This window comes from Micromonospora sp. WMMD975, assembly GCF_029581215.1.
Classification (GTDB): Bacteria; Actinomycetota; Actinomycetes; order Mycobacteriales; family Micromonosporaceae; genus Micromonospora.
Window position 1 is genome coordinate 5,444,731 of sequence record NZ_CP120739.1, and the last position, 230,686, is coordinate 5,675,416.

At 72.4% G+C, this 230,686-nt stretch carries 191 protein-coding genes, 3 tRNA genes, 2 pseudogenes and 1 riboswitch (2 of these 197 running past the window's edge); of the genes and pseudogenes, 98 read left to right on the top strand and 98 right to left on the bottom strand.

What is annotated here, in order from left to right; genetic code table 11:
- Nucleotides 1-228, bottom strand: partial view of a non-reducing end alpha-L-arabinofuranosidase family hydrolase gene (locus O7613_RS24215; protein WP_281586110.1) — the beginning only. Its footprint begins 1,305 nt before the window's first position; 228 of the gene's 1,533 nt are visible here — the first part of the coding sequence; its start codon is at nt 226-228; the stop codon falls past the left edge of the window.
- A gap of 415 nt (nt 229-643) precedes the next feature.
- On the opposite strand from O7613_RS24215, the gene O7613_RS24220 reads away from it, so the two are divergent.
- Entirely contained in the window at nt 644-1,189 is a 546-nt protein-coding gene (locus O7613_RS24220; protein ID WP_282290153.1) for a hypothetical protein, read from the top strand.
- A gap of 63 nt (nt 1,190-1,252) precedes the next feature.
- Here O7613_RS24220 and O7613_RS24225 read toward each other — a convergent pair whose 3' ends face one another.
- From O7613_RS24225 to O7613_RS24235, 3 genes are read right to left on the bottom strand one after another with little or no spacing between them, the layout of a single operon-like run.
- The gene (locus tag O7613_RS24225) at nt 1,253-2,452 is read right to left on the bottom strand and encodes an ABC transporter permease (protein WP_281586106.1); all 1,200 of its coding nucleotides are present in this window, start codon (nt 2,450-2,452) and stop codon (nt 1,253-1,255) included.
- Complete coding sequence (locus tag O7613_RS24230; protein ID WP_282294606.1) at nt 2,449-3,096, bottom strand: ABC transporter ATP-binding protein; 648 nt, start codon at nt 3,094-3,096, stop codon at nt 2,449-2,451. Before O7613_RS24230 ends, O7613_RS24225 begins: the two co-directional genes overlap by 4 nt.
- A gap of 29 nt (nt 3,097-3,125) precedes the next feature.
- Complete coding sequence (locus tag O7613_RS24235) at nt 3,126-4,325, bottom strand: efflux RND transporter periplasmic adaptor subunit (protein ID WP_282290155.1); 1,200 nt, start codon at nt 4,323-4,325, stop codon at nt 3,126-3,128.
- A gap of 99 nt (nt 4,326-4,424) precedes the next feature.
- Here O7613_RS24235 and O7613_RS24240 point away from each other — a divergent pair, with 99 nt between their 5' ends.
- Nucleotides 4,425-5,114, top strand: coding sequence for a response regulator transcription factor (locus tag O7613_RS24240; RefSeq protein WP_281586103.1), 690 nt, complete (start codon nt 4,425-4,427; stop codon nt 5,112-5,114).
- Nucleotides 5,111-6,898, top strand: coding sequence for a HAMP domain-containing sensor histidine kinase (locus O7613_RS24245; protein ID WP_282290156.1), 1,788 nt, complete (start codon nt 5,111-5,113; stop codon nt 6,896-6,898). The genes O7613_RS24240 and O7613_RS24245 overlap by 4 nt, the downstream gene beginning before the upstream one ends.
- Nucleotides 6,899-7,101: 203 nt before the next feature.
- Here the strand turns inward: O7613_RS24245 and O7613_RS24250 are convergent, their stop codons facing one another.
- On the bottom strand, nt 7,102-8,313 hold the full coding sequence (locus O7613_RS24250; RefSeq protein WP_282290157.1) for a hypothetical protein: 1,212 nt from the start codon (nt 8,311-8,313) through the stop codon (nt 7,102-7,104).
- Between the two features lie 126 nt (nt 8,314-8,439).
- On the opposite strand from O7613_RS24250, the gene O7613_RS24255 reads away from it, so the two are divergent.
- The gene (locus tag O7613_RS24255) at nt 8,440-9,885 is read left to right on the top strand and encodes an FAD-dependent monooxygenase (protein ID WP_282290158.1); all 1,446 of its coding nucleotides are present in this window, start codon (nt 8,440-8,442) and stop codon (nt 9,883-9,885) included.
- A gap of 52 nt (nt 9,886-9,937) precedes the next feature.
- On the opposite strand, the pseudogene O7613_RS24260 reads toward O7613_RS24255, so the two are convergent.
- Both O7613_RS24260 and O7613_RS24265 read right to left on the bottom strand, forming a co-directional pair.
- Nucleotides 9,938-11,452: pseudogene (locus tag O7613_RS24260) on the bottom strand (cellulose-binding protein); the annotation flags it as partial.
- A gap of 385 nt (nt 11,453-11,837) precedes the next feature.
- Complete coding sequence (locus O7613_RS24265; protein ID WP_282290159.1) at nt 11,838-11,990, bottom strand: hypothetical protein; 153 nt, start codon at nt 11,988-11,990, stop codon at nt 11,838-11,840.
- 748 nt (nt 11,991-12,738) lie between these two features.
- Here O7613_RS24265 and O7613_RS24270 point away from each other — a divergent pair.
- Genes O7613_RS24270 through O7613_RS24285 form a run of 4 tightly spaced genes read left to right on the top strand, consistent with a single transcriptional unit; the run spans nt 12,739 to nt 17,390 of the window.
- Nucleotides 12,739-14,079: an MATE family efflux transporter gene (locus O7613_RS24270; protein WP_282290160.1), complete on the top strand. Its 1,341-nt coding sequence runs from the start codon at nt 12,739-12,741 to the stop codon at nt 14,077-14,079.
- Nucleotides 14,076-15,302 carry a hypothetical protein gene (locus O7613_RS24275; RefSeq protein WP_281586085.1) on the top strand — a complete coding sequence of 409 codons (1,227 nt, stop codon included), beginning with the start codon at nt 14,076-14,078 and terminating at the stop codon, nt 15,300-15,302. Before O7613_RS24270 ends, O7613_RS24275 begins: the two co-directional genes overlap by 4 nt.
- Nucleotides 15,277-15,966: a hypothetical protein gene (locus O7613_RS24280; RefSeq protein WP_282290161.1), complete on the top strand. Its 690-nt coding sequence runs from the start codon at nt 15,277-15,279 to the stop codon at nt 15,964-15,966. Before O7613_RS24275 ends, O7613_RS24280 begins: the two co-directional genes overlap by 26 nt.
- Nucleotides 15,954-17,390 carry a condensation domain-containing protein gene (locus O7613_RS24285; RefSeq protein WP_282290163.1) on the top strand — a complete coding sequence of 479 codons (1,437 nt, stop codon included), beginning with the start codon at nt 15,954-15,956 and terminating at the stop codon, nt 17,388-17,390. The genes O7613_RS24280 and O7613_RS24285 overlap by 13 nt, the downstream gene beginning before the upstream one ends.
- A 51-nt stretch (nt 17,391-17,441) precedes the next feature.
- Here the strand turns inward: O7613_RS24285 and O7613_RS24290 are convergent, their stop codons facing one another.
- From O7613_RS24290 to O7613_RS24300, 3 genes are all read right to left on the bottom strand, one after another.
- Nucleotides 17,442-19,547, bottom strand: coding sequence for an MMPL family transporter (locus tag O7613_RS24290; protein WP_282290165.1), 2,106 nt, complete (start codon nt 19,545-19,547; stop codon nt 17,442-17,444).
- A gap of 113 nt (nt 19,548-19,660) precedes the next feature.
- Complete coding sequence (locus tag O7613_RS24295) at nt 19,661-20,326, bottom strand: response regulator transcription factor (protein ID WP_282290166.1); 666 nt, start codon at nt 20,324-20,326, stop codon at nt 19,661-19,663.
- A gap of 28 nt (nt 20,327-20,354) precedes the next feature.
- Nucleotides 20,355-21,506, bottom strand: coding sequence for a histidine kinase (locus O7613_RS24300; protein ID WP_281586076.1), 1,152 nt, complete (start codon nt 21,504-21,506; stop codon nt 20,355-20,357).
- Between the two features lie 169 nt (nt 21,507-21,675).
- Between O7613_RS24300 and O7613_RS24305 the strand changes: the two genes are divergently transcribed.
- Nucleotides 21,676-22,755 carry an inositol-3-phosphate synthase gene (locus O7613_RS24305; protein WP_281586074.1) on the top strand — a complete coding sequence of 360 codons (1,080 nt, stop codon included), beginning with the start codon at nt 21,676-21,678 and terminating at the stop codon, nt 22,753-22,755.
- Nucleotides 22,756-22,807: 52 nt separating this feature from the next.
- Here the strand turns inward: O7613_RS24305 and O7613_RS24310 are convergent, their stop codons facing one another.
- The 15 genes from O7613_RS24310 to O7613_RS24380 form a co-directional block, all read right to left on the bottom strand.
- On the bottom strand, nt 22,808-23,491 hold the full coding sequence (locus O7613_RS24310; protein ID WP_281586072.1) for a 4'-phosphopantetheinyl transferase superfamily protein: 684 nt from the start codon (nt 23,489-23,491) through the stop codon (nt 22,808-22,810).
- Nucleotides 23,484-24,641: an acyl-CoA dehydrogenase family protein gene (locus O7613_RS24315; protein ID WP_281586070.1), complete on the bottom strand. Its 1,158-nt coding sequence runs from the start codon at nt 24,639-24,641 to the stop codon at nt 23,484-23,486. The genes O7613_RS24310 and O7613_RS24315 overlap by 8 nt, the downstream gene beginning before the upstream one ends.
- Complete coding sequence (locus tag O7613_RS24320) at nt 24,638-25,291, bottom strand: hypothetical protein (protein ID WP_282290168.1); 654 nt, start codon at nt 25,289-25,291, stop codon at nt 24,638-24,640. The genes O7613_RS24315 and O7613_RS24320 overlap by 4 nt, the downstream gene beginning before the upstream one ends.
- Nucleotides 25,288-26,127: a hypothetical protein gene (locus O7613_RS24325; RefSeq protein ID WP_282290169.1), complete on the bottom strand. Its 840-nt coding sequence runs from the start codon at nt 26,125-26,127 to the stop codon at nt 25,288-25,290. Before O7613_RS24325 ends, O7613_RS24320 begins: the two co-directional genes overlap by 4 nt.
- 5 nt (nt 26,128-26,132) lie before the next feature.
- On the bottom strand, nt 26,133-26,408 hold the full coding sequence (locus O7613_RS24330; protein WP_281586066.1) for an acyl carrier protein: 276 nt from the start codon (nt 26,406-26,408) through the stop codon (nt 26,133-26,135).
- Nucleotides 26,409-26,444: 36 nt separating this feature from the next.
- Nucleotides 26,445-27,701: a diaminopimelate decarboxylase gene (lysA, locus tag O7613_RS24335; RefSeq protein WP_281586065.1), complete on the bottom strand. Its 1,257-nt coding sequence runs from the start codon at nt 27,699-27,701 to the stop codon at nt 26,445-26,447.
- The gene (locus O7613_RS24340; protein ID WP_282290171.1) at nt 27,698-29,077 is read right to left on the bottom strand and encodes an ATP-grasp domain-containing protein; all 1,380 of its coding nucleotides are present in this window, start codon (nt 29,075-29,077) and stop codon (nt 27,698-27,700) included. Before O7613_RS24340 ends, lysA begins: the two co-directional genes overlap by 4 nt.
- A 9-nt stretch (nt 29,078-29,086) precedes the next feature.
- Nucleotides 29,087-30,016 carry a ketoacyl-ACP synthase III family protein gene (locus O7613_RS24345; RefSeq protein ID WP_282290173.1) on the bottom strand — a complete coding sequence of 310 codons (930 nt, stop codon included), beginning with the start codon at nt 30,014-30,016 and terminating at the stop codon, nt 29,087-29,089.
- On the bottom strand, nt 30,013-30,285 hold the full coding sequence (locus O7613_RS24350; protein ID WP_281586060.1) for an acyl carrier protein: 273 nt from the start codon (nt 30,283-30,285) through the stop codon (nt 30,013-30,015). The genes O7613_RS24345 and O7613_RS24350 overlap by 4 nt, the downstream gene beginning before the upstream one ends.
- A complete protein-coding gene (locus tag O7613_RS24355) occupies nt 30,282-31,988 on the bottom strand; it encodes an acyl-CoA dehydrogenase family protein (RefSeq protein ID WP_282290175.1) in 1,707 nt (568 codons plus the stop codon). Before O7613_RS24355 ends, O7613_RS24350 begins: the two co-directional genes overlap by 4 nt.
- A complete protein-coding gene (locus O7613_RS24360; RefSeq protein ID WP_281586057.1) occupies nt 31,988-33,709 on the bottom strand; it encodes an acyl-CoA dehydrogenase family protein in 1,722 nt (573 codons plus the stop codon). Before O7613_RS24360 ends, O7613_RS24355 begins: the two co-directional genes overlap by 1 nt.
- Before the next feature lies 1 nt (nt 33,710).
- Nucleotides 33,711-35,483: a fatty acyl-AMP ligase gene (locus tag O7613_RS24365; RefSeq protein WP_282290177.1), complete on the bottom strand. Its 1,773-nt coding sequence runs from the start codon at nt 35,481-35,483 to the stop codon at nt 33,711-33,713.
- Between the two features lie 115 nt (nt 35,484-35,598).
- Nucleotides 35,599-36,753, bottom strand: coding sequence for a hypothetical protein (locus O7613_RS24370; protein ID WP_281586054.1), 1,155 nt, complete (start codon nt 36,751-36,753; stop codon nt 35,599-35,601).
- A complete protein-coding gene (locus O7613_RS24375; RefSeq protein WP_282290179.1) occupies nt 36,750-37,784 on the bottom strand; it encodes a Gfo/Idh/MocA family oxidoreductase in 1,035 nt (344 codons plus the stop codon). The genes O7613_RS24370 and O7613_RS24375 overlap by 4 nt, the downstream gene beginning before the upstream one ends.
- Nucleotides 37,781-39,058 (bottom strand): aspartate aminotransferase family protein, encoded by a 1,278-nt coding sequence (locus O7613_RS24380; RefSeq protein WP_282290180.1) that lies wholly within the window; start codon nt 39,056-39,058, stop codon nt 37,781-37,783. Before O7613_RS24380 ends, O7613_RS24375 begins: the two co-directional genes overlap by 4 nt.
- Nucleotides 39,059-39,325: 267 nt before the next feature.
- Between O7613_RS24380 and O7613_RS24385 the strand changes: the two genes are divergently transcribed.
- The 4 genes from O7613_RS24385 to O7613_RS24400 all read left to right on the top strand — a co-directional run bounded on the left by O7613_RS24385 (nt 39,326) and on the right by O7613_RS24400 (nt 42,445).
- Nucleotides 39,326-40,150 carry an inositol monophosphatase family protein gene (locus tag O7613_RS24385; RefSeq protein ID WP_281586050.1) on the top strand — a complete coding sequence of 275 codons (825 nt, stop codon included), beginning with the start codon at nt 39,326-39,328 and terminating at the stop codon, nt 40,148-40,150.
- Nucleotides 40,147-40,881 (top strand): sulfotransferase, encoded by a 735-nt coding sequence (locus O7613_RS24390; RefSeq protein WP_282290183.1) that lies wholly within the window; start codon nt 40,147-40,149, stop codon nt 40,879-40,881. The genes O7613_RS24385 and O7613_RS24390 overlap by 4 nt, the downstream gene beginning before the upstream one ends.
- Nucleotides 40,882-40,909: 28 nt before the next feature.
- Entirely contained in the window at nt 40,910-41,662 is a 753-nt protein-coding gene (locus tag O7613_RS24395; protein WP_282290185.1) for a hypothetical protein, read from the top strand.
- 102 nt (nt 41,663-41,764) lie between these two features.
- Nucleotides 41,765-42,445 carry a response regulator transcription factor gene (locus O7613_RS24400; RefSeq protein WP_281586046.1) on the top strand — a complete coding sequence of 227 codons (681 nt, stop codon included), beginning with the start codon at nt 41,765-41,767 and terminating at the stop codon, nt 42,443-42,445.
- An 82-nt stretch (nt 42,446-42,527) separates the two neighbouring features.
- On the opposite strand, the gene O7613_RS24405 is transcribed toward O7613_RS24400, so the two are convergent.
- The 3 genes from O7613_RS24405 to O7613_RS24415 form a co-directional block, all read right to left on the bottom strand.
- Nucleotides 42,528-43,187 carry a LuxR C-terminal-related transcriptional regulator gene (locus O7613_RS24405; protein ID WP_281586045.1) on the bottom strand — a complete coding sequence of 220 codons (660 nt, stop codon included), beginning with the start codon at nt 43,185-43,187 and terminating at the stop codon, nt 42,528-42,530.
- 135 nt (nt 43,188-43,322) lie between these two features.
- Complete coding sequence (locus O7613_RS24410) at nt 43,323-43,991, bottom strand: response regulator transcription factor (RefSeq protein ID WP_281586043.1); 669 nt, start codon at nt 43,989-43,991, stop codon at nt 43,323-43,325.
- Nucleotides 43,958-45,331, bottom strand: a complete 1,374-nt coding sequence (locus O7613_RS24415) for a histidine kinase (RefSeq protein WP_281586042.1) — start codon at nt 45,329-45,331, stop codon at nt 43,958-43,960. Before O7613_RS24415 ends, O7613_RS24410 begins: the two co-directional genes overlap by 34 nt.
- Nucleotides 45,332-46,238: 907 nt before the next feature.
- On the opposite strand from O7613_RS24415, the gene O7613_RS24420 reads away from it, so the two are divergent.
- The 4 genes from O7613_RS24420 to O7613_RS24435 all read left to right on the top strand — a co-directional run bounded on the left by O7613_RS24420 (nt 46,239) and on the right by O7613_RS24435 (nt 49,666).
- Complete coding sequence (locus O7613_RS24420; RefSeq protein ID WP_281586041.1) at nt 46,239-46,916, top strand: response regulator transcription factor; 678 nt, start codon at nt 46,239-46,241, stop codon at nt 46,914-46,916.
- 2 nt (nt 46,917-46,918) lie between these two features.
- Nucleotides 46,919-48,304, top strand: a complete 1,386-nt coding sequence (locus tag O7613_RS24425; protein WP_281586039.1) for a HAMP domain-containing sensor histidine kinase — start codon at nt 46,919-46,921, stop codon at nt 48,302-48,304.
- 258 nt (nt 48,305-48,562) lie between these two features.
- A complete protein-coding gene (locus O7613_RS24430) occupies nt 48,563-48,943 on the top strand; it encodes a phosphatase PAP2 family protein (RefSeq protein WP_282290186.1) in 381 nt (126 codons plus the stop codon).
- A 36-nt stretch (nt 48,944-48,979) separates the two neighbouring features.
- A complete protein-coding gene (locus tag O7613_RS24435; RefSeq protein WP_282290187.1) occupies nt 48,980-49,666 on the top strand; it encodes a VTT domain-containing protein in 687 nt (228 codons plus the stop codon).
- A 54-nt stretch (nt 49,667-49,720) separates the two neighbouring features.
- On the opposite strand, the gene O7613_RS24440 is transcribed toward O7613_RS24435, so the two are convergent.
- Nucleotides 49,721-50,452 carry a DUF2470 domain-containing protein gene (locus O7613_RS24440; protein WP_282290189.1) on the bottom strand — a complete coding sequence of 244 codons (732 nt, stop codon included), beginning with the start codon at nt 50,450-50,452 and terminating at the stop codon, nt 49,721-49,723.
- Between the two features lie 126 nt (nt 50,453-50,578).
- Nucleotides 50,579-50,717: riboswitch (cobalamin riboswitch) on the top strand.
- A 98-nt stretch (nt 50,718-50,815) separates the two neighbouring features.
- On the opposite strand from O7613_RS24440, the gene O7613_RS24445 reads away from it, so the two are divergent.
- From O7613_RS24445 to O7613_RS24470, 6 genes are all read left to right on the top strand, one after another.
- Entirely contained in the window at nt 50,816-51,361 is a 546-nt protein-coding gene (locus O7613_RS24445) for a hypothetical protein (RefSeq protein ID WP_281586033.1), read from the top strand.
- 134 nt (nt 51,362-51,495) lie between these two features.
- The gene (locus tag O7613_RS24450; protein WP_282294607.1) at nt 51,496-52,962 is read left to right on the top strand and encodes a cell wall anchor protein; all 1,467 of its coding nucleotides are present in this window, start codon (nt 51,496-51,498) and stop codon (nt 52,960-52,962) included.
- Nucleotides 52,959-53,876 carry a hypothetical protein gene (locus O7613_RS24455; RefSeq protein ID WP_282290192.1) on the top strand — a complete coding sequence of 306 codons (918 nt, stop codon included), beginning with the start codon at nt 52,959-52,961 and terminating at the stop codon, nt 53,874-53,876. The genes O7613_RS24450 and O7613_RS24455 overlap by 4 nt, the downstream gene beginning before the upstream one ends.
- Nucleotides 53,869-55,113 carry an energy-coupling factor transporter transmembrane component T gene (locus O7613_RS24460; RefSeq protein ID WP_282290196.1) on the top strand — a complete coding sequence of 415 codons (1,245 nt, stop codon included), beginning with the start codon at nt 53,869-53,871 and terminating at the stop codon, nt 55,111-55,113. Before O7613_RS24455 ends, O7613_RS24460 begins: the two co-directional genes overlap by 8 nt.
- Nucleotides 55,110-56,741, top strand: a complete 1,632-nt coding sequence (locus O7613_RS24465) for an ABC transporter ATP-binding protein (RefSeq protein WP_282290198.1) — start codon at nt 55,110-55,112, stop codon at nt 56,739-56,741. Before O7613_RS24460 ends, O7613_RS24465 begins: the two co-directional genes overlap by 4 nt.
- Nucleotides 56,738-57,592 (top strand): ECF transporter S component, encoded by an 855-nt coding sequence (locus tag O7613_RS24470; protein ID WP_281586027.1) that lies wholly within the window; start codon nt 56,738-56,740, stop codon nt 57,590-57,592. Before O7613_RS24465 ends, O7613_RS24470 begins: the two co-directional genes overlap by 4 nt.
- Nucleotides 57,593-57,684: 92 nt before the next feature.
- Here the strand turns inward: O7613_RS24470 and O7613_RS24475 are convergent.
- Nucleotides 57,685-58,895 (bottom strand): annotated as a pseudogene (locus tag O7613_RS24475) (cation:proton antiporter).
- Nucleotides 58,896-59,109: 214 nt separating this feature from the next.
- On the opposite strand from O7613_RS24475, the gene O7613_RS24480 reads away from it, so the two are divergent.
- Nucleotides 59,110-59,997 (top strand): ABC transporter ATP-binding protein, encoded by an 888-nt coding sequence (locus O7613_RS24480; protein WP_282290200.1) that lies wholly within the window; start codon nt 59,110-59,112, stop codon nt 59,995-59,997.
- Nucleotides 59,994-61,613 (top strand): hypothetical protein, encoded by a 1,620-nt coding sequence (locus tag O7613_RS24485; protein WP_282290202.1) that lies wholly within the window; start codon nt 59,994-59,996, stop codon nt 61,611-61,613. Before O7613_RS24480 ends, O7613_RS24485 begins: the two co-directional genes overlap by 4 nt.
- Nucleotides 61,614-61,796: 183 nt before the next feature.
- Here O7613_RS24485 and O7613_RS24490 read toward each other — a convergent pair whose 3' ends face one another.
- The 7 genes from O7613_RS24490 to O7613_RS24520 all read right to left on the bottom strand — a co-directional run bounded on the left by O7613_RS24490 (nt 61,797) and on the right by O7613_RS24520 (nt 69,354).
- Nucleotides 61,797-62,357: a DUF5666 domain-containing protein gene (locus tag O7613_RS24490; RefSeq protein ID WP_282290204.1), complete on the bottom strand. Its 561-nt coding sequence runs from the start codon at nt 62,355-62,357 to the stop codon at nt 61,797-61,799.
- 21 nt (nt 62,358-62,378) lie between these two features.
- Complete coding sequence (locus tag O7613_RS24495; protein ID WP_282290206.1) at nt 62,379-63,572, bottom strand: ABC transporter permease; 1,194 nt, start codon at nt 63,570-63,572, stop codon at nt 62,379-62,381.
- The gene (locus O7613_RS24500; protein ID WP_282290207.1) at nt 63,569-64,309 is read right to left on the bottom strand and encodes an ABC transporter ATP-binding protein; all 741 of its coding nucleotides are present in this window, start codon (nt 64,307-64,309) and stop codon (nt 63,569-63,571) included. The genes O7613_RS24495 and O7613_RS24500 overlap by 4 nt, the downstream gene beginning before the upstream one ends.
- Complete coding sequence (locus tag O7613_RS24505; protein WP_282290208.1) at nt 64,309-65,511, bottom strand: efflux RND transporter periplasmic adaptor subunit; 1,203 nt, start codon at nt 65,509-65,511, stop codon at nt 64,309-64,311. The genes O7613_RS24500 and O7613_RS24505 overlap by 1 nt, the downstream gene beginning before the upstream one ends.
- Before the next feature lie 45 nt (nt 65,512-65,556).
- Nucleotides 65,557-67,242 carry a HAMP domain-containing sensor histidine kinase gene (locus O7613_RS24510; protein ID WP_282290209.1) on the bottom strand — a complete coding sequence of 562 codons (1,686 nt, stop codon included), beginning with the start codon at nt 67,240-67,242 and terminating at the stop codon, nt 65,557-65,559.
- Entirely contained in the window at nt 67,239-67,991 is a 753-nt protein-coding gene (locus tag O7613_RS24515) for a response regulator transcription factor (protein WP_281590631.1), read from the bottom strand. The genes O7613_RS24510 and O7613_RS24515 overlap by 4 nt, the downstream gene beginning before the upstream one ends.
- 70 nt (nt 67,992-68,061) lie before the next feature.
- Nucleotides 68,062-69,354, bottom strand: coding sequence for an efflux RND transporter periplasmic adaptor subunit (locus O7613_RS24520; RefSeq protein ID WP_281586009.1), 1,293 nt, complete (start codon nt 69,352-69,354; stop codon nt 68,062-68,064).
- Between the two features lie 193 nt (nt 69,355-69,547).
- Between O7613_RS24520 and O7613_RS24525 the strand changes: the two genes are divergently transcribed.
- On the top strand, nt 69,548-70,150 hold the full coding sequence (locus O7613_RS24525; RefSeq protein WP_282290211.1) for a PT domain-containing protein: 603 nt from the start codon (nt 69,548-69,550) through the stop codon (nt 70,148-70,150).
- A 46-nt stretch (nt 70,151-70,196) separates the two neighbouring features.
- Here O7613_RS24525 and O7613_RS24530 read toward each other — a convergent pair whose 3' ends face one another.
- From O7613_RS24530 to O7613_RS24580, 11 genes are all read right to left on the bottom strand, one after another.
- Nucleotides 70,197-71,069: a Gfo/Idh/MocA family oxidoreductase gene (locus tag O7613_RS24530; RefSeq protein WP_281586007.1), complete on the bottom strand. Its 873-nt coding sequence runs from the start codon at nt 71,067-71,069 to the stop codon at nt 70,197-70,199.
- Between the two features lie 13 nt (nt 71,070-71,082).
- Complete coding sequence (locus tag O7613_RS24535; protein WP_282290213.1) at nt 71,083-72,135, bottom strand: NAD-dependent epimerase/dehydratase family protein; 1,053 nt, start codon at nt 72,133-72,135, stop codon at nt 71,083-71,085.
- Nucleotides 72,132-73,382 carry a class I SAM-dependent methyltransferase gene (locus O7613_RS24540; protein ID WP_282290214.1) on the bottom strand — a complete coding sequence of 417 codons (1,251 nt, stop codon included), beginning with the start codon at nt 73,380-73,382 and terminating at the stop codon, nt 72,132-72,134. The genes O7613_RS24535 and O7613_RS24540 overlap by 4 nt, the downstream gene beginning before the upstream one ends.
- Entirely contained in the window at nt 73,379-73,888 is a 510-nt protein-coding gene (locus O7613_RS24545) for a cupin domain-containing protein (protein WP_282290215.1), read from the bottom strand. The genes O7613_RS24540 and O7613_RS24545 overlap by 4 nt, the downstream gene beginning before the upstream one ends.
- 25 nt (nt 73,889-73,913) lie before the next feature.
- Nucleotides 73,914-75,482, bottom strand: a complete 1,569-nt coding sequence (locus O7613_RS24550) for a GMC family oxidoreductase (RefSeq protein WP_282290216.1) — start codon at nt 75,480-75,482, stop codon at nt 73,914-73,916.
- Nucleotides 75,479-76,129, bottom strand: coding sequence for a hypothetical protein (locus O7613_RS24555; RefSeq protein ID WP_281586002.1), 651 nt, complete (start codon nt 76,127-76,129; stop codon nt 75,479-75,481). The genes O7613_RS24550 and O7613_RS24555 overlap by 4 nt, the downstream gene beginning before the upstream one ends.
- Entirely contained in the window at nt 76,123-77,583 is a 1,461-nt protein-coding gene (locus O7613_RS24560) for a glycosyltransferase (RefSeq protein WP_282290217.1), read from the bottom strand. The genes O7613_RS24555 and O7613_RS24560 overlap by 7 nt, the downstream gene beginning before the upstream one ends.
- A complete protein-coding gene (locus tag O7613_RS24565; protein WP_282290218.1) occupies nt 77,573-78,844 on the bottom strand; it encodes a serine hydroxymethyltransferase in 1,272 nt (423 codons plus the stop codon). The genes O7613_RS24560 and O7613_RS24565 overlap by 11 nt, the downstream gene beginning before the upstream one ends.
- Nucleotides 78,845-78,914: 70 nt before the next feature.
- Nucleotides 78,915-80,249, bottom strand: coding sequence for a glycosyltransferase (locus tag O7613_RS24570; RefSeq protein WP_282290220.1), 1,335 nt, complete (start codon nt 80,247-80,249; stop codon nt 78,915-78,917).
- Nucleotides 80,250-80,343: 94 nt separating this feature from the next.
- Nucleotides 80,344-82,203 (bottom strand): FAD/NAD(P)-binding domain-containing protein, encoded by a 1,860-nt coding sequence (locus O7613_RS24575; RefSeq protein ID WP_282290221.1) that lies wholly within the window; start codon nt 82,201-82,203, stop codon nt 80,344-80,346.
- A gap of 45 nt (nt 82,204-82,248) precedes the next feature.
- Entirely contained in the window at nt 82,249-83,454 is a 1,206-nt protein-coding gene (locus O7613_RS24580; protein ID WP_281585997.1) for an ROK family transcriptional regulator, read from the bottom strand.
- 102 nt (nt 83,455-83,556) lie between these two features.
- Here O7613_RS24580 and O7613_RS24585 point away from each other — a divergent pair, with 102 nt between their 5' ends.
- Together O7613_RS24585 and O7613_RS24590 are read left to right on the top strand one after the other, a co-directional pair.
- Nucleotides 83,557-85,053: an MFS transporter gene (locus O7613_RS24585; protein ID WP_282290222.1), complete on the top strand. Its 1,497-nt coding sequence runs from the start codon at nt 83,557-83,559 to the stop codon at nt 85,051-85,053.
- Entirely contained in the window at nt 85,053-85,805 is a 753-nt protein-coding gene (locus O7613_RS24590) for a sugar phosphate isomerase/epimerase (protein ID WP_282290223.1), read from the top strand. The genes O7613_RS24585 and O7613_RS24590 overlap by 1 nt, the downstream gene beginning before the upstream one ends.
- Nucleotides 85,806-85,811: 6 nt before the next feature.
- Here the strand turns inward: O7613_RS24590 and O7613_RS24595 are convergent, their stop codons facing one another.
- Complete coding sequence (locus tag O7613_RS24595) at nt 85,812-86,942, bottom strand: ROK family protein (RefSeq protein WP_281585994.1); 1,131 nt, start codon at nt 86,940-86,942, stop codon at nt 85,812-85,814.
- A 73-nt stretch (nt 86,943-87,015) separates the two neighbouring features.
- On the opposite strand from O7613_RS24595, the gene xylA reads away from it, so the two are divergent.
- The 4 genes from xylA (at nt 87,016) to O7613_RS24615 (ending at nt 90,425) form a co-directional block, all read left to right on the top strand.
- The gene (xylA, locus tag O7613_RS24600) at nt 87,016-88,200 is read left to right on the top strand and encodes a xylose isomerase (protein WP_282290225.1); all 1,185 of its coding nucleotides are present in this window, start codon (nt 87,016-87,018) and stop codon (nt 88,198-88,200) included.
- Nucleotides 88,201-88,202: 2 nt separating this feature from the next.
- Nucleotides 88,203-89,609, top strand: coding sequence for a xylulokinase (gene xylB, locus O7613_RS24605; protein ID WP_282290230.1), 1,407 nt, complete (start codon nt 88,203-88,205; stop codon nt 89,607-89,609).
- Between the two features lie 184 nt (nt 89,610-89,793).
- Complete coding sequence (locus O7613_RS24610) at nt 89,794-90,018, top strand: hypothetical protein (protein WP_281585991.1); 225 nt, start codon at nt 89,794-89,796, stop codon at nt 90,016-90,018.
- Nucleotides 90,009-90,425 (top strand): PIN domain nuclease, encoded by a 417-nt coding sequence (locus O7613_RS24615; protein ID WP_282290231.1) that lies wholly within the window; start codon nt 90,009-90,011, stop codon nt 90,423-90,425. Before O7613_RS24610 ends, O7613_RS24615 begins: the two co-directional genes overlap by 10 nt.
- Nucleotides 90,426-90,479: 54 nt before the next feature.
- Here the strand turns inward: O7613_RS24615 and O7613_RS24620 are convergent, their stop codons facing one another.
- The gene (locus tag O7613_RS24620) at nt 90,480-91,412 is read right to left on the bottom strand and encodes a sulfite exporter TauE/SafE family protein (RefSeq protein ID WP_282290232.1); all 933 of its coding nucleotides are present in this window, start codon (nt 91,410-91,412) and stop codon (nt 90,480-90,482) included.
- Nucleotides 91,413-92,238: 826 nt separating this feature from the next.
- Here O7613_RS24620 and O7613_RS24625 point away from each other — a divergent pair.
- The 12 genes from O7613_RS24625 to O7613_RS24680 all read left to right on the top strand — a co-directional run bounded on the left by O7613_RS24625 (nt 92,239) and on the right by O7613_RS24680 (nt 115,136).
- The gene (locus tag O7613_RS24625; RefSeq protein ID WP_282290234.1) at nt 92,239-99,420 is read left to right on the top strand and encodes a type I polyketide synthase; all 7,182 of its coding nucleotides are present in this window, start codon (nt 92,239-92,241) and stop codon (nt 99,418-99,420) included.
- 55 nt (nt 99,421-99,475) lie between these two features.
- Nucleotides 99,476-104,323: a type I polyketide synthase gene (locus O7613_RS24630; RefSeq protein WP_282290236.1), complete on the top strand. Its 4,848-nt coding sequence runs from the start codon at nt 99,476-99,478 to the stop codon at nt 104,321-104,323.
- 57 nt (nt 104,324-104,380) lie between these two features.
- Entirely contained in the window at nt 104,381-104,689 is a 309-nt protein-coding gene (locus tag O7613_RS24635; RefSeq protein ID WP_281585986.1) for an acyl carrier protein, read from the top strand.
- 2 nt (nt 104,690-104,691) lie between these two features.
- Nucleotides 104,692-105,513 carry an alpha/beta hydrolase gene (locus O7613_RS24640; RefSeq protein ID WP_282294608.1) on the top strand — a complete coding sequence of 274 codons (822 nt, stop codon included), beginning with the start codon at nt 104,692-104,694 and terminating at the stop codon, nt 105,511-105,513.
- A 26-nt stretch (nt 105,514-105,539) separates the two neighbouring features.
- Nucleotides 105,540-106,502, top strand: a complete 963-nt coding sequence (locus tag O7613_RS24645) for a sulfotransferase domain-containing protein (protein WP_281585985.1) — start codon at nt 105,540-105,542, stop codon at nt 106,500-106,502.
- Between the two features lie 130 nt (nt 106,503-106,632).
- Nucleotides 106,633-108,378, top strand: a complete 1,746-nt coding sequence (locus O7613_RS24650) for a hypothetical protein (protein WP_282290237.1) — start codon at nt 106,633-106,635, stop codon at nt 108,376-108,378.
- Between the two features lie 133 nt (nt 108,379-108,511).
- Nucleotides 108,512-109,600, top strand: a complete 1,089-nt coding sequence (locus tag O7613_RS24655) for a PHB depolymerase family esterase (RefSeq protein WP_282290238.1) — start codon at nt 108,512-108,514, stop codon at nt 109,598-109,600.
- A 58-nt stretch (nt 109,601-109,658) separates the two neighbouring features.
- Nucleotides 109,659-110,885, top strand: a complete 1,227-nt coding sequence (locus O7613_RS24660; RefSeq protein WP_282290239.1) for an ABC transporter ATP-binding protein — start codon at nt 109,659-109,661, stop codon at nt 110,883-110,885.
- Nucleotides 110,882-111,715, top strand: a complete 834-nt coding sequence (locus O7613_RS24665) for an ABC transporter permease (protein ID WP_282290240.1) — start codon at nt 110,882-110,884, stop codon at nt 111,713-111,715. The genes O7613_RS24660 and O7613_RS24665 overlap by 4 nt, the downstream gene beginning before the upstream one ends.
- 29 nt (nt 111,716-111,744) lie before the next feature.
- Nucleotides 111,745-112,719 carry a sulfate adenylyltransferase subunit CysD gene (cysD, locus tag O7613_RS24670; protein ID WP_282290241.1) on the top strand — a complete coding sequence of 325 codons (975 nt, stop codon included), beginning with the start codon at nt 111,745-111,747 and terminating at the stop codon, nt 112,717-112,719.
- A complete protein-coding gene (locus tag O7613_RS24675; RefSeq protein ID WP_282290242.1) occupies nt 112,719-114,023 on the top strand; it encodes a GTP-binding protein in 1,305 nt (434 codons plus the stop codon). Before cysD ends, O7613_RS24675 begins: the two co-directional genes overlap by 1 nt.
- A 438-nt stretch (nt 114,024-114,461) precedes the next feature.
- The gene (locus O7613_RS24680; protein ID WP_282290243.1) at nt 114,462-115,136 is read left to right on the top strand and encodes a response regulator transcription factor; all 675 of its coding nucleotides are present in this window, start codon (nt 114,462-114,464) and stop codon (nt 115,134-115,136) included.
- A gap of 2 nt (nt 115,137-115,138) precedes the next feature.
- Here the strand turns inward: O7613_RS24680 and O7613_RS24685 are convergent, their stop codons facing one another.
- Both O7613_RS24685 and O7613_RS24690 read right to left on the bottom strand, forming a co-directional pair.
- Nucleotides 115,139-117,331, bottom strand: a complete 2,193-nt coding sequence (locus O7613_RS24685) for a chorismate-binding protein (RefSeq protein ID WP_282290244.1) — start codon at nt 117,329-117,331, stop codon at nt 115,139-115,141.
- Complete coding sequence (locus O7613_RS24690) at nt 117,328-118,878, bottom strand: AMP-binding protein (protein WP_282290246.1); 1,551 nt, start codon at nt 118,876-118,878, stop codon at nt 117,328-117,330. Before O7613_RS24690 ends, O7613_RS24685 begins: the two co-directional genes overlap by 4 nt.
- A gap of 438 nt (nt 118,879-119,316) precedes the next feature.
- Here O7613_RS24690 and O7613_RS24695 point away from each other — a divergent pair, with 438 nt between their 5' ends.
- From O7613_RS24695 to O7613_RS24735, 9 genes are all read left to right on the top strand, one after another.
- Entirely contained in the window at nt 119,317-126,315 is a 6,999-nt protein-coding gene (locus tag O7613_RS24695; protein ID WP_282290249.1) for a non-ribosomal peptide synthetase, read from the top strand.
- Nucleotides 126,312-131,825, top strand: a complete 5,514-nt coding sequence (locus O7613_RS24700; RefSeq protein ID WP_282290251.1) for a non-ribosomal peptide synthetase — start codon at nt 126,312-126,314, stop codon at nt 131,823-131,825. Before O7613_RS24695 ends, O7613_RS24700 begins: the two co-directional genes overlap by 4 nt.
- A complete protein-coding gene (locus tag O7613_RS24705; RefSeq protein ID WP_282290253.1) occupies nt 131,822-132,907 on the top strand; it encodes a saccharopine dehydrogenase NADP-binding domain-containing protein in 1,086 nt (361 codons plus the stop codon). Before O7613_RS24700 ends, O7613_RS24705 begins: the two co-directional genes overlap by 4 nt.
- Nucleotides 132,904-133,965: a Gfo/Idh/MocA family oxidoreductase gene (locus tag O7613_RS24710; RefSeq protein ID WP_281585973.1), complete on the top strand. Its 1,062-nt coding sequence runs from the start codon at nt 132,904-132,906 to the stop codon at nt 133,963-133,965. The genes O7613_RS24705 and O7613_RS24710 overlap by 4 nt, the downstream gene beginning before the upstream one ends.
- On the top strand, nt 133,965-134,756 hold the full coding sequence (locus O7613_RS24715) for an alpha/beta fold hydrolase (RefSeq protein WP_282290255.1): 792 nt from the start codon (nt 133,965-133,967) through the stop codon (nt 134,754-134,756). Before O7613_RS24710 ends, O7613_RS24715 begins: the two co-directional genes overlap by 1 nt.
- Before the next feature lie 83 nt (nt 134,757-134,839).
- On the top strand, nt 134,840-135,226 hold the full coding sequence (locus O7613_RS24720) for a nuclear transport factor 2 family protein (protein WP_281585971.1): 387 nt from the start codon (nt 134,840-134,842) through the stop codon (nt 135,224-135,226).
- A 59-nt stretch (nt 135,227-135,285) separates the two neighbouring features.
- Nucleotides 135,286-136,242 carry an ATP-binding cassette domain-containing protein gene (locus O7613_RS24725; protein ID WP_281585970.1) on the top strand — a complete coding sequence of 319 codons (957 nt, stop codon included), beginning with the start codon at nt 135,286-135,288 and terminating at the stop codon, nt 136,240-136,242.
- Nucleotides 136,239-137,024, top strand: a complete 786-nt coding sequence (locus O7613_RS24730; protein WP_281585969.1) for an ABC transporter permease — start codon at nt 136,239-136,241, stop codon at nt 137,022-137,024. Before O7613_RS24725 ends, O7613_RS24730 begins: the two co-directional genes overlap by 4 nt.
- The gene (locus O7613_RS24735; RefSeq protein ID WP_281585968.1) at nt 137,021-137,773 is read left to right on the top strand and encodes an ABC transporter permease; all 753 of its coding nucleotides are present in this window, start codon (nt 137,021-137,023) and stop codon (nt 137,771-137,773) included. Before O7613_RS24730 ends, O7613_RS24735 begins: the two co-directional genes overlap by 4 nt.
- A gap of 53 nt (nt 137,774-137,826) precedes the next feature.
- Here O7613_RS24735 and O7613_RS24740 read toward each other — a convergent pair whose 3' ends face one another.
- Nucleotides 137,827-138,510, bottom strand: coding sequence for a methyltransferase domain-containing protein (locus tag O7613_RS24740; RefSeq protein ID WP_281585967.1), 684 nt, complete (start codon nt 138,508-138,510; stop codon nt 137,827-137,829).
- Between the two features lie 51 nt (nt 138,511-138,561).
- On the opposite strand from O7613_RS24740, the gene O7613_RS24745 reads away from it, so the two are divergent.
- The 7 genes from O7613_RS24745 (at nt 138,562) to O7613_RS30835 (ending at nt 147,150) form a co-directional block, all read left to right on the top strand.
- The gene (locus O7613_RS24745) at nt 138,562-139,182 is read left to right on the top strand and encodes a pyridoxal 5'-phosphate synthase (protein WP_281585966.1); all 621 of its coding nucleotides are present in this window, start codon (nt 138,562-138,564) and stop codon (nt 139,180-139,182) included.
- A complete protein-coding gene (locus O7613_RS24750; RefSeq protein WP_282290256.1) occupies nt 139,179-140,381 on the top strand; it encodes a 3-deoxy-7-phosphoheptulonate synthase in 1,203 nt (400 codons plus the stop codon). Before O7613_RS24745 ends, O7613_RS24750 begins: the two co-directional genes overlap by 4 nt.
- Nucleotides 140,382-140,388: 7 nt before the next feature.
- Nucleotides 140,389-141,066, top strand: a complete 678-nt coding sequence (locus O7613_RS24755; protein ID WP_281585964.1) for a DUF2461 domain-containing protein — start codon at nt 140,389-140,391, stop codon at nt 141,064-141,066.
- A 2-nt stretch (nt 141,067-141,068) separates the two neighbouring features.
- Nucleotides 141,069-142,703 carry an AMP-binding protein gene (locus O7613_RS24760; RefSeq protein WP_282290257.1) on the top strand — a complete coding sequence of 545 codons (1,635 nt, stop codon included), beginning with the start codon at nt 141,069-141,071 and terminating at the stop codon, nt 142,701-142,703.
- Nucleotides 142,700-143,869, top strand: coding sequence for an FAD-dependent monooxygenase (locus O7613_RS24765; RefSeq protein WP_282290258.1), 1,170 nt, complete (start codon nt 142,700-142,702; stop codon nt 143,867-143,869). Before O7613_RS24760 ends, O7613_RS24765 begins: the two co-directional genes overlap by 4 nt.
- 22 nt (nt 143,870-143,891) lie before the next feature.
- Complete coding sequence (locus O7613_RS24770) at nt 143,892-144,695, top strand: aminotransferase class IV (RefSeq protein WP_282290260.1); 804 nt, start codon at nt 143,892-143,894, stop codon at nt 144,693-144,695.
- Nucleotides 144,696-145,137: 442 nt separating this feature from the next.
- Nucleotides 145,138-147,150 carry a cellulose binding domain-containing protein gene (locus O7613_RS30835; RefSeq protein ID WP_348775385.1) on the top strand — a complete coding sequence of 671 codons (2,013 nt, stop codon included), beginning with the start codon at nt 145,138-145,140 and terminating at the stop codon, nt 147,148-147,150.
- Between the two features lie 124 nt (nt 147,151-147,274).
- Here the strand turns inward: O7613_RS30835 and O7613_RS24785 are convergent, their stop codons facing one another.
- Entirely contained in the window at nt 147,275-148,339 is a 1,065-nt protein-coding gene (locus tag O7613_RS24785) for a polysaccharide deacetylase family protein (protein ID WP_282290262.1), read from the bottom strand.
- Between the two features lie 22 nt (nt 148,340-148,361).
- Here O7613_RS24785 and O7613_RS24790 point away from each other — a divergent pair, with 22 nt between their 5' ends.
- A complete protein-coding gene (locus O7613_RS24790) occupies nt 148,362-148,613 on the top strand; it encodes a hypothetical protein (RefSeq protein ID WP_282290264.1) in 252 nt (83 codons plus the stop codon).
- A gap of 64 nt (nt 148,614-148,677) precedes the next feature.
- Nucleotides 148,678-149,679: a hypothetical protein gene (locus tag O7613_RS24795; protein WP_282290267.1), complete on the top strand. Its 1,002-nt coding sequence runs from the start codon at nt 148,678-148,680 to the stop codon at nt 149,677-149,679.
- A gap of 683 nt (nt 149,680-150,362) precedes the next feature.
- Here O7613_RS24795 and O7613_RS24800 read toward each other — a convergent pair.
- The 15 genes from O7613_RS24800 to O7613_RS24870 all read right to left on the bottom strand — a co-directional run bounded on the left by O7613_RS24800 (nt 150,363) and on the right by O7613_RS24870 (nt 164,555).
- The gene (locus O7613_RS24800; RefSeq protein ID WP_281585958.1) at nt 150,363-150,710 is read right to left on the bottom strand and encodes a DUF202 domain-containing protein; all 348 of its coding nucleotides are present in this window, start codon (nt 150,708-150,710) and stop codon (nt 150,363-150,365) included.
- Complete coding sequence (locus O7613_RS24805) at nt 150,707-151,573, bottom strand: formylglycine-generating enzyme family protein (protein WP_282294609.1); 867 nt, start codon at nt 151,571-151,573, stop codon at nt 150,707-150,709. Before O7613_RS24805 ends, O7613_RS24800 begins: the two co-directional genes overlap by 4 nt.
- A gap of 140 nt (nt 151,574-151,713) precedes the next feature.
- Nucleotides 151,714-153,222 (bottom strand): arylsulfatase, encoded by a 1,509-nt coding sequence (locus O7613_RS24810; RefSeq protein WP_282290269.1) that lies wholly within the window; start codon nt 153,220-153,222, stop codon nt 151,714-151,716.
- Nucleotides 153,219-154,856 carry a hypothetical protein gene (locus O7613_RS24815; protein WP_282290271.1) on the bottom strand — a complete coding sequence of 546 codons (1,638 nt, stop codon included), beginning with the start codon at nt 154,854-154,856 and terminating at the stop codon, nt 153,219-153,221. The genes O7613_RS24810 and O7613_RS24815 overlap by 4 nt, the downstream gene beginning before the upstream one ends.
- Before the next feature lie 45 nt (nt 154,857-154,901).
- Nucleotides 154,902-156,314, bottom strand: coding sequence for a sulfatase (locus tag O7613_RS24820; RefSeq protein WP_281585955.1), 1,413 nt, complete (start codon nt 156,312-156,314; stop codon nt 154,902-154,904).
- On the bottom strand, nt 156,311-157,201 hold the full coding sequence (locus tag O7613_RS24825; protein WP_281585954.1) for a carbohydrate ABC transporter permease: 891 nt from the start codon (nt 157,199-157,201) through the stop codon (nt 156,311-156,313). The genes O7613_RS24820 and O7613_RS24825 overlap by 4 nt, the downstream gene beginning before the upstream one ends.
- Nucleotides 157,198-158,082 carry a sugar ABC transporter permease gene (locus O7613_RS24830; RefSeq protein ID WP_281585953.1) on the bottom strand — a complete coding sequence of 295 codons (885 nt, stop codon included), beginning with the start codon at nt 158,080-158,082 and terminating at the stop codon, nt 157,198-157,200. The genes O7613_RS24825 and O7613_RS24830 overlap by 4 nt, the downstream gene beginning before the upstream one ends.
- Before the next feature lie 11 nt (nt 158,083-158,093).
- The gene (locus tag O7613_RS24835; protein ID WP_282290273.1) at nt 158,094-159,488 is read right to left on the bottom strand and encodes an extracellular solute-binding protein; all 1,395 of its coding nucleotides are present in this window, start codon (nt 159,486-159,488) and stop codon (nt 158,094-158,096) included.
- 11 nt (nt 159,489-159,499) lie between these two features.
- Entirely contained in the window at nt 159,500-161,500 is a 2,001-nt protein-coding gene (locus tag O7613_RS24840) for an ADP-ribosylglycohydrolase family protein (RefSeq protein WP_281585951.1), read from the bottom strand.
- Nucleotides 161,500-161,889 (bottom strand): D-ribose pyranase, encoded by a 390-nt coding sequence (gene rbsD, locus O7613_RS24845; protein WP_281590624.1) that lies wholly within the window; start codon nt 161,887-161,889, stop codon nt 161,500-161,502. Before rbsD ends, O7613_RS24840 begins: the two co-directional genes overlap by 1 nt.
- A gap of 2 nt (nt 161,890-161,891) precedes the next feature.
- Nucleotides 161,892-162,842, bottom strand: coding sequence for a ribokinase (locus O7613_RS24850; RefSeq protein WP_282290274.1), 951 nt, complete (start codon nt 162,840-162,842; stop codon nt 161,892-161,894).
- The gene (locus tag O7613_RS24855) at nt 162,839-163,906 is read right to left on the bottom strand and encodes a LacI family DNA-binding transcriptional regulator (RefSeq protein ID WP_281585949.1); all 1,068 of its coding nucleotides are present in this window, start codon (nt 163,904-163,906) and stop codon (nt 162,839-162,841) included. The genes O7613_RS24850 and O7613_RS24855 overlap by 4 nt, the downstream gene beginning before the upstream one ends.
- Nucleotides 163,907-164,094: 188 nt before the next feature.
- A complete protein-coding gene (locus tag O7613_RS24860) occupies nt 164,095-164,307 on the bottom strand; it encodes a hypothetical protein (protein WP_281585948.1) in 213 nt (70 codons plus the stop codon).
- Between the two features lie 48 nt (nt 164,308-164,355).
- Nucleotides 164,356-164,428: transfer RNA gene (locus O7613_RS24865), tRNA-Arg, on the bottom strand.
- 36 nt (nt 164,429-164,464) lie between these two features.
- Nucleotides 164,465-164,555 (bottom strand) — tRNA-Ser (locus O7613_RS24870).
- A 134-nt stretch (nt 164,556-164,689) separates the two neighbouring features.
- Here O7613_RS24870 and O7613_RS24875 point away from each other — a divergent pair.
- Nucleotides 164,690-166,279, top strand: a complete 1,590-nt coding sequence (locus tag O7613_RS24875) for a hypothetical protein (protein ID WP_282290276.1) — start codon at nt 164,690-164,692, stop codon at nt 166,277-166,279.
- Here the strand turns inward: O7613_RS24875 and O7613_RS24880 are convergent.
- Entirely contained in the window at nt 166,276-167,049 is a 774-nt protein-coding gene (locus tag O7613_RS24880) for a CPBP family intramembrane glutamic endopeptidase (protein ID WP_281585946.1), read from the bottom strand. The two genes, O7613_RS24875 and O7613_RS24880, sit on opposite strands and share 4 nt — an antisense overlap.
- A gap of 121 nt (nt 167,050-167,170) precedes the next feature.
- On the opposite strand from O7613_RS24880, the gene O7613_RS24885 reads away from it, so the two are divergent.
- Complete coding sequence (locus O7613_RS24885) at nt 167,171-168,292, top strand: globin domain-containing protein (RefSeq protein ID WP_282290278.1); 1,122 nt, start codon at nt 167,171-167,173, stop codon at nt 168,290-168,292.
- 116 nt (nt 168,293-168,408) lie between these two features.
- Here O7613_RS24885 and O7613_RS24890 read toward each other — a convergent pair whose 3' ends face one another.
- The gene (locus O7613_RS24890) at nt 168,409-169,941 is read right to left on the bottom strand and encodes a peptide deformylase (RefSeq protein ID WP_281590622.1); all 1,533 of its coding nucleotides are present in this window, start codon (nt 169,939-169,941) and stop codon (nt 168,409-168,411) included.
- A 319-nt stretch (nt 169,942-170,260) separates the two neighbouring features.
- Between O7613_RS24890 and O7613_RS24895 the strand changes: the two genes are divergently transcribed.
- Nucleotides 170,261-171,037 carry an IucA/IucC family C-terminal-domain containing protein gene (locus tag O7613_RS24895; RefSeq protein ID WP_281590620.1) on the top strand — a complete coding sequence of 259 codons (777 nt, stop codon included), beginning with the start codon at nt 170,261-170,263 and terminating at the stop codon, nt 171,035-171,037.
- 7 nt (nt 171,038-171,044) lie between these two features.
- Here O7613_RS24895 and O7613_RS24900 read toward each other — a convergent pair whose 3' ends face one another.
- The gene (locus O7613_RS24900; RefSeq protein ID WP_281585944.1) at nt 171,045-172,814 is read right to left on the bottom strand and encodes a hypothetical protein; all 1,770 of its coding nucleotides are present in this window, start codon (nt 172,812-172,814) and stop codon (nt 171,045-171,047) included.
- A gap of 207 nt (nt 172,815-173,021) precedes the next feature.
- Here O7613_RS24900 and O7613_RS24905 point away from each other — a divergent pair, with 207 nt between their 5' ends.
- Entirely contained in the window at nt 173,022-173,726 is a 705-nt protein-coding gene (locus O7613_RS24905) for a class I SAM-dependent methyltransferase (protein ID WP_282290279.1), read from the top strand.
- A gap of 84 nt (nt 173,727-173,810) precedes the next feature.
- On the opposite strand, the gene O7613_RS24910 is transcribed toward O7613_RS24905, so the two are convergent.
- The 3 genes from O7613_RS24910 to O7613_RS24920 all read right to left on the bottom strand — a co-directional run bounded on the left by O7613_RS24910 (nt 173,811) and on the right by O7613_RS24920 (nt 175,178).
- The gene (locus O7613_RS24910) at nt 173,811-174,344 is read right to left on the bottom strand and encodes a YbhB/YbcL family Raf kinase inhibitor-like protein (RefSeq protein WP_281585942.1); all 534 of its coding nucleotides are present in this window, start codon (nt 174,342-174,344) and stop codon (nt 173,811-173,813) included.
- 46 nt (nt 174,345-174,390) lie between these two features.
- Nucleotides 174,391-175,068, bottom strand: coding sequence for a DNA alkylation repair protein (locus O7613_RS24915; protein ID WP_282290280.1), 678 nt, complete (start codon nt 175,066-175,068; stop codon nt 174,391-174,393).
- 23 nt (nt 175,069-175,091) lie between these two features.
- Nucleotides 175,092-175,178, bottom strand: a tRNA-Ser gene (locus O7613_RS24920).
- Nucleotides 175,179-175,250: 72 nt separating this feature from the next.
- Between O7613_RS24920 and O7613_RS24925 the strand changes: the two genes are divergently transcribed.
- Nucleotides 175,251-176,225 carry an NAD(P)H-quinone oxidoreductase gene (locus O7613_RS24925; protein WP_282290282.1) on the top strand — a complete coding sequence of 325 codons (975 nt, stop codon included), beginning with the start codon at nt 175,251-175,253 and terminating at the stop codon, nt 176,223-176,225.
- 4 nt (nt 176,226-176,229) lie between these two features.
- Here the strand turns inward: O7613_RS24925 and soxR are convergent, their stop codons facing one another.
- Nucleotides 176,230-176,673, bottom strand: coding sequence for a redox-sensitive transcriptional activator SoxR (soxR, locus tag O7613_RS24930; protein WP_281585939.1), 444 nt, complete (start codon nt 176,671-176,673; stop codon nt 176,230-176,232).
- A 46-nt stretch (nt 176,674-176,719) separates the two neighbouring features.
- Here soxR and O7613_RS24935 point away from each other — a divergent pair, with 46 nt between their 5' ends.
- Entirely contained in the window at nt 176,720-177,403 is a 684-nt protein-coding gene (locus tag O7613_RS24935) for a transketolase (protein ID WP_282290284.1), read from the top strand.
- Nucleotides 177,404-177,413: 10 nt separating this feature from the next.
- Nucleotides 177,414-178,298, top strand: coding sequence for a transketolase (locus tag O7613_RS24940; RefSeq protein ID WP_282294610.1), 885 nt, complete (start codon nt 177,414-177,416; stop codon nt 178,296-178,298).
- A gap of 100 nt (nt 178,299-178,398) precedes the next feature.
- Here the strand turns inward: O7613_RS24940 and O7613_RS24945 are convergent, their stop codons facing one another.
- The 6 genes from O7613_RS24945 to O7613_RS24970 form a co-directional block, all read right to left on the bottom strand.
- Nucleotides 178,399-179,109 (bottom strand): glycosyltransferase family 2 protein, encoded by a 711-nt coding sequence (locus O7613_RS24945; RefSeq protein WP_282290286.1) that lies wholly within the window; start codon nt 179,107-179,109, stop codon nt 178,399-178,401.
- A gap of 79 nt (nt 179,110-179,188) precedes the next feature.
- A complete protein-coding gene (locus O7613_RS24950) occupies nt 179,189-179,809 on the bottom strand; it encodes a hypothetical protein (RefSeq protein WP_281585936.1) in 621 nt (206 codons plus the stop codon).
- 56 nt (nt 179,810-179,865) lie between these two features.
- Nucleotides 179,866-181,314, bottom strand: a complete 1,449-nt coding sequence (locus tag O7613_RS24955; RefSeq protein WP_282290288.1) for a HAMP domain-containing sensor histidine kinase — start codon at nt 181,312-181,314, stop codon at nt 179,866-179,868.
- Nucleotides 181,307-181,993, bottom strand: a complete 687-nt coding sequence (locus O7613_RS24960; RefSeq protein WP_281585934.1) for a response regulator transcription factor — start codon at nt 181,991-181,993, stop codon at nt 181,307-181,309. The genes O7613_RS24955 and O7613_RS24960 overlap by 8 nt, the downstream gene beginning before the upstream one ends.
- Before the next feature lie 69 nt (nt 181,994-182,062).
- Nucleotides 182,063-182,575 (bottom strand): hypothetical protein, encoded by a 513-nt coding sequence (locus tag O7613_RS24965; protein WP_281585933.1) that lies wholly within the window; start codon nt 182,573-182,575, stop codon nt 182,063-182,065.
- Between the two features lie 90 nt (nt 182,576-182,665).
- Nucleotides 182,666-183,838, bottom strand: coding sequence for an acetyl-CoA C-acyltransferase (locus O7613_RS24970; RefSeq protein ID WP_282290290.1), 1,173 nt, complete (start codon nt 183,836-183,838; stop codon nt 182,666-182,668).
- Between the two features lie 251 nt (nt 183,839-184,089).
- Here O7613_RS24970 and O7613_RS24975 point away from each other — a divergent pair, with 251 nt between their 5' ends.
- Nucleotides 184,090-184,524 carry a PH domain-containing protein gene (locus O7613_RS24975; protein WP_281585931.1) on the top strand — a complete coding sequence of 145 codons (435 nt, stop codon included), beginning with the start codon at nt 184,090-184,092 and terminating at the stop codon, nt 184,522-184,524.
- Nucleotides 184,525-184,794: 270 nt separating this feature from the next.
- Here the strand turns inward: O7613_RS24975 and O7613_RS24980 are convergent, their stop codons facing one another.
- Nucleotides 184,795-185,736 carry a rhomboid family intramembrane serine protease gene (locus O7613_RS24980; protein ID WP_281585930.1) on the bottom strand — a complete coding sequence of 314 codons (942 nt, stop codon included), beginning with the start codon at nt 185,734-185,736 and terminating at the stop codon, nt 184,795-184,797.
- Between the two features lie 25 nt (nt 185,737-185,761).
- Nucleotides 185,762-186,292, bottom strand: a complete 531-nt coding sequence (locus O7613_RS24985) for a peptidylprolyl isomerase (RefSeq protein ID WP_281585929.1) — start codon at nt 186,290-186,292, stop codon at nt 185,762-185,764.
- A gap of 59 nt (nt 186,293-186,351) precedes the next feature.
- Between O7613_RS24985 and O7613_RS24990 the strand changes: the two genes are divergently transcribed.
- Nucleotides 186,352-187,197: a hypothetical protein gene (locus O7613_RS24990; RefSeq protein WP_282290291.1), complete on the top strand. Its 846-nt coding sequence runs from the start codon at nt 186,352-186,354 to the stop codon at nt 187,195-187,197.
- Nucleotides 187,198-187,296: 99 nt separating this feature from the next.
- On the opposite strand, the gene corA is transcribed toward O7613_RS24990, so the two are convergent.
- Both corA and O7613_RS25000 read right to left on the bottom strand, forming a co-directional pair.
- Nucleotides 187,297-188,445 carry a magnesium/cobalt transporter CorA gene (corA, locus tag O7613_RS24995; protein ID WP_281585927.1) on the bottom strand — a complete coding sequence of 383 codons (1,149 nt, stop codon included), beginning with the start codon at nt 188,443-188,445 and terminating at the stop codon, nt 187,297-187,299.
- A gap of 292 nt (nt 188,446-188,737) precedes the next feature.
- Nucleotides 188,738-189,832 carry a PLP-dependent aminotransferase family protein gene (locus tag O7613_RS25000; RefSeq protein WP_281585926.1) on the bottom strand — a complete coding sequence of 365 codons (1,095 nt, stop codon included), beginning with the start codon at nt 189,830-189,832 and terminating at the stop codon, nt 188,738-188,740.
- Between the two features lie 195 nt (nt 189,833-190,027).
- Here O7613_RS25000 and O7613_RS25005 point away from each other — a divergent pair, with 195 nt between their 5' ends.
- Both O7613_RS25005 and O7613_RS25010 read left to right on the top strand, forming a co-directional pair.
- Nucleotides 190,028-190,906, top strand: coding sequence for a 3'(2'),5'-bisphosphate nucleotidase CysQ (locus tag O7613_RS25005; protein WP_281585925.1), 879 nt, complete (start codon nt 190,028-190,030; stop codon nt 190,904-190,906).
- A 103-nt stretch (nt 190,907-191,009) separates the two neighbouring features.
- Nucleotides 191,010-192,677, top strand: a complete 1,668-nt coding sequence (locus O7613_RS25010) for a hypothetical protein (protein WP_282290292.1) — start codon at nt 191,010-191,012, stop codon at nt 192,675-192,677.
- A 79-nt stretch (nt 192,678-192,756) separates the two neighbouring features.
- Here the strand turns inward: O7613_RS25010 and O7613_RS25015 are convergent, their stop codons facing one another.
- Genes O7613_RS25015 through O7613_RS25030 form a run of 4 tightly spaced genes read right to left on the bottom strand, consistent with a single transcriptional unit; the run spans nt 192,757 to nt 195,738 of the window.
- Nucleotides 192,757-193,671, bottom strand: a complete 915-nt coding sequence (locus O7613_RS25015; RefSeq protein ID WP_281585923.1) for a glycosyltransferase family 2 protein — start codon at nt 193,669-193,671, stop codon at nt 192,757-192,759.
- A complete protein-coding gene (locus O7613_RS25020; RefSeq protein ID WP_281585922.1) occupies nt 193,668-194,666 on the bottom strand; it encodes a sulfotransferase in 999 nt (332 codons plus the stop codon). Before O7613_RS25020 ends, O7613_RS25015 begins: the two co-directional genes overlap by 4 nt.
- Entirely contained in the window at nt 194,663-195,241 is a 579-nt protein-coding gene (locus tag O7613_RS25025; RefSeq protein ID WP_281585921.1) for a glycosyltransferase, read from the bottom strand. The genes O7613_RS25020 and O7613_RS25025 overlap by 4 nt, the downstream gene beginning before the upstream one ends.
- Complete coding sequence (locus O7613_RS25030; RefSeq protein WP_281585920.1) at nt 195,241-195,738, bottom strand: UDP-N-acetylglucosamine--LPS N-acetylglucosamine transferase; 498 nt, start codon at nt 195,736-195,738, stop codon at nt 195,241-195,243. The genes O7613_RS25025 and O7613_RS25030 overlap by 1 nt, the downstream gene beginning before the upstream one ends.
- A gap of 478 nt (nt 195,739-196,216) precedes the next feature.
- Between O7613_RS25030 and O7613_RS25035 the strand changes: the two genes are divergently transcribed.
- From O7613_RS25035 to O7613_RS25075, 9 genes are all read left to right on the top strand, one after another.
- Entirely contained in the window at nt 196,217-198,028 is a 1,812-nt protein-coding gene (locus O7613_RS25035; RefSeq protein WP_281585919.1) for a Wzz/FepE/Etk N-terminal domain-containing protein, read from the top strand.
- Nucleotides 198,025-199,032 (top strand): DUF3048 domain-containing protein, encoded by a 1,008-nt coding sequence (locus O7613_RS25040; RefSeq protein WP_281585918.1) that lies wholly within the window; start codon nt 198,025-198,027, stop codon nt 199,030-199,032. The genes O7613_RS25035 and O7613_RS25040 overlap by 4 nt, the downstream gene beginning before the upstream one ends.
- The gene (locus O7613_RS25045) at nt 199,029-200,516 is read left to right on the top strand and encodes an O-antigen ligase family protein (protein WP_281585917.1); all 1,488 of its coding nucleotides are present in this window, start codon (nt 199,029-199,031) and stop codon (nt 200,514-200,516) included. Before O7613_RS25040 ends, O7613_RS25045 begins: the two co-directional genes overlap by 4 nt.
- Complete coding sequence (locus tag O7613_RS25050; protein WP_282290293.1) at nt 200,516-201,721, top strand: hypothetical protein; 1,206 nt, start codon at nt 200,516-200,518, stop codon at nt 201,719-201,721. Before O7613_RS25045 ends, O7613_RS25050 begins: the two co-directional genes overlap by 1 nt.
- Before the next feature lie 17 nt (nt 201,722-201,738).
- Nucleotides 201,739-202,602, top strand: a complete 864-nt coding sequence (locus O7613_RS25055) for a sulfotransferase domain-containing protein (protein ID WP_282290294.1) — start codon at nt 201,739-201,741, stop codon at nt 202,600-202,602.
- On the top strand, nt 202,599-204,182 hold the full coding sequence (locus tag O7613_RS25060; RefSeq protein WP_282290295.1) for a flippase: 1,584 nt from the start codon (nt 202,599-202,601) through the stop codon (nt 204,180-204,182). Before O7613_RS25055 ends, O7613_RS25060 begins: the two co-directional genes overlap by 4 nt.
- Before the next feature lie 29 nt (nt 204,183-204,211).
- On the top strand, nt 204,212-205,144 hold the full coding sequence (locus O7613_RS25065) for a sulfotransferase (protein ID WP_282290296.1): 933 nt from the start codon (nt 204,212-204,214) through the stop codon (nt 205,142-205,144).
- A gap of 144 nt (nt 205,145-205,288) precedes the next feature.
- Entirely contained in the window at nt 205,289-206,335 is a 1,047-nt protein-coding gene (locus O7613_RS25070; RefSeq protein WP_282290297.1) for a glycosyl hydrolase, read from the top strand.
- Between the two features lie 215 nt (nt 206,336-206,550).
- The gene (locus tag O7613_RS25075) at nt 206,551-209,607 is read left to right on the top strand and encodes a malectin domain-containing carbohydrate-binding protein (RefSeq protein ID WP_282290298.1); all 3,057 of its coding nucleotides are present in this window, start codon (nt 206,551-206,553) and stop codon (nt 209,605-209,607) included.
- Between the two features lie 68 nt (nt 209,608-209,675).
- Here O7613_RS25075 and O7613_RS25080 read toward each other — a convergent pair whose 3' ends face one another.
- Nucleotides 209,676-210,068, bottom strand: a complete 393-nt coding sequence (locus tag O7613_RS25080) for a CBS domain-containing protein (RefSeq protein WP_281585910.1) — start codon at nt 210,066-210,068, stop codon at nt 209,676-209,678.
- A 112-nt stretch (nt 210,069-210,180) separates the two neighbouring features.
- Here O7613_RS25080 and O7613_RS25085 point away from each other — a divergent pair, with 112 nt between their 5' ends.
- From O7613_RS25085 to O7613_RS25100, 4 genes are all read left to right on the top strand, one after another.
- Entirely contained in the window at nt 210,181-210,630 is a 450-nt protein-coding gene (locus tag O7613_RS25085) for an NUDIX domain-containing protein (RefSeq protein WP_282290299.1), read from the top strand.
- Between the two features lie 85 nt (nt 210,631-210,715).
- Nucleotides 210,716-211,447 (top strand): phosphocholine cytidylyltransferase family protein, encoded by a 732-nt coding sequence (locus O7613_RS25090; RefSeq protein WP_281585908.1) that lies wholly within the window; start codon nt 210,716-210,718, stop codon nt 211,445-211,447.
- On the top strand, nt 211,435-212,502 hold the full coding sequence (locus O7613_RS25095) for an iron-containing alcohol dehydrogenase family protein (protein WP_282290300.1): 1,068 nt from the start codon (nt 211,435-211,437) through the stop codon (nt 212,500-212,502). Before O7613_RS25090 ends, O7613_RS25095 begins: the two co-directional genes overlap by 13 nt.
- Complete coding sequence (locus O7613_RS25100) at nt 212,477-213,199, top strand: CDP-alcohol phosphatidyltransferase family protein (RefSeq protein WP_282290302.1); 723 nt, start codon at nt 212,477-212,479, stop codon at nt 213,197-213,199. The genes O7613_RS25095 and O7613_RS25100 overlap by 26 nt, the downstream gene beginning before the upstream one ends.
- A gap of 610 nt (nt 213,200-213,809) precedes the next feature.
- Here O7613_RS25100 and O7613_RS25105 read toward each other — a convergent pair.
- Together O7613_RS25105 and O7613_RS25110 are read right to left on the bottom strand one after the other, a co-directional pair.
- A complete protein-coding gene (locus O7613_RS25105; RefSeq protein ID WP_282290303.1) occupies nt 213,810-214,004 on the bottom strand; it encodes a DUF397 domain-containing protein in 195 nt (64 codons plus the stop codon).
- Between the two features lie 8 nt (nt 214,005-214,012).
- The gene (locus tag O7613_RS25110) at nt 214,013-214,840 is read right to left on the bottom strand and encodes a helix-turn-helix transcriptional regulator (RefSeq protein ID WP_282290305.1); all 828 of its coding nucleotides are present in this window, start codon (nt 214,838-214,840) and stop codon (nt 214,013-214,015) included.
- A 217-nt stretch (nt 214,841-215,057) separates the two neighbouring features.
- Between O7613_RS25110 and O7613_RS25115 the strand changes: the two genes are divergently transcribed.
- The gene (locus O7613_RS25115; protein ID WP_282290306.1) at nt 215,058-215,228 is read left to right on the top strand and encodes a hypothetical protein; all 171 of its coding nucleotides are present in this window, start codon (nt 215,058-215,060) and stop codon (nt 215,226-215,228) included.
- A complete protein-coding gene (locus O7613_RS25120) occupies nt 215,215-216,387 on the top strand; it encodes a helix-turn-helix domain-containing protein (RefSeq protein WP_282290308.1) in 1,173 nt (390 codons plus the stop codon). Before O7613_RS25115 ends, O7613_RS25120 begins: the two co-directional genes overlap by 14 nt.
- Before the next feature lie 259 nt (nt 216,388-216,646).
- Here the strand turns inward: O7613_RS25120 and O7613_RS25125 are convergent, their stop codons facing one another.
- Both O7613_RS25125 and O7613_RS25130 read right to left on the bottom strand, forming a co-directional pair.
- The gene (locus tag O7613_RS25125) at nt 216,647-217,039 is read right to left on the bottom strand and encodes a type II toxin-antitoxin system VapC family toxin (RefSeq protein ID WP_282290310.1); all 393 of its coding nucleotides are present in this window, start codon (nt 217,037-217,039) and stop codon (nt 216,647-216,649) included.
- Nucleotides 217,036-217,320, bottom strand: coding sequence for a type II toxin-antitoxin system Phd/YefM family antitoxin (locus O7613_RS25130; protein ID WP_282290312.1), 285 nt, complete (start codon nt 217,318-217,320; stop codon nt 217,036-217,038). Before O7613_RS25130 ends, O7613_RS25125 begins: the two co-directional genes overlap by 4 nt.
- Before the next feature lie 115 nt (nt 217,321-217,435).
- Here O7613_RS25130 and O7613_RS25135 point away from each other — a divergent pair, with 115 nt between their 5' ends.
- Nucleotides 217,436-218,098 carry a maleylpyruvate isomerase N-terminal domain-containing protein gene (locus O7613_RS25135; RefSeq protein ID WP_282290314.1) on the top strand — a complete coding sequence of 221 codons (663 nt, stop codon included), beginning with the start codon at nt 217,436-217,438 and terminating at the stop codon, nt 218,096-218,098.
- Between the two features lie 11 nt (nt 218,099-218,109).
- Here the strand turns inward: O7613_RS25135 and O7613_RS25140 are convergent, their stop codons facing one another.
- On the bottom strand, nt 218,110-219,360 hold the full coding sequence (locus O7613_RS25140) for a glycosyltransferase (protein ID WP_282290316.1): 1,251 nt from the start codon (nt 219,358-219,360) through the stop codon (nt 218,110-218,112).
- A gap of 24 nt (nt 219,361-219,384) precedes the next feature.
- Here O7613_RS25140 and O7613_RS25145 point away from each other — a divergent pair, with 24 nt between their 5' ends.
- The 5 genes from O7613_RS25145 to O7613_RS25165 all read left to right on the top strand — a co-directional run bounded on the left by O7613_RS25145 (nt 219,385) and on the right by O7613_RS25165 (nt 224,736).
- Complete coding sequence (locus O7613_RS25145; RefSeq protein ID WP_282290318.1) at nt 219,385-220,245, top strand: DNA-formamidopyrimidine glycosylase family protein; 861 nt, start codon at nt 219,385-219,387, stop codon at nt 220,243-220,245.
- Between the two features lie 281 nt (nt 220,246-220,526).
- Nucleotides 220,527-222,032 (top strand): sugar transferase, encoded by a 1,506-nt coding sequence (locus O7613_RS25150; RefSeq protein ID WP_281585895.1) that lies wholly within the window; start codon nt 220,527-220,529, stop codon nt 222,030-222,032.
- A gap of 9 nt (nt 222,033-222,041) precedes the next feature.
- Nucleotides 222,042-223,265, top strand: coding sequence for a histidine kinase (locus tag O7613_RS25155; protein WP_282290320.1), 1,224 nt, complete (start codon nt 222,042-222,044; stop codon nt 223,263-223,265).
- A gap of 2 nt (nt 223,266-223,267) precedes the next feature.
- Entirely contained in the window at nt 223,268-224,023 is a 756-nt protein-coding gene (locus O7613_RS25160; protein WP_281590616.1) for a LytTR family DNA-binding domain-containing protein, read from the top strand.
- A gap of 50 nt (nt 224,024-224,073) precedes the next feature.
- Nucleotides 224,074-224,736: a DUF5701 family protein gene (locus tag O7613_RS25165; RefSeq protein ID WP_282290322.1), complete on the top strand. Its 663-nt coding sequence runs from the start codon at nt 224,074-224,076 to the stop codon at nt 224,734-224,736.
- A gap of 44 nt (nt 224,737-224,780) precedes the next feature.
- Here the strand turns inward: O7613_RS25165 and O7613_RS25170 are convergent, their stop codons facing one another.
- Entirely contained in the window at nt 224,781-225,977 is a 1,197-nt protein-coding gene (locus O7613_RS25170) for a hypothetical protein (protein ID WP_282290324.1), read from the bottom strand.
- On the bottom strand, nt 225,964-226,503 hold the full coding sequence (locus tag O7613_RS25175) for a sigma-70 family RNA polymerase sigma factor (protein ID WP_282290326.1): 540 nt from the start codon (nt 226,501-226,503) through the stop codon (nt 225,964-225,966). Before O7613_RS25175 ends, O7613_RS25170 begins: the two co-directional genes overlap by 14 nt.
- Nucleotides 226,504-226,699: 196 nt before the next feature.
- Between O7613_RS25175 and O7613_RS25180 the strand changes: the two genes are divergently transcribed.
- The 4 genes from O7613_RS25180 to O7613_RS25195 all read left to right on the top strand — a co-directional run.
- Nucleotides 226,700-227,179, top strand: coding sequence for a hypothetical protein (locus O7613_RS25180; RefSeq protein WP_282290328.1), 480 nt, complete (start codon nt 226,700-226,702; stop codon nt 227,177-227,179).
- Complete coding sequence (locus tag O7613_RS25185; protein ID WP_282290330.1) at nt 227,179-228,819, top strand: cation acetate symporter; 1,641 nt, start codon at nt 227,179-227,181, stop codon at nt 228,817-228,819. The genes O7613_RS25180 and O7613_RS25185 overlap by 1 nt, the downstream gene beginning before the upstream one ends.
- 133 nt (nt 228,820-228,952) lie before the next feature.
- On the top strand, nt 228,953-229,717 hold the full coding sequence (locus O7613_RS25190) for an ABC transporter ATP-binding protein (protein ID WP_281585888.1): 765 nt from the start codon (nt 228,953-228,955) through the stop codon (nt 229,715-229,717).
- A protein-coding gene (locus O7613_RS25195) for an ABC transporter permease (RefSeq protein ID WP_282290332.1) crosses the window boundary here: on the top strand, nt 229,702-230,686 show its 5' portion. The gene runs 710 nt beyond the window's last position; the window shows 985 of its 1,695 coding nt (coding positions 1-985); it begins with the start codon at nt 229,702-229,704; its stop codon lies beyond the right edge, outside the window. Before O7613_RS25190 ends, O7613_RS25195 begins: the two co-directional genes overlap by 16 nt.

Below are 230,686 nucleotides of genomic sequence, written 5' to 3' on the forward strand. Positions count from 1 at the left end.
GCCGTCGTTCGTGGCCAGGTTGTAGACGTCCAGGGCCTTGCCGCTGTTGCGGTTGACGAGCACATACCAGGCGCTGGTGTCGACCGAGGCCGCGGCGGCGGGGGTCGACATCACCGCCGTGGCGCCGACGCCTGCCAACACGGCCGTCACGCCGGCCGCGACGACCCGCGGCATCCATCTGCGCCGCCGCGGCGGCGCATCCGACGGGGTTCTAGCAAAGGCGAACATGATCCTCCTCGATGGCCTGACCCGGACGGACCCGTCCGAGTGTTAGCGCTAACAAGATCTCGTGCACGTTGGGTACGCGTGCGATCTCGACAAGGCAGACCTGCCCGGAAAGCCCCAGCCTCGTCCTTGACCATCGAATGTGGGCGATAACATGGCGTTCGTCAAGTCGTAACTTCCCCGAATCATCGATCGACACCTGCCGAAGGCCCCGATTCCACGGGCATCACCCCTGCCCGCCGGTGCCGGACCGCCGGCGCATCGACGCCATGATGGCGTTAACATCGACTCCCGCGCATGCTCCGGCCGACGGGCGTTACGTGTGCGATGCGCGACAAACAGCTTCCTGACAACTTGCGGCGACCCTGGGCATCGGTAGCCCCGCACCACTCCGCGGGCCCGACAGGAAGGCGTCAGGATGAGGAAGTACGCGATGGCCGCGCTCGTGGTGGCGGTCACGATCGGCGGCGCCGGGTGCTCGACCCCCGACGACGACCGGGCGGACACCGGCGAGGCCGAGGTGGCCACGCTCCGCACCGAGACACCCGCCGCCGCGACCTCGGCACCGAAGGTGGAACGGCCCCGCGCCCGCCTCGACGACACCCCCGAGGACACCAAGGCCCTCTACGAGCCGTACGAGAAGTGCATGTCCGAGCACGGCTTCGACACCAAGAGGAGCCGGGTCGAAGGTCTCACCACGGGCCGGGCCGGCGCGGCGAACAAGGCCTGCGAGAACTTCATGCCGCTGCCGCCGTGGGAGTTCGACCCGGCCAATCCGGAGGCGAAGGACTTCGCCCGCGACGTCGTCGCGTGCCTCAAGAAGAAGGGCGTCCGGTACGTCGAGGTGAACGCCGACGGTCCGGGCTGGGCGTTCGGCGGCAAGCAGAACGACGCGCGGTCGATCTCGAAGGGGATGGAGCTCTCGCCGGAGTGCGAGCGGGAGGTCACCGCCAAGCGGAAGTAACCCCCTCGGCACCGGAGGCGCCACCCGCACCGGGTGGCGCCTCCGGTCGTACCCCGGCATGCCTCAGGTCGAGGCGAGCGCCTCGGTCGGCGTGAGACGGGACGCCCGGATCGACGGGTAGACACCGGCGAGCACACCGACCACGACCGCGCCACCGAGCCCCGCGAGCGTCGCCGGCACCGAGACCACGACCGGCCAGCCCTGCCAGGTCGCGTAACCGGCGGTCACGGCCACACCGATCAGGGTCCCGGCGGCACCACCGAGCGCGGCGAGCGCGGCCGACTCGGTGAGGAACTGGGCGCGGATCTGGCCGCGGTGCGCGCCCAGCGCGCGACGCAGGCCGATCTCGGTGCGCCGCTCCAGCACCGAGACCACCATCGTGTTCGCCACGCCGATGCCGCCGACCAGCAGCGCGATCGCGGCCAGGCCGAGGAACAGGGTGGAGAAGTTGCTCTCGGTGGCCCGCTTCGCCGCGAGGGCGTCCGACGGGCGGGTGACCACCACCTGCCCGGGTTCGACGGGTGAGATGGTGGCCGGCAGGACCTCCCGGACGGCCTCGACCGCCGACTCCCGGCACCGCAGGTAGATGACCGTGGGACGCCCGTCGAAGCGGAGGTGGCTACGGGCCGCCTCCCAGCCGACCAGCACCGAGCGGTCCAGGTCCGGCGAGAGCGGCATCCGGGCGAGGATGCCGACGACGGTGAACCACCTGTCGCCGATGAACACGGACGGGCCGGGACCGCCGGTGGTGGGCAGATCCGCGAAACCCAGGCGGGTGGCGGCCACGGAGCCGAGCACCACGGTCGGGAACCGCTCCGTGACCGCGTCCAGCCACCGCCCGGCGCGCACCTTCCCGTCGACCGCCCGCAGCAGGTCCGGGCGGGCGGCGAGCACGGTCAGGCCGGAGCCGTCCGTGGCGTCGACGCGGTCGTTGCGGCGTACCAGCGCATGGGTGTTCGCGACCGCGCTCGCGGCCGTGACCGGCCCGATGCGCTTGACCATCGTCACGGACTCCGCGGGAAACTCCGGCGGTGAGTCCCGGTTGGGCTGCGCCATGGCCTGGAGGTGGTCGGTGCCCAGGGCGGAGAGTTCGCGCAGCAGCGCCGCCTGGCCGGAGGCCGGTACGCCGGTGACGAGGACCGTGGTGGCGATGCCGATCGCGATGCCCAACGCCGAGAACGCGGCCCTCGCCTTGCGGGTACGGATGCCGAGCAGTCCCACGTCGAGCAGGTCGACCGGGGAGAGCCGGACCCGGCGCGTCACCGGACCACCGACAGGTCGCGCACCAGCCGGCCGTCGCGCAACTCGACCCGGCGCAGGAGCCCGGCGGCGATCTCGTTGTCGTGGGTGATGATGGCGATGGTGGTGCCCTCCTCGTTGAGTCGGCGCAGCAGGCGGAGCACGGCGAGCCCGTTGCCGGTGTCCAGGGCGCCCGTGGGTTCGTCGGCAAGCACCAGCGCGGGGCCGTTGACGAGGGCCCGCGCGATGGCGACGCGCTGACGCTCCCCACCGGAGAGTTGGGCCGGACGGTGGGCGACGCGGTGGGCGAGGCCGACCCGGTCGAGCGCCTCCAGCGCCAACGCGCGGCGGCGGCGGCGCGGCACACCCGCGTAGAGCAGGCCGGTGGCCACGTTCTCGGCGGCGGTGAGGCCGTCGGCGAGGTGGAACTGTTGGAAAACGAAACCGAGCCAGCGCCCCCGCAGGGCGGAGAGCCGGCGGTCGGAGAGCGCGGCCACGTCCTGCCCGGCGATCGAGATCGTGCCGGAGGTGGGCCGGTCCAGGGTGCCCATGAGGTTGAGCAGGGTCGACTTGCCCGAGCCGGACGGCCCGACGATGGCGACCAGCTCGCCCTCGGCGATGTCGAGGGACACGTCCCGCAACGCCTCGACCCCACCCGGGTAACGCATGCTGACGCCGCGCGCCGAGAGCACCGGACTCACGAGGTGGTCACCACCATCGTGCCCGCGTCGAGGCCGTCCCCGTCGACCTCGACGAGTCCCTGTGCGAAGAGACCGGTCTCGACCGCGACCAGGCCGCCGCCGGAGATCTGTACCCCGTAGCCGCCCTCGCTGAGCGCGAGCAACGCGCCGACCGGGACGACGAGGACGTCCTTGTGGGTCTCGGCGGCGAAGTCGACCCGCACGTCGGCGAGGCTGATCCGGGCGGTGGCGGCGGAGTTCTTCACGGCAATCGTCACGGTGACAGTGGGCGGGGCGCCGCCGGCGCCGGCCTCGCCCTCCGCCGCCTGCACCGCCTGACCGACGGCGGTCACCCGGCCGTTGATCGTGCTCTCGTCGGGCAGGTGCACGGTGACCGCGTCGCCCTGCTCGATGGAGCCCGCGTCGCTGATGCCGGCCTGCACGGTGACCACCTTCGAGGTCTGGGTGACCGACATCAACGTGGCGTCCGCGCCGTCCCCGGGCTGGGCGGCGACGGAGTCGACCCGGACCGCGCCGACGAGCACCACCACGTCCCCCGGCTCGATCGCGCCGGTCGCCGGCACCCCGAGGTCGTTCTGCCAGCGTTTGACGGCGTCCCGCAGCGCGGTGGTCAGCACGCCGTCGCCCCTGGCCACCGTGCGCGCCGGGGTGGGCGTGGACGGCGTACGGGTCAGTCGGGTGCCGGGCTTCGGCTGGTCGCCGACGTCGTAGCCGAGGGCGCGCAGGTTGTCGACGACGATCCGCACGTCCCGGCCGACCGTGTCGAGGTCGTGCAGCGGGCGGAACAGCGGCATCCCGCCGTAGAACAGCGGCACGGGCCGGTCGTCGACCCGGTAGAGCTGCTGGCCCCGCCGCACCGACGCGCCCTGCGCGGGCAGCCAGGTCACCGTGCCGCTCCCGCTGCCCTTGAGCAACCGGGCGGCGCCGAAGCCGAGCGTGCCCGGCAGCGACTGCGACGTCGAGATGTCCTGCTTCACCACCGCGACGCTCCGTACGCCTGTCGGTTCGTCGGCGGTCGGCGCCGGGCCGGCGTTTCGGCCGGACCAGGCGACGACGGCCGCGGTGGTCACCGCGGCGAGGACGACCGCGGGAATCATCACCCTGAGATATCGGCGGCGCGGCGCCGGTGGCGCCTCGACGCGGGGGATGACCTGGGTTTCGGTGTCCGACTGCGGCACCGTTCGGGTCAGTGGCATGGCGCCGATGGTGGCGCGGGAATATCAGGAACCTGTCAGACCGGAGCATGGTCTTTTTCACCGGATTGACAGCGTTGTGCCTGACCTATAGTCCCCACCATGTGCGCACGGGTGATGCTCGCCGAGGACGACGAGCGGCAGGCCGAGGCGCTGCGCCGCTACCTCGCCGCGGAGGGACACGAGGCGACGATCGTGCACGACGGCGAGGCGGCGCTGCGGCAGGCTCGGCAGCAGGCGTTCGACCTGCTGCTGCTCGACGTGATGCTGCCGAAGCTGGACGGCATGGAGGTCTGCCGGATCCTCCGGCAGGAGTCGGACGTGCTGATGCTGATGCTGACCGCGCGGTCCGGTGAGGACGATCTCCTGCGCGGGCTGGACCTCGGCGCCGACGACTACATGACCAAGCCGTTCAGCCCCCGGGAACTGGTGGCCCGGGTCCGGACGCTGCTGCGCCGGGTGCCCACGACCACTCAGCAGGCGCCGGTGCACCGGGTCGGGCGCCTCGCCGTGGACGAGGCCCGGCACACCGTGACCGCCGGCGGTGTCCCGGTCGACTGCACCGCCGGCGAGTTCGCGATCCTCGCGGCGATGACGCGTCAGCCCGGCCGGGTGTTCACCCGCGGCCAACTGCTGGCACACACCCGGGGCATCGACCGGGAGTCGACCGGACGCACCATCGACGTGCACGTGATGAACCTGCGCCGGAAGATCGAGGCGAACCCCCGCCGCCCCCGGCAGCTGCTGACCGTGTACGGCGTCGGCTACAAGCTGACCGCCGGTACGCCGTGAGACGCCAGCGGGTGCCACCGCACCGCAGCCTGGTGGTGCGGCTGCTGGCCACCTCCCTGCTGGTGGCGGTCTGCGCGATCCTCGCGACGACGTGGCTGGCCGTGCAGTCGACGACGCAGGCCATCCAGCAGGCGCAGGGCCGTTCCCTCGCCGACGACAAGGACATCTACGACACCCTGGTGGGCTACGCCGCTTCCCACCGGGACTGGTCGGGGGTGACCGCCGTGCTCGCCGAGCGGGCCGACACGCTCGAACGCCGGATCACGCTGATGACCCCGGAGCGGCAGGTGATCGCCGACTCCGCGCCGGACGGCCCGTCGCTGCGGGCGGCGCGCCCCTCGGCGACCGTCGACCCGTTGCAGGTGGACCTGGGCCTGACCGGTGGGAGCGCGCGGATCGACCCGCGCGTGCTCGGGCCGTACGTGCTGACCAAGCGGGAGAGCGCCTTCACCCGGACACTCGCCGGACAGTGGCACGACTGCATCCGCCGCGACTCCAAGCTGGGCGTGAAGGTCGTGGTGGGCCCGACCGGTCGGGCGTCGGTCCAGGTGACCGGAACGGATCCGCGCGACATCGTCAGCTCCTGCGAGCCGGCCGAGCTGACCCGACCGTTGCGGAGCGAGGCCGAGCCGATCGAGCAGCTCGAGGCCGCGACAAGGTCCTGCATGCGCAAGGCGGGAGCGCCGGAACGGGTCGCGATCCAACTCGACCGTACGGCGATCCCGAGCGGCGACGCCGAGTTCGACAAGCAGGTCGACGCCTGCCTCCAGAAGGCACAGCTCGCCCAGTTGCGGCCGTACGTGGCGCCGCCGGCCCTGCTCTTCGTGACCGACGAGGCCCAGGGCACCACCGAGCCCGTGTTCAACCTGTCCCGGGCGAACGTGATCCGCATCGTCGAGGTGACAGGCGCGGTGCTGGCCGCCACCGTGCTCGTCACCGTGCTGGTCGGGCGGCGGCTGGTGCGACCGCTGCGGGCGCTCACCGACGCCACCCGGCTGCCGGCGGACGAGCAGGCCCGGGTGCCGGTGACCACCCGCGACGAGATCGGCCTGCTGGCCACCGCCCTCAACGACCTCGCCGCCCGGCGGGAACAGACCGAGGCGTTGCGCAAGAGCATGGTCAGCGACGTGGCGCACGAGTTGCGGACGCCGCTGAGCAACATCCGCAGTTGGCTGGAGGCCGCCCAGGACGGGCTCGCCCAGCCCGACGCGCAACTGCTCAACCTGCTGCTCGACGAGGCGTTGCTGCTCCAGCACATCATCGACGACCTGCGGGACCTGGCCGCCGCCGACGCCGGTGACCTGCGCATCCACCGTGAACCGCACTTCGTGGCCGACCTGCTGGAGCAGGTCGTCGAGGCGCATCGGGGCGCCGCCGAGGCCGGCGGCGTGCGGCTGGCCACCGAGGTGGTCGCCGACCCGGAGACGGCGGTCGACGGCGCCCGGCTGCGGCAGCTCGTCGGAAACGTGGTCGCCAACGCGATCCGGCACACCCCCGCCGGCGGATCGGTCACGGTCCGCTGCGTGGTGGTGGACGACCAGCTCACCATCGCCGTCTCCGACACCGGCACCGGCATCGCGCCCGCCGACACGGCGAAGGTCTTCGACCGTTTCTGGCGGGCCGACGACTCGCGGACGCGTAGCACCGGCGGGAGCGGTCTCGGCCTGTCGATCGCCCGCAAGCTGGCCGAGGCACATGACGGCACGATCTCGGTGGCGAGCGTCCTCGGTCAGGGCAGCACCTTCACCATCCGGCTACCGATCATCGCACCCGTACCGCAGTGAACCGCCGCGCTCCAGAAACAGAGGACGCCGCCCCGGCCCGAGGTGATCCGCCGGCCGCGTCAACACGTCGGCGGCCGGCGAATCACGCTCATCGGCGCAGCGTCCGGTCGGGTGTCTCCCCGTACGCACGGTGATACCGCCGGGTGAAGCGCGACAGGTCGGCGAAGCCCCAGCGGTTGGCGATGGCCCTGATCTCCCGATCGTCACCGGCCGTGGCCCTGCGCAGGTCGTCCCGGGCCCGGTCGAGACGGACCCGTCCCAGATAGGCCATGGGGGTGGTGTCGAGGTACCGACGGAAGGCGAGCCGCAGCGCGCTTACGGTCACCCCCTGCGGCGTGGGCGATGCCGGCGACGCTCAGGTCGGCATCGGGGTTGGCCTCGATGAGGGTGATCGCCCGACGGAGGGTCTTCCGGTGCGCGTCATGTCGGTCCTCGATGCTCGGTTCCGGTCGCCCGTCGCTCGGGAAGGCGGCGAGCGCAGTCGCGGCCAGCAGCCGGGCGGCGGCGCCGAGCACGAGCGGCTCGGTCGCGGCGGGTGGCTGGTCGAGCAGGTCCCGCACGTAGCGGGTGGTGGCGCGCCACTGCTCGGCGCATCCGGGCAACGGCTCCCACGATCGAGGTAGCCACCGGCCGTTCGAGCGCTCACCAGCGGTGCCCGCGACCTCCCGGAGCAGAGTTTCCGGCAGGCCGATTACGTCGACGTCCGGGCTGAACAGCCGCCCCCGCCAGGCCATCTGCGGATGACTGCCGATGAAGATGTCACCGGCGTGGTAACTCGCGTCACGTCGGCCGCACGTGTAGTCGACCCGGCCGGAAATGACGGTATTGAGGAAAAGCTCATCACGGCCTTCGACGAGGAAATCGAGATCCGCCGAAATCCGCGCCGTGGTCGAGCTGACCGCACCAAACTCTGCGCGATTGAGGCTCACCCATATGCCACCGCTCCCTGCCTCATCGAACTGCAGGTGCGCGCCGTACATCCGCCCGATGAAATCCCGCGCCTCGTCCGGCTTTGACGAGACGAAACGAATTCGTCGGTGAGGTCCGGCTGGCTCAGACACGGCTGCCTCCGTATGCCCGCTCTCGTCGATACCGCGCCCATCTGTAGCGTTCACGTGTGGCTGGTCGGCCCCGCCGATCAACTGTTCTCGCCGAGAAGCAAGAACCACGTCCACGAGCCAGCCTAGGCCCCCGCGTCGAAAATGAACGTTCTGAAACGCCGGTCGGGTAGCATTTCCAATTTCGTCGGTAAATCCGTACGAGACCACGACGGCTCGGCTGCTGCGCCGCGAACCGGCCGGCGCGGCACCGTCCACGCGGAATCTCGACCGGAAGAGGCCGTGCGCATCGAACCGGGCCGGAAATTGCTGGACGGGATGTTCGCCGGCTTGTAGCTTGTGGCTGACCGTGACCACCTGAGGAGGTGAGACCCATGAACGTCGTATCGAAGTGGGTGCTCCCCCATGTCGTCACGGTCGGGCGACTGAAGTAGGTGTCGCCGGGAGCGCCTCGCCCAGCGGGCTCTCCCGAAAGGCAACACCATGCACCCTCTGAAGTCCCCCGCGTTCGACGTGGTCATCGCCGGATGCGGACCGACCGGCGCGATGCTGGCCGCCGAACTCCGGCTGCACGATGTGCGGGTCCTCGTCCTGGAGACGGAAACCGAGCCGGTGTCGTTCGCCCGCATCGTCGGCCTGCACGTGCGCAGCATCGAACTGATGGCGATGCGTGGGCTGCTGGCCCGTATCCGCCCGCACGCGAGACAGCGTCCGGCCGGTGGCTTCTTCGCCGCCATCGACAAACCAGCGCCCCGCGGCCTGGACTCCGCGCACGCCTACCTGCTGGGCATCCCGCAGCCGGTCATCGTCCGCCTGCTCGAAGAACACGCGATCGACCTGGGCGCGCGGGTCCGACGCGGTGGTGCGGTGACCGGTTTCGAGCAGGACGACGACGGCGTGACCGTCGAGTTGGCCGGCGGGGAGCGACTGCGTACGCGCTATCTCGTCGGCTGCGACGGCAGCCGCAGCACGGTGCGCAAACGGCTCGGCGTCGGCTTCCCCGGCGAGCCCGCGCGGACCGAGACGCTGATGGGCGAGATGCGGGTGGGCGTACCGCCCGAGGAGATCGCCGCCAGGATGGCGGACCTGGGCCGGACCCATCGGTCGTTCTGGCTCAGGCCGGTGGGCGACGGGGTCTACAGCGTCGTGGTCCCGGCCGCGGGCGTCAGTGATCGCGCTCAGCCGCCCGTGCTGGAGGACTTCAGCACGCAACTGCGCGCCATCGTCGGGACCGATTTCGGCGTGCACTCCCCGCGCTGGCTGTCCCGCTTCGGCGATGCCAGCCGGCTGGCCGAACGGTATCGGGTCGGGCGGGTGCTGCTGGCCGGCGACGCGGCACACATCCACCCACCCATCGGTGGCCAGGGCCTCAACCTGGGCGTGCAGGACGCGGTGAACCTCGGCTGGAAGCTTGCCGCACAGGTCCGCGGCTGGGCGCCGGCGACGCTGCTGGACACCTACCATGCCGAGCGCCATCCGGTCGCCGCCGCCGTGCTGGACACCATCCGCGCCCAGACGGAGCTGTCGTCCATCGAACCCGGCCCGCAGGCCCTACGCCGACTGCTCACCGAACTGATGGACATCGACGAGGTGAACCGCCTGCTGATCGAGAAGATCGTCGGTATCACCGTCCGATACGACGTCGGCGAAGGCCCCGACCTGCTGGGTCGCCGGCTGCGGGACATCGACGTGCAACCGGGCCGCCTCTACGACCTGATGCACCGTGGTCGTGGCCTGCTGCTGGACCGCACCGAACGCCTCACCGTCGGCGGCTGGTCGGACCGGGTCGACCTCCTCCCGGATCCCACCGCGGCGCTTGACGTTCCGGCCGTCCTGCTCCGCCCCGACGGCCACGTCGCGTGGATCGGCGACGATCAGCAGGAGTTGGACGCGCACCTCACCCGCTGGTTCGGCGAAGCCGCGGCCTGACGCCACGGGACGCCGGCGTCACCACTGCGGTGACGCCGGCGTCGCCCGGCGGTTACGGCGTGACCACCCGGCCGCCGAAGGTGACGACGAGGCGTCCGTCGGAGGCGAAGGACCAACCCAGGGCACCGGAGTACGCGGAGCAACGGGATCCGTTGGTGCCGGACCAGAACTGGTTCGAGCTGTCGGAGTTGCCGACGATCCGGTCGTTCGAGCCGCTGTTGCAGGACGTGTTGTTCCGGAACACCGAGGAGCCGCCGTCGAAGTTGAAGTTCCGCTCGGCGTTGCTGACGCTGGCGTTGTTCGACACCGTCATCGAGCCGACGTTGCGGTTGTACGTGAACCCGTGCTGTCCGTTGTGGTAGGCGATGTTGCCCCGGACGACGTGGTTCACCCCGATGTCCTCGCCGCCGAGCTTGAACCCGTTGCGGTCGCCGTTGCCGGCCTGACCGCCGTTGCTCAGGGTGCCGTTGTCGTAGGCGAGGGAGGACTCGATGGTCACCGCACCGATGGCGCCGGTGTCGCTCTTGGTGTAGAGGTCGTAGCCGTCGTCGATGTTGTTGTGGGACACGGTGTAGCGGAAGACGTTGCCGGAGCCGACGGTGAGCTTCGGGGCGAAGCCGTCGGCGTCCTCACCGTCGGAGTCGACGTTGTCGTGCGACTCGGTGCTGACGATGAGGTTGTTGGCGGGCCACTGGTCGCGTGGGGCGTTGGCGACCAGTCGGGAGAGTTGGAGCCCCGAGTCCCGGTTGTGGCGCGTGACCACACGCTCGATGATGTTGTTGTTACCGGCGAGCAGGATGCCGTTGTCCCCGGCCCGCTCGACGACGATGCCGCGGATGTGCCAGTACGATCCGCCCACCTGGAGGCCGCGGTTCGCCGGGTCCTCGCTCTGGGCCGAGAAGTTCAGGATCGGGGTCTCGCCCGGGTAGGCGAAGATGTTCTTACGCGCGCTCGACGTGCCGTTGTTGCCCTGGCCGATGGTGATGGTCTGCGAGTAGCGGTAGGTGCCGCCGCGCAGGTAGATGGTGCCGCCGGCGGCGATCCGGGTGATCGCGGAGGCGAGCGTCGTCGGGTTCGCCTGCGTGCCGGCCGCGCCGTCGGTGCCGGTCGGCGCCACGTACAGCGAGTTGCCCGACGGCGGGGGCGTGGTCGGCGGGGTGGTCGGTCCGGTGGTCGGCGGCGGGGTGGTCGGCGGCGGGGTCGCGCCCGAGGCGTACGTCTCGAACTCGGCGACCCGCGGCGTGCCGGTCGAGCTGGTGATCTCAAAGTTGATCTTGCGGAGTGCGGTCGCGGTGAAGGTGATGACGCCCGCGCCGGTGCCGCTGGTCAGGGTGGCGCCGGTGTCGTTGTTCACGACCCGCCAGGACCCGATGGCCCCGACGGCGCCGGCCGCCTCCCGGATGTTGATCGAGGAAACCGTGGTGGCGGAACCCCACTTCACCGAGATGCGGCCGGTCGCGCCGGACGGCGACCACCAACTGTTCATGTCGCCGTCGATCGCGTTGCCGTAACTGGTGCCGCCGGCCTTGCTGGAACCGTCGGCGCCGGCACCGAGGCTGAGGTTTGTTGCATTTGCAGAGATCAATGCATTACTCGATTTGCCGAACGCTCCGGATGCCTGGGACATCGGCAGCGCCGCGGCAATGACGGCCAGGGCGGCCACGGTGGTGCCGCCGGCTAGAAGCTTGCGTCGCACTACAGATCGCACGGTTTCTCCTCACAGGAGTAGGCACGGTGCGGGACTGTCTCCACAGCCCGCCACCGCGTGTGGTTTCGCGTGCGCGCACTCGGCCGACCAAGGACCGAAACATCGATGAAACACAGGCTAAGAAAGCGCTTACCGGCGAAGCAAGACCTGGGACGTGCAGGTTTGTTGCAACGAGGTGCGCCCCGCTTCTCGGGGCATCGACGCCAACCGGTCCCGGCACCGAGCGCCGACGGCTGGCCCGAGGTCACCGCCGCAGGGTCTCGTCGGGTGGCTTCCCGTACTCGTCGTGGTACTGCCAGCTCAACTCCTCCCGGGGCACGTCGACGCGGATCCGGCGCAGGTAGGCGCTCGGGGTGGTGTCGAGGTGACGGCGGAACGCGAGCTGGAGAGCCCGCACGCTGACCTCGGCGGCCCGGGCGACGTCGACGACGCCGAGATCGACGTGCGGGGAACGCGAGGTCCGCCGCGCAGCGCACCACGCTCAGGCTGATCCCGTCGCTCTCCACCCGGTCGATGCTGATCAGCGGGGTCCCCTGTGCCGGCGGGTCCATCACCAGGTGCGCGCCGTACGTCCGGCTGACGAAATCCCGCACCTCGGCCGGCTCGGAGGAGGTGAAGCTGACTCGGCGCGGGGGAGAATTCGGGTCGGCCACTGGTGCCGTCATGAACTGCTCCTTCGCCGAGAGCGCTGGTCTGTCATTTCCTGCAAAGCAGTGATTCAGACGCGAAGGCGAAGAATTCTCGACGAGGCGAAGGAGACCACCCCGCGTCCAGCCGACGCGGGCAACACCGTGGGCGAATGCCTACGGCTCGGGCAACCGGTGCTGGCGGCCGGCCGAGTCAGCGTAACCGACAGACGGCGGAATATCCGCGATCGCCGCTGTGGAAGCGGCGACTTTCTCGTCCCGGACTTTCCGCACGGGCACGACCTGACGGATCCCGTCCCGCATCGCCGAGACGGTCAGCTCGTCACACGCCTCGGGGCCGCCGTCGCGCATCTCCCATGGGCATAGCCCTTTGGGCAGCTTGTGGGCCTGATTCGTCCGAACCTATGTTCGGTGCGTCACCGCGAGCCGCGAGCCCAAAATGGGGGTGGGTCTCATGCCCGTACGTCCGACTGCCGGTGCATCGGCGGTGACGCCGTCGTGAGCACCACGGAAGCACCGACCCCGGTCGTCTGGGACGGCCCGGCTCGGATCCGCCGCCTCGCCGGCACGATCGCGCTCGGCGAGACGGCCGGCGTGCTGGTGCCGGTGCTGGTGATCGCGCTGATGGCCCGGATCAGCGTCGAGGCGATGTACGTGCGCTCCCTCTACGTACCGCTGGCGCTGCTCTTCGCCGCCCTCCAGGTGGGTTTCGACGTGAGCAACCAGGTCTCCGCCTCGGTGAGCCGCGGCGCGGGCCGGCCGGGGGACGTCCTTCCGGTCGCCGCCAGCATGGCCCGCGTCGGCGCGGCCGTCTGGGGCACCGTCAGCCTCGCGCTGATCGTGGCGGCGCCGTGGCTGGCGACGCTGCTGAACGTCCCGGACGCGTCCGTGGGGGATTTCGTCGCCTTCACCCGCTGGGCCTGCCTGGCCAACCTGATCTTCTTCCCGACGGTGCTGCTCTCGTCGAGCCTGCGCGGCTACGGCCGGCCGGGCTCCGCGGCGGCCGTGGTGCTGACCGGCGCGACCCTGGAGGTCGGCGGCGTCGCGGTCCTGGGCTTCGGCACCGACCTCGGGGTGTACGCGCTTCCGGTCGCGATCGCGGTCGGCGGCGTGGCCGCGCTCGCCGTCGGCCTGGTGCAGGTGTACCGCTGCGGGCTCTGGACGGCGAGCGGGCCGCTGACCTGGCGTCCGGAGGCGATCGGGCGGCTGACCGGCACCGGGCTGCCGGTCACGGTGTCGTTCGTGGTGATGGCCGTCGCGAACGCGGGCCTGCTCTGGGCGCTCAGCCCGTTCGGGCCGGACGTGGTGTCCGGATACTCGGCGGCCGGCGCCCTGCAGAATCTGCTCATCGTGCCCGCCTCGGCGCTCGGTTCGGCGACCGCGATCGTGCTCAATCAGTCGCGGGGGGCGGGTCGGCCCGGGGACGGGCCGGCCACGCTCGCTGCCGGGCTGCGCCTGACCGCCGCGGTGTACGCGGTGCTCGCCGCCGCGATCTGGTTGTGCCGGGAGCCGTTGGCCGCGGTGCTGGCCGGTGACCCGACGGTGTCGGCGGAGACCGGGCGGTTCCTGGCGATCGTCGGCCTGACCTACTTCGGCCTGGGCTTGAACGTGATGACGCTGCTCCTGCTCGAACAGGTCGGCGGGGGCCTGATCGCGCTGCTGCTGAACGTGCCCTATTTCGGGGGCATGGTGGTGGTCGGCAGCGCGCTGGCCCGGACCCAGCAGGATCCGTCGGCCCTGTACTGGACGATCGCGGTGCTCAACGCCTGCGGCATGTTCGTCGTCCCGCTGTTGACGTGGCGACACGTCCGCCGGATCAGCCGGGTGGACGCCCGGTGAGCCGTCCCGAGTGGCGGCCGGAGGACGTACGCCTCAGCGTGACGATCATGCATCATCCGGCGCGGGACGTCGTCCTGGACACCCTCGTCGAGGCGTGCCGCCCGCTGTCCGCGCGCATCGTGCCGGACCCGGCACCCGACGCCGCACGCAGCCCGTTGCGGACCGCGAAGGTCGCCTGGGCCTCGATCGCCGAGGGCGCCACGCACCACCTGGTGCTCCAGGACGACGCCCGGGTCTGCGACGACTTCGCCGCGCGCGTGGTCGCCGCGATCGCGCACCGCCCGGCACACGGCATCGCCCTCTACACCGACTGGAGCAGCCCGCAGAACAGCTTCCTGTCCCGCCTGGCCGCGGTCGTCGGATCGCCGTGGGCGCCGCTGTCCCCGATGGAGTGGACCCCGGCGCTGGCGTTCCTGCTGCCGGCCGGCGTGGCCGCGGACCTGGCCGACTATCTGCGGCCGATCCCGGACGAGGTCACCGACGACGACCAGATGATCGCCAGATACTGCCGGGAACGCGGCGTGCCGCTGCTGACGACCGTGCCTCACCTGGTCGACAACCGTGGGCTGCCGACCCTGATCGCCGGGCACGGCGGGCGGCACCACGCCACCGTGTGGGCGCCGCCGGTGCCGTCCGCCACGCACTGGGCGCTCGACCCCCGGATCGAGACGGCACTGGCCCTGGGTTCCCGCTACCGGTCCCACGACGAGTACGTCGTGCAGGTCAAGGACTCCCGCTGCCTGATCCGACTGCTCCGCCCGCACACGGGTGAGCCCGCCGGCAACGAGTTCTGCTGGTACTGGGAGGACTGGTGCGACCTGATCGGGGTCAGCGCCGAGCAGGTGACGAACGCGCTGGCCGCGTACCTGGACCACCGGCCGGGACCGCAGCCGTCGGCGCGGGCCGCCCTGGAGATCTGGGCTGCCGGATACCTGCTCGGTCTGGAGGCCGCGGCGGTACGCCGTGACCTGCCCGTCCCACTCGATCCCGCCCACCCGGCCCGGATCCGTGCGGCCGTGTCGTCCTGGGTGGACTCCGGCCTGACCGGCGCGGACGGTACGGCCCTCGGCGCCGCCGGCCGCACGGCGCTCATCGACCTCGGCGCGGCGGCGGTCGCCCTCGGCCTGCACGGCCGGAGCCCCGGCACCTTCGTCACGGCCGGCGTTCCGGCCGGCGCCCGTGGAGAGGACTTCCGACATGACCACGCTTGCCACGACTCCTGACCCGGCCCTGGGCACCCTTGTCGAACGGATGGCGCGCCGCGAGGTCGCGGCGCACTTCCTCATCCCGGCCGATCAGCCGCCGGGGGTGATCCGCCCGCCCGCACCGCCGATGGCGGTCCGGGTGATGGCCTGCCCGGACTGCGGCGCCGACGCGGTCACCTTCCGGTCCGCGGGCATCGCGCTGCCCTTCGCGGAGTGGCGGATCGTCACGGCGGACGACCCCGACACCGGCGGCCTGCCCACGCTGGCCGTGCTCGGATGCGAGTGGTTCGCGCCGCGGGCGATGCTGCCGGTGGCGATCGCGATCGAGCGGTTCGGCCCGGTGTCGGCGACCGGCTTCCGCAGCCGCGCGGTGGCGGCCACCGAGCTGCGGGGCCTGCCGTTCGACGCCGTGCTGGCCGCCCTCGACGCGCAGGAGAGCTGGGCCGACGCCGTGTCCGCCGGCAGCGACCTGCCGGTCGGGCCGGCGCGGACCGTGCCGGCTGCCAGCCGGCTGGTCAGCCCGGCGACCACCTGGGCCGCCTACCGCGCCTCGGTCACCGCCCGGTTCCTCGGCCCGCACGCGTCCGACGTGGCGCTGGGCCGGTGGAACGAGCTCTACCTGGAGAACCGCCGGGACGCGGCGGTCCGGACACTTGACGGCTACGCATCGTGTCCGGCCTGACCGCCGACGTGCGCTGGCAGCCGGCGCACTTCACCGGCTCCCGGGCGCTCACCGAGCACCTGACCTGGGGGCAGGTGCTCGTGGAACGCGACATCCGCCGGATGCCGCCGGGCACCGCCTACAACGTCACGGTGCCGGTGTTGATCCCCGAGGGCGTGGACCTGGCCATGGTGTGCGCCGCGGTGGGCGCGCTGGCGGGTCGCTTCGAGGCACTGCGCACGCGGTTCCCGCGACGGGACGGCCGGCTGGTCCAGGAGGTGCTCGACCGCGGCAGCATCCCGGTCGGGGTCTTCTCCGGCACCGGTCCGGCCGAGCAGTTCGCGGCGACCGCCCGGGACCTGGACGAGCAGCTCGAGGCGACACCGTTCGATCACGATCGGGAACTGCCGATGCGCGTTCTGGTCTACGTGCACGCGGGTGTGCCCCGGGCTCTGGTGCTCTGCATCTCCCACCTGGCGGCCGACCTGCAGAGCAGCCGTCTGGCGGCACGGGTGCTGGCGGAGATGCTCGCCTGCCGGGCGGCGGGGCGCCCCGATCCGGCGGCTCCGGAACTGGTTCATCCCGCCGACCTCGCCGCCTTCGAGCGTTCCCCCCGGGGCCGGAAGGTCAGCGCCGCCGCCGTGGCCCACCTGCGCCGGCAGTTGGACGCGGTGCCGCTCGACAACTTCGCCGGGATCCGGCCGGTGGACCCGGCCGAACCCCGGTTCTGGCGCGGTGTCCTGGACTCGCCGGTCTCGGCGCCGATGCTGGGGGCGCTCGCCGAGCGGTACCGCACCAGCACCGCCACGGTCGCGCTCGCGGTGACCGCGGCCCTGCTGGGTGTGGTCGCCGAGACCGACAGGTGCGGGCTGCTGCTGGTCACCGGCAACCGCACCACCGCGCCGCTGCGGGCCTCGGTCGGCACGCTGACCCAGCACATGCCGGCCGTCGTCGACCTGACCGGGCCGGCCTTCTCCGACCTGGTCCGGCACTGCTGGATCACGGCCGTGCGGTCGTTCCGGCACGGCCGCTTCGACCCGGTCGACGGGTGGGCGGCGCTGGCCGAGGTGAGCCGGGAACGCGGCGCCGAGCCGGAGATCCGATGCTTCTTCAACGACATGCGCGGCGCGCCGGAGACACCGCCCGCCGCCGTGTCGCTCGACCCCGACGAGGTGCGGCGGGCCCTGGCCGAGCCGAGCTTCCGGTGGACCGAGCGTCGGCCGGCCGGGTCCTCGTTCTTCATGGAGGTCGGTGACGTGCTCGACGCGCCGGGGCACCTGCGCTGGACGTTGCTCGGGGACACCACTCTGCTGCCCCCGGACCTCATCCGTGCCGTCCTGGTCGGAGTGGATCGGACGCTGCTGCGGCTGCTCGACACGGATCTCCTCCTCTCCGAGGTCGGCGAGGCCGCCGGTCTGCACCGCGGCGTGGTGGCCCCGCACTGAACGAACCGATCAACCGGGGCGGGGCAGCAGGGGCTGCCCCGCCCCGGTCTTTCAGCCCTGGGCGGTGGCCGTCAGCTCCGGCTGCGCGTCACCGGCGGCCGGGGCGGAGGGGACCGGCGGCCGGCCACCCAGGAAGCGGGGCGCCCACCACGCGGCGCGTCCGAGAATCGCCATCGTCGCCGGAACCAGCAGCATCCGGACGATCACCGCGTCGATCAGGACGGCCAGCACCAGGCCCAGGCCGACCTCCTTGATCGGGGCGAAGCCCCCGGTCATGAATCCGGCGAAGGTGACCGCGAGGAGCAGGGCAGCCGCGGTCACGATGCCGCCGCTGCGCTGCAGGCCCTCCCGGACGGCCTGGTCCGGGGCCGCGCCGGCGAACCGGCGCTCGCGGATCCGGGACAGGACGAAGACCTCGTAGTCGGTGGAGAGACCGAACGCGATCGCCGCGACCACCACCGGCACGGTCAGGTCGATGCCGTCGAGCCGCTCACCGCCGAGCAGGCCGACCAGGTGGCCCTCCTGGAACACCCAGACCACCACACCGAGCGCGGCGACCAGGCTCAGCAGGTTGGTGAGCACGGCCTTCAGCGGGATCAGCACCGATCGGGTGAAGGCCAGCAGCAGGATGAAGGTGGCAAGCAGCACGATGCCGCCGGCGATCGGGAGGCGGTCGCGCAGCTCCTGCTGATAGTCGCTGAGGCGGGCCGCGTCCCCGGTGACCTGCACCGTGAAGGGGGCGTTCAGGGCGCGGATGTCGCGTACCGCCCGGATGGTGTCCGGGTCGCTCGTCGGGTTCTTCGGGGTCGCCTGCAGGACGGCCAACCCGCCGCCGCTGCGCCCCGGATACACCCCGGACACGCCGGGTACCGCGGCGACCCGCTGCCGGAACTCGGCCAGGTCGGGGTCGTCGGCCGAGGTCCGGGCGACGATCGTGATCGCGCTCGGACCGGCGAGCGCCGGGAAGTGCTCCCGCAGTTCCTCGGTGAGCTGGCGGGTGGCGCTGTCGGCCGGCAGCGACTTGGGGTTGCTGGTGTCCAGCCTCAGGTTGGTCACCGACAGTCCGGCCACGATCAGGCCGGCGAGCACCACCAGCAGGGTCAGCACCGGCATCTTCTGCACCCCACGGGCGACCGCGGCGAAGGACCGGCCGCGCTCCTTCCGCGCCCGGACCGGCTTGATCCTGTTACGCAGCAACTGGAGCAGCGCGGGAAGCAGGGTGATCGCGGCGAGCATGTCGATAAGCACCACGGCGGCGCCGGCCACGCCGATCGACCGCAGGAACGGATCGGCGAAGACCACCAGGCTGGCCAGGCTGACCGCGATGGTCAGACCGGAGAAGACGATGGTACGGCCGGCGCGTTCGGAGGCCCGCACGAGCGCCTCCGCCGCGTCCTCGGTGAGCGCCCGTTCCTCCCGGAACCGGCTGACCATCAGCAGCGCGTAGTCGACGCCGAGACCGATGGCGAGCATCGTGGTGACCTGGATCGAGTAGATCGACACGTCGGTGAAGAAGCTCATCACCAGCAGCGTGGTGAAGGTGCCGCCGACGCCTACCAGCGCGATCAGCAGCGGCAGCCCGGCGGCGATCAGCGACATGAAGACCAACAGCAGCAGGAGCAGCAGCAACGGCGCGGAGATGATCTCGGCTCGCCGGGTGTCCGAGGTGGCCTGGTCGTTGAACTCGCGGTCGGTGAGCGGCCCACCGGCGACCACCGCGGTCGTCCCGTCGATCCCGGTCAACTGGTTGCGCACCTTGTCGGCCAGCAGGTCGCCCTGGTGTGCCAGTTCCACGTTCACCACGACCGCCGCGCCGTCGGTGGCGACCGGGGCCCCGGGGGCGAACGGGTCGTTCACCGCGAGCACGCCGTCGGTGGCGCGCAGCTCGGTGAGCGCCGTGGAGACCTTGGTGCGGAAGGCGGGGTCGGTGGCCGAGCCGCCGGAGATGACCGCGTTGATCACGGGTGGCGCGAGCTTGGCGTCACCGAGCGCCTTGGCGCCCTGCTGCGACTCACTGCCGGCGATGGCACCCACCGTGGTCGTCATCCGGGCGAAGACGCCGTTGCCGACCGTGAACCCGGCCGCGGCGATCACCAGCCAGATGACGAGCACGACGGCGGGGCGCCGGCGAGCGAAACGCGTAACGACACGGATCATCACACAGCTCCTCAGGACATAAAAATCGATGTGATCTCATCCTGAAGAAGCGAGCGCCCCAGCAGATCGCCGCCGAGAGCGAAATCTGGACTCACCCGTGCGAGGGAGAGCGTTCAGTCCAGATCCTCACCGGGACTGATCAGGCCGGCCTCGTAGGAGAAGACCACCGCCTGCACCCGGTCCCGCAGGCCCAGCTTGGCCAGCACGTTGCTGACATGGGTCTTGACGGTGTGGTCGCTCACCGTCAGCCGGGCGGCGATCTCGGCGTTGGAGAGCCCACGGGCGACCAGGGACAAAGTCTCCCGCTCCCGGCCGGTCAACTCGTCCAACCGGGCCGGCGGGCGGATCGCGCCCCGGGGCCGACGCAGCAGGTCGGCGATCACCCGCCGGGTCACCGTCGGGGCGAGCAGCGCCTCCCCCTTGGCGATCACCCGGACCGCCTCGATCAGCTCCGCCCGGCGCATGGTCTTGAGGAGGAAGCCGTTCGCGCCGGCCCGCAGCGCGTCGTGCACGTGTTCGTCGACGTCGAACGTGGTGAGGATGAGCACCCGGGCGTCCGTGGTGGCGCAGATCCGGCGGGTGGCCTCGATGCCGTCGATCGGGCCCTCCATCCGGATGTCCATGACCACCACGTCCGGCTTCTTCTCGGCCACCACCCGCAGGGCCTCCAGGCCGTCCGCCGCCTCGCCCACCACGGTCAGATCCGGCTCCGCGTCCAGGATCATGGCGAAGCCGCCCCGAACCAGGTCCTGGTCGTCGACGACCACGATGCGCACCATGGGGCGCCACTCCTCGATACGTAGCAACTCACTCGGCGGGCAGGACGGCGCTCACCGTGAAGCCGCCGCCGTCGGGACCCGCTCCGACGGACAGCTCACCGCCACAGGCGGTGACCCGCTCCCGCATGCCCATCATTCCGTATCCGCCACCGACGTCCACCGCGCCGACACCGTCGTCGGTGACCGTGACCCGGATGTCGCGCGGACCGAACTCGATCAGCACGTCCACCATCGACGCCCGCGCGTGCCGGATGGTGTTGGTCAGCGCCTCCTGCACCACCCGGAAGATCGTGGCGTCCACGTCGGCGGGCAGTGGCCGCTGCTGCCCGCGCCAGCGCAGCGCCGCCTCCAGGCCGCCCTGACGCACCTCGCCGAGCAGCTGCGGCACGTCGCCCACCCCGCGCACCGGGGCCGGCGGCTCCTCGCCCTCCGCCGAACGCAGCGCGGCCAACGACCGCCGGAGCTGGGCGATCGCGGACCGGCCGCTCTCGGCGATCACCTCGAAGGTCTTCTCCACCCGGGCCGGGTCGGTGCGGGCCACCACCGGCCCGGCCTCCGCCTGGACCACCATGATCGCGACCGTGTGCGCGACGATGTCGTGCACCTCGCGGGCGATCCGGTTGCGGTCGCGGGCGGCGGCGGTGGCTCGTTCCTCCTCCTGGCGGGCCGCCCGTTCCTCGAGCACCGCGATCCGGTCGCCGCGACCCCGGGAGGCGATCCCCATGCTGTACGCCGCCACGTACGCCATCCCCACGTATCCGAAGGTGGCGGCGCTCTCGCCGGGCACCACGAGCGAGACCACCACGCCGACGGCCTGCACCCCGATCGCGATCTGCCGCCAGGGCGACGGGCTCAGCAAGGCGAACGTGTACGTCGCGACGAGCGGCCCGAAGGGCAGCGGCGGCAGTTGGTGCGACAGCCCGAGGACGCTGATCGCCAGGCCCACGGTCACCGTGGTGAGCAGCGGAGCCCGCCGACGCCAGATCAGCGGCAGCGAGGCTCCGGCGGCCACCAGGATGTGCCAGACCTTCCCGTCCTGCGAGAACGTCACCGGCAGGGCGGTGCCGACGAACACCGCCAATGCGATCAACCCGTCCAGCCAGAGCGTGGCGTTGCGGGGCAGCCGCGTGGGCCAGGCCCGCGATCGGACGGTGGCCGGAAGGGACATGGACAACGGCACGATCGGCTCCTCAACGCACGGCGGTCCCCAGTATGCGGCCCCGGAACCGTCCGGCCGGGACCCACGCGAGGTGGGCCCTCGTCGATGTCCTGTTCAGGACATCGAGGTGGAGACCGGAACGAGCGGATCGGTTGAATGGAGTTCAGTCGAAGAGAGAAGGAGGCACCACGTGGGCGCAGTCCGCGTCGCCATCGCCGGGGTCGGCAACTGTGCCGCGTCGCTGGTGCAAGGCGTTGAGTACTACCGGGACGCGAGGGTCACCGACACCGTTCCCGGCCTCATGCACGTCGCCTTCGGCGGCTATCACGTCGGCGACATCGAGTTCGTCGCGGCCTTCGACGTGGACGCCAAGAAGGTGGGCCGGGACCTCTCCGAGGCCATCGTCGCGAGCGGCAACAACACCATCAAGATCTGCGACGTCCCGCCGTCCGGGGTCGTCGTGCGGCGCGGCCCGACGTTCGACGGTCTCGGTGACTACTACCGGGAGATGATCGAGGAGTCCGACGAGCAGGCCGTCGACGTGGTGCGCACCCTGCGCGAGTCCGGGGCCGACGTCCTCGTGTCATACCTGCCGGTGGGATCGGAGGACGCCGACCGGTTCTACGCGCAGTGTGCGCTGGAGGCGGGGGTGGGGTTCGTCAACGCGCTGCCGGTGTTCATCGCCTCGGACCCGGCGTGGGCGGCCCGGTTCACCGACGCCGGCGTGCCGATCATCGGCGACGACATCAAGTCGCAGGTGGGCGCCACCATCACCCACCGGGTGCTGGCGAAGCTCTTCGAGGATCGCGGGGTCCGGCTGGAGCGCACGTACCAGCTCAACTTCGGCGGCAACATGGACTTCATGAACATGCTGGAGCGTAAGCGCCTGGCGTCGAAGAAGCTGTCCAAGACCCGGGCCGTCACCTCGCAGGTGCCCCGCGAGATGGCCGCCGGCGACGTGCACATCGGCCCCAGCGACTACGTGCCGTTCCTGGAGGACCGCAAGTACGCGCTGGTGCGCCTGGAGGGGCGGGCGTTCGGCGACGTGCCCCTGCAACTGGAGTACAAGCTCGAGGTCTGGGACTCCCCCAACTCCGCCGGCGTGATCATCGACGCGGTCCGGGCGGCCAAGATCGCCCTGGACCGGGGGGTCGGCGGGCCGATCCTCTCCGCCTCCTCGTACTTCATGAAGTCGCCGCCCGAGCAGTACGACGACGCCGCCGCCCGGGACGCCGTGGAGCGCTTCATCCGCGGCGAGGTCGAACGCTGACCGTCGGACGATGACGGGGGAGCCGGACGTCCGGCTCCCCCGTCGTCGTCCGTCACGGCTTCCGTCGGAGATCGCGGCGGAACTCGCGGCGGTGGCAGCGTGCCGGATCCGTGCCGGCCAGCGCCACGGCAGCGCGGAAGAGTCCGTGGTCGGGCAGGTCCCGGAGGAAGTAGGCGCCGGGCAGCCGGTTGGACGGGTCGCGGACCACCGCCCCGCCCGCCGCGCCGGGGACCGGCAGCCGCAGCCCGAGCGCCAGGCGCGCGCCGGCGGCCTTGACGCACGCCTCCTTGCGGGTCCACAGCCGCAGGTACGCCGCGTAGGCCGCGGTGCCCGCCGCCGCCACCCGGGCGGCCTCCGCGGGGGTGAAGAAACGTGCGGCCATCCGCCGCGGATCCAGCCCCGGCCGGGGATGGTCGAGGTCCACACCGACCTCCCGGCCGGCGACCGCGATCAACGCCCGATCCCCGGCGTGCGCCAGGCTGAAGTGCAGCGACCGGCCCGGCAGGTACGGCCGCCCGCGCGGGTTGCGGCGCAGCGGCAGCGCGGTGGGGCGCAGGTCCAGCCGGTCGGCGAGGATCGCGTTCAACGCGGCGTGCGCCACCACGAAGCGGCGGCGTCCGTCCGGGTCACCGACGGCGGCTGCCCGCCGCAGCTCGGCCGCGCTGAGCCAGTGGGCGGCGTCGACGTCCCGGTCCAGGTGTACGGTCCAGACGTCGACGCCGCCCGGGTCAGTCACGGCCGAGTTTGCCCTGTATGAGGCCCTGGAAGGTGTTGAGTCGCTGGATGTTGCCGGTGCCTTCCATGAATTCCACCCCCCGGGCGTCGCGGATCAGCTTGTCCAGCATCGGCTGGGTCAGCCGCGCGCCCGGGCCGAAGTAGTCGAGCGCCTCAAGCGTCACCTCCTCGGCGAGTCGGGCCGCCCGGGCCTTCGCCGCCGACGCCAGGTGGCCGTTCGCCGGCTGGGCGTCCACGATCGAGGCCGCCTGCCAGATGAGCTGTCGTACGCCGTCGATCCGCCGGCCGGTGCGTTCCCAACGCAGCCGATCGGCCTTGGACAGCGAACCACGCTGCTCGATGACGTAGTCGTGCGCGGACCGGGCGATGCCCAGGGCGATCGCCGCCACGCCCGGTCGGAGCCGGTTGAACATCTGCACGCCGCTCCACACCCCGCGCCGGGTGGGACTGAGGTGGTGCCCGAGCACCCGACCGGCCGGGACCGGCACGCCGTCGAGTGTGATCGCGCTGAGCTGGGCGCCGCGCAGGCCGATCGTCGGGATCGGCTCGGCCTTGAAGCCGGGCGCGTCGGTCTCGACGAGCACCGCGGTGGCGCCGAGCGGGCCGGGCCGGTCCCGGGCGAAGACGACGCCGACCTGGGCCCGGGCGCCGTTGCCGATGTAGCGCTTGGCACCCCGCAGGAGCAGGCCCCCGTCGCCGTCCGGGTCGAGCGTCGTGCCCATCGCCGCCGCGTCCGAGCCGTGGTCGGGTTCGGTGAGCGCGAAGAAGGTCCAGGTCGGCGCGGCCAGTAGCCGGCCGTAGAACCACTCCTTCTGGTCCTGGTCGGCGAGCAGGTCGATGAGCACCCCGGACAGCGAGGCGCCGGGGGACGCGAGCATCATGCCGGCGTCACCGGCGGCGATCTCCTCGGCGAACACCACTCGCTCCATCGCGGTCATGCCGTCGAACCGGTGTCCGCCGATGAGCGTCCGGTCCGGCAGCCACGGCGCCGGGATGAGCATGGTGGACAGGTGCCGTACCGCCGGGTTGTCCAGGCACCGGTACACGGTGTCCGGGTCACGGTCCAGCTCCAACGCCGTCGAGCGCAGGTCGCGCGCCCAGTCCCGGGCGTGCGCCCGGGCGGTGCCGAGCCGGTCGTCGAGTTCGATCACGCCGTCCACCCCTCTCCACCGATCCAGGCGTCGGCCAGCAACTCCGACGCGTTCACCGCCAGGCCCGGGCCGTCCGCGACGAACCCGCTGGCCCCGAGCAGGCGCAGCAGCATCCGGTCGGCGGTGGTGATCTGCCGGTGCAGGGCGGCCAGGGATCCGGCCGGTGGCGGCGTACCGGTCAGCCGGACCTTGATCTCGATCTGCTCGGTGACGACGTCCGCCAGCGCGCCCTTGATCATCTGTTGCAGCAACAGCGGGGTGTCCCCGGCGCGGCGGTCGCCGAGGTGGGCGACGGTGAGGTCGAGCAGTGCCTCGGACAGCCCGAGCCGGAGCCCGGCCAGCGCGGCCATCCACTCCGGCCAGGGCGCCGGGGCGCCGGCCGGGTCGGCGGCGCCCCGGTAGCGGACGGCCGCCAGCCGGCCGTCCGCTGTCTCGACCGTGCCGAGCCGCTCGACGGCGGCCGGGTCCAGGGCGGCGACCGTGTCCCCGGTCCAGACCCGGCCGGCGTCGCGCAGCGTCGGCTCGGGCAGCACGCAGCACCCGGTCGGGCCGCACGGCAGGACCCCGTCCGCAAGCGTGTCGTGCATCGTGGTGAGCGTGGCGGTGAGCCCGCCGGTCCGGGCGCTGCGCCGGGCCTGGTCGGCGATCACGACCGGGTCTCCGGGTCCGAGCCGGCGAAGACCGCCGTGCAGAGAGTGCCCGACACCGGGTCGTGGTCCGCCACCGCGATCGGCCCGGCGGTGCCCGCCCGGTGCCTGGCGAACTCGGCCCAGACACCTGCCGCGCCCAGGTCCGGCGCCCGGACCACCGGACGGCCGGGGCCGGCGGTCAGGCCGGGACCGGCGATCACGACGGCGTCCGCCGGCACCAGCTCGTCGAGCAGCGTCCCGACCGCCGTGGGCGCGACGTCCGGACGCTGGTGCACGGTCGCCCCGTCCGAGCCGGCCGGTTCGAGCAGCACGGCCACCCCGGCGTCGTGTCCGGGCACCGGATAGCGGGCCCGGACCACCTCGTACGACATCGTCGTCTGCTCCAGGACCAGCAGCAATGCCCGGCAGCCCGGGAAGTCGCCGGAGTAGGTCCCGAGCAGCCGCAGGGCGGTGAACGCCGCCACCGGTCCCTGGTCGGACACCGCGAAGGCGAGGGGATCGCCGTGCACCAGCTCGCTCAGATAGCAGGCGGTGACCCGGCGCGGGTCGGCGTCCGGGGTGGAGTGCGCGATGGCGATCAGGTCCACCGGCACCGCCAGGTCGAGATCACGCACCAGGCGGTCCGCCATGTCGGTGAACGAGTTCCGGCCGGCCGCCGCGTGCCGGTCCCGGTCGAACCGGCGGCCGTACAGCTCGGTCATGTCCGAGAGGTATTCCTCGAGCAGCGGATCGCCCCGGTACGGCTCCGGGTCGGGGCCGAACCGGCGGGCGATCACCTGAGTCGGCCGGAGCCGACCCGTACGGGTCGACGGGGCCGGAGCGATGGACAGGAACATCGGCGTCAGGCCAGGCCCTGCTCGAGGATGTAGTCGGCGAGGCTGCCGACCGATTCGAAGTGGTGCTGCTCCAGCGTGTCCGAGTCGATCACGACGTCCAGCCGGTCCTCGATGTGCATCAGCAGCTCGAGAACGTTCGTGGAGTCCAGGCCCAGCTCGTCCATCAGCCGGGTCTGCTCGGTCACCTGGACCGAGTCGCGGTTCAGCACCGCGACAACGGCGTCGATCACGTGGTCGACGACCGCGGCGCGGTCGACGGTGGCCTCCGAAGCCATGGTCATGGCGGTCCTCCTGTGTGTGCCGGTCGGGATGGGTCGTCAGTCGAGGATCTGCGGTCCGAGCAGGTCCTCGACGGTGTCGCGGCGGCGGACCAGGCGGGCCCGGCCGCCGTCCACGAGCACCTCGGCCGGGTGGCCGTGGCTGAGGAAGAGCACAGGTGAGGCGCTCGGGCCGTACGCGCCGGAGCGCAGCACGCCGACCAGGTCGCCCGGCCGCAGCTCGGGCAGTTCCACGTTGCGGCCGACGGTGTCGTTCGGCGTGCACAGCGGGCCGGTGACGTTCCACGGGGCGGCGTCCGTGCCGGCCCGGTTGAGCAGCCGCATCGGGAAGTTGCGCTTGACGTAGGAGCCGATGCCGACGGCCGCCATGTGGTGGTTGGTGCCGCCGTCGGTGACCGCGAAACGCTCCCCCATGGAACTCTTCACGTACCGCACCCGGGTGACGTACGTGCCGCACGGCGCGGTCAGGTAGCGGCCCAACTCCAGCAGCAGCCGGGCCCCGGGGTGCGCGGCCTGGAACGCCTCGACTACCGGGTTGAGCAGGCCGGCGACCGCGGCCGGGTCGAGGTCCGGTTCGCCGGGGAAGTAGGCCACGCCGAGGCCACCGCCCACGTCGACCGCCTCCAGGACGAAGTCCAGCCGCTCGGCGAGCCGCTCGGCCAGGTCGATGATCCGGCGGGCGTTCTCGGCGACCACCTCGGGATCGAGGATGCGGGTCCCCAGGTAGGCGTGCACGCCCAGGACGCGTACCCCGGGATGGTTCTTGACCAGGTCGACCTCGTCGAAGAGCTGCTGCTCGTCGATCCCGAACTGGCGCGGCTTGCCGCCCATGGTGAGGCCGGAGCCCTTGACCGCGAAGCTCGGGTTGACCCGCAGCATCACCGGGGCGATGACGCCCCGCTCCCGGGCCAGCTCGTCGATCAGCGCCAGCTCCCCGAACGACTCGCAGACAAGCGCGAAGACGCCCTCGGACAGGCACGCCTCAAGTTCGGCGCGGCTCTTGCCGGGGCCCAGGAAGATGATGTCGCCCGGGGCCACCCCGGCGGCGAGCGCGGTGCGCAGCTCCACCATGGACGACACCTCCGCCCGGGCGCCCTGCGCGCCGAGCAGGGCGCAGACGGCCACGTTCGGGTTGGCCTTGAGCGAATAGAAGATCTCCATCGCCGGGTGCAGCCGCTCGCGCAACCCCAGGTACTGCCCACGCAGGCTGTCCCCGTCGTACACGTAGAGGGGCGTGCCGAACCGCTCGGCCAGTTCGGACATCGCAACGCCCTGGATCGCCACTTCTCCGGTCACCGTCGTGTTCCTTCCGCCACGGCCGCCAGGCGGCCCGCGATCTCCCCGTCCATCGCCATCAACTCGTCGGTCGTCGGCGCGGTCAGGAAGCCGTACAGGCGGCCGTCGGCGGCCCCCGTGCCTTCCCGCACCAGGGCGTTCACCGTCGAGAAGTTCTGCACCACCATTCCGGCCCGGCCGGCGTCGCCCAGCAGCCACGGCCCGAGCCCGTCACGGACCTCGCCGAAGCGGAGCGGCCGGGCCAGGCGCAGCGGATACTGCCGGGCCAGCGCGCACCAGCCCGCCGGCACCAGGTGTTCCTGGAGCCCGACCTGATAGGTGGACATGTTGTGCCGCGCGTTGATCTCCACGACCGGGTAGACGCCGCCCTCCGGGTCGAGCATCGCGTCCACCCCGACCACGCCGTGGTAGCCGTCGCGGGTGAGCCGGGCGCCGAGCGCCGCGGCGCTGTGCGTCACGGCCGCGAGCTGCCGCGCGGTCAGCCCCGCCGGCATCCGGTGCCCCTTGTGTACGCCGTTGGCGGTGACCGCCTCCTTGACGAAGTCGAAGTGCACCCCGCCGTCGCGGAACACGGTGAACTGGTAGTTGAGGTCGGTGGTCTTGGCGACCCACTCCTCGACCAGCAGCGCCAGCCGGTGGTCGCCGGAACGGTCGGCCCGGCGACGCAGCGTCCGGTGGATCTGGTCCAGGCGCGCCTCGTCCCGGATCAGCAGCAGGCCCTTGCCGGACACCCCGTACGAGTCCTTGAGCACCACCGGCCGCCCGGCCGCGAGCAGAGCCCGCGCGTGTTCCACCGCCTCGTCCAGTTCCTCGATGGTCTCGCAGGTCCAGCCCGCGGACTGGCGCAGCCCCAGCTCGGTGGCGATCCGCCGGCTGTAGATCTTGCCGTTGACGGCCTTGCAGACGGCCGCCGGCGACCCGGCCAGCGCCACCCCGGTACGCGCGGCGAGCGCCTCCTCGTCCGCGGAGACGCCGTGCGGGACGATCGCCGCCGCCCCGGCCAGGGCGGACAGCCGGGTCAGCAGGGCCGGGCTGTCCAGCGCGTCCTGGGTCACCGTGTGGTGCGGGTCCTGCCGGTCGGTGACCAGCAGATGCGGCAGGGCGGCCCCGAGTTTCTCCAGGTGGGCCAGGTGCTCCGGGTCCGGCTGGTCCTTGAGCACCACGTGGTCGTCCGGACCGGCCAGCAGCAGGGCGAACTCGTCCATCCGGTTCACCATCGCGTCACCCGCGGTCAGCGCGACCCGGGGCAGGCCCGGCTCGTCACCGCCCCACCGCTGCTCGACCTCGAAGTTGCCGAGGAACACCAGGGGGGTCCGGTCGGTGCCCAGCAGCGCCGTCCGCAGCCGTCTGACGAAAGGTTCCTGTGTCGTCGTCATAGCGTCCTATCAGTGCTCGAAGACCGCGGCGGCGAAGGTCGAGCCCAGCCCGACCGCGGCCATCAGGTAGCGGTCGCCGGGCCGTAACCGGCCCAGGTCGCGGGCCGCCACGTAGTTGAGGAAGGAGTCGGCGCAGAAGCAGTGGCCGGTGACCGGCATGTTGTCCAGGAACAGGCGTTCCACCGGGATGCCGACCTTGCGCGCCACCCGCACCCAGGACACCCGGTTCACGTTGTGCGGCAGCACCAGGTCCAGGTCCGTGACGGTGATCCCGGCGCGCGCCACCGCCGCCAGGATCACCTCGGCGAGCGCGTCCGGATAGCGCTGCTGGAACTCCAGGGACATCTCCGCGCTCAGGGACAACCCGGCGTTGAACTCGCCGTGCATGGCCGCGGCGTACGACAGCAGCCGGTCGCGCCGGCCGGTGCCGACCAGGACGGCGGCGCAACCCTCCCCCATCAGGGCGGTGCCCGGGATCATCCGGGCCGACGGGGTGAACGCCTTCTCCCCGACGAAGACCAGGGCCAGCGCGTCCGGCTCGCCGTCCTCGGCGAGCAGCCGACCGGCCATCTCGACGGCGAGCAGACCCGAGGCGCAGGCGTGCTGGGTGACCGCGAACGCCTGGGCGTGCCGCAGGCCGAGGGCCCGTACCACGTCGTGCAGCGGATCCTCCGGGTACGGCGCGATCGCCTGGAGGGTCCGGGCCTGCACCACGTACCGCACCTGGGATTCGCGGCCCCGCAGCTCGGACAGTTTCGCCGCGGCGTTCAGCATCAGGTCGGCGATCGTGCCGGTCGGTTCCCGCAGCACCTCGGCCAGTCCGTAGTAGCGGTGGAACATCCGGATCTGCGTGTCGGTCAGTCCCAGTTCGCCGGCGAACGAGTCGATCGGCACCCGTTCCGGCGGCAGGTAGGCGGAGACCGCTTCGAGGGCGGTCACGTCCCGGCGTCCAGCGGCAGGCCGGTCAGGTACTCGGTGAGCGCGTCGATGCTCGGGTGGTCCCACACGATCGTCGGTTCCAGCGGCACCCCGAGGTGGTCCTCGATCTCGCCGCAGAGCGCGAGCGCGTACACCGAGTCGAGGCCCAGGTCGGACAGGGGTGCGGCGGTGTCGATGGTGGCCGGGTCCCGGTCGGTGAAAGCGGCGACGCGGTCCTGTAGCCACGGACGGAGCTGTCCGGCGGCCCGGTGGTTCGGCAAGATGGTCAATTCCGGCTCCTTGGAAGGTCGGGCAGCACGCTGTCGGACAGGTCGAAGGCCCGGCCGGCGGCGTACCGGCGGGTCAGCTCCGCGTGGATCGGGCCGGCCAGCGCGGCCGGCAGCGACCGGGACGTGCCGTCCAGCTCGTCGGCCAGCCGCAGCAGGGCCGCCGTCACCCAGGCCGGATCGGCCAGGAAGGTGCCCGGGCGGCGCTGCTCGGCCAGCCAGAGGTTCAGGCAGGTCGCGGCGGTCAGCACCGTGGTGTAGCGGGCGGTCAGGTCGAGCGCCGCCGGGTCCCCGCCGATCGCCAGGTCCGCCGGGCGCAGGCCGAGCGCCGCCGTACGCAGCCGGGCCAGTTCGCCGGTGAACCGCCGGACCAGGCCGCGCAGCCGGTCGTCGCCGGCCGGCATCGCCTCTGCGGCGGTGAGCAGCTGCGCCGTGAGCGGGTCGGCGGTCGAGGCGATCCGGAGCCGGTCGAACGGCAGTGCCGGGAGGTCGGCGCCCAGGTCGTACAGGGCCGGTGGCGGCTCCTGGCCGGTCGCCCAGGAGCGCCGGGCCAGCCGGGGGAGCTGCGGGAGGACGGTGGCCAGGCAGGCGATCCGGGCGGCGTGCCCGAATCCGGCCGGGGCCAGGTCGCGCTGCAACTTCTGGAAGATGCCGTACTCGCCGGTGCGCAGGTAACTCTGCGCGCCGAGCAGCTCGCCGAGCCGGGCCATGGCCCGGATGGACCGGCCGGACACGACGTACTTGACGGCCGAGGCGTACGCGTTGGTGTCCTCGGGCAGCAGGTGCACGGCGCGGGCGACGGTGGTGGACAGGCAGTCGGCGATCAGCAGGTCCACGAACGCTTCGGCCAGAGCGGTGCGGACCACGGGCATGGCGCCCACCGGCCGCCCGCGCAGCCGCCGGTCCTCGCCGAACCGCAGCACCGCGCGCAGGCCGGTGTCCAGCACGCCGAGCGTCATCGCCGGCAGCCCGGTCCGGGTCAGCTGGAACGAGCGCAGCGCGACCTCCATGGCCGAGCCGAGCGGCCCGAGCGCCACACCGGCGTCGACCGGGCACCGGTCCAGCTCGATCCCGCCGAGCTGCACCCCGCGCATCCCGCTGCTGGGGAACCGCGGCAGATACCGCAGCCCGCCCGGGGGCAGCGCGTCCTTCTCCACGAACAGCTGGGTGTGGCTGCGGCCACCGGCCGCGGCCGAGGTGCGACTGAAGATCACCATCGCGCTGCACCGCTGCGCGTTGGTGACCACCTCCTTGCGACCGGTGAGCAGCAGCTCGCCCGGCCGGCCCGGGTCGGCCCGGAAGTCCACCCGGGCGAAGTCGTTGCCGTGCGCCAGCTCGTGGTAGACCGACGCCACCCGCCGGCCGGAGAGCAGCAGCTCCGCCAGCCGTCGCTGTTGGGCCTCGTCGCCGCCGGCCCACACGTTGACCGAGGCGATGAACGAGCTGGCGCCGTAACCGAGGCCCAGGCAGGGGTCCCGCCGGAACACCGCGCGCATCATCCGGATCAGCCGGTCCAGGCCGGCCATCCGGCCGCCCCGGGCGACCGGCACGAACTCGGCGTTGAGCCCGAAGTCGTCGAGCATCCGCTCACCGTCGGCGAACATCTCCTGCCGCTCGTCGGCCGCCAGCACGGCCCGGTTCCCGAGGGGGTTCGCCGGGTCCCACGGATCACCGAAGCGGCTCTCCAACTCCCGCACGGTGGTCATCACGCCTCCTCGGCGCCGTCGAGATCGAGCACGGAGGGGCGACGGCCCGGGGGAAGCGCCGCGTACACCCGGTCGTAGCTCTCGGGGTGGTCGGGCGCGGCGCCGAGGCGGTGCAGCACCCAGGTCAACGCCGCGTCGAGCCACAGCCCGTCCGCCCACAGCGGGTCGGCGCCGGCGTGCTCGTGGTTGTGCAGCCACAGGTGCACCGCGCTCGCGCCGGCCACACACAGCTCGTACCGGTGGGCCAGGTCGTAGGCGGCGGCTTCCACGTCGTGCGGCCGAGGGCGGTATCGGGCCAGCTCGGTGTGCAGCAGCTCGGTCGCGGCCAGGAGCGACTCGGCCCGGGCCGCCGGGCCACCGGCCGCGCGGACGGCCGCCACCGCCGGAGCCAGCCCACGCAACGGTAGGCACCCACGGCCGGCGGCCAGCGAGATCCGGTCCGGATCCAGCTCGGGCACCGGTATCCGCAGGTCGGCCAGCGACCGTAGGCGGGACACGTCCACCGGGTCGCCGGGCCAGCCCCGAGCCAGGTGCGGGAACTGGTTGATCAGCGCGTTGCGGTTGACCGGGGTGCTGCCGTCGAAGATCCCGACGATCCGGTGGTCCCGCTCGACCTTCTGGAAGCGTCCGTAGTCCGGGATGCCGGTGAGGAACGCGCGGGCACCGAGCTGCTCGCCGCACCCGGCGATCAGTTCGTCGGTGAGCGTCGGCACGAGGGCCTTGAGCACCGGGGCGAGCACCCCCAGCTCCTCGGTCTCCGCCGTCACCGCCCGGCTGACCAGGGCGGTCACCGCTTCGGCCAGGAACAGCACGGTGTGCAGCCGGCCCACCCCGCGCCGCAGGTACGGCACGTCGGCCAGCCGCCGTCCGTAGAGCCGGCGCTCGTCCAGGTATCGCCGGACCAGCGCCAGCGCGTGGTCGGCCGCGCCGAGCGACAACGCGGCACACGTCGTACGGGTCAACTGAAGGGCGCGCAGCACCGTCTCCAGCCCGGCGCCGGGCGCACCGACCAGGGCCGTCACCGGCACCGGCGCGTCGTCGAGGACGATCCCGCTGATGTCGGCGCCCCGGATGCCGTGGGTCGGCTCCCCGGGCAGGCACCGGTACGACTGCGCGGGAAGTTCCCGCTTGTCGGCGAGCAGCACCGTGAACCCCCGTGGCCCGCCGGCCGGGTCGGTCCGCGCCAGCAGGCACACCACACCGGCCCGGGTGGCGTTGTTGATCAGCCATTTCGTACCGGTCACCCGGTACCCGTCGTCGTGCCGGACCGCCGAGACCTCACCGGCGAGCAGGTCGCTGCCGTGGCCCGGCTCGGTGAGTGCCCAGCAGACCGGCACCCCGGCCAGGACCGTGCCGGCGAGCGCACGGGCCTGCGCCAGGTCCGCCTCGTCCCGCGGCGACCGGGCCCAGACCGAGGCCGCGCCGAGGAACGTCTTGCCGTGCCCGATGGCTGTGGTCAGGTCCCGGCGTGCGATCACCCGCAGGACCTGGACCAGAGTGTCGAAGCCGCGCAGCTCGCCGCCGTACGCGGCCGGCACGTAGTGCGCCGGCAGGCCGAGCCGGTCCAGGTGCGCGCAGATCTCCGCCGGGAACGCCTCGATCTCGTCCGCGGCGGCGACCCGGGCGTGGTTGAAGACGACGTCGGCGTCGTCCGGGTCGCCGAGCCGCTCGTCGAGCTGCCGGGCCACGGTCGCGGCCAGGGGCAGGGTGGGCGCGGCCATCTCAGGCCCGCACCGGGTCGCCGGCCCGACGCGCGGCCCGCGCGCCGTCGGTGAGCTGCTCGTGCTCGGCGCCGAGGGCGTCGGTCAGGAAGAGCATCCGGGCCAGGCCGCGCTGGATCTTGCCGCTTGTGGTGCGGGGCACCGTGCCGGGTCGGACCAGCACCACGCTCACCGCGCCGGTCCCGAACTCCCGCGACAGCAGGTGGCGGATCGCGGCGACCACGGCGGCGCGGGCCGCCGGGTCGAGGGAGCGGGCCCGGCACTCCTGCACCACGACGAGTTCCTCGTGCGGCACCTCGACGGTGAAGGCGGCGCCGACGCCTCGGGACAGACTCTCGTCCACCGCGCGCACCGCCACCTCGATGTCGTGCGGGTACAGGTTGCGGCCGTTGACGATCAGCAGCTCCTTGATCCGGCCGGTCACGAAGAGCTGGCCGTCGCGCAGCAGGCCCAGGTCCCCGGTACGCAGGAAGCCGCCCTCGCCGTCGGCCAGTTCGTTGTCGAACACCTCCCGGGTGGCCTCCGGGTTGGCCCAGTAGCCCCGGGCCACGCTGGCGCCACGCAGCCAGATCTCGCCGATCCGGTCCGGCGGCTGCGGCGACCGGGTGGCGGGATCGACGATCCGGATGTCGAACTCCGGGGTGGACTCGCCGCTGCTGACCAGGTCACGCACCGGTTCCGGGTGGCCGTCGTCGACCGGGGTCACGACGTGTCGTTCCAGCTGTTCGGCGTCGACCGTGAGCACCACCGGCGGGCGACCGATGGTGGCGCCGCTGACGCTGAGCGTGATCTCGGCCAGGCCGTACCCGGGACAGATGGCCTCCGGTCGCAGCCCGGCGGCGGCGAATCGCCTGCCGAACGCGGCCAGGGTGGTCGCCTGCACCGGTTCCGAGCCGTTGACCGCGCGCTTCCACCGGGACAGGTCGAGGCCGGCGATCTGCTCGTCGGTGATCCGTCGGGTGCACAGGTCGTACGCGAAGTTCGGCGCCGGGGAGATCTCGACGTCGTGCCGCTCGATCAGCCGGAGCCAGGTGACGGGGCGTTTGAGGAACGTGGTGGCCGACATCCCGACGCTGCACCCGCCCCGCGAGAGCGGCGCCAACAACTGTCCGATGAGGCCGAAGTCGTGATACATGGGCAGCCAGCCGCCGACCCGTACGCCCTCGCCGCCACCCAGGATCTCGTTGAACGCCCGCAGGTTGGGCACCAGGTTGGCGTGGTCCACGACGACGCCCTTGGGGTCGCTCGTGGAGCCGGAGGTGTACTGCAGGAAGGCGATGGTGGACCCGTCGATTTCCGGCCGCCGCCACGCCGTCGTCCGGTCCGCGGGAACGTCGTCGAAGGCCAGGCACGGCACGTCGGACAGCCCGCACTCGGCCGCCCAGTCGCGGACCGCGTCGAGGGCCGCGGCGTCGGTGACCACGGCGGCCACCCGGGCGTTGTGGGCGATGCCGGCCAGCCGGTCCCGTTGCCGACGGTATCCGTCCGGCAGCGGGGCCGGCACCGGGATCGCCCCGGCGTGCTGGACGCCGAGGAAGTTCTCCGCGAAGGCGGTGCCGGGCTCGTTCAGCACGAGCACCCGGTCACCGGGGCGGACGGTGCCGGCGAGCAGCGCGGCGATCTGCCGGGCCCGGGCGGCCAGGTCGGCCCACGACACCGTACGCACCGCGGCGTCGCCCGGTCCGGGGTCGGCGTCGAAGATCAACGCCGGTCGCTCCGGGTGGCTGGCGGCACGCTCCTGCAGCAGGTCGACGAAGGTTTCGTGATCGGGCATCAGGCGCTCCCCCGCGTGTCGGTGACGTGCCGGACCAGCGTCCCGCCGGATCCGGCAGATGCAGAAGGCTCGATCGAGCGGGCGGTTGGGGTAGCCGAACAGGTATGCCAGGCCGTCACGGCGTCTCCTGCCAGCCGCCGAGCCACCCCTGCGACACCCCGGCCAGGCCGACCGCGACCAGCGCCGCCCGCTGTTCGTCGGTCAGAGCGGTGGCGTCCGGCTCCGCCAGGCCGGAGGTGATCCAACTGGTCATCGCGGCCTGGGCGAGCCCGGCCCCGACCGCCGCCGGGGGCCAGACCCCGTCCGCCTCCTTACGGCGGACCGTCACCGCGTCCGCGCCGAGCAGGTAGCCGGCCGCCCACACCTCAAGGGCGAGTCGCCAGTGCAGACCCGGCGGCAGGCCGGTCACCTCGAGCAGCCGGTCGAACCCGTCCACCACCTGGCTCACGGTCACCCCGACCAGGCCGCAGTGATCAGCCCAGTACCAGCCGAAACCGTGTTCGACAGGTTCCCCGGTGCCCGGCCGCAGCGGTCGCAGCAGGCAGCGGTTGCGATGCAGCTGCACGGTGTAGGGCAGCTTCTCGTCGAAGCGGCACCGCCGGCCCAGGGCCTCCTCGGCGCTCGCGCTGAACTGCCAGTACGCCGACGACAGCGCCGGGGCCGGCAGGAACACGGTGGCGTGGAACCGGCCCGGATGCCCGACGATCGTCGGATCGAACCGGTGGTCGACCAGGTGCGGCACGGTCCCGACGACCGGGATGCCGGCCTCCCGGCAGAACATCACCACCATCTCGTCGTCGTCCTTGACGTCGTCCGGAATGCCAGCCAGGTAGTCGGCCAACTGCCGGGCCAACGTCACCGGCAGGACGAACCCCTGGGTGGGGGTCCACTCGACCCGCGACAGCGGCGCGAACGGCCAACCGGCAATCACCGCGCGGCGGACCAGGTACGAGTTCTGCGGGCTGTCCCAGTGCGAGTAGAGCGAGATCCCGTGTTCCGGACGGGCCGCGATCGCCCGGTGCACCTGGGTGGCGAAGCCCCGGATCAGCCGGATGTCGTCCTGCAACACCAGGTGGTGGGTGGCGCCGGCGGCGACCGAGCGCCAGGCCACCTTCGCGGTACGCAACGGGCTGGGCAACCCGTCCGGTTCCGGGTCGGTCACCACCCGGGCGGCCAGCGGGGCGCAGTCACGCACCAGCGGTGGGATGCGCTCCCGTCGGCGCGGGTGGTGCATGATCGCCACGCTGAGCCGGATCTCGGTGGCCGTCACCGCGCTTCCGCGGCCGAGAGGCCGGCCGGGACGACCGGCTCTCCACCGCGGCCGGCCGACCGGTAGGCCGCCTCGATCAGCGCCGTCGTGGTGACGACCTCCCGCATCGGCCGGTCCCAGCCGGTGCCCGTGGCGATCAGGCCGGCGAAGTCGGCGAACATGCCGCCGAACCACTCCTGGTGGGTCTGGTCGCGGGTCGGCGGGGCCAGGTCGGTGCGCTCCACCCCGCCCGCCGTACGCACCTCGGCCACCCCGTCGTGCACGTCGGCCGTGCCGTCCGGGCCGCTGACCAGATAGCGGTTCGACCGGGTGTCACTGACCCAGCTCAGGTCGATCTCGCAGGTCCCGCCGTCGCCGAAATCCAGGTCCAGCCGGGCGGCCACGTCCATCCCGTCGGCGGCGCCGCCGTCCGCCCACTGCGCGACGCAGGAGACCGTCCGCGGCGCCTCGCCGAAGATCTGGGTCGCCATGTACGCGCAGTGCGTCCCGTGGTCGAGCATGATCCCGCCCCGGGCCACCGAGATGTCCCGACGCCAGTCCGGTTGCCATCCCGGCACCCCGCGGGCGTGCGAGTCACGGGCGATCCGGAACCGGGCCCGCAGCGGACCGCCGAGCCGACCGCCGGTGACCGCGCCGGTGAGCACCCGCATCATCGGCGAGAACCCGTAGTTGTGCGCGGGGTAGAGCAGCAGGCCCCGGTCCCGGGCCAGGTTGATCAGGTCGAGTGCCTCGTCGGTGCGCACCGCGACCGGCTTCTCGCAGATCACGTGCAGACCGGCGGCGAGCGCTTCGCGTTCCAGCTCGACGTGGTGGTTCGGTGGGGTGCAGATGTCGACCGCGTCCACCGGCTGGGCGGCGAGCAGCTCGGCCAACGTCGTGTAGGTGGCCAGGCCGGGGTCGAGCCGCCGGGCGCGGGCCCGCCGCTCCGGTGACGGGTCGAGCACCGCGACGACCCGGCCGGCGGTGACCGTACGGTATGCGTGCAGTCGCCCTTCCCCCGCGGTGCCGAAGCCGATGACGGCGATCCTCATGCCGGTCCCTCCTCAAGGTGCTGTGGCGCCGCGCCGTCGATCAACACGCGGCGAATGATCTCGACGGCCTGCTCGGCCAGCTCCGCGTCCACGTTCAGCGGTGGGTAGAGGCGCAGGGTGGTGCCCCCGGTCATCACCAGCACCCCGGCGTCGAGCAACGCCAGGAATGTCTCCCGGAAGGTGCCCTTGTCCAGCGGCCGGCGGGACTGCTTGTCGGCGACCAGCTCGATGCCGATCGCGAACCCGGCGCCCCGGACGTCGCCGACGAGTGGGGACTCGTCGACGAGCGGTTCGAGCGCCGCGAGCATCTCGGCGCCGAGCTTGCCCACCCGGGTGGGCAGGTCCTCGTCGACCAGGACGTCCGTGGTGGTGGCGACCGCCCGGCAGGCCAGCGGGAACGCGCCGAAGCTGGACGAGCTGGCGCTCGGGTCGGAGAACGGGCTGGCGGCCATCAGCTCCGCGGTGGAGATCACCCCGGTGACCGGGTATCCGGCGCCCATCCCCTTGCCGACCGTGACGATGTCCGGCGCCACCTCGTCACGCAGGAAGGCGAACGACTCACCGGTACGGCCGAAACCGGTCATCATCTCGTCGACGATCAGCAGCGCGTCGAACTCGTCGGCGACCGAGGCCAGCGCGTTCAGGTAGCCCGGTGGCGGCACCACGTTTCCCGACCGGCCCTGCACCGGCTCGACGACGAGGGCCGCCAGCGCGCCGGTGGAGTTCTCCTTGATGGTGTCCCGCACCGTCTCCACGCAAGCGAAGCCGCAGCTCGGGAACGTCATCTTGAGCGGGCAGTGGTAGCAGTTGGCGTACGGCGCGCTGAAATAGCCGGGGGGCAGCGGCCCGAGGCCGGCCCGCGCCCCGGCGGTGAGCGCCAGGCTGCCGAGCGTCTTGCCGTGGAAGCCACCCCAGAACGACAGGAACTCGTGCTTGCCGGTGACCGACTTGGCCAGCCGCAGCGCCGCTTCCACCGCCTCGGTGCCACCGCTGTAGAGCTGGATCCGGTCCAGTGGCGGCGGCAGGAACTCACGCAGCGACTCGGCCATCGCCCGGCGGCCGGCCGACCCGAACGCCCCGGCCGGCGCGGTGGCCAGCTCGGCGGTGAGGGCGGCGATCAGGCGTGGGTTGGCGTGGCCGATCGAGTTGACCCCGCCGGCCCCCTGGAAGTCGATGATCTCGTTGCCGTCCGAGTCGACCAGGACCGCGCCGGCGGCGGACTCGACGCACAACTGTGCCCAGAGCATGACGGCCTGCAGGCCGGGTCCGATCACTTCCTGCTCAGCGGCCCAGTGCTGAGCACCACGCGGCCGGTCGGGAGAACGCCCGAAACGTCGGCCGCCGCCTGAACTTTCTGCCATCGCTCCGCCTCTCGGGTGCGGCCGGTGCACCGGTCACGCCGACCGCGGGCCGCTTCCGCCCATGCTCGGGATCCGGCGGCGAGCCCGGGAGCCTCGATCGGCCACGACGAATGGGCATGCCCGGACGGCTGACACGTCCGGGCAGCGCGGCACCGCGGGGGACGCGGCTAGCGTGGCGCCGTGACCAGCACCGTGCAGGACCTCATCGACGTGGCGGCGCAGTCCGCGGTCGACGCCGGCCGGCTGCTCCGGCAGCGGTTCGGCGCTCCGATGGAGGCATCCACGAAGGAGGCGGCCCACGACGTCGTGACCGAGGCCGACCTGGCCGCCGAGGAGCTGATCCGCGCCGCGTTGCGTGGCGCTGCCGCGAACTCGACGGTGGTGGGTGAGGAAGGCGGCCGGCAGCACGGCCCCGCCGTCGGGGCGGACGATCCGGTGTGGCTCGTCGACCCGATCGACGGCACCTACAACTTCGTCCGGGGCATCCCGTTCTTCTGCGTCTCGATCGGCCTGCGGATCGCCGGTCGTACCGTGGGCGGCTGCGTCTACGACCCGGTGCACGAGGAGCTGTTCACCGCGGCCGACGGCTACGCGTGGCTGAACGGCGCCCGGCTGTCCGGGCGTACGTCCGCGCCGTCGGCGCCGCCGCTCGTGCTGTGCGACATCCCGAACGCCGGCGGGCCGCCGGCCCGCGCCGAGACCGATCTGCTGGCCGCGCTGCTCACCGCCGCCGCGGACGTACGACGGCTCGGTTCGTCCGCGCTGGCACTGGCGTACGTCGCGGCCGGCCGCGCCGACCTGGCCGCCAACGCGGACGTTTACGACTGGGACACCGCCGCCGGGCGGGCGCTCGTCACCGCGACCGGCGGCGGTTACCTGAGCCACCCCGATCCGCTGCCGACCCGGCGGCGGGGCAGCTTCGTCGCGTGGGCCCCGGCGTACGAGACCCTCGGCCGCGCGGTCGGCGAGGCCCTGCACACCGACAGCCTCACGGAGACCAGGTGACACCCGGGCGCTTTCTGTTCATGGGCGGCATGCACCGCAGCGGCACCACCCTGCTGGCCGCGCTTGTCGGCACGAATCCGCAGGTGGCCGGGTTCCGGCAGACCGGCGCGCCGATGGACGAGGGTCAGTACCTGCAGACCGTCTGCCCCTACGACGAGCAGCATGGCGGTCCGGGGCGGTTCGCGTACGCGCCCGGGGCGCACATGACCGAGCACCACGAGCTGGCCACCCCGGCCACCGCCCGCCTGCTGCGTGAGCAGTGGGGCCGCTATCTCGATCCCGACCGTCCGGTCCTGCTGGAGAAGTCGCCGCCGAACTTGTTGCGGTTCCGGTTCTTCCAGCGGCTCTTCCCGGGCTCCCGGTTCGTGCTCGTCACCAGGCATCCGGTGGGGGTGGCGATGAGCACCCGGAAGTGGACGCCGGCACTGACCGTGCGGCAGCTCGTCGAGCACTGGCTGCACGCCCACGAACTGGCCCGGGCCGACGCCACGCACCTCGACGCGCTGCTCACCGTCCGCTACGAGGACCTGATGGACGACCCGGGGCGGACGCTTGATGCCATCGCGGCCTTCGCCGGCATCCCACCCACCTTCGACGTCGGCGACCTGGACCGGGACACCAATACCCGATACCTGCACGCCTGGCGGCAGGGCCCGGGGGCCGACGACGACCTCGCCGACCTCGCCGACCGGGTCGAACGGTACGGCTACCGGCTGCCCGCAGTCGCCTGAACCGGCTTCGTCTGAGAGGAGAGAACGGATGTCCCGGTTGCTCATCGTGCACGGCACCGGCGGACCACGACGCTCCGACGACTCGGTCCGCCGGGAGTGGATCAGCTCGATCGAGGACGGCCTCGCGCTGGCCGGCTATCCGGCGGTGGCGCCGGATGCCGCCCTGGTCAACCTCGACGCCCCGGACCGCGTGCCGGCCCTCGGGGACGGTGATCCGGCCGCCGAGGCGGCACTGCTGCGGCGCTGCTGGCGGGCCGCCACCTTCGACGCCGAAGCCGGTGCGGAGCCCGTCGGCGAGGACGCGTTGGCCGCCCGCCTGGCCTGGTCCCGATACTTCTGCGGGCTCACCGTCGAGGAGCTGACCGGGACCCTGCGTCAGGTGCGGGCGTTCGCCGGCGGCCCGGCGGCCGGGCACCCGGCGGTCGACGACGTACGCGCGGCGCTCGGCCCGGACACCGAGATCGTGATCGGCCACTGTCTGGGTGGGGTGGCCGCCGCGCTGGCCCTGGCCGACGCCGGCGCCGCCGCTCCGGCGTTGATCACCCTGGGCGCACCACATCCCCCGGTCGTCGGACCGCCGGCGTCCGGGCCGGCCACCTGGGTGGATCTCACCGACGTGCAGGACACGCTGCTCCTGGCCACCGGGACCGCTCCGGCCGGCGTCACCGGGCGGGTGTCGCTCGACTGCGATCCCCGGGTGCGCGGCGCGCGCAACTATCTGGCCTCGCCGGAGTTCGGCAAGGTGCTCGGCACCCTGCTGGAGACCTCTCCCGGCGGATGACCCCCCGGCTGGAGCATGTCCGGAACGAGACATGGTCCTGGATGGAGCGTGCCGTCGTCGGTTTCGATGATTCGTGTGACTCCGAGTGAGAGGAGCGCGGTCATGACCGCGACGATCGTCGAACACCATCCGCACCGCGAGTCGGCAAGCCTGCGCATCGGCCTGGTAATGATCAACGACATCCTGCGGGACGGCCTCAGCGTGGCTCTCCGCGGGCTGGCCATGACCACTTCCGTCCGCGCCTACCGCTCGATGCCCGAGCTGCTGACCGAGGCCGTCGACAAGCGACCGGAAGTGCTCGTCGTCAACGCGGCAGACGGCGTCGCCGGCATCGCGGCCGCCGCGCTGATCGCCCCGGACAGCAAGATCGTCATGCTGATCCACGACGCCCGTGCCGCCGAGGCGGTGCTGGCCGACGGCGTCGTGGTGGACGGCTTCCTGCTCCAGCAGGACCTGTCCGGTCGCACCCTGGAGAACGCGCTGCGAGCGATCATGACCGGTGAGGTGCCGATGCCCGCGGTACTGGCGCAGCAACTGCTGGCCCGGGCGGGCATCCGCCGCACGCCCTCGTCGATGGCGCCCATCAAGCTGACGCCGCGCGAGCACGAGACGTTGTTGCTGCTTGTCGAGGGGCTGAGCAACAAGCAGATCGCGCGACGCCTCAAGATCTCCGACCACGGGGCGAAGCGGCTGGTGGCCGGGGTGTTGCTCAAGCTGGGCTGCACCAATCGAACGTCGGCGGTGGTCACCGCCATCCGCTCCGGCCTGGTGGAGTGCGCGTAGGGCGGGCGCCGGGCAATCGTGCCGGCGCTCGGAGACCACGAAGGTGGCGACGCCCCCCGGCGCCGCCACCTTTGACTCTTCCTCAGGCCGCCTGCGGCAGCGGGGGCCGCTCGTAGAGCCCGTGCGCGGCCAGCTTGATGCCGAGCTCGAGCCGACTCCGGGCACCGAGCATCAGCATGATCTGCGTGACCTGCCGCTGGACGGTGCGGGTGGACACCGCCAGCGCCCGCGCGACCACGTCGTCGGTGGCCCCGCCGGCCAACCGCCGCAGCACGTCACGCTGCAACGGGTTGAGCCTGCCGTGCAGGTTGTTCTCATCCGCCCGAGCCTCGGACCAGTGATGCTGGAAGATCGTCACCAGCGCCTGCACCGCGGTGGGCGAGCGAACCGCCAGCGGTGACGCGGCCCCGCCCCGCGACACGATCGCCAGGTTGCGGTCCAGCACGACCATCAGGGTCGGTGAGTGCTTTCCGCTCCGCACATCGGCCCGGACGCCCAGTAGGGCCTTCAGCCGGGCGCTCCGGTCCAGTAGGGTCTCCCCGGCCACGACCGCGCGTACCTGGGCGGCCCCCGACCAGCCGACCCGGGTCGGGTCCGGTTCCGACATCAGCGCACAGTTGGCCGGGATCAGCGCGAGCACCTCGTCGCGCGCCGCTCTGATCACTCGCGTTGCCAGGCGCCACCCCGCGCCCTCGGCCTCGATGGCCTTCGGCTCCGCTTCCATGGCTCCGTTCTGCGTCATCTCTCCCCCGAGTTGCCGTCGTACGCGCCCCTGCGCGTGCGACGCGGACAGTGATTGAAACGTAGCCATCGGCGAACGGGGCGGGTACCGGGGAATCCCTGGCCCGGGAGTCGGATTTCCACCGGCTCGACCGCCCTACGCCCCCCAGCCGGCGGAACTGTTGGACCGGAGGTACATCAGCACCGCCCGCACCCGCCGGTGCACACCCTCCGCCGCGTCGATCTGCAGCCGCTCCAGGATGCTTGTCACGTACGACTCGATGGTCTTGCTGCTCAGACGCAGGCGGTCGGCGATCGCCCGGTTGGTGAGGCCCTGCGCCATCAGTGCCAGCACCTCCTGCTCCCGGACGGTCAGGCGGTCGATCCGGCCGCCCGTGCGGTGCCGGGCCATCAACTCCTCGACCAGGGCCGGATCGATGACCGCTCCGCCGTTCGTCAGCTCACGCAACGCGGTGACCACCTGCTCGACGTCGAGGATGCGCTCCTTGAGCAGGTATCCGACGCCGCCCTCGCCGGAGTTGACGATCGCCAGCGCGTACTCCGTCTCGATGTGCATGGAGAGGACCAGCACCGCGATGCCGGGGTAGTCCCGCCGGATCCGCTCGGCGACGGCCAGGCCCTCGGTGGTGTAGGTCGGGGGCATCCGGATGTCGACGATCGCCGCGTCCGGACGGTGCGCGGCCACCGCGTCCAGCAGTTCGTGCGCGTCCTTCACCGCCGCGAGCACGGTCATCCCGGCCTGCCGCAGGAGGGCTGACAAGCCCTCCCGGATCAGCACCGCGTCGTCTGCGATGACGATACGCACGGGATCACCGTCCGCAGCGTCGTGCCGACCCCGGGTCGGCTCTCCAGTTCCAGCCGACCACCAAGCGCTTCCACGCGGCGGCTGAGGTGGCTCAGGCTGTCCTCGTCGTCAAGGGCCCGGGTCGAGCCGGAGCCGTCGTCGCACACCTCCAGGTGCAGGCAGTTCTCCTCCATGCGCATCCGGATCACCACCGTCGAGGCGCCACCGTGCCGGACCGCGTTGCTCAACGCCTCCGCCACGACGAAGTAGGCGGCTTCCGCCACCTCACGGGGAACCAGACGAGGCCGCCCCTCGATCCGCACCGTCACCGGCGTGTTGACGGTCAACGCGGCAAGCGCCTCGTGCAGCTCACGCCGATCCAGGGCGGGCGGACGCAGCCCTCGGCTCAGCAGCCGCAACTCGGTCAGTGCCATGGTCAGCTCGGTGACCGCCGTGTCCAGGTGGGCGTCGGCCTCGGCGGTGTCCCGGATGGTCCTGCGCGCCATCTGCAACAGCAGCGTCGCGTTGATCAGCCGGAACTGCGCGCCGTCGTGCAGATCCCGTTCGATCTCGCTGCGTGCCCGGTGCCGGCCGTTCCGCGCCTCCTGCTCGTACCGGCGTTCCCAGAGCGCGGCGTCGGCCTGCCATCCACGCGCAAGGGCGAGCAGAATCAGCGGCGGTATCAGGATCTGCAGCACCACACCCGCGGCATTGCCCACCAGCCAGGCCACGTGCGCCGGGGTGGTCAGGACGGGCACCACCGCCGCCGCGCACACCTGCAGACAGATGAGGACGCCCGGAACCGCGACGATCCGTTGGGCGCCCTGCCAGCGCCGGATCAGGTGGACGGCGAGCCAGATCGCCACCACCGCGACCACCAGCCGCGCGGCCACCGGCTGGTACGGCTCGGTGGCCCAGCCCGGCGCGGGAAGGCAGGCCAGGCACGGGTCGATCGGGCTGGACGGCGCGGCACGACTGTCGACGATCAGCAGCGGCAACCCGCCGAGCGCGGCCACCAGCAGGACGCGGTCCGCCCGGGTGAGCGTACGGCTGTGCGGCTGGGTGACCAGGATGGCCACCAGGAGAGTCCAGATCAGCACGTGCGCGACGGCGGCCGTGCCGGTGCCCGAGACGCCTTGCAGCGGCCCGATGCCACGGGCCAACCAGACCATCGCGACGGCGAAGAACAGCATGCCGGTCAACGGGTTGGCGGTCGACCCGATCAGGATCATCCCGGCGGTGCCGTAGGAACAGACAAGCGCCAGCGCGGTCGCGACGAAGAGCGTGGTCTCCGGGTCACCGGACCGGATCACCCGAACGGTGGCGACCAGGCTGCCGCCCAGCATCACACAGACCAGCATCGCGACAGCCGCGCTTCGCAACGCTGGTCCCGCGTCGACTCGGCTGACCCTGACGGGCATCGGAAGCCGGACCAATCGTCCCTCCGCGGTCGGTAGCCGATGGGAGCCGACCACTGGAGGGTGGCGAGACCGACGAACGTTCGCTCGGCGGTCGCGACGCGATCCCTGAAGATGATCAATCCGCTTGGATCGGGTCTCCGCGATCGACATCAATGCTATCGCATCGTCGATTAATCCGGGGGCCCGTAAATTGCATAGGAGTTTCCGCAAAAGCGGTCCTTACTCACCCACAGCCGCCGTAGCGGCCCCAAGCGCTCGAACCGGACAGCTGCGCAGACCGTCAACCGATATCACCTACGAGTCTGGTGGAATTTGCCCTCCCATTCGGACCAGCGGGTCGGCATACCCTCTTATCCACTCCACTCCATCCATACGGCATCGAATTCCATCGTGCACGCCAGCGTCGGCGGGCCGACAGCCGCGCTCCGAACGCCCCGACGCGGGTTGGAAAGCGGGCTCGAACAGGTCGGCGACCCGGCCGCCTGCGATCAGTTGGGCACCAGGCCCGATAAAGCCGCCCAGGGGAGGGCGAGCCCGCGCATTCCGGCAATCAGGATAATCGTTGTCCATGCCCAGGAAACAGGTTCGCGTATACCGTCGGCAGCTACTCGCCGGCGACCCGAACAATAGAGGCACGACTGAGGCGATCCCACCAAGGAGTCATCGGCGCCGACCCAAAGGCGGCACGACCGTAATTCGGCTGCTGCGCGGCACCAACCCCCGCCCCGACCCCTGATCAGTGAGTGGCACGGCACTCCTGTGCCCCTGGCTCACCCGTTCACGCGATGATCGGGGTGTGCCGCGGTGACGCCCGGTGCGGTGTCGACGTTCCGGAGGGGGTGGGCGGGTGCGGGTGCTGGTCGTCGAGGACGAGACCGGCCTGGCGCAGGTGCTGCGCGCCGGCCTGACGGACGAGGGCTTCGCCGTGGATGTGCAGCACACGGGGGTCGACGGGCTGTGGGCGGCCACCGAGAACCCCTACGACGTGATCGTGCTGGACATCATGCTGCCCGGCCTGAACGGCTACGAGGTGTGCCGGCGGCTGCGGTCGCGGGACGTGTGGACGCCCGTGTTGATGTTGACCGCGAAGGAGGGGGAGTACGACCAGGCGGATGCCTTCGACCTCGGCGCCGACGACTACCTGGTCAAGCCGTTCTCGTTCGTGGTGCTGGTGGCCCGGCTACGGGCTCTCGTACGCCGGGGCGCGCCCGCCCGGCCGGTCGTGCTGACCGCCGGGGATCTGACCGTGGATCCGGCCCGACGGCAGGTCACCCGGGCCGGCCACTCGGTTCGGGTCACCGCGCGGGAGTTCGCGCTGCTGGAGTTCCTGATGCGTCACCGCGGCGACGTGATGTCCAAACGGCAGATCCTCGACAACGTCTGGGACGCGCACTTCGACGGCGATCCCAACATCGTCGAGGTGTACGTCGGCTACCTCCGCCGCAAGATCGATCAACCGTTCGGGCGGCAGGCCATCCAGACCGAGCGGGGCATGGGCTATCGCCTGGCAGCCGACGGCGGCTGAGCATGGCCATCGGGTGGAGGCGATGGCAGCCGGGGGTACGGCTGCGTTCGGCCCTTGCTGCCGCCGCCGTCGTAGCGGCGGCCTTCGCCGTCGGCGCCATGGTGTTCGTCCACCTCGCTCGCGCGGATCTCGCCGGCAACGTGGACGCCGCCGCGCGGCAACGTGCGACCGAGGTGGTCGCGGCGGTGGCCGCCGGTGATCAGGACGCACTCGCCCGGACGCTGCGGCCGAGCCCGGAAGAACAGACGTTGGTGCAGGTCCTCGACCCGTCCGGACGAGTCGAGGCGGCCTCGGCCGCGCTCGGCGACGCCGCGCCGCTGTCCCCGCTGCGGCCCCGACCCGGTCAACTGCTGCGCGAGCAGCGGCTGCTGCCGTTCGCCGGGGAAGACCCGTACCGGATCGCCGCCGCAGGGGTGGCCGACGGCTCCGGTGTCCGCACGGTGCTGGTCGCGCAGTCACTGCGGCCGGTCGACGAGAGCACCGAGGCGGTCGCGGCGATCATGGCCGCCGGGCTGGCGCCCATGCTGCTGGTGGTGGGTGCGGCGGTGTTCTGGTTCGTCGGACGTTCCCTGCGCCCGGTCGAGGCGATCCGCCGGCGGGTCGCCGGGATCACCGCCCGTGACCTGCACGCCCGCGTGCCCGTGCCGGGCGCCCGGGACGAGATCGCGGCGCTCGCCGAGACGATGAACCGGATGCTCGAACGCCTGGAGACCGCCGCGGCGAGCCAGCGCCGGTTCGTCGCCGACGCCAGCCACGAACTGCGCAGCCCTCTGGCCACCCTGCGTGCCGGCCTCGACCGGCTGGCCGTGGCGACCTCGCCCGACGGCCAGCGCGACCTGGTCGAGCTGCTGCGCCGGGAGACCAGCCGGCTGGGTGACCTCGTCGCCGACCTGCTCCTGCTCGCGCGCATCGACGAGCGCGGCGGTACCGGGCGCCGCGACGACGTCGACCTCGACGACTTGGCCTACACCGAGCGGGACCGGCTCGCGGCGCACCGCCCGGACCTGACCGTCCGGGCCCACCTCACCCCCGTGCGGGTGGCCGGGGACGCCCACGACCTCGGCCGCGCTCTGCGGAACCTGGCCGACAACGCCGCGCGTCACGCCCGTACCCGGGTGACCCTGAACGTGTCGGTGCGGGACGCGTGGGCGTGCGTCGAGGTCACCGACGACGGACCCGGTGTCCCCGATGCCGACCGGGAGCGGATCTTCGACCGGTTCGTCCGTCTCGACGACAGCCGCACCCGCCCGGACGGCGGCAGCGGGCTGGGCCTCGCCATCACCCGTGAGGTCGTCTCGGCGCACGGCGGACACGTACAGGTGCTGCCCGGACCGGGCATGACCGTCCGGATCAGTCTGCCCCACGCCGTCGACTCCGAAGATCACTGAACCGACCTCGGCGGTTTCAGGCTCCTCTCAGGTGACGGGCGGCACCCTGGACAGGAGGCGCCTGCACGGGCCGGAGCCGTCACCGTCACGGGGGAACGATGAACTATCACCTGTTCCAGATCGTCAACGACACAGCCGGCCGCAGTGACCTCGTCGACGACTTCTTCGAATGGACGGCGGTGTGGCTGATCTACGTCCTCGCCGCCACCGCGGCCATACCTGTCCTGGCCCACCCTGCGGTACGGCCGCGCCGCCCTGGTGCGCGTCGTCGCGTCCCTCGGGCTGGCCTTCGCCGTCGGGCAGGCCGTTGCCGCGTTCAGCACCGAGGTACGGCCCTTCCAGGCCCATGCCGTGCACCAGCTGATCCCACACGCCGCCGGGCCGTCGCTGCCGAGCGACCACGCGACGGCGGCGTTCGCGGTGGCGTTCGCCGTCGGGGCGTTCCTGTCCCGCCGATGGGGACTGGCGCTGAGCGTGCTCGCCGCCGTCATCGGCTTCGCCCGGGTCTGGACCGGCGTGCACTACCCCGGGGACATCCTCGCCGGCGCACTCATCGCCGCCGGAGCGGTCGCCACCATCGGCGTCGTCGGCCGCGCCTACGACCGCCGTACCGGCCGCCGCCTCGGCACCACCGCCTGAGCACCACCCCCCGCCCCTCGTTCCGGAGGTCATGCCATGTCCACGCCTCAGGCGACACTCGCCGTGGGCCCCAGCCTGATCGACCCGGAATGGCTGATCTCCACCTTCGGGCTGATCGGGATCCTCGCGATCGTCTTCGCCGAGTCCGGGCTGCTCATCGGATTGTTCCTCCCCGGCGACTCGCTGCTGTTCACCGCCGGACTCCTCGTCGCCGACGGCCGCTACCTGCACCAACCGCTCTGGCTCGTCTGCCTGCTCGCCGCCGTCGCGGCCGTCATCGGCGACCAGGCCGGCTACCTGTTCGGCAAGCGCGTCGGCCCGAGCCTGTTCCGTCGCCCCAACTCCCGCCTGTTCAAGCAGGAGAACGTGCGCCGGGCCGACGCCTTCTTCGCCCGCTACGGCGCCCGCTCGATCGTGCTGGCCCGCTTCGTGCCGATCGTGCGGACCTTCACCCCCGTCATCGCCGGGGTGAGCCGGATGCACTACCGCGCCTTCGTCACCTACAACGTCCTCGGCGGGGTCCTGTGGGGAACCGGCGTGACCGTGCTCGGCTACTTCCTCGGGCAGATCAGCTTCGTCGCATCGCACATCGAGCTCATCCTCATCGCCATCGTGCTCATCTCCGTCCTGCCCATCGGCATCCAACTCCTGCGGTCCCGCCATCGGTCGGCAACCGCCTCCGTCGACGCGACGGCCGCTCCGGACGCATCCGGCGCCGACTGAACGACGCACCGCGGTCGCCGCCGGCACCTCCGGCCGGCGAACAACCGGTGGGGGTCAGGCGACGGCCCGGGCGCAGACCATCGGGTGCAGCAGCCGGGACAGTTCGGTGACGCCGGCGACGGGCCGCTCGAAGCCGAGCCGGATCCGCCGGGTCGCGCCGGGCCGGCCGTACGCGACGAGCAGCCCGTACCTGTCGATGCGGACCACCCGGGGCGATTCGTCGCCGGACAGCTTCAGCCGCTGGCGCAGGTGGCCGGCGACCTGCTCGGCGTGGTGGTCGGCGAGGTCGGCCAGGAACTCCGCCTCGACCGCGTGCAGCGGGTCGGGCTCGGCTTCCGCGTACGCCGCCGGGTCGATCCGGCGGACACCGCCGGCGTGTTCCCATCGGACCTCGGCCACCTCGAACCGGTACAGGCGGAACCGGCGGCCCACGTCGAGCAGGTCCCCGGTCGGCTGGGTGGCGGCGAAGTCCACGGCGGCCCGGCGCGCCTCGTCCCCGTCCAGCCGCTTCGCCCAGCCGGAGATCCAGGCCCGGCCGAGGGAGGGAGCGCCGGCGGCGGGCGGCAGGTCGAGCACGTCGAGGACGGTGGCGACGTCGGCACCCCCGTCCGGCGGCGACAGCGCCGCGGCGAGATCACTGACGATCGGCACCAGCAGCAGCACCCGGCCGTCCGGGTCGGTGGCGTGCCGGACCTGGTGCGGCCCGGCGTGTCGGGCCAGGTGGACAAGGGCGGGCAGCCAGCCCGCGACGAGGGTACGCACGATTTCCGCCGGGCTGGGGCGCATGGTCCCGACCTCCTCAAGAAAGGTTAGCCTTACCTAACTGACAGGCTAGACCATCGGACCGGAGTCGTCGACGTCAACCACCCCGAGCAGGGACGATTGACATGGGTAATCCGGTGCGGACAGACTGTGGCCACAACTGAACACACCGCGCGTCCGTGCGGGGGAAGTCCGGTCGAAGTCCGGCGCTGGCCCGCAACGGTAGGCCGTCGAGGTGACAGACACCCGGCGGTGAGCCCGAATACCCGGCGTACGCGCGCATCCGCTCCCCACCCGTCGTGGCCCACGGGTCGGAGTCCCGGTCGACCCCGCGCACCGCCGGGCGACCGGGTTTCTGACGACCGCCGGGCCGGAAAGGCGCTACCGATGGTCGTTCGCCTGAGCCGGCAATCCCCCCTCGCCCTGTTCCGCGGCACACTTGCCGCCCTCGCCCTCCGCCCGTCCACCGTCCGGGCCCGGCTCGCCGGTCTGCTGACCGCCGCGCTGGCCGCCGTCGCCCTGATCGCCGTCGAGCCCGCGCCGCAGGCCGCGCACGCGGCGGCCTGCACCGGCACCTCCGGCGTCACAGTCGTCGTCGACTACGCCGCCCTCGGCGGCGGCGTCCAGGTGGGCTGTGCGCTCGGCGACCCGGCCACCGGGCTGGCCGCGTTGCAGGGCGCCGGGTTCACCGTCACCGGCACCCAACGCTGGGGGCTGGCGTTCGTCTGCCGCATCAACGGCAAGCCGACCGCCGCGACGGACCCGTGCGTCAACACCCCGCCGGCCACCGCGTACTGGTCGTACTGGCATGCGTCGCCCGGCGGCGCCTGGTCCTACAGCTCCTCCGGGGCAGCCGGCTACAACCCCGCCCCGGGCAGCGTCGAGGGCTGGGCGTTCGGTTCCGGCGCGGCGCCCGGCATCACCGCTCCCTGATCCACACCGGCGCGGTGACCGGCAGCGCACCGGGTGCCGGTCACCGCCCCGGCGTCGGAAGGCGGCCGGGCGCTCGTCCCGGGTGCTCTCCGGAGTTCTCCCCGACCGCTCTGCGAAAGGCGTCCCTCATGCCCATGTCCCGGCCCCGGCGACTCGGCACCGGCCTCGCCGCCACCGTCGCGGCGGCACTCGCCGCGCTCACCACGCCCATGACCGTGCTGGCCGCTCCCGCCGCAGCCGACGCCGCCGCCGCGCGGGACGCCGCGACCTGGCTCGGTGGCGAGTTCACCGACGGGATTCTGCCCGGACCGTTCGGCGGCCCGGACTGGGGCCTGACCATCGACGGGGTCGTCGCGTTGTCCGCCACCGGCGTCGACACGTCGACCCGCCAGGCCGCCACGGCGCAGGTCGCGGCGCACGTGCGCGCCTACAACAGCTACGACGAGTGGGGCATCGAGGGCTTCACCGACGGCGGAGCCACCGCGAAGCTGCTCTACGCCGCCTCCGCCGCCGGCGCCGACCCCACCGACTTCGGCGGGTACGACCTGCGGGCCGAGACCCTGTCGCTGGTCTCCCCGACGGGCACCGGTGACCAGCGGGGCCGGATCACCAGCCGGGTCACCGCCGACAGCGGCCCGGACGCCAGCAACACCTTCGACCAGTCCTTCGCCGTGCTGGGCCTGGCCCGCAGCGGTGACGTCCCGCAGGACACCGTCGACTTCCTCGTCCGGCAGCAGTGCGCGGCGGGGGGCTTCCGGCTCTACCCGGACACCGCGGACGGGCCGTCACCGTCCTGCGACGAACAACCCGGCGCCACCCTCGACGTCGACTCCACCGCGATGGCCGTGCAGGCGCTGCTGACCGCCGCCGACGACGGCGCCACCGGGGCGGCCGGCGCGGCGCGCAGGGGCGCCGACTGGCTGGTGGCCCAGCAGCACGCCGACGGCTCCTTCGGCGGGTCGGGGCCGACGACCGGCGCGAACTCCAACAGCACCGGACTGGCCGGGCAGGCTCTGGCCGCCGCCGGACGCGACACCGAGGCCGCCCGCGCCGCCGACGCGCTGACCGCGTTGCAGCTCACCGACGCGAACGGCGGAAAGGCAGCCGCCGACGCGGGTGCCGTCGCCTACCACACCGAGGGTTTCACGACAGCCGTCGCGGCCGGGATCGCGGACATCGACCGGGACCAGTGGCGCCGGGCCACCGCCCAGGCCCTGCTCGGGCTCGCGCAGGTGCCGCTGGGTCGGATCGGCCTCGACCTGCCGCCGTCGCCCGACCCCACCCCGTCCGGTACGGCCTCGCCCACCGCCTCCCCCACCGGATCACCGACGCCGACCACGAGCGCCACCGCCAACCCGACCCCGACCTCGACCGGCACCGTCGACCCGCCCCCCGGCGACACCGCGAGCCCGCCGGCGGCGACCCCGTCGGCCACCACGCCACCCGCGGCGACCGCCGCTCCGAGCACGGCACCGCCCGCCCCGGGGCTGGTTGGGCTGCCGACCACCGGCACGGCGATCGCCGGCTACGTGCTGGTCGCGGTGCTGATGGTCGGTGGTGGGGTGCTGCTCATGGTGCTCGGCCGGCGGCGGACGAGATGACGGCCCGGTACGCGCGAGCCGGGATCGTCCTCGCCCTGACCGCCGCGAGCACCCTTGCCGCACCGGCCGCGGGGGCGGAGGCCGCCGGCACGGCCGGCTACTGCCCGGACGCCTCCGGGGTCACCGTCGTGGTGGCCTTCAACGAACTCGGCGGCGGCACGGTGGTCCGCTGTGCCCACGGCGACCAGGCCACCGGACTCACCGCCCTGAAGAACGCCGGTTTCCCGATCACCGGCACGCTGCGCTGGGGCGAGGGGTTCATCTGCCGGATCGAGGGCAAGCCGTCGGCAGCCGCGGAGAAGTGCGTCGACACGCCGCCGGCCAGCGCCTACTGGTCGTACTGGCACGCCTCGAACGGCGGTGGCTGGACCTACAGCGACAAGGGCGTGGCCAACCGCAGACCGCCGGCCGGCAGCTTCGAGGGCTGGTCGTTCTCGCTCAACCGCGGCAGCAACGACGCGCCCCGGCCCGACGTCGTACCGAAGCGACCCGCGCCACCGGCGCCGCCCGCGCCACCGCCGGCCACGGGCGGTGGTGGACCGGTCGCGACGCCGCCGGCCGCCGGTGGTGGGCCTGTCGCACCGCCCGCGCAGGGTGGTCGCGGGGCCGCCCCACCTGGCGGTCGGCCGGGTGCGGCCGGACCGACCGTCGACGCCACCGGGCTCCCCGCCCCCACGGGTACGGCCACCGGCGCCCCGTCGCCGACGCCGAGCCAGGTCGGTGCCCCGACCGGTGGGGCCACCGGCGTGTCGTCGCCGGGCGCCTCCGGGCCGGAGTTGACAGACGTCGCTGCCCCCCGCGACGGCGCAGGTCCACCGTTCGGCACGATCGCCGGGGTGCTGCTGCTCGTCCTGCTGGCCGGCGGCGGGTTGATCGCCGCGCGGCGACGGCGTACCACCGAACCGGATGCCTGACCGGTCCGCCACCGCCACGGTCGGGACCAGCCCGGATCCGGCCCTCGGCACCGGCCGGCGGCCGGTCCGGTGGTCGGCGGCGCGGCTGCCCCGCGGGCTGCACCCGGGGGCGTGGTGGCTGTGGGCGCTCGGCCTGGCCACGGCGGCCAGCCACACCACGAACCCGCTGCCGCTGGGTCTGCTCGTCGCCACCGCCGCGCTGGTGGTGGTCCGGCGGCGCGGCGACGCCCCGTGGGCCCTGGCGTTCCGGATGTACCTGTGGCTGGCCGCGGTCGTGGTGGGCATGCGGGTGGTGTTCCGGATCGTGTTCGGCGGCGGTCAGGGCGACCATGTGCTGCTCCGCCTGCCGGAGATCCCCCTGCCGGCCTGGGCGGCGGGCATCCGGCTGCTCGGGCCGGTCGCCGCCGAACAGGTCCTCGGCGGTTTCTACGACGGGCTGCGGCTGGCCACCATGCTTGTCTGCCTGGGCGCCGCGAACGCGCTGGCCAACCCGAAGCGGCTGCTCAAGGCCGTACCCGGCGCGTTGTACGCGGTCGGCACGGCCGTGGTGGTGGCGCTGTCGGTCGCTCCGCAACTGGTGGAAAGCGTGCTCCGGGTGCGCCGGGCCCGGCGACTGCGTGGCGCACCCGGACGCGGGATGCGGGCGCTGCGCGGGATCGCCGTGCCGGTGCTTGCCGACGCCCTCGACCGGTCCCTGGCCCTCGCGGCGGCGATGGACTCCCGCGGCTACGGGCGCACCGCCGCGGTGCCGGCCGGGCAGCGCACCGCGACCGGCGTGCTGGTGCTCGGCGGGCTGATCGGCGTCTGCGCCGGCACCTACGGTCTGCTCGACACCGGCAGAGCCGGTTTCCTCGGTCTGCCGATGCTGCTCGCCGGGCTGGTCGCCGCCGTGACCGGGATGCTGTTGGCCGGCCGGCGGGTCCGGCGCAGCCGCTACCGGCCGGACCGCTGGCGAGCCGCGGAACTGGTGGTGGCCGGTTGCGGCGTGGCCACCGCCGCCCTGACGACGCTCGCCGGCTCGGTCGACCCGGAGCTGCTCTATCCGCCGGTCAGCCCGCTCACCTGGCCCGCGCTGACCCCGCTGACGCTGCTCGCCGTCGCGGTCGCGGCGGCGCCGGCCTGGCTGGCGCCGCCACCTCCGCCGGCCGCGCCCACCCGGCCGCCGACCGGCCCGGCGGACACCGCCGCTCCGCCGACCCGACCCACCATGCCGGCGACGGCGGGAGGCCGCACGTGATCGAGTTCGACCGGGTCACCGTCCGCTACGCCGACGACGGTCCACCGCCGCTGCGGGACGTGACGATCCGCATCGAAGAGGGCGAGTTGTGCCTGGTCGCCGGCCGCACCGGCGCCGGCAAGTCCACCCTGCTGCGGGCGATCAACGGACTGGTGCCGCACTTCACCGGCGGCACCCTGCACGGCACCGTCACCGTGGACGGCCGGGACACCCGTCACCACCCGCCGCGTGACCTCGCCGACGTGGTCGGTGTGGTCGGCCAGGACCCGCTGTCCGGCTTCGTCACCGACACCGTCGAGGAGGAACTGGCGTACGGCATGGAACAGCTGGCCCTGCCGCCGGCCGTCATGCGCAAGCGGGTCGAGGAGACGCTCGACCTGCTCGGCATCGCCGAGCTGCGGGACCGGCCGCTGCGCACGCTGTCCGGCGGGCAGCAGCAGCGGGTGGCCATCGGCGCCGTACTCACCGCTCATCCGCGGGTGCTTGTCCTCGACGAACCCACCTCCGCGCTGGATCCCACCGCCGCCGAGGACGTCCTCGCCACCGTCACCCGCCTGGTGCACGACCTCGGCGTCACCGTGGTCCTGGCAGAGCACCGGCTGGAACGGGTCGTGCAGTACGCCGACCGGCTGCTCTACCTGCCCGGCGACGGGCACGTGCGGGACGGGGCACCGGCGACCGTGCTCGCCGGGATCGACCTCGCGCCACCCCTGATCGAGCTGGGCCGGCTCGCCGGCTGGACCCCGCTGCCGTTGTCCGTACGCGACGCCCGCCGACGCGCCGCCGCCCTGCGCCACCGACTCGCCGACGCGGCCCCCGCCACGCCGGCACCGGAGCCGGCACCCGCTCCGGTGCTGACCGCCCGCGGGATCGTCGTCCGGTATCCGGGCACGGTCGCCGTGGCCGGGGTCGACCTCGACCTGCATCCCGGCCGGGTCGTCGCGCTGATGGGCCGTAACGGTTCCGGCAAGTCCAGCCTGCTGTGGGCGGTGCAGGGCAGCGGCCCCCGCCACGGTGGCGCCGTCACCGTCACCGGTGCCCGCGGCGGCGTCGACCCGAAGGCCCTGCCGGCCGGTCAGGCCCGCCGGCACGTCGGCCTGGTCCCGCAGAATCCCACGGACCTGCTCTACCTGGAGACCGTGGACGCCGAATGCGACCAGGCCGACCGGGAGAGCGACGCGCCGACCGGCACCTGCCGCGCCGTCCTCGACCAACTGGTCCCCGACCTGCCCGGCGACCGGCACCCCCGCGACCTGTCCGAGGGACAACGACTGGCCCTCGCACTCGCCGTCCAGCTCACCGCCGCCCCGCCGGTGATCCTGCTCGACGAACCGACCCGTGGCCTGGACTACCACGCCAAGAAGCAGTTCGGCACGCTCGTCCGGCAGCTGACCGCCGCCGGCCGCAGCGTGGTCCTGGCCACCCACGACGTCGAACTCGTCGCGACCCTGGCCGACCAGGTGATCGTGATGGCCGAGGGAGAGATCGTCGCCGAAGGCAGCACCGCGGAGGTCATGCTTGCCTCACCGGCCTTCGCACCGCAGGTCGCCAAGGTCCTCGCACCGCAACCGTGGCTGACCGTGGACCAGGTGGCCGCCGCGCTCCGGATAGCCGGAGCACCGACGTGAGCGGGCCGCGGATCGCGCCCCGGACCGCCGTGGTCCTGGCACTCGCCTCGGCCGCCGCGCTGGCCACCTTCACCTGGCCGTTCTTCGTACCCGCGCACCCCGAGAGCACCGCCCGCACCGGCGAAGCGCCGCTTGTCTTCTTCCTCATGCTGCCGGTGCTCGTGGCGCTCCTGCTGGCCGAACTCAGCTCCGGCGGCATCGACAGCAAGACCCTGGCGATGCTCGGCGTGCTCTCCGCCGTCAACGCCGCGCTACGCCCCCTCGGCGCCGGCACCGCCGGCATCGAAACGGTCTTCTTCCTGCTCGTACTCGCCGGACGGATCTTCGGGCCCGGCTTCGGGTTCCTGCTCGGCTCCACGTCTCTGTTCGCCTCCGCGCTGCTCACCGCCGGAATCGGACCGTGGCTACCGTTCCAGATGCTGTGCGCCTCGTGGATCGGCCTCGGCGCCGGCCTGCTCCCGTCCCGGCTACGCGGCCGGACCGAAACCGCGGTGCTCGCCGGATACGGCGCGGTCGCCGCCTACGGGTACGGCCTGCTGATGAACCTGTGGTTCTGGCCGTTCAGCATCGGCGCCGACACCCAACTGTCCTACCTGCCCGGCGCACCGGTGCTGGAGAACCTGCACCGGCTGGCCCTGTTCACCGCCGTCACCTCCACCTTCGGCTGGGACACCGGCCGGGCGATCACCACCGCCGTGGCGATCGTCCTCGTCGGCCCGGCCGTGCTCGCCGCGCTGCGCCGCGCCGCCCGACGGGCCGCCTTCGGCGCGCCGGTCACCTTCGCCGCACCCGACCCGCCCGATTCCCAGGGAGTTACCGCACACCCGGCCCCGCGACCACCCGGGACGTGACCGGCGGCGGGAGAGGGCGTCGTGGGCGCCGGGTCCGGTGCGGCTGACGGAACCCCGCTGCGGTGGGTCGGCGCGCTGGTGCTCGACGTGCGTCACCGCCGGCGGGCCTGCCCGATCCGGCGCAGCACCCCGTGCCAGGCGGGCGTCTCGCGGGAGTCGTCGAAGGCCCGCGCGACCACGACGTCGGTGGAGGAGTGCGCCAGGATCGAGATGACGATGGTCAGCGCCACCAAGTGGAAGACCTCGTCGCCGGCGGCGATGCCGGATTCGAGGACCAGCAGCCCGTAGACGACCGAGGCGAAGCCCTTCGGGCCGAACCACATCGCGGCGGCCTGTTCCCGCAGGCCCAGTCCGGAGCGCAGGAAGGAGATCCACAGCGCCACCGGTCGGGCCACCACGATGGCCAGGACGGCGAAGACCCAGCCGGCCCAGGAGATCTCCCCGAGGAAGTCCACCGAGATCAGCGCTCCGAACACTAGCAGCGCGGCGAGTTTCAGCAGCTCGGCGACGTTCTCCCGAAGTGCTCGAATGCGGCCCGTTCCCGCGGCCCGAAGGTGGCCACGGTGATGCCGGCGGCGAACGCGGCGAGGAACAGGTTGCCGTGGGTGACCTTGCCCAGCGCCAACACCAGCAGCCCGATCGCCACCCCGTTGAGCGGGGCGTACGCCGCGGACGCGGCGAACCATCTGGTGCGCTCCAGCGCGATGGCGGCCAACGGCACCAGCACGCCGATCAGCAGTCCCACCGCCAGCTCGGTGCCCAACTCCCCCAGGTGCAGGTCCTCGGAGCCGGCCGCGACGGCCAGCAGCACGACCACGAAGGGCAGGGCGAGCCCGTCGTTGACGCCGGACTCGACGTTGAGCAGGTGCCGCAGCCGGGCGGGCACCTTGTCGTTGCCGACCAGCGCGGCGGCGAAGACCGGGTCGGTGGGGGCGAGGATCGCCCCGATCAGCAGCGCCTCCGGCCAGTCGAGCCCGGCGACGTAGTGGGCCAGCACGGCGGTGACGAGCAACGTCAGCGGCAGGCCCCAGCCCAGGGCGCGCCCGGGCAACCGCCACGCCGAGCGCAGGTCGGCCCAACCGGCCCGCATCCCGTCGGTGAACAGCACCGCGAACAGCGCCAGTTCGGCCAGTTGCGCCACGATCGGGGAGTCGGCGCGCAGGTGCAGCACGCCGGTGGTGTCCTCGCCGAGCAGGAAACCGGCGACCAGGAACAGCGCCGCGGTCGACAGGATGGTGCGGTGGGCCAGCGCGGAGACGAGCACGGCGGCCAGCAGGACGGCGGCGAAGCACAGCAGCAGCACGGGGATCCCTCCGGGACGCGGACCATCACGGTGCCGACCAGTCTTCCCGGCGCTCCACGGATCCCGGTGATCATAACGACCGGCGACGACCGGCGCGACGGGCGTCGACCGGCCGTGCTGCTCTGTTCGGGCGTGACACACGGGAGTACGGTGAGGGCCGGTGCGCCGGGAAGCCTGGTCGGCAGTCGTGACACGTCGTCGACCGGAGGCACACGTGGCCGCACCCGCGATCCGCACTCAACACCTGACCAAACGCTACCGGAGCCTGCTGGCCCTCGACCGGCTGGACCTCGACGTGCCGGCGGGTGAGGTGTTCGGGTTCCTCGGCCCCAACGGCGCCGGCAAGTCCACCACGATCCGGCTGCTGCTCGGCCTGGCCCGGCCCACCGCCGGGCGGGCCTGGATCTTCGACGCCGACGCGGCGGACGTCGCCGCGGCGCACCGGCTGCTGGCGTACGTGCCGGCCGACGTGGCGCTCTGGCCGCAGCTCACCGGCGCGGAGACCCTGGAGCTGCTCGCCGCCACCGGGCCGGGTGTCGACCGGGCCTACCGCGACGAGTTGGTGGACCGGTTCGCCCTCGACCTGTCCACGCCGGCCCGTGCCTACTCCACCGGCAACCGGCAGAAGGTCGCCCTGGTCGCGGCGTTCGCCACCCGCGCGCCGCTGCTGGTCCTCGACGAGCCGACAAGTGGCCTGGATCCCCTGATGGAACTCCAGTTCCGGCGCGCCGTCGCGGTCGCGCGCGACAACGGGCAGACGGTCTTCCTCTGCTCCCACCAACTCGCCGAGGTCGAGGCCGTCTGCGACCGGGTGGCGATCCTGCGTGCCGGCCGGCTCGTCGACGTAGCCACCGTCGGTGGGTTGCGCCGCCTGCACCGTACGGAGGTGACCGCCGGCTTCACCGGCCCCGCGCCCGACCTGCGCGACGTGGCCGGCGTCGAGATCGTCGCCCAGGACAGCAGGATGCTCCGCTTCACCATGACCGGGCCGCCGGCACCGGCGCTGAGCGCCCTCGCCGCCGCCGACCTCACCGCGCTCACGGTGCGGGAACCGAGCCTTGAGGAGATCTTCCTCGACTACTACGGCGAGTCGGCCCGATGACCGCCCACGGCCTCCCCCTCCCGGTCCGTCCGGCCGCCGGCCGGGCCGTGACCCGGCTCGCCGTCCGGCAGGTACGCCGAGGGGCCCTCATCGTGCTCACCCTGGCGGTCGGCATGTCGGTGCTGGTCGTCGCCACGTACGCCAGCACGATCGCCGACGGGGGCGGCGCGGAGGCCCTCGCCGCCCTGGCCGGTAACCCCGCGATCCGCACCCTGTTCGGCGAGCCGGTCGCCCTCGACACGGCCGGCGGTTTCACGGTCTGGCGCACCGGCGTCGTCCTCGCCGTGCTGCTGTCGGTCTGGGGGACGCTCGTCACCACCCGCGTGACCCGGGGCGAGGAGGAAGCGGGCCGGTGGGATCTCCTGCTCGCCGGCCGACTCAGCCGCCCGGTGCTGCTCGGCCGGCACCTCGCGGTGCTCACGGCCGCGATGGTCCTGACCGGGGTCACGCTCGCCGCGGCACTCACCGCGGCCGGCACCCCGGGCCGCGGGGCGGTCGTGCACGCCGCCGGTCTGACGTCGGCCGGCGTGGTGGCGGTCGCGGTGGCGGCCCTCGCCGCACAGGTCTTCCCGACGCGGTCGGGGGCGACCGGGGCCGCGCTGGCGTTCCTCGGCGTGGGGCTGATGGCCCGCATGGTCGGCGACGGGGTCACCGCCCTCGGCTGGCTGCGCTGGCTGCCGCCGTACGGCCCGCTGGCGTTGCTCCACCCCTACCGGGACGACCGCTGGGCACCCCTGATCGTGCCCGCGCTCACCGCCGTCGCGCTGGCCGTCGCCGCACTCGCCCTGGCCGGTCGACGCGACGCCCGGGCCGGGCTGCTCGCCCCCGCCACCGGCCGGCCGGCCCGGCTGTGGTTGCTCGGCTCGGTGGAAGCCTTCGCCATCCGGCGACTGCTGCGACCGCTGGCCGGTTGGTCGGCCGGGCTCGGCGCCTACTTCCTGCTGATCGGTCTGCTCGCCGATTCGCTGACCGGATTCCTCGCCGACAACCCCCGGTTCGCCGACCTGGCAGCGCAGGCGGGCTTCGGCGGCCTCGGCACGGTCCGCGGCTACACCGCGACGCTGTTCGCCCTGCTCGCCGTCCCGGTCGGCGCCTTCACCGCCGTCCGGCTCGCCGCGCTCGCCACCGCCGAGACCAGCGGACGCCTGACCCTCCTGCACGCCGGACCGGCCACCCGCACCCGACTACTCGGCGCCGAGCTACTCACCACGGCCACCGGCGCGGCGCTCCTCGTCACCGTCGCCGCGACCGCGACGTGGCTCGGCACCAACCTGGTCGGCGCGAACCTGCCGCTGCCGGCGGCACTCGCCGGCGCCTGGAACGCGCTACCGGTCGCGTTGCTCAGCCTCGCCGCCGCGGCTGTGGCCCACGGCCGCGCACCGCACGGCGTGGTGGCGTGGGGCATGGTGCCGACCGCCGGCGGATTCCTGCTCATGGTCCTCGCCGACAGCGTCGACGCGCCGGGCTGGGTGAGCGCGCTGTCGCCGTACCGCCATCTCGCGGCCGTGCCTGAGACGGCGCCGGACTGGCTCGCGCTGGCCGTCATGGGCGCGGCGACGGTCGCGGCGGTGACGGCCGGTCTGTACGCCTACCAGCGACGCGACCTGCGGCGGTAGACGACGGGTGGCCTGGACGCGGTGGCGGTCATGGTGACGTCCTCGGTGCGGGCGCCCGCCCCTCCGGCTCTGTCGCGAACCCGCGGTGCTGCTGACCATCGCCGTGACGTCATTCAACCGCCGCGACCTGACCACATGCGCCTGCGCCAGGATCGGTGCCGGACAAGGCGCGGTTCGCCCGGCTCAGCCGGTGGCGGTGACCGTGGTGGCGGTGACCGTGCCGTCCGCCGACCGGTCGCCCTGCACGCTGACCGTCTGCCCAGCCTTGATCTTCGCCAGCTCGCTCTTCCGGCCGGTCAGCACCGTGGTGCGGTCGTCGGTCCGCACCGTGACCACGGTGCCGTCGGCGGTCTCCACGTACAGGACACCCGCGTCGATCAGCTTCGCCTTCCCGGTGGTGGCCACCGCGGCGGAGTTCGGGGTCGACCCACCGCCCAGCTCTCCGCGCCCCGAACCCCCGCCGGGAAACCCGCTGGGCGCCGCCCCCGGGAAGCCCCCTGTCCGGCCGGGGCGCGCCGCGGCCGGGGCGTCCCCCCAGCGCTGCTGCACCTGCGTCCCGGCCAGGAAGCCGACCAGCACCAGCACCAGCCCGGCCAGCACGACGGTGCCCCGGTTCCACAAGCGGCGTGGCGCGGCGGCGGCGAGTGCGGCGGAGAGGTCACCGTCGGGCTCCGCCGCGCGGTCCGGTTGCCCCGTCGCTTCGGCTGCCGCCCGTTCGAAGATGACGGTGTCGGTGTCGTCCATGTCCTCGCCTCTCCGGATGGGCTACTCGTAACGCAGGGCGTCGATCGGGCGCAGGCGGGCCGCCCGGGCCGCCGGCAGGCCGCCGAAGAACAGCCCGATCGCGACCGACACGCCGAGGGCCAGCACGACGGAACTCGGCACGATCACCGGCCGCACGCCCACGATGGAGAACCGGGACCCGACCAGCGCGGCGGCCACCCCCAGCGCCCCGCCGATCAGGCTGAGCAGGGTCGCCTCCGTCAGGAACTGGATCAGGACGGTCCGGCGCCGGGCGCCCAGGGCCTTACGGATACCGATCTCCCGGGTCCGTTCGGTGACGGTGACGAGCATGATGTTGGTGATACCGATACCGCCGACGAGCAGGCTGATCGCGGCAACCGCGCCGAGCAGGACCGTGAACGTGTCGGCCGTCTCGGTCTGCGTCTGGAGCAGTTGCGCGGCGTTCTGGATCCGGTACGGGGTGCTGCCGGCGCCGGTGCCCGGCAGCCGTTGGGCGAGCACCGTGCCGATCTGCGCCTGCACCTCCTCCACCCGCTCCGGGCTCCTCGCCTCGACGAGGATCGAGCTGAGCGCCCCGTAGCCGGTCAGCACCTCGCGTACGGCCCGCAGCGGGGCGACCACCAGGTCGTTGGCGTCCTGGAAGCCGGTCGCGGACTTCGGGGCCAACGTGCCGACCACCGTGAACAGCGCGCCTCCGACGGTGACCTGTTTCCCGATCGGGTCGGCCCCGGCGAACAACTCGTCGACGACGGTGCTTCCGACGACCACCACCCGGCGGCCCTGCGCCTCGTCGTCCCGGCTGAACGCCGTGCCGCTGGCGACCGGCGAGTTCGAGGCGTCGAACCAGCTCGGCCGGGTGCCGACGAACTGGCCGACCTCGTGCTCCGCGCCCTGGTAGGTCACCGTGGCTGCGGCGCTGACCAGCGGAGACACCGATCGTACGTCGGGAGCGAGCACCGGGTCGGCCAGCGCGTCGGCCACTTCCACGGTGAGCCCGCCGCCGCCCCCGCCCCGGTTGGTGCCGGTCACCGTGAGGGTGTTGGTGCCCAGCGCCTCGATCCGGCTCGTGATCGCCTGAGCTGACCCGTTGCCCACCGCGACCAGCAGGATGACCGCCGCGACGCCGATCAGGATGCCGAGCATCGTCAGCGCCGAGCGCAGCTTGTTTGCGGCCACCCCGCGCAGCGCGAAGCGGAGGATCTCGACCAGGGTCACCTCGGTGCTCCCGCCGTGTGCCGCCCCGGCACGTCCTGCCGGTTGTCGACGCGGACCTGACCGTCGAAGAGCCGGACGAGACGCCGGGCCCGGGCGCCGACCTCCGTTTCGTGGGTGATCAGCACGATCGTCCGGCCGGCGGCGTTGAGCTGGTCGAGAATGACCAGGATGTCCTCGGTGGAGTGGCTGTCGAGGTTGCCGGTGGGTTCGTCGGCGAGCAGCAGCGCGGGCTCGGTGACCAGCGCCCGGGCCACGGCCACCCGTTGCTGCTGCCCGCCGGAGAGCTGGTTGGGATGGTGGTCGGCCCGGTCGGCGAGTCCGACGGCGTCCAACGCGGCCATCGCCCGACGCCGGCGCCGGGTCGCGCGGACGCCTGCGTACGCCAGCGGCAGCTCCACGTTGGCCAGCGCGCTGGTGCGGGGGATGAGGTTGAACGCCTGGAACACGAAGCCGATCAGCCGGTTGCGGACCAGCGCGAGCTGCCGGTCGGCGAGGCTGCTCACGTCCACCCCGTCGAGCAGGTACCGCCCGCCCGACGGCACGTCGAGACAGCCGAGGATGTTCATCAGGGTGGACTTGCCGGAACCCGACGAACCCATGATCGCCACGTAGTCGCCCGCCTCGACCGAGAGGTCGACGCCGCGCAGCGCGTGCACCGCCGCGTCCCCCTCGCCGTACACCTTGGTCAGCCCGCGGACGTCCAGGACCGGACGGTGCGGCGTGTCCCGGAGGTCCATCAGCGGCCCGCGTTCCCGGCCTGTCGCGGGCCCTGGCCGCCACCCGGGAACCCGCCGCCGGGAAAGTTCCCGCCGCCCCGGAGGCCGCCGCCGGTGTTGCCGGTCCCGGCGCTGCTCTCCGGCAGGACCACCCGCTCACCCTCGGCAAGCCCGGAGGTGATCTCGTACGCCTGGTTCCCGGCGAGTCCGACCTGAATCCGCCGTGTCTCCTCGCCGGTCTCCGTGACCACGGTGACGGTGTGCCGGTCACCGCTGCCGCTGACCGCGGTCGAGTTGACCAGGAGGACGTCCTGGGCGGTGCCGGTGACCACGCTCACCGTGACCGTCTGCCCCGGCTTCGCGCCGGTCGGCAGCTCGCCCAAGCCGATCGTCACGCCGTAGGTGACCACGTTGTTGCTGGTGGTGGCCTGGGGGTCGATGGCCGTCACCGTCCCGGCGGCCCGGGCGCCGGACAGCGCGTTCCAGGTGACGGTGGCGGTCTGCCCGCTCTTGAGCCGGGTGGCGTCCGCCTCCGCGACCGCCGCGCTGACCTGTAGGTGGGTCAGGTCGGCGAGGTCCACGAACCCGGTGGCCGTGCTCGACGTGCCGGCGTCCTGCTGGCCACCGGAACCGCCGGGGGAGCCACCACCCGGATTGCCGGTCGATCCACCGCCGGACGAGCTGCCCACCGTGCCGTTGACGGCGACCACCGTGCCGGCCATCGGCGCGGCGAGTCTCGTCCCGGCAACCCCGGCCTCGGCCTCGTCGACCGCGAGTTCCGCCTGGGTCACCGAGTTCTCGGCGGAAGAGGTGTCGCCGTCGGCGGCCCGGGCCCGGTCCAGCGCGTTCTCGGCGGCGTCCAGGTTCGCCCGGGCCAGCTTGAGCGCCCGCTCGGCCGCGGCGGGATCGACAGTGGCCAGCAGCTGTCCCTTCTTGACGGTCTGCCCGACCCGTACCCGGATGTCGGTGACCGTGCCGGCGGTGACGAAGCCCGCGCTCGCCGTGGTGGCGCTCTCGATCGAGCCGTCCGCCGTGACCGTGGCGGTCACCGTGCCCCGCGACACCACGACCGACCGGGCGGACCGGCCGGGCTCCACCTGTGCCGCGGAGTCACCGGTCACCGACGACCAGGCCCAGTAGCCGCCGCCGAGCAACAGCAGGGCCAGTGCGGCGTTCACCGCCACGGGAGGCCGGCGCAGGAGAGCCGGCAGGCGCACACGCATGGCCGAAGCCTTCACCGGCCGGCTGGGAGAACGTTCCAGGGAAGCTCAGAGCTGGCTCGGAATCGCCGTCCGCAACGCGGGCTGGTCGGCCGGGCCATCGCCGGCGGCGTGTACCCCGGCGGTGGGATGCCCGGCAGCATCGTCGGGCGCGGTGGGCAGCAGCACCCGGAACGTCGTTCCCGCACCCGGCGCGGTATCCAACTCGATGCAGCCGCCGTGGGCGTGCACGATTGAAGCGGCGATGGAAAGCCCCAGGCCGGAGCCGCCGCCGTTGCCCCGCCCGCGGCTGGGATCCACCCGGTAGAGCCGCTCGAACACCCGACCGGCGTGCGCCACGGGTATCCCCGGCCCGCCGTCGTGCACCTCCAGCACCGCGAGCCCGCCGGCCGGCGCGGGCGGCGGGGCGGACCGGACAACCGGGTCGGCCGGTGGTGCGGGCAACCGCCCGACCCGGACGGTGACCCGCACCTCCGGCCCCGTGTGCTGGAGCGCGTTGCCGACCAGATTCGCCGCAACCTGGCGGAGCCGGTGCTCGTCGCCGAGCACGCTCGGCGGCTCGAACGAGTCGTCGCGGTCGGCCAGGGTGGTCAGCCGGACACGCCGCCTCGGTGTGCGGGCGTGCGCGTCACGGATGGTGTCCGCGGCCACCTCCAGCAGGTCGACCGGAGACCACACCGGGATCCGCTGCCGGTCCAGCCGGGCGAGCAGGAGCAGATCCTCGACCAGCACACCCATCCGGGCCGCCTCGCCCTCGATGCGGCCCATCACCTCGTCGAGGGGCGGCCCCGGCGGAGCGCCGCCGCGCCGGTACAGCTCCGCGAAACCCCGGATCGAGGTGAGCGGGGTACGCAGCTCGTGCGAGGCGTCCGCGACGAACTGACGCAGCCGCCGTTCCGAGGCGGCACGGGCGGCCATCTCGGCGCCGATCCGGTCCAGCATCAGGTTCACCGCCGCGCCGAGCCGCCCCGGCTCGGTGTGCGGGTCGGCCCCGTCGACCCGGCGGGTCGGCTCACCCCCGGTGATACCCGCGACGATGCCCTCCATGGTGGTCAGTGGGCGCAGCCCCAACCGGACCACCGAGGCCGCGAGCAGACCCAGCCCGAGCAGCACGGTGGCGGTGACCGCCCCGTCGATGAGCAGCAACCGTTCGGCGGTCCGGTCCACCTCGCTCAGGGACACGCCGAGGACCACCACCCCGCCCTCCTGCCCGACCGGCACAGCGAGCAACCGCCAGTCGTCCCCGCCCGCACCGGCCGCAGCGGTGTACGGACGCCCGGTCGCGGCTCGCGCCCGCACCTCGGCGAGCGTGCCCGGATCCGGGCTCCCCGTCGCCGGTGTGCTGCTGCGTTCGGCGTCCCGGGTGCCGTCCGGGCGATAGACCAGGACCAGCTGGTCCTGTCCCAGGCGGGCGAACCGGCCGGGCAGGCCACGCACGGCACCGGACGTCGGTTCGGGCTCCGCCCGGGGTGCCGGGCTCGCGGACGGCCCGACACCCGGGGCTGTGGAGTCACCGGTTCTGGGCGCCGTCCCCGGCCCGCGGACGGCGTGCAACGGACGGGCCTGGGCCGCCAACTGGTCGTCGATCCGCTCCAGCAGATAGCCATGGAGCAGGAAGAATCCGGCCGTGTTCGCACCGAGAAGGGCGACCGTGGTGAGCGCGCCGATGACGAGGACGAGCCGGGACCGCAGCGTCCAGTGCGCCCACCGGCGCACCCCCAGTCGGCCGTTCACTCGTCCCCGGTCGACAACCGAAGGGTGTACCCCACGCCGCGAACCGTGTGGATGAGCGGCGGGCCGAGCCGGTCGACCTTGCGCCGCAGGTAGTACACGTACGACTCGACGATCCGCCCGTCACCGCCGAAGTCGTAGTTCCACACCCGGTCGAGGATCTGCGCCTTGCTCACCACCCGGCCGGCGTTGACCAGGAGGTAGCGCAGCAGTTTGAACTCGGTCGGTGACAACTCCACCAGTTGGCCCGCCCGGCGCACCTGGTGCGCGCCGTCGTCGAGCTCCAGGTCGGCGTAGCGCAGCGTCGAGGTCTCCGGCACCGCCGAGGGCTCAGGTTGACTGCGTCGCAGGATGGCCCGGATCCGCAGCACCACCTCTTCGAGGCTGAACGGCTTGGCGACGTAGTCGTCCGCGCCGACGACCAGCCCGGCCACCCGGTCCTCCACCGTGTCCCGGGCGCTCAGGAAGAGCACCGGCACCGGCCGCCCGGCCGCACGCAGCCGCCGGGCCACTTCGAACCCGTCGAGGTCCGGCAGCATCACGTCGAGGACGACCAGGTGGGGGTCGAACTCCTCGACGCTGGCCAGGGCCGCCCGGCCGCTTGCGGCCACCCGCGTGTCGTACGCGACCAGACGCAGCGCGGAGGCGAGCAGCGTGGAGATGTTCGGCTCGTCGTCCACCACCAGGACCCGGGCGGCGCCGGCCGTGCCGGCGAGAGCGGGGACCGGGCCGCCCCCGGTCGGTCGGGGGATGTCGATCTGCACCGACCCTGCCTACCGGGTCCGCCTCGGAGCGGCCTGTGTTGAACCTGTGTCCCAGCTGTCACCACGACCGCAGAACGACGTCACCGGCAGTCAAACCATCGATGACCTGGGTGTACTGATCGCCACGCAGACCGACGGCGACCGTCCGCGTCTCACCGGAGGCGCCGAACCGCACCCGGCCGTGGCCGTCCGTCACATCGTGCACCGCGGTGGAGGGCACCCGCAGCGCGTCTGCCACCGAGCCCGTACGCACGGTCGCCGCCGCGGTCTGCCCGATCAGCAGGTTCTTCGGGGCCTCGGTGAACGAGAGCACGACGCCGTAACGGACCAACTGGCCGTCGGCGGTGCCGGCCGGGTCCACCTGCACGACGGTGGCCGGAAACGTCTCGCCGGCCCGGTCGGCGAGGCCCACCGTGGCGGTCTGCCCGACCGCGATCGCCGCCGCGTCCGCCTCTGGGAACTTCGCCTCGACCTGCATGTTGAAGGTGTCCGCCAGGGTAATGAAGGTGGCGCCTCGCCCGACCGCGCTGCCCACCTTCCCGGCGACCGCCAGGACGGTGCCCCGGATCGGCGCGACGACGGTGACACCGGACCGCGTGCTCTCCGCCTCCGCCACGGCTGCCTCGGCCTGGTTCACCCGGCGTTGGGCGTCAAGGATCCGGTCGCTTCCGCCCGACGATCCGCCGGCGCAGGCGGGCACTCGCGTCGCCTCGGGCCGCACGGTGCCCGAGCTGGTGGGCGCGGTGCGGGTGGGAGCGGGGTGGGCGGGGGAGGTGGGCGGCGCGCCCGGGGAGGACGGCGTCGGCGTCGCGGACTCTGATGCCGCCGGGGCAGTGGGGGTCACCGTCCCGGTGGGCTGCGGCGACATCCATGCGACGGTGCGGAGGGCGCCGCTGGCGGAGCCGACCGCGCGGACGGCGGCGGTCGGGCAGTTCGACGCCGCACTTGTCGACTCGCGCGCCTCGGCCAGCGCGTTGCGGGCATCCGCGAGATCCTGCTCGGCACGGTCGACCGCACCGGCCGCCGTGGCGACGTCCTCATCCGAGAGCGTGGCAAGCTGCTGCCCGGCCTGCACCACCGTACCGGGCCGGACGGCAACGCTCGCCACCGTGCCGGAGACCGTGAAACTCAGCGCCCGGGTGGTCGTCGTCTGGACCGTGCCCGTGGTGGCGACCTCGATCTCGACAGGTCCGCGGTCGACCACGACGGTGACCGGCCGGGCTGGCACCTCGTCGGCGCCCGCCGTGAACACCAACGCCCCGGCGGCGGCGAGCACGAGCGCGGCACCGGCGGCAGCGGCTCCCCAGCGGCCCCGTCGAGTGCGCCACAGTCGGGCCTGGCCGTCTCCCATGACGGGTCAGTCTGCCGGGCGCTCCTCTCCGGCGGCTCGGTCCCAGCTCGGAGTTGCCTCAAAGGAGCGGCCCTGACGGCGGGTCCGCCCGGTGTCGCCGGGAAGCTCCGAGGCAACTCCCAGCCGGGTCCGAGGCGCCCCGGAGCTGAGGCCGCTTGCCTGAGCGGGTCCCGGAAAAGGCTGAGGAGTTTCCGTGTCGAAGACTGGAAGAAGCCGCCTGCTGGCGGCCGTCCTGACCGTCGCCGCGTCGGCGCTGCTGACCGGCTGCGGCGGGGACGACGCCCCCACCGCCACCGCGACCGACGGCGGGGGGAACAACGGCTTCGTCGCATACCGGAACTGCCTGGGCGACCACGGCGTCGTCCTGCCCTCCGCCGACCCGGACCGCTCTCCCCGAGCCCGCCCGACAGCCCGCCCGTCCGGCTTTCCGACGGCCCGCCCGTCCGGCTTCCCGACAGCCCGCCCGTCCGGCTTTCCGACGGCCCGCCCGTCCGGCGGTGCGGGACGCGGGTTTCCGGGGATGGGCCGACCAGCGGATGTCGACGAGGCCACCTGGCAGAAGGCGCAGGAGGCGTGCTCCTCGCTGATGCCGACCGAGCGACCTGGCGGGCGGGGCGGGCCCGATGGGCGGGGCGGGCCCGGTGGGTCGGACGCGCCGGACGCCGGGCGTGACACGGCCTACCGCACCTGTCTCACCGGGCGTGGCGTCGACCCGGACGGTCTCGACCCGTCCGACGCGAAGGTGAAGGAGGCGCTGACCGCCTGCGCGCCGGTCAGCCCACCGGCGCCGAACTGACCTCCACCACCACGGGGCTCGGCCGGAGGACCGAGAGCGCCACAGATCAGGCGTCGGTGCCGGCCGGGGTCGCGCTGAGCCTGGTGAGCGCCTCGGCCACCCGCACCGCGAGCGCCAGATCGGAGGTCCTCGACGGGACGTTATCGCCGCGGACGGCCGCGACGAACGCCCGTATCTGGTTGTCCAGCGGCAGGGTGTCCGCGACGTCGATCGGGACGTCGTCGAGGGTCAACCGGTGCGGGGCGAAGTCGTCGTACCGGTACTCGCCGCCGTCGCTCAGCCGCACCCGGAAACGATGGTGCCGGGCCGTCGCGGCGTTGGTGAAACGGAACCTGACCGGCGTTCCGCCGACGCGGACGCCGACGTCCCAGTCCTGCCGGCCCGGCGCCGGGACCTCGCACCGGGCGTACTCCCGCGTCACCGGTCCCTGGTCGCCGAGCAGGTCGAGCGCCATGGCGAAGTCGTGCGGACCGTAGTCCCAGAGCACGTCGCAGTCCGCGCGCACCGGCCCGTCGCCGCCGAACGTGCCGGATATCGTGCTCACCGCCCGGCCCGCGACCCGCTCGCGCAGCTCCCGGAAGGCCGGGGCGTGCAGGTGCTGGTGGCCGACCATGACCGTGCTGCCGCGCGCCTCCGCACGGTCCCGGATCGCCAGCGTCTCGCTCAGGGTGGGCGCCAGTGGCTTCTCGACCAGCACGGGAACGCCGGCGTCGAGCGCCTCCATCGTGATCGCGTAGTGCGTCGCCGCCGGTGCGGCGACGATGATCCCGTCCACCGCGGCGCTCCGGATGAGCGCCCCGGGCGAATCCCGGCGCCCGGCCACCTCCGAGATCAGCACCTCGCCTTCCGGCCACATGCGGCCGACGGTCTCGACGTACCGTGACCCCCACCGCCCGGTGCCGACGATCCCCAGCCTCATCGGCGGCACGGGATCACCTGTAGTACTCCTGGGACCAGGTGATGAACTTCCGCAGGCCGTCGGTGAAGGGCACGGTCGGCTCGTAGCCCAGGTGGTCGAACGCCTTGACCAGGTCCGGGCAGCGCCGCATCGGCTCGTCACCGGGGTAGCTGTCCGGATAGTCCCGCACGGTGTATTTGAGGTCCGGCGCCGGCACGGAGTCGCGCACCAGTTCCAGCAGGTCGATGATGGAGACCTCCGGACCGGACGCGCCCACGTTGTACGCCTCGCCGGGGCGCCCCCGCAGCAGCGCCAGCAGGAACCCGACGATCGCGTCGGTGGCGTAGCAGAACGTGCGGGTCTGGGTCCCGTCGCCGTAGACGTCGATCGCCTCTCCGGTCGAGAGCCGGACCGCGATGTTCGGCATGATGCGGTAGTCCTCGCGGCTCAGGCCGGGCCCGTAGACGTTGAACGGCCGGACGATCACCGCCTCCACGCCGAACTGCTGGACGTAGACCTGAAGCAGCGTCTCGCCGAATCGCTTCGACTCGTCGTAGCAGCTACGCGGACCGAGGCAGGAGACGTTCCCGTTGTAGTCCTCCGCCGTCGGCACGTGGGTGGCGTCGGGATTTCCGTAGATCTCCGACGACGAGAGGAACAGCAGCCTCGCCCCGTCGGCACGCGCGACGTCGAGCATGTTCCGCAGGCCGTGGGTGGCGACGTCCATGGTCTCCAGCGGGAACTTGCGGTAGTAGTACGGGCTGGCGATGCCGGCCGCGTGCACGACGAAGTCGACCTTCCCGCCCGGGCTGAACGGCAGGACGACGTCGTGCTCGACGAAGGTGATGTGCGGGTCCTCCAGCGGCGTGGCGCTGCCGTCGGCGGGCGTCCGCAGGTTGTCCATCGCCAGGACCTGGCAGGGCTCGCGCAGGTATTTCGCGTTGAGCCTCCGGAAGACGGCCGTCAGGTACTGACCCACGAACCCGCGAGCGCCGGTGATCAGGACCCGCTTGCCGTCGAACCGCTGTGCGTACTCGCCGAGGCCGACGCAGATGTCGTCGATGTCCGAATCGATGAGGGTGCTCATTCGACTGCTCTCCCGTCCAGCCGTGCCAAGGTCAGCGGATTCATCCAGAGACCGGACCAGTCCGCGTGGCCGGCGACGATGTTGTCGTAGTAGTTCCAGGCGAAGACGAGTGCGCAGTACCGCTGACCGGACACCTCCGCGAGCCGCTCCGGGCCGACCACGGGGATGTGGGTGCCGGGGGTGAAGAGTCCGCGCTTGAGCGGGCTGTCCTCGACGATGAACTCGACGTCGTCCGCGTCGAGTGCGAAGGAGTACATCAGGGTCGTCAGTTTCGCCGGTGCCCCGTAACCGCAGAACCGCCATCCGTCGTGCTTCAGGGTCGCGATCTGCTCCCGCAGCTTCTGCCCCCGGGTCCGGATGCGCTCCCCGAAGTCCTCGTACGTCCGGGCGGAGAAGAGCGCCGCCTCCTCCTCGGATCTCACGAGTTCCGCCACCCGCGGGCTGACGGCACGGTCGTCGTTCGCCACGTGGACCCGGATCGAGCCGCCGTGGGTGGGGACCCGCTCCACGTCGAACAACGTCATTCCCATCCGGTCGAAGAAGCGGACCAGCGGGCGGACGGCATGGTAGGCGACGTGCTCGTGGTAGATCGTGTCGAACAGCAGGCCCTCGACGACGTCGGCGAGGTAGGAGACCTCGAAGATGAACACCCCGCGCGGGCCGAGCAGGGAGCGCACGTCGGAGGCGGCCTGCGCCAGGTCACCGATGTGGGCGAAGACGTTGTTCGCGGTGACCAGGTCCGCGGGCCCGAACCGGTCGCGCAGGTCGAGCGCGAGGGCGGCGTCCAGGAAGGCCACCGTCGTGGGTACGCCGCGCGACTCGGCGATCTCGGCGATCCCCCGCGCCGGCTCGACGCCGTGCACACCCGGCACGCCCCGCTCGACGAACTGCCGCAACAGCGTTCCGTCGTTCGACCCGACGTCGACGACGAACGACTTCTCGTCCAGGCCGAGCAGGTCGATCGCCCGCTCGGCGTAGTCGCCGAAGTGTTTGACGAACGACGGCGACGTGCCCGAGGCGTAGACGTAGTTGTCGAACAGGAGGGACGGGCTGACCACCGCGGCGAGTTGGAGGTGCCCGCATTCCGGCGCGGGGCAGAGTTGCAGGTCGAGGGGGAAGCGCTCCTGCTCCTGCGGCTTGCCCACGAAACCGTTCGCGCAGGGCGTGGACGGGAGTGACAGGACCACGTGACCGGCGGTTCCGGTGCCGCACAACGCGCACGTGCGGCGTACCCGCGCCGAGGTCACGACGGCGATCCGCCGGCTACGGCGTACTCGTACCTCCCGGCGAAGGACGACCAGGTGAGGTCGAACATCGGGGGTACGCGGACCACGTCGCTCTCGTGCGACTCGTGGTCGCGTTTGTTCCGGGCGAACGTCATGAACGTGGTCCGCTCCGGGAAGTACATCACGTGCGCCACCAGGGGTGGGGTGAAGAAGAGCTGACCCGCCTCGAACGTCCGTACCTGGACGCCGTCCGTGCCGTCCGCGGGCCGCCAGCCGTAGACGACGCTGCCGGACAGCACGTAGGCGTAGTGCCAGTCGGTCTTGTGATAGTGGTTGGCGCGGACGGCGCCGGGGTGACTCTCGATGAGTGCCACCGACGTGAACCTCTCGAGAAGCACGTTCAGGATGCTCCCCGCGGCGTTGACGAAGGGTTCGTCCAGGGGAACGTGCGGGTCGTCGGGGTAACGCTCCTCGTCCACCATCTTCGTGTACTCGGCATGCGACAGCGGGTGTGGCGGTGGGTTCATCGTTTCCTCCCAAGCGGAACCATGGTCAGTACGCCTTGTCGCGTAGCAACCCCACCGCGAACCGTGCCGCTCGCACCGCGATCGCCATGATGGTGAGGGTCGGGTTCTGCCAGCCGCCGGACGGGAAGCAGGACCCGTCGGCGACGAAGACGTTCGGTGCGTCCCAGCAGCGGTTGTCCGGATCCACCACGGAGTCGGCCGGCGACCGGCCCATCCGCGCGGTACCCAGATCGTGGACGTTGCGGCCGGGCGACGTCAGCGTGTCCGCGACGGCGGTGAGCCGCAGGCCGGCGACCGACGCGGCCCGCTCCACCTCGCGCCGCATGGCGTCGTAGAGCCGGTCCTCGTGCGGCCCGTAGCCACATTCGATGACCGGCACGGGGACGCCCCACCGGTCCCGGGTGTCGCCGAGCCGTACCCGGTTGTGCCGGTACGGCAGCATCTCCCCCTGCGCGTCGATCCCGCCCGACGCCGGACCGGCGTCGCCGCGTTGCAGTGACACCCAGAGCGCGAACGGGCGGATGTCGCCGGTCTGCGGCTGCGGCGGCGGGACGAGCAGACCGCTCTGCCGGCCGGCGGACCGGTGGGCCGGCATCGGCGGGTGACCGTCGAGGACGCCGGACGAGGTGACGAGCGGATGGTCCATCAGGCCACGGCCCAGCCAGCCGCTGCTGTTGCCGAGCCCGTCGGGATGGCGGGGGCTGTGCGAGTTGAGCATGAGCCGGGCGGTCTCGATGGTGCCACCGCAGAGGAACACGACCCGGGCGCGGGCGTGGTGCCGGGCGCCCGGGACGGCGGCGTCCACGTAACTGACGCCTGTCGCCCGGCCGTCGTCCGGGTCGACGGTCACCGAGGTGACCCGGGCGTCCGAACGCAGCGTCACCCGGCCGGTCCGTTCCGCCCGGGCGAGGGCGGTGGCCTGCGTGGTGAACTCCGGCCAGCCGTCCTCGCCCCGCTCGGCCGAGACGAAGCGCACCGGGATCGGGCGGGTGTTCCCCCGGCGGTAGGCGTGCTGGAACGCCGCCTCGGCGGGGGTGAGCGCCGGCGGCTTGCCACGGAAGTGCCCGTCGGGAAGTTGTGCCAACTCCTCGGCGGTCCCGCGTAGATCGACCAGATCTTCCACGACGTCGTACGCGGCGGCCAGGTCGGCGTACCCGATCGGCCAGCTCAGCGAGCAACCGTCGACGTCGCCGGCCGCCGTCTCGAACGTGGACAGGCGCAGCGCCGACCCGCCCCAGAGCAACGACCGCCCGCCGACCTGCATGCCGCGGATCCAGGTGTACGGCTTGTCCGGCGGCGTCTCGTACGCGTGCTCCACATCGTCGACGAACAGGTGGGGCCCGCGCGGACCGAAGTTGAAGTGGGTGCGTTGCACCGGCTGCCGCGCCCGGGTGCGCTCGTCGTGGTCGCCGGCGGTGACCCCGGGGGCGGCGCGGTCCGGGATGTCCCCGGCGCGGCGGACCGGCCCGGCCTCGAGGACGAGGGTACGGAACCCGGCCTCGGCCAGTTCCTTGGCCGCCCAGGAGCCGGCGAACCCGGACCCGACCACGATCGCGTCGTACGCCGGACCGGGATCGGCGCCGATCCCGGTCATGTCCGCGCTCCCCCGGTCGGTGAGGAATGCCATTCGATCGGGCCGTCGATGCCGGTGTGGTGCGGCGTGGCGAGCCCGTCGTGGTAGACGGACGCGGGGATCACCCGGAAGTCGAAGCTGACCCGGGTGCGGTCGGAGGCGTTGCGGACGTTGCCGTGCATGAGGTTCGCGCTGTCGAACGCGAGCATCTGGCCGTAGCGCATGGGATGCGGCCGGAAGTCCTCGGTGCCCTCACTCGATTCGACCCACAGGCAGTTCTCCGACGTCACATCGGTGAGCGGGAGCCAGAACGTGATCTCGCAGGGGTTGTGACCACCGCTGCGGTCTCGGTGGTAGGCGCCGACGCCGTGTCGCCCGGGCAACTGGATCCGCCAGTTCGGCACGTGCTGGTAGCGGACGTCCTCGCCGACCATCTCGGTGATCACCGTCTGGACGAACTCGTGGTACAGCGCGGCGATCTCCTCGATGCGGTACAGCTTCTGGTGCATCGCGGAGCCCTGGTCGCCGAAGCCCGGCGGCTCCTCCGCCTCGGCGGGCGCGTGGTGGTGATGCCACCGGGCGAGGTCCGGCACACCGCTGGCGGCGCTGATCGCGCCGGCGAAGTCGAACCGCCTGTTGTCGTACGGAACGATCAGCTTGTTCAGCAAGGGCTTCCGCCTTCCTCGTCGTGGGCGGTGATGGTGAAGCGTGGCTCGAAGCCGATGAGGTGGCTCAACTGCAGGTCGACACCGCCGATGTTGGTGAAGTCCTCGCCGTGGAACAGGCTCTTGCGGACGAAGGAGGCGGTCTTGCGGCGGTAGCCGGAGCGCGCCAGCAGCATGGCGAGGGTGCCCAGGTGCTGCGGGGTGCGACTGCGGTGCAGGGCGGTGAACGACCGGCGCAGCCGGCGGATCATCCGGTCCGCCGCCGCGGGATCGGCCGGCACCGTCAGTCCGCGCATCCGCAGCCGGTCGAGGAACGCCCGCTGGGCCGCGGTGGGCGCCGGATCGGCGGCGGACGGGTCCGGGGCGTCCCCGCGTACCAGGTCGAGCAGGAGCCGGTCGTGGTCCGCGTAGCCGGCGTGTCCCCGTCCGGCGGGTGGGACGGCTCCGGCGACGAGCAGGTCGGCCGCGTGCGCGACGTCGACGTCACCGAGTCGCGCGGCCAGGTGGGTGGTGAAGTCGACGTCCGCGCGCAGCGTGGTGGGCAGCAACGACTCGCTCGGCAGCAGCTCGGACGCCGCCGCGTGCGTGGCGGCCAGCACCGGTGTGCCGACGTACGACGCCTCGACCAGCACCCGTCCGAACGTCTCCAGCGACGACGTGCTGGGGAAGAACAACACGTCCATCTCGCGGTAGTCCTGCCACAGGCGGGCCCGGTCCACGGGTGGCCGGCACGAGTAGCCCGGGACCGCGGACCCGCCGGCCGTCGCGCTCTGCCCGCCCTCGCCGATCGCCACCGTCCGGAACGCGCCGGGAGCGCGCCGGTTCAGCTCCCGTTGCAGGCTGATCACCTGCGAGTAGTTCTTGTCGTCGGTGAGCCGGCCGACGAAACCGATCTGGGTGCCGTCACCGCCCGAGCCGGTCCACGACCCGGCGAGTTCCGCGGGGAACCAGCGCAACAACGGATAGCAGACGGCCTGCTGGGAGCGCGCGAGCCCGGGGAACAGCATCGTGTAGAGCGCGAGCGAGTATCGCGACGAGTGGTAGAGCACGTCGTCGGGGCGGAGGTAGGGCGCCGAGAGCGCCTCCTGTTGCAGGTAGCCGTTCCACAGCGCGGTGCGCGCGTCGCGGACGACGCGGAAGTCGAGCCCGAGCCGTTCGCGCAGGTGGAAGTAAAGGTAGGCGTGTGGGCCCACGGTCGCCACCACGACGTCGCAGCCGGCCAGCGCCGCGCGCGCCGCCTCGTCGCTGCGGAACAGTTCCACCACGTCGTGCGGTTTGGGCCGGACCTCGGCGCTGCCGGAGAGAAGCCGCGCGACCTCGGTGTAGGCGAAGTTCGCACCGTCCTTGCCCGGGTGACCGGCGTAGCTGCGGAACGTGTGGAAGCCCACGACCGGACCGGGCCGCCGGAGCGTCCCACCGCTCGCCGCGGCCGGCGCGGGCTTCGCCTCAGCGCTCATCGTCGGCGGCCGAGGCGACCAGGTCGCGCAGCGCGTCGTCCGGGCGCGCCCGGGCGCGCAGGACTTCCACCCGCTTCCGCAGCAGGGTCACCTTCGAGGCGTCCCAGTCCTCCGCGCGCAGCGCCGCCAGCACGATGTCGGAGAGTTCGGTGACGTCCTCGTCGTCGTACCCGCGTGACGTGATCGTCGGCGTGCCGAGCCGCAGGCCGCTGGCGACGAACGGCGGCCTCGGGTCGCCGGGCAGCATGTTGCGGTTCGACAGGATGCCCAGGTCCTGGAGCCGGCCTTCGGCGTCCCGCCCGGTCAGCGCGGTGCGGGTGAGGTCGACGACCAGCAGATGGGTGTCGGTGCCGCCGGTCAACAGGTCGAGCCCGCCGTCGAGCAGCAGCCCGGCCATCCGCCGCGCGTTGCTCACCACCCGCTCCTGATAGGCCCGGAAGGCGGGGTCGGCCGCGTCCCGCAGGGTGGCCGCGAGGGAGACCAGCCCGGCCATCCCGACCGAGGACTGGAGACCGGGGAAGATCGCCGAGTCGATCCGCGCCCGCAGCGACGCGGGACACAGCACGATCCCGCCGCGGGTACCGCGCAGCGTCTTCTCCACCGAGGTCGTCACCACGGTGTCCGGGTAGGCGGTCGGGTTGTCGTGCAGCCCGGCCGCGACCAGGCCGGCGATGTGCGAGATGTCCGCGATCAGGGTCGCGCCCACCCCCCGCGCGATCGCGCTGAGCCGCGCGAAGTCCACCACCCGTGGGTACGCGGAGTAGCCGGCGACGATGACCCGGGGGCGCTCCCGATCCGCGATCCGCCGGATCTCGTCGTACGGCAGCAGGCCGGTCGCGGGATCGACGGTGTACGGCACGACGCGGTACAGCTCGGAGACGATGTGCTTGGGATGGCCGTGCGAGAGGTGCCCGCCGGCGGTCACCGCCATCGCCATCATGGTGTCGCCCGGCTTCATCAGCGCCCGGTAGGCGGCCAGGTTCGCCAGCGAGCCGGAGACGGGCTGCACGTTGGCGTGCTCGCCGCCGAACACGGCGCGGGCCCGTTCCACCGCCAGTCGCTCCACCTCGTCGAAGATCGAGGTGCCGGCGTAGGGCTTGTTTCCGACGTGCCCCTCGGCGGACCGGAACTGGGCCACGCCCCACCCGTGGTTGTCCCGGGCCGCGGCGATCGGCGCGTTCGAGGCGGCGATCAGGTCGATGCTGTCCAGATAGTGCCGGTTCTCGCGGCTCAGCAGCCGGTCGAGTTCCACATCATGCATATGAAGGTCACCTCAGGGTGTCCAGCGGATGGAAGGCAGCGCGGAGTGCCCGCCCGGCTCGGGACGAGGATCAATTGGCGGGTACGACCCGCAGCATGGTTCCGGCGCCGGCGACCTGGTGGCTCGTGACCCGGTAGACCGGCTCCACGAGCTCGGCGAAATACCGCAGGTCCACGAGCGGGTCGAGGCCCAGCGCCGGCCCGCGGGCGATCAGGTCCTCGGACGCGCCCAGGTAAAGCTCGTCGGCGACGATCAGTGCGGTGGTGACGAAGGCCAGGAGATCCGGCATCCGCAGCAGGCGCCAGAAGTCGAAGGAGAACGCCGAGCGGAACGTGCCCTCGGCGAACGGCACATCGACCCCGAGCAGGTGCAGGTTGTCCGCGTCCGCGTCACGCCCGTAGTCGAACGTGACGAGCCGCCGCCGGTCGAGCTGGTCGGTGTCGTAACCGATGACCAGGTCGGGGCGTTGCGGGTCCCGCCCGCGCAGCGGGTCGACGGCGGCACGCCAGGGCCCGACCGAGCACAGACCCGCGTCGGCGCACACCGCCATCACCCGGCGGTAGTCGGTGACCCGTTCGGCGATGTCAGCGAGCGAGCCGGCCAGGACCTCGGGCAGCCCGGCGATGAGTTCGACCTCGTAGTGCCGGAACTTGTCGCGCAGCAGCGCCAGGCTGGCGAAGTGGTCGCCGATGGACTTGCGGAGGTTCCGGTAGTGCGGCACGTGCCAGACACGAAGCGTGGGCTCGTAGTGGAACCGTGAGCGGTCCCGGTCGAAGTGCCGGTACAGCTTGTAGGAGATGTCCAGGTCCTCGCCGCCCCACCGGGCGTCGTAGTCCACGTCGAACATGCCGACCGCGAGCGCGTCCGACCGGCTCAGGCCGTAGTTGTTGGTGAAGCCGTACATCCACGGCTCGGAGGGCGCCGATCGGGCGCGCACGTCGTGCTCCACCGGGAACGTGTCGAGGACGCCCTTGCCGCTCATCACGGCGTGCAGCGCGGCCCAGCCCTGGACGCCGAGCTCGCCGCGACCGCCCATCACCACGCTGCGCGGGTCCTTCTCCGCCAGGTGCCAGTGCCGTTCGAGCAGGTCGGGCGGGCAGAGCGAGTCGTTGTCGAGCAGCAGCAGCCGCTCGGCGGTGGCGGCCAGAATGCCTGTGTTACGCGCCCGCGACCAGCCCTTCGGCGAGGTCAGCTCCCGTAGCAGGTAGGGCGTGCTCGCGCGCAGCTCGGCCAGCCTGGCCGGCGGCTCGCAGCCGTTGTAGACGACGATGACCTCGAACTTGTCCGCCGGCATCGTCTGGTGGGCCAGCGACTGCAGCACCAGCTCCAGACACTGCGTGTTGAAGTAGCTCGGGATGACCACGCTGAGCGCGATCTCCTCCTGACGATTTCCGGTGTCGTCCAAGGCGTTCCCCCGATATTAAGTCCAGATCTTGCACTAATCGCAGCATGCAGTGATCCATCTGTCAACGTCGAAGTCAGGAAGTCCTACCGGCTGGTCAGGACAGTCCGGTGAGGACGGCGCGCGCCACCAGATCCCCGTGCCGGAACGTGGCCGCGTCGGTGCCCGGGATGGCGAACGCGCGCGTCCCACGCAGCGAGGTGTTCCAGCCCAGCGCGTACCGCGCCGGATGCGCCGTGCCGTCGGCGGTCACCATGCGCCCCCGGTCGTCGACGGCGATCCGCCCGGTCGGCGTGCGGTGGCCGGTCGCCGGCTCGGTCAGGAACTCCTCCGACGCCGCTCCGGCGGCGTGCAGCGCCCGCAACAGCTCGTCGGCCGTACCGTCGAGCGTCGGCTCGGGCAGCCGGGCGTCGATCAGCACCGCGGCCGGGCACTCCCCGTCGAGGTTCGCGCTGCCGGCCCGGTAGCGGCCGGTCGACTCGTCGAGACGTACCCGCATCCCCGAGCCGAGCGGCTGCACCACCCCCGCACGGCACAGCGCGAGCAGCTCCTCCGTCCGGAACGCCGGTGGACCGCTCGCCACGAGGTTGAACAGGGTGAACCAGGCCCCGTCGAGTTCCCCGACCTGGTCCCGCGGGGACAGGCGGTGCCGCAGGCGCGCGAGGCGCTCGAAGAACAGCAGTTGGGCGCCGTAGACGGCCGAGTCGGCGGACCGGGCCGGGTCGTGGGCGCGCCGCAGCTCCTGCTCCAGCAGCGTGACGTACCGCGCGCGGAAGTCGTCGGCGTTCCCCGGCTCGACGTGGCGCAACGGCGCACGCAGATCGTCCATGTTCCACCTGTGGGCCGGGTCCGGGACCGCCTTCTCGGCGAGCGCGTCCAGCTCGTCCATCCCGGCGGCGTCGTGCAGCCGCTCGAAGTCCGGCCACGGCATGGCGGTGTGCCGCGGGGCGGCGGCGAACAGCTCACGGTGGTACGCGAAGCTCAGATCCTTCCGGATGAGCGGCCAGAGGTCACGACGGAAGTCGAGCATCCCGTCCCCGGCGAGCGACCGCTCCAGAGCCGGCGGGAAGTAGCGCAACTCCCGCACCGGTCCATGGACCAGCCGGTGGCTCGGTTTGCACCGGTACGGCAGGCCGCGGCGGGAACCGGCCAGCAGCCGTGGCTCGCGCCCGGACGACAGGTAGCGCAGCCGGCCGCCGCGCTCGCGGACGTACCGGCCGCCGCGTCCCTCGGTGACCAGTGCCATCAGGTCGAAGAACGCCAGTCCCATGCCCCGGACCAGGACGTCGGCGCCGGCCGGCAGCACCGACAGGTCGGCCTCGGCGACGAAGCCGGGCGGCAGGTACACCAGACCGTGCCGCTCCGCGAAACCGGCCGCCTCCGACTGCTCGCCCTGCGGCCGGGCCTCGAGGTGACCGAGCGCGAGGACCACCGCGTCGGCGTCGATCCGGGAACCGTCCGCCAGGTGCACCCGCTCCGTACCGTCCGGTGCCCCGGTGAGTGCCACGGCACGCCCCCGACGCACGGTCACCCGCACGCCGGGCGGCGCCTGACGGATCACCTCACCGAGAAACCAGGACAGGTAGGCCCCCTGGACCCGCCGGGTCGGGAACGACACCGGGGAGATCTCGCGTACGTCGTCCGCCAGCTCGGGATCGACGGGCGGGAGACGCCCGGCGGCCGTGGCCGTCGCCCACTCGGCAAGCGACGGCCCCGGACGCGGCGGGCCGGCACAGCGGACGGCCTCGCCGGGGAAGAGGGTGACGTCCTTGGCGAGCGAGTTCATCCGCATCAGCGGCGACTGCCCGCCCCGCCAGATCCGTCCCGGACCGGCCGGGTGGGGATCGATCAGCATGATCTCGATCGGGCGGTCCGGTGCGAGGTCGGCGTTGGCCAGCAGCCGCTCCACCAGGCCGACACCGACCGGACCGGCACCGAGCACTGCGATGCGAGCCATGGAGACACACGGTAAACCACAATGGAACACGCCGGGTGACGGTCGTCAGCGGAGCAGCACCGCCGGATCGGCGTAGATGTCCTCGATGATCTGCCCGGCCGCGCCGAGCATCACCGCGTCCCCGCCCAGGGGTGAGATGACGACCGTGGGTGTCTGCTCGTACAGCGCGCCGGCCCGCAGTGCCGCCTCGGTGGGCGCCAGGATCCACGGCGCGAGCCGGGAGAAGATGCCGCCCAGCACGATCGCGCCCGGGTCCAGCCCCTTGACGACGCAGGTGAGCGCGCGCCCGAGAGCGTCACCGGCCCGCCGCACCGCCGCGATGGCGTCGCGGTCCCCGGCGTCGAGCAGTTCGATCAGGGCGGACATCCGGTCGTCCGGGCCGGACCAGGCGGCCAACGGCCTGAGCCCCACCGCGCAGAGCATGGCCTCCCGGCCGGCGACGAGTTCCAGGCACCCGCGCGCGCCGCAGGCGCACCGCGGCCCGTCCGGATCGACCTGGATGTGGCCCAGCTCGCCGGCGAACCCGTGGAAGCCCCGGAAGATCCGGCCGTTCAGGATGATGCCGGCGCCGATGCCGATCTCCCCGGACACGTGCAGGAAGTCGCTGAGCGGGCGTCCCGCGCCGAGCCACATCTCGCCGAGCGCGGCGAGGTTCGCCTCGTTCTCCACCTTGGTCGGCAGACGCAGCTCGCGGAGGCCGCGGTCGACGAGTGCCGCGGCCGGCACGTCCCGCCAGCGGAAGCTCGGCGCACGCAGCATCCCGGAACGGTCGACCAGACCGGGCACCGCCACGACCGCCCCGGCCACGGTGAGGCCCTGCTCCTGGGCGGAGACGACCGCCTTTTCGGCGAGCACGGCCAGGGCCGCGGCGATCTCCTCGGGCCGGCGATTCCGGTTGTCGGTCGTCACCAGGTCCCGGTGGCGCACCCGGCGGCTCAGGTCGAGGACACACGACGCCAGGTAGTCGACGGTCACCTCGAGGCCGAGCCCGGCAGCGCTCGCGCCGTCGACCAGGACGCCCGTTCCCGGGCGCCCGCGGTCGCCGCCGTGGAGCACGCCCCCGTTGTGCACCAGGCCGGCGTCGGCGAGCACCGCGATCAGGTTGGACACGGTGGTCTTGGTGAAGCCGGTGAGCGACGCGAGCTGCGCCCGGGTGGCCGGCTGATGTTCCGCGATCACGCCGAGCAGCACGGCCAGATTCCGTTCGCGCATGCTGGCGTGGCGCATGGGTGCACCGACGTCGATCGGCATGGGTGCACGCTACAGGCCGGCCCGGATGGACCGGCTCTTGGCAGGCCGCCGTGCGGCCACTAGTTTGATCCAGATCGTTGCCTGAATGCCTGAAGGGTGGCCGTGCCCGCCGTGTCCGCGATGGCGCAACCCGGCCTCGACGCCGACTCCTCCGCACCACCCCGGGGCGCCTGGGCGGTCCTGTTCACGGTGCTGGGCGCGGCGATGATGGACCTGCTGGACGCCACCGCGATGAACGTCGCCGCCCCGGCGATCCGCAACGACCTCGGCGCGTCGAACGCGCAGTTCCAGTGGATCAGTGTCGGCTACGTGCTGACGTTCGCGGTGCTCCTGCTCGCCGGCGGTCGCCTCGGCGACATCGTCGGCCGCCGCCGCATGTTCCTCATCGGACTCGCCGGGTTCGCGCTCACGTCGGCGGCATGCGCGACGGCGCAGGCTCCGGCCCCGCTGATCGTCGCGCGGCTGGTGCAGGGCGGTGCCGCGGCGATGATGGTCCCGCAGTGCGTCAGCATGATCCGCGAGAGCTTCGGTCCGGAGCACAGCGCGAAGGCGTTCGCCATCTTCGGGCCCTTCATGAGTCTCTCGTCCGCCGCCGGCCCGATCCTGGGTGGTGCGCTGATCACGTACGCGTCGTGGCACTGGGTCTTCATCGTCAACATCCCGGCCTGCCTCGTCGTGTACTTCTTCGCCCTCCGTACGCTTCCCGCCGACCGCCCCTCCGCCGCCCGGCCGAAGCTCGACGGCATCGGCATGGTCCTGTGCTCGGTCTCGGTCGGGCTGTTCGTCTATCCGGTCATTCAGGGCCGTGAACATCAGTGGGCCTGGTGGACCCGGGCGATGATGGTCTCGTCGGTGCTGGTTCTCGTGCTCTTCGCGCTGCACGCCCGCACCCGGCACCGACGCGGGCTGGACGCGTTCATCGAGACGAGCCTGTTCCGCAAACGGTCCTTCACCGGCGGCTCGGTGGTCGTCTTCCTGTTCTTCGGCGCCTGTTCGGGAGCCTTCATCGTCTACCCGGTCCTGGTCCAGCTGTACGTCGGCTGGTCGCCGCTCCGCAGCGGCCTGACCGGCACCTGGTGGCCGGTGGGCACCATCGCCGCGATGGGCATCGGGCAGTTGCTCGCGAAGCGGAGACCGCGCCTGGTGCTCCAGGCCGGAATCCTGTGCCAGGCGGTGGGGATGGGCCTGGCCGCGGTGACCGTGGCGGCCACCGCCGGCACCACCACCTACCCGGGGCCGGACGGCCTGCGGTACGACTCCGGCCTCACCAGCTTCAACCTGGCGCCCGCGTTTCTCGTCGCCGGCGTCGGGACCGGCCTGTTCTTCGGGCAGTTCCTGAACCTGGTCCTGTCACGGGTCGACGACCGCGAGCTCGGGTCGGCCACCGGCGCCGTCAACGCCCTCCAGCAACTGGGTGGCGCGGTGGCGGCGGCGATCTTCTCCACGGTGATCTTCGATCAGATCGGTCGGGGCGCGTCGCCGTTCGCCGCGAGCGAGCTGGCCTACTGGTTGTGCGCCGCCCTGCTCGTGGTGACCTGGGTATCGTCCTTCGCGCTTCCGAACATCCCCGCGACAGCCACCGGAAAGGGCACGGACTGATGTCGAACTCGCCAGCGGTCAACCTGTGGACCATCCGGGACGAGCTGGCGGCCGACCGCCACGGCGCGCTACGGCGCGTGGCCGGTCTCGGCTACCGCGGCGTCGAGCCCTTCGAGGCTCTCGACGACCCGGCCGGCCTGCGTGCGGCGGCCGAGGATGCCGGCCTCGCCGTCTGCAGCGCCCACTCGCACCGGTTCTTCACCGCCGACCGCGACGCGGCCCTGGAAGCCGTGGCGACGCTCGGCACCGACCTGGCCATCGTCGGAACCGGCCTCCCCGACGACGCCTTCACCGGCCCGGCGGCACTGGAGCGCACCGCCGACGCGCTCAACGCGCTCGCCGAGCGGGCCGCCGGGTACGGCCTGCGGATCGGCTACCACAACTACTGGTCCGAGTTCGCCGCCCGGGTCGACGGCCGGCACGCCCTGGAGGCCCTGGCCGACCTGGTGGCCCCGGATGTCTTCTTCGAGCTCGACACCTACTGGGCGGCCGTCGGCGGCGCCGACGTACCGGCCGTCCTCGACCGGCTCGGCGCGCGGGTGCCGGCCGTGCACCTGAAGGACGGTCCGATCACCGCGGATGCCCCGCACGTCGCCCTCGGGCGAGGCGCGATGCCGACGGCGGAGATCCTGGCCGCCACCCCGGCCGGCGCGCTGCGCATCGTCGAGATGAAGGCCAGCGACGGCGACGTCTTCGCGGCGCTCGCGGCGAGCCACGCCTACCTGAACTCGCCTTCAGCCCGGCCCGGGTAGGCGCCGTCAGCCGACCCGCCGCAGCCAGGCCGCCGGATCGTCGCGCACGCCCCGTACCACCGCGTCCGCCGCCCCGCGCACCGCGGCGTTCGTGCCCAGCCGGGCGGCCCGTAGCGTGACCGGCGCGAGCCTCGCGGTCAGCACCCGGCGCCGCAACTCGGCCTCGATGCCGTCGCGCAGCCGGTCGAAGTAGGTCGCATAGGCCCCGCCCAGCACGATCACCGGCACGTCCAGCAGGTTGACCACCGCGGCCAGCGCGATGCCCAGCGCCGCGGCGGCCTGCGGCTCACCCGCGCCGAGCGCCTCCTGACCGGCGTACTGCTCCAGGCAGCCGTTCGAGCCGCAGCGGCAGGCCCGCCCGTCGGGGTGGACCGTCACGTGACCGATCTCGCCGCTCCAGCCGCGCGCGCCGCGGTACAGCTGGCCGTCGATCACCAGCCCGGCGCCGATGCCGATCTCGCCGGAGACGTACAGGAACGTCTGCTCGCCCCCCGCGACCCGCAACTCACCGAGGGCGGCGAGGTTGGCCTCGTTCTCGACGACGATCGACAGGTCGGCGAGCTCCGGCACGCCGCGCAGCAGCGCCAGTGCGTCCACGTTCTGCCAGCCCAGGTTCGGCGCGTCCAGGACCGACCCGGCGGAGACCAGGCCGGGGACCGCGAGGGCGGCGCCGGCCACCACCAGCCCGTCGGCCTCGGCGGCGTGCCGGGCGCGGGCGGCCAGCCGGCCGAGTGCGGCGAGCGCGTCGGCCGCCGCGGCCGGGCGCTGGTCGGCGTGCTCGACGAGGCGCTGCCGGACCGCGCCGGTCAGGTCGACCACACAGACGGCCAGGTAGTCGACGTTGATCTCCAGGCCGAGCCCGGCCGGACCGGTCGAGGCGAGCGCGAGCCCGGCCGCCGGGCGGCCGGCTCCGGTGCGCGGCGGCGGGTCCAGCTCGGTCAGCAGGCCGCCCGCGATCAGGTCGTCGACAAGCGCCGAGACGGTGGCCCGGGTGAGCCCGGTGAGGGTCGCGACCGCGGCCCGGGACGGCGGGTCCGCGCTGTCCGCCACGGTGCTCAGCACCAGCGCGAGGTTGTGAGCGCGCACACTCGACTGCCGGACGGGGGCGCTCGATGCGGAGGTCAACCGAGCCGTCACGCCTTGACAATGCCATACCCCGGGCAAATAATTCAACCAGCAAACAAATCCAACGCGTTTCCCGGAGGTAACCGTGTCTGTGCAGCCCACACGTGAGGACAAGTTCTCCTTCGGTCTCTGGACCGTCGGCTGGGAAGCACGCGACCCGTTCGGCGAGGCCACCCGTCCCGCGCTCGACCCGATCGAGACCGTGCACAAGCTCGCCGAACTCGGGGCGTACGGTGTCGGCTTCCACGACGACGACCTGGTGCCGTTCGGCGCGGACGCCGCGACCCGCGACCGCATCGTCGCCGCCTTCAAGAAGGCGCTCGACGAGACCGGGCTCATCGTCCCGTCGGTGACCACCAACCTGTTCCAGCAGCCCATCTTCAAGGACGGCGGCTTCACCAGCAACGATCGCAACGTTCGGCGCTACGCGCTGCGCAAGGTGCTGCGCCAGATGGACCTCGGCGCCGAGCTGGGCTCCAGGATCCTGGTGCTGTGGGGCGGCCGCGAGGGCTCGGAGTACGACTCCGCGAAGGACGTCCGGGCCGCGCTCGACCGCTACGCCGAGGCGTTGAACCTCCTCGCGCAGTACTCCGAGGACCGCGGCTACGGCTACCGCTTCGCCATCGAGCCGAAGCCGAACGAGCCCCGCGGCGACATCCTGCTCCCGACCGCCGGCCACGCCATCGCGTTCACCCAGGAGCTGGAGCGGCCCGAGCTGTTCGGCATCAACCCCGAGGTCGGCCACGAGCAGATGTCGAACCTCAACTTCACCCACGGCATCGCCCAGGCGCTGTGGCACAAGAAGTTGTTCCACATCGACCTGAACGGTCAGCACGGCCCGAAGTACGACCAGGACCTGGTCTTCGGTCACGGCGACCTGCTCAACGCGTTCTCCACGGTCGACCTGCTGGAGAACGGCCTCGACGGCGCCAGCCCCTACGACGGCCCGCGACACTTCGACTACAAGCCGTCCCGCACCGAGGACTTCGACGGCGTCTGGGAGTCGGTCAAGGCCAACATCCGGATGTACCTGCTGCTCAAGGAGCGGGCCAAGGCGTTCCGCGCGGACCCCGAGGTGCAGGAGGCGCTGGCCGCCGCGAAGGTCGGCGAGCTGTCCACCCCGACCCTGAACCCGGGCGAGAGCTACGCCGACCTGCTCGCCGACCGCAGCGCGTTCGAGGACTTCGACGTGACCGCCCCCGGCGCCCAGGGCTACGGGTTCATCCGGCTCAACCAGCTGGCCGTCGAGCACCTGATCGGGGCTCGCTGACCATGGCGCTGGTGGCCGGGATCGACAGCTCGACGCAGTCGTGCAAGGTCGTCATCCGTGACGCCGAGACGGGAAAGCTGGTCCGGCAGGGCCGGGCCGCCCACCCGGACGGCACCGAGGTGCATCCGGACGCCTGGTGGACCGCGCTGCGGCAGGCGATCGAGGAGGCCGGCGGCCTGGACGACGTGGCCGCCGCCTCGGTGGCCGGCCAGCAGCACGGCATGGTCGTGCTGGACGAGAACGGTGCGGTGGTCCGCCCGGCGCTGCTGTGGAACGACACGCGCAGCGCCGGCGCGGCCGCCGACCTGATCGCCGAACTGGGCGGCGGGGACAGGTGGGCGGAGGCGGTCGGGATCGTGCCGGTCGCCAGTTTCACGCTCACGAAGCTGCGCTGGCTGGCGCGCAACGAGCCGGAGAACGCGGCCCGGGTCGCCGCGGTCTGCCTGCCGCACGACTGGCTCACCTGGAAACTGTCCGGGTCCACCGACATCGCGGACATCAGGACCGACCGCAGCGACGCCAGCGGCACGCTCTACTGGTCGGCCAGGACCAACGAATACCGGCCCGACCTGCTGGAGCTCGGATTCGGCCGGGCCCTGCGAACGCCGGATGTCCTCGGTCCGACCGGGGTAGCCGGGCGCCTGCCGAACGGCGCCCCGCTGGGCCCGGGAGCCGGGGACAACGCCGCCGCCGCCCTCGGGACCGGCGCGCTGCCCGGCGACGTGATCGTCTCGATCGGCACGTCCGGCACGGTGTTCGTCTCCTCGGAAACGGCACCCGTCGACCCGAGCGGCACGGTGGCCGGGTTCGCCGACACCACCGGCCGCTTCCTGCCGATCGTGGTCACGCTCAACGCGGCCCGGGTGCTGGACGCGGCGGCGCGACTGCTCGGGGTCTCGCACGACGAGTTGTCCCGGCTCGCGCTGTCCGCGCCCGCCGGTGCGGACGGCCTGGTCCTGGTGCCGTACCTGGAGGGTGAGCGGACCCCGAACCGGCCGGATGCCACGGGCGCGATCCACGGGCTGACCCTGAAGACGTCCGACCCGGCGCACCTGGCCCGGGCCGCCGTCGAGGGCATGCTCTGCGCCCTGGCGGACGGCCTGGACGCGCTCGTCGACCAGGGCGCCCAGGCGAACCGGATCGTCCTGGTCGGCGGCGGGGCGAAAAGCGAGGCGGTACGCCGGATCGCGCCCGCCCTGTTCGGCAAGCCGGTGCTCGTACCCCCGCCCGGCGAGTACGTCGCCGACGGAGCGGCCCGGCAGGCGGCATGGGTCGTCGCCGGTGGGGACACCCCGCCTCGGTGGTCGGCGGAGACGCCGGAGACGTACGAGGACGATCCCGTCCCACTGATCCGCGAGCAGTACGCGACCGCCCAGCACGCCGTGTTGGACCGGCCCCGCGCCGGCTAGCAGTGCGTCGGCCGGCTCCGGGGGGAGCCGGCCGACGCACTGGCGACGAACCCCGATCTGCGCGCTACCGGCGGACTCTTCGCCAGCCCACTGTGCAATCGCCGTGCGCGGCGAAAAATCCGGTTTGGGATTGGCGCCGCTGCCAGCGTGATATCGTGATAGCACCCGGCCAGGGAGGTGCCACATGCCCAACATCCTCGTCCGTGATCTCAGCCAAGAAGCCGTGGACCGCATCGACGCCACAGCCGCCAGCCTCGGGCTGTCCCGCAACGAGTACCTACGCCGGAAGTTCGAGGAGAACATCCGTCCAGCCAGCGACCGGACGGTCACCGCCGAGGACTGGCAACGATCCGCGGAGACCTTCGCCGACCTCGCCGACCCTACGGTGATGGGGGCCGCGTGGCGGTGACGAGTTGGCTGATCGACAAGTCCGCCTACGTTCGTCTCCAACTCGGCCAGACGGCGAACCGCGACGAGTGGAACGCGCGCATCAGCCGAGGACTCGTCCGGCTCTCCACCATCACGCGCCTCGAACTCGGCTACTCGGCGCGCACCGGAGAAGCGGGACGCCGGCAGTTCGCCATCCCACCACTGTCCCTGATGCCCGTCGAACACCTCACACCCGCAATCGAAGACCGGGCGCTGGAAGTGCAGTTGCTGCTCGCCGACCGCGGCCAACACCGCGCTCCGTCGATCCCTGACCTGCTGATCGCCGCAACCGCTGAAAAGACCGGACTGACCGTCCTGGCCGTCGACAAGCACTTCGACCTCATCGCCACGCTCACCGGCCAGCCGATCGAAACCCTGCCCGGTTGAGCCGCACCACGCCCCGCCCGCTCCACCGACGAGGGCCGCCGGGCCGCCGTCCGGTCAGCTCGACGTGATGACCGGTTCCCCGGCGACTCCCTCCTGTCCCGCGGCGACCGGCGCGGCCACCTGCCGGTCGGCCAGGTGCCGGCGCAGCGACCAGGCCACCGCCGCCGCCCAGAGCACCGCGACGAGCAGGTAGCAGGCGTACCGGACGGGGTCCGGGGCGGAGATCCAGTCGCTGCGCAGCAGGGTCCGGGTGTTGGTCAGGACGATGACCCCGCCGACGGCGGAGCCGAGGACCCGGGGCGGGACCAGCCGTACCAGCCAGGCGGCGATCGGCGCGGCGATCATGCCGCCGAGCAGCAGCGCGGCCACCCAGCCGAAGTTGATGTTCGCCGAGCCGATGCCGACCAGGAATCCCACGCTGGCGGCGACCGCCACCAGGAACTCGCTGGTGTCGATCGAACCGATCACCCGGCGCGGTTCCAGCCGGCCGCTGGCCAGGATGGCGGGAGTGCCGACCGGCCCCCAGCCGCCCCCGCCGGTGGCGTCCACGAAGCCCGCGACGAGTCCCAGCGGCGCGAGGAAGCGCTTGCGCAGGGGCAGCCCGACGCGTTCCCGGGGCAGCCCGGCGACGGTGAACCGGATCAGGACGTACAGGCCGAGGGTGAACAGGATCAGCGACATGATCGGGGCCGCGGTCTCGGTGGAGAGGCGGGAGAGGAACGTCGCGCCGGCGAACGCGCCGAGGGCACCCGGGACGCCGACCCGGCGGACCACCGTCCAGTCGACGTTGCCGAACCGCCAGTGCGCGGCGCCGGAGACCAGGGTGGTGCCGATCTCGGCCAGGTGAACGGTCGCCGAGGCGCTCGCGGCCCCGGTGTTGAGGGCCAGCAACAACGTCGTGGATGTCACACCGTATGCCATGCCGAGACTGCCGTCGACGAGTTGGGCACCGAGGCCGACGAGGGCGAGGAGAAGCAGGCTACGCACAATTACCGCCGATCCGAAAGGAAAATGGGGGAGGACGGCCCGGCCGGGACGGACGTGTTGACCGTCTCACCTGGCCGGGAGCACGGGCAGGGCTGGGGTACTGCCGGAAATCAGCAGGCGGCATATCCGGCGCCGGATCGGCTGACCGCCCGGCGGACAGCGCATGAAACGCTCGTTAAGTGAGTACGTTGACCGTCGCCAAAGGCCGGAGTGTGACCAGCTCAACACCGGGTCCGGCGGCATGCTCGGGGAGCCCTCGCCTCCGTTGGTAACCACCCGCAAGGTCAGCGACGACGGGTGGAGCGGAGACGCGGAGCACGAGGAGACCCCTCACTACCAGGGGATCTGATGATCGAAACCAATTCCACCTCGCCTCACGAATTCCACAGCTAATCGATGGGTAATGATGGCGTGGATGCCGATACGGATCTTTAATGGTCGATGCAATCCATGGCAAGACTCGTTCCACATGGTGGGACGTGCGACGAGTTGATCTCCCGCTATCCGGATCTTCCCAATCAACGGAAAACAGCTTGGAAATAAGTTCGAAAATGAACAGGCAACCAACTGCGGCATGGTTTGGTGACAACGTCGGCGCATCGACGATCATTTCTCCTGCTTAACCCGGAGACATACCCCCCGGCGTAGGTAGGAAATCTTCACACCAACGACCCTGGCGGGTGGATTTAACCGAGACGTAACTGGGCGAAGCTAGGCTGTGACTCACCGCGACATTGACTGGCGCAAATCCAATCCGTCCTCGCCGGTGTTCGGCCGGCAATCCCCCCGTCACCACGCGATCCTTCGCGACCGAAGTGGGAGCCCGATGAGTAGCGCACCGTACACGCGTGACCTGATCCTGGTCGTCAGCCCCGTCGGCGTCCTGGAACCCGGCCCACGGATCACGGCCGCCACCGCCGCCGGTGGTGGGCAGGGCATCATCGACCTGGCCACCGGCGACGACTGGTCGCTGCGGGCGCTCGCCCGCGCCGCGAGCTGGTCCGCCGCGCCGATCGGCGTCCGGGTGCCCGCGGGCTGCCGGGCCACCCCCACCGAGCTGGCGCGGGCCGCGAACGACCGGGTGGACCTGATCGTGGTCGAGCCGGCGAGCCCCTGGCCGCTGGCCGAGATCACCCCGCACCACCGGGTGCTCGTGGAGGTGACCAGCCGGGCCGAGGCGCGGGCCGCGGCGGCGGCCGGAGCACACGGACTGATCGCCCGGGGGATGGAAGCCGGCGGCCGGATCGGCGAACTCAGCTCGTTCGTCCTGCTCCAGCAACTCGTCGCCGACGACACCGTCGACCTGCCGATCTGGGTGGCCGGCGGGATCGGCCCGCGCACCGCCGGCGCCTGCCTGATCGGCGGCGCGGCCGGCGTGGTCCTGGACACCCAGCTCGCCCTGATGCCCGAGTCGGACCTGCCGACCGACGTCCAGGCCGCGATCCGGCGGATGGACGGTTCGGAGACCGTCCTGCGCGACGGGATACGGGGCATCCGCCGCGGCGGCCCGCACGGCGCCGACACCGAACTGCTGCCCGTCGGACAGGACGGGTGGCTGGCGACCACCTTCGCCGACCGTTGGCCGGACACCTCCGCCGCCGTCCGGGGGATGCGCGCGGAGATGCTCGCCGCCGTCGACCGCCCCGACGCCGCCGACCTGCTCCAGCCCGGCGCTCCCCTCGCCGCGGCCCTCGGGGTACGGGTCCCCGTCGCCCAGGGCCCGATGACCCGGGTCAGCGACGAAGCGTCCTTCGCCGCAGCGGTCGCCGACGGCGGCGCGCTGCCGTTCATCGCGCTCGCCCTCAACTCGACCGACAAGTGCCGCCGAATGCTCGCCGAGACCGCCGCGCAGCTCGGCGACCGCCCCTGGGGCGTCGGGGTGCTCGGCTTCGCGCCCGAGGAACTACGCGCCGCGCAACTGGACGTCATCCGGGAGATCCGGCCCGCCTGCGCCATCATCGCCGGTGGCCGGCCGCCGCAGGCCCGCGCCTTGGAGGAGCAGGGGATCAGCACCTTCCTGCACGTGCCCTCCCCCGGCCTGCTGCGCCAGTTCCTGCGCTCCGGCGCCCGCAAGTTCATCTTCGAGGGCGCCGAGTGCGGCGGGCACGTGGGCCCCCGGGCGAGCTTCCCGTTGTGGGAGGCCCAACTGGCGGTGCTCGACGACTACCTGGACACCGACCCGGCCGCCGGTGCGCAGCTACAGGTCTTCTTCGCCGGTGGGGTGCACGACGCCCGCTCGGCGGCGATGGTGGCCACGATGGCCGCGCCGATGGCCCGCCGGGGCGCCCGGATCGGCGTGCTGATGGGCACCGCGTACCTGTTCACCGCCGAGGCCGTCAGCCACGGCGCGGTCCAGCCGCTGTTCCAACGTGCGGCGCTCACCGCCGAGCACACCGCGCTGCTGGAGACCGCCCCCGGGCACGCCACCCGCTGCCTGCACACCCCGTTCGTCGACGACTTCCACCAACTGCGCACCCAACTGGAAGGCGCCGGGGTGGAGAACCGCGAGGTGTGGGAGCAGTTGGAGCTGCTCAACGTGGGCCGGCTGCGCATCGCCAGCAAGGGCCTGCGCCGTTCCGGCGACACCGTCGAGGCCGTCGACGAGAGCGTCCAGGCCAGCGACGGGCTGTTCATGGCCGGCCAGGTCGCCGTGCTGCGCGACCGCGCCACCACCGTCGCCGCGCTGCACGACGCCGTCACCACCGAGGTACGGGGCCTGCACGCCGACCGGCTCGACGCGCTGCGGGCCCGGCTCGCGCCGCCGGCCGCCGAAACCGACCAGCCGCCCGCCCCGCTCGACATCGCCATCGTCGGGATGGCCTGCATGCTGCCCGGCTCCCCCGATCTGGACAGCTTCTGGCGCACCGTGCTCAGCGGCGCCGACACCGTCACCGAGGTCCCGGCCGACCGCTGGGACACCGACCACTACTACGCCCCCGCGGTCGGCCCGGGGCAGACCGGCCGGATCAGCGTCTCCAAGTGGGGCGGGTTCATCGAGCCGGTGCCCTTCGACGCCATCGGCTACGGCATCCCGCCGGCCGCGCTCAGCAGCATCGACCCGACCCAGTTGCTCGCCCTGGAGGTCTCCCACCGGGCCCTGGTCGACGCCGGTTACCCGTACGACGCCCCGGGGGCGGACCACGCTCGCACCGGCGTGGTGTTCGGCGCGGAGGCCGGCAGTGACATGGGGCACGCGCAGACCCTGCGCACCATGCTGCCGGCATACCTGGGTGAGGTGCCCGAGCAGATGCAGGAGCTGCTGCCCACGGTCACCGAGGACAGTTTCCCCGGCGTGCTGGCCAACGTGATCGCCGGTCGGGTCGCCAACCGGCTCGACCTGGGTGGCCCCAACTACACCATCGACGCGGCCTGCGCCTCGTCGCTCGCCGCGATGGACGCCGCCTGCAAGGAACTGGTCAGTGGCGACAGTGACCTGATGATCTGCGGCGGCGCCGACCTGCACAACGGCGTCAACGACTACCTCATGTTCACCTCGGCGCACGCGCTGTCCCCCACCGGCCGGTCCCGCCCCTTCGACAGCACCGGTGACGGGATCGCCCTCGGCGAGGGCGTCGCGTGCGTCGTACTCAAGCGGCTGGCCGACGCCGAACGCGACGGCGACCGGATCTACGGCGTGATCAAGGGGCTCGGCGGGGCCAGCGACGGCCGAGCCCTCGGCCTGACCGCGCCGCGCCCCGACGGGCAGCGGCGGGCCCTGGACCGGGCGTACCACCGCACCGGCATCTCCCCCCGCGAGGTCGGGCTGGTGGAGGCGCACGGCACCGGCACGGTGGTCGGCGACCGCACCGAGCTGGAGACGTTGACCCGGATGTTCGTCGAGGCCGGGGCCGCACCCGGCGGCTGCGCGCTCGGCTCGGTGAAGTCCCAGATCGGGCACACCAAGTGCGCCGCCGGACTGGCCGGTCTGATCAAGGCGACGCTCGCCCTCCACCACGGCATCCGGCCCCCCACCATCCACCTGGAACGCCCCAACCCGGCCTGGCACCCGCAGCAGAGCCCGTTCGTGTTCTTCACCGAGGCCCGCCCGTGGCCGGTGCCGGCCGCCGAACGGATCGCCGGGGTCAGCGCGTTCGGCTTCGGCGGCACCAACTTCCACGTGGTGCTCAGCGCGTACCCGAACGCGCCGGAACCCCGGCACGCGCAACGGATCTGGCCGGCGGAATTGTTCTGCTTCCGGGGCCCGGACCGCGCCGCCGCCCACCAGGCGATCCGGCAACTGCTGGAGAGCCTCGCCGACGACGGGGGACGGGACCGGCCGGGGCGGCTCGCCGAGCTGGCCGCGTCGGTCGCCACCAAGGCGGCCAACCGGTCCGGTACGACCCATGTCGCGGTGGTCGCCCGGGACGTGGCCGAACTGGAGACCCTGCTGCACCGGGCCCTGGCCGGCGAGCACGACCCGGCCCGGGGCCTGGTCCAGCCGACCGGGACCGACCCGGTCGGGCCCGGTCAGGTGGCGTTCCTCTTCCCCGGCCAGGGCAGCCAGCGCCCCGGCGCCCTCGGTGAACTCTTCGTCGCCTTCCCCGAGCTGCGGCACTACCTCGAACTCGACCGGCCGGCAGCGGAGCTGCTCTTCCCACCGACCGCGTTCGACCAGGAGTCCCGACGCGCCCAGGAGGACCGGGTACGCGACACCCGGGTCGCCCAACCGGTGCTGGGCATCGGCGGCCTCGCCATGGACCACCTGCTGCGCCGGCTCGAGGTCCGACCGGACATGACCGCCGGCCACAGCTACGGCGAACTCGTCGGGCTCTGCGTCGCCGGGGCGTTCGACGCGGCCACCCTGCTCGACCTGAGCCGGGAACGGGCGGCGGCCATCCTCGGGGCCTGCGGTGAGGACCCGGGCACCATGGCGGCGGTCAACGCCACCGCCGACCAGGTCGCCCAGGCGCTCGCCGGAGCCGGCCTGGCCAGCGAGGTGGTGCTGGCCAACCGGAACGCCCCGCAGCAGGTGGTGGTCTCCGGCCCGACGGCGAAGGTACGGGCGGCGGTGGTCGCGTTCAAGAACGCCGGCCTGTCCGCCCGGACCATCCCGGTGGCGTGCGCCTTCCACAGCCCGGTGGTGGCCGGCGCGGTGGAGACCTTCGCCGAGGTGCTCGCCGCCCGGTCGATCGCCGAGCCGCGCATCCCGGTCTGGTCGAACCTGACCGCCGCGCCGTACTCCGGCGACGCCGGCCAGGTCCGCCACCACCTCGCCGAACAGATCGGCGCACCGGTCCGCTTCGTCGAGCAGATCGAGGCGATGTACGCCGCCGGCGCCCGCCTCTTCGTCGAGGTCGGCCCCGGCCAGGTGCTCACCCGGCTGGTGCAGGCGGTGCTCGGCGACCGGCCGCACCGGACGGTCGCCTGCGAGCGCGGCCCCTCCGACGGGCTGCGCGGATTCCTCATCTCGGTCGCCGAACTCGCCTGCGCCGGCGCCCCGGTCCGCCCCGACTGGCTCTTCCACGGGCGGGTCGCCGACGGCAGCACCACCGCACCGCCCCGTCGTCCGCTCTGGACGGTCGACGGCCAACTCGTCCGGGACCAGCACGGCAACTGTCTTCCCGGTGGCATGACCCCTCCCCGACGGATCAAGGAGTTGTCGATGACCTCTGCCAATGGCACCGCCACCACCCCCGGCGCCGCCACCGGCACCCGCAACGGCCCCGAACCCGTGGCCGTCCGGAACGTCCGGACCGTCAGCGACCCCGAGCCGGCGGCCGTCCGGGACATCCGGGGCGAGTTGCTCCGTGAGTACCTGCGCACCAACCGGGAGATGATCGCCACCCAGCGGGACGTGATGCTCGCCTTCCTCGGCGAACCCCCGGACGCGGGCACCCGGCCGACCGGGCAGCCCACCGGGGCCTTCCCGCAGGACTACCCGGCCCTGCCCGCCGGACCCGCGTCCGCCCCGGATCCCCGACCGGCCGTGGTCCCGGCCACGACACCCGCGCCGGTCGCCCGACCCGCGGCCACCCCCGCCGCGCTGCCCACCGTGTCGGGGTCGAACGGAGGCACCGCGCTGGCCACGGCACCGGCACCGGCGATCGGCCGACCCGTCCCGGTCACCCCGGACGTCGTGCCCGTCTCCCCCGCGGTCGGCGGCGTCGTCGCGGCCCCCGCCGCGGTGGCCACCGCAACCCCGACCGGACCGGTGGCGGCCCCCGCGCCGGCCGGTCCCAGCATCGCCGAGTTCCGGCAGGCGATCCTCGCCGTGATCAGCGAGCGCACCGGCTACCCGGTCGACCTCATCGAACCCGACCTCGACCTCGAAGCCGACCTGTCCATCGACTCCATCAAACGCGCCGAAGTCGCAGGCGAAGTCGCCCAACGCCTCTCCCTCAGCGTCGAAGGCGACGAAAGCGAACTCGAAGACCTCGTCAAGGCCCGCACCGTCCACGCCATGGTCACCTGGCTCGACCAGAAGATGAGCGGCACCATCCACGTCACGGCCACCACCGGGCCGGCGACCGCCGCCACGCCGGCCGCCGACACCGCCGCACCCGCTCCCGCCGCACCCGCTCCGGATCCCGCCGGGGCCGGCACGGGAGTGGGGATCGCGCCGAAGCGGCTGGTCGCCCGGGAGAGCGTCCAGACCGGGCAGAGCGCCGACCCGGCGACCGCCCTCACCGGAATGCGCTTCCTGATCACCGGCGGTGGACCGGTCGGCGCGTACCTGGCCGAGCTGCTCGGCGCGTACGGCGCCGGCGGCCAGCTGGGCGTGCTCGACAGCGCGCAGGCCGGTCAGGGTTTCGACGGGGTGCTGGTGCTCGACGGGCTGACCAACCTCGACGAGCCGCTGCTGCCCGACGTGTTCCCGCTGTTGCAGCGGGTCCTGGCCGCCGGACCGCGCTGGCTGCTCGCCGCCGGGGCGCAGGACGTCACCGGCGCGGCCGACGGCATGCCCGGACTGTTCCGCACGATCGCCCGCGAGTACCCCGGACTGGACGCCCGCTTCGTGGCGGTGGACCCGGCGGCGACGCCGGAGACCCTCGCCCGGCAGCTCGTCGACGAACTGCTCACCGTCGCCGCCGCCCCGGTGGTCGCCCGGCGCGGCGCCGACCGGTACGTCGCCGACCTGGTCCCGGTCGAGCTGGGCGCGCTGGCCGCCGGGGGTGCCGGACCGGCCGGCGACGGGGTGTCCGAGGCCGCCGCGATCGGCCTGGAACGCGACTCGGTGGTGGTGCTGATCGGTGGGGCGCGGGGCATCACCCCGTGGTTCGCCCGGGCGCTCGCCTCGGCCACCGGCTGCCGCATCGAGCTGGTCGGTCGGACCCCGCTGCCGTCCGGACCGGAGGACCCGGAGCTGGCGGGCGCCGTGGACCGGGCCGCGCTGGTCGGGGTGCTGGCCCGGCGCGGGGCGTCCACACCGGCCGAGATCGCCCGGACCGCGCAGGGCATCCTGGCGGCCCGGGAGGTGACCGCGACCATCGCCGAGCTGACCGAGCTGGGCGGGGAGGTCCGCTACCACACCCTGGACGTACGGGACGCCGCCGCCACCCGGCGGTTGCTGGCCGAGATCCACGCCGAGCACGGCCGCCTCGACGGGGTGGTCTACGCCGCCGGGATCATCGAGGACAAGCTGATCGCCGAGAAGGACCCGGCGTCGTTCACCCGGGTCTTCGACACCAAGGTCGACGGGGCGCGGGGGTTGCTGGCCGGCCTCGACGCGCTGCCCACCGCGCCGCGCTTCGTGGTCTTCTTCGGCAGCATCGCCGCCGCCTACGGCAACCGGGGCCAGGCCGACTACGCGGCGGCCAACGACGCGCTGGACTCCATCGGCACCCGGTACGCGGCCCGGACCGGGGTGCGCTGCCTGACCGTGCACTGGGGACCGTGGGCCCCGGGCGCCGGTCACGGCGGCATGGTCACCGCCGAGCTGAGCCGGGAGTACGCCCGGCGCGGCATCGGCCTGATCGACCCGGAGGAGGGCGCGCTGGCCCTGCTGCGCGAGCTGGCCTGGGCCGATGCGTCGGTCACCTCGGTCGTCTACACCGCGTCGGGTTGGTGAGGACGCCGATGTGCAGTCCCGTCCCCGCCCGCCCCACCAGTCGTCGGAGGAACCGATGAACAACGGCGCCCCCGCGCCCGGCCAGATCGCGATCGTCGGGATGGCCGCCCTGATGCCCTCGGCCGGTGACCTGGAGAGCTACTGGCGCAACCTGGTCACCGGGGTGGACGCGATCACCGACGTCCCCGTCCACCGCTGGGACGAGGAGTTCTACGACCCGGAGCAGGCCCACCGGGCCGACCGGATGTACTGCCGGCGGGGCGGCTTCGTCGACGAGTACGCCACCTTCGAGCCGCTGCGCTTCGGGGTGATGCCCGCCTCCGTCGGAGACATCGAGCCGGACCAGCTCATCACGTTGGAGGTGGCCGCCGCGGCCATCGACGACGCGGGGGGCGACGACCGGTTGCCGGCCCGCGACCGGATCGGGGTGATCCTCGGCCGGGGCGGCATCCTCAGCCCCGCCCAGGCCCGCTACGCCCAGCGGGTGCGGATGTCCAGCCAGGTGGTGAGCATCCTGCGGGAGCTGATTCCGGACGTCGACCCGGCCCGGTTGGAGCTGCTGCGCAAGAAGTTCGACGAGCGGCTCGGGCCGTACCAGCCGGAGGGGACCATCGGCCTGGTGCCGAACCTGGCCGCCTCCCGGGTGGCCAACCGGCTCGACCTGCGCGGCCCGGCGTACACCATCGACGCGGCCTGCGCGTCGTCGCTGATCGCCGTGGACCAGGGCATCACGGAGCTGGTCAACGGCCGGTTGGACGCGGTACTCGCCGGTGGCGTGCACCACGTGCACGACATCAGCTTCTGGTCGGTGTTCAACCAGCTCCGGGCGCTGTCCCGGCAGGGCGAGATCCGGCCGTTCGACGCCGCCGCCGACGGGCTGCTGATCGGCGAGGGCACCGGCGTGGTGGTGCTCAAGCGGTACGCCGACGCGGTGCGCGACGGCGACCGGGTCTACGCGGTGATCCGGGGCAGCGGGGTGTCGAGCGACGGCAAGTCGGCGAGCATGTTCAACCCGGCGGTTCCCGGTCAGGTGCTGGCGATCAGACGGGCCTGGGAGTCGGCCGGGCTCGACCCGACCGCCCCGGACGCGCTCGGGCTGCTGGAGGCACACGGCACCGGCACCCCGACCGGGGACGCCGCCGAGCTGACCACCGTGGCGCAGGTGTTCGGCCCGTACACCGGGGGTTCCCGGCCGGTGATCGGCTCGGTGAAGTCGATGATCGGGCACACCATGCCGGCCGCCGGGGTGGCCGGTCTGATCAAGGCCGCGCTCGCGGTGCACCGGGGGGTGCTGCCACCGACCCTGCACTGCGAGACGCCGCGCGCGGAGATGGCGGCGACCCGGTTCGCGCCGATCGACACCGCCCGGCCGTGGGAGAGCGACGGGCCGCGCCGGGCCGGGGTCAACGCGTTCGGCTTCGGCGGGATCAACGCCCACCTGATCATCGAGCAGCCGCCCGTGTCGGTGGGCGAGCCGGTGGTCGCGCCGACCGCCCCGGCCGCCGGCCGGGCCGTGGTCGACGAGCCGGACCAGGTGCTCTGGCTGGCCGCGCCGGACCCGGCCGGGCTCGCCGAGCTGTTGGCCCGCGACGACCACGAGGTACGCCGGCTCGGCGTCGAGCTGGCCGCCCGCTCCGGTGGGGACGCCCCGGCGCGGACCCGGCTGGGCGTCGTCAACCCGACGGACAAGCTGCTCGCGGTGGCCCGCAAGACGGTCGCCCGGGGCCAGGCGTGGCGGGGCGGACGGGACATCTGGTTCAGCCCCCGGCCGCTGCTCGGCGCGGGGGCGGGCAAGCTCGCCTTCGTCTTCCCCGGCCTGGAGGCGGAGTTCGCCCCACGGACCGCCGATCTGGCCGCCCATTTCGGCCTGCCGGACCGGGACTGGTCCGCCGCCGACCTGGGCCGGCACGGCGCCGGGCTGATCGAGGTGGGCAAGCTGCTCGACGAGGCGCTGGCCCGGATCCGGGTACGCCCCGACGCCGTCGCCGGCCACAGCATCGGCGAGTGGACCGCCGCCGCGGTCAGCGGTCAGATCAGCACCGCCGCGATGGACGAGTTCCTCGACCTGTTCAACGCCGACTCGGTGGAGGTCTCCGGCTACGTCTTCGCCGCCGTCGGTGCCGGCGCGGACCAGGTCACCCCGCTGCTCGGCGACTATCCCGGGGTGGTCCTGTCGCATGACAACGCCCCGGCGCAGTCGGTGGTCAACGGCCCCGAGCCGCAGGTCGACCGGCTCGTCGAGGCGCTGCGTACCCGTAACGTCCTGTGCCAGAAGCTGCCGTTCCGGTCGGCGTTCCACACCCCCGCCTTCGCCGACGGGCTCACCTCGATCGGCGCCGCCCTGGGCCGCTGGGAGGTGCACCCGACCCGGATGCCGGTGTGGTCGGCGACCCTGCACGCACCGTTCCCCGCGGACGAGGACGAGGTCAACCGGATCTTCGTCCGGCACATGATGGAGCCGGTCTGGTTCCGGCAGACCGTCGAGGCGATGTACGACGCCGGGTTCCGGGTGTTCCTCCAGGTCGGCGCGGGGCAACTCGCCTCACTTGTCGGTGACAACCTGCGCGGGCGCGACCACCTCGCGATGCCGGTGAACACCGCGCACCGCAGCGGGCTGAACCAGCTACGCCGGGTCGCTACCGCGCTGTGGGTGGAGGGTGCCGCACCGGACCTGCGGGCGCTGGACACCGTGGACCGTACCCCGGCGGCGGGCAACGGCCGGATGCCGGCGGCGGGCGCCGACGGCGGCCCGGCGAAGCCGCGGGGCGGTGCCGCCCGGCGTGGCCCGCGGATGAAGCTCGACCTCGGCGGTCCGCTGGTCCGCCTCGGCGCGGACGCCGCCGGCCTGCTCGGGGTGACCGCGTCGCCCGAACCGGCGCCGCCGACGCCGGGCAACGGCAACGGCGTGCCCCGGCCCGTCGTCGCCATGACCGGCCGCACCGCCACCGGCCAGGGTGGCGCGCCGACGCCGGCCGCCGCACCACCCCCGGCGGCCCGACCACCCGCCGCACAGGCACCCACCGCACAGGCGACCGCCGTGCCGACGCCCGCCGCCGCCCGGTCGACGGCCGCGCTGGACGCGCTGCAACGGCTCGCGGGCGGGTCCAGCGCGGCGGCCGAACTCGCCGCCCTGCTGCGGGAGAACACCTCGGGCCCGGCGGCGCCGCGGACGGCCACCGGCGGCAGTGGCACGGCAGCACCGACCCGTCCCGCCCGGCCGGTGACCCCGACCGCGGCGGCACCGGCCGGCACCACGCCCGCGCGGCCACCGGTGACCACCACCGGCCCGCTGCGTCCGGGGACCGCCGCCGGGGCCGGTGCGGAGATCGGTCGGATCACCCGGCGGGTCTCCCTGAAGACCATGCCGTACCTGCTTGACCACTGTTTCTTCGTGCAGCCCGACGACTGGCCGGACCCGGAGGACCGGTGGCCGGTGGTGCCGGCGACCGCCCTGGTCGCGCACATGATGGAGGCGGTGGAGCAGCTCGTGCCCGGCGTCCCGGTGGTGGCGGTGCACGACGCCAAGTTCCACAAGTGGCTGATCGCCGAACCCGCCACCGACGTCGAGATCGTGGTTCGGGCCGCCGGCCCGAACCGGTACGCGGTCGCCTTCGCCGGATATGCCCGCGCGACCATCGAGGTCGGCCCCGCGTACCCGCCGCCACCGCCGGTCTGGACCCACGACCCGGCCACCGAACGACCGCCGACCCTCGGCGCCGCCGAGATGTACGCGGAGCGGCTGATGTTCCACGGCCCGCAGTTCCAGGGCGTGACCGAGGTGCACGCGCTCGGCGACATGCACGTGCGCGGCGTCGTCACCGCCCCGGAGCCACCCGGGGCGCTGCTGGACAACGCGCTCCAGCTCATCGGCAACTGGCTGATCACCACCCAGCCGTTCCGGACGGTCGCGTTGCCGGTGGGGCTCGGGCAGGTGCGGTTCTACGGGCCACCCCCACCGGCCGGCCGGGCGTTCGAGTGCGTCGCCCGGGTCCGCGTCATCGACGACGGCAAGCTCGTCGCCGACACCCAGCTCAGCTACCAGGGGCGGGTCTGGTCGGAGATCGAGGGGGCGGTGGACCGCCGGTTCGACAGCCACCCGCAGGCCCGGGTCGCGGAGCGGTTCCCCGAGCGGCACCCGATGTCGCTGTTGCAGCCCGAGGGTTGGACGATGGCGTTCGACTGCTGGACCGACCTGGTCACCCGGGGCATGGCCGCCCGGGGCATCCTCGGCGGCGCGGCCTACACCGAGTACGAGCGGCAGCCGGCCAAGACCCGCAAGCAGTGGATGCTGGGCCGGATCGCGGCGAAGGACGCGGTGCGGGCCCGGCTGTGGGAGGACGGCCACACCGACATCTACCCGATCGAGCTGACCGTCGGCAACGACCCGGACGGCCGGCCGTGGGTACGCGGACGGCCCGGTCGGGGCCTCGGCGACTGCGACGTCTCCCTGGCGCACTGCGCGGAGATCGGGGTGGCGATCGCCCGGCGGCGGGCACCCGACGCGCCGGTCGGCGGCCCAGGGGTGGGCATCGACGTCGCGGAGGTCACCGACCACCCGGAGAGCACCCTCACCTTCGCCCTCACCCCCGCCGAGTTGAGCCTGCTGACCTCCCTGGCCGGCGGGAACGCCGAGGCCCGGCGGCTGTGGTTCACCCGGTTCTGGGCCGCGAAGGAAGCGGTCGCCAAGGCCGAGGGCACCGGGCTCGACGGCTCGCCACGCCGGTTCCGGGTCTACTCGGCCACCGACTCCGGGCTGACCGTCGAGATCGGCGGGCGGGCGTACCGGGTCGGTCACCGGGACGTGGCCAACCCGGAGGACCTGCCGCCCCGCCGGTACGTCGTCGCCTGGACCTGGGGGCCGGAGCCGGCGCCGGCGACCCCGCCCGGGGTGGCCGGGCCGTGAGCCGCAATCCGGTGCGCAGCACCGCCCATCCGACCGACAAGCAGAAGGAGCACCGCCATGCCCGCGGCCCAGGACACCATCCTCGCCGAACTCACCGAGATGATCGACGCCGTACTCGGTGACTTCGCGGACGACCAGGTGGTCACCATGGACACCACGTTCTCCGACGACCTGGGAATGGAGAGCATCGACGTCGTCGCGCTCGCCGGCCGGCTCCAGGCGCGCTACGGCGACACGGTGAACTTCGCCCACTTCGTCGCCAAGCTGGATCTGGAGACCGTCCGTGCGCTGACGGTCGGGCAGCTCGTCACGCACATCGCCGACTCGCTGGCGAAGGCCGACGAGGTCGGGGCGGGCAGCCGGTGACCATGGTCCGGGCGAACGGGATCACGCTGCACACGCAGCGTCTCGATCCCCCCGGTCCGGCCGCCGCCGGCCGGACCGGCGCGCCGACCGCCGTGCTGATCCACGGGATGGCCTCGGACACCATGGCGAGCTGGTACTTCACCCTGGCCGAGCCGTTGTCCCGGGCCGGAGTCCCGACCGTCCTGTACGACCTGCGCGGCCACGGACGCAGCGAGCGCCCCGCCACCGGGTACGCCCTGGACGACTTCGTCGACGACCTGGCGGCGTTGCTGACCGGCCTGGACGTCACCGGTCCGCTGCTGCTGCTGGGTAACTCGTTCGGCGGGACCATCGCCTTCGGCTACGCCGCCCGGCATCCGGGGCGGGTGGTCGGCATCGTGGCCGTGGAGTCGGCCCCGCCGGTCCCGGAGTGGATGCGTCGGGTCCGCGAGCGACTCGCCCGGGTCGCCGCCCGGCTGCCCCGCGACGGGGCGGTCACCGAGATCGGGGCCCGGCGGGGGCGGGTGGCCGCCCAGCGGGCCGCGGAGACGCAACGGATGCTCGCCGACACCAGCCTGGCGCGGGACCTGCCGGCGAGTCCGCTGCCGACGGCCGAGGCGCTGGCCGCCATCGGCTGCCCGGTGCTCTGCCTCTACGGCGGCGACTCGGCGGTGGTGGAGCTGGCCCCGACGGTACGCGGACTGCTGCCGCAGACCCGGGTCGCGGTGCTGCCCGACCAGAAACACACGGTGCTCATCGACCGGCCGGAGGAGGTCCGCCGGCTCGTCTTCGCCTGGCTGGCCGAGGACTGCTCACTCGACCTGGCCCAGCCCACCACCGCATGACGGCGCGACACGCAGGAGGTCTTCCGATGGACACCCCGATCACCGGGCGGTCGATCATCATCAGCAACGGTCGGTGCGGCTCCACGCTGCTGTCCGACCTGATCCACGAGGAGCCGGACACCCTGTCGGCCCAGGAGTTCTTCATGTCGGTGGCGCCGTGGGCGCGCAGCGCCGAGGTGCTCACCGGCGCCGCGTACTGGGCGGTGCTGGCCAGCCCCAAGGCGGAGCTGTCCACCCTGTTCCGGATCGGGCTGCCGCCGAAGGAGGTCCGCTACCCGGAAACGGGCCGGTGGGCCGACCGGCTGACCGAACTGCCCCGCATCCTGGCCATCACCCTGTCGAAGCTCACCGCCGACCCGGACGCGCTGTTCGACCGGCTCGCCGCGCGGGTGCCGCAGTTCCGCACCCAGACGGTGGCCCAGCACCACCACGACTTCCTGGACCTGCTCGCCGCGCTGACCGGCAAGACCCGGTGGGTGGAACGCTCCGGCGGCTCCAGTCACGTGGCGCCGTACCTGCTGCGAGGTTTCCCGGACTGCAAGGTCGTCTACCTGACCCGCAACTGGGAGGACACCGCCCGATCGATGAGCCGGCACTCGTCGTTCCAGCTCATCCAACTGCGGGTGGAGTTCCTCGGCCGGTGCGGCCTGGACCCGTTCCGGGTCGGTGCGGACGAGTCGGTGCCGGCGGATCTCCAGCCGTACCTGCCGGACCGGCTGACCGCCGACGCGCTGCGGGAACGCGGCGAGAACCTGCGCCGCTACCTGGGCCTGTGCGCCTTCATGAGCAGCCAGGCCGACCAGGCGCTGCGGGACGTGCCGCCGGAGCACCTGCTGCGGATGTCCTACGAGGACCTGGTCGCCGACCCGGTCGGGGAGCTGACCGGCCTCGGCCGGTTCCTGGACTTCCCCGACCCGTCGGGCTGGGCCGAGCGGGTGGCGTCACGGGTCGTCGCCCCGGCGCCCCGCAGGCAGCCCGCCGCCGTCTGACCTGTCCCCTCCGTCCTCCCGCCCGAACCCGGGTCGGGTGTCCCCTCCCTGGAAAGAGAGACAGTTGAATCCACTCCGGATCTCCGCGCGACGGTTGATGGCCGTCGTCGCCGTACTCGGACTCGGACCCGTGCTGGTGGCTCCCTCGGCGGCGCTCAGCGCGCCGCCTGCCGCCGCCGACACGGCCGGCACGCACCAGAGCAGCCCGCAGTTGCTCGCCAAGGCCCAGCCGGACGAGTGCTTCGCCGGGATCGGGCTGGCGTACCCGGCCGGCCCGCCGTGCGCCACCGGGCAGTCGAAGGTCAACCAGTCGTACCTGTGGGGGATGACCCGGGCTGGCCGGACGCTGTGGTTCGGCACCGGAGCGAACGTCAACTGCCTGACCAGTGGGCGGGCCCTGCGCAACACCAAACCGACGCTGAACGACGACTGGGTCTGCGAGTACGGCGAGAGCCAGATCGCCAAACGCAATCCACAGTTGCCGCCCATCCTCGGTGACCACCGGCCGTCGCGCCTCTACACCTACGACACCCGGACCAGGAAGCTGACCGAGAAGACCGACCTGGTGAAGGCGGCCTCCACCGAGGACGCCAACCGGTTGCAGACCACGGCGGGCATCCGGGCGGCCGGCAACTTCGGCGGGGTGGCGCTGCTCGGCGGCCCGGCGCTGGGCACAAGCATCAACCTGTTCGCGTTCGACACCGACACCGGCGCGTACCTGGGCTCCCGCAACTTCCCGATGTACGGCAACATCCGGCACTTCACCGTCGCCGGCGACGCGCTGTACGCCGGGGTGGGCGTCGGCGCGAACGGCGGCGAACGCGGCAACGTGCTGCGGTGGGCGGGCAGCAAGTCCGATCCGTTCGCGTTCACGGTGGTGGCGAACCTGCCGGCGCAGGCCGCCGACCTCACCGTGCACCAGGGGCGGATCTTCGCCACCACCTGGCCGGGCTCGGACGACGAACTGGCCGGGCCGACCGCCGGCGCCGCCGACCCACCGGCGAGCATCGCCGCGGTCTGGATGAGCCCGCCGCTCGCGGCGGGGGCCCCGGGGCTCAATCCGGAGGACGCCGACGGCTGGCAGCAGGTGTGGAACGTGTCCGCCTACGAGCCGGACCCGGTGGTGGCCCGCGCGTACGCCCTGGGCGGGCTGGCCTCCTACGGCGGGTTCCTCTACTGGGGCACGATGCACGTGCCGATGAAGGCGACCACGGTGCACATGGCGGTGTACCCGCCGGCGGACGAGGCGGCCTTCCAGGCCACCATCCAGAACACCCAGCGGTCGATAAGCATCTACCGGGGCCGCAACTTCGGTTCCCACTTCCAGAAGATCGACCTGTTGTACGGCTCGACGGAGCTGCCCGCGTACGACCCGGCGGCCGACGACGGGGCGGGGGCGTGGGCGTTGCAGTCGACGCACCAGACGCCGAAGTTCGGCCCGGCCGGTTTCGGCAACCCGTACAACAACTACACCTGGAAGATGGTGGTGGCCGGCGGGAAGCTGTACGTCGGCACGATGGACTGGAGTTACCTGGCCAAGGAGCTGGGCAAGGAGACGGCCGCCGAGTTGGGCCTGTCACCGGAGCTGGCCGACGATCTGGCCGTGGCCCCGATGAAGGCGGCCGGGATGCGGGCCGGTGCCCTGCCCGAGGCGGTCTACGGCGGTGACCTGTACGCGTTCACGTCGCCGACGAAACCGGCGACGACGATCGACACCACCGGGTTGGGCAACTACCTGAACTACGGCATCCGCAACATGGTCGCCGACGGTCCCACCGTCTACCTGGGGATGGCGAACCCGATGAACCTGCGGACCGACCCGAGCGACGACGTGCCCGAGGGCGGCTGGGAACTGATCCGGCTCCGGGGTTACTGAGGTCCGGGGGCCGGTCCGGTGACAGCGCCGTCGCCGGACCGGCACCCCTCCGTTCCCCGGCCGGGTACCGCTTGCCGAGTCCTGGCACGTCCCTTACCCGGCTCGAACAATCGCGGGCGAAAGTATTCATATGATGCCTTTTACCGTTATTCGGTCTGATGTCGGGGCGGAGCCTCACCGGTCCGGCCGGCCGGCGACAACCCGCGCCGCGGCCCGCCTCGCCGGGACGCTCGCGCTGCTCGTCAGCCTGAGCACCGTCACCGGGTGCAGCCTCGGTCGGCAGGACGACCAACCCACCGACGGCGGGACCCGCCCGGCGGCCGGCGCCTCCTCCGGTGCGGCGCGCCCCGCACCGGACGTCCCCGTCGGCAGTTCCACCCACACCATCACGGTGGACGGGCGGGAACGCAGCTACCGGCTGTACCGACCCGCCTCGGCCGATCTCACCACGCCGGTCCCGCTCGTGGTGATGCTGCACGGCGCGGCCGGCACCGGCGAGCAGGCCGAGCAGGCGTACGGCTGGACCGGGCAGGCCGACCGGGACGGCTTCCTGGTGCTGTTCCCCGACGGGCTGAACCGTGCCTGGGCCGTCGGCCCGCAGTGCTGCGGCGCACCCGCCCGCGAGGGCGTCGACGACGTCGCCTTCATCACCGAGCTGGTCGCCAGCGTCGGGCGGGACCTGCCGGTCGACCCGGCCCGCCGGTACGTCACCGGGATCTCCAACGGCGGGCTGCTGGCGTACCGGCTCGTCTGCGACACCACCACCTTCGCCGCGATCGGGGCGGTGGCGAGCACGCTGACCGGGGAGTGCCCCGACCCGAAACCGGTCTCGGTGCTGCACATCCACGGCCGAGAGGACCAGACCATGCCGTACGGCGGTGGCCCCGGCCGCCGCGACAACGACGGCACCGGCCGCAACCCGGTGAAGATCGACGGACCGCCCACCCCCGAGCTGGCCGCCCGCTGGCGGGCCGTCGACGACTGCGCCGCGCCGAAGACGACCACCGACGGGCCGGTCACCCGGTCGACGGCGACCTGCGCCGAGGGCCGCGCCGTCGAACTGATCACCGTCGCCGACGCCGGCCACCAGTGGCCCGGCGGTCGCCCCAACCCGCCCCGCGCGGAGAAACTCCTCAACCTCGATCCCCCCTCCACCGCGCTGAACGCCACCGACACCATCTGGCGGTTCTTCGCCGCGCACCCCAAGCCCACCGGCGGCTGATCTGCCTGCCGGCGCCGATGGCATTCCGGCATTCCGCACCCGCAGAACAGGAGTTGAGATGCCCAGCAGAGACGGGCCGGCCGTGGTCGAGGTCGACGACCTCGTCAAGCGTTACCCCCGCACCGACACCAACGCGGTGGACGGGCTGTCGTTCACCGTCGCGCCGGGCGAGATCTTCGGACTGTTCGGGCCGAACGGGGCCGGCAAGTCCACCACCGTCGGCATCCTGACCACCCGGCTGCGGGCCACCGGCGGCCGGGCCGTCGTCGGCGGGATCGACGTGGGCCGGGACCCGGCCGCCGCCCGAGCCCAACTGGCCGTGGTGCCCCAGCACAACAACCTGGACCGGGCGCTGACCCCCCGGCAGAACCTGGTCTACCACGCCACCTACCACGGGGTACGGCGACGCGACGCGCAGGCCCGCGCCGAGGAGTTGCTGGACCGGTTCGGCCTGACCGAACGGGCCGACCGCAGGATCGAGGCGTACTCCGGGGGGATGGCGCAGCGGTTGATGATCGCCCGGGCGCTGGCCCACGAGCCGGCGGTGCTCTTCCTCGACGAGCCGACGAACGCCCTCGACCCGCAGACCCGCCTGCTGATCTGGAGACAGCTCCGGCAACTGCGCGAGCGCGGGGTGGCCATCGTGCTGACCACCCACGCGATGAACGAGGCGGCCCGGGTGGTCGACCGGGTCGGCATCGTCGACCACGGCCGGCTGCTCACCCTCGACACCCCGACCAACCTGGTCCGGGGCCTGGCCGGTGACGCGCTGCTCGACCTGACGGTCACCCCGTCCGGCGGCGACGACCCGGACGCGCTCTGCGCCGCCCTCGGCGAGCTGACCGGCGTACGCAAGGCGGAACGGTTGGCGGCCCCGGCCGCGCCGGCCGGGTGGCGGCCCGGTGCCGGCGGGGCCGGGCTGGCCGGGGCGGGCGGTGGCGCGATGCTGGCCGCGCTCGCCGCCGGGGGCGGCGGTGGGCGGCCGGGCGCCGGCCGGCTGGCCGCCCTGGCCGGCGCGGACCTGCCCGGGCGCGGCGGTGGCGGTGCGGGCCTGCCCGGGGGCGGCGGTGGTGGCCTGCTCGGACGCGGCGGTGGTGGCGGGGCGGGCAATGGCGGTCGCGGCCGGTTGCGCATCCGCCTGCACCTGGCCACCGACCCCGCCGCGCTGCTCGGACCGGCGGTGACCGTGCTCACCGGCCGGTCGGCGGCGATCAACGCGATCGACATCGGCGAACCCAGCCTGGAGGACGTCTTCATCGAACTCACCGGAAGGCAACCGCGGTGACCGCTCTCGACACCCCGACCCCGACCCCGCTGCGTCCGACCACCCAGCCGCGCCCCCGCCCCGGGACCGGGCGGGTGTTCGCCGCCGTGCTGCGCCGCGACCTGATGGTCACCGGCCGGGAACTCTGGGTCATCCTGGTGCAGGTCGGGTTGACCCCGCTGTTCATGCTCTTCGTCTTCAACACCGTCCTGGGCAGCCAGGGCCTGGTCGGGCGAGGCTTCGCCGACGTGTTCCTGCCCGGCGTCATCGCGCTGGCCGCCCTCACCACCGCGTTGCAGAGCGTGGCCCTGCCGCTGGTGAAGGAGTTCGGCTTCACCATGGAGATCGAGGACCGGCTGATGGCGCCGCTGCCGACCGGGTACGTCGCGATCGGCAAGCTGGTCATCGCCACCGTCCGGGGGCTGCTCGCGGCCGTGCTGATCTACCCGCTCGGGGCGCTGATGGTCGGCTCCGCGCCGTGGCGGCCGGCGGGGCTGCCGCTGGCGTTCGTGGTGGCGCTGCTCGGCGCGTGGATCGGCGGGGCGCTCGGGATGAGCCTGGCCACCACCCTGCCGGTGCAGCGGATCAACGTCACCTTCGCGGTGATCCTCACGCCGATCATCTGGACCGGCTGCATCCACTACCCGTGGCCCCGGCTGTCGTCGGTGCCGTGGTACCAGGTGGTCACCGCGCTCAACCCGATGACCTACGTCTCGGAGGGGGTACGCGGGGCACTGCTTCCCGGCGTACCGCACCTGCCGGCCTGGGTGTGCCTGACCGTGCTGACCGGGGTGGCCGTCGTGCTGACCTGGGTCAGCGTCCGCTGCTTCGGCCGTCGGGCGATCCAGTGACCACGTCCACCCCGTACCGAGGAGTTGCCATGGCAGAACCCACCCCCGCCGAATCCGACGCGGCGCCCACCCGCCGGCCCGCCGCCCACGCCGGTGAGCCGCTGCCGGAGCTGCTGGTGTCGCAGCTCGACGAGTTGGAGGCGGAGAGCATCTTCGTGATGCGTGAGGTGGTCGCGGAGATGGAGCGGCCGGTGTTGCTGTTCTCCGGTGGTAAGGACTCGATCGTGATGTTGCGGTTGGCCCAGAAGGCGTTCGCCCCGGCGAACATCCCGTTCCCGGTGATGCATGTGGACACGGGGCACAACTTCCCCGAGGTGCTCGACTACCGGGATCAGCGGGTGGCCGAGTTGGGGTTGCAGTTGATCGTGGCGAGCGTGCCGGAGGCGCTGACCAAGGGCCTGGTCCGCGAGGCGGCGGACGGGACGCGGAACCGAATCCAGACGCCGGTGCTGTTGGACGCGGTGGAGAAGCATCGGTTCGACGCGCTCTTCGGTGGCGCCCGGCGGGACGAGGAGAAGGCGCGGGCGAAGGAGCGGGTGTTCAGCTTCCGGGATGAGTTCGGGCAGTGGGATCCGAAGAACCAGCGTCCGGAGTTGTGGTCGTTGTACAACGGGCGGCATCATCCGGGTGAGTCGATCCGGGTGTTCCCGTTGTCCAACTGGACGGAGTTGGACGTCTGGCACTACATCGCCCGGGAGGGGATTCCGCTGCCGTCGATCTACTTCGCGCATGAGCGGGAGGTCATCGAGCGGGATGGGATGTTCTACGCGGTGAACGAGTTCTTCCGGGCCCGCGCCGGTGAGCAGCCGTTCACCGCCCAGGTGCGGTACCGGACGGTGGGTGACGCCTCCTGCACCGCGGCGGTCCGCTCGAACGCCGACACGGTGGAGAAGGTGATCGACGAGGTGGCCGCGACGCGGATCACCGAGCGGGGCGCGACCCGCGGCGACGATCGGGTCAGCGAGGCCGCCATGGAGGACCGCAAGCGAGAGGGCTACTTCTGATGAGCGTCGACACCCTGGCCCCGGCCGACGGTGAGACCGCCGCGCGGCCGATGGACCTGCTGCGGTTCGCGACCGCCGGGAGCGTCGACGACGGTAAGTCGACGTTGATCGGTCGGTTGTTGTATGACACGAAGTCGTTGTTCAGTGACCAGTTGGCCGCGGTGGAGGCGGTCAGCGCGGCGCGGGGCGACGAGTACACGAATTTGGCGTTGCTGACCGACGGCCTGCGGGCGGAGCGGGAGCAGGGCATCACCATCGATGTGGCGTACCGGTACTTCGCCACGCCGCGGCGCAAGTTCATCATCGCTGACACGCCGGGGCACATTCAGTACACGCGGAACATGGTGACCGGGGCGTCGACGGCGGATTTGGCGTTGATCCTGGTGGACGCCCGTAAGGGTCTGGTGGAGCAGTCCCGGCGGCATGCGTTCCTGTGTTCGCTGTTGCGGGTGCCGCACCTGGTGTTGTGTGTCAACAAGATGGACCTGGTCGACTGGTCGCAGGAGGTGTTCGAGCGGATCGCCGACGAGTTCACCGCGTTCGCCGCGAAACTCGACGCCCCGGACCTGACCGTGGTGCCGGTCTCCGCGCTCCGCGGGGACAACATCGTGTCCCGGTCGGAGAACATGCCCTGGTACGAAGGGCCGTCGCTGCTGCACCACCTGGAACACGTCCACATCGCCTCCGACCGCAACCTCGTCGACGTCCGCTTCCCGGTGCAGTACGTGATCCGCCCGCAGTCCACCACCGTCACCGACTACCGCGGCTACGCCGGTCAGGTCGCCTCCGGCGTCCTGAAACCCGGCGACGAGGTGATGGTCCTGCCGTCCGGGTTCACCAGCCGCATCACCGCGGTCGAAACCGCCGACGGCCCCGTCGACGAGGCGTTCCCCCCGATGTCAGTCACCGTCCGCCTCACCGACGAGATCGACATCTCCCGCGGCGACATGATCTGCCGACCGAACAACGCCCCCATGGTCGCCCAGGACATCGAAGCGATGATCTGCTGGATGGACGAAACCCGGCCCCTGCACGTCGGCGGCAGATACGCCATCAAACACACCACCCGCACCGCACGGGCGATCGTCCGCGACCTGCACTACCGCCTCGACATCAACTCCCTGCACCGCGACGAAACCGCCACCGACCTGAAACTCAACGAAATCGGCCGGATCCGACTCCGCACCACCATCCCACTCCTCGCCGACGAATACCGACGCAACCGCACCACCGGCGGCTTCATCATCATCGACGAAACCACCAACCGCACCGTCGCCGCCGGCATGATCGTCGAAGGCACCTGAGCCCCCTCCCCAGGGCACCAGATTCACGGAAAGAGTGGCTATCCGGGTTTGGATAGCCACTCTTTCCGTGAATCTGCGCCGCAAACCGGTCAAGAGGGCGATGGCTGGCGGCGGGCGTCCGTCGTGGACTGCCACGGTAACCCCCATTAACGCTGAGCCCAAATAGGGCATAAGAGCTTGACCTGCACGAATACGATTCTCGGCATCCGCCCGGATTCCTTCGTGGAGCGTCACGGTCACCAGTCGGAAATGATTTAACAATGCGGATCTGGGGTAGGGGCTTCACGCGCACAGTCAGCCCCGGCAACGGCCGACGTGGCGGCCGGAGGGCGGACCCGGGGTCCGGAGATTGCGACTCGTCGCGAGGATGGGGGCTGATCCCGGTTAGGAGGGGCCGGAGTACGGCCGCGCAGGGGTGGCAGCGGAGGAGGCATCAGCATGGCGCAGGCCAACCGGCCAACCAGCACATCGCCGACCGGGTTACGGGTTCTCGTCACGCTCGGCCCGGAGGTGCTGCGCAAAGGGATCGAGGCGCTCCTCGGCGAACTGCACGCGATCACCGGCGTCCGGGTCGCGTCGACGGTCGGTGAGGCGATGGTGCTGCTCCGGCGGCAACGACCCGACCTGCTGATCGTGATTGTCGAGGATGATGTCCCGGTCGACCGGTTGGTGACCGCCGCCCGACGCGCCGGCGTTCCGACCCTGGCGGTCCTGAGCCGAGCCGGTGACGCACTCCGCGATCGGACGGTACCGCTGGCGGCTGATGGTTTCATCCTGGCCGGGGAGCTCGATCGCCGGTCGCTCAACGACGCGCTGACCGAGCTCTGGAGAGGTGAGATGCCGATGCCGCTCGCTCTCGGCCGGGTCGCGCTCTCGGCGTTGCGGGAGGACCACCGCCCCGCCGACACTCCGGCGCTGACGCCCCGGGAGGGCGAGACGCTGAGGCTGCTGGCCCGAGGGCTGAGCAACCGCCAGATCGCGGGAACGATGGGGATCACCGAGCACGGGGCGAAGCGGCACGTCTGCCACATCCTGGCGAAGTTGAACTGCACCAACCGGACGGAGGCGGTTACGGCGGCCTACCAACTGGGCCTGCTGCCCGCCCGGCGCTGACTTCACCGGACGCCGCTCCTCTCCGGGACGCTGTTCGCCTGCGCCGTCCAGCCGGGCAGCGGTGCGGTCAGCTTCAGACGCATCTCGTCGTACTCGGCATCCGGGTCGGACCCGAGCACGATGGCGCCGCCGGCGCCGACCTGGAGGATTCCCCGGTGCAGGACCGCGGTCCGGATGACGATGTTGAGGTCCACCCCGCCGGTCAGGCCGAAGAAGCCCAGCGCTCCGGAGTAGACGCCCCGCGCCCGATCCTCGATCTCACCGAGCAGCCGCATCGTTCGCGGCTTCGGTGCTCCGGTCATCGAGCCGCCGGGGAAGCAGGCCCGGACGATCCGGGTCGGTGAGACCGATTGGCGCTTGCGGCCACGCACCGTCGAGACCAGCTGATGCACGGTCGCATACGACTCCACCGCCATGAACGACGGCACATGGACGCTGCCGATTTCGCAGACCTGCCCGAGGTCGTTCCGGAGCAGGTCGACGATCATCAGATTCTCCGCCCGGGTCTTCGGTGAGTCGCGCAGCTCGGCTTGCAGTGCCTGGTCCTGCTCGGGGTCGGTGGCCCGAGGGGCGGTTCCCTTGATCGGCTTGGCCTCGACCACCCCGGTCCGGTCGATCCGCAGGAAGCGCTCCGGCGAGGAGCAGAGAATCTGCGTCTCCCCCAGGCGGAGATAGGCGGCGTACGGTGCCGGATTGTGCCGGCGCTGCCGCAGATAGAGCTCGACACCGCACCCGTCGTACGGGGCCCGGAGCTCGTTGGTCAGGCAGATCTCGTAACTCTCTCCGGCCCGGAGCAGATCCAGGCAGGTGCGGATGTCCGCCAGGTAGCGCTCGCGTCCACGGGACAGCCAGCGCTCCGGGTCGTACGTCCGTTCCGGCCCCGCGCGCCCGCCGGTCGACCGACTGGCGTGCCTGTCGGCGTCGTCGACCGGGTGGCCGACGGGTCCGGCGCGCAGCAGGGCGGCCGTGCTGTCCAGCCAGCCGTCCGCGGCCGCGATCTGGGTGTCGGTGGCGCGGCAGAGCGCCAGCAGCCACACCTCACCGGTCTGATGGTCCAGGGCCACCATCCGGGTCGCGGCCATCCAGACCGCGTCCGGGGTCTCGGCGACGTGTCGGTTCGGTGCGCCGCAGTCCGCCTTCATCTCGTAGCCGAAGTAGCCGACGTAGCCGCTGGGCAGGTCGAAGGGAAACTCCCCGCGGTCCGCGATCCGGCGCTCGTCGAGGCGGCGCTGCAACACGGTGAAGATGTCCCCCGGCTCGACGCCGATCCGGACCCCGGTCGGGTCGAGCACCTCGACCATGCCGGTGGTACTGGCGTACCGGAGCACCTCCCCGTCCGGCCCGCCCGGGTGCCCCAGGAACGAAAACCGCGACACGCCGGGTACGACCCGGCTGCTGTCCAGCCAGAATGCGTACGGCCGGTCGCCGGTGATCCGTTGGAAGACCCACTCGGGGTCGACCGTTCCGACCTGCTCCGGCGGCCGCACCTCCGGAGCGGAAGCGCCGGACATCCGTCGGTGGCGCAGCAGCCAACCGCCGGCCTGCTCCTTGGTGGCGCTCGATGCCGGGCCCGGGTCGGCGGCGTCGCCGATCGCGCGCAAACCGTTTGTCGTGCCCTCTCCCACCAGCCGGCGGAAGTTCAGCAGCAACCGGCTGCCGTGCTCGGAGCTCACCGATTCCGGATGGAACTGCACCCCGAACCAGGGACGGAAGCGATGCCGCAGACCCATCACCACCCCGTCCTCGGCCCAGGCGTCGGCGACCAGGTCATCAGGTAGTGGTTCGGCGACGCAGAGCGAGTGGTAGCGGACCGCCACGAAATTCTGCGGCAGACCGGCGAAGAGCCCGCCGTCGTGCCGTATGCGGCTCAGGTGGCCGTGGCGCGGCCGAGGCGCCGGCCCGACAGCGGCTCCGCAGAGGTAGCCCAGGGCCTGGTGGCCGAGGCACACCCCGAGCACCGGCCGGCCGCTGTCGCGGATGATGTCGAGACAGCGACCGATGTCTTCCGGGACCTGTGGCCGGCCTGGACCCGGCGAGATGATCACCGCATCGAACCGCCGTGCGAATTCCGCGGTCAACCGCGGGCTGTCGTTTCGCAGCACCTGCGGCTCGACGCCGTAGGTCTGGGCGATCAGCTGATAGAGGTTGAACGTGTACGAGTCATAGTTGTCGATCAGCAGGGTGCGCACCGTCACGCCACCCCCGAACGCCCGGCGGCGCTCGCTTCCCGGCCGTCGGTGTCGGGTGCGGTGCCGGTGCGCTCCCGCGCGGGTCCTCCATGGCTGCCCTGCTCCCGCAGGGCGAAGCGGCGGAGCTTCCCCGTCGGCGTGCGGGGCAGGGCGGCGAGGCGGGTGACGCCCCGGGGAACCTTGAACGGCGCCACCCGGCCGTCCAACCAGCGAGCGAGGTCGTCCACGGTGGGGGTGTCGGCGCCGGGCACCGGCACGACGAAGGCGTGCAGTCGGGTGGCGCCGGTCTCGTCCGGTCGGGCGGCCACCGCGGCCTCCGCGACCGTCGGGTGCTCCTCGATGAGGTGCTCCACCGGCTGCGGTGCCAGGGTGATCCCGCCGACCATCTCCAGGTCGTCCACCCGACCGTGCAGGGTGTACGTCCCGTCGCCGTGCCGTACTGCCAGGTCCCGGGTACGCAGCCAGCCGCCCACCAGGGTGCGGGCGGTCTCCTCCGGCCGGTGCAGGTACCCGGTCATGACCGTCTCCCCGGCGACCCAGAGTTCCCCCTCGACCTCGTCGGGCACCGCCACCCCGTCACTGTCGAGCAGCCGGAGGCGATGGCCCGGGACCGGGCGTCCGACCGTCCCGACCCGGTGCTCCGTCACGGTGTTCGCGCAGAAGGCGTGTCCGGCTTCGGTGGATCCGACCTGATCGAGCAGCGGGACGCCCAGCAGTTCCCGGGCCCGCGCCGCGAGCTCCGGTCGCAGCGCCTCACCGGCGGAGACGGCGGCCCGGACACTGCCGAAGGCGGCCCGGTCGCCGGCGGCGACGAGTTGTGCGTACGACGTGGGCACCCCGTAGAGCAGGGTGACCCGGTGCTCGGTGACGAGTTCCGCGACCGTCGCGGCTGCCGGGCGCTCCGGCAGCAGCACCGCCGACGATCCGGAGAAGAGGGGGAAGACGAAGGCGTTACCGAAACCGTAGGCGAAGTGCAGCTTGGAGATCGAGAGGGTGACGTCGTCGGCGCTGATGCTCAGCACACCGAGCCCGACATACCGGTGGTACGCCTCCGGGTCGGCGTGCCGGTGGACAGCTCCCTTCGGGTCACCGGTGGTGCCGGAGGTGTACTGCACGTACAGGGGATCGGTGCCGGCCACCGGAACCGCCGGGACCGGATTCACCCGGCCGGCCCGGTCGAGCAGTTGGGTCGGGGAGAGCGTACGGACGTCGAACCGGCCCGCCAGCGCCTCGGGGCAGAGGACGAGACCCGGGGCGCAGTCGGCGACGAGCGCCGTGTGCTCCGGAGCGGCCAGCCCCGGGTTGACCAGGACTGCGACCGCTCCGGCCCGCGCCACGGCCAGGAACGAGACCACCCAGGCGGCGCTGTCGGGGAGCGCCAGGAGCACCCGGTCGCCCGGCCTGACCCCTTCGGCCGCCAGTATCCGCGCGGCCCGGCCGGCCAGATCGTGGATGGCTCCGTGGGACCAGGTCCGGCCCGGCTCGCGGACGGCTGGGCGCTGGCTCCAGCCGCGTTCCGCGCAGCGCCGTTCCAGCGTGGCCGCGAGATTCATGGCGAGAGCCCTTCTGCTGCTGGACGGGTGCGGACGTTCTTGGCGAGTCTGGACGTTCCGGGGAATCCGGCGGAGGCGGAAGTTCCAGGAAGAATGAGAACCGATCTAGACCGTAGAGCGCCGCGGAGGTGGGCGGCAAGTATCTGGTTCGACGTCCAGAGCGGCCGGAGAAATCTTTTTCTGCCACCGGATGTGGGTTTCCGGAGAATGTGCTACCGCCGCCAGCGTTCCTGTTGGGGAACCACTCCGGCGGATTTCGGCGAGGCCATGGGAGCTGATTAATTAGGTGATCCTTGGTACCCGTTCGGGCACCTTCCGCAGTAGCAGACAGGTGCCTTCGCTTACTTCCTCCGTTTGAGCCGAGACCGATCCCGTGGCACCGTCAGTCGAGTGTCGTACAGATTCCGCGAGGTCGATTCCAGTGATTACGCAATCGAGATGCACGGTGTGCAATACGACGCGCGGGAGATCGAAGCTTCGGTGCGTGAGTGTGTCGCCGCCGGGCACGTCTGCGCCATCCAGCCGGAGCACGGCGGGGAGCTGACGCTGATCCTGGAAGCGGCTGACGCCGACGGGCCGGAGCTGGCGCGCCGGGTCATGGGCGCCGTGGTGGACCGGCATGGACTGGCCCCGGGCACCGTCTGCCTGGTCCCCGGTGGGGAGTTGGACGGTTCGGGCCAGCCGGACGGTGCGAGTGGCGGCGCCGCTCCGTGGCGGCACGAGGTGCTGCGGCGGCTCCGGGCCGGCGAACTCACCGTGGCCTACCGGCACGAGGCCCGGACCAGCGGCGACCGAACCGCCCCGAGCGCCCTCGGCGACTCGCCAACCGCCACCGCAGCCGGTGGCGGACCGGTTCCGGGCGCCGCCCCGACGCAGGCCGGTCCCGGCCTGACCGCCGAGGTGATGCGCGCCGACGTGGCCCAGCTGCTGGGGATCGAACCGACCGACATCGACCCGGACGTCGACCTGGTGGGGCTCGGCCTCGACTCGCTGCGCACGATGCAGCTGGTGAACCAGTGGCGGCGCGGCGGCACCGACCTGACCTTCGCGGAGCTGGCCGAGGCGCCGGTACTCAACCGGTGGTGGGAGTTGCTCGCGGCGGCCGGGACCGGAGCGGCCGAGCCGGCGGAGGTCCACCCGGTCGACGAGACCGCGCCGTTCCCGTTGACCCCGGTGCAGCACGCCTACTGGATCGGCCGCCGGGACGACCAGGTCCTCGGCGGGGTCGGCTGCCACTTCTACGTCGAGTTCGACGGCGGCGGTGCCGGCGGCACCGCACCGGTCGACCCGGACCGGCTGGCCGAAGCGGTCCGTGCCCTGCTGCGCCGGCACGACCTGCTGCGGGCCCGCTTCCTCGACGACGGCACCCAGCAGATCCAGCCCGAACCGACCTGGCCCGGTCTGGTGGTGCACGACCTGCGTGCCGCCGGCGCGGCCGAGGTCGACGCGGAGCTGGCCGCGGAGCGGGACAAGCTGGCGCACCGGCGACTGGCGGTCGAGCTGGGCGAGGTGTTCGACCTGCGCCTCAGCCTGCTGCCCGGAGGGCGCCACCGGCTGCATCTGAACTTCGACCTGCTCGTCGCCGACGTCCTGAGTATCCAGCTCATCCTGACGGACCTGACCCGCCTCTATCTCGACGGCCCGCCGGCGGATCTGCCGCCGCTGCCGTACGGCTTCCCGACGTACCTGGCGCACCAGGAGAGCCGGCGCCAGCAGGCCCGTGAGCGGGACCGGGATTACTGGCGGGAGCGCCTGCCCGACCTGCCGGACGGTCCGCAGCTACCGCTCGCCGTCGAGCCGGCGCTCATCGAGACGACCCGGTTCCAGCGGCGCGACCACCTGCTGGACCGGGCCGCGCGGGGGCGGCTGGAGCACCTGGCCCGGCAGCACGGGGTCACCCTGCCGATGGTTCTCGCCACCGCGTACGCCGAAGTGCTCGGCGCCTGGAGCGCCGAGCAACGGTTCCTGCTCAATCTGCCGCTCTTCGACCGGGAGATCGTCGACCCCCACGTGGCGCGGCTCGTCGCCGACTTCACCAACCTGCTCCCGATGGATGTCGACCTCCGCGGGCCCGGCTCGTTCGGGCAGCGGGTGCACGGGCTCCAGGAGCAGCTCCGAGCCGGCATCGGGCACAGCGCGTACACCGGGGTCGAGGTGCTCCGGGACCTCGCGCGCACCCGACCGGACGACCGCATTCCGGCGCCTGTGGTCTTCACCAGCGCGATCGGCATGGGCGACCTGGTGGGCGAGGAGGTCCAGCGGACCTTCGGCCGGCTCGGGTGGATGCTGTCGCAGACTCCGCAGGCGTGGCTCGACCACCAGGTGACCGAACGCGACGGTGGCCTGTATCTGGTGTGGGACGCGGTGGCGGAGCTCTTCCCGCCCGGCGTGCTTGACGACATGTTCGCCGGCTACCTGCGGTTGCTGGACTGGCTGGCGCGAGGCGAGTGGGACGAACCGCCCCCCGCGCTCCTCCCCGCGGCGCAGGCCGCCGTGCGTCGCACGGCGAACGCCACCGGGGGACCGGTGCCGGACCGCCCGCTCCACGCCGACTTCTTCGACCTGGCGGGGGCCGATCCGGGTCGGCCCGCGCTGATCGCGACAGACCGGGTGGTCAGCTACGGCGACCTGGCCGACCGCTCGCTGCGGATCGCGGCGGCCCTGCGCGACCGGGGCATCGGGCGGGACGACGTGGTCGGGGTGACCCTGCCGAAGGGCCCGGAGCAGATCGCGGCGGTGCTCGGGGTGCTGGCCGCCGGGGCGGCGTACCTGCCGGCCGGGCCGGATCAGCCGCCGGCCCGCCGGGCCCGGATGCTGCGGCGGGCGGCGGTACGGGTGGTGCTCACCGACGACGACGTCGCCGGCTGGCCGGACGGGGTCGAGCCGGTGCCGGTCGCGACGACGGCGGCCCGGGAGCCGCTCGACGGCTGCGTCGCGGTGCCGATGACCGACCCGGCGTACGTGATCTTCACGTCCGGTTCGACCGGCGAGCCCAAGGGGGTGGAGATCACCCACATCGCGGCCCGGAACACCGTCGACGACGTCAACGAGCGGTTCGGCGTGGACCGGAACGACCGGGTGCTCGCCGTCTCGGCGCTCGACTTCGACCTGTCGGTGTACGACATCTTCGGACTGCTCTCGGTCGGCGGGGCGCTGGTGCTGGTGGAGGAGGACGAGCGGCGGGACGCGTACCGCTGGGTCGAGCTCTGCCGCACCCACCACGTGACCGTCTGGAACACCGTCCCCGCACTGTTGGACATGCTGCTGCTCGCGGCCGGCGACCCCGACCGGCCGGCTCGGACACTGCCGGAGCTGCGCCTGGTGTTGGTCTCGGGCGACTGGATCGGCCTCGACCTGCCGGGACGCGCGGCCACCGCCACCGGTGGCGGCCGGTTCGTCGCCCTCGGCGGCGCCACCGAGGCGTCGATCTGGTCGAACCACGTGGAGGTGGCCGAGGTTCCCGCCCACTGGCCGAGCGTCCCGTACGGCCGTCCACTGCGGAACCAGCGGTACCGGGTCGTCGACGACCAGGGCCGGGACCGCCCCGACTGGGTCCCCGGCGAGCTGTGGATCGGCGGTCTTGGCGTCGCCAGCGGCTACCGGGGGGACCCGGAGGCGACCGAGGGCTCCTTCCTGACCGTCGCCGACGCCCGCTGGTACCGCACCGGTGACCTGGGCCGGTACTGGCCCGACGGCACCCTGGAGTTCCTCGGCCGCACCGACCACCAGGTGAAGGTCCGCGGCCACCGGATCGAGTTGGGCGAGGTCGAGGCCGCGCTGCTGGCCCATCCGGCGGTCGCCGCCGCCGTGGTGCTTGCGGTCGGCCAGCCGACCCGCCTGGCCGCGACGATCGTTGCGCGGCCGGAGGCCGCGGCGGACGACGCCGAGGAGGGTCGGCCGTCCGTGGGCGGGGACGAACTGCTCGCCTTCCTCCGGGAGCGGCTCCCCGCCCACTCGGTCCCGGCCAGCGTCACGAGCGTCACCGAGCTGCCACTGACGAGCAACGGGAAGGTGGACCGCCGGGCTCTCGCGGCGCGGGCCGGGGATGCCGTCGCGCCGGCAGCGGTGGAGCCACCGCGCGGCGAGATCGAGGAGACGGTCGCCGCGATCTGGGCGGAACTGCTCGGCACGACTGCCGTGGGCCGGTGGGACAACTTCTTCGCACTCGGTGGGGACAGCCTGCTCGCCACCCGGATGATCTCCAGGCTGAACGCCGCGGGCTTCGCCGGCGCCGACCTCGGCCGGCTCTTCCGCACGGCGGAGTTGGCCAGCTTCGCCGCCGACCTCCGGCACGGCGGCCCGGAGCGGCCGACGCCGACGCTGCGGCCCGATCCGGAGCACCGGTACGACCCCTTCCCCCTCACCGATGTGCAGCGGGCCTATTGGATCGGCCGTACGGACACCTTCGCGTTGGGTGGTGTCGGCTGCCACTTCTACACCGAGTACGACGGCGCGGGAATCGACCTGGACCGGCTCACCGACGCCTGGAACCGGGTCATCGAGCGGCACGAGATGCTCCGGGCGGTCTTCCTGCCCAGCGGCGAGCAGCGGATTCTCCCCAGCGTGCCGCGGTTCGAGATCCCGGTCGTCGAGGTCGGGTCCGGTGCCGCCGAGGAGGTGCTCGCGCGGCAGCGGGACGCCATGTCGCACCAGGTCCTCGACGCCGGCCGCTGGCCGTTGTTCGATGTCCGGGCGGTGCGCTACGGCGACCGGACCCGGCTCGCGGTGAGCATCGACAGCATCCTCATCGACGCGCTCAGCGCGATGATCCTGATGCGCGAGGTGGACACGTTCTACCGCCGGCCCGACGCCGAACTGCCGCCGGTCGGCGTCTCGTTCCGGGACTACGTGCTCGACGCGGGGCCGGACGAGGGCAGCCGGGCCGAGTCCGAGTCCTACTGGTCGGACCGGGTCGACAGCCTGCCCGAGGGGCCGGCCCTGCCGCTGGCCCGGGACCCCGCCACCATGCAGCGGCCCCGATTCCTCCGGCGGGAGCAGCAGCTTCCGGAGCCGCAGTGGCGCCGGCTGCGGGAGTTGGCCCAGCGGCACGGGCTGACCGGCTCGGCCCTTCTCGCCACCGCCTTCGCCGAGGTGCTCGGCGCCTGGAGCGCCCGGGGAGATCTCACCCTCAACGTGACCCTCTTCGACCGTCGGGACGTACACCCGGACATCGATGCCGTCCTTGGTGACTTCACCTCGTTGCTGCTCGTGGGCTACCAGCCCGAACCGGGCGAGAGCTGGCTCGACGCCGCCCGCCGGATGCAGCGGAGGATGGGCGAGGACCTGGCGCACAGCGATGTCTCGGCGGTGTGGGTGATGCGGGAGCTGGCCCGGCGCCGGGGCAGCCTCGAGGTCAGCATGCCGGTGGTCTTCACAAGTACGCTCGGGGTCACCGACGACGTCGTCGTCGAGCCCTCGTTCGCCGAACGGGTCTGGGGGGTCTCGCAGACGCCACAGGTCTGGCTCGACCACCAGGTCATGGAGCGGGCCGGCGGCCTGCTGCTGGTCTGGGACGCGGTCGAGGAGCTGTTCCCCGCGGGCGTGCTGGACGCGATGTTCGCGGCGTACATGCGGCTGCTGGAGTGGCTCGCCGAGGGCGCCTGGGCGGAGCCGGTGCCGGCGCTGCTCCCGGCCGAGCAGCGGATCGTTCGGGCCGACGTGAACGCCACCGCCGGGCCGGTACCCGACGGGCTGCTGCACACCGGGTTCTTCCGGCGGGCGGCCGAGTCCCCGGAACGGGTCGCGCTGCTCAGCGCCGACGGTGAGCTCACCTACGGCGAGCTGGCCGGACAGGCGCTCCGGGTGGCCGGTGCGCTGCTCGGGCACGGCGTCCGCCCCGGTGACCTGGTCGGGATCACGCTGCCCAAGGGGCCGGAGCAGGTGGTCGCGGTCCTCGGCACGCTCGCCGCCGGGGCGGTGTACGTGCCCTGCGGGGTGGAGCAGCCGCCACTGCGCCGGAATCGGATCTTCGCCGGCGCCGGTGTGCGCCTGGTCCTCACCGACACCGCCGCCCGGGATTGGCCGGAGACGGTACGGGCGGTGCCGCTCACCGACGCGGTGCGGGCCACCGCGACGGCCGAGCCGGTGCCGCTCAGCCCGGACGCACCGGCGTACGTGATCTTCACCTCCGGCTCCACAGGCGAGCCGAAGGGCGTCGAGATCACCCACACGGCGGCCGGAAACACCGTCGACGACGTCAACGAGCGGTTCGGGGTACGGGAGACGGACCGGGTCCTCGCCGTCTCGGCGCTCGACTTCGACCTGTCGGTGTACGACATCTTCGGGCTGCTCGCCGCCGGTGGGGCCCTGGTGCTCCCGGCCGAACAGGAGCGGCGGGAGCCCCAGTCCTGGCTGCGACTGTGCCGCGAACACCAGGTGACCCTGTGGAACAGCGTCCCGGCGCTGCTGGACATGCTGCTGGTGGCGCTGTCCGGCGACGCGCCGGCCCCGGCCCCGGGGCTACGGCTGGTCCTGGTCTCCGGCGACTGGGTGGGGGTGGACCTGCCGGGCCGGGCGGCGGCGGCGTTCGACGGGTGCCGGTTCGTGGCGCTCGGCGGTGCCACCGAGGCCGCCATCTGGTCCAACGCGGTCGAGGTGACCGAGGTGCCGGAGTCGTGGACCGCCGTACCGTACGGCCTGCCGCTGCGGAACCAGCGGTACCGGGTGGTGGACGACCGCGGCCGGGACTGCCCCGACTGGGTCGCCGGAGAGCTGTGGATCGGGGGCGCCGGAGTCGCCACCGGGTACCGCAACGACCCGGAACGCACCCGGGAACGTTTCGTCGACTACGCCGGGGAGCGCTGGTACCGCACCGGGGATCTGGGCCGCTACTGGCCCGACGGCACGCTGGAGTTCCTCGGACGGACCGACCAGCAGGTGAAGGTGCGAGGGCACCGGATCGAGCTGGGCGAGGTGACCGCGGCGCTGGCCGCCCACCCCGCGCTGAGCACGGCCGCCGCCGTCGCGGTCGGTCGCCCGCCCCGGCTGGTCGCCTTCGGGGTGACCGAAGTCGGCTGCGGCGACGAGGACCTCGCCGGACTGGAGGAGTTCGTCGCCGCTCGGCTGCCGGGCTACGCGGTGCCGGGTGTCTGCCTCGTCCTGGACGAGCTGCCGCTGACGGCCAACGGCAAGGTCGACCGGTCCGCCCTGGAGAAGCTGGCCGATGAGGACGGTGGCCCGGCCGAGCCCGGCGAGCCGCCCCGGGGCGAGGTCGAGGAGGCGGTCGCCGCGATCTGGGCCCGGCTGCTGGACCTGCCCGGCGTGGGCCGGGAGGAGAACTTCATCGCCCTCGGCGGGGACAGTCAACTCGCCGCCCGGCTCGCCGCGGCGCTGCGGGAGCGGTTCGGGGTGGACATCTCGTTGCGGCAGCTCTTCGCCGCTCCCACCATCGCCGGGACGGCACGGCTGATCGACGGTTTTGAGGAAGGCGCGCTATGACCCGCTCGATGACCACGCCGACGCCCGCCGAGCTGATCGCCGATCTGCGCGATCTCGGCATGCAGCTCTGGGCGGACGACGGCCAGCTCCGGTTCCGGGCGCCCAAGGGGGTACTCACCCCGGAGCGTCGGGAACTGCTCACCGCCAACCGGGAGGCGGTGCTGGCGTGTCTGGACGCGGAGACCACCACCGTGACGCCCGATCCGGAGCACGAGCACGATCCGTTCCCGCTGACCGACGTGCAGTTGGCGTACCTGCTCGGCCGGCGGGACGCCTTCGACTACGGCGACGTGCCCTGCCAGGTCTACGCCGAGATGGAGTATCCGTCGCTCGATGCGGAGCGGCTGGAGGAGGCGTGGAACCTGCTGGTGCGCCGCCACGGCATGCTGCGCGCCGGCTTCGACCTCGACGGGCACCAGCAGGTACGGCCGGAGGTCCCCCGCTACCGGATCGCGGTGACCGACCTGCGGGGCGCCGCCGCCGAAGAGGTGCGCGCCGCCCTCCGCGCCACCCGGGAGGAGCTGGACCACCGGGCGTACGGCCCGCGGGAGTGGCCGCTGTTCGAGCTGCGGCTGACCCACACCGACGAGGGGACCATCCTGCACGTCTCGGTGGACTTCCTGATCGCCGACTACCTGAGCATCCAGGTGCTCCTCGACGAGCTGCACCAGGCGTACGACGGGGTGCAGCTGCCGGAGCTGGAGGTCACCTTCCGGGACTACCTGCTCGCCGAGCGCGGCAGCCGGGAGGGGAGCCGGTACGAGCGGGACCGGGCCTACTGGCTGGACCGCCTGCCCGAGCTACCGGGCGCGCCGGAGCTGCCGGTCCGCCAGAACGGCGATGCCGATCAGGCCCGCCACCCGGATCGGCGGACACCGGGGCGCAGCCGACCGGGCCGGTTCCGCCGGCTGGCCAGCACGGTCCCGGCGCAGCGCTGGACCGCGCTCCAGCAGGCGGCCCGGGAGCAGCGGCTCACGCCCTCGACCGCGGTCCTCGCGGCGGTGGCCGAGGTGATCGGCCGGTGGAGCCGCAACCCCCGGTTCTGTCTCAACCTGACCCTGCTCAACCGGGAGCCGGTGCATCCGCAGATCGGGCGGTTGGTCGGCGACTTCACCACGGTCAGCCTGCTGGCGGTGGACACCGCGCCGGAACTCGGCTTCGCCGAGCGGGCCCGTGCGGTGCAGGACCGGCTCTGGGCGGACATGGACCACCGCCAGTTCAGTGGCGTGTCGGTGATGCGGGAGCTGGCCCGCGAACGCGGCCGGTCGGCGGCGCTGATGCCTGTCGTCTTCACCAGCACCCTCGGGCTGGGCGAGGAGTCCGAGCCGGAGCCCGCAACCGGGTTGGGCGGCACCGTCGGCTACGGCCGCAGCCAGACCCCCCAGGTCTGGATCGACGCTCAGGCCCTGGTCGAGCGGGGTGCGCTGACCGTCCGCTGGGACGTCCGGGAGGGGATCTTCCCCGATGGCATGGTCGACGACATGTTCGGCGAGCTCTCCACGTTGCTGCACCGGCTCGCCACCGAGCCGGAGTGCTGGCAGTTGCCATCCCCGATCGACCTGCCGCCCGCGCAGCATCGGGCCAGGGCCGCCGCCAACGACACCGCGGGGCCACTGCCCGAGGGGCTGCTGACCGACGACGTGGTCGCGGCGGCCCTGCGATACCCGGACCGGGTCGCCGTGACCGGACCCGGCGGGAGCATGACCTACCGGGAGCTGCTCGGCCGGGCCTCGGGAGTGGCCGCCGCGCTCCGGTCCGACGGCTGCCAGCCGGGGGAGATCGTGGCCCTGGCGATGGAGAAGGGCTGGGAGCAGGTGGTAGGGGTGCTCGGCGTGCTCCTCGCCGGTGCCGCCTACCTGCCGCTGGACGCGAATCAACCGCCGGCCCGGCGGGACCGGATCCTCGCCGACGCCGGGGCCCGGCGGGTGCTGGGCCAGTCCTGGTCGCCGCTGCCGCCGCCTCCGGGCACGCTCTTCGTCGACACCCTGGACGACCCCGGCCCGGCTGACGCCCCGGATCCCGGCCGGCACCCGGACGACCTGGCCTACGTGATCTACACCTCGGGCTCCACCGGTACGCCGAAGGGCGTGATGATCTCGCACCGGGCGGCGTTGAACACCATCCAGGATGTCAACCGCCGCTTCGGCGTCACCGCCGACGACCGGGTGCTCGCCCTCGCGGGGCTCGGCTTCGACCTCTCGGTGTACGACCTGTTCGGGCTCCTCGGCCTCGGCGGACAGCTGGTGATGCCGGCGGCCGACCGCCGGGGCGACCCGGCGCACTGGGCGGAGCTGCTCGCCGAGCACCGGGTGACCGTCTGGAACTCGGTGCCCGCGCAGTTGCAGCTCCTCGCCGACTACCTGGCGGTGGAGCCCCGGGCGGATCTCGACGCGCTGCGGCTCGCCCTGCTCAGCGGGGACTGGATCCCGGTCGGCCTCCCCGACCGGGTCCGGGAGCTGCTGCCCGGACTCCGCATGGTCAGCCTCGGTGGGGCGACCGAGGCGGCGATCTGGTCGATCTTCCACCCGATCGACGCCGTCGACCCGGGCTGGCGGAGCATCCCGTACGGCCGGCCGCTGACCAACCAGAGCTTCCACGTCCTGGACCGTTGGCAGCGTCCCAGCCCGGACCACGTCCCGGGGGAGCTGCACATCGGCGGGGCGGGACTGGCCCTGGGCTACCTCGGCGACCCGGAGCGGACCGCCGAGCGGTTCGTCGACCATCCGCGGCACGGCCGGCTCTATCGCACGGGAGACGTCGGGACGTACCACCCCGACGGGGCACTGGAGTTCCTCGGTCGGGAGGACCGCCAGGTCAAGATCCGGGGACACCGGATCGAGCTGGCCGAGGTCGAGGCGGCGCTGGCCACCGCCGAGGGGGTCGCGGCGGCGCATGTGCTTGTGGACGGGGCGGACGCGACGCGCCGGCGGCTCGTCGCCTTCGTGCAGACCGCAGCCGGAGTCGCGGACCGCCCGGACGACGAGCGGCACCGGCTGCTCGCCGCCGCGACCAGCGCCGGCGAGGCGACCACCGACGCCGTCGACGCGGCCGAGTTGGCCGAGTTCATGCGACGGCTGGACCGGGCCGGACTGCTCGGGATGCTGCGTGCGCTCGCGGAGCAGGGCCTCTTCTCCTCGCCGGAGGAGACGCACGACACGGCGGAGGTCCTCGACCGGTCCGGGACCGCTCCCCGGCACCACCGGCTGGTCCGGCGCTGGCTCAACGCCCTGGTCCGGGCCGGGCTGCTCACCGAACGCGACGGCCGGTACGCCGCTCCCCGCCGGATCGGGCCGGGCGATCTGTCGGACGCCTGGGCGGCCGTGGACGAGTTGCAGCGGGAGGACCAGTACCCGGCGAAGCTGATCGACTATTTCCGGACCAGCACCGAGTCGCTGCCGCGGCTGCTGCGCGACGAGCTGGATCCGCTGCCGCTGCTCTTCCCCGAGGGGCGGCTGGACATCTCCTACGCCGCCTACCGGGACAATGTGATCAGCCGGTACGTCAACCACGGGGTTGTGGGCCTGCTCCGCGAGCTGGCCGGCACCCGGCCGGAGACGCTGCGGGTGCTGGAGGTCGGTGCCGGTGTCGGCGGCACCAGCACCGTGCTGATCCCGGCTCTCGCCGACGCCGACGTGGACTACCTCTTCACCGACGTGTCCCAGTTCTTCCTCACCGAGGCGCAGCAGCGCTTCGGCGACCGGGCGTCGTACGGGCTGCTCGACATCAACACCGACCCGAGGTCCCAGGGTTACCTGCCGAACAGCTTCGACGTCGTGCTCTGCGCCAACGTCCTGCACAACTCGCGGGACGCGGCGGTGGTCCTGGGTCGGCTCCGGGAGCTGCTCGCCCCCGGCGGGTGGCTGGTCTTCATCGAGACCACCCGGGAGAACGTCCAGATCATGACGTCGATGGAGTTCATGATGCCGGAGAAGGATCCGGCCAAGTGGGACTACGACGACCTGCGACGCGGCCGGGACCAGACCTTCCTGGACGTGGCGCAGTGGCGGGGACTGCTCACCGACGCCGGCGCGGACGTCCTGCTCGACCTGCCCGGCGCCGGCGACGTGACCGAACCGCTCGGCCAGCACGTCATCGCCGCCCGGTTCAAGGCGGACCGGGCGGACGTCCGCCCGGCCGGCCTGCTGCGCCACTGCGCCCAGCGGGTGCCCGAATACATGCTCCCCGCCCAGGTGCAGGTCGTCGACGCGCTGCCGCTCACCGGCAACGGCAAGGTCGACCCGGCGGCGTTGGCCGGCTGGGTCATCCGGGAGGGCGCCGCCGCCCAGCCGGCGGACGCCGCGCCCACCGACGAGTTGGAACAGCGGATCGCCGCGGTCTGGGCGGACCTGCTCCAGGTGCCCCGGGTCGGCCGGGAGCAGGACTTCTATCAGCTGGGCGGGGATTCCCTGCTGACCGCGCGGCTGGCCGGCCGGCTCCGGGAGGAGGTGCCCGAGGCGGGCGAGGTGCCCTACGACACCCTGCTGCGGGTGGTCCTCAACCGGCCCACGGTGGCCGCTCTCGCCGAGCGCCTGCGGGCCGGGCAGCATCGGGTCGACGATCCGAGCGCCCCGGCGGAGCGGAGCTCTCCCCTGCTGCCGCTCGTCGACGCCGACGGTGACGCGGTCCGGGTGCTGGTGCACGACGGGGTCGGGACGCTGGCCGCGTACCGGAACCTGGTGCCGTTGCTCGGCGACGCCGGCCCGGTGGTCGGTCTGGCGGTGACCGGCGACGACCCGTACCAGGACGAGGACCCGGCCGGGCTGGTCGAGCGCCGGGCCGGCGACTACACCCGCCGGCTGTTGGAGACCGGCGCCACCCGGTTCGACGTCGTCGGCTACTGCATGGGCGGCCTGCTCGCCCTGGAGGTCGCCCGGCAGCTCACCGAGTCCGGCGCGACGGTGGCCAGCCTCACCATCATCAGCAGCTACAGCCTGCCGCACACGATCGAGGACGAGTTGGTGCTGGAGTACGTCTTCGCCCGGCTGCTCCATCTGGACACCGAGGCGTTGGGCTACCCGGACGACGAAACGACGGCCCGGGCCTTCCAGGAGGTTCTGGCGCGTACCCCCGGCCGGGTTCCGGTCGGGGCGCTGGACGGGCTGGCCGACGACCCGGCGTTGGCCGGGGCCGCGGCACAGTTCGCGGCGCTGCGCCGGACGCCTCAGCCGAACCGGCTGGCCGCCGTGGAGAAGCTGTTGGCCGGTCAGTCCGAAGAGGCGGCCGTCCCGGTGGAGCTGGGCGGTCTCTACGACCTCTACCGGCACAGCATGCGCGCGGTGACCCGGCACGAGGCCACCCCGTACGCCGGGGACATCACGTTCCTGCGGGAGTTGGAGGACACCGGGTTCCTGCCCTGGCTGCGGCGGGACATGACCGACTACTGGCGGGACGTCTGTCTGGGCGATCTCTCCGTGGTGGACGTCCCCGGCGACCACTTCTCCTGCCTGCGACCGCCGCACGTCCGGCGGGTCGCCGACGTGCTGGCCGAGGTGCACCGGGGGGCGCGGTGACGGGTCCGGTCGTCGGGGTGCTCGGCTGCTACGGGGCGGTCGGGTCGGCGGTGGTCGAGCTGTTGGCGTCGGCGGATGTCCGGCTGCGGCTCGGCGGCCGGCGGCCCGAGCCGCTGGCCGACGTCGCCCGGGAGGCCGGCGTGCCCCGGGAGGCCACCGCACTCGTGGATGCCGCCGACCGGCACGGCCTCGCCGAGTTCGCCGCCGGCTGCGCGGTCGTCGTCGACTGCACCGGTCCGGCGTACCGGGCCGAGGCCGGCGTGGTGCGGGCGGCGGTCGCCGCCGGGGCCGACTATGTCGGGGCGGCCGGCGAGCACCGGTACGCCGACCTGCCCGCCGGCCGCCGGGTGGTGGTCGGCGCGGGGATGACGCCGGGGTTGACCTTCGTGTTGCCCCGGGCGCTGGCCGCCGAGGGGTTCGACCGGCTCGACCGGCTGACCGCCTACACCGGCGGGCGGGACCGCTTCACTCCCGGCGCCGCACGGGACTACGTGGCCGGAATGGTCGAGGGGGCCGGTCGGTCGCTGGCCGCGTGGCTCGGCGGTCGCCGGGTGCCGGGCGCGTTGACCCCGCTGGACCGGGTCGAGCTGCCGTACTTCCCGGGCCGGGTCACCGCGCACCCGTTCCTCACCACCGAGGCGGAGCGGTTGGCGGACACGCTCGGGCTCGCGGAGGTGCGCTGGTACCACGTCTTCGACGGGGAGCAGGCGCTGCGGGCACTGAGCACGGTGGACCCCGGAGAGATCGACCCGGCGGCGGACCAGCTGGTGCGGGCGGCCGAGTTGGAGACCTTCGGCAGGTCGACGTACCAGCTCGTCGTCCTGCAACTCGACGGGGCCGCGCAGGGCCGCCCGGTGACCCGGACCCTGGCGCTGCGGGCGGTGGACAGCTACCGGTTGACCGCTGAGGCGGCGGTGCTCACCGCCCGGGCGGTGCTCGCCGGTCAGGTGCCGCCGGGTTCGCACCACGCGGGCGAGGTACTCGATCCGGCCCGGGTGACGGAGCGGTTGGCGGCCTCGCCGAGCGTCCGCCAGTTGGAGTTCGTCGATCGACCGGCAGCGGTTGAGGAGGGTGCGCTGTGACCGGGAACGTGGTGGTCTGCGGGACCGGCTTCGGCCGGGTCTATCTGCGGGCCCTGGAACGTGCCGAGCCGTCGCTGCGGTTGGCCGGGGTGCTGGCCCGTGGCAGCGCCCGCTCGGTGGCCTGCGCCGAGCGTGCCGGGGTGCCGCTCTACACCGATCCGGACGATCTCCCCCCGGAGATCGACCTCGCGGTGGTCGCGGTCTACGCCGGAGTGAACGGCGGTGCCGGCACCGAGCTCGCGCAGCGGCTGATGGGGCGCGGCATCCACGTCCTTCAGGAGGGGCCGCTGCACCAGGACGAGCTGAGCGGCACGCTGCGTGCCGCCCGGCGGGCCGGGGTGATGTACCAGGTCAGCACGCACTACGTGGAGGTGGAGCCGGTCCGGCGGTTCATCGCCGTGACCCGGGCGCTCGCCGCCCAGCAGCCCTTGCTCCATCTCGACGCGACCTGTGGGCTCCAGGTCTTCTATCACCTGTTCGACATCCTCCGGCTGGCGTTGGGCGGGCTGCGTCCGTGGTCGTTCGCGGAGACGGTGCCGTCCGCCGGCGGGTTCGCCACCCTGGTCGGGGAGGTACGGGGGTTGCCGGTGACGCTGCGGGTGCAGAACCAACTGCACCTGACGGACCCGGACAACCACGCCCACCTGCTGCACCGGATCACCGTCGGCGCCGCGGGCGGAAACCTGACCCTGGTGAACACCCACGGCCCGCTCATCTGGAGCCCTCGTCCGCACTTTCCCGCGCAGGGGCAGGCCGGCAGCCGGCTGGACGAGAGTCCGGGTGAGCACCTGGACTACCCCAGTGCCAGCCCGATCGGCCCGGCCGAGGCGCCCAGCTACCGGAACATCGTGGGGGAGCTGTGGCCGGCAGCCGCCGGCCGGGCGTTGGCCGGTCTGCACCGAGCGGCCCGGGACGGCGCGGACCCGCTCACGGCCGGGCAGTCCCACCTCGCCGTCGCCGGAGTCTGGCGGGACGCGAGCCGCCGTCTCGGCCCGCCGGAGTCGCTCGACGGGCCGGCACCCCGACCGCTGTCCGTGAAGGAGGTAGACGTTCTGTGATGATCACAAATGGTCAGCGCTGGCTGCGCCGGCTCACCACCGCCGACGTACCGGGCGGGCGGCCACGGGTGCGGCTGGTGGCGCTTCCCCATGCCGGCGGGGCTGCGAGCTTCTACCATAAGTGGGCCCGGCTGTTGCCGAGGGATGTGGAGCTCATGGCGGTCCAGTATCCGGGCCGGCAGGACCGCGCGGACGAGCCGTGCGCGGTGTCCATGCCGGAACTGGCTGACCCGATCGCGGCTGCCCTAGCTCCGATGGCCGGGCCGACGATGGCCGTCTTCGGACACAGCATGGGGGCGGCGGTCGCCGTCGAGGTCACGCGGCGGCTGGAGGAGCGGATCGGGCGGCCCCTGCTGCGGCTCTTCGTCTCCGGCCGTCCCGCTCCCCACCGGCAGCGTCCCACCGCCGTCCACGAGGGCGGCGACGACGCGCTCCTGGCGGACCTGCGCCGGCTCGGTGGGACCGACGAGTCCCTGCTCGCCCAGCCCGGGCTGCGGGAGATGGTGTTGCCGAGCCTGCGCGCCGACTACCGGTTGATCGAGCGGTACCGGCCCGCTCCGGCGGCTCCGCTGCGGACCCCGATCACCGCGCTCTGCGGCGATCGGGATCCGGAGGTGAGCCCCGAGGAGGCGGCTGCCTGGCGGGAGCAGACAAGCGGCGACTTCCACGCCCAGGTGATCGGCGGTGACCATTTCTACGTCACCGACCGGCCGGTCGCGGCGGTCCGGGCGGTCCTGGCGGACGTACGGCCGCAGGTTCCGCTGGCGGCGGCGTGGCCGTCGACGCCGTGACCCGCTAGATCAAACCAGCCTTTAGGGTTTGAGCGATAGCTTTTGGTGAAACAGAACAGGAAAGACTACGGAAGGGATAAATCATGACGACGGTCAACCACGACCTGGAGAAGGAGCTCTTCGAGCTGGAGCAGGAGGGGTGGCGGGCGATCTCGTCGGCGAACGGCGACTTCTATCGCAAGCTGGTCACCCCGCAAACCCTCGTGGTGGAGCACGACGGGATCTCCACCGGTGACGACCTGGTCGCGGAGATCGACGGGAACACCTCCCCGTTCACCGGCTTCACCCTCGACGAGCAGCGGATCGTCCCGATCAGTGACGACACCGCCGTCATCACCTATCGGGCGGTCGCCGAGGTGAGCGGCCGAGGCACGTTCAAGCTCTACATGTCAAGCGTCTGGCAGCGCCAGGCGGACGGCTGGAAGCTGCTGTTCCACCAGCAGACGCCGATGTCCAACCAGGAGAGCTGAGATCGACAGGGGCGCCGGCCACCGCGCTGGTCGGCGCCCACCCCGGAGAGGACGAAGCGGTGACACAACCAGGCATCGAGGTCGAACACCTCCGCAAGGAGTTCGGCGACAAGGTTGCGGTGGCGGACATCTCCTTCACAGTGGCCGGCGGAACCCTGCTCGGCCTGCTCGGCTCGAACGGAGCCGGCAAGACCACCATCATCAACTGCCTCACCACCCTGGTACGGCCGGACGGCGGCCGGGCCGCCGTCGCCGGCCACGACGTCGTGGCGCAGCCCGCGGAGGTCCGGGCGTCGATCGCCCTGACCGGCCAGTTCGCCGCCCTCGACGAAGTGCTCACCGGGCGGGAGAACCTCGTCCTGTTCGGCCGCCTGCTCCGGCTGGGCCGAACCCGGGCCCGGCAGCGCGCCGAGGAACTCCTCGACCGGTTCCGCCTCACCGAGGCGGCCGACAAGCCGGTCAAGAGCTACTCCGGGGGCATGCGCCGCCGCCTCGACCTGGCCGCCAGCCTGGTGGTCGAGCGACCGGTGCTCTTCCTCGACGAGCCCACCACCGGGCTCGACCCGCGCAGCCGGGAGGAGATGTGGCAGCTCATCCGCCAGCTCCGCGACGGCGGCAGCACAGTCCTGCTGACCAGCCAGTACCTCGAAGAGGTCGACCGCCTGGCCGATCGGGTCGTGGTGCTGGACGACGGACAGGTGATCGCCGAGGGGACCCCCGACGAGCTCAAGGAGCGGGTCGGCGGCCAGGTGTGCGAGATCGAGGTGCCCGCAGACCGCAAGGAGGAGGCCGCCGCCGCGCTCCGTTCCGGGATGGACGAGGTCACCGAGCGGGACGGCGCACTCGTCGTGCCGGCGCCTCGGGCCCGGATGCTGGCCGACGTGGTCCGGCTGCTCGAGGAGGCGGGTATCGAGGCCGAGAACGTGGCCCTGCGCAAACCCACGATGGACGAGGTGTTCTTCGCCTTCACCTCGGACGGGACGCAGCGGCCGAGCGCGGAGAGGTCCCGGGCATGACGGCGGCGACCGGCACCGAGCACGGGATCGGAAACCTGGTCACCCAGGGCTCCGTACTCGCCGGCCGGAACCTGCGGCAGCGGGCCAACGCCGAGATGCTCGTCGTGTTCGGCGTGTTCCCGGTGATCTTCGTATTCGGGTTCCTGTTGCTTTTCGGCCGGCTCTTCTCCGAGCGCGGGCTGGACTACGCCCAGTTCCTGCCGCCGGCGATCGTCGCGCAGTGGATGTTCACGGTGGCGAACACGTCGGGCGCCGCCTCCGCCGCCGACCGGGCCTCGGGGATGCTCACCCGCTGCCTGTCGATGCCGGTCAGCCGGGCGGCGGTGGTGACCGGACGGCTCGCCTCGGACGCCGTCTGGGCGGTGCTCGCCGTGGTGGTGATCAGTGCCACCGGATACCTCGCGGGGTTCCGGTTCCACGGTGGCGTCCCGGCCGCACTCGGGTTCGTGCTGCTCGCGCTGGCGTTCGCGCTGACCTTGACAGCGGCGACGACAGCGGTGGGCCTCTCCTCGACCGACCCGGAGGCGGTGGCGGCGACGCTCAACCTGCCGTATCTGGCCCTGATCATGCTCTCCAGCGCGTTCGTGCCGGCCGACGCCTTCCCCGGTTGGCTGGAACCGGTGATCCGGTTCTCCCCGGTCTCGGTGGTCATCGAGGCCCTGCGGTCGCTCGCCTCGGCGACGCCGTCCTGGGGGCGGGTCTGGCCGGCGGTCGCCTGGCTGGCCGGGCTGCTGGTGATCTTCTCGTGGGCCGCCACGCGCGCATTCAGGAGGGCTCGATGAGTGTCGGGCACGAAGCGTCGGTCCTGGCCGGCCGGAACCTGCGCCGGTTCGTGCGCAGCCCACGGCTGCTCGGTGACGCCGTCAGTTTTCCGCTGGTCCTGCTGCTGTTGCTGCTGGTGATGTTCGGCGAGGTGGTCGGCGGGGCCACCGGCGAGCCGTACATCGCCCGGCTGGCCCCGGGGATCGTGCTGTTCAGCGTCGCCTACAGCTGTGTGGGCACGGCCGTCGGATTCCACGCGGACGTGCACGGCGGGTTCCAGGGGCGGCTGCGGACCATGCCGATCGCCCGGATGTCCCCGCTGCTCGGCCGGATCGCCGGCGACGTGGTCAAGTTCGTGCTGGTCACCGCGGTGACCGTCGCGGTGGGCTACCTCGTCGGATTCCGGTTCGAGCAGGGCTTCCCGGCGGCGGTCGGCTTCCTCCTGGTGGTGCTGCTGTTCGCGCTGATCTTTCTCTGGGCGGCCCTGGTGGTGGCCCTGACCGCCCGCAGCGCCGAGGCGGCGGCCAGCTCCCTGAACGCGCCGGTCACGTTGCTCCTGCTGGTTTCCACCTGCCTGGTGCCGCTGTCGGCGTTCCCGGGGTGGGCCCAGCCGGCGATCCGGGCGAATCCGTTGAGCTGCGCGCACGCCGCGCTGGTCGGCCTCTCCTCGGGTGGGCCGGTCCTGGTGCCGGTGCTGCAGACCCTGGCCTGGGTGCTCGGTGCCACGCTGCTGCTGGGTCCGCTGGCGCTGCGGCTCGCTCGGCGATGACCGCCGACCGGGCTGAGCCACCCGCGCGGACGGGTGGCTCAGCCCCAACGGTCTCACGAGCGGAGCAGCTCGATCAGCTCGTACCGCAGCTCGCCGTCGGGGTACTCGCCGACAGCACACCGGCGGGTCACCGGCCGCCAACCGTGTTCGGCGGCGATCCGGCCGAGCATCGCCGAGTCGCCCAGGTCGGTGAAGCCGAGCATCACCCGCCCGCCGGGGGCCAGGTGCCGCCCGACGGTACCCAGGAACGCCGCGTGGGCCACGTACCCCGGGTCGAAGAAGGCCCGGTCCAGCAGGTCGTCCGGCGACTCCCCGGGGGAGGCGCCGACGAAGTTGGAGTTCCAGAAGATCAGGTCGAACCGTTCGTCCCCGGTCAGCGGCTGGAACATGTCCCCACACCGCGCGGTCACCCGGTCGGCGACGCCGTGCCGCTCGGCGTTGCGCCGGGTGTTCTCCACCGCCGCGGCACTGATGTCGAGCGCGGTGACCGCCGCGCAGCCGCGCTGCGCGGCGATGACGGAGAGATAGCCGGTGCCGCAGCCCATTTCACAGAACGATCCGCCGGTGGGGTAGGCGAGCCATTCGGCGTACAGGGCGGCGGACGGGGTCAGATGTGGCGCGTAGACCCCCGGAAGGAGATCCCATTCCTGCCCCAGCAGTTCGAAGGTTCGGGGTTCGACGATGTCCTGGTGCCGGTTCCGCAGGCGCAGAACCAGGTCTCGATCTCGGGAATCCATATATCTGCCCCCTTTCCTGTACCGGGAGCATAAACACAGGAGGACGGTACGTTGCGAGTCGAACGGCGAGTACCCAGGCAGCAGGCGGAGAGTCCACAGCGGAGCGGAGCCGACCCGCTGCGACAGTTCCAGGACTGGCGCGCGGAGTGGATCGCCCGGTCCCCCGCCGACCCGGCAGCCGCGGTGCTGGCCACGGTCGGCCCGGACGGGCGCCCCTCGGCGCGTTACGTCGACCTGGCCCGGGTCGACACCGGCTTCGTCTTCTTCACCGGTTACCGCAGCCGCAAGGCGACCGATCTCGCCGTCTCCCCGTACGCCGAACTCTGTTTCGGCTGGCTGGAGACCTCCCGGCAGGTCCGGGTCAGCGGCCCGGTGGAGCGGATCGACCCGCTGACCAGCGACGAATACTTCAGCCGGCTCCCCCGGCCGGTGCAGCTCCTGGCCTGGTCGACCGACCAGCGGTCGGTGCTCGACGAGCCGCTGACCGGCCGGATCGCGGCCACCGAGCGGCGCTTCGCGGGACAGGAAATTCCTCGGCCCACGCAGTGGGGCGGGCTACGACTGTTACCCGAGTCGCTCGAATTCTGGCAGGGTGGCCCCGCCGACGTGCCGGAGCGGCTGCGGTACCGGCGCACCGGAGACGGCTGGAACGGCGAACGGATCGCGCCGTGACCAGGTCCGTCGCCGAGCGGGAGGCGCTCCAACAGCCGGAGTGGCCGGACCCGGCGGCCGTGGCGGGCGTACGGGAGATACTCGCCAACCGGTCCGGCCTGGTCTCCGAAGCGGAGTGCGCCGTCCTCGCCGGGCAGCTCGACCGGGCGGCCCGGGGCGAGGCGCTGGTGTTGCAGGCCGGCGACTGCGCGGAGCGGTTCACCGAGGCCGCCCCGGAGCCGATCGCCGCCCGGCTGACCCAGTTGACCGGCCTCGCCGCGCGGCTGCACCGAGGTTCCGGGCTGCCGGTGGTACCGGTCGGGCGGATCGCCGGTCAGTACGCGAAGCCGCGCTCGTCGGCGTGGGAGCGGCTGCCCGACGGCACGGTGCTCCCCGCGTACCGGGGAGACCTGATCAACCGACCGGAGGCGGACCCCGTGTCCCGTACCCCTGATCCGCACCGGATGCTGACCGGGTACGACTGCGCCGCCTTCGTCCTGCGCCAGCTCCGGCGACGCTCCGGGACCGACCCGGAGTGCTCCGGTCGGGCTGGCGTGACGGTCTTCGCCTCGCACGAGGCGCTGCTGTGCGACTACGAGACCGCCCTGGAGCGGCCCGGAACGGCCGGTCGGTACGCCTCCTCCGGACATCTTCTGTGGATCGGCGACCGGACCCGGGCATCGGACGGCTGGCACGTGCGGTGGGCGGCGGAGCTGAGCAACCCGGTCGGGGTCAAGATCGGACCGTCCATCACCGTCACCGAGGCGGTCCGGCTGAGCCGGGTGCTCAACCCGCAGGGCCGGCCGGGGAAGGTGTCGTTCATCGTCCGGCTCGGCTCCCAGCGGATCCGGCGCATCCTGCCGGAGCTGGCGCTCGCGATCCGCCGGCACGGGGCACCAGTGCTGTGGCTGTGCGACCCGATGCACGGCAACACGTACCGGCTGCGCTCCGGCGCGAAGACCCGGCCGGTGGAGGCGATCCACGACGAGGCGACCGCCTTCGTCCGGATCCTCGCCGCCCACCGGCTGCACCCGGCCGGGCTGCACCTGGAGGTGACTCCGGAAGACGTGACCGAGTGCGTCGCCGCCCCGGTCGACACGCCGGTCTCCCCGGCGCGGGTCGCGCAGCCCCGCTACACAAGCGCCTGTGACCCGCGGCTGAACCGGGAACAGGCGGACGAACTCGCGGCCCATTTCGCGGGCCTGACCCGACGGAGGTGAACCAGCGATGAGCAGACGAGAGCAGGACGGCGCGGACGCCACGGCGTTCGGCGGCTTCCCGGCCGAGGCGTTCCGCTTCTATCAGAACCTGGAGAAGCACAACACCCGCGACGAGTGGCACCGGCACAAGGAGACGTACGACTCGTGCGTCCGCGAGCCGATGGAGGCGCTCGCCACCGAACTCGGGGAGAAGTACGGCGCGGTCAAGGTGTGGCGGCCGCAGCGGGACGTCCGGTTCGCGAAGGACAAGTCGCCGTACAAGACGTACCAGGGGTTGACCGCCGGTTCGGCCGACAGCGTCGGCTACTACCTCCAGCTCGACGCCGAAGGGCTACGCCTGGGCGGCGGCTACCACGGCCTCTCCTCCGAACAGGTCGAACGCTACCGCGAGGCGGTCGACGACGGTCGCTCCGGCGCCGCGTTGCAACGGATCGTCGACGAGCTCACCGCCGACGACTGGCACCTGATCGGGGAACGGCTCAAGACCAGGCCGCGCGGCTACCCGGCGGATCATCCCCGGGTGGAACTGCTGCGGTACCGGTCGCTGGCCGCCGACCGGGTGCACCGGGTGTCGGACGGGATCGACGGCGAGGAAGCGGTACGCCTCGTCCGGGGTGGGTGGGACGCGCTGGCTCCGCTTGTCGACTGGCTGGACCGGCATGTCTCCGCGACCGGAGGGAGCTGACCATGCTGACGGGGTGCGTACCGTGGCCGCCGGAGTTCGCCCGGCGGTACACCGAGCGGGGCTACTGGCGGCCGGAGCCGCTCGGCGATCGGCTCCGGACTCTGGCCGGCGCCGACGCCGACCGAATCGCGCTTGTCGAGCCGGCCCGCCGGATGACCTACGGGGAACTGGACCGGCGTGCCGACCGGCTGGCCGCGGGTCTGCGCCGGGCCGGGCTGTCCCCCGGCGACCGGGTCGTGGTCCAGCTTCCCAACGTGATCGAGTTCGTGACGCTGTGCCACGCCCTCTTCCGGCTCGGCGCGCTCCCGGTCTTCGCGCTGCCCGCCCACCGGGAGAGCGAACTCGCCCACCTCTGCGCCGTGAGCGAGGCGACCGCGCTGGTGATCCCGGACAGCTACCTCGGCTTCGACCACCGCGAACTCGCTCGTCGGGTGACCGGGCCGGAGCACGTCTTCGTCGTGGGTGATCCGGCGGAGTTCGTCGCCCTCGACGCGGTGGACGCCGAGCCGGAGCCGCTGCCCGCCCCGGACCCGGCGGACGTGGCGCTCTTCCTGCTCTCCGGCGGGACGACCGGACTGCCGAAGCTGATTCCCCGAACCCACCAGGACTACGGCTACAACCTTCGGCTCAGCGCCGAGAACGCCGGCCTGACCGCGGCCGACAGCTATCTGGCGGTGCTACCGGTCGGGCACAACTATGCGCTGGCCTGCCCGGGCGTCCTCGGCACCCTGCACGTCGGCGGTCGGGTGGTGCTCGCGCCGACGCCGAGCGTCGAGGACGTCTTCCCGCTGATCGAGCGGGAACGGGTGACGGTGACCGGGCTGGTCCCGCCGCTGGCCCTGCTCTGGCTGGAGATGGCCGGGATCGCCGGTTCGGATCTGTCCAGCCTGCGGCTGGTCCAGGTGGGCGGCGCGAAGTTCGGGGCCGAAGCCGCCCGGCGATTCGGCCCGGCACTCGGTTGCACGGTGCAGCAGTCGTTCGGGATGGCCGAGGGGCTGCTCTGCCAGAGCGCCCTGGACGACCCACCGGAGACCACGGCCACCACCCAGGGCCGGCCGCTCTCCCCCGACGACGAGATCAAGGTGGTCGACGCCGGCGGCGCTCCGGTGCCCGACGGTGAGGTGGGTGAGCTGCTCACCCGGGGGCCGTACACCCTGCGCGGCTACTACCGGGCGGAGGAGCACAACGCCACCGCCTTCACCTCGGACGGGTTCTTCCGCACCGGCGACCTGGTCCGGCTCCTGCCCAGCGGGCACCTGGTGGTGGAGGGCCGGGTGAAGGACCAGATCAACCGGGGTGGGGACAAACTCGCCGCCGACGAGTTGGAGGACCATCTGCTGGCCCACCCGGCCGTGCGGGAGTGCGCCGTGGTCGCCATGCCGGACCCGCTGCTCGGCGAGCGGACCTGCGCCTTCGTGGTGCCGAGACCACGGGGTACGGCCCCGCGCCTGGCCGAGGTGGTGGCGTTCCTGCGGGAGCGTGGGCTGGCGGCGTACAAGCTGCCGGACCGGTTGGAGCTGGTCGAGTCGTTTCCGCGTACCGCGGTGGGAAAGGTGGACAAGGGCCGGCTGCGGGAGCGGATCCGCGAACTCACCGGCGCGGCGCGCGGCTCCACCGACACGGAGCGCGGCCGATGATCGTGGTAGGCGCCGGTCCGACCGGTCTCACCGCCGCCCTGGCGCTGCGATCGGCGGGTCTGCCGGCCACCGTGCTGGAAGCGGAGCCGGCGGACCGGAGCCGACCGGGCAGCCGGGCCCTGTTCGTGCACGGCCGGACGTTGCGGCTGCTCGCCGGTCTCAGCCCGGAACTCGCCGAGGAGATCGCCGACCGGTCCGTGGTCTGGCCGACCCGCGAGACGTACTACCGGGGGCGGTTGGTCTACTCCCGCAGCTATCCGTCGCACTCCCCCGGGCTGCCCCCGTTCGCCAGCCTGCGCCAGGTGGAGACGGAACGCCTGCTGCTGGCGGCCTGCGAGCGGGCCGGGGTCCGGTTCGAGTGGGGCGCCGCGGTGAACACGGTCACCACCGGGCCGGAGGCGGTCACGCTGGAGACCGGGGACGGCCGGCGGTGGAGCAGCGAGTACGTCGTCGCCGCCGACGGCGCCCGCTCGGCGGTCCGCCAGTCGCTCGGGGTGGGGCTGCACGGTCCCCGGCCGCACGGCTTCCACGTCGTCGTCGACCTGGCCGAGGATCCGAACCGGCCCATGCCGCCGCGCCGGACCTTCCATTACGAACATCCGGCCCTCGATGGTCGGACCGTGCTACTGGTGCCCTTCGCCGGCGGCTGGCAGGTCGACCTCCAGTGCCGCGAGACCGACGATCCGGCGGCCTTCGACAGTGTCGAGGCGGCACGACGCTGGCTGCCCGCGGTGGTACCGGGGCGATACCGGGACCGGATCCTGTGGGTCGCCCGGTACCACTTCCACCAGGTGGTGGCGGACCGGCTCACCGACGGGCACCATCGGGTGCTGCTCGCGGGGGAGGCGGCGCACCTGTTCCCGCCGTTCGGCGCGCGCGGGATGAACAGCGGGATGGCCGACGCCGTCGCCGCCGCGGAGGCGATCGCGGCGGCGGACGCCGATCCGGCGGCGGTGCCCGGGTACGCCGCGCGGCGGCACGCGGCGGCACGCTACAACCGGGACGCGGCCGGGGTCGCGCTGCGCCACCTGCGGCCGGGGCGGGCGATGCGGATCCGGCAGCGATGCTGCGCCACGCTGGCACCGGTGGTCCCCGCGCTCGGCCGGTGGCTCGAGACGGCGCCCTACGGACCCCGTCAGGGCCCGTCCGCGGAGAGCAAGTACTGACCGAGCCCGACAGGAGGAGCGAGTGGAGCTGGACGGTGCCCCGGTCAGCCCGGCCGACCTGAGCGTGTTGGCGCTGGTCAACTACGGGCATTTCACCACGATGCGGGTCGCCGGGGGCCGGGTGCGCGGCCTCGCCCACCACCTGGAGCGGCTGCGCCGGGACTCCCGGACCCTCTTCGGGGCGGAACTCGATCCGGAACGGGTGCGGTTCCTGGCCCGGAGAATGATCACCGGTCCGGCCGGTGTGGACGGCGGCGGTGCGGTCGCCGTCCGGGTCACCGCCTTCGACTCCCGGCCCGGGTTGGACCGCCCGCCCGCGCCGGCTGCCCCCCGGCTGCTGGTCACGGTCCGGCCCGCCCCGGCCGGGCCGCTCCCACCGCTCGCTCTGCGGTCGGTGCGGTATGTCCGGGAACTGCCGGAGGTCAAGCACACCGGGCTCTGGGCGGCGGTTCATCACCGCCGGGCGGCGCAGGCGGCCGGCTTCGACGACGCGCTCTTCGTCGCCGAGGACGGCCGGGTCGCCGAAGGGAGCACCTGGAACCTGGCGGTCGTCCGGGGGGAGACGGTCATCTGGCCGGACGCCCCCTGCCTGCCGGGGGTGACTATGCGGCTGCTGGGGGACGCGCTGGACCGGCTCGGGATCGCCCACCGGACCGGCAGGGTCGAGCTGACCGAGTTGAACGGGGAGACTGCCGTCTTCACGACCAACGCCACCGCCGGGTTACGCCCGGTCGCCGCGCTCGACGGCGTTCCGCTCGCCCGAGCCGACGAGTTGGTCGCGGCGCTGCGCCGGGAGTACGACGCGATCGCCGGGGAACCGTTGTAGACACGGCCCGCGTCCTCCGAGTCGACGCTGCCCACTCCCCCCTCTGAGAAAGTTTCGCTGCTCTATCCGAAAATTTCTGTTTCCATCGGGTAGCGGTTTCATTGACGAACGTCGACTTAGCGGCGTAGCGTCCGGCACGAGGGCTTCTCACCGAAGCCGCTCCCGGCTCCGACTGGCCCCGTGGCAAGGAAACAGAGCAATGGACGCAGCGACACAGAAAGGCCGGCTCCGGGCCGCCGGGGGCACCGCCGATCCGCCGCTCGCTGGCTGACCGCCCGCGTGGCCGGAACCCAGCCGGGCCACGAGCTTGAGCCATCCGGGCACTGCCGCATCACGTGCGCTCGCAGGGCCGCCGAAGTCGGGCTGATCTGTCCGCCGGCGCCGGGCATCCGTCTGTGCGGCCACATCGACAAACGTCGCCAAATCCCCGAGAAAGGTACCGATGAAGAACAAACGTCTCGCGATCTGGACAGCAGTCGCTCTCCTCGTCCTCGGTGGTGTCGGGACAGGCACCCTGGTGGCGCCGGTCTACGGTGCGACCACCGCGGCTACGGCCAACTCGTCCGGCTTGGCCGCCGACAGTTGCATCGCCGATCCCGCCCTGCGCGGCGCCACCAAGAGTCCGCTCTACACCGTCACGACCGCCGGAACGCCGCTGTTCGTCGAGAAGATGACGAAGTACGCCCCGGAGATGCAGGTGCACTACGCGCACTGCTCGATGGCGGGAACGGGCACCGCCGAGTTCTCGGTCACTGTCGCCGAGGGCTTCAGCTCGTACACCGTCAGCCCCAAGAGCCGGAAACTCGCGGTCGCCCGCAGCGGCAACACCATCACCTTCACCAGCGGTCCGAACTACCTGATCGTCCAGTTCGACGCCAAAGAGCTGCTGTTCATCCTGATCGACGCGCCCGAGACGGACGCGCCCCAGTTGGGGGACGCCGACGTCAAGAACCTCGCCGACTACGGCGTCGACAACACCGGCGCGACCCTGGTCACGTCAAAGATCCAGAGCGCCATCAACGCCGCATCCGGCGCGAGCCGCAACGTCCTGTACGTGCCTCCGGGCCGGTACCAGGTCGGCGAGCTGTGGATGAAGAGCAACATGACCCTCTACCTGGCCACCGGCGCGGTCCTCTACGGCTCGAACCAGAAGGCGGACTTCAACACCGGCAGCGGCGGAGTGAACATCGAGGGCATGCAGCACGCCTCCCTCCGGATGTACCAGGTGCGGAACGCCAAGCTGCTGGGCCGCGGCGTCATCGACGGGAACGGGAAGTACCTGCGGGCCCAGGGCATGAACCTAGCCGTGCTGAAGATCGAGGAGAGTTCCGACATCCTGGTCGACGGCGTGACCGTACGCGACTCCAGCTACTGGAACACGCTCGTCTACCGCAGCGACAAGGTCACCATCAAGAACTACAAGCTGATCAACTGCCGGCCCACGACGGGGTACAACAACACCGACGGCGTGGACTTCGACGAGTCGACCAACAGCCTGCTGTCGAACGCGTTCCTCTACACCGGCGACGACAACATGGCGACCAAGAACGAGTTCGCCAGCGGCACGATCAACACCAGGAACGTCATCCACGAGCACGTCGTCTGCTACAGCAACTCCGCCTGCGCGAAGATCGGCACCAAGACCGAAGGAACGTCCATGGACGGCATCGTCTTCCGCGACATCGACGTGGTGAAGGCGGGCCGCTCGATGGTGATCGACGCGGTCGACACCGCCGTCGTCTCGAACACCCGGTGGGAAGACGTCAGGGTGGAACAGACCGACAGCCTGATCGACCTGGAGGAGGATCGCCCGCCGTCCTGGCGCACGGTGAAGAACACCTCGACGATCCGGAACGCCTACTTCACGAACGTCTCCTCAGACGTGAAGAAGGTCGTCAACCTGCACGGACGGTCGTCGACGATCAACATCAGCGGCGTGCACTTCGAGAACTTCACCGTCCAGGGCAGACCGGTCACCAGCCAGACCGACCCGGACGCGAGTTGGAACATCAACTCCTACGTCTCGAACATCACCTTCTCCACGTCGCCGCCGACCACGCCGCCCCCGACCACGCCGCCGCCGACCACGCCGCCGCCCACCACCCCGCCGCCGACCACGCCCCCGCCGAACCAGTCCGGCGCCTGCGAGGTGAGCTACACGATGAACTCGTGGAACACCGGATTCACCGCCAGCATCCGCATCACCAATCGCGGCGCATCGACGATCGACGGTTGGACCCTGACGTTCACCCTGCCCAGCGGACAGACCGTGACCGGCGGCTGGAACGCCACCTACACGGGCTCCAGCGGTCAGATCTCCGCGCGCAACGTCTCGTACAACGGGACGCTGGCAGCAGGCGGATCCACCGACATCGGCTTCCAGGCCACCCACACCGGTAATACCGGCGAGCCGGGTTCCTTCACCCTCAACGGAGTGAGCTGCGCCCTCTCCTGACGGACACATCGACGCAGCCGGTGGAACCGCGCCCGGAACGGGGGCCCGGTTCCACCGGCCGATCACGTAAGCCTCGACCACACCCACCTGAGCCGTCCTCGGCGACCCGGGCGGGCCAGCGGGATCAGCCCGTGGTGCAGGACCGGATCTGGGGTCTCGCCCAACTGTTGCCGTTCATCATCGTGGTGAAGCCGAAGGTGTTGCCGCTGCCGTTGGACCGCATCGTCATCACGTACCCGGTGTTGTCCCAACTGGGGGAGCCGTTCCAGGTAGTGGCGACCCGCTGCGGCGCGGTCAACGCCACGACAACGGTCCAGTTGCTGGCCCCCTGAACCGTCACCGAGGTGTTGTACCGGTCGCCCCAGACGTTGGGGGTCGTCGCCGTCGCCGTGCATCCGCCGGTGGGCGGCGGGGTGGTTGGCGTGCCGGTCGGCGGCGCAGTGGTCGGCGGCGTGGTGGTCGGCGGAGTGCCGTCCGGGGCCACCGCTCGGCCGGTGCTCGGCGAAATCATGCCGGGACAGAGGTTGCGGCTGCTCAGGTTGGCCACGATCTGCGGAATCGCGTCGCGGGTGTTCTGAATGCCGTCGTGCATCAGGATGACCTGGCCGTCCTGGAGGCGGCTGGCGTTGGAGACGATCTGGCTGACGCTGGCGCCGTTCCAGTCCTGGGAGTCGACGTCCCAGATCACCTGGCGCAGGCCAAGCGACGACGCGACCGACTGGAGGGTCGAGTTGGTCTCCCCGTAGGGCGGCCGGAACAACTGCGGCCGGACGCCGGTCGCCGACTGGATCGCCGAGTTGGTCTGGGAGAGGTCCGACTGCATCTGGCTCTGGCTCATCGAGGTCATGTGCGCGTGGTTCCAACTGTGGTTGCCAACCCACATGCCGGCGTCGACCTGGGCTCGCGCGGCGGACTGGTTGCCCTGCGCGTTCTGCCCGATGTTGAACATGGTCGCCCGTACGTTGTTCGCGCGCAGCACGGACAGCAGTGCGCTGGTGTTGCCGGTCGGCCCGTCATCGAAGGTGAGGCCGACGTATCCGTTGCAGGTGGCGGCGCTGGACGGAGTGGCGGCAACCGCGAGACCGGCGGCACTGAGCGCCACGGTCGAGGCGAGCACCGCCAACCGGACGGTGAGACGCGATTTTCGGGCGGCGGACGGGCGGCCGGAACCGCCGATGCTGACGTACATGCGCAGGTCCTCCTTGGGACGGGTGACACCTGACGACGCCTGGATTAATCGACAGAAATTGATGTCACCGCGATCGGAGTATTACAGCGGCGTTTCGAACGCGTCAATGACTTTCCGGAAGTTTTCCGGAAAAGATCGGCTGATCGACCGCAACATCTCCGGGCCGCACGAGTTCGGTGGCGTCGACACGGCCCTGCAGCGCCAGCGGGTTCGGCGCGCCGGCCGGGTCGCGGGCCTCGCACGCTTGATTCCGACAGCCAATGCCCGGCACTAAACGCCACCGAATCCTGACTTTCCGTAGGACCCCACGGGCTTCAGGTGAACCCGACGATGGAGGGATGCTGGAGCAGATTGCGGTCAGCGGCACCAGCCCGACGGCGAGGCTCGCCGCCCGAGTTCTCTGTAGACGACTGAGGCACCCATATGCCGGCACCGTCGCTGCGGTGACCCGGTTGATGACGGGTGCGCGGGACGGGCGGGTCGCCGCGATGGCCGAGGAGGCCCTGGCCCTGGCCTGGGGCAGCGACCAGAAGGTGACCAACGGCGTCTGGGACGGCCTGATCGCCACACCGGGGCCGGCGTTGCGGTTCCTGCTCGCGCCCGCGCCGGACTGCCAGCACGAACCACGGGTACGACTTGTCACCGCACCACCCGACGGCAGACGGGTGCTTGCGGCCGCCCTCAATTCCACCGATCCCGAGTTGCGCGGGTCGATGGCCGACCTCCTGCGCGTCACCAACCACCCGGTCCTACTCGGTGACTTCGAGTACGCGCTGAGAAGCTGGCCGATGCCGCGCAGTCCCGGGGACGTGGAGCTGGAGACCCGCGCGGTGCTCGATCTCGCGCTCACCAACACCCATCTGTGCCAGCCCGCGCCGGTCGGCAGAGAGCGCACGGGGCTCGCCGTCGTGGCGGTCCTGAAGAGGCGGTTCGACCTGCTCGACAGCTACCACCAGGCATCCATGGTGTTTGAGTTGGTGGGCCTCAGCCACCGGGATTTCCCGGCACCGGCGACCGAGGGGTACCGCCGGTGGTTACGTGCGCTGGGCCCCGGCCCTGGCCGCGAGCAACTGTGCAAGCTCGTCATCGATGGCCACTCCGAGGCGCTGACTGCCGTCGCGGACAGCGGCCAGGAGCCGGACTCGCCGTACCTGTTGCCGGCCTTTCTCTTCTGCACCGAGCAGTGGGCGCGGTATGACGCCCTGGACCCCGACGGCGCCCTGCTTGAGAACTACATCAACGGGGAGAACGACGACGTCGGAGGATACTTGTGGACGGTCGCGGAACGCAACGGACGCGAATTGCCAGACCCGCCAGGTTTATCCGACCCCGGGTTCTGACTGTGGGCGGGCGGCGCCGGATCAATCAGCCTCGACACTCGACCTTCGAGGCCAGCCGTTGGCCCGTGGTGGACCCGAGCAGTTGGGGTCCGGTGGTGTCCAGGATTGCTCCCACAGTCTCCAGCCCACGTGATCCGCCGGCTGAATCGCCATCACGGGGCCCACCGAACTGCATCTGCCCACGATCAAAACCCGGGTGGACGCCACGACCGCCCACCGGACAGACCTGACGTGAGGGACGCTCGTCGCACGAGCACCCAGCGAGCACCCAACCGACCACAAGGTACAGACACACAAAGGGACCTGACCACCGTTACGGCAGGTCAGGCCCCCTCATGATCTTGTGCGCCCGAAGGGACTCTAACCCCTAACCTTCTGATCCGTAGTCCGATCCGTCGATGCACGACCAAATCGTCCAGCCCGGTCCAGCCGCGTTCAGCCTGGTCCGAACGCGCTGCCGCAGGTACAGGACTTGAGCGACTAAGATCGATATAACTTTGGTCGGAGATGGCGTCGAAATCCGTCCCAGTCCAAGGAGTCCGTGCCAGTTCCCCGACGTCCGAGCACCCACGGAGCACCCAGGGAGCTCCGCCCGGCTGATCAACATCGCGCTACCGGACACCAAGTAGCTGCCAGACCTCGGCGCGGACCACATCCGGTGGCATTTCCATGAATGGGCAAGGTCACGTCGCGGTTCGGCCCAGCCCGGTGAGGTGAACGGCCACGATCACCGTTGCCATCACCACCACCCCGACCGTGACCAGCACCACGCCGCGCCCGGACGACGGCAGGTCACCGGCCCGGATCGCCTCGCCCGCGGCGCGGTAACGCAGGTAGCCGATGAACGCGGTGACGATGCCGAGCGCGAAGATCCCCAGCGCCGTCGCGGTCGCCAGCGGCCGTGTGTCCGACAGGTGCAGCAGCGCCACCCCTCCGGCCAGCATCGTCAGCGCCGTACGCAGCCAGGCGAGCAGGGTGCGTTCGTTGGCGAGCAGGAACCGCACGTCCACGTCCAGGCGTTCGGGACTCATCGGTCCGTTTCCGGCTCGTCGGCGGCGCAGCGGAAACCGGTGTGGCCGGTGGTGCTGTCCGGGGTCGACATGGTGCGAGCGGCGACCCGGTAGCGGTTGCAGTACGAGTCGTGGCACAGGTAGGAACCGCCGCGCACCACGCGGCCGGTGCCGGTCCGGGGTCCACGCGGGTCGGTGCGCGACGCGCTGTCGCGGTGCGCGTCGGCGCTGAACCAGTCGGCGCACCACTCCCACACGTTGCCGGACGTGTTGTAGAGGCCGAACCCGTTGGGCCGGTACGCGTCGACCCGGGCGGTGCCCAGATGGCCGTCGTCGCCGGTGTTGTGCTGCGGGAACGTGCCCTGCCAGGTGTTGCAACGGTGCTGCCCGCGCGGGGTGAACTCGTCGCCCCACGGGAATCGGGCCTGGTCGAGGCCCCCGCGGGCGGCCTTCTCCCACTCGGCCTCGGTGGGCAGGCGCTTGCCTGCCCACGCGGCGTACGCGGACGCGTCATGCCAGGAGACGTGCACCACGGGATGGTTGGCACGCCTGCTCACGTCGGAGCCGGGACCCTCGGGCGTACGCCATGTCGCCCCGGCCACCGGCAGCCACCACGGCGCCTGGGGGACGTGCGCGTCAAGCACGTGGGCGGCGGCCTCCGGGCCGACGAACAGGTGGAACACGTACGACCAGCCGAACTGCTCGGCATCCGTGCGGTAGCCGGTGGCTTTGACGAACGTGGCGAACTGGGTGTTGGTGACGGCCTTGGGGTCGATCCGGAACCCGGCCACGGTGATCTCGCGCACCGGGCCCTCGCCGTCGGCGGGGAACGTGTCGGGGTCCTCGCTGCCCATCCGGAACATGCCACCGGGCACGGCGACCATGCCGCGCGCCACCGCGCGAGGGTCGTGCGCGGGCACGGCGAAGGGAAGCGCCCGGGCTTGCTCGCCGGGGGCCGGGTCGGAGTGGGCGGGGTCGGGGTGGGCACCGGGCCCGCAACAGGCCGTCACCAGCACATTGTCCGTCATGGCCGAGCCGGACCGATAAGCACGTCGAAGGGCAGCCCGCTGGATTCGTCGCCGCAGATGTCGCGCAGCGCGGCATAGAGGTCGGCCACGACCTCGGGCCGCTCCTGCCAGAGATCAACAGTCTCACCCGGGTCGTCCGCCAGGTCATAGAGCTGACCGACCGGATGGTCGCGGTCCCATGGCGGGTTGGCGTGGGCCTTGCCGGATCCGGAGCTGAACAGCGCCGAGATCGAAGGTTCGGAGAAACCGCCGCCGGACCCGGCCGCGAAAATCGCCTTCCACGGCCCGCGGCGGATCGCGAACCGGCCGCCGAGGCTGTGGTGGACCAGCGGCCGGTCGGCGGGCGGGGCAGCAGTCGCGTCCCCACGCAGCGCCTCCAGCAGGTCCACGCCGTCGGGCGCGGCCCCGTTGGGCAGCGTGACCTCCGCCGCGGCAGCCACCGTCGGCAGCACGTCGGTCAGGCAGATCGGGGCGTCGAGCACGCCGCCCTCGGGCAGCCGGCCCGGCCAACAGGCGACAAACGGCTCGCGGTGCCCGCCGTCCCACAGGTCACCCTTCTGGCCACGCCAGTCGCCGTTGGGCCGGTGCACGGCGCTGTCCCCGTCGTCGTCGAAGATCATGACAGCGCCGTTGTCGCTTGTCACGATGAACAGCGTGTCCTCACGCTGGCCACGCTCGTCGATGGCGTCGACGAGTTGCCCGACAATCCAGTCGACCAGGCACACCGCGTCGGCGCGGTCGCCGAGCCCGGACGCGCCGCGCACCACATCCGGCGGTACGCAGGGCCGGTGCGGGGCGCTGGGGGTCACGTAGGCCAGGAACGGCCGGTCGGCCGGGACCGACCGGATCCACTCCACGGCCTTCGTGGTGAAGGTGGTGTCCACCGCCGCCTCGTCGAAGCCGGGCACGGCCAGGCCGGGTCGCTGCTCGGTGAGATAGTGCGGCTTCTCGATGTCGGGCACGCCGACGGTGCGGTCCTGGTCGAGGAACGCGTACGGCGGCATGTCAAGCGACCCGGCGATGCCGTAGAACCGGTCGAAGCCCAGTTCGAGAGGCCCGCCGGTGAACGGCGCGGTGTAGTCGATGTCGCGGCCGAAGTCGGTCACGACGTCGTCGTGCAGCCGGGCACCGGGCGCGAACGCGTCGCGGACGCTCCCGTCCCGCTGCCGCCAACCCAGACCCAGGTGCCATTTGCCGAACGCGCCGGTGGTGTACCCGGCCGTGCGGAGCAGGCTGGCCAGGGTGGGGCGCTCCGGTTCGATGAGCGCCGGGCCGTGGCCCATCAGGACGAAGTTCTTCAACGGTCCGCGCCAGGCGTAGCGGCCGGTCATCAGCGCGTACCGGCTGGGAGTGCAGACCGCCGACGCCGAGTGGCAGTCGACGGCCCGGACGCCCCGGGCGGCGAGGGCGTCGATGTGGGGGGTGGGGATCGCCGAGCCGTAGCAGCCCAGGTCACCCCAGCCCATGTCGTCGGCCAGGACGATGACGATGTTGGGCTTGTTCACGTGCGGCAGCTTCCGTCGGTGCTCCGGTAGACGCGGATGGCGTTGGTGGTGCTCTGGTCGATCTGGAAGTTTCCGGCCTGCGAGTTGTTGAAGCAGGTGCCGTTGGCGTACACGTTCTGGAAGTTGACGTTGCGCACCTTGTGGGTGGCGTCCATGCCCTGCACGACGTTGGGCTGCTGGTAGGTCGTGTACGCGTGGATGTTGCGGAAGATGATCTGGTCGAGCTCGCCGTAGCCACGCGCCGGGTCGTACCACTTGTTGTTCTCGATGGCCAGGTAGAACAGCCGCCAGTTCGCGTTCTCGACCCGAATGTCGTCGAAGAGGTAGCGCGACAGGGTGCCGCTGCCGGCGTGCAGCGCCCGGAAGATCGCGGTCTTCTGGATCTGGTAGTGCTCGGCGTGGATGACGTCGTTGTCGTAGACGTGGAACGTCTGCGGGTTCTCGTGGATGTTCCACGAGATCATGAAGGAGGCGCCGTTCTCCAACTGCCAGATGGTGTTGCCACGGGCGATCGTGTCGCCCCAGAACAGCTTGATCGAGTCGTCGTTCGACTTGACGAAGTTGTTCTCCAGCAAACTCTTGTGACCACCGACCATGCCGTCCGTGCTGTACCACCACGAGATCGTCTTCACGTTGTGAATCGTGGTGAACTGCGCGAGCGCCCGGACGTTGAACCGGGGCCCGTCGACGAACGTGACGCCCTCGACGAGGAGGTTCTGCGAGCCCTGGTCGGCGATGTCGACCATGCCGGGCTGATCCTTGTTCAGATCCTGGTTGCCGGTATCCATGAACAGACCTGACACCACGCCGCGACCCTTGATGGTGACGTTGCTGACCGGCCCGTCGGCGATGAACGCCGCCTCGACGAACGCGCCACCCGCGAGGTAGACGGTCTGTCCGCTGAGCAGTTGCTGGCCCGCGCCGAGGAAGTGCTTGCCGGGGCCGAAGTAGCGCACATTCGGGTCGGTCGGCGAGGGTACGTCGACCTCGGGGGGATTGGCGAACACAAGCATCGGGTGCAGCACCGGGTTGTGGATGTTCGGTTCGAACTCCACCGACAGGTTGCCCGGCTCACTGATCGTGAACGTGCACACGTTGCCCGCGAAGCTCGTGGTGATCGCCGCCGAGTAGGGCCGGACCAGGCAGCCGGTCGCCGCGCCCGCGCTGAGCTTGGTCACCCGCACGGTGACCGGGCCGGAGAAGGAGAACGACGTCCAGGAGGTGTCCAGTTCCCGGTTGGTGTCGGTCTTGCGGGCCAGGGACTTGTAGACGAACGATCCCTGCTGCCCGCCCGTGCCCAGCGTGGCGGTGACGCTGTACTGGTCGGACGCGGCGACCCCGGCGGGCCCCGGGTAGACCGACAACTGGTCGGGGGTGCCCGCGGCCGGATAGATCCCGCCGTAGGGCAACGTGTCGCGATGCGCGGCGATCTCGGCGACGGTGGCCGCCGCCGAGGTGCTGATGTTGTCGGCGATGGCGTCGACGGTCGGCACGGTCCCCGAGATCTGGGTGATCCCGCCGCCGAAGTCGTACTGCTTGCCGGTGTAGGGCGCGCCGTCGGCGGTGGCGGGGGTGGCGGAGAGCGCGGTCAAAAGGGTAACGACGAGCAGCGTGGTACCGGTCCTGCGAAGCATGGGGGCGGTGCTCCTTGTCCTCGGTGGTACTGCCTGCTTGTGGTGTCAGCCGAAGCGGCGCTGGAACTTGGCCTCGGGATCCCACTCGTTGAAGCCGGGCTGCCCGCATGCGGGCGCCAGCACGTAGTGGTCATAGGTGCTCGCGAGCAGTTCGCGTAGCAGCCCGTGGTGGTGGGCGATCAGCTCCGCGTGCTCGGTCGAGTCGACCAGGTTGGTCAGCTCGTACGGGTCGGTCTCCAGGTCGAAGAACTGCCACGGCCGGCCGCCGTGGGCGTCGCCGAGCACGGTGTACTTGTAGCGCCGGCTGCGCACACCGCGCCACGTCTCGTCGTGGAACGGCAGGCCGGGGCGCATCTCGGCGACGAACTCCAGCAGCACCGCCGCCCGGTCCAGGTGCTCCGCGGCGCCCCGCACCAGCGGGGTCAGGTCGCGACCGGGCTTCGGGTCACGGGGGGTGATCCCGGCCAGGCCGAGCAGCGTCGGGAACAGGTCCTCGGTGCAGACCGGATCGTCGACGACGCGGGGGGTGGCCACCGCCCCGCCGGACACGATCAGCGGGATGCCTATCGACTCCTCCCACGGGCGCTGCTTGGCCAGCACGCCGTGGCAGCCCAGCAGCTCGCCGTGGTCGGCGGTGAGGGCGATGACGGTGTTGTCGAGCTGGCCGTTGGCGCGCAGCGCCTCGACCAGACGGCCGATGTTGTCGTCGAGGTTCTCGATCATGGCGTAGTAGGTGCGCAGGTCGTCGAGCAGATCCTTGCCGTGCGGGCCGCGCTTGTTGTACTCCCGGTCCAGGTCGACGTTCTCGCGCACCTGCACGGGCCGGTCCTGCCAGCGCCGCAGGTACTGCTCGGGCGCGGTGAAGATCGGGTGTGGGGGTTCGACCGACAGGATCGTGGCGTGGGGGCGGCCGTCGCGGGCGCGTTCGTCGGCGTACTCGATGGCCAGGTCGAACAGGCCGTCGGTCTGGAAGCCGTCGATCTTGTGCGGGGTGGGGTCGTCCTCGTTCCAGTAGTAGGTGTCCCAGGGATCGTTGCAGATGTCGAACCCGGCGAAGCGCTGGAACCTGCCCTGGTACGGCCGCGGCACCGGAGTGCGCGACGCCTTCACCACGTTGTGGCCCGGGTAGTGGCCGAAGTTCCCGTACAGGTGCCACTTTCCGAACAGCGCGGTGTGGTAGCCCGCCTCGTTGAACTCGTCGGCGATGGTCCGCTCCGCCGGCGACATGCGCCACTCGATCGACGGAATGAACCGGGTGTGCGCGTGCTCGCCGGTGACCAGGCTGAACCGGAACGGCACGCACACCGGATAGCTGGAGGAGGCCGCGTCGAAGCGGGTTCCCCGCCCGGCGAGGGCGTCGATGTGCGGGGTGGCCACGTTCGGGTCGCCGTAGCAGCCCAGCGCCTGGCGGCGCAGTTGGTCGGCGATGATGAGGATGACGTTGGGGCGGTTGGTCACTTGACACCTCCGGAGGTGAGCCCGGCGACGAACTTGCGCTGGAGCAGCAGGAACAGCAGTAGCACCGGTCCGAGCATGAAGATGGCGGCGGCACTGGTCAGGCCCCAGTCCGTGGAGTACTGGTCCTGGAAGGCCATGAAGCTGGTGGAGATGGGCCGCAGGTCGGGATCGTGGATAAAGGTGATCGCCCAGAAGAACTCGTTCCACGACCACAGCCCGACGATCAGGGCCACGGTCAGCAGGCCCGGCCAGGCCAGCGGCAGCACGATCCGCCAGGCGATCTGCCAGTCGGAGGCGCCGTCGAGGCGGGCGGCCTCGGTGAAGTCGTGCGGGATCTTCAGCAGGAACGAGCGCAGCAGCAGCGCGGCGAAGGGCGCATCGGTGGCGATGTAGATGAGGATCAGGCCGGGACGGGTGTCGGTGAGCCCGAGGTTCGTCCACATGAAGAACAGCGGCACCACGAACAACTGCACCGGCAGCGCGCTGGTCAGGAACAGGTACGCCACCACGCCGTTGCCGCCGCGCACGTTGAGGTGGCTGAGCGCGTAGGCGGCCATGCCGGCCACGAAGCAGGTGCCGACCACCGAGCCCAGGCAGAGGATCGCGCTGTTGAGCATGGTGGTGGCGAAGTCGCCGCGGGTCCACGCCTCGGCGAAGTTCGACAGGCTCAGCGACGTCGGCGGTGACAGCGGGTTCGCGCCGATCTCGGCGTTGTTCTTGAACGCGTTGAACAGCAGCGCCACGATCGGCCCGAGCGCGAACACCGCAAGCGCGATCAGGATCAGGTAGTAGACGGGCAGCGCCCGGCGCTCGCGGCGCGGGGTGCGGGGCCGGGCGGGCCTCGGCACGCTTGTGGCAGCGGGCCGCTCCTGGATGGAGGCGGTCACTCCTCCCACCCCTTTCGCTTCAGGTACTGGTATCCGGCGAGCACGATGCCGATGATCACCGTCATGGACAGGCCGAGCGCGGCGGCGTAGCCGGCCTGATACTCGTTGAACGCCTGCTTGTACATGAGGGTGGAGACCACCTCACTGGACCCGGCGGGGCCGCCGCCGGTCATGATGAAGATGTAGTCGAACGCCTTGAGCGTCCAGATCACCGTCATCAGGGTCAGGAAGACCACGGTGGGGCGGATGCCCGGCAGGGTCACCGACCTGAACTGCTGCCAGCGGTTGGCGCCGTCCACCTTCGCCGCGTCGTACAGCTCCGGGTCGACGCCCTGCATCGCGGCGAGGTACACCACGGCCAGGAAGCCCCACCAGTGCCAGTTGACGACGAAGTTGACGCTGAGCAGCGACGTGTCGGGGTCGCCGAGCCAGGCGTGGTCGATGCCGAGTGCGTGGCCGATGCCGCTTGTCGGTGACAGCAGCATCTTCCACACCGCGGCGTTGACCACGCTGGCCACCACGTACGGGATGAAGTACAGGGCCCGGAACAGCACCTGGAACCGGGGCACCTGAGACAGCAGGTAGGCGCCGAGCAGCCCCATGGCCATCGGGATCGAGCCGAATAACACGAGCCAGAGGACGTTGTGCCACAGGGCGTCGTGCACGGCCGGGTCGGCGAAGGCCCGGGTGAAGTTGTCGAACCCGATGAACGTCGCCGGGCCGAGCCCGGACCAGTCGGTGAACGCGTAGTACACCGTGGCCAGGGCCGGGCCGAGCACGACGAGCACGTTGAGGATCAGCAGCGGGCTCAGGAACAGCCAGGCCCGCCTGCTGCCACGCGACTTCGGCCGTCTCCCGGGCAGCGCGGTGTCCACCGTCACCGACTGGACGCTCATTTCGCCGGGCCCCGGGCGGGCAACGCCGGGATGTTGCCCTCGGCCTTCTCGGCCTTGAACTGGTCGGCCAACTGCTGGCAGTACTGCGCCGGGGTCAGCTTGCCGGTGAGCACCTGCTCCAGGCCCTCGTAGATGAACACGTCGGTCTTCGGCGGCCACCAGGTCCAACTGACGTAGCCGTAGTCGCCGGTGCTGACGGCCCGGTTCACCGCGGTGAGCACCCGGCCGGCGCGCGGATCGATGGCGGCCGGGATGTCACTGTCGGCGAAGTCGACCGGGATGTTGTAGGTCGAGGGCACGTCGGCCATGCGTTTGAGAGCGGCGGCCTTGTCGCCGTAGTACCAGTTGAGGTACTCGGCGGCGGCGTCCTTGTTCTTGCTGGCGGCGTTGATCGCAAGCGAACCGCCGATGCCGATCTCGAACAGCGGGTACTTGACCTCCTGCCGCAGCGCCGGCATCGGCATCCAGTCCCACTCGTTGTCGTTCTTGGCCTTGGCGCCGAAGTACTGGCCGACCTGGCTCATGAACCAGTTGCCCTGCGGGACCATGGCGACGCTGCCCTTGCCGAAGTTCGCGCCGATCTCGGTGGACGGGACGGAGAAGTACTTGTCGGCGCCGCCGGCGATCCAGCCCTTGTCGAAGTACGACTTGACCAGCTCGACGGCCTCGACGAACACCGGGTCGCTGAACGAGATCTGGCCGGACAGGGCCTGGTGCAGGGCCTCGGGGCCGGAGTAGTGGTTCCAGAAGACCGTCATCAGCCACTCACCGGCGGCCTTCCAGTCGACGTTCGAGGAGCCGAAGGGCACGATGCCCCGGCCGTGGGCATCGGCGGCGATGGCCTCCAGCTCGGCCCGGGTGGTCGGGGTCTGCCAGCCGTGCTGGGCGAACAGCGACTTGTTGTAGTAGAGCAGCATGGTGTCCACGCGCATGGGCAGGGCGTAGAGCTTGCCGTCGTTCGTGAACGCCTGCAACGCCCACTTGGCCAGCTTCGACTCCCAGCCGAACTTCTCCGAGTACGGCGTGAGGTCGGCCAGAATGCGCGCCCGGCTCCAGGCGATGGTCTGGGTGGCCGACGGGCCGCGGACCACGTCGGGGCCGGACTTGGCCTGCAGCGAGGTCTGGATCAGGCGGCGCAGGTCCTCGCCCTTGTAGAAGGTCGCGTTCACGTCAATCTTGGGGCGCGCCTTCTCGAACGCGCCCACCACGCTCTCGGTGAAGTACTTCTGGTTGGCGTCGCCCTGCACGTCGATCCAGAGGTCGATCTTGCCCTGCGGATTGTCGCCGGGCACGATCGGCTCATCCTCACTCCCGCAACCGGCCAGCAGGCCGGGCGCGGTGAGGCCGAGGGCGATCAGACCGGCTCTGGACAGCAGCCGGCGGCGGTTCATCGCGAGATCCATCATGACTCCAAGGGGGTGTGAGGCGTGATGCGCACTTCGTGTGTCGCGGTTCGGCCCTCGGTCACCAGCAGCGCGATGCCGCCGTGGGCCAGGTACTCGTCGTGCAGGTCGAACAGGATCTCCCCGTCGACGGCGCCGGTCAGCCGGCTGCCCGCGACGGTGAGCGTGAGGGTGTACGTGGCGCCGAACTCCCATGGCCACGGCGTGTCGGCCAGCACCCGCTCGCCGCACACCAGCCGCGCGGTGTCCTGCCCCACCAGTTCGAGGGCGTAGTAGTCGCGGGCGCCCTGTACGCGGGCGGCCAGCCCGGCGGCTCGGGCCAGGTGGGGGGTGACGTCGGCGGTGACCGTGTAGTCGCGCCAGCCCGCCTCGCCGTGCACGAGCAGGCCGGTGCCGCTGTTCTGCACCACCCGGAACGGCTCGGGCCAGCGTGGCAGCCACTGGTCGGCCGCCTGCACCCAGGCCCGGCGCCACATGGTGCCGCCGTCGGCGGGACGGGTCAGCGTCATGGTCGGCGCGCCGTCCCAGGTGAGCCGGTCCAGCGCCACCGGCCCGTCGGTGCGGAAACCGACCGCGGCCACCGGGTGCCCACCGAGGTCCGGCACCCGCATCGCCAGCGTCCCCGCCGGCTGCGGCGCCTGGACGACGCTGTGCAGCTCGCCGTCCGCGCCGTAGTAGCTGACCAGCAGGCTGACCTGGGCCGCACCGGTGAACGTGGCGGTGATCGTCTGCCCCGGGTACAGCGTCGGGCTGGCAACCATGCCGTAGATCGGCATGTCCAGGGCCTCGGGCGGGACGAACGTCGGCGTGGTGACCGTCGCCGGGCCGCTGACGTCCAGCCGCCCGGCGGTGTTGCGCAGCGTGCCGACGCCCGACCGCACGGTGAAGCCCTGCGTCGAGCCGGGCATCCCGAAGTGGAACCGCGCGCCGTCCTTCGGGGCCAGCGGCTCGTGGCCGGCCCAGCGCAGGCCATGGTTGGCCAGGTTGATCGCCTCGGTGGCCGCGTCGGTGACGCTGGAGCCGCCGTCGACGGTGGGCAGGTACATGCGGTCGGCAAGCGGGCCGCGCCAGTCGGGGTCGGCGAGCCCGGCCAGGCCACCGCGTACGCCGCAGATCGCCCCGACGTTGCCGGCGTTGGAGTCGGTGTCCCAGCCGGAGGTGCACACCACCTTCATCGCGTCGGCGAACTCACCGCCGCTGTGCACGAGGGCGTGGATGACCGTGGCGTGATTGGGCACCACGTGACAGTTGCCGCCGTAACGGTGGTAGCCGTACACCTCATCGATGCGGTCGCGGACCTCGCGCCAGTCGGACGCCTGCGCCGACCAGGCCCGCACGTCGGCGATGACCCGGGCGATGAGGCTGTCGGCGGGGATCAGCCCGACCGCGGTGTCCAGCAGCCGGTCCATGTCGGGCTCCGTGAACGCTCCGGCGACAAGCGCGGCGACCACCCGGGCGGCGTGGATCGACTCACCGTCGTGGCTGACCCGCGCGGCGCGCTCGGCGAGGTCGGCGGCGGCGACCGGGTCACCCGGTCGGGTCATCGCGAAACCCTCGACGAAGATCTGTGCCCCGACCTGCTCGGCGACGACGGTGCCGTTGCGGGCGATCGACCCGCTCTCCGGGGGCACCACTCCCGCCTTCATCCGCAGGTAGGCGGTGTGCTCGGTGGAGTTTCCCAGCCCGCCCCACCACAACACGCTGACGTTCTCGACGATCTCGTTGAGCCAGGTGTGCCCGACCTCGGCGCTTGTCGGCTCCGGGTGGCGTGCCAGCACCCGCGGGAACACGAACGTGCCGCTGATGTCGTCGTCGGCGACCACAAGCAGGTGGTGCTTGAGCGCCACGTCCCAACGGTCGTTGACGTAGTACGTGATGTCACCCAGCTCGGCGCTGATCTTCTCGTGGGTCCAGCCCTCGTAGGGACGGCCCAGGTACACCGCGATGATCTTTCCCAGCACGCCTGCGTAGACCCGCTCGGCGTAGTCCGTCTCGACCATCAGAACGCCACTCCCGCTCGTAGGATCACGTTCGCGTACGGCGTCGCCTCACCGGTACGCACGACCGCGTGGGCGTCGGCGCACAGCGCCTTGAGTTCGTCGTGAGCCACCGCGCCGGTCGGCACGTCGCCGACCGCCGCGCGCACTCCGGCCAGGAACCCCACATCGCTCAGCTCGTGGGCGAGCACCGCCTCCTGGACCGGCAGCTCCGCGCAGACCGCGCGCAGCACCGGCAGCAGCGCGGGCTGACCGCGCGACCACACCAGGTCGATCGTCTCCACGCCGCGCGGCACCGGCAGCCCGGCGTCAGCGATCACGATGCTGTCGTGGTGGCCCATCGCGGTCAGCAGTCCCGCCAACCTCGGGTGCCAGATGCCGTCGCGCCGCATGCTCACGCCCTTCCGTCCCGGGCCAGAAAGCCGTCCACCTCGTCGACGGTCGGCAGGGCGGCCTGCGCGCCCATCCGGGTCGTGGCCAGTGCGCCCACCGCGCAGCTACGCCGCAGCGCCTCGCCGAGCGCCAGGCCCTGGGCCAGCGACACGGCCAGCGCGCCGCAGAACGCGTCGCCCGCGCCCGTGGTGTCCACCACCGGCACCGCGAACCCGGCGCACGCGAGCGCCTTGCCCGGACCGGCAAGCACCGCGCCGTCGCCACCGAGCGTCACCACACACACCTGCGGTCCGAGGTCGGTCAGCCCGGCGGCCAGGCGCTGCCAGCCCGCGTCGTCCCGGGGTGGGTCGCCCTGCTCGCCGCTCAGGTGCCACGCCTCGCCCTCGTTCACCACGAGCACGTCGACCGCGGTCAGCAGCTCGGCGAACACCGGGTCCATCACCTTGGGCAGCGGTGCGGCGTTCAGCAGCACCGTCGCTCCGGCGGACCGGGCGAGGCGGGCGGCACCCAGACAGGTCGCGATCGGGATCTCCAGTTGCAGCAGCAACACCGTGCCCGGCGCCAGCAGCGGCGGCAGTTGCGCGGTGAGCGGCTGCCCGTCGAGCAGTTCGTTCGCGCCGGGAGCGACCACGATCGTGTTCTCCCCCGTACCCTCGACCACGATCATGGCCAGCCCGGTCGCCACGCCGTCGATCGTGGTGAGGCCCGTCGCGGGCAGTCCCTCGGCCTGCAACGCCGTCCGCAGGTCGGTGCCGAACCGGTCGGCGCCCACCGCGGCGAACAGGACCGTGTCGGCGCCCATTCGCCGCGCGGCCACGGCCTGGTTGCCGCCCTTGCCACCGGGCCGGAACGACACGTCCGAGCCGAGCACCGTCTCACCCGGGTCGGGCAGGTGCGACACCGCGACGGTCAGGTCGAGGTTGACGCTGCCAACCACCGCCACCCTGGTCATTGCCGGCTCCCCACGTTTTCTTCCCTGCCGGCCCGCGCGCTCGCGTGGCCGCCACCGGGCGGGTCGTCGCATCCGCAGGAACCGCGGGCGAGCAACTCCACCGGCAGCACCTGCGGCTGCTGCTCGGCGCCGCCGAGCTGCCCGAGCAGGTGGTCCATGGCAGCCCGTCCCAACTGCGCGAACGGCTGCACCATGGTGGTCAGCCCCGGGGTGGCGAACGCTCCCGGCGCGATACCGTCGAACGACGCCAGCGCCACGTCGTCCGGACACCTCAGCCCGAGCTCGGCAATGGCCCGCAGCGCGCCGATCGCCTGCTGGTCGCTGGCCGCGAAGATCGCGTCCGGACGGTTGCGGGGGTCGGCGAGGATCGCCCGGGTCGACTCGTAGCCGGCCCGCCGGCCGAACGGCGCGTGCCAGGCAAGCATCTCGGCGGGCCGCACGCCGGCCTGCGCCAACGCGTCGCGCCAACCCGCCACCCGGTCGGTGGCCGGCATGACGTCGCGGGGTCCGGCGATGCACGCGATCCGGGTGCGGCCGTGGGCGAGCAGGTGCTCGGTCGCGGCGCGCGCCCCGCCCCGGTTGTCGACAAGCACCGCGGGCGCCGTGGCGCCGGCGACCTGCCGGTCCAGCGACACCCACGGCACCCGCGAGCGCTCCAGCTCCGGCAGGCAGCCCACCGGCCCGTGTGCCGGGACGAGGAACACGCCGTCGACCTGGCGGGCCAGGAAGGTACGCACGTAGGTGGTCTGACGGTGGTCGTCCTCGGCGGCGTTGCCGATCAGCAGCGTGTAGCCGCGGGCGAACGCCTCTTCCTCGATGGCGCGGGCGAGCTGGGCGAAGAACGGGTTGGCGTTGTCGGGCACCACCAGCCCGAGGGTCATGGTGCGGTTCATGCGCAGCGACCGGGCGATGCCGTTGGGCCGGTAGCCGAGCTGCTCGACGGCGGCCAGCACCTTGGCGCGGGTGTGCGGGGCGACCGAGCGGGGTCCTCCGTTGAGGACATAGCTGACGACAGCGGGGGACGTTCCCGCCAGCTTGGCGACATCAGCTCGCCTTACCGTCACGATCAACCTCCGTCAACACGAGTTGCATTTCAGCGAGGTTGCCAGGATGTGACTAGCAAATATGGTTGCGCAATACGTGTTGATGGCCGTTACCGTAATGAGACAATCGCGGGAGCGGCGGCATCGGCGAGGGCCTGAGGCCACGGTGGTGGGCCCGCCGGCCACCGGCGGCGGGCGACCGTGACGGATCAGACGTGTGCGATCGCCAGGGTCGCGCCGAGGGTGGTGAGCACCTCGGCCACCCGCACCGCAAGTGCCAGATCGATGGCCTTCGACAGGACGTTGTCGCCGCGGACGGCCGCGACGAACGCCCGGGTCTGGCTGTCCAGCGGCAAGGTGTCCGCGACGTCGATCGGGACGTCGTCGAGGGTCAACCGGTGCGGGGGGAGGGACAGATGCAATGAGGGACCTGACTGCCGTTATGGCAGTTCAGACCCCTCATGATCTTGTGCGCCCGAAGGGACTCGAACCCCTAACCTTCTGATCCGTAGTCAGATGCTCTATCCATTGAGCTACGGGCGCTCAGTGCTCGGCCAGTCTACACACCCGGCTTTTGCGCGGAGACTCCGGGATTCGAACCCGGGAGGGGCTTTAAGACCCCAACCGCATTAGCAGTGCGGCGCCATAGACCAGACTAGGCGAAGTCTCCCTGGTGCCCCGAAGGCCACCGCGCCCGAGGATACAGGTCCGCCCCCGCCGGGAGCAAAGCGACTATCGGAGCCCCGCCGGGCCGCCGTGTTTTCACCGTGTGCCAGGTCACGTCCGCGACTACGCTCCATCGATATGCAGGAGCAGCCGCCGAGCGATCCCCCCGCCGCCAAGGCCCGGCGGAGCCGCTCCCCCCGACCGACCTTCAGCCCGCCGCCCGCGCCCGAACCGACGCCGACCGACGCGACGGGCGACGTTCCGTCACGGAAGCGGGCCCGCCGGGCCGCGCCGACCGTGCTCTTCCAGCCGCCCGCGCCGCCCCCGGATGACGCGCCGGCCCTCGACGGACCGCCGGCTCCGCGCCCGCGTCCGGCCGCGGAGACGTCCACCACCGATCCGGGTACGCCGCCCGGCGCACCGTCCGCGGAGCCGTCCGGGTCCGGTTCCGGCACGCCTGCCGACGCGTCAGGAACGACCCAGCCACCCGCGTCCGCCGACGAGGTAACCCCGAAGCGGGTGGTCCGCGCCCCGGCCGCCGACGAGGCGGCCCCGAAGCGGGTGGTCCGCGCTCCCGCCGAGAAGAAGGCCGCTCCGAGCGCGCGGAAGGCTGCCCGGAAGGCCGCGCCGGCCCCGACGACTCCCGTCTCGCCGGACTTCGCCGCACCGACCGGGGTGGAGCCGGGTGCGCCCGACGCCGCGTCGGAGGGAGCCGGGTCCGCGCCTCGGGCCGCCCGGGCCCGCCGGACCACCGGGAGCGCCCCGGCCGCGAAGACGAGCCCGGCGAAGCGCGCGACCAAGCAGACGCCCGTCCGGTCTGCACCGGACCCGGCGGCCGGCGACGACCAAGAGCCCGAGGCAGCCGCCGGTGTCTCCCCCGGGCCGGGCCCGGAGGCGTCCACCGGACCAGCCGTCACCACCGAGCCGGACGCGCAGGCGTCCACTGAACCAGCCACCACCACCGAGCCGGACGCGCAGACGTCCACCGGGTCGGCTGTCGCCACCGAGCCGGTCCCGGCACCCACGACACCCGAGCAGGACAGCGTTGCGCTGACGAGCGCGGCGGATGCGCGTACCCCGGGGGACGGTTGGCGGGCGGTGGGGCCGCGCCTGCGTGACCACCCGGGGTTCGCGCCGGAGCTGCTGGCCCTGGCCGCGGTGGACGCGCTCGGGCCGCGGGCCCGGAGCTGGGTGGAGCAGGTCCGGCGGGCCTATCCGCTGGCGGACGCCGACGGGGTGGCCCGGCTGGCGACCCGGCGGTTCGTCCGGATGGCCGGTACGGGTGGTGCGCTGGCGGCGGGGGCCGGGGTGTTCGCGCCGGCGGCGGAGCTGGCGGTGGTGCTCTGGACGCAGGCGAACCTGGTGCTGCACGTGGCCGCCGCCTACGGCCACGAGCCGACGGATCCGGACCGGGCGGCGGAGTTGCTGGAGCTGACGTCAGTGCACCCGGACGAGGGTGTGGCGCGGGCGGCGCTGGCGGCGGCTCGGGAGGTCGGCGAGCCGGCGGACGGGCCGTGGGGCCGGGTGGCCGAGGCGGCCTGGCGGCTGGCCACGCCGGTGACCGCGCAGGCGGGCGGTTGGCTCGGGTTGCGGCTGGCCGCGCGGCTGTTGCCGGGCGCGGCGGTGCTGGCGGCCGTGACCGGCGGCACGGCGGCGGCCGAGCGGGTCGCCGGCCGGGCGGTCGGCCGATACCGGTCGACGGGTCAGAGCCAGCCGAACCAGGGCTAGAGCCAGCCGAACCAGGATTTCGGCAGCAGCGCGTAGCCGACGAAGGCGACCACGTCGAGCAGCGTGTGCGCGACGATCAGCGGGGCCACCCGGCGGGTACGCAGGTAGAACAGCCCGAAGACCACCCCCATCACGGCGTTGCCGACGAACGCGCCGAAGCCCTGGTAGAGGTGGTACGAACCGCGCAGCACGGCGCTCGTCGCGAGCACCGCGCCGATCCGCCAGTTGAGCTGCCGCAGCCGGGTGACCAGGTAGCCGACCACGATCACCTCCTCCAGCACGGCGTTCTGCACGGCGGCGAGGATCAGCACCGGCACCGCCCACCACAGGTGCGGCAGCGCGGCCGGCACCAGCGTGGCGTTGGCGCCGAGCTGGGCCGCCACCCAGACCAGCCCCAGCCCGGGCAGGCCGATGAGCGCGGCCAGGCCGGCGCCCCGGACCAGGTCGGAGCCGGGCCGGCCGAGGTCGACGCCGAGGGTCCGCGCCGGGTCGCCGGGGTCACGGGCCAGCAGGTGTACGGCGAGCAGCACCGGCAGCAGCGCGAAGGCAATCCCGAGCAGTTGGTAGGTGAGGTCGAGGTACGGCCGGGCCGAGGCGGACGTGTTGAGCGCGGCGGTCTGCTTCGACAGCCCGCCCGACGCGGTGAGCTTCGCGATCAGCGAGACCAGGGCGTACACGGCCGACTGGCCCAGGGAGAGACCGAGCACGAGCAGCGTCTCGGTGCCCAGCACCCGGCGGGAGACCGGGCGGGCCAACTCGTCGACAGTCACCGGACCATGAAACCACTTCGACGGTCAGGTGAGCCGGTCGCACATTCTGTGCGACCGGCGGACACGCTCCGTGGACATTCTGTCCGGGCCGATCTGCCGCCCGGAGAAGGAGCGTGCCCCTGTGGAGAACGTCGCGCGGCTGCTGAAGGAGAGCTGGGCCCTGGTCGAGGAGCACGGGGAGCGGCTCGCCGGCCACTTCTACGCCCGGCTGTTCCTGCTCGACCCGGAGCTGCGCAAGCTCTTCCCGGTGCAGATGAGCGGGCAGCGAGACCGGCTGCTGGAGGCGATCGTGACGGCCGCACAGACGGTGGACGATCCGGAGACGTTCGACGAGTACCTGCGCGCGTTGGGCCGCGACCACCGGAAGTACCACGTGTCGGCCGAGCACTACGGGACGCTCGGCATCGCCCTGCTGGATGGGTTGCGGACGGTCGCCGGGGACCGTTGGAGCCTGGAGTACGACCAGGCGTGGCGGGAGGCGTACGCGAGCATCAGCGCACGGATGCTCGCCGGCGCGGAGGCCGACGGCAACCCGCCGTTCTGGCACGCCGAGGTGCTGACCCACGAACGGCTCGGCCCGGACACGGCGGTGTTGACCGTGCGGGCGCTCCAGGATCCGCTGCCCTGGCAGGCCGGCCAGTACGTGAGCGTGGAGGTGCCGCGGCACCTCCCCCAGACGTGGCGGACGTACTCGGTGGCGAACGCCCCGAACGAGGAGAACGTGCTGGAGTTCCACGTCCGCACGCCGGCCGGGGGCGCCGGTTGGGTGTCCGGCGCGTTGGTCCGCCGGACCAGGCCGGGTGACCTGCTGCGGCTGGCCGCGCCGATGGGTTCGATGACACTTGACCCGGGCTCCACCCGCGACATCCTGTGCGTGGCGGGTGGGGTCGGGCTGGCCCCGGTCAAGGCACTCGTGGAGGAGTTGACCCGGGTCAACCGGACCCGCTGGGTGCACGTCTTCTACGGCGCCCGCCGTCCGGACGAGCTGTACGGGCTGCCCGGCCTGGAGGAGTTGGTGACGACCTACCCGTGGTTGTCGGTGACGCCGTCGTGCAGCGACGACCCGGACTTCGCCGGCGAGCACGGTGACGTCGCCGAGGTGGTCGCCAGGTACGGGCCGTGGACCGCGCACGACTGTTACGTCTCCGGTCCGGCCGCCATGGTCCGGGCGACCCTGCGGGCGCTCGCCGCCGACGACGTCCCGCCGGACCACATCCGGTACGACACCTTCGGCACCCTCTGAGACCTTTCTCCCCCCAAGCCGGGTCGCGTGCCCCCGCCCCCTGGGGCACGCGACCCGGCCCCCCGTTTCCCGGCGCGCGGGTCGGTCCGGCAACCGGCCCGCGTGCCGGAGCTGTGTCAGTAGCGCCAGGGGGTGCCGGTCTCGCGGTATTCCTCCACCGGCACCAGCGGCACGCCGGGCGCCATCCGGTCGACGTAGAGCCGCCCCTCCAGGTGGTCGATCTCGTGCGCGACCAGCCGTGCCATGGCGTACTCGAAGGACGTGATGACCCGGCTGCCGTCCCACTGGGCGTGTTCCACGTCGATCCGCAGCGGGCGGGGCACCAGCCCGCGGTGGTCGAAGAAGGAGAGGCAGCCCTCGTACTGCTCGTCGGTCTCGGTGGCGGTGTCCACCACCCGGGGGTTGAGCAGCACGACCGGCTCGGCCGCCCGGTCGGCGGGCCGGACCAGCGCGGCGGCCCAGCCCAGCCCGAGCTGCGGCGCGGCGAGGCCGACGCCCTTGCTGAACGGGTGCAGCTCGTCGAGGCGGGCCAGCATCCCGGCGAGCCGGTCGACCACCTGTCGGGCGTACCCCTCCTCGGCCGGCAGGTCGAACTGGCGGGCGGGTTGCCGGAGCAGGTCGTCGCCGCGTTGCACGATGCCCACCGCCCGCATCCGGTCGCTGGCGCGGACCCGGGTCTCGCCCGCGGGCGTGCTGTCCGGTTCGGCGTCCGGTTCCGGGGTGCGGAACCGCCACTGCATCCGGTAGCGGGCGTTGAGCGGCGGGTCGTCGGTCCCCCAGTCGTATCTCACCCGGTCGCCGTCCGCGGTGCGTTGGATCGGGGTACGCAGCGGCCCCTCCTCCGCCGACAGCGAGGTCTCCGCGCCCCACACCTTCGGGTCGAGGTCGGCGGGCAGGTCGAGCCGGACCGCGAGGTGCCGGGTGGGCAGGCGTACGGCGCGCTGGAACCAGGGACCCCACTTGTCCCGGCCGACGCGGTACGCGTACTCGATGGTGACCCGGTCGCCCGGGTAGAGCGGGAAGCGGCCCTCGTCGTTCTCGAAGAGCAGCCAGATCTCCTTGAACGCGTCCCGGTCGTGCTTGGCCCGCCAGTGCATCGGCTCGCGTCCGCCGCCGTCGTCCCGGTAGGCGGCGAGTTGCAGCTCGGCGAAGGTGAGCGGGTGCTCGCGGTGGTGCCGGTTGGAGCGGCCCGGGTCGTTGGGGTAGCGGTCGACGGCGACCCGGACCAGGTAGCGGCTGACCGGTTCGGTGCCGGCGTTGTAGAGCTCCCGCCGGATCGCGCAGTGGTAGCCGTCGCCGGTGTGGGTGAGCGTGGCGACCTCGCGTTCGACCACCAGTCCGGTGCCGGGTGGCAGCCACTGGCCGGGTACGGGTGGGTCCCGGTGCGCCCCGGTGCCGCGGCTGTGCCGCAGCTCGTCGTACTCCCGGAAGCGCTGCCAGATCGCGCCGCTGGCCTCCAGGACGGCCTCGGCCCGGCGGGCGAAGTCCTCGGTGGGCCGGTGCCGGCGCCCTTCGACGTGGCTGACGTAGGACGGGTCGAAGCCCATCAGCGTCGCCAGTTGCTTCTTGGACAGCCCTCGGCCGGTCCGGTGCCGGGCGAGTTCGGTCGCGAACGAGTCGGCGGCACGCTCGATCGGTGAGGTCATCAGCTTCCTCGCACGCGGGAAGTCCATTTTCACGTTTCGTGGTCGAGCGTGTACGGAAACTGCCTCGTATTCGACACTCACCTTGACATTTCAGCGGCGAACGTCGATGCTTGCGCGCGCACCGGCGGTGCTCCCGGCGGCGTTTTCCGCCCACCCCGCCGGGTAGTACGGACGGCGGCGGAGTGACCGGGACCTCCCTGCACCGATCCGTGGCACCACTTTCCCTCCGCCCAGTACTGTGGTTAGGCTAGCCTTAGCTTCGGTCGACGACACGCGCCGGCCGACGGGCGACCAGACAGGGGACGGCCAGGTGACTGCGGTGATGCCGGCGCGCGACGTCGCCAGCCCGTTCGCCCCGGTGACCGCCACCCTGCGCGCCATGTTCGGCACCGACGTTCTGCCCGGGCTCGCGCCCGGCCTGCTGGTCCGCGACGAGCTCGACCGCTGGGCCCCGGCCACCCACCTGATCGACGGCACGCTGCTCCCGGCGTTCCTGACCGCCGCCGGCCGGCGCTGGGGCGGCACCCCGCACGCCTGCGCCGCGCTCGCCTGGAAGTCCTACAGCTACTGGACGGCGTTGCCCGCCGTGCTCGGCTGGGCCTCGGCGCGGCGGGTGCCGCTGCTCGACCCGGCGAACGTGCTCGTGCACTTCGAGGACCACCACCAACTGCTCACCCTGGGCCTGCGCGACGGCACCCCGGTGGCCGTCCTGCCCGGCGACCCGCTGGCGCTCGCCGGCGCGCCGGGCGTCCGGGTGGTCGCCGACGAGGCCGCGCTGCTCCGCGCGCTGCGCACGACGCTGCTCGACGCCCACTTCGCCCCGCTGATCGCCGCCATCCAGGGCGAGGTCCGGATCGGCACCCGTACGCTGCTCGGCTCGGTCGCCTCCGGCATCGCACACGGCATCCTGCGCGCCGCGGACGTGCTGCCCGGCCCGAGCGCGGCGGCCGTCGGCACGCTGCTCGACGCGCTGGATCTCGCCGACCTGGTGGACCTGGTGCCCGGCCCGACGGGCGAGCCGACCGTGCAGCGGCGCACCTGCTGCCTCGCCTTCACCCTGCCCCGCCCGAAGGTCTGCCAGGGCTGCTGCGTCCGCTGACCGTCTGTCAGTCGACGAACGGGCGCACGTCCCACAGCCAGATCCCACCGGTGCGGGTCGGGGTGATTCCGGTCAGTTCGGTCATCGCCCGGCGCAGCGACTCGGCCTGCCGCAGCCGAGGGTCGAGGATCACCGCTCCGGTCCGCCACCAGCGCAGGTCGTCGACGGCGGCCAGCCGGTCCGCCGGGGTGATCGGCGGGACCGCGTCGGTGCGTCGTACCGTCTCGAAGAACGTGCTCGTGGGGCGCGGCGGCGCGGTGAAGAGCGCGACCCGGTCGGCGCCCGGACGGGTGTCCGGATAGAGGAAGTAGCCCCGGGCCAGCGGCATCTCCAGGCGGGTCTCGGCGGACCAGCGCAGCGGGACCGCGTAGGTGGTGTCGGGCAGCGGCAGCGTGACGATGCTCCGCCCGCCGGCCACGTAGGGCCGCCACGCCCCGGAGGTGACGAACGCCGGCGTCGGGTCCAGGCGCGTGGCGGGCAGCGGGGTGGGCAGGATCGGCAGCAGCGCCATGGCGAGCACGGTGCCGGTGGCGAACCGGATCTGCCCCCGCGCGGCCGGATGCCTGCGAGCCAGCCGCCGCGCCCGGTCGGCGCCGAGCGCGAGCAGCACGCCGATGATCGGGGTCAGCGCGAGCGACCAGCGGGTGGGCACCACCGAGTGCAGGACCGGCAGGTTCTCCAACGCGGCCCAGGGGCCGGGAACGCCGGTGTCCCGTCCGTCGAAGTGGATCTCCCGACCGAGCGAGAAGAGACCGAACACCACCCCGACCGCGGCCAGCCCGAGGACCACCGCGTTCCGGCGCAGCCACCAGACGAGCGCGGCGACGAGCACCACGAGCGGCCAGCCGAAGAAGGCGTTCTCCTCGGTGGCGTTCTTGACAAGCGGGGCGCTGCCCCGGGCGTCGCCGGCCACCGACTCCCGGGACCACGCGAGGTAGGCGGCGAGGTCGGTGGAGTAACCCCGGATCAGGGTGGAGAGCCCGGAGTACGCGCCGGGGCCGGCGAACTGCACGTGGAGCGGGTACGCGAGCAGCGCCCCGGCCACCACGGCGGCCACCCCGAGCCCGGCGGCGAAGGGTCGGGCCGCAGACCGCAGCGCGGGCCGCCCGAGCGCGAGCGCCAGCACCACCGCGCCCAGGCCGATGGCGGTCATCAGCAGGATCTCCAGGTTGAGGAAGGCTTGCCAGACGATCACCAGGCCGAGTAGCAGCCCGTTGCGTAGCCAGCGGCCGGGCTGCGCCAGTCGGAGCGTTCGCCAGATGATCAGCGGCACCACGAACTGGCTGACGATGTTGGGGTGGGCGTTGGCGTGCGACACCATGGCCGGCGCGAACGCGCAGAAGCCGGCACCCAGCCAGGCCGGGCCCCGGGCGCCGACGACCACCCGGGAGAGCAGGAAATACCAGGCGGCTCCGGTGGCGGCGAGGCCGAGGGTGAGGAAAATGAGAAATGACCAACGCGGTCCGCACCACACCGTGACCGGCGACAGGGGTAACGAAATGGATAATACGGACGTATTTGCCATCAAATTGACGACGTCCGGCACATTCATTCGGTCGGAGGTAAAGGGATAGGCAAAATCCGTGACGACGCGCGCACCGTGCGCCATCATCCATTCGAACTGCGCCTGATCGGTGCGATTGTCCCGTACGCCGTTCGCCGGGTCCGCCCAGAGCCGGGCCGTCACCCAGAACGCGAGCAGCACGAAGCTGAGCACGGCGAGCGCGTCGGTGCGCCGCCCCCGCCGAGGATCCGCGCCCGAATGGGGAGTAGTCATATCAATTCAGAGCGTAGTCGGATTATGACGGCCCCGTGACATTTTTCGGGGACTCACGTACTATGTGCCGAGTTCGCCGACCGCCGATCACGTGCCCCACCCGACCGCATTCGGCCACCCCCGGTGTCCCGATTTTCCCCTCAGCCATCCAGATGGTTGACTCTGACGGTCCAGGCGCGGGTCAGGAATATCGTGAGGAATCGACGCATGGCAGAAATCACTGGGGATCAGCGCGTCCAGGCGGAGGTGCTCGAAGGGCTGGCCACAGCCGTCAACCACCGCCGCTGGTTCGTCGAGCTGGCCGTGCCCTACCTCGGTGACAACCCCATCGAGATCGGCAGCGGCCTGGGCGACTACGCCCTCGAATGGATCGAGCGCATCCCCCGGCTCACCGCCACCGAAGCCGACCCGGACCGGCTCGTCAACCTCAAGGAACGACTGGCCCAGCACCCCGGCATCGAGGTCCGGCAGATGCTGCTGCCACACACCGAGCGGGGCGACTACAGCGCCGCCGTGTCGTACAACGTGCTGGAACACATCGACGACCACGTGGGCGCGCTGCGCAGCATGCGCGACCTGGTCCGCCCCGGTGGCGCGGTGATCATCATCGTGCCGGCGTTCCAGTTCGCGATGGGCCCGGCGGACATCGCCACCGGGCACGTCCGGCGCTACACCAAGAAGTCGCTCGCCACGGCCATGACCGAGGCCGGGCTCACCGTCGAGAAGATCCACTACGCGAACGCGCTCGGCCTGATCGGCTACTTCATGGCCACCAAGGTCTTCCGGCTGATGCCGAAGGAGGGCCCGATGGTCAAGGTCTACGACACGCTGGTGCTGCCCGCCACCAAGGCCGCCGAGCAACTGCTGCGCCCCCCGTTCGGCCAGTCCGTGTTCGCGGTGGCCCGGGTGTAAGGCGGGGGCCCCGCTTAACGCTTCCGGTATAGGCGGGGGCCCTTCTTAACACCTACCTGTTAAGAAGGGCCCCCGCCTTACACCTCAGTCCTTGAGCTGGTACGTGGGGCGGATCACGGCTCGGGCCAGGGTGTGGAACGCGAGGTTGAAGCCGACGTAGGCCGGGCTGGCCTCCCGGCCCACGTCGAGGCGCTCCACGTCGACCGCGTGCACCGCGAAGACGTACCGGTGCGGGCGGTCCCCCGGCGGCGGCGCGGCGCCGCCGTAGCCGGTGTCGCCGTAGTCGTTGCGGATGCTGAACGCGCCGCCGAGGTCGGCCTCCCGCACCGAGGTGGACAGCTCGGTGACCGAGGTGGGCACGTTCACAAGCACCCAGTGCCAGAAGCCGCTGCCGGTCGGGGCGTCCGGGTCGAAGCAGGTGACTACGAAGCTCTTCGTCTCCGCCGGGAAACCCGACCAGGACAGGTGCGGCGAGACGTTCTCACCGCCGGCGCTGTCGTGCGCGTACCGGGCGTCCATCGGCTCGCCGTTGTGCACGTCGTCGCTCGTCAGGTCGAACGACGGCACGGTCGGCAGCAGCTCGTACGGATCCGGGGCGATCGGTCGTTCCAGGGTCATCGAAACGGGTCCTTCCGAAGTGCGCGGGAAAATGTCCTGCGCCCCTTCATACCCCGCTGTCGTGCTGCCGGCGCACCATCTCACTGATCCAGACCGGCGCGTACGGGGACGTGCAGCCCGGCGGCGTCGGATAGTCCTTGAGCACCGCCAGGCGCTCCCCGATGCCGACCGCCCGGGCGCGCAGCGCCGCGTGCTCGATCCCGATCTGGGCCAGGCAGTGGTTCATCGCCCACTGGAGGCGGTCCGGCGCGTCCCGCATCTCCGCCTCGATGACGTCGAGCAGGCCGGGCAGGTCGAGCCCGGCCGGTCTTCGCGCCACGCGTTCCGTGGTCAGCGCCCAGCCGGCGCTCGCGACCACCGGATCCGGGTCGGCGAGCCAGGCCACCCGCAGCGGCTCGGCGTGCGGGCTCTTCTTCACCACGTAGTTGACAAGCCAGTCGTGCACCTTTGGCGTGCGCGCCGCGCGAAGCATGGCGTCCAACTCGTCCGGCCCGTACGCCTTCGGCCGGCAGATCAGCAGCGCCAGCAGCCGCGCCGCGCTGTCCCCGGTGGCCCACAGCTCACGGGCCAGCTCTTGCTGCGTCTTCAGCCGCTTGGCGAGCGCGCGGAGCCGGCCCAGGTTGACCCCGTGGTCGTCGCCGTGTTTCTCGTTGACCGCGCGAACCTTCGGGTCGTCGAGCGCGGCCAGCTCGGCCAGCACGTCGGCCACCGCCGCGTCCGTCACCGCTGCCTCCTGGGTGTCGCGGGCGGAGGGTGTGGGATTCGAACCCACGAAGACATCGCTGCCTTACCGGTTTTCAAGACCAGCGCCATCGGCCACTAGGCGAACCCTCCCGGCGCGCTCCCGCACGGGGTACGCGACCGCGCCTAGTCTGCCATGAACCGCGGATCGGGTAAGACTGTGCCATGCGTGCGATCACGATCAGCGAACCCGGCGGACCCGAGGCGCTCGTCTGGGCCGAGGTCCCCGATCCCGAGCCCGGCCCCGGCGAGGTGGTCGTCGACGTGCGGGCCAGCGCGGTCAACCGGGCCGACCTGCTGCAACGGCAGGGCCACTATCCGCCGCCGCCGGGCGCGCCCGCGTACCCCGGGTTGGAGTGCTCGGGGACGGTCCGGGCGCTCGGCGCGGACGTGACCGGCTGGTCGGTGGGCCAGGAGGTCTGCGCGTTGCTTGCCGGCGGCGGGTACGCCGAGCGGGTGGCCGTGCCGGCCGGGCAGTTGCTGCCGGTGCCGGCCGGGGTTGACCTGGTGGAAGCGGCGGCGCTGCCGGAGGTGGCCTGCACGGTCTGGTCGAACGTGGTGGACCTGGCCGGGCTGGCGGAGGGGGACACGCTGCTTGTGCACGGCGGCGGCAGCGGCATCGGCACGTTCGCGATCCAGCTCGGGGTGGCGCTCGGTGCCACGGTGGTGGTGACCGCGCGGGCGGCGAAGCACGAGCGGCTGCGCGCGCTGGGCGCCGCGCACACCATCGACTATCGGGAGCAGGACTTCGTCGAGGAGGTACGCCGGGTGACCGGCGGGCGCGGCGCGGACGTGATCCTGGACATCATGGGCGCGTCCTACCTGCCGCGGAACGTGGCGGCGCTGGCGACCGGCGGGCGGCTCGTGGTGATCGGCATGCAGGGCGGCCGGAAGGGCGAACTCGATCTCGGGATGCTGCTGGCGAAGCGGGCCTCGGTGCACGCGACCGCGTTGCGCTCCCGTCCGCTCGTCGAGAAGGCCGCGATCACCCGGGGCGTGTGCGAGCAGGTGTGGCCGCTGGTGGAGGCCGGAAAGGTCCGGCCGGTGGTGCACGCGCGGGTCGACATGGCGGACGCCGCCGACGCGCACCGGCTGGTGGAGACCAACGACCACCTGGGCAAGGTGCTGCTGGTGCGGTGACGCCTCAGTCCCGGGGGAGCACCAGGCGCGCGCCGGGGCCCTCGGTGGCCAGCGAGTCACCGGGGTTGTAGAGCGTGCAGCGCTGCAACGACAGGCAGCCGCAGCCGATGCAGCCGTCCAGGTCGTCGCGGAGTTTGCCGAGCAGCCGGATCCGCTCGTCGAGCCGGTCCCGCCAGGCCCGGGAGAGCGCGGCCCAGTCTTCCGGGGTGGGCGTGCGCCCGGCGGGCAGCGATTCGAGCGCCTCCCGGATCTCATCGAGCGACACGCCGACCTGCTGGGAGATCCGGATGAAGGCGACCCGGCGCAGCTCGGTGCGGGCGTAGCGGCGCTGGTTGCCGCCGGTGCGCGCGGCGTGGATCAGGCCGAGCCGCTCGTAGTAGCGCAGCGCGGAGGGTGCCACGCCACTGCGGTCGGCGAGCTGGCCGATGGTCAGGGTTGCCTCGTGCATCACAGGACCTTGAGGTGAAGTTCGGTTGAGGTTCGAGGCTATCGACATGACGACGACCACCGCCACCGAGTTGGCCACGCTGCTGGACCGGGTGCGCGCCGGCCGCGAGTTCGGCGCGAACGTGTACTCGACGCTCGACGTGCTCCAGGTCCTCTACGACCGGGTGCTGCGGATCACCCCGGCCACCGTGGACGATCCCGACCGGGACCGGTTCCTGCTCTCCAAGGGGCACGCGGTCGCCGGGTACTACGCGCTGCTCGCCGCCCGGGGTTTCGTGCCGGCGGAGTGGCTGGACGACCAGGGCGGCCCGGCGAGCCGGCTCGGTGACCACCCGGACCGGACGCTGGTGCCCGGCGTGGAGGTGGGTACCGGCTCGCTCGGCCACGGGCTCGGGCTGGGCGTGGGCGTCGCGCTCGGCCTGCGCGCCCAGGGACGGACCAACCCCCGGGTGTACGTGCTGCTCGGCGACGCCGAACTGGACGAGGGCGCCAACCACGAGGCGATCGCGTACGCGGGCGCGACCGGGCTGGGCAACCTGACCGCGATCGTGGTGGACAACCGCTCCGCCACGCACGGCTGGCCGGGCGGCGCGGCGAGCCGGTTCACCGTCAACGGGTGGACCGGCGCCGCCGTCGACGGCCACCACCACGACGCCCTGCACACCGCCCTGACCGGGCACGACCACCACCGGCCGCACGTCGTCGTCGCGGCCGTCGCCGACGGGGAGTGACGCCATGACCATGCGGGACGTATTCGTGTCGAGCGCCGAGGAGGTGCTTGCGGACCCCCGGAGCGTGCTCGTGCTGGCGGACATCTCCGCCGCCGCGTTCGCCCCGGCCGCCACCAGGTACCCGGACCGGGTGGTGAACGTCGGGATCCGGGAACAGCTCATGATCGGCGTGGCCGGCGGGCTGGCGTTGACCGGGCAGCGGCCGATCGTGCACAGCTACGCCCCGTTCCTGGTCGAGCGCGCGTACGAGCAGATCAAGCTGGACCTCGACCACCAGGGCGTCGGTGCGGTGCTGGTGAGCATCGGCGCCTCGTACGACCGGGCGGCGGCCGGGCGCACCCACCTCGCGCCGGCCGACGTGGCGCTGATCGACACGCTCGACGGGTGGACCGTGCACGTGCCCGGCCACCCCGACGAGGTACGCCCGCTGCTGCGCGACGTGGTGTGCGGGCGGGACCCGGCGTACCTGCGACTGTCCACCGCCCGCAACGCGGTCGCGTACCCGCAGGCGGGTGACCTGCGGGTGGTCCGCGACGCCGGGCCGGGCGCGGCGCTGCTGGTGGCGGTCGGGCCGGTGCTGGACGCCGCGCTGCGCGCGGTGGCCGACCGGCCGGTCACGGTGGCCTACACCCACCGGCCGCGGCCGTTCGACACCGCCGGGCTGCGGGCGCTTGCCGGCGCCGAGGTGATCCTGGTCGAGCCGTACCTGGCCGGCACCTCGGCCCGGGTGGTGGCCGAGGCGCTCGCCGACCGGCCGCACCGGCTGCTCTCCCTCGGCGTGGGCCGGACGGAGTTGCGCCGCTACGGCGCGCCGGAGGACCACGACCGCTGGCATGGCCTGGACGCGACCGGCCTGCGGCGCTCGGTCGACGCGTTCCTCAGCCCGGCCGGCTGAAAGCCGGCGGAAACGCCGGCACGACGGAACCCCGCACCGCTCCCGGCACGACAGGACCCCGCACCGGGAGCGGTGCGGGGTCCTCAGGTCGCCGTGCGGGTCAGCGAGCGGCGGCGGGTTTGGCCGGGCGGCGCCGGGCGCGCTCGCGGGCCAGGATCCAGATCGCCTCGACGCCGTCCTTCCAGGTGATCTTCTTGCCCTCCTCGCGACCCCGGGCGCGGTAGCTGATCGGCACCTCGTAGGGGCGGATGCGCTGGCGGAGCAGCTTGCCGGTGACCTCGGCCTCCATGCCGAAGCCCCGCGAGCGCACCTGGAGCGAACGGTAGAGCTCCAACGGCATCAGCTTGAAACAGGTCTCCAGGTCGCCGATGTAGGAGTTGTAGAGCATGTTGGCGGCCAGCGTGACGCCCTTGTTGCCCATCACGTACCAGAAACTGTAGGAGCTGTGGCTGCCGAAGGTGCGATTGCCGTAGACCACGGTGGCGTGCCCGTCGAGCACCGGCTGCAGCAGGCGCGGGATGTCCTGCGGGTCGTATTCGAGGTCGGCGTCGAGGATGACCATGTACTGGCCCTCGGCGCTGTCCACGGCGGTCTTGATGGCCGCGCCCTTGCCGGCGTTGCGCTGGTGGGTGATCACCCGCAGCCGGGCGTCGTCGACCCGGCCGAGCACCTCGCCGGTGCCGTCCCGGCTGCCGTCGTCCACGACGACGAGCTCGATCTCACACGGATAGTCGACCGCCAATGCCTGCTTGAGCGCATCCGCGATACGTTCTTCCTCGTTGTAGACCGGCATGAGGATCGAGAGCTTCACGGGTTCTCCACGGAGGCGATGGCAAGTCGGGGCTTAGCGTAGCCTGGCGGGCTCGTCAGGTCACAGCAGCCCGCCCACCCTACTTCTGCTTGAGTGGCACCACGATGAGCCGGGCGACCCCCTTGTCGCCCTCCTTCGTCCCGGCCACCCCGACCGTCGTGCCGACCTTGACGTCGGTCGACCGAATCGTGGCGCGGCGCTCGACCACCCGCAGCTTCTCGTCGAACGTCCAGGTCATGGTGAAACCGTCGGTGGACTTCACGGTCACCGACGTCGCGTCGATCGCGGTCACCGCGCCGCGCTGCACGGCGACGGTCTTCGTACCCTTCTCCTTGGTCTGCACCACCACCTCGCCGTGCAGCGTGTTCTTCCGCAGCAGCACCCGGGCCCGGCCCCGCTTGCGCCACTCCTGGGCCCGGTCCCCCTTGCGCTTCGGTCCGGCCTCCGGCGTGCCGGAGGCCGACGGCGCGGGCGCCGCGACCGGGTCGACGTCCAGGTCGGCCGGGTCGACGCCGAGCGCGGCCAGCGCCTGTCCGTCCACGCCCATGGCGGCGGCCACCTCGACCGCGCTCTCCCCGGCCGCGCCGACGCCGGACTGCGCCGCGTCGACGCCGGACTGTGCCGCGCCGCAGCCGGCGAGGCCGAGCGCCGCGGCGGCGAGCAGTGCGGTGGCGCCGGTGACGATTCGCTGACGTGCCATCGGTGTTCCTCTCGTCGGTGGTGACGTCAGCATCCCCCGGTGACGCGCGCGCAGCGTCAGGCCGATGTTCGGGCCAGGTAAGGATCCGCGGGCAGCCGGACGGCGAAGGCCGCGCCGCCCTCCGGGGCGTGCCCGGCGGCGATGTCGCCGCCCAACCTGCGCACCAGCCCGGCGGCGAGCGCCAGCCCGAGCCCGCTGCCCACCTTGCGCACCCCCCGGTACCGCTGGTGCAGCGCGCCGCGTTCGAACGCCACCGCCAGGTCGTCGTCGGTGAAGCCGGGCCCGCCGTCGCGGACCTCCAGGACCCCGCCGGCCGCCGGGCTCCCGCCCGCCGGCCGGACCGCGAGCACCACGGGCGACCCCGGGGGTACGACGCGCAGCGCGTTCTCCAACAGCCCGTCCACCACCTGCCGGATCCGCCCCGGATCGGTGTACGCCGGCACCGGCGCGCCGGGCGTCTCCACCCGGAACGGCACCCCGACCGCCGCGCACCTGTCGAACCAGGTGCGCTCGGCGTCGGCGACGACCCGGGTCAGGTCCACCGGACCCGGTTCGAGCGGGAAGTCGGCGGCCTCCAGCCGGGCCAGCGCGAGCAGGTCGCTCACCAGCCGGTCCAGATGCTCGGCCTCGGCGAGCACGGTCCGGCCGGTCGCCGGGACCGCGTCCGCGCCGATGACACCGTCGGCGAGCGCCTCGGCGTAGCCGCGGATCGCGGTCAGCGGGGTCCGCAACTCGTGCGAGACGGAGAGCAGGAACTCCCGCTGCCGCCCCTCGCTCGTGGCGAGCGCGGCGGCCAGCCCGTTGAGCGCGTACGCCAGGTCGGCGACCTCGTCGGGCGGCTCGACCGGCACCCGGACCGCCCGGTCACCGGCGCGCAGCCGGGCGGCGGCGTCGGCCGCGACCCGGATCGGCCGGGCCAGCCGGCGGGCGAGCAGCAGCCCGGCGGCGGCCCCGGCGGCGAGGCCGGCCAGCAGCGGCAGCCACAGCCCGCGCAGCACCTGCCGCCAGGGGCCGGCGGTGACGGCCCGGGTGAGCACCACCCCGTCGCCGCCGGGCAGCGCCCGCGCCTCGACCAGCCGGCGTTCCCCGTCGACCAGCCGCCGGCCGGAGACGTTCCCGCCGGCGGCCACCCGAGCGACGAGCGGCGCGGGCAGCCCACTCCGGTCGACCTGGCCGCCCCGGAGCACGTACACCTCGATCTGCTGCTGGCGGAGCTGCCGGATGAGCCGGTCCCCGGCGCCGTCGCGCTGGCGCACCGCCCGGACCCGCAGCACGTCGGCGGCGAGCCGGGCCTGCGCGGCAAGCGCGGCCTGGTCCCGACGTTCCACGCCGCGCACCGCCAGCGGGACCGCGACCAGCGCGGTGACAAGCACCGACACCAGCGCGACCGCGCAGGTGACGAGCACCGCGCGGGCGGTCAGGGTGTGGCCGTACCAGCGGCGGGCCGGCGGCGCGGCGGGGCCGGGCCGGACGATCGGCAACGCCACCGTGTGCTGCTCACGCATCTGCCGCGTACCCGACGCCACGGTGGGTGCGGATCACGCTGACCGGGCCGAGCTTCGCCCGGACCTGCGCCACGTGCACGTCCACGGTCCGGGTGCCGCCGTGCGCCACGTAGCCCCAGACGGCGGCCAGCAGCTCCTCCCGGGTGAAGACCCGGCCGGGACGGGCCATCAGGTGGGCCAGGAGGTCGAACTCGGTGGAGGTGAGCTGCACCGGAACCCCGCCGGCGGTCACCGCCCGGCGGGCCGGGTCGAGCGTCACCGCGCCGAGCACCCGCGGCTGCTCGGGCGGCGTGCCGGCGCTGCGGCGCAGCACGGCCCGCACCCGGGCGACCAGCTCACGCGGGCTGAACGGCTTGGTGACGTAGTCGTCCGCGCCCAACTCCAGGCCGACCACGCGGTCCACCTCGTCGTCGCGCGCGGTGAGGAAGATGACGGGCGTCCAGTCACCCGCCGCGCGCAGCCGCCGGCAGATCTCGGTGCCGGCCAGGCCGGGCAGCGCGATGTCGAGCACGCAGGCCACCGGGCGCAGCCGCCGCGCGGCGGCCAGCCCGGCCGTGCCGTCCCGTTCCAGGTGTACGCCGAAGCCGTCCCGGGTCAGGTAGAGCCGGACCAGGTCGGCGATGGCGGGTTCGTCCTCGACCACGAGGACGAGCCCGCGCTGCGCGTCGGCGGCGGTCACCGGCCCATGATGACCGACCGGCCGCCCACCGGACCGTCAGGGACATGTTCGAATTCGGTAAGGAGAATGTCAGCGGGCCGGCGCCGGGCGGAACACGGCGGGCCGGTTGCCGGCCGGCGCGTCACCGATGGTGGCGACAAGTCGTTCCGCCGGAGTCCGCAGCCGGGTCCGGAAGGCGTGGTTGAGCAGCGCGTCGAGCTGCCACACCGCCCTGGGGTGGTGGGTGCGGATGAGAAACCGCTCGCGTACCCCGTCGATGGCGGTGGCCGCCAACTCCAGGCGGTGCGCCCGCGGGTCCGGACTCCACGTGACGTTGCTGAGTTCCCGCAGCTCGGTGTTGAGGTGCAGGCGCAGCCGGTGCAACACCCGGGTCTGCCGGGTCACCACCAGTCGGCGGTGGGTGAGGAGCATCAGGTATTCGCCGCCGACCGGATGCTCCGGGCGGCTGCACCGGGTGACCAGGATGGTGGCGTCGCCGGAGCCGACGCACCGGCGGAACACCGGCATGTGCCGGGTGGCGGTCTGGAGCGCCAGGCCGGTCTCGGCGGCGGCCGGAAGGAACGTACGCGAGAACACGTCCATACCGGTCCAACGAGCGGTTGACCTGGAGTGATATGGGTCACGCCCGACTTCTGGAACTTCCACCCGGGCCCGCGGGCGTCGGCTCCTCGCTCAGAGCAACTCGACGATCGTGGCGTTGGCCATGCCGCCACCCTCGCACATGGTCTGCAGGCCGTACCGGATGCCGTTGTCCCGCATGTGCTGGAGCATCGTCGTCATGATCCGCGCGCCGGACCCACCGAGCGGATGACCGAGCGCGATCGCCCCGCCACGCGGGTTGAGCCGCTCCGGGTCCGCCTCGGTCTCCGCCAGCCAGGCCAGCGGCACCGGGGCGAACGCCTCGTTCACCTCGTACACCCCGATCTCCTCGATGCCCAGCCCCGCGCGGCGCAGCGCCTTCGCGGTGGCCGGAATCGGGGCGGTGAGCATGGTGACCGGATCGTCGGCGGCGACCACGGCGGTATGCACCCGGGCCAGCGGGCGCAGGCCGTGCCGGCTGGCCCACTCGGCGGTGGTCACCGCGAGCGCGGCGGCGCCGTCGGAGATCTGCGACGCGGACCCGGCGGTCACCACCCCGTCGGCGCGGAACGGGGTGGCCAGCTCGCCGAGCTTCGCCAGCGACGTGTCCCGGCGGATGCCCTCGTCGGCGGCGAACTTGCCGCCGTCGGCGAGCGGCACCGGGACCAGCTCGGGGTCGAACGCGCCGGCGTCCTGCGCGGCGGCCGCCTTCTCGTGGCTGGCCAGCGCGAACTCGTCGAGCTGGGCGCGGGAGAAACGCCACCGCTGCGCGATCAGCTCGGCCCCGACACCCTGGTTGAACGGCAGCGCGGAGTCCTCCGCGACACCCTCCACCCCGCGGTAACGCTCCAGGATCGCGGCGCTGAACGGCATCCCGCCGGCCACGCTGGAACCCATCGGCACCCGCGTCATCGACTCGACACCGCCGGCCACCACCAGGTCGGCCTGCCCGGAGAGGACGGTCGCCGCGGCGAAGTGCAGCGCCTGCTGACTCGACCCGCACTGACGGTCGACCGTGGTGCCGGGAACCGACTCCGGCCAGCCGGCAGCCAGCACCGCGTTGCGGGCCACGTTCCACGACTGCTCGCCGACCTGCGACACGCAGCCCCACAACACGTCGTCGACCTGACCGGGGTCGATGCCGGTGCGCTCGGCCAGCGCGCGCAGCACGTGCGCCGACAGGTCGACCGGATGCACGCCGACGAGGCTGCCCTTGCGCCGCCCGACCGGGGTCCGCACCGCGCCGACGATGACCGCGTCACTCATGTCTACTCCCGGGTAACCTCGCTTGCTCCGATCCTACGTGCTGACCGACCGGTCGTCCTCCCCGCGCACCGGCGGTCACGACCGGCCTGACCGGCCATCGCCCCGCCGGGCGGCGGTCACGACTGGACCTGGCCGGTCTCCTCCCCGAGCCCCGGCGGTCACGACTGGGCCGGCCAGCCACTCTCCCGCGCCCGTCGCGGCCGGGCCGACCGTTCCCACGCCCCGGCGGTCGCGGCTGGCATGCTGGGTGGATGGATCCACAGCCGTCACCGGCCCGGCAGTGGCGGGTGCCGCGGGCGCTTCCGCTGGTCAAGGCGCTCGGTGCGCTCGCCCTGGCCGCCCTGGGCCTCCTCCTGGCCGACGGCGATCCGGTCCGGCCGGCGCTGGCCGGGGCGGTCGCCGTCGGCCTGCTCGCCTGGGCGCTGCGCGACATCATCGCGCCGGTCCGGCTCGCCGTCGACCCGGACGGGCTCACCGTGATCCGCGGATACGCCGGCCGACGCCGGTTGCCATGGGCCGAGGTGGAGTCGATCCGGCTGGACCGGCGCAGCCGTCGTGGGGTGACCGCCGAGACGCTCGAGATCGACGCGGGCGAGTCGTTGCACCTGTTCGGCCGCCGGGACCTGGACGCGCCGCTGGACGAGGTCGCCGCCGACCTCACCGCCGCCCGTCCCGCCGCGCACTGACCTCCATCGCCCGACTCCCGCCGCGCACTGCTCCCGCCGCGCCGCGCCGCACCGGACCGCGCCGCGCTGTTCCGCCCGCCCGCCCTTCCGGAAGCCAAGCGGCGATCATGAGGTTGACGGCAGTGTTGATCTCTCTCGCTGCCGCCAACTTCATGATCACTCCCGTGTCCGGCCCTCGGGCCCGCGCCGGCGGTGACCGGGGCGTCGGGATGGCGCCACTTCGGCGAAGTGGTGTCGATCAAGCAACCCGGACCGTCCCGGGCGTGGGGATCAGCCGGTGAGCGCGGCCGTGCGGACCAGGGCCAGGCCGATCAGGGCGACGAGCACGATCGCGCCCCCCGCGGCCTGGAACGCGGTCCGGCGCGACCGTGGGGCGTACGCCAGGACCAGCGCCACCACCGCGCCGACCACCAGCCCGCCCAGGTGCCCGGCCACCGAGATGCTCGGCACGGTGAATGTGAAGATCAGGTTGATCACCAGGATCGGCACGATCGCCGAGGTGTCCCGGCCCATCCGGCGCATGATCACGAAGATCGCGGCGAACAGGCCGAAGATGGCTGTCGACGCGCCGGCCGTGAACCGGTTCGGCTCGGTGAAGACGTAGGCCGCCACGTTGCCGCCGATCCCGGCGAGCAGATAGAGCGCCAGGAAGCGCAGCGGCCCGAGCACCGCCTCAAGCGTCCGGCCGAGCACCCAGAGCGCCCACATGTTCAACAGCAGGTGCAGCACGCCGTAGTGCAGGAACATGGCGGTGACCAGTCGATACCACTGGCCGTCGGCCACGCCGCCGACGCTGCCGTCGGGGAAGCGTGCCAAGCCGAGCACCGCGCCCCACTCGGTCAACGGCGTCCCGCCGCCCATCAGGCCGCCGAGGCCGCCGCCGGCGATCGCGTTCCCGCTCCGGGCGGAGATGACGGAGAACACCATCACCAGCACGTTCAGCCCGATCAGGGCCTTGGTGACGTAGCCCTCGCGGCCGGCGGCACCGCCACCGAAGGCGGTACGCGCCGGCCGCACGCTGCGGCGTCCCTCGGCGACGCACTCCGGGCACTGGTGGCCGACGGAGGCGTCGCGCATGCACTCGGTGCAGATCGGCCGATCGCAGCGGGTGCACCGGAGGTAGGTCTCCCGGTCGGGATGCCGGTAGCAGACCGGGGTGGTCGGCACCGGCCCCTCGGTGGCGTCGCCTGCCGGCCCGGAGCGCTCAGTCATGCGAGCAAAGGTACCCGCGCGACGCTCAGGACTGCTGCCGCTCGATCTCGACCCGCTCGATCACCACGTCCTGGAGCGGCCGGTCGCTCGGGCCGGTCGGGGTGTTCGCAATCGAGTCGACGACCTTCACCGACTGCTCGTCGGCCACCTGACCGAAGATGGTGTGCCTGTTGTTCAGGTGTGGCGTCGGCGACACGGTGATGAAGAACTGCGAGCCGTTCGTGCCCGGCCCGGCGTTCGCCATGGCCAGCAGGTACGGCCGGTCGAAGCGCAGCTCCGGGTGGAACTCGTCGGCGAACTTGTAACCCGGGCCACCGCGACCGGTGCCGGTCGGGTCGCCCATCTGGACCATGAATCCGCTGATCACGCGGTGCGAGATGGTGCCGTCGAAGTAGGGCCCGCTACCCGGCTGGCCGGTACGGGGGTCGATGTATTCACGGTTACCCTCGGCCAGTTCCACGAAGTTGCGGACGGTCTTCGGCGCGTGGTTCGGGAAGAGCTCCAGCCGGATCGGGCCGGCGTTGGTGTGCAGGGTGGCGTAGACAGCCTCGGCCACGGGTACTCCTCACTCGTTGGTCAGTTCCTTGCGGATCCTCCCATGTGCCCGATCTGGCCATGCGGAGGCATCCGAAGGTGGAGGATGACGAAGGACAACTCCCAGGAGGTGGGACCGTGTTTCGAATCGGGCGGCGCAAGACCCAGGGCCAGCTCGCCAAGGCCGAGTTGAACCAGGGCATCGATCACCTGAGGCAGGCCGCCTCGTACGCGGCGAAGGGTGCCGGTGCCACGGTCGGCCCGCGGGTCCAGGCAGCCCGGGTCGCCGTCGCACCTACCGCGGTCATGGTCCGGGACCGGGCGTCCAGTGGCGTCGCGTCGAGCGCCGCCGCGCTCGCCCCGGTGCTCGTGGCCGTGCGCCAGGCGCGGACGGAGGCCGCGGGCAAGGCGCTCTCCGGTCGCAAGGCGGCGGCGGCGAAGCAGGCCGCGATGACGAAGAAGGCGAAGAACATGAAGCCCGGAAAGAAGAAGCAGCGCAGGTCGCGGGGCATGACCACCGGCCTGCTGATCGCCGGCGCCGTCGCCGGCCTGGCCGCGGCGATGGCCATGCGTCGCCGCCGCGAGCAGCAGGAGTGGGCCGAGTACGACCCGACCGGCACGCTGGGCGCGACCGGCCAGGGCGCGCTGGAGCCGATGCGGGAGGACGTGGACACGATCGTGGTGGAGACCCCGGAGCCGACCGCGAAGGTGACCCAGGCCGGTCCGGCCGGGGCCGGCAGCTCGGCCGTGGCCGACGGCAGCAGCTCGTCGACCACGCCGCCGGCCGGTGACCCGGTGATCCACCCGAACAGCGAGGTCCCCTCGGTCGCCGAGGGCGCCCGGGACGTCACCGGCCGCCCGGCCGACGACGTCACCAAGGCCGCGCAGAACGGCCGGAGCGCCGCGAAGGCCAGCGGTCGCCGCTGAGTCGGCACCGGCCGTCGGAGCAGCGCCGGCACGCGGGTACGCCCCGCGTGACCGGCGCTTCCGCGCCCCCGGCCGGTCGGCTCCCGGCCGGGCTCGCGGTCAGAGCCAGCCGTTGCGGCGGAACCAGCGGTAGAGCACGAACGAGAGGGTCAGGTTCACGGCCCAGATGCCCGGATAGCCGTACGTCCATTTCAGCTCCGGCATGTTGTCGAAGTTCATGCCGTAGATGCCGGCGATCGCGGTCCACACCGCGCCGATCGCGGCCCAGGCGGCGATCTTGCGCATGTCGTTGTTCTGGTCGACGGTGACCTGGGCCAGCCGGGCCTGGAGAATCGAGTTGAGCAGGTCGTCGTAGGAGTTCACCTGCTCGACCGAGCGACTGAGGTGGTCCTGCACGTCCCGGAAGTAGCGCCGCACCTCGTGGGGCACCGCACGGTTGGCCTGGGAGGTGAGGGTGATCAGCGGTCGCTGCAACGGCACCACCGCGCGCTTGAACTCGACCAGTTCGCGCTTCATCTGGTAGATCCGTTGGATCCGGCCGCTGCTCTGCCGGTCGAAGACGTCCGCCTCCAGCACGTCGAGGTCGTCCTCCAGCCGGTCGGCGACCTCCAGGTAGAGGTCGACCACCCGGTCGGTGATCGCGTACGCGACGGCCCACGGCCCGTGCCGCAGCAGGTCCCGCTTCTCCTCCAGGTCGGCGCGGACCGGCGACAGCCGGCAGGCGTCCCCGTGCCGCACGCTGATCACGAAGTTCGGCCCGATGAAGAGCATCACCTGGCCGGTCTCCACCACCTCGGAGTTCTCCGTCAGCTCGGTGTGCTCGCAGTAGCGGGCGGTGCGTACCGCCAGGAAGGCGATCTCGCCGAAGTGTTCCAGCTTGGGGCGTTGCTCGGCCTTGACCGCGTCCTCCACGGCCAGCTCGTGCAGGCCGAACGTGGCGGCGATCTCGGTCATCTCGGCCAGGTCGGGTTCGTGCAGGCCGAGCCAGACGAACCCGTCCCGCTCCCGGCGGGCGGCGGCCAGGGCCTCGGCGTACTGCGGGCGGCCGGGTCGACGTTCGCCGTCGACGTAGAGCCCGCAGTCGACGATCCCGCTGCGGCCGGGGCGGGCCGGCTGCGGTGTGCGGGGGGACCCGTCGGCGTTGAGGATGCGGGACATGGCGCGTACCGGCGCGGCCCAGGCGCGTGGCCTGGGTGGTCGGTCGCCGTTCTGCCCGGCGCTGCGGTCGCGTGCCACCCGGTCCGTCATCTCTCGCCTCCTCCCCACGAAGCTGCGGCTTGCAGGCTACGCCGGTCGGAGTGAGCGCCGGGCGGGCCGGCCGCGTCAGGGGGGTGAGGGGCGACGCGGCCCACCCGGCACCCCTTGGGGGCGGGAGTGATGCTCGGCACGCCGCCGGCCCGGCCGGGCGGCTCGGGCCTTCCGGTGTGCGGGCCGAACACCGGAAAGGTGAGCGACGCTCGCAGCATTGTGGGCCGCAGGCCGGCCGGGCGGGAGACCCGGGCCGGCCCGCAGGGCCTTTCTGTCGGAAACCCGACAGAAATCAGCCTCGGACGGCCGCCATCGCCTCGGCGAGCCGCCGGACACCCTCGTCGATCCGGTCCGCCGTCACCGCGGAGTACGCCAACCGCAGCGCGTGCCGGCCACCGTCGACCATGAAGTCGCTGCCCTTCACCACCGCGACGCCCCGCTCGGCGGCGGCCGGCGCCAGCCGGTCCACCTCGACGTCCGCCGGCAACTCGATCCAGAGGAAGTAGCCGCCGTCCGGCTCGACGAACCGGGCCTCGGGGATGTGCCGGCGCAGCGACTCGGCAAGCACCCCGGCGCGCTCGCCCAACGCCGTGCGGACCGTGTGGATCGACCGCTCGATCGCCCCGGAGACGCAGAACTGGTGCACGATCGACTGCGCCACCATGCCCGGCGAGATGTAGAGGTTGGTGGCGCGCTTGGCGATCGCCGCGATCAGCTCCGCCGGGCCGACCAGGTAGCCGACCCGGACCCCCGGGCAGACCGTCTTGGTGAAGCTGGAGGCGTGTACCACCACACCCCGGCTGTCCATCGACAGCATCGAGGGCAGCGGTTCGCCCCGGAACCGGATGTCCGCGTACGGGTCGTCCTCGAAGATCGTGAACTCGTGTTCCGCGGCCAGGTCCAGCAGCTCACGGCGCTTCTCCAGGGAGAGCGTCACGCCGGCCGGGTTCTGGTAGTTCGGGATCACGTGGGCCAGCCGCGGCCGTACCCCGGACTCCAGCAGCTTGCGCAGCTCGGCGGTGTCCAGGCCGTCCGGCTGGATGGTCACGCCGTGCACCTCGCCGCCCATCTGCTGGAGGTTGAGCAACGTGCGGTCGTACGTCGGGCGCTCGACGACCACCGCGTCGCCGCGCCGGACCAGGTGGTCGAAGAGGAACGCGTCGGCCTGCAGCGAGCCGTTCGTGACGAGCACCTGATCGGCCTCGACGCCGTGCTTCTCGGCGATCCACTTCCGCAGGGGCGGGTAACCGACGGACGTGCCGTACGCGGTGACCCCGGCGGGATCGGCGTCGAAGGCGCGGACGGCGGCGGCCTTGAGCCCTTCGACATCGACGATGTCCAGCGAGGGGGCCCCACGGGCAAAGGAGATCAGCTGCTCGGCGGTCATGCGCAGAGCCTAGGGCCTGGCCCGGCGGCTCCGACCGCGATACACGCGAAGTTCAACATGCGGGCGGTCATCGGCGTAGACCAGGGTCGACGGGGAAACGAAGCCGACTCGCGAGCTGTCTACGATCCGACCGGACGCTGGCGTCGGTGACACCGCCGCCGCAGGATGACGGGTCGGCAGACCCGCGAGACAGGGATGGGGCTCGTGACCGAGGACGAGACGGGACGACTCGACGACCAACGGTTCGCGCAGTGGCTGGCCGCCGAGGCCGGGGTGGCGCTCACCGCGCTACGGGACCGGCAGGGCTTCGCCGACCCGAAAGCGCTCAAGGATGCCGGTGACCGCGCGTCGCACGAGCTGATGACCGCGGCGCTGGCCCGCTGGCGGCCGGCGGACGCGGTCCTCTCCGAGGAGGAGGCCGACGCGCGCCGGGCCTGGGCGGACGGGGAGCGCGCCCCCCGGCACGAGGCGGACCGGGTCTGGATCATCGACCCGCTGGACGGCACCCGCGAGTTCTCCGAGGCCGGGCGGGACGACTGGGCGGTGCACGTGGCGCTCTGGCAGCGCTCCGCCGCGCCGGACGGCGCGCTTGTCGCCGGGGCGGTCGGCATGCCGGCGCGGACCACGGTGGACGGTACGCCGGTGGTCCTCGGCACCACCTGCCCGACGCCGAAGGCGACCGAGGGGCCGATCCGGATCGCGGTGAGCCGCAGCCGGCCCCCGGCGTTCGTGGGCGAGCTGGTCGAGATGCTCGGCGCCCGGGCCGTACCGATGGGTTCGGCCGGGGTCAAGGTCTGCGCGGTGGTGACCGGCGAGGTCGACGCGTACGTCCACGCGGGCGGACAGTACGAGTGGGACAGTGCCGCGCCGGTGGCGGTGGCACTGGGCGCGGGCATGCACGCGTCCCGGATCGACGGGTCGCCGCTGCGCTACAACCGCGCCGACCCGCGCCTGCCCGATCTGCTGGTCTGCCGCCCCGAGTTGGCCGATCGACTGCTCGACGCGATCGCCCGGACCGGGGTCGAGATGCCCGCTTCGGCCGTCACCGGTGACCGGGGTGAGGCGTTCGGCTGAGAGTGACGGTACGTACGGCCGGGGTGATGCGGGTTATCGTCGGACGGGAATGCGCGTCCGACCTGAGCCCGACCACCCGGGCCGCCGACAGCCAGGGAGGGCCATGCCGGCCGACCGAGACCCGCACACTGCCTTCGGGCAGCCGACCGGCCTGTGGCCGGGGCAGGACATTTCGCGCCAGTCGGGCAGCCCCGCGCTGCCCTGGCCCGAGGCCGAGGCTCCGCCAGCGGCCCGCGCCGAGTTCCGCGGTGACCTGCCCTGGCCTGACCGGGAGCTGCCCGACCACAACCACCCGGAGCCGCTCTGGTCGGGCCCCGACCAGGGCTGGCCGGGGCCCGACCGGGGCGGCGCCGACTGGGCGCCGGACGGCCCGGGGTCCGCGGCCGGCTGGGGCCCGCCGGTCGGGCCGGCATCCCACGACGGCACCGCCTGGACCGGACCGGCCGACAGCGCCACCTGGGCCGGACCGACCGATCGCACCGGCTGGACCGGCCCCACCGACGGCGCCACCTGGGCCGGACCTGCTGACAGCACCGGCTGGACCGGACCGGCCGACAGCGCCGCCTGGGGCCAGGGAGCGACGGCGACCGCCACGCTCACCGGGCCGCCGCTGGCGGACGCTCCGGCCGAGCCGCGGTCGGCGGGTGGTGGCCCCGGCCGACCGCCGCACCCGCCGGTCACCCCGGGTCCGCCGCCCGGTGGCTCCCGGCCGCGTTGGCGAATGATGGTCGCGGCGGCCGTGACGCTGGCCGTGGCGAGCGGCGGGGTCGCGGTGGCCGCGCTGCGGCCCGATGCGACGAACCCGCAGGCCGGCGAGGTGCCGGCCGCGGGTCAGCCGAAGCCGTCAGCCGGCCTCGGCGCCCCGGCCAAGCCCGGGTCCGCACCCCCGAGCGCCGCACAGGGCCTCGGCGGCAAGCCCGACGCGAAGGCGTCGGCGTCCGCCGCCCCGGGCGTCGGCAGGGGCTTCGGCGGTACGCGGCTGACGCTGCCCGGCGCGTCGATCGGCGTGCAGAACGGGGAGAGCTTCGGGCAGGCGCTCAGCCGTTCCGACCGGACCTTCGGCAAGCTCCAGATGGCCCGGATCTTCTACCCCGGCCTGCCGCCGGCCTGGTCGGGCAGCCGCTCCGACGTGGTGGACCGCACCGTGGTGGTGTCGTTCAAGGCCGCACCCCAGGAGATCAACTCCGGCAAGCACGACTCCCGCCTGGCCTCCTGGTTCGCCTCGATCCCGCGCGACCACAACGTGTACTGGTCCTACTTCCACGAGCCGGAGGACGACGTCGAGCGCGGCGCGTTCACGCCGGACGCGTACCGCACGGCGTGGAAGCGGGTCGCCGGTCTCGCCGCCCGGGCGAACAACCCGAAGCTGATCAACACGCTGATCCTGATGTGTTGGACGCTCGACCCGAAGTCCAAGCGCAGCTTCGACTCGTACTACCCCGGTGGCGACGTGATCGAGACGCTCGGTTGGGACTGCTACAACTGGGGCAAGAAGTGGAATCGGTACGCCCCGCCGCAGGAGATCTACGGCGCGATGATCAGCAAGTCCAAGGCGCTTGGCAAGCCGTGGGGTGTCGCGGAGACCGGCAGCGACCTGGTGCCCGGTGACTCGGGCACCGGGCGGGCCACCTGGATCCGCTCCATGACCGGCTATCTCAACGGCCAGCGGCCGGAGTTCGTGGCGTACTACAACCAGACCGTCAGTCAGGGTGACTTCCGGCTGCTCGACCAACCGAGCATCCAGGCGTGGAAGGCGTTCTGCGTGGCCTGAGCCGGGCCGACGAAACCGCACGACGGGCGGGCGACCTCGGTCGCCCGCCCGTCGTCGTCACCGCTCGGACAGCCGGCGCTCAGATGCCCCGGCCGCGCTTGTGCAGCGTGCGCAGCACCCGGTCGGCCTGCACCGCCCGACTCGCCACGGCCAGCGCCAGGTAGGCGCGTGGCTCCTTCGGATTGCGCGCCAGCGTGCGCCGGGCCCAGCGGACCGCGTCCCGCCGGTTGCCCATGGCCGCCTGCGCGAAGGCGATCTGGCCGGCCACCCGCGCCTCGCCGTGCGGGACGGTGGCGAATTCGGGATAGCGGCGCAGCAGCCACTGCAACGCCGTCGAGATCGTCTCCCAGCGCTGCGCGAAGTAGGACCGCTTGTGCCAGCGGACCAGCACGTACGGACTCTCCACGTTGACCAGCGGGGCGTACCGGGCGGCCCGGAGCAGGAACTCGTAGTCCTCCGCGTAGCTGCCCGGGATCTGCTCGTCGACCAGGCCGATCGCGTCGACGAGCGCGGCCCGGCGGATCAGGAAGGTGGACGGGTGCAGCTCGGTGAGCCGGTCCCGCAGCAGCGCCTCCAGCGTGATCCGGGCCCGGTCCAGCGAGCGGTCCACCGTGCGGTCGTCGTAGCTGACCCGGATGCCACAGCTCACCAGCGCGCCGTCCGGGTGGGCGTCGAGCGCGCCGAACTGGGCGGCCAGCTTGCCCGGCAGCCACTCGTCGTCGTCGTCGCAGAACGCCACCCAGTCGCCGGTGGCCGCCTCGATGCCGGTGTTGCGCGCCCCCGCCAGGCCGGCGGTGTGGGTGTTGGTGATGACCCGGATCCGCCGGTCGCCCCGATCCGTCTCCAACGACCGGTCCGGCTCGGACTGGTCGTAGACCACGATCGCCTCGATCAGGCCGGGGTGCGCCTGGCTGAGGATGGCGTCAAGCGCCGCACGCAGCAGCTCCGGACGGTCCCGCGTCGGTACGACCACCGAGATGCTCGGCCCACTCATGATCTCTCCACGGAATCGTCGGAACCCCGCTGGCCCAGGTAGCCGTAGCGGACTCGGAGGGGCAGCGTGGCCAGGCTGACCACGGCCCGGCTGCGGCGCGGCAGGCGGTCCCGCCACGCCTCGTCCCGCCGTACCGTCAGCGGACCGCCGCTGAACCGCAGCGGGTTGCCCGCGACGCTGTGCGCCCGGAACGGTGCGGCCGGCTCGGCGGCGGTGTCCACCGGGCCGCCGGCCAGGATGCGCAGCGCCGCCGGGTCGTCCGGCAGGCCGGTGAACTCGCGCAGCCGGCGTACGGTGCCGGCCGGGTCGGCGGTGAAGTCCTCGTAGCGCAGCCGCAGCACCTTCGCGCGCGCGGCGAGCAGGTGGAACGCGGCGTTCTGCGCGGTCCACAGCTTGCTCACCTCGAACGGGGAGAAGGTCGGCATGAAGTCCTCGCCGTCCACCACCTCGGGCCGGCGCACCTGCTTGCCCCAGGAGTACGCGACCGCCCGGCTGTCCCGGACCAGGTGCAGCACCCGCAGGTCGAGCCCGTCGGCCCAGCTCAGCGCGAACGCGAGCGAGGCGTGCTTGCTGGAGTCGACCACCACCCGCGCCCCGGTCACCGCGAGCGCGGCGCGGTAGATCCGGGTGTAGAGGTCGCCGTAGCGGCGGACGTCGGCGAGTTGCTCCGGGGCGAGCGTGTTCTTCGCCAGCCGGGGGATGTGCCGGGTCCGGTCGACCCGGTCCTTGAGCGCCAGCACGTCGTCCCGGTCGACCGCGGACCAGCCGCCGAAGGCCTGCTCGCCGACCTCGTGCCAGAACGGGCAGGCGGTGAACCGTTCGCCGCAGCCGCACCGCTCGTCGGCGCCGAGCGCCCGTTCCCAGAGGTGCACCACCTCACCGACCGCGCACACGTCGGGGCTCTGTGCGAGCAGCAGCTCCAGCAGGGTGGACCCGCTGCGGCCGAGACCGCCGACGAACAGGACGCGCGGTTGCTCCGGCGCGGGGGCGCTCATCCGCGCCGCCCGCCGGCCCGCTGGCGGACCCGGCGGGCCACCAGGTCGTCGATCACGGCGCCGACCCGGGCGACCGCCTCGGCCCGCGGGTCGGGGCGTCCCGGGTCGGCGGCCAGGACGAACCGGCCCGGATCGGCCAGCCCTTCGTCGAGGGCGGCGAGCAGCTCGGTCTCCGACTCGCAGAGCCGGACCATGCCGGCCGCGCCCAGCCGCCGGGAGAACAGTTGCTGGTGGTTGTCGACGTGCTCGTCGTGGGCCGGGTCGCGGGGCACCACGATGGGCAGGTGGCCGGTGCGCCGGGCCTCGGTGATGGTGGCCGGGCCGCCGTGGCTGACCACGAGCGTGGACTCGGCCATCGCGCGTTGCAGCTCCTCGTGACCGAGGAAGGGGGTCGCCTCGGGCAGGGCCGGCGTGCGGCTGTGCCCGTACTGGAGGACCAGCCGGACCTCGGGCCGGGCGGCGTGCCAGCGCTCCAGCCAGCCCACCAGGCGGTCGAAGCGGTGCACGTCGGTGCCGACCACGACAAGCACGTAGGGCGCGGACCGTCGGTCCCGCTGCTGCGGAATGTGCGCCATCAGAGGAGGTTCCCCACGACGGTCGCCTCCGGGTACATCCGGCGCTGCTCCTCCCACTGCACGAGCATCGCGCTGAGGAAGGGCCGGCAGAGCCGGGCGGTGAGCGTCGCGCTGTCGATCCGGTCGTACACCTCGATGTAGATCGTCGGGATCCGGCGCAGCCGGGCCGCCACCACGAACGGCAGGGCGACTCCGGCCCCGGTGGTGACCACCGCGTCCACCCGACGGCGGCGGATCACCTGCAGCGCGAGGAACGCGTTGCGGACCAGGTTCTTGACGTTGCGGGTGGTGGGGTGGTGGGCCCAGACCACCTCCTCGCCGTCGAGCAGCGACCGGGCGTCCGGCGTGTCGAACGTGACCCACGCCCGGCGCCGGTCCCGGTACCAGGGCTCCAGGGCCAGGAGCTGGGCCAGATGCCCGCCACTGGATCCGACCAGCAGGACCTGTCCCGAGCCTTCGGTTGACCCGCTCACCACAACGTTTCCTCCCGTACGCATGCGACCGCGTCCGGATTTACGTGAATGCCCCTCGGACGCGCCATGACAACCTACTGGCGCGCCCATGGACAACTGAAGGGCCTGTTGGACGGATCCCGGCCACCGGTCGGGTCGCCGCGGGAATCCCGTCGCCGGGATCCGCTCGGCGGTGCGACTCGGCAGGTCAGCACGGGTGGCACCGCCGGGCCGGGCCGGGCCGACCGCGCCGCGACGGATGTGTCAGGATTCCGTCACCGCTCCGCACGCGAGCCGGCGGCGACGTCGACTACCGGGGGCAGGTCGGGCCCACCGCCGGGTACCCGCCCGAATGGCCAGCTCCGATCGGCCATCTCTACGCGGGCTGCCCACACCCGGGCAGGCTTACCGGAACGTGAGCAGACTTTCCCTCAACGTTCGGATCGGGGACACTCGAAGTCACGGTCAGTTCCAGCTGTGCCGTGGACTGCCCGGCTCGGTCGAAAGGGAGCGACAGACTCTGATGCCCTCACCCCATTTGGCCGAGAGCGACGCCGACGGTCTTGCCCTGATGGCCTACCTGGGCTGGTTGCGCCGCCGCTGGTGGATCCTGCTGCTCGCCGCCTTCCTCGGCCTGGCCGGCGGCCTGGCGGTGAGCCAGCTCCAGGAGGCGCGCTACACCTCGACCACGTCGCTGCTGGTGCGCCCGCTCGGTTCCGGAGCGGAGAGCAACCCGAACGCCAAGGTCAACCTCGACACCGAGGCGCAGGTGGTCCGTTCGCTCGTGGTGGCCGAGCGGGCCAAGGGCCTGATGAAGGTCGACACCGGCGGCGACGTGCTGGTCAAGTCGGTGACCGTCAGCGTGCCGCCGAACAGCCAGATCCTCCAGGTGGCGTACGAGGCGGGCAGCCCGGCCCAGGCGCAGGCGGGCTCGCACGCCTTCGCCCAGGCCTACCTCGACCTGCGCAAGGCCACCGCGCAGAAGACGCTGGAGAACGAGACGAACGCGCTCAAGCAGCAGATCGCCGACGTGCAGAAGCAGCTCAGCGCCGTCGCCGGGCGGATCGCCGCGTCCCCGTCCAACTCGCCGGAGCGGGAGCGCGCCGAGGCCGACCGCAACGTGTTGACCAATCAGCTCAGCGGGCTCAACAACCGGCTCAGCCCGCTGGTCTCCACCGCCTCCGACCCCGGCGAGATCATCTCCGACGCCCGGCTGCCCGAGCGGCCCAGCTCGCCGAACCGCACCCTGAACCTGGCCAGCGGCATGGGAGCCGGCCTGCTGCTCGGCATCGTGCTGGCGCTGGTGCTCGACCGGCTCGACACCCGGATCCGGCGCGGGCGCGACATCTCCGACCGGGTCGGCCTGCCGTTGCTGCTCGAGCTGACGTCCCGGGTGCCGTCGCTCTCCGTGCTCCCCGCCACCCACCGGGTCTCCCGCGAGCTGGGCCGCCTGCGCAACGTGCTGCTCTCCGCCGTCCCCGAGCCGGCCCAGGCCGGGCGCGGTCGCCAGCTCCTGCTCTGCGACGGCTCGGCCGGCGCCGCCGCCGGGTTCGTGGCGGCCAACCTGGCCGCCGCGTACGCCCGCACCGGCGCGCAGGTCGCGCTGGTCACCACCAAGCCGGACTCGGCGTTGAGCGGCATCACCGGGGTGGCCGAGGGGCGACACAGCCTCGCCTCGGTGCTCCGCCGGGACGTGCCGGCGCTCAAGGCGCTGGCCCCGGTGCCGGGGCTCGGCCAGCTCCGGGTGCTCGTCCCGGGCGAACTGGACGCGGAGGTCGAGCTGCCCGTCGCCGGCCTGTTGGAGATCCTGCACGAGCTGACCGCGCGCTTCGACCACGTGCTGATCGAGACGGCGCAGCCGACCTACGCCGTGGAGGCCCAGGCCCTGGGTCGATACGTCGACGCGGTGATCATGGTGGCCGAGGCCGGCAAGACCCGCAGTGGTGAGATCACCGCGGCACTCCAGCAGTTCGAGCAGGTGAACGCGCCGGTGATCGGCGCCGTGCTGGCGCCGCGCCTGCCCGCGCCGCCCGGCGGCGCCACCCGCCCGGCGGCGTCGGCCGCGTCGGCCGGTGGGACCGCTCCGGCGAACCCGGCCGACCGGGGCAAGTCCCGCCCGAGTCCCGGCCCGTCCGCCGAGTCGACCATGGTGCTGCCGCGCATGCAGTCGTCCCGCTCCGGTCCGGCCGCCGGGTCGGCGAAGCCGGCCTCCCCCGCCAAGGGTGGCGCTCCGGGCAAGCCGACGCCGGTCAACGGCGCCGGTGGCACCTACCGTTCCCGGGGCGAGGGCGACGGCCGCAGCTACGCCATCGACTCCGGCGAGGACCTGGGGTGAACCGCCGGCAGATGCTCCGCGCCACCCTCGCGCCGGCCGTCGTCCTCGGTGTCGGCGCGGGGTGCAGCGAGCCGCAGCCCAAGCCGGGCAGCGCCAACGTGGTGGACCCGGGCGACGTGACCACGTCGTCGGCCGCGCCGAGCCCGACGTCGAGCCTGCCGGCGGGCCCGTTGACCGGGGCGCCGGTCGGCACGGCGGCGGCGGCGACCCGCCAGGCGGTCGCGGTGCCGCTGCGGGTGAGCCCCGCCACCACCCCCGCCGGCCTGGACGCCGCCGACCTGGTCTACACCGAGTTCGCCGAGTCGGACACGCTGCACCTGACCGCGGTGTTCCACTCCAGGGACGCTGCCAAGATCGGGCCGGTCACCGAGATCCGGCCGGTCGACATCCGGTCGGTCTCGGTGCTGCGCCCGTTCGTCGGCTACGACGGTGGCCCGACCGGCTTCCTCAGCCAGTTCGAGAACTCCGACCTCGACGGCGTGACCCCGGACGACGGGGGCAAGGTCTTCAGCGGCGACTACACCTCCACGGCCGCGCTGCTCAAGGCCGCCCCGAAGGGCGGTCAGCCGCCCACGCCGGCCCTGGACCACGCCACGAACGGCGACGCGCTCGCCGCCCGGGACCTCGCCCCCGCCGCCGAACTGTCCGTCACCGTCTCCGGCGGCCCGCCGATGACCTGGCGATACGACAAGCAGAAGTCGCTCTGGGTGACCAAGGTCGGCAAGACGACGGTGACGGCGGTCTCGGTGATCGTGCTGACCATGGAATACCGCACGCTCGAGGTGCGGAAGCCGTCGTTCCGCTCGCTGCCGTCGGCGAACGTCTTCGGTGAGGGCGCGGTGGTGGCGGTGTCCGGCCCGAACAGCGCCAAGGGCCGGTGGCGCAAGCCCGGCCTGGGGATGGTCTGCACGCTCGCGGACGTCGGCGGTGACCTGCTGCACCCGCAGCCCGGCAACGCCTGGGTGATCTACGCGCCGACCACCGCCAAGGTCACCGTGAAATGAGCACCGTCACCCCACCCCGCCCGGCGCGGGGGTCGGTGCCGCTCGGCGCGGTGGCGCCGCCCGAGGGGAGCCGCCTCCCGCCGGTCCGGCTCCGGCCGAAGGGTTGGTCGTGGCGGCTGCCGACCGCGTGGCCGCTGATCTCCCTCTTCCTGCTCTGGCCGGTGTGGTGGGCGCTCGGGGTGTCAAGCTTCGTCTTCATCATCTTCGCGGTGCCGATGGTGGTGCAGATGGCCCGGCGAGGTCCGGTCCGGGTGCCGCCCGGCTTCGGCATCTGGCTGATCCTGCTGCTCTGGCTGTTCTTGTCCGCGTCGACGCTCGGGCTCACCGCCCCGGACACGCTGCCGCCCGGTGGTGGCGGCGGCCGTTACCTCGGCTGGGGCATCCGACTGGCGAACTTCGTCGCCATGACCGTGGCGATGCTCTACGTCTACAACCTCAGCGAGCGGGAGCTGTCCCGGCGCCGGATGATCCGGCTCTTCGGGTTCATGGGCGTGGTGGTGGTGGTCGGCGGCTGGATCGGCTCGCTGTTTCCGACCCTCGGCTTCGTCGCGCCGCTGCGTTTCGTCCTGCCGCACTCGATCGCCACCCACCCGTTCGTCGCCTCGCTGATGGACGTCAAGTTCGCCCAGGTCCAGCAGGTGATCGAGGGCGAGGCCAGCTCGCCCCGACCGTCCGCGCCGTTCACCTACACGAACTCGTGGGGGGAGAACACCGCGATCCTGCTGGTCTGGCTGGTCGCCGGCTGGGTGGTGCTGGGAAAGCCGCTGCGCCGCACGGCCGGGGTGGCGATCGCCCTGGCCGCGATCTTCCCGATCATCTACTCGCTCAACCGTGGGCTCTGGATCGGCGTCGGCATCGCCGCGGCGTACGTGGCGCTGCGGCTCGCGCTGCGCGGCCGGATGGTGGTGCTCGGCGGGCTCGCCCTGGCGGTGGGGCTGATCGGCGTGCTGATCGTCGCCACCCCGCTCGGCCGCACCTTCGACGAACGGCTCCAGAACGGGCACAGCGACGACATCCGCACCACCCTGTCCGAGGGCGCGATGAAAGCGGCCAACCACTCGCCGATCCTCGGCTACGGCGGCAATCGGGCGCTGATCGGCAGCAACCGCTCGATCGCCATCGGCAAGTCCGACGACTGCAAGCAGTGCGGCAACCGGGAGCTGGGCAGCAACGGCCAACTCTGGGCGCTGCTCGTCGGTCAGGGCTGGGTCGGCGCGCTCGCCTACAACGGCTTCTTCCTCTACAGCCTCTGGCGATACCGGCGCGACCACAGCGCGATCGGGATCGCCGGTACGCTCGTGATCATTTTGATGCTCTTCTTCCAGTTCACCTACGGGGCACTGGAAGCCACCCTCGCCTACGCCCTGATCTCGGTAGCCCTGCTGGCCCGCAACGACCGGCAGCGCCGGGCGCTCGCACCGGAGCCACCTCGGGGCACGATCGCCGGGCTACGGGCCCGACTGGAAGCTGCCGGTGACCGCTGATGGTGTTCCTCGTACCCCCGGACGGCGACGGCCGTTCCGCCTACCTCGGTGAGCTGGCCGGCCTGATCTGGCCGGAACCGGCCGAACCGGCCCTGCGCCGCGGCGGCGACGGCTGGGTCGTGGTGCCGTCGGCCGCCCGGCCGCGGCTGCTGGTGCCCACCGGCTCGGGCCGGGCCGCGGCCGGCGCCGTGCGGCACTCCACCGAAGCGGTCGGCCGCAAGGCCAAGCTGGTCCGGCAAGGGCTGGCCACCGCGTTCCGGTTCGGGCTCGGGCCGTTGGTGTTCCGCGACCGGCTGGTCGTCGACGGCGGCGGGCTGGACGCCTACCTGACCGAGGTGCTCGGCGAACCGGCGCTTGTCAGCCTGCACATCGGGCCGGCGCGGGCCAACCGCAAGCCGGTGCTGCAACTGCTCGCGCCGGACGGCCGGGCCCTCGGCTACGCGAAGCTCGGCGTCGACCCGCTGACCCGTGCCCTGGTGCACGCGGAGGCCGCCGCGTTGCGCCGCCTCGCCGGCGTGCCGCTCGGCCCGGTCGTGCTGGCCGGGGTACGCCACCACGGCGAGTGGCACGGGCACGCGCTGTTGGTGCAGGAGGCGCTGCCGGTGCGGCTGCCCCGGGCCGCGCCGGCCGTGGCGGCCGAGGCCGAGCGGGCCGCCATGGTGGCGGTGGCCGGCTGCCTCGGCGTACGCCGGGAGTCGTGGGCGGCCAGCGGGCACGCGGCGCGGCTCGGCGCGGCGGTGGACGCGCTCGGTGACCGGCCGGAGGCCGGGCGGCTGCGCGCGGTGCTGGCCTCGGTCGCCGAGGCCGACCCGGTGGTGGCCTTCGGCGCCTGGCACGGGGACTGGAACGGCGGTAACAGCGCGGTGCTTGCCGACGGCCGGGTGCTGGTGTGGGACTGGGAGCGGTTCGAGTCGGACGTGCCGGCCGGCTACGACGCGCTGCACCTGGCGGTGCAGGGCGCGATGAGCCACGACGGGGTGGAGCCGGTCGAGGCGGCCCGGGCGCTGATCGCCGGCGCCGACCGGACGCTCGCGCCGTTCGATGCCGCCGGCGGGAGCGCCGACCTGGTCGCCGTGCTCTATCTGGTGGAGCTGGCGGCGCGTTATCTGCGGGACCGGCAGGCGGAGGCGGGTGCGCGACTGGGGCATGTCGACACCTGGCTGCTGCCCGCCGTGGAGGAGCACCTGGCCCGCCGGGCCGGGTGAGAGTGAGGGGTGGGGACGTGACGGTGGCCAGGGAGCAGGCGCTCCGCGCGGTGAAGTCGGTGAGCCGGACGGTCGGTCGGTTGACCGCGGGTTCACGGATGGTGCCGGGATTCCTGATCGTGGGGGCGCAGCGGTGTGGCACCACCTCGCTGTTCAAGACGCTGTCGCAGCACCCCGGTGTGCTGCCGCCCGCCTACCACAAGGGCGTGCACTACTTCGACATGGACTACCGCCGGGGGATGAGCTGGTATCTGGGGCACTTCCCCACCACCGGCAAGGCGGAGGCGGTGAAGGCGCAGCTCGGCGTACGCGGGATCAGCGGCGAGTCGAGCCCCTACTACATGTTCCACCCGCTGGCCGGGCAGCGGATCGCCAAGGACCTGCCCTCGGTGAAGCTGCTGGTGCTGCTGCGTGACCCGGTGGAGCGGGCCTACTCGGCGCACTCGCACGAGCTGGCCCGCGGCTACGAGACCGAGGCGGACTTCGAGCGGGCGCTGGCGTTGGAGGAGCAGCGGACGGCGGGCGAGCGGGAGCGGATGACCGCCGACCCGAACTACCACAGCGAGCACCTGCAACACAACTCCTACCTGGCCCGGGGCCGCTACATCGAGCAGGTGGAGCGGCTGGAGGCGCTTGTCGGCCGGGACCGGCTGCACGTCATCGACAGCGACGACTTCTTCGCCGACCCGCGGCCCTCCTTCGACGCGGTCTGCGACTTCCTCGACATTCCCCGCTGGGCGGACATCGCCTTCGGCAAGCACAACTCGCGGTCCCGGTCGCCGATGTCGGCCGAGCTGCGGGCCCGGCTGGAGGACCACTTCGCCCCGTACGACGAGCGGCTGGCCTCCTGGTGGGGACGCGTGCCGTCGTGGCGGCGGTGAGCCGGGCGGACGCCGACGCCACGGTCGTCCTACCGGCGGTCCGGCCGGCTCCGGGCGCGGGCCTGGGCGGCGTGGCCCGGCAGGGCTTCGCCAACCTGGTCGGGGTGGGCCTGGCCGCGGTGGCCGGTTTCGGCCTCAACATCGTCATCGCCCGGGGCTGGTCGGTCCGTGAGGCCGGCATGTTCTTCGCGGCCACGAGCGCCTTCATGATCGCCGCGTCGGCGGCCCGGCTCGGCACCGACGTGGGCACCGTCTACTTCGTCAGCCGGCAGCGGACGCTCGACCGGCGGGACCAGATCCGCGGCACGATCCTGGTCGGGCTGCTGCCGGTGCTGGCGGTCGGCGTGCTGCTCGGCGCGGCCGGTTGGCTGGCCGCCCCGGCGCTGGCCCGGGCGACCATGCCGGAGGCCGGCCCGGACGCGGTGACCGCGCTGCGTATCCTGCTGACGTTCGTGCCGCTGGCGGCGTTGAACGACTACGCGCTCGCGGCCTGCCGCGGCTTCGGGCAGATGCGCCCGTTGCTGACCGTGGAGCGGCTCGGCCGCACCCTGGTGCAGTTCCTGGCCGTGGCGGTCGCGGCCTGGCTCGGGCTCTCCGCCACCGTCGCGCTGCCGCTGGCCTGGGTGGTGCCCTACCTGCTCGCCGCCGTGGTCGCGCTGGTGTGGCTGGGCCGGCTGGTCGGCCGGGCCGGCCGGCAGGTGACCCGACCGGTCCCGGCGGGCGAGTTGTGGGTGCCGTTCTGGCGGTTCACCGGGCCGCGCGCGGTAAGCAGCGTGGCCGCGATCGTGGTGCAGCGGCTGGACATCGTGCTGCTCAGCGCGCTGCGCGGGCCGGCGGACGCGGCGATCTACACGGCCGCGACCCGTTTCCTGGTGCTGGGTCAGCTCTCCAGCATCGCGCTCTCCAGCACGGTGCAGCACCGGCTGGCCGCCGCCTTCGCCCGCGACGACCGGGCCGAGGCCCGGCAGCTCTACCAGGCCGCCACCGGCTGGTTGGTGCTGCTCTCCTGGCCGGCGTACCTGATCTTCGCAGCCTTCGCCGTGCCCATGCTGGCGTTGTTCGGCGAAGGCTACGCCGACGGCCGCCGGGTCGTGGTCCTGCTCGCGTTGACCATGTTGGTGGCGACCGGGTGCGGCATGGTGGACATGGTGCTCAACATGGCCGGCCGCACCGCGTGGACGTTCTACAACGCGATGGGCGGCACGGTGCTCAACGTGGTGGCGAACCTGGTGCTCATCCCGCGCTACGGCATCCTCGGCGCCGCCCTGGCCTGGACCGTCTCCATCCTGGTCACCAACCTGGTGCCGCTGACCCAGCTCTGGTGGTCGATGCGGCTGCACCCGTTCGGCGCGGGCACCCGGGCCGCGATGGCGCTCGCGGTCGTCGCGCTGGGCCTGCCGCTCGGGGTGGCCAGCCTGCTCGGGGCCGCGCCTGCGGTGCTCGCGCTGGTGACGGTCGCCGGCACGGTGGCCTACCTGGCCGGCGTGTGGCGCTGGCGGCGCACCCTGCACCTCGACGCGCTGCGGGCGTTGCGCCGTGGCCGTAACCGGGCCGGGGCGGACCCGGCCGCCCAGTCCTGACCCGTTCCTGCGTACCGATGGGACCTTCGATGACGAGCGACTCCCCCCTCCCCCCGCACGCCGGGCTGTCCACTGTGAAGGCCGCGAAGCTCGCCGCGGTCGGCCTGCTGGCCGACCGGAAGGAGCGCCGGGACCTAGAACGCCCGGTGGAGTCCGGCAACCGGAGGTTCACGCTGAAGGTGGAGCGGCCGATCTTCATTCTCGGCGCGCCGCGTTCCGGCACCACGTTCCTGGGCAGTTGCGTGGGGGCGCTGCCGGACGTCTCCTACCACTACGAGCCCCGGCTGACCAAGGCGGTCGCCCGCTGCGTCTACGAGGGAAGCTGGTCGCCGCAGCGGGCTGCGCGCTACTTCCGCGGCTACTACGGCGCGCTGCTCGCCGCGTCCGGTCACGGTGGGCTGCGGTTCGCCGAGAAGGACCCGGAGAACTGCTTCATCGTGCCGTTCCTGGCCGAGGTCTTCCCGGACGCGGTCTTCCTGCACGTCTACCGGGACGGTCGGGACGTCGCCGTGTCGCACGCGGAGCAGCCCTGGTTGAACGCCGCGTCGACGGGCACCGGGCGCAGCGGCCGGGGCGGCACGCCGTGGGGCGCGGCACCCCGCTTCTGGGTGGAGCCCGACCGGCGCGACGAGTTCAGCCGGGTCTCCGACCTGGGCCGGTCCGCCTGGATGTGGCGGCGTTTCACCGGCAGCGCGCTGACCCAGCTCGCCGAGCTGCCCGCCGATCGGGTCCGGCACCTGCGCTACGAGGACGTCGTGCGCCGTCCGGCCGAGGCGGCCGAGGTCGTCGCCGACTTCCTGGAGGTGGGCGACCCGGCCGGGCGGAAGGCGTTGCACGCCCGGTTCGCGAAGGCCCGGCCCAACTCGGTGGGACGGTGGCGGCAGCGACTGACCGAAGAGGACCTGGCTGACGTGCTGGCACAGGCGGGCCCGCTGCTGACCGAACTCGACTACCACCCGTGAGCGCGCGTCCACGGGTAGAGTTCCAGGGGTCGCCCGCCCGACCCGGCGTGCCGCTCCGTTGACGTGGAGCCCCTCGGGTCGACGACCGTGCGGCGGTGACCATCCTGGGGAGAGGTTGCGGTGGTACGACGGTTTCGACGGACGATGGCGACCCTGATCGCGTTGGCCTGTCTGGCACCTGTGGTCGCGGCGTGCGACTCCGGGTCGCCGGATCCGGCGGATCGGGCGACGTCTGCGGCGCCGCCACCGCCCACGGTGACGCCCCGCAAGGGTGCGGTCCAGACCACCGGCCGCGGGCCGGAGCTGCCCGAGAAGGGCGCCTGGGTGGGCGCCTGGGTGAAGCCCGATTTCCACAACGCCACCGGCCGCGCGTCGGCGTGGGACGCCTTCAACCAGGCAGCCGGCGGCCAACTCGCCATCGCGCACATGTTCCACGAGTGGAACGAGCCGTTCCCGGGCGCGACCGAGCGGGCGTTCCAGGCCCAGGGCAAGCTCCAGATGATCTCCTGGCAGGGCACCGACACCCGGTCGACGGTCAGCGGCGTCTACGACGCGCTGATCCGCCAGCGGGCGCAGGACGTCAAGGCGTTCGGCGTGCCGGTGCTGCTGCGCTACCGGTGGGAGATGGACCGGCCGAACCTGGCCGCCAGCATGCACTCGCCGGAGGACTACGTCGCCGCCTGGAAGCATGTGCGGGCCATCTTCACCGAGGTCGGCGTCACGAACGCGGCCTGGACGTGGTGCCCGCACGCCGACGGGTTCGCCGAGCCCGAACGCCGGGCCGCCGACTACTACCCCGGGGACGACCAGGTCGACTGGCTCTGCACCGACGTCTATCCGAGCCCGGAGTGGAACAGCTTCAGCAACCGGATGGACCACTTCATGGCGTTCGCCAAGAAGCACCCGCGGCCGGTGGTGATCGGCGAGTACGGGCTTACCCAGGACGGCCGCCCGGGGCAGCGGGCCGAATGGATGCGCGAGGTCGGTCCCTATCTGAAGAAGCACCCGCAGATCAAGGCGGTGCTCTATTTCGCGGCCCGGCAGACCGAGAAGCCGCTGTACGACAGCACGTTCGGCGCCGACCCGGAGAGCCAGGCGGCGTTCCGGGAGATGGCCACCGACCCATACTTCAACCCGCCCATGCCTGACCTGAGTGTTTCCGCTGCGCCACCCTCCGTAGGCAATCGGTGATCATCCCTCGTCTTTTCGTGCGACCCGGTCCGCTTCCTCGGCCAAAAAGGTCGATCCCGGGTGGACGCGCGGCGGCCGGATGCGAGAAAGTATTGCTCTCACGTCTGCGGTCGGCCGGGTAACCCCACCTCACGTCGGCACCGGCCACGACCGCAGCGCCTCCGACGTTCCCCCCGGAGCAGCCTGTGCCTTCCTCGTTCCTGAGACACCGCTCGGTGTCCGCCTTCGGCGCCGCCGTGCTCGGCATCGCCACCCTGTTCACGCCGGTGCCGGCACTTGCCGCGCCCGCGGCCACGGTCGCACCCGACCACAGCACGCTTGTCGGTGAGGCGACGTCGGACAAGACGCCGAACATCAACGACGGCAACGTCGTGGCCATCTACGACGCCGGCAGCAAGGTGATCGTCGGCGGTTCGTTCACCAACGCGCAGAACCGCGGCTCGTCGCCCACCCCGGTCGACCGCCGGGGCGTGCTCGCCTTCGACAAGGCGACCGGCAAGATCGACAACGCGTTCGCGCCGCTGCTCGACGGCGACGTGACCGCGGTGATCGCCGGCCCGACGCCGGGCACGGTCTACCTCGCCGGTGGGTTCAACAAGGTCGACGGCAAGAGCTTCCGCAAGCTCGTGCTGCTGAACGTCGCCGACGGCACCCCGATCGACGGCTTCAAGGGCCCGGCGTTCAACGGCGCGGTCAGCGACCTCGCGCTCATCGACGACCACCTGCTCGTCGGCGGCATCTTCAGCACGGTCACCGCGACCACCGACCGGGCCGGGCTCGCCTCGCTCAACCCGAAGACCGGCGCGGTCGACGACTACCTCACCGTGTCGCTGACCGAGCACCACAACTGGACGGCGACCAACGGCGGCGCCTCGGCCGGCGTCGGCGTCGAGAAGATGACCGTCTCGCCGAACGGCAAGCACCTCGTGGTCATCGGCAACTTCAAGAAGGCCGACGGCGTCGTGCACGACCAGATCGTGCGGATCGACCTGGGCGCGAGTTCCGCCACCGTCGCCGACTGGAACACCGACAGCTACTCCGGCGCCTGCAAGTACAGCGCGTTCGACTCGTGGGTACGGGACGTGCAGTTCTCGCCGGACGGCAAGTACTTCGTGGTGGGCACCACCGGTGCTTCGTTCCCGGGCACGCTCTGCGACTCGGCGGCCCGCTGGGAGACCGACGCCACCGGCGCCGGCCAGAAGCCGACCTGGACCAACTTCAGCGGCGGCGACACCTTCCTCTCCGTCGGCATCAGCGAGAAGGCCGTCTACGTCGGCGGTCACTTCCGCTGGTCGAACAACCCGCTCGGGCGCGACAAGGCCGGGCCGGGCGCGGTGCCGCGGGCCAGCATCGCGGCGCTCGACCCGGTCAGCGGCCTGCCGCTGTCCTGGAACCCGGGCCGCCACCCGCGCGGCTACGGCGTCACCGAGATGCTTGTCACCCCGCAGGGCCTCTGGCTGGGCAGCGACCAGGAATACATCGGCAACCGCGAATTCCAGCGGAAGCGGCTGGCCTTCTTCCCGCTGGACGGCGGCAACGCCCCGCACTCGACCAGCACGAAGGGCCTGCCCGGCGACATCTACCAGGCCGGTCGGGCGGCGCAGACCGAGGTGCTCTACCGGGTCAACGCCGGTGGACCGGCCATCCCGGCGACCGACGGCGGGCCGGACTGGGCCGCCGACAGCACCACCGCGCCCAGCCCGCACCACAACAGCGGCAACAGCGTGTCGACGTACAGCACGAACGCCACGTTCGACGACACCGTCCCGGCGAGCACCCCGACGACGCTGTTCAACAGCGAGCGGTGGGACGAGGCCGCCGCGCCGGACATGCAGTGGGACATCCCGGTCGCGGCCGGCACCCGGGTCGACGTCCGCCTCTACCTGGCCAACCGCTACTCCCGGACGGGCACCGTCGGCAAGCGGAAGTTCGACGTCAGCATCGACGGCGTGCTCAAGCTGAACGACTTCGACCCGGTCGCCGTCGCCGGTGGCACCGACCGCGGCACGATGCAGTCCTTCTCCGTGGTCAGCGACGGCGTGGTCGACGTCGACTTCGGCCGCGAGCTGGAGAACCCGCTGATCCAGGGCATCGAGATCGTCAAGACCGCGCCGACGCCTGATGCCTCGGACGTGCTCTACCGGGTCAACGCGGGCGGTGCCGAGCTGGCCGCGCCGAGCGGGCCGGCCTGGGCCGGTGACAGCCCGACCGCGCCGAGCGAATACCACAACGCCGGCAGCCAGGTCCTGACGTACGGCACGAACGCCTCGTTCGACGCCACGGTGCCGGCGGACACGCCGGTCGAGGTGTTCAACAGCGAGCGCTGGGACGAGGCGCCCGCACCGGACATGCAGTGGGACTTCCCGGTGCCGGCCGGCACCCCGGTGCAGGTGCGGCTCTACCTCGCCAACCGCTACAACGGCACCTCCACCGCCGGGAAGCGCAAGTTCAACGTCAGCGTCGACGGCGTGCTGAAGTTGAGCAACTTCGACCCGATCGCCGCGATCGGCGCCACCAACAAGGGCACCATGCGCGCCTTCTCGGTCACCAGCGACGGCAACATCGACATCGACTTCGGTCGGGTCCTGGAGAACCCGCTGGTCCAGGGCATCGAGATCGTCAAGCTGCCGCCGGTGCCGCCGGCCACCACCGTCGACAGCATCACCAAGCGGTCGTACGACGGCGCGAGCAAGGTCGGCACCGCGATGTCGGTGCCGAACCCCGACGACACCCGCTGGTCGGGCGTCAAGGGCGCGTTCTGGGTCGGCGGTGACCTGTTCTACGGCGTCGGCGGCAACCTCTACAAGCGCTCGTTCGACGGCACCGAGTTCGGCACCCCGAAGAAGCTCGACCCGTACCACGACGAGAAGTGGGACCTGATCGAGACCGGCTCCGCGCCCGAGGGCTCGACGTACGCGGGCATGACTGTCAACTTCTCCGCCGAGCTGCCGAACGTGACGGCCATGTTCTACTCCAAGGGCCGGGTCTACTACACGCTCGCCGGCCAGCGCACCCTGTTCTGGCGTGGGTTCGCACCGGACACCGGCACGGTCGGCGCGGAGCGGTTCACGGTCGCCGGGACCACCGCCTTCGCCGACGCGGGCGGCCTGATCCTGGACGGCGAGAAGCTCTACGTCGTCTCCCGGAGCACCGGCAGCCTGTCCTCGATGGCGTGGTCGGACGGCGTGCCGACCGACACCGCCACGGTGCTCAGCGGTCCGACCGTCGACGACGTGGACTGGCGCGGCACCGCGGTCTTCGTCGGCCCCTGACGGGACGGCACGACCGCGACACCCCGCACGACGATGGCCCGGCCGGTATCGGCCGGGCCATCGCCCGTTCAGGCGCGGGTCGGTGCGTGTTCCCGTGCCCAGACCCGCATCAGGTCACGTACCGAGATGACGCCGGCCACCTCCCGGCCGTCGAGCACCACCAGGTGGCGGAACCCGCCCCGGGCCATCGCCGCAGCCGCCTCCTCGATCGTCCAGTCCGGGCCGGCGTAGACGACGTCCCAGGTCAGGTGGGCGGCGGTACGCTCGACGTCCGGGTCGAGCCCGGCTCCGATCGCCTTCAACACGTCGCGTTCGGTCATGATCCCGACTCCCTCGGAGTCCGGGTCGATCACGACCGCCGACCCGACACCGCGGGCCGACATCATCCGGGCCGCCTGGCGGAGCGTGTGCTCCGGGCCGACCACGAGAACCTCGTTGGACATCGCTTCCCGTACCTGCATCACACATCACTCCTGTGGGACGGCGACTGGGTACGGACATGGTGGGCCATCGATGCGTACCGGGACAAGAAGGGGCATCGCCCGAGACGGCGCGGACGGCTACGGTCGGAGGGTGCCCACCGACCCCCTCCGCTGCGCCGGCGCGCTGATCGTCGACGACGACGGCCGCATCTTCGTGCAGCGCCGCGCCCCCGGGCGACGCCTCTTCCCCAACTGCTGGGACATCGCCGGCGGTCACCTGGAGCCGGGTGAGGAGATCGACGACGCGCTGCGCCGGGAGGTCACCGAGGAGACCGGCTGGACGGTGTCGCACGTGCTGGGCCTGGTCGGCGAATACCGCTACACCGCTGACGACGGGCTGACTCGGGTGGAGACCGACTTCCTGGTCCGGGTGGACGGCGACCTGAGCCGGCCCCGCCTGGAGCCGACCGAGCACACCGAGTTCCGCTGGCTGGCGGAGCGGGACATCGCCCTGCTCGACGAGCACCGGGACGTGAACGACGGGATGATCCGGCGGATCCTGGCGGACGGCTTCGCCGCGCTGCGGTCGATCGGGCTGTAGGGCGATCACGGGCTGCACCCGGAGCGCCGGGCTGCCGACGTTATCCTCGCCTCGTGGAATCGGTCGAGAAGAGGAGCGTGTCGGCATGATCGGGATGGTGCTCGCCGCGGGTGCGGGGCGCCGGCTGCGGCCGTACACGGACACCCTGCCCAAGGCCCTGGTGCCGGTCGACGGGGAGATCACCATCCTCGACATCGCGTTGCGCAACCTCGCCGCGGTGGGGCTGACCGAGGTCGTGATCGTGGTCGGCTACGCGGCCGACGCGGTCCGGCAGCGGCAGGCCGAGCTGGCGGAGAAGTACGGCGTCACGATCACGCTTGTCGACAACGACAAGGCCGAGGAGTGGAACAACGCCTACTCGCTCTGGCTGGCCCGGGAGCACTTCTCCCGGGGCGTGCTGCTCGTCAACGGCGACACCGTGCACCCGGTGAGCGTGGAGAAGACGCTGCTGGCCGAGCGCGGGCCGGGCGTCCTGCTGGCCGTGGACACGCTCAAGCCGCTGGCCGAGGAGGAGATGAAGACGACCTTCGACGCCGCCGGCCAGCTCACCCGGATCACCAAGCTGATGGACCCGGGCGAGGCGTACGGCGAGTACATCGGCGCGACGCTGATCGAGCCGCAGGTGGCCGACGCGCTCGCCGACGCGCTGGAGGCGACGTGGCGGCGTGACCCGAACCTCTACTACGAGGACGGCTACCAGGAGTTCGCCGACCGGGGCGGCGAGGTGCGGGCGGCGCCGATCGGGGACGTCTCCTGGGTCGAGGTCGACAACCACGAGGACCTGGCCCGGGCGCGGGAGATCGCGTGCCGCTACTAGCCCGTAGCGTCCTCACCCCGCTGCACATCGACGTGCGGCGGGGCGCGGTGGCGGACCTGGCGTCGATCCTCTCCGACGGCCGGATCTCCGCCGGTGGTGACGTCGCCGTGGTGGTCGGGCCGGGGCAGGGCGAGAAGATCGCCGAGCTGATCCGGCCGTCGCTGCGGTCGGCGGACGTGTTCACCGTGGCCGGGGGCACTCTGGACGCCGCCGACGAGTTGGGCGGCAAGCTGCGCGCCCGGTCGTACGACGCGGTGGTCGGCATCGGCGGCGGCAAGACCATCGACGTGGCGAAGTACGCCGCCACCCGGCGTGGGCTGCCGATGGTGACGGTGGCGACCGCGCTCGCCAACGACGGGATCGCCTCGCCGGTGGCCAGCCTGATCACCGAGGGCCTGAAGGGCTCCTACGGGGTGCACATCCCGATCGCGGTGATCGTCGACCTGGACTTCGTGGAGGCCGGACCGGAGCGGCACAACCGCGCCGGCATCGGCGACGTGGTGAGCAACATCAGCGCGCTCGCCGACTGGGAGCTGGCCCGCCAGGTACGCGGTGAGCCGGTCGACGGGCTGGCCGCGTCGCTGGCCCGGGCCGGCGCCGAGGCGGTGCTCAACCACCCGGGCGACATGACCGACGACGCGTTCGTCACGGTGCTGGCCGAGGCGCTGATCTCCAGCGGCCTGGCGATGGCGGTCTGCGGCACCAGCCGCCCGTCCAGCGGCGGCTGCCACGAGATCATGCACGCGATCGACGCGCTCTTTCCCGGCACCGCCTCGCACGGCGAGCTGGCCGGGCTGGGCGCGTTGTTCTGCACGTTCCTACGCGGCGACGAGCGCCGGTTCGCCGAGATGTCCGCCTGCCTGGCCCGGCACGGGCTGCCCCGGCTGCCGGCCGAGGTGGAGCTGACCGACCACCAGTTCGTCGAGGCGGTGCAGTTCGCGCCCGCCACCCGGCCGGACCGCTACACCATCCTCGAACACCTGGCGATGTCGGCTTCCGAGACCCGGGAGCGGCTGGCAGACTACGCCGGTGCCCTCCGCGACCGCCTTGGCTGAGCCCCGTCCCACCGTCGCCGACTTCCACCGGGTCAACCGGGGTGGCGGCCTGTTCAGCGAGTCGATCAGCCAGTGGATCGGGGCGGCGTTCGCGCTCGTCGCCCAGCGGCTGGGCCTGCGCCCGACCGCGTTGACGCTTGCCAACCTGGTGCTGGGGCTGGCCGCCTCGGTGGCCGTGGTCGCGCTCGCCGACGACGTGGCCGCCGGCACCGTGCCGGCCTGGGTGGTCGGCCTGGTCGCCCTGGTCGGCTGGCAGATCGCGTACGCGCTCGACTGCGCCGACGGGCAGCTCGCCCGGGTGACCGGGCAGGGCAGCGCGGCCGGCGCCCGGATCGACGTGCTCTGCGACGTGGCCGCCCAGATCGCGCTGGTGGCCGCTCTGTCCGCCACGGCAGTGGCGCAGCGGCCGACGACGCCGGTGTGGCTGGTGGCGGTCTTCGCCGGCACCTGGATGGTCAACCTGGTGACCTCGGTGATGCAGTCCGGCCCGAACGCGGCAAGCATGGTCACCTCGACGTCGCTGCCGGTCCGGGTGGTGAAGCTGGTCCGCGACTACGGCGCGGTGATCTTCGTGGCCGGCCTGGTGCTGGTGTTCGCGCCCGCGCTGGCGTTCTGGGTGATGGTGGCGTTCACCGTCGTCAACGGCGGCTTCCTGCTCGCCAGCATCGCCTTCTCCGCCCGCGCCGCACTGCGCTGAGGGCTCCCCCGGCGCGCCTGCCTCTGCCTCTGCCCGGGGCGTGGGCCGATCGCCACCACCTCGCCGAAGTGGCGCCATCCGGGCGCGGTCGATGCCGCCACTTCGCCGTGCTGGTGTTGATCAGACCGCTGACCCCGGCCGCTGACCCCGGCCGCTGACCCCGGCCTACCCCGACACCTACCCGCCGGACTCAGCGCTCGTCACTCTGTGTGTCGCCAAAGAGGCGGAAGACAAGTACCTCTCTGCTGCCTTTGCTCTGCAGCCGCCGACGCAGCGGTAACGCACGGTCCCCGCTGCGCGGGTGGCTGCAGAGCAAAGGCAGCCGGAGGGGAAAGGGTGGTAGATCCGGGCCATGAGCATCCGCCCAGTTCAGGATCGGTTTTACGGATCGAGAGGTGGAGCGAGGCGACAGGGTTAGCCATCTCCGCGCAACGCAGCGTAATCGATGCCCGATTCGTCCCTTGCAGTTACTCAGGGTCGCGATAATCGTCGATCGCCGCTGACGGAGTCGACAAACCTCGCCCGCTCCGACTACTCGGCCGGCTGGCACCCGCCGAGCTGCATCACGTCGAAGAGCCCATCCGGCAGATCTTCGGCCTCTGACGGACGGTTAGTTGCTCTTAAGAGAGTCGATGAAGGTGCGCCAACCGGTGGCGTCGAAGGCCAACGCGGGACCGGCCTTGTCCTTGCTGTCGCGAACGGCCACCCCGTCGCGGAGGTCGGCCACCTCGACACACGCGCCGCCGTTGGAGTCGCTGCGGGTGGACTTGCGCCACACCAAACCGGCGAGGTCCGGGTTCGACATGTCAGCCTCTACTTCATCTCGTCCGCGATCCCCAGAATGAGCCGGCGGGACTCCGCCGGCCCGAGGGCCGCAGCTTGAAGACGGCCCCACAACCGATTGTAGGACCGGAGCGATTCGGGGCTGTCGAGGTAATCCGCGTCGGTGAACGTCTCCAGGTAGACGACATCAGAGGCGACCTCTTCCCCGAAGCGGAGGAGGATGAAGTTGTACGAGGCTGTCACGTACGTCTCGGCATCCAGGGGAAAGACCTGGATAGTCACATTTGGACGATTGGTAATAGCGGCGATATGGGATAGCTGCTCCCGCATTGCTACCCGATCACCGAGATCGCGCCGCAGCGCCGACTCGCTGAGGATGAAGCTCAGCTCCGGCCCGTCCGGACGATCGATCACCTTTTGTCGTTCGAGGCGCACTGCGGTCTGCGCCCCAACGTCCTCACCTTCGATGATCGCTCGGATGTAGGGCTCGATCTGGAGGATGCCGGGGATGACCTCGGATTGGTACCAGCGGATCTCCGCCGCGTCCGCCTCCAGGTCGAGGTACTGCCGGAACCAGTCCGGCACCACGTTGCGGTAGCCGCTCCACCGCCCTCGCTGCCGGCCGGCGCGGGCGAGGTCCCGTAGCGGCTCGGCATCCTCGCCGGTCACCCCGTAGAAGTCGAGCAACAGCTTCAGGTCGGTCAGCCGGATGCCGGACTGTCCCAACTCCAGTCGGCTGACCTTGCTCGATGCCGAGTCGATGACCTCTGCGGCCTCTTCCTGGGTCTTGCCTGCCGCCTCGCGGGCCCGCTTGAGGGCGTTGCCGAGACGACGCCTCTGGATCGTCGGGGTGACCATGCGGCGAGTATGCCGCTCCTCCGACCGCCGATCGGACGACACGCCGTGAGTTCCCAAATCAGGAACATCTCGCTAGCCTACTTTTCTGGACTTCTAATTTAGGTAACCGGAGGAACCTTCAAGGAGGGTCCATGGCTCGACACGGAATGACCCCGATGCGCCCCGGCCTGCTGCGCTCGCTGACCCTCGCTGGGCAGCAGCGCGCGGAGGGCTGGTCGTGACGAGGCGACGGAAGGCCGAGCGCGAGGACCGGGGCGAACAGATCCAGGCGGCGGAACGGGAGGCCGCCCGGCAGCGGCTTCTCGCCCAGGCCGAGGCGGAGCGGATACCGGCCGAGGACACCACCCGGGCGGTCCCGGACCGGCGGTGGCAGCGTGAACAGAAGTGAACTGCTGCCGGTCGGCCGACGCGTGGCCTACTTGCGGGGGCGACGCAAGCTGTCGCAGCAGGTGTTCGCCGATCGGCTCGGGCGGTCGAAGTCCTGGGCCGACAAGGTCGAGCGGGGTGTCCGGTCCCTGGACAAGGTGTCGACGTTGCGGGACATCGCCGCCGTCCTGCGGATCGACACCGCCGTGCTGCTCGGCCAAGATGCACAACCTGCTGCGATCACCGAGCGGGCCGAGGGCGTGGAGCGGATCCGGGCGGCCCTTTCGGCGTACGACATCGGGCCGTCGGGTCGCGGCCCGGTGCTGCCGGCGGACCGGTTGGCCCGGGACGTCGAGCATGCCTGGGTGATGTTTCAGCATGCCCGGTATCCGCAGGTGATCGCCGCCGTGCCGGGGGTGCTGGCCGGCGTGCGGCGTGTCGACGGGTGGGGGCGTCCGCTGCTGGTGGAGGCGTACCGGCTCACCGCCTCGCTGCTGGTGAAGCTCGGCGAGGTCGAGTTGGGCTGGCTGGCCGCGGACCGGGCCATGGCCGCCGCGGCCGGCGATCGGGTGTTGGTGGCCGCCGCCGCGGTGCAGCTCGGGCAGGTGTTCCGCGCGTCGGGGCGGGCGCGGGAGGCGCAGTCCGCCACGTTGGCGGCGGCATACCGGATCGCCCCGGAGGACGGTTCCCCCGGCGACTTGTCGCTGTGCGGGACGTTGCTTGTGCAGGCCGCGCTGGGGGCGGCCCGCCGGGGCGACGACCGGGCCGCCGCCGACCTCATCGACGAGGCCGCCGGCATGGCCGCCCAGATCGGCGAGGGCCACGACCTTCACCGGACCGCGTTCGGGCCGACGGCGGTCGACCTGGCCCGTGGTGTCGCAGCCCTCGACCTGGGCGATGCGAGCGAGGCAATCCTCTGGCACGAGCGGACGACCGGGCGGGACGCCTGGCGGTGGCTACCGCTGGAACACCGCGCGGCGCACCTGGTCGACGCTGCCCGCGCCTACCTCCAGGCCGACCACCCCGTCAGCGCCGGCCGGGTGCTTGTCGACGCGGATCGGATGGCACCCGCTGAGGTACGCCAGCGGCCGGCCGCCCGGAAGGTGCTCGCCCAGGTGGCCCGCGACCCGCGTGCTCCGGCCACGATCATCCGACTCGCCGCCGCCCTCGGGGTGAGCTGAGCATGACCGGGCCGTTCCTGTCGTTGGCCCAGATCCGCAACCGGTTGATCCTCACCGCCCGAGCGATCCTCCGTGACCACCGGTCCGACTCGGACGGCCGCTGCCGGGTCTGCCGGATTGCGGACTGTGCGGTGGCGATCGCAGCCCGCAACGTCATTCATACCGCCGAACAAGCCGAACCTCCGGCTCGGCCGGCGAGCCCACTCTGATCACGATGATCGTCCGTCCGGGACACCGTCACTCCCGTCAGCGAGGTGGCTCAGTTGGCGCCCGGAGACGCGACCGGCAGGCCCACCGACGCTGCGATGTCCGACATCCGCTTGTCGTACGTGACCAACACGTCGAGTACCTCACCGAGACCTTGGGCACTGGCCACATGCAGCGCATCCAGCGTCCGGATGCCTGACGGGAGGGCTGCCGCAGAGTCCCGGACCTCCTCGGTCAACAGAATCTCGGTGAAGTCCCGAGCCAACATCGCCATGGCATCCGGATAGTCACCGATCCGGTCGAGGGTGCGAACCGTCTCGACGAATCCAACGGAACTGGTTCCCATCGGCATACCTGCCCGGTCCGCCAGGAAGTCCTGCAGCTCTGTGGCGTAGGTACGGCCGGCGAGCAGTGTGATCAAAGCGGACGAGTCCAGGTAGATCACCGCTCGTCCTCCTCGCGGTCGGCGAGTAGCAGATCAAGGGGTGACACACCGGGCGGGACGTCGTACCTGGGGATCCGGTCGATATCACTGGTGGTGGTCGCCTTGAGACGAATAGCCCCTTTGGCGACCAGGGTCGCGTACCTGCCCATTATCCCCGAGCCCGGCAGAAGCACGGCGATCACGCTGCCGTGCCGGGTAACCTCGATCGTCTCGCCCTGCTCGACGCGGGCGAACATCGCGCTGGGGTTGTAGGAGAACTCGCGCACGGACACGGTGCTCACACCACACCTCCTTTGTACCAACAACATCGTGATTGTACCTACAGCAAGACTCGCCGGGTGCTTGTCGACGCGGATCGGATGGCACCTGGTGCACCGAGTTGCCAGGAATGGCACCATGACGACGGTGGATCTGTTCTTATCCTCGTGGGCGGCACTGCGTACGGCGGTGGCCGAGCTTGCCGGTCCGGACTTCGAACGACCCTCCGGTTGCGCCGGCTGGCTGGTCCGCGACCTGGCCTGCCACCTGATCATCGACGCGCAGGACGTGCTGATCACGCTCGCCACACCCGTCGACGCGGAGCCGACCAGGGATGCGGTGACCTACTGGAATGTCGTCCAGCCCCCGACCGGCGACGATCCGCTCGACGCGCTGACCGTGCGGCTGGCCGCCGCGTACGGCGATCCGGCCCTGCTGAAGTTTCACCTCGACGACGTCGGATCGGCCGCCGGACGCGCCGCCGCACTCGCGGACCCGACCGTTCGGGTCGGCACCCGTGGCGAGGTACTCACCGTGTCGGACTACCTCGGTGCGTACGTCCTGGAATGGACCTTGCACCATCTCGACCTGGCCGCGCATCTGCCGGACCTGGCCGGGCCGCCGGCCGACGGGTTGGCCCGCTCCCGCGCGATGCTGGAGACGATCAGCGGCGCCGCGTTCCCCCGGTCGTTCTCCGACCGGGACGCGTTGCTGATCGGCACCGGGCGGCGGACGCCGACCGGCCCGGAACGCGCCGAGTTGGGCGGACCGGCCGCGTCGCTGCCGTTCGTCCTCGGCTGACGGGCCGGCGGTCAGGCCAGGCCGGCGTAGACGTCCAGCAGGCGCTTGGTGATCACGTCGGGGTGGAACGTGCGCTCGTAGCGAGCGCGGGCCGCCTCCGCCAACGCGGATGCCTCCGCCGACGCCAGCGGCAGTGCGGCAGCAAGCGCCTCGACCTCCGGCGCGACCACCCAGCCGGCCTCGCCGCGCTGCACGCCTGTCGGCAGCGGCACCCGCCCGTCGCCGGGCGCGGCAGTGGCCACCTCGGCCGGGCCGGTGCCGGCGGGCTCGCGCGGGGTGTCCGCGCCGACCAGGTACGGGATGCCGCCGAGCGCGGTGCCGAGCACCGGCCGACCGGCGGCGAGCGCCTCGATGATCACGGTGGGCAGCACGTCGTGCCAGGTCGAGGTGGCGAGCACCACGGCGCTGTCGGCGAGCGCGGCGCGTACCCCGGGGCGGTCGAGCTGGCCCAGGTAGAGCACGTCGGGCCGCTCGGCGGCGGCGGCCTCGGCGAGCGGGCGCAGCTCGCCGTCACCGGCGATGCGCAGCGGGCCGAGCGCGCCCACCGGGTGCCGCCGCCATGCCGAGAGCAGCAGGTCCAACCCCTTTTCCGGGCTGAGCCGGCCCATGAACAGGAAACCGTTGCCCGGCGGCACCGGCGTGCCCGGGTCCGGCACCGCGTTGGGCTTGACCACGATCCGCTCGTCCGGGATGCCGTAGTCCCGCAGGTGGTCGGCGACCGCCGTGGTGAGCGCGATGTAGCGGTCCACCGACCGCCAGGTGGGGCGGTGCACGGCGAGCGTGGTGGCCATCAGCGCGCTCTGTGCCCGGGAGTCGCGGTAGCAGCGGTGCACGATCGCCGGCACGCCGAACGCGCGACCTCGGCAGTCCTGGCAGATCACGCCGTCGCGGAAGTAGAGACCGGAGGAGCAGACCTGCCGGTAGTTGTGCACCGTCTGCACCACCGGCACACCCCGCCTGTGCGCGGTCCGCACCACCCAGGGCGAGAGCAGGGGGTACGGGTTGTGCAGGTGCAGCGCGTCCGGTCGGTGCTCGGTGAGCAGGCGGTCGAGGTCGTGTTGGGCCTTCGGGGCCCAGATCGGTGAGATCGGCAGCAGCGCCTTGGCCGCCCTGGACATCGAGGGGATCTCGTCGGAGCTGCGCAGGAACGGCAGCACCTCCACGCCCGCGGCGGTGAGCTGGGCGATCTCCGCGTCGACGATGGTGTTCTCACCGGAGGGCTGCGCTTCCCGGTACCGGTTGTGTGCCACCACGATTCTCACGGGAAAGAAGGCTACCGTTGTCCCGTGCCTGAACTACCGGAGGTGGAAGCGCTCGCCGGTTACCTGCGTGAGCGGGCGGTCGGCCGGCGGGTCGAGCGGTTCGAGGTGGCCGCGATCAACGCGCTGAAGACGTACGATCCGCCGCCGAGCGCGGTCGCGGGCCGGACGGTCACCGGCGCGGGCCGGCACGGGAAGTTCCTGGATGTCCGGTTCGGTGACGACCTGCGCCTGGTGGTCCACCTGGCCCGGGCGGGGTGGCTGCATTACCGGGAGGCATTTCCCTCGGCGGTCCCGTTGCGGCCCGGCAAGGGTCCGATCGCGGTGCGGGTACGCCTCGACGACGGTTCCGGCTTCGACCTGACCGAGGCGGGCACCCAGAAGAAGCTGGCCGCGTACCTGGTCACCGACCCGGCCCAGGTGCCGGGCGTGTCGAAGTTGGGCCCGGACGCGCTGGAGGCCGACCTGCCCACGTTCTGCGAGCGGCTGCGCAGTCGCCGGGGTCAGGTCAAGGGCGTGTTGACCGACCAGGCGGTGCTTGCCGGCGTCGGCAACGCGTACTCGGACGAGATCCTGCACGCGGCGCGGCTCTCCCCGTTCGCGATCACCGACCGGCTCACCGACGACCAGCTCGCCGGCCTGCACGCGGCGACCCGGACGGTGCTCGGCGACGCGGTCCGGCGGTCGATGGGGCAGCGGGCCGCGGAGTTGAAGGGTGAGAAACGGTCGGGCTTGAAGGTGCACGCCCGGAAGGGCCTGCCCTGTCCGGTCTGCGGCGACACGGTGCGTGAGGTGTCGTTCGCCGATTCGAGCCTGCAATACTGCCCGACCTGTCAGACCGGCGGTAAGCCGCTCGCTGACCGAAGGTTGTCCCGCCTCGTACGGTGAGTAACCATCCCGGTTGGTTACTGAGCGGAATCGACCGGGGATCGCGGAAGGTCCCATCCCGCGCCTCTACCCGAGCCGTCATCCATCGGTATAGTGGCTCGGTCCCCGGCTTCACATCTGACGCGGAGCCGGCCAGTTCTCCGGCGAGCGCGTGGGAGACTGGGACGGTGAGCGACCCGGTTCCTCACGGCGAGTGAGGGCACGGGTCATGCGGGAGGACATGGGTTGAGGTGACGACAAGCCTCCAGCGCCCGGTAACCGACACAGGCCGGAGCAAGAGCGTGCGGCACGTCGACAGCTTTGAGATCCAGCCGCCGACTCCGCCGTCGCATAACGGCGTACCCCGGTCGGCGTGGGCCCGCGCCCGGCGCCGGGTCTCCCGCTGGCACCGTCCCTACATCGCGGCGCTGCTGCTGCTCGACTTCGGCGCGGCGGCGCTCGCCAGCTTCCTGGCCGTGCAGATCTTCGAGCAGGCGAACTCCGGTTTTCGCAACTCGCCCGAGGCGTGGTTCTACACCGTGGCGTTCCTGCTCCTGCCGCTCGGCTGGATGCTGTTCCTGTGGGGCAACCGGGCGTACGACCGGCGCTACCTCGGTCTCGGGCCGGACGAGTTCAAGCGGGTGATCCGTTCCGGCGTGGCGGTGGCCGCCACCGTCTCGTTCCTGGCCTTCGCCACCAAGACGACCCTCTCCCGGTGGACCGTCGGGTTCGCGCTGCTCGGCGCCCTGCTGCTGATCCTGCTCGGCCGGATGATCGCCCGCTCCTGCCTGCACGCCTTGCGCCGCCGGATCGGGCAGGCCGGGCACCGGATGGTGCTCGTCGGCACGCTGCCGGAGTGCCTGGAGGTCTACACCACCGTCACCCGCAACCCCGGCGTCGGCCTGGTGCCGGTGGCGATCCACCTCACCGACGGGTACGCCGCCGCCCGCGGCCTCCAGACCCCGGTGCCGGTGTACGCCGGCCGCGACGTGCTGGCGCTCGTCCGCGAGGTCGGCGGCGACACCATCGCGGTCTGCGGTTCGGCCAGCGCCGAGCCGGGCGAGTTGCGCCGGCTGGCCTGGCAGCTGGAGGGCTCCGGCGTCGACCTGGTGGTGGCACCGCAGCTCACCGACATCGCCGGTCCCCGGGTGCACATCCGCCCGATCGAGGGCCTGCCGCTGCTGCACGTCGAGGAGCCGACGCTCTCCGGGCCGGCGCTGCTGGCCAAGAGCCTGATGGACCGGGCCGCCGCCGGGCTGGGCCTGCTGCTGCTCACCCCGCTCTTCGCCGCGGTCGCGCTCGCCATCCGGATCTCCGACCCCGGGCCGGTGTTCTTCCGGCAGCCCCGGGTCGGGCACGAGGGGCGCACCTTCCGGGTGTGGAAGTTCCGCACCATGTACGTGGACGCCGAGGAGCGGCTCGCCGGTCTGGTGGACCGGAACGAGACCGACGGCATGCTGTTCAAGATGAAGCAGGATCCCCGGGTCTTCCCGGTGGGTCGCTTCCTGCGGGCGTCGTCGCTCGACGAGCTGCCCCAGTTGATCAACGTGCTCTGGGGCGAGATGTCGCTCGTCGGGCCGCGCCCGCTGCCCGCCGACGACGGCGACTTCCTGGGCGACGTGCGGCGCCGGCTGCTGGTGCGCCCCGGCATGACCGGGCTGTGGCAGGTTTCCGGCCGCTCCGACCTGTCCTGGGACGAGGCGGTCCGGCTCGACCTCTACTACGTCGACAACTGGTCGCTCGCCTACGACCTGAGCATCCTGTGGCGGACCGTCGGGGTGGTGCTGGCGCGCAAGGGCGCGTACTAACCTTCCGGGGTGGGTGGCAACCTCTCGGCGGTCTTCGCCGTCGTCTCGCTGGTCACCGCGTTGGCCGCGGCGCTCTGGGCGGTGCTGCGGCTGCGTGCCCGGCGGGGCATCGCCACCGCGACCCAGCGGGCCACCTACGAGGTGCTGCACACCGCCGGCCTGGCCGTCGAGCCGTTGCGGGCCGGCCTGAGCGCGGCGGACGCGGCGAAGGCCGTACGCCATCTGCGCGCCCTGGTGGGCGCGGCCGGGCTGGCGTTGACGGACCGGGAGGCGCTGCTTGCCATCGACGGGCGCGGCGCGCACCACGGCGACCAGTTGGTCGCGGCGGCCCGGCGGGTCGTCGACAGCGGGCGTTCCACCGTGCTGCACGAGTCGGAGCTGCACTGCGACCTGGTCGACTGCCCGGTCCGGGGCGCGGTGGTGGCGCCGTTGGGCGCGGACGGCCGGGTGGTGGGCGCGTTGGTGGCGGTGGCCGACGAGCGGCCGGCGCCGGGCCTGGTGCAGGCGACGCTGGAGACCGCGCACTGGGCGGGTGACCAGCTCGCCCTGGCCGAGCTGGACTCGTCGCGGGAGCGGCTGGCCCGGGCCGAGGTACGCGCGTTGCGCGCCCAGATCAGCCCGCACTTCATCTACAACGCGCTCACCGCGATCGGCTCGTTCGTCCGGACCGACCCCGACCGGGCGCGGGAGTTGATCCTGGAGTTCGCGGAGTTCACCAGGTACTCGTTCCGCTCGCACGGGGAGTTCACCACGCTTGCCGAGGAGTTGCGGTCGATCGACCGCTATCTGACCATCGAGCGGGCCCGCTTCGGCGAACGCCTCCAGGTGCGCCTCCAGATCGCGCCCGAGGTGCTGCCGGTGACGTTGCCGTTCCTCTGCCTCCAGCCGCTCGTGGAGAACGCGGTCCGGCACGGGTTGTCCCGCAAGCCGGGCACCGGCATGGTGAGCATCGAGGCCCGGGACGCGGGCGCCGAGTGTCACATCACGGTGGAGGACGACGGGGTGGGGATGGATCCGACCACGCTTACCGCGGGTATCGCCGAGGTGTCCGGCGCCGGCAGCGACCCGGCCGAGGACCCGGGGCAGCACGTCGGCCTCTCCAACGTCGACGAGCGGCTGCGGTCGGCCTTCGGGGACCGGTTCGGCCTGGTCGTCGAGACGGGCCTGGGCTCGGGTACGAAGGTCAGCATGCGGGTGCCGAAGTTCCACCCCGGCGTCCGGGTGTCCGCATGACCGTGACCGGTTTCCTCCGGGTGCTGGCGGTAGACGACGAGCCGCCGGCCCTCGACGAGTTGGCCTACCACCTGCGCGCCGATCCCCGGGTGGCCCGGCTGCACACGGCCGGCGACGCGACCGAGGCGCTGCGGGTGCTGCGGGACGACGACGTGGACGTGGTCTTCCTCGACATCCGGATGCCCGGGTTGGACGGCATGGAGTTGGCGCGGGTGCTGCGCCGGTTCGCCCGGCCGCCGGCGATCGTGTTCGTCACCGCGTACGACGACGGCGCGGCGGACGCGTTCGACCTGGGCGCCACGGACTACGTCCGCAAGCCGGTCCGGGCCGAGCGGCTGGCCGAGTCGCTGCGCCGGGTGATCGGCTCGCGGGTGGTGCCGTCGCATCCGGCCGCGCTGGCCCGGGCGGAGGAGGATCCGACCATCCCGATCGAGTTGGCCGGCACGACCAGGATGCTGCCCCGCTCGGCGGTGCGCTGGGTGGAGGCGCAGGGCGACTACGCCCGGCTGCACACCGCGGAGGGGTCGCACCTGGTCCGGGTCTCGCTGGCGACGCTCGCGGAGCGCTGGGCGGATGCCGGGTTCGTCCGGGTGCACCGCTCGTACCTGGTGCAGTTGCGGCTGATCGCCGAGTTACGGCTGGTCAACTCCGGCTACGTGGTGGTGATCGACGAGGCCGAGCTGCCGGTGAGCCGGCGGCACACCCGGGAGTTGAAGGACAAGTTGGTCCGGGCGGCCAAGCAGGACTGGAGCCGCTGAAACCCCGACGTACAATGTACGGCAGACCGTACGACAGGGTGGAGGACCGCATGTCCGACGACCAGTTCGACGCCGCCGCCGAATTCGACCGCCAGCTCGACCGCCTGGTGCACCTCGGCTACCCCGCCCTCGCCGGGTGGACCGAGGAGGCGTTCCGCGCCCGGCTCACCCCGCTGCGCGACGCGGCGGTCACCGGGGCCGCCGGCCTGACCGGCCCCACCGATGCCCGGATGCCGTTCCTGCTGGTGACCACGCGGGACCTGGTGCCCGTCCCGGAGCGGATCGCGCTCACCACGCTCGCCGGTAAGCGCAAGCCCGGCGTGCTCGACCGCAACTTCCCCGCCGACGACCTGCCCACCTTCCACCCGAACAAGGAGCTGGAGGTGCCGGCCGGTCCGGCGTACCTGCTCTTCGACGTGGATCGGGGCGAGGAATACCGCAACGTCACGCCGTCCGCCGCGCTCGACGACATGACCGCGCGGGACCGGCTGCCGATCACCATCGACGAGGGCCTGGCCTTCGTCACGCTGCACCCGGAGGCGCTCGCCAGCAACAGGTGCTTCTCGCTCATCGGCTCCCGCTGCGGCGACAAGCGGGTGCCGGCGCTCTGGATCAGCCAGGGCGCGCCGAAGCTGGGCTGGTGCTGGTTCGGCAACCCGCACACCTGGCTCGGCTCGGCCACCGCCCACCCGGTGCGGGTCGGCCTCGACTGACCTCGTCGGGGCGGGACGCCGTCGCGTCCCGCCCCGACCGGCGGTCACCCCGTGCCCGACAGCCGGGTGGTCGTCCGTCCGTCGGTGGTCAACACCGCGCCGTTCGCCTCCGCGAACAGCACCTGTCCCGGCACCCAACTGAGCACCCCACCACCCGTGGTCACGAACTCCCGGGTGAAGTGCCGGCCCTGGTCGTGGCTGACCCACAGGAACGCCCTGCCGTCGGCGTCCCAGTCCCCGATCAGCAGGCTGCCGTCCCCACCCACCACCAGGTCGCGATCACCGCTCGCTCCCGCCGGAAGATCGGTCTCGACGGGCTGCCAGGAACGCCCGCCGTCACCGGTCCGCATGATCGAGGCGGTGCTGCCGGCCGACGCCGGCCCACCCGCCAGCAGGTAGCCGACCTGACCGCTCTCGGCCGCCACGGATGCCACCGCGCCGCCGGTCGGGGCCGACACCGTCGCCCAGGTGGCGCCGCGGTCGGAGCTGCGGGCCAGCACGGAGGGCTGACGCACGTCCGGCGGCCAGAAGCTGGCCCACAGCACGCCGTCCGGACTCGCGTACAGGCTGTTCATCGGGTAGTCGGTCGGCACCGTGGAGCGCAACCGGTAGGCGGTACCGGTGTCCGGGTCGACAGCCATCGGCTCGGGCAGCCCACCCGTGGCGTTCGCGGACGAGACCGGCAGCGCGTGGGACGGAAAGGCATCCACCGTGACGATGGCCTCGGCGCCGTCCCGCCACGTCCGCCCCTCGTCGGTGGAGAGCCACGACCGCCCGTCGACGCTCACCAGGTAGGTACGCGAGCTGAGCGGGAGATATCGAGCCGTCGACCGGACCCGGTCGTTTCCCGCCCGGCACGCCCCGTCGTCGTAGCGCGCCCGGCGGTACGGTGACCAGTTCCGCCCGAGGTCCCGGGTGGTGCTGAAGTCGATCCGGCAGCCACGCTCGGTGACCCGGACTCCGACCACCGACCGGTCCCCCACGAGGAAGAGCTGAGCCCGGTCCCGCGGCGCCGGCGCTCCGGCCGGCTCATCCGAGGGCCGGCCGCCGAGACCTCCGGCGACCGGGGTCAGTGCCGTACCGGCCAGGGCCGCCACCACCCCCAACACCAACACGCCGCGCTGCCGGCGCCGCGCCCGGACGCGGGCGCGGGCCCTGGACCGGAGTTCCCCGAGCGGCGGCTGGCGAACGGCCTGGCTGACGGTGCCGACGTCGAAGCCGGACAGGTCATGCTCCGACATTGATCCTCCCGAGGCTGGTGACTGTGACATCCGGTGCGGCGTCGCTCAGGTCGACGTCGACGAGCAGCCGGGCGAGGGCCCGCCGGCCGCGGGAGAGCCGGGACTTGACCGTGCCGCTCGACACCCCGAGCGTCGTGGCGACCTCCTCGACCGGCAGGTCAGCCAGGTAGTGCAGGGCCAAGGCATGCCGCTGCCCCGGAGGCAGCTTCCGGAGCGCGGCGAGCAGGGCGAGATGTTCGGGTGACCGGTCCGCGACCTCGGGCGGCGGGCCGAGGCGGTGGAGCAGTGCCTCCAGGAGCCGGCGGCGCCGATACCGGCTCCGGGCCACGTTCACCGCCACTCGTCGCAGCCATGCCTCCGGTTTGTCCAGGCCGGCCATCCGCCCGGGTCTCATCAGCGCACGGGTGAACGCCTCCTGGACCGCCTCCTGCGCCTCGTGCAGGTCGCCGGTCACCGCGTACAGCTGGACGACCAGCCGGCGGAAGCTGCCGGCGTACAGCTCGGCGATCAGATCATCGTCGGACACCGTCACCTCCTCTCTTCACCTGTCCCACTCGTGGGCCGGAAGAAAGGTTCCGGGCGACGCTCAGGAGATGCCTGTCCACAGCGAAACCGCGCTCATCCACTGCGTTGTCCACAGGCAGGCGATGTTATCCACAGGTTGTGCACAGGGGCGTCGCGCTGCGCTTGACATTCGCGCCGAGCAGGCGAGACTGCCGGGGATGACCGCAGCCGAGGAACCGCAGCCGGTCGGACGGCCCGTCGAGGCGGCACCCGTCCCCGGCCCCCGCGCGCCGCAGCGGACCCCAATCGCGCCGCAGCGGACCCAGACCGCGCCGCAGCGGACCCGGATCGTGCTGGCCGAGGTCTCCCGGTCGGGCAGCCGGGCCGACCGCACCCGCTCCGAACTGGCCCAGCAGACCCGGGTCGGCGAGACGCTCGTGCAGGGCCTGATGCGCGCCCAGCTCTCGCTCGCGCTACGGCTGAGCCTGCTGGTGTTGATCGGGCTGGGCGGCCTGCCCTGGCTGTTCGCCATCGCGCCGACGGTCGGGCGGGTCACCGTGCTCGGGGTCAACCTGCCGTGGCTGCTGCTCGGGGTGGCCGCCTTCCCGTTCCTGATCGTGGTCGGCTGGGCGTATGTCCGGCTGGCGGAACGCAACGAGCAGGACTTCGTCGACCTGGTCCAGCGGCCGGAGCGCTGATGACCAACGGGTACGTGATCCCGGCGATCGTGGCGGTCACCCTGGTCACCGTCGGCATCGGCTTCTACGGGTTGCGGCTGGCCCGCACCACCTCCGACTTCCTGGTCGCCTCCCGGGCGGTCAGCCCGACCTGGAACGCGGCGGCGATCGGCGGGGAATACCTGTCGGCGGCGAGCTTCCTGGGCGTGGCCGGGCTGATCCTCAAGTACGGCGTGGACGTGCTCTGGTATCCGGTCGGCTTCGCCGCCGGCTACCTGGCGTTGCTGCTGTTCGTGGCCGCCCCGCTGCGCCGCTCCGGCGCGTTCACCCTGCCGGACTTCTGCGAGGTGCGGCTCGGGTCGCGCCGGCTCCGCACGATCGCCACCCTCTTCGTGATCTTCATCGGCTGGCTCTACCTGGTGCCGCAGTTGCAGGGCGCCGGGCTGACCCTGGCCACGCTCACCGGCTCGCCGTACGCGATGGGCGCGCTGCTCGTCGCCGTGGTGGTGACCGCGAACGTGGCGCTCGGCGGCATGCGGGCGATCACCTTCGTGCAGGCGTTCCAATACTGGCTGAAGCTCACCGCGCTCGCCGTACCGGCGATCTTCCTGGCGTTGCAGTGGCAGGCCGACGCCCGCCCGGCGGTGACGCCGCCCGACGGGCCGGCGTTCCGGACCGCGACCACCGTGGTGGTCGAGCACCGCGCCACGCTCACCCTGCCCGACGGCCACCTCCGGGAGGTACGCCCCGGCGACCGCCTCGACTTCGCCGCCGGCGACCCGGTGCCGGAGGTGTCCGGTGCGGCGATCGCCGCCACCGAGTGGCTGCTGCCGGACACCGCGGGCGACGACGACCGCAGTCTGTTCGCGACGTACTCGCTGATCCTGGCCACGTTCCTGGGCACCATGGGGCTGCCGCACGTGCTGGTGCGTTTCTACACGAACCCCGACGGGGCCGCCGCCCGGCGCACCACGCTCGTGGTGCTGGCCCTGGTCGGCGTCTTCTACCTGCTGCCCACGATCTACGGCGTGCTGGGCCGGATCTACACGCCGCAACTGCTTGTCACCGGTCAGACCGACGCCGTGGTGGTGCTGCTGCCCGGCGCGGCGCTCGGCGACGGCACCACCGGCCGGCTGCTCGCCGCGCTCGTCGCCGCCGGGGCGTTCGCGGCCTTCCTGTCCACCTCGTCCGGCCTGCTGACAAGCGTGGCCGGGGTGATCTCCACGGACGTGCTCGGCCGCGGCTCGGTACGCGGCTTCCGGCTCGCCACGGTGATCGCCGGCGCGGTGCCGGCGGTGCTCGCGTTGAACGTCTCCGGGCTTGACGTGTCGCAGGTGGTGGGGCTGGCGTTCGCGGTCGCCGCGTCCAGCTTCTGCCCGCTTCTGGTGCTCGGCATCTGGTGGCGCGGCCTGACCGACCTGGGCGCCGCCGCCGGGATGCTCGTCGGCGGCGGCGCGGCGATCGGCGCGGTGCTGCTCACCGTGCTCGGCCCGCCGCTCACCGGCTGGCCGGCGACGCTCACCACCCAGCCGGCCGCGTGGACGGTCCCGCTGGCGTTCACCGTGATGGTGGTGGTCTCGGTGGCCAGCCGCCGACGCCTCCCCCGCGACGTCGGCACCACCATGCTCCGCCTGCACACCCCCGAGTCCCTCCGCTTGTAAGGCGGGGGCCCTTCTTAACGCGTTCGGTAGAGGCGGGGCCCCTTCTTAACACCTCGGCGTACCCCTCAGGTAGGACGGCAACATCGTCCTCCGGCGGGAGCGCGGGTTGGCCGAGGCGGGCTACCGTCGGACCATGACCGATCAGCACCCGGCCCTGCACCTCCGTGGCCTGGCCAAGCGCTTCGACACCAAGGTCGCGGTGGCCGGCGTCGACCTGGCCGTGCCGACCGGCTCGTTCTACGGCCTGCTCGGCCCGAACGGGGCCGGCAAGACCACGACCCTCTCCATGGCCGTCGGCCTGCTGCGGCCCGACGCCGGTGAGGCCCGGGTGCTGGGGTACGACGTCTGGGCCGACCCGGTCCGCGCGAAGAGCCTGCTCGGCGTGATGCCGGACGGCGTACGCCTCTTCGACCGGCTGAGCGGCGCGGAGCTGCTGGCGTACCACGGTCTGTTGCGCGGCATGGACCCGGCGGTGGTCGACCAGCGGGCGGCGGAGCTGCTCGACGTGCTGGCGCTCACCGACGCCGGCCGCACCCTGGTGGTCGACTACTCCGCCGGCATGAAGAAGAAGATCGGCCTGGCCTGCGCGCTGCTGCACGGTCCGCGCCTGCTGGTGCTCGACGAGCCGTTCGAGGCGGTCGACCCGGTCTCGGCGGCGCTGATCCGGGACATCCTGCACCGGTACGTGACCGGTGGCGGCACGGTGGTCTTCTCCAGTCACGTGATGGAGGTGGTCGAGCGGCTCTGCTCGCACGTGGCGATCCTGGCCGACGGCACGATCAAGCGGGTGGGCACGCTCACCGAAGTGCGCGGCGACAGGTCGCTGGAGGAGGTCTTCGTCGAGGTCGTCGGCGGCCGGACCGCGACCGGCGAGGAGCTGTCGTGGCTGTCCCGGTGACCGCACCCGAGCGGCCGGTCCGGACCGTCTCGCCCTGGCACTTCGTCCGGCTCAAGCTGCGGGTCCTCGGCAACAACTTCCGCGGCCAGGCGTGGCGGGTCGCGTTGTTCGTGGTGGGTGTGCTGTTCGCGCTCTGGTTCGCCGGGACCGGGTTCTTCCTGCTCGCCGCGCCCGGCCTGACCGGCGAGGACCGGTACGCGCTGATGGCCGCCGCGTTCGGCGGCGGCGTGCTGACGCTCGGCTGGCTGCTGCTCCCGCTCGTCTTCTTCGGCGTGGACGAGACGCTTGACCCGGCCCGGTTCGCGCTGCTGCCGCTCTCCCGCCGCACCCTGGTCACCGGCCTGCTCACCGCCGCCCTGGTCAGCGTCCCGGCGCTGGCCACGATGCTCACGGTGGCCGGGCTGGTGGTCACCGCCGGCATGCTGGGCGGCTGGCCTGCCGCGCTCGTCGGCGCGGTCGGCGTGGCCGTCGGGGCGCTCGTGTGCGTGGCCGGGGCCCGCGCGATGACGAGCGCGTTCGCCACCATGTTGCGCTCCCGCCGGGTACGCGACCTGGCCGCCGTGCTGCTCGCGGTGCTGGCCGCCATGCTCGGGCCGTTGCAGTTGTTCGTGGTCGCGGCCGTGCAGCAGGCCGACTGGGACCGGCTGACCGGAGTGGCCCGGGTGATCGGCTGGACGCCGCTCGGCGCGCCGTGGACGGCCGGCGTCGACGTGGCCGAGGGCCGGGCCGGGGCGGCCGTGGTGAAACTGCTCATCGGCGTGGCGACGATCGGCGTACTCCTGCTCTGGTGGTCACGGTCGCTGGAGTCGGCGATGGTCGGCGCGGCGAGCGCCGGGCCGGCGCGCACCCCGCGCGGCGTGGTCGGCGGCGCGGTCGCGCAGCTCTTCCCCCGCGCGGTCGGCTGGGCCCGGCGGGACCGGTTCGGCGCGCTCGTCGCCCGGGAGTGCCGCTACTGGTGGCGGGACGCCC

Coding starts and splice junctions, on each gene's coding strand:
- O7613_RS24220 (WP_282290153.1), top strand. CDS start 644: ATGAGGAAGTACGCGATGGCCGCGCTCGTGGTGGCGGTCACGATCGGC.
- O7613_RS24230 (WP_282294606.1), bottom strand. CDS start 3,096: ATGCGTTACCCGGGTGGGGTCGAGGCGTTGCGGGACGTGTCCCTCGAC.
- O7613_RS24235 (WP_282290155.1), bottom strand. CDS start 4,325: ATGCCACTGACCCGAACGGTGCCGCAGTCGGACACCGAAACCCAGGTC.
- O7613_RS24240 (WP_281586103.1), top strand. CDS start 4,425: ATGTGCGCACGGGTGATGCTCGCCGAGGACGACGAGCGGCAGGCCGAG.
- O7613_RS24255 (WP_282290158.1), top strand. CDS start 8,440: ATGCACCCTCTGAAGTCCCCCGCGTTCGACGTGGTCATCGCCGGATGC.
- O7613_RS24280 (WP_282290161.1), top strand. CDS start 15,277: ATGACCACGCTTGCCACGACTCCTGACCCGGCCCTGGGCACCCTTGTC.
- O7613_RS24290 (WP_282290165.1), bottom strand. CDS start 19,547: ATGATCCGTGTCGTTACGCGTTTCGCTCGCCGGCGCCCCGCCGTCGTG.
- O7613_RS24295 (WP_282290166.1), bottom strand. CDS start 20,326: ATGGTGCGCATCGTGGTCGTCGACGACCAGGACCTGGTTCGGGGCGGC.
- O7613_RS24325 (WP_282290169.1), bottom strand. CDS start 26,127: ATGTTCCTGTCCATCGCTCCGGCCCCGTCGACCCGTACGGGTCGGCTC.
- O7613_RS24330 (WP_281586066.1), bottom strand. CDS start 26,408: ATGACCATGGCTTCGGAGGCCACCGTCGACCGCGCCGCGGTCGTCGAC.
- O7613_RS24340 (WP_282290171.1), bottom strand. CDS start 29,077: ATGACGACGACACAGGAACCTTTCGTCAGACGGCTGCGGACGGCGCTG.
- O7613_RS24355 (WP_282290175.1), bottom strand. CDS start 31,988: ATGACCACCGTGCGGGAGTTGGAGAGCCGCTTCGGTGATCCGTGGGAC.
- O7613_RS24360 (WP_281586057.1), bottom strand. CDS start 33,709: ATGGCCGCGCCCACCCTGCCCCTGGCCGCGACCGTGGCCCGGCAGCTC.
- O7613_RS24365 (WP_282290177.1), bottom strand. CDS start 35,483: ATGCCCGATCACGAAACCTTCGTCGACCTGCTGCAGGAGCGTGCCGCC.
- O7613_RS24375 (WP_282290179.1), bottom strand. CDS start 37,784: ATGAGGATCGCCGTCATCGGCTTCGGCACCGCGGGGGAAGGGCGACTG.
- O7613_RS24395 (WP_282290185.1), top strand. CDS start 40,910: ATGTCCCGGTTGCTCATCGTGCACGGCACCGGCGGACCACGACGCTCC.
- O7613_RS24400 (WP_281586046.1), top strand. CDS start 41,765: ATGACCGCGACGATCGTCGAACACCATCCGCACCGCGAGTCGGCAAGC.
- O7613_RS24405 (WP_281586045.1), bottom strand. CDS start 43,187: ATGACGCAGAACGGAGCCATGGAAGCGGAGCCGAAGGCCATCGAGGCC.
- O7613_RS24415 (WP_281586042.1), bottom strand. CDS start 45,331: ATGCTGGTCTGTGTGATGCTGGGCGGCAGCCTGGTCGCCACCGTTCGG.
- O7613_RS24425 (WP_281586039.1), top strand. CDS start 46,919: ATGGCCATCGGGTGGAGGCGATGGCAGCCGGGGGTACGGCTGCGTTCG.
- O7613_RS24435 (WP_282290187.1), top strand. CDS start 48,980: ATGTCCACGCCTCAGGCGACACTCGCCGTGGGCCCCAGCCTGATCGAC.
- O7613_RS24440 (WP_282290189.1), bottom strand. CDS start 50,452: ATGCGCCCCAGCCCGGCGGAAATCGTGCGTACCCTCGTCGCGGGCTGG.
- O7613_RS24445 (WP_281586033.1), top strand. CDS start 50,816: ATGGTCGTTCGCCTGAGCCGGCAATCCCCCCTCGCCCTGTTCCGCGGC.
- O7613_RS24450 (WP_282294607.1), top strand. CDS start 51,496: ATGTCCCGGCCCCGGCGACTCGGCACCGGCCTCGCCGCCACCGTCGCG.
- O7613_RS24455 (WP_282290192.1), top strand. CDS start 52,959: ATGACGGCCCGGTACGCGCGAGCCGGGATCGTCCTCGCCCTGACCGCC.
- O7613_RS24460 (WP_282290196.1), top strand. CDS start 53,869: ATGCCTGACCGGTCCGCCACCGCCACGGTCGGGACCAGCCCGGATCCG.
- O7613_RS24485 (WP_282290202.1), top strand. CDS start 59,994: ATGACCGCCCACGGCCTCCCCCTCCCGGTCCGTCCGGCCGCCGGCCGG.
- O7613_RS24490 (WP_282290204.1), bottom strand. CDS start 62,357: ATGGACGACACCGACACCGTCATCTTCGAACGGGCGGCAGCCGAAGCG.
- O7613_RS24500 (WP_282290207.1), bottom strand. CDS start 64,309: ATGGACCTCCGGGACACGCCGCACCGTCCGGTCCTGGACGTCCGCGGG.
- O7613_RS24505 (WP_282290208.1), bottom strand. CDS start 65,511: ATGCGTGTGCGCCTGCCGGCTCTCCTGCGCCGGCCTCCCGTGGCGGTG.
- O7613_RS24520 (WP_281586009.1), bottom strand. CDS start 69,354: ATGGGAGACGGCCAGGCCCGACTGTGGCGCACTCGACGGGGCCGCTGG.
- O7613_RS24530 (WP_281586007.1), bottom strand. CDS start 71,069: ATGAGGCTGGGGATCGTCGGCACCGGGCGGTGGGGGTCACGGTACGTC.
- O7613_RS24535 (WP_282290213.1), bottom strand. CDS start 72,135: ATGAGCACCCTCATCGATTCGGACATCGACGACATCTGCGTCGGCCTC.
- O7613_RS24545 (WP_282290215.1), bottom strand. CDS start 73,888: ATGAACCCACCGCCACACCCGCTGTCGCATGCCGAGTACACGAAGATG.
- O7613_RS24550 (WP_282290216.1), bottom strand. CDS start 75,482: ATGACCGGGATCGGCGCCGATCCCGGTCCGGCGTACGACGCGATCGTG.
- O7613_RS24560 (WP_282290217.1), bottom strand. CDS start 77,583: ATGAGCGCTGAGGCGAAGCCCGCGCCGGCCGCGGCGAGCGGTGGGACG.
- O7613_RS24565 (WP_282290218.1), bottom strand. CDS start 78,844: ATGCATGATGTGGAACTCGACCGGCTGCTGAGCCGCGAGAACCGGCAC.
- O7613_RS24575 (WP_282290221.1), bottom strand. CDS start 82,203: ATGGCTCGCATCGCAGTGCTCGGTGCCGGTCCGGTCGGTGTCGGCCTG.
- O7613_RS24580 (WP_281585997.1), bottom strand. CDS start 83,454: ATGCCGATCGACGTCGGTGCACCCATGCGCCACGCCAGCATGCGCGAA.
- O7613_RS24590 (WP_282290223.1), top strand. CDS start 85,053: ATGTCGAACTCGCCAGCGGTCAACCTGTGGACCATCCGGGACGAGCTG.
- xylB (WP_282290230.1), top strand. CDS start 88,203: ATGGCGCTGGTGGCCGGGATCGACAGCTCGACGCAGTCGTGCAAGGTC.
- O7613_RS24610 (WP_281585991.1), top strand. CDS start 89,794: ATGCCCAACATCCTCGTCCGTGATCTCAGCCAAGAAGCCGTGGACCGC.
- O7613_RS24625 (WP_282290234.1), top strand. CDS start 92,239: ATGAGTAGCGCACCGTACACGCGTGACCTGATCCTGGTCGTCAGCCCC.
- O7613_RS24630 (WP_282290236.1), top strand. CDS start 99,476: ATGAACAACGGCGCCCCCGCGCCCGGCCAGATCGCGATCGTCGGGATG.
- O7613_RS24635 (WP_281585986.1), top strand. CDS start 104,381: ATGCCCGCGGCCCAGGACACCATCCTCGCCGAACTCACCGAGATGATC.
- O7613_RS24640 (WP_282294608.1), top strand. CDS start 104,692: ATGGTCCGGGCGAACGGGATCACGCTGCACACGCAGCGTCTCGATCCC.
- O7613_RS24645 (WP_281585985.1), top strand. CDS start 105,540: ATGGACACCCCGATCACCGGGCGGTCGATCATCATCAGCAACGGTCGG.
- O7613_RS24655 (WP_282290238.1), top strand. CDS start 108,512: ATGCCTTTTACCGTTATTCGGTCTGATGTCGGGGCGGAGCCTCACCGG.
- O7613_RS24660 (WP_282290239.1), top strand. CDS start 109,659: ATGCCCAGCAGAGACGGGCCGGCCGTGGTCGAGGTCGACGACCTCGTC.
- cysD (WP_282290241.1), top strand. CDS start 111,745: ATGGCAGAACCCACCCCCGCCGAATCCGACGCGGCGCCCACCCGCCGG.
- O7613_RS24675 (WP_282290242.1), top strand. CDS start 112,719: ATGAGCGTCGACACCCTGGCCCCGGCCGACGGTGAGACCGCCGCGCGG.
- O7613_RS24680 (WP_282290243.1), top strand. CDS start 114,462: ATGGCGCAGGCCAACCGGCCAACCAGCACATCGCCGACCGGGTTACGG.
- O7613_RS24690 (WP_282290246.1), bottom strand. CDS start 118,878: ATGAATCTCGCGGCCACGCTGGAACGGCGCTGCGCGGAACGCGGCTGG.
- O7613_RS24695 (WP_282290249.1), top strand. CDS start 119,317: ATGCACGGTGTGCAATACGACGCGCGGGAGATCGAAGCTTCGGTGCGT.
- O7613_RS24700 (WP_282290251.1), top strand. CDS start 126,312: ATGACCCGCTCGATGACCACGCCGACGCCCGCCGAGCTGATCGCCGAT.
- O7613_RS24715 (WP_282290255.1), top strand. CDS start 133,965: ATGATCACAAATGGTCAGCGCTGGCTGCGCCGGCTCACCACCGCCGAC.
- O7613_RS24720 (WP_281585971.1), top strand. CDS start 134,840: ATGACGACGGTCAACCACGACCTGGAGAAGGAGCTCTTCGAGCTGGAG.
- O7613_RS24730 (WP_281585969.1), top strand. CDS start 136,239: ATGACGGCGGCGACCGGCACCGAGCACGGGATCGGAAACCTGGTCACC.
- O7613_RS24735 (WP_281585968.1), top strand. CDS start 137,021: ATGAGTGTCGGGCACGAAGCGTCGGTCCTGGCCGGCCGGAACCTGCGC.
- O7613_RS24740 (WP_281585967.1), bottom strand. CDS start 138,510: ATGGATTCCCGAGATCGAGACCTGGTTCTGCGCCTGCGGAACCGGCAC.
- O7613_RS24755 (WP_281585964.1), top strand. CDS start 140,389: ATGAGCAGACGAGAGCAGGACGGCGCGGACGCCACGGCGTTCGGCGGC.
- O7613_RS24760 (WP_282290257.1), top strand. CDS start 141,069: ATGCTGACGGGGTGCGTACCGTGGCCGCCGGAGTTCGCCCGGCGGTAC.
- O7613_RS24765 (WP_282290258.1), top strand. CDS start 142,700: ATGATCGTGGTAGGCGCCGGTCCGACCGGTCTCACCGCCGCCCTGGCG.
- O7613_RS30835 (WP_348775385.1), top strand. CDS start 145,138: ATGAAGAACAAACGTCTCGCGATCTGGACAGCAGTCGCTCTCCTCGTC.
- O7613_RS24785 (WP_282290262.1), bottom strand. CDS start 148,339: ATGTACGTCAGCATCGGCGGTTCCGGCCGCCCGTCCGCCGCCCGAAAA.
- O7613_RS24795 (WP_282290267.1), top strand. CDS start 148,678: ATGCTGGAGCAGATTGCGGTCAGCGGCACCAGCCCGACGGCGAGGCTC.
- O7613_RS24800 (WP_281585958.1), bottom strand. CDS start 150,710: ATGAGTCCCGAACGCCTGGACGTGGACGTGCGGTTCCTGCTCGCCAAC.
- O7613_RS24805 (WP_282294609.1), bottom strand. CDS start 151,573: ATGGTCGCCGTGCCCGGTGGCATGTTCCGGATGGGCAGCGAGGACCCC.
- O7613_RS24815 (WP_282290271.1), bottom strand. CDS start 154,856: ATGCTTCGCAGGACCGGTACCACGCTGCTCGTCGTTACCCTTTTGACC.
- O7613_RS24835 (WP_282290273.1), bottom strand. CDS start 159,488: ATGAACCGCCGCCGGCTGCTGTCCAGAGCCGGTCTGATCGCCCTCGGC.
- O7613_RS24840 (WP_281585951.1), bottom strand. CDS start 161,500: ATGGTCGAGACGGACTACGCCGAGCGGGTCTACGCAGGCGTGCTGGGA.
- rbsD (WP_281590624.1), bottom strand. CDS start 161,889: ATGCGGCGCGACGGCATCTGGCACCCGAGGTTGGCGGGACTGCTGACC.
- O7613_RS24850 (WP_282290274.1), bottom strand. CDS start 162,842: ATGACCAGGGTGGCGGTGGTTGGCAGCGTCAACCTCGACCTGACCGTC.
- O7613_RS24875 (WP_282290276.1), top strand. CDS start 164,690: ATGCAGGAGCAGCCGCCGAGCGATCCCCCCGCCGCCAAGGCCCGGCGG.
- O7613_RS24895 (WP_281590620.1), top strand. CDS start 170,261: ATGCCGGCGCGCGACGTCGCCAGCCCGTTCGCCCCGGTGACCGCCACC.
- O7613_RS24900 (WP_281585944.1), bottom strand. CDS start 172,814: ATGACTACTCCCCATTCGGGCGCGGATCCTCGGCGGGGGCGGCGCACC.
- O7613_RS24905 (WP_282290279.1), top strand. CDS start 173,022: ATGGCAGAAATCACTGGGGATCAGCGCGTCCAGGCGGAGGTGCTCGAA.
- O7613_RS24910 (WP_281585942.1), bottom strand. CDS start 174,344: ATGACCCTGGAACGACCGATCGCCCCGGATCCGTACGAGCTGCTGCCG.
- O7613_RS24925 (WP_282290282.1), top strand. CDS start 175,251: ATGCGTGCGATCACGATCAGCGAACCCGGCGGACCCGAGGCGCTCGTC.
- soxR (WP_281585939.1), bottom strand. CDS start 176,673: ATGCACGAGGCAACCCTGACCATCGGCCAGCTCGCCGACCGCAGTGGC.
- O7613_RS24935 (WP_282290284.1), top strand. CDS start 176,720: ATGACGACGACCACCGCCACCGAGTTGGCCACGCTGCTGGACCGGGTG.
- O7613_RS24940 (WP_282294610.1), top strand. CDS start 177,414: ATGCGGGACGTATTCGTGTCGAGCGCCGAGGAGGTGCTTGCGGACCCC.
- O7613_RS24950 (WP_281585936.1), bottom strand. CDS start 179,809: ATGGCACGTCAGCGAATCGTCACCGGCGCCACCGCACTGCTCGCCGCC.
- O7613_RS24955 (WP_282290288.1), bottom strand. CDS start 181,314: ATGCGTGAGCAGCACACGGTGGCGTTGCCGATCGTCCGGCCCGGCCCC.
- O7613_RS24965 (WP_281585933.1), bottom strand. CDS start 182,575: ATGGACGTGTTCTCGCGTACGTTCCTTCCGGCCGCCGCCGAGACCGGC.
- O7613_RS24970 (WP_282290290.1), bottom strand. CDS start 183,838: ATGAGTGACGCGGTCATCGTCGGCGCGGTGCGGACCCCGGTCGGGCGG.
- O7613_RS24975 (WP_281585931.1), top strand. CDS start 184,090: ATGGATCCACAGCCGTCACCGGCCCGGCAGTGGCGGGTGCCGCGGGCG.
- O7613_RS24980 (WP_281585930.1), bottom strand. CDS start 185,736: ATGACTGAGCGCTCCGGGCCGGCAGGCGACGCCACCGAGGGGCCGGTG.
- O7613_RS24990 (WP_282290291.1), top strand. CDS start 186,352: ATGCGGAGGCATCCGAAGGTGGAGGATGACGAAGGACAACTCCCAGGA.
- corA (WP_281585927.1), bottom strand. CDS start 188,445: ATGACGGACCGGGTGGCACGCGACCGCAGCGCCGGGCAGAACGGCGAC.
- O7613_RS25000 (WP_281585926.1), bottom strand. CDS start 189,832: ATGACCGCCGAGCAGCTGATCTCCTTTGCCCGTGGGGCCCCCTCGCTG.
- O7613_RS25005 (WP_281585925.1), top strand. CDS start 190,028: ATGGGGCTCGTGACCGAGGACGAGACGGGACGACTCGACGACCAACGG.
- O7613_RS25010 (WP_282290292.1), top strand. CDS start 191,010: ATGCCGGCCGACCGAGACCCGCACACTGCCTTCGGGCAGCCGACCGGC.
- O7613_RS25015 (WP_281585923.1), bottom strand. CDS start 193,671: ATGAGTGGGCCGAGCATCTCGGTGGTCGTACCGACGCGGGACCGTCCG.
- O7613_RS25020 (WP_281585922.1), bottom strand. CDS start 194,666: ATGAGCGCCCCCGCGCCGGAGCAACCGCGCGTCCTGTTCGTCGGCGGT.
- O7613_RS25025 (WP_281585921.1), bottom strand. CDS start 195,241: ATGGCGCACATTCCGCAGCAGCGGGACCGACGGTCCGCGCCCTACGTG.
- O7613_RS25030 (WP_281585920.1), bottom strand. CDS start 195,738: ATGCGTACGGGAGGAAACGTTGTGGTGAGCGGGTCAACCGAAGGCTCG.
- O7613_RS25035 (WP_281585919.1), top strand. CDS start 196,217: ATGCCCTCACCCCATTTGGCCGAGAGCGACGCCGACGGTCTTGCCCTG.
- O7613_RS25045 (WP_281585917.1), top strand. CDS start 199,029: ATGAGCACCGTCACCCCACCCCGCCCGGCGCGGGGGTCGGTGCCGCTC.
- O7613_RS25050 (WP_282290293.1), top strand. CDS start 200,516: ATGGTGTTCCTCGTACCCCCGGACGGCGACGGCCGTTCCGCCTACCTC.
- O7613_RS25065 (WP_282290296.1), top strand. CDS start 204,212: ATGACGAGCGACTCCCCCCTCCCCCCGCACGCCGGGCTGTCCACTGTG.
- O7613_RS25070 (WP_282290297.1), top strand. CDS start 205,289: ATGGCGACCCTGATCGCGTTGGCCTGTCTGGCACCTGTGGTCGCGGCG.
- O7613_RS25080 (WP_281585910.1), bottom strand. CDS start 210,068: ATGCAGGTACGGGAAGCGATGTCCAACGAGGTTCTCGTGGTCGGCCCG.
- O7613_RS25090 (WP_281585908.1), top strand. CDS start 210,716: ATGATCGGGATGGTGCTCGCCGCGGGTGCGGGGCGCCGGCTGCGGCCG.
- O7613_RS25105 (WP_282290303.1), bottom strand. CDS start 214,004: ATGTCGAACCCGGACCTCGCCGGTTTGGTGTGGCGCAAGTCCACCCGC.
- O7613_RS25110 (WP_282290305.1), bottom strand. CDS start 214,840: ATGGTCACCCCGACGATCCAGAGGCGTCGTCTCGGCAACGCCCTCAAG.
- O7613_RS25135 (WP_282290314.1), top strand. CDS start 217,436: ATGACGACGGTGGATCTGTTCTTATCCTCGTGGGCGGCACTGCGTACG.
- O7613_RS25165 (WP_282290322.1), top strand. CDS start 224,074: ATGTCCGACGACCAGTTCGACGCCGCCGCCGAATTCGACCGCCAGCTC.
- O7613_RS25170 (WP_282290324.1), bottom strand. CDS start 225,977: ATGTCGGAGCATGACCTGTCCGGCTTCGACGTCGGCACCGTCAGCCAG.
- O7613_RS25180 (WP_282290328.1), top strand. CDS start 226,700: ATGACCGCAGCCGAGGAACCGCAGCCGGTCGGACGGCCCGTCGAGGCG.
- O7613_RS25185 (WP_282290330.1), top strand. CDS start 227,179: ATGACCAACGGGTACGTGATCCCGGCGATCGTGGCGGTCACCCTGGTC.
- O7613_RS25190 (WP_281585888.1), top strand. CDS start 228,953: ATGACCGATCAGCACCCGGCCCTGCACCTCCGTGGCCTGGCCAAGCGC.